This is a genomic window from Methylomonas stagni (genome assembly GCF_050154735.1).
GTDB classification, from domain to species: domain Bacteria; phylum Pseudomonadota; class Gammaproteobacteria; order Methylococcales; family Methylomonadaceae; genus Methylomonas; species Methylomonas koyamae_A.
The window spans coordinates 3,721,147-3,951,832 of sequence record NZ_CP189557.1 but is presented as its reverse complement, the minus strand read 5'-3'; the positions used below and the strand labels follow the sequence as shown (position 1 = coordinate 3,951,832).

Below are 230,686 nucleotides of genomic sequence, written 5' to 3'. Positions count from 1 at the left end.
CTTGGATGCTACCCGGTTTCGTTGCCGTCAAGCATTGCTTCCCCGTTTTGGCGATAACGCCAGACCGCCAAGCCACGGAGTACAAACCTAGGTTTGTACTCCTACCGGCGCCAAATCGAGATTGGCCCGGCTTAAAGCTTATCCGGCGAACAGACCGCTCTCTTTGCCATCGCCGCCGGTTTTCGCCTATGCTAAGCGGCTGATTCCACTCAATGGCTCGTTACCATGCACGTTACCCTCGTTCACGTCCACGTCAAACCCGAACATATCGCCGACTTCATCGCCGCCACCCGTTTAAACCACTTGGCCTCGGTGCAAGAGGTCGGCAACCGCCGTTTCGACGTCCTGCAAACGCCGGACGACCCCAGCCAATTTATCTTGTACGAAGTCTACGCCTCAGCCGAAGACGCGGCGGCGCATAAACAGACCGAACATTATCTGGTCTGGCGCGACACGGTCGCCGACTGGATGGCCGAACCGCGCCGGGGCGTGCCGTATAAAGCCTTGTTTCCGGAGACTTGAGCATGCAGACTTTCAAGCCGTTTTACATTGCTCGCCTGCCGCGCATTTTGTTCGGGCGCGGCCGCCTGAACGAAGCGCCGGCCTTGATCGCCGGATACGGCCGCAAAGCCTTGCTGGTCACCGGCAAGCAGTCGTTTTGCGGCACGCCGGGCTGGCAAGGCTTTATCGACGCGTTGGCCGGGCAAGGTGTGGCATGGCAACATTGCACGGTGTCCGGCGAACCCTCGCCGCAATTGATCGACGACACGGTGAGCCGATTTCGCGACCAGAACATCGACGTGGTGGTCGCGATCGGCGGCGGCAGCGTGCTCGACGCCGCCAAGGCCATCGCCGGCCTGCTGCCCAGCGGCGATTCGGTGATGGACTATCTGGAAGGCGTCGGCCGCAACAAAACCTATCGCGGTCCCAGCACGCCGGTCATTGCCGTACCGACCACCGCCGGCACCGGCAGCGAAGCCACCAAAAACGCGGTGCTCAGCGTGCAAGGCCCGGAAGGCTTCAAAAAATCGTTTCGCGACGAATGTCTGGTGCCGGAATACGCCATCCTCGATCCGGACTTGCTGGCGACCTGCTCGCCGGCATTGATCGCCGCCGACGGCATGGACGCGTTGACCCAATTGCTGGAATCCTACGTGTCGGCCAAGGCCAATCCGTTCACCGACGCGCTGGCCTGGAGCGGCATGCAAGCGGTCAAGTCCGGATTCTTCGCGGCCTGGCACGGCGTGGAACCGGACGCCGGCGAAGGTCGCGCGGCAATGGCCTATGCGGCGCTGTTGTCCGGCATCACGTTGGCGCAAGTCGGCCTGGGTTCGGTACACGGCTTGGCGTCGCCGCTGGGCGCTTTCTTCCCGATCCCGCACGGCGTTGTTTGCGGCACGCTGGTCGCTGCCGCGACCGAGGTTAACATCCGCGCGCTGCAAGCCCGCGAACCGGCCAATCCGGCCTTGCTTAAGTATGCCCAAGTCGGCCGCCTGCTGACCGGCGACGATGCGCTGGACGACCAACAAGCCTGCGACGCATTGATCGCGCTGCTGGCCGACTGGAGCGACTCCTTGCAATTGGATCGCCTCGGCGCCTACGGCATCGCCGAAGCCGACTTCCCGCTGATCGTCGCCAACGCGCGAGGCAGCAGCATGCAGACCAATCCCATCGTATTGACCGACGAAGAGATTGGGGAGATTCTGGCGCGGCGGATTTGAGTCGAATGAGCCGTCCGGAATGGCGACGCCCCTGTATTGTCTCGGGATTCAATGAGCGCGAAGCGATGGATTCCGCTTTCGAAGGTTTAAGTTCCCTTCGGCTCCGCTCAGGGAACGAACGACAGGTTCTCCGGCGCAGCGGTGAGTTCCCTGGATGGATTTCGCCTTCGAGTTTTAAATTCCCTTGGGCGCCGCTCAGGGACCGAGCGACACGTTCTGCGGTACAGCGGTGAGTTTCCTGGATGGATTTCGCCTTTGAATTTTAAATTCTCTTGGGCTCCGCTCAGGGAGCGATCGACACGTTCTCTGGTACAACGGAGCGTTCCCTGAATGGATTTCGCCTTTGAATTTTAAATTCCCTTGGGTTCCGCTCAGGGAACGACCGACACGTTCATCGGCACAGCGGAGCGTTCCCTGAATGGATTTCGCCTTCGAGTTTTAAATTCCCTTGGGTTCCGCTCAGGGAGCGACCGACGCGTTCTGCGGTACAGCGGTGAGTTCCCTGGATGGATTTCGCCTTCGAGTTTTAAATTCCCTTGGGTTCCGCTCAGGGACCGAGCGACACGTTTTCCGGTACAGCGTGCGTTCTACGGCACACCGCGCGTTCCCTGAGCGGAGCCGAAGGGAACGGTGGGTTCAACCCCTTACAAGCCCGATCTATAAACCACAAAACCCAGGCATTCACCAAAAACGGGAGTACACAGTGAGTTCGAAACGATATTTTCATCATCCGCTATATGCACTTTTTCTGATTTCGGCGTTGCTATCCGCCTGCGCCGCTAATCAGCCCGAGCCACCCGCTAAACCCATCGCCGAGACTGCCACGGTCAGCGAACCGGCGGTTTCCGAGCCGTCGTTGCCGGCCGACGAAAAACCCGGTCCGGTCGACGTGTATATCCTGCCGCTGGACGATTTTTCCGACGACGCGGCGGTCGAGGTGGCGAAGATTGTCGGCCGGGAATTCGGCATCTGGGCGAAAGCCAGTTTGCCGCTCGGCGCGCTGGCAATCCAAGCCTTTCCGGGCACCCGGCAATTCGCGGCGGAAGACATTTTCGAGCAAGCCCGCGCCGTGATGCGGCGCCTGCCGGAAACCGACCCCAACACTCATTTCGTGTTTTTGACCAATCGCGACATCAACAGCCGTACCCGCAATTTCCGTTTTCAGTTCTCACATCACGATCGGGTGTGCCGCTGCTCGGTGATCTCCACCGCCCGCATGCACCAGCCGGGCGACCGCAATGCCAACCAGGCTGCCGCGACCCGGCTGTTGAAAATGACCAAGCGCGCGATCGGCGAAATGGATTTCGGCTGGACCCGCTCCGCCGACATCAAGGACCTGATGTACGCGCCGATCATGAGCCTGGACGATCTCGACGCCATCGGCGACCGCCACCCGCCGATTCCGTTGCGCTGAGATTGCGCTAATCCATGCCGCCTTAGGCGCGTTTTGCTAGCGTCAAGTCACCAATAGAGCACGCCGCCTTGCCGAGTAGAGACCTGACCCCGATATTCCATTCCACAAAAGGGCCGTTGGGGAACTTGCGGCGGCTGGTATGACCGAGGGCGTCGGTTTGTTCGATAAAGCAACCGACGTCGTCGTAGACATAGATGGCCTGATCGGTCAGGGTTTCGACGCCGGAGGCGCTGCAACAGCCGACGCGGATGGTTTGGACGTCGCCCAAGGGCGGTGTACTGGCTTTCGGTGACCTGGCAAATGCCGGTCAGTCCCCTTCGCCGACGCCGGGTTTCACTCAGCTTACCCAGCACTAAAATAACGTAGAAATAATTGCCGGCCGGTCTGATTCGCAACTAGTTCCACTTACTATAACGTTAATTGGTTTATTTATAACTTTTGATGTTAATAGTGAAGCATAGATTCTGGACTGAGTCTCTTTGGTTAAAGTAGTGAGGACCATATAACTATCGGCGTCAAGACAGTTTGCGGGATTTGTTCTGCCCTGGTCCGTAGTAACACGAATTACGTTCTCGTTTGCCCCGTTTCCTCCAGCACTTGACCACACATTAAAACTGCTTAATGTTACGGTTTCGTTGGCAATGGCGGATAAAGAAATAATTGCTAATTGTATAAAACCTATTAATTTTCTTTTCATAAAAAGCTCATGAGCTAAAGTAAATAATTTTTATATTATGATTGAATCAGGAATGATTAGAGGTAAATTAGAGTGATTTTTATATATATTCCAATTGTAACGGTAATACCTGAATCCGTGCTCCTTGCGGTTTAAGTGAGGGCTGCCGCGTTTCTGGGGCAGTATTTTTAAAATACCTGCCACCCATCGAAATTTAAACGTCGCTCATGAATCCCTTAACACGATTCGGTGCGCATCCATAGGTTGTGCCTAGCCAGCGACGAAACCTAACGGTCGCGAACGATGCGCCTAACGCTCATGAAAACGCTGTATCGCCCCGGTCAATGAAAGTCAGTGGGCGGAAGCCGATACGACTGCAGGGATGCAGGCGGTAGAGCAACGCATGGAACAGTTGCCAAGGCGTTCCGCCTTACGGCTTTAACGTTTACCCTTCATCGCCAACGCTCATCGTTGACCGTCGGCAGTTCGCCTATGTCGCCACACCCATCCAACGGTAAAATTTCATTCAAAACATAGCGATGGAAGGTGGAATATGGCCAATCTCTCACTCGCTCGACATAGCCATGTTTCAACGGATTGACGTGCACGTAATCAATATGCCGGACATAGTCCAATTCGTCGATGACGGTATGTTCCCAATAGCGTCTTTGCCAAACACCGCGCTCGCGGCGTTTACGGCGCGTGGCCGATAGACGTTCGGTGCGCGGCAATCCTTTGGCAAACAACAATTTCATCAAGCGCAAACGCACGGGAAAATCGTCGGTATCGGGCGGCAAGGTCATATGGTCCGGAAGCACCACCCAGGCGTCGATATGAAACGGATACCGCCTTTTGACCCTACGCACCGCGTCGCGTAGCAAATCGATGTGATCGGTTAACAACGTCCGTTGGCGTTCCAGCAAGTTCACCGTGAAGAAATAGCAGCCGCCTGCCACAAAATTCCGTCGATAGTTCGGCACAACCCCTCCCAAAATCAATCCATGAAGTGCACCGCCATGCAACGCCATGGGGATGGCGGGGCGGATTCGGAGCGCAGCGACAATCCGCCAAACACCCCGCCCACGACCCAAAAATCATCGCAATAGGACAGGCTATCGTCGTAGGGAAGCAATCGATGGTGGATTGCCTATCGGCGAATCCACCTTACGCCCAGAAAAAATGACCCGCCATACGGCCGTTGGCTCGTTATGATAATGACCGCCGCGCGGTCAAGCCCGGCGTTCCAACACGGCGCGTGGGAACGAGGGGAAACCCGCTCCTAACGTTTCATCCTGCCTGTCCACATTGTCGAAACGTTCAGGACGGGGTGCAAACCCCGTCCCGCTCAGGTTCACCGTGAAGAAATAGCAGCCGCCTGCCACAAAGTTCCGTCGATAGTTCGGCACAATCCCTCCCAAAATCAATCCATGAAGTGCACCGCCATGCAACTCCATGGGAATGGCGTAGGGCGGATTCGGAGCGCAGCGACAATCCGCCAAAACCCAAGCCAACCGCATAGCAAGGGCGCGAGCAAATTAAAAGCCATCAATGGTGGATTGCTTCGCGAATCCACCCTACGACACGTCACCGCGCGATTTATCCGCTGTACGGCCGTATCCGCCTACGGTCATAATCACGATTTCAGGTCCATATAAAATGCTTCAAGCAAATCAAAAAACCTATCAAACGCCTCGGCTTCATCATTAGAGAAAAAAACAATATCTGAGCCCAATTTTGAGAGGTTTCAATGTTAAATTTATTGGAAATAAACAACTGAAATCCATCCCAAAAATCGTTATCGCAATCAATGCCGTTACTTAGCAAAGCAAAATAATAACCATCTAAAAAGCTTTTTAACTTAAATATCGATTTACTTCCCAAATAAAGCCCTGGCCTATCTTTTATTTTGTTCAACACATCAACTTTGCACATATTAACTAAAACTTAGTTTCCTTTATTATGAAAGAGCTAAAATCCCCAAATATAGAATGCAGTTGCGACTCCCATTCGCTACGAGTAATTCCATTCGGATGAATATTATCAAATATCATACCGTCAACATCTACAGCTGAATGTTGGCCATTGGTTGAAATATTTTTTCCCAAACCATCGTGCCATATATTACCTCCAGCACCGCTATTATTAGGCGTACTGATGTCAATACGAGCCCCTTTGATTTCTAATCTTTGCAAATTCTCTACAACAGCATCTGCACATTGCTTGCACTCGAATAATCCATATTTTTTAGCTATATTAGTTATCTCAGAAACACTTTTGGCAAAAGCCCCTTTTATGGCTTGAGAACCTCCACCCGTAACACCCGCCGCCAAAAATTCCAATCCACCCTGTACGGCCCATAGCGCCGCTTGGGAGTTATTACCCACTTTATAATTAGCACGAGCATTTGTAAATGACTCGCCTCCAGGAGAAAGGAAATTCAATCCTGTCTGCACGGCGTTTTTTACCCCCGCAAACGCCGACACATTCCCGCCCGGAATCGGCGCCATTTTGGAAAGCCCCAACGGATCACTAAAACTAACCGGATTATTCCCCACATACGCATAAGGATTAATCCCATCGGCAAAGCCCGCCGGGTCGCGTTGGCCGAAGCGGCCGAGGCTGGGGTCGTAGCTTCTGGCGCGGTAGTGGATCAGACCCGTTGCGTCCGGTTCGCGGCCGGCGTAGCCGTAGCGGGGAATCGTGCCGGTTTTGTTGATCGTCTGGCCGAAGGCGTCGTATCGCGCACTGGCGGTCACGGCGCCCGCGGCGTTGCTGGTGGCGACCACCGAACCCAAGCCGTCGGCATGGTAGTAGGCGTTGCCGCTGGGCGTGTTTCTCAATAGCGGCTGGTCGAGGCCGGCGTAGGCGTAGTGGGCCTGGGCGGCGTTCCAGTTGGCGCCGTATTCGCTGAGGATGTCCCGACCGCTGTAGACGAAGCGGGTCGGGGTGCCGTTGCTGACGGTTTCGATGCGCCGGCCCTGGTGGTCGTAGCGGTAGCTTTCGGCGAGGCCGGCACCGCTGGCGGAGGCCAGGCGGTCCAGCGCGTCGTAGGCCAGGGTGAGATTGACGCCGCCGCTGCGTTGGGTTTGGTTGCCGGCGTTGTCGTAGCTATAGCTGGTCAGCAACGTGCCGGTGTCGCTACCGCTGCGAACTTGGGTCAGCTGCTGGGCGGTGTCGTACAGGTAACGACGGACGCTGCTGTCCTGGGCGGTACGCTGGCGGCGGTTGCCGTAGGCGTCGTAGGCGTAGGCTTCGACCTGCGTCAGGGTGGTACCGTTTTGAGTGGAGACGGTGCGTAGCCGGTCCAGGGTATCGTACTGGTAGCGGTAGTCGGTGACCGTGCCGGCGATAGTTTCCAGGTGGCTATTGCGCCGGCCCAGGCTGTCGTAGCCGTACTGGTGGCGGCTGACGGGGTTGTCGCCGGCGGTGCGGTTGATGAGTTCTTGGAGGTTGCCGTCAGCGCTATAACGGTAAAGACTACGGTAGCCGTTGGCCATGGCGGTTTCCTGGAGCCGGCCGCCGGCGTCGAACAGGAAATCGATGCGCTCGCCGGCACTTTGGATGGCGCTGAGGCGGCCGACGGCGTCGTAGAGGTAGTCTTGCCGCCCGCCTTCGTTGTCTTCCAGGCTGTCGAGCAAGCCGCCGGGGCTGTGGCGATAGGTAATGGTCTTGCCGCCGCGGCTGTCGGTGACCGATGCCAGACGCTGCGCGTTGTCGTAGCTGTAGTCGTAGCTGACTTCGGGGGCGTCGACGCCGGTGACTTGGCCGAGTTCGTCGTAGCGGTAGTCGGTGACGTGGGGCGCGGGGTCGGTGGCGTTGAGCTTGGCGGTTTGCCGGGTCAACAGGCCGTTGCGGCTATGGTCATACTCCCATTCGACGATATGGCCGTTGGCGGACTCGCGGCGGACGGGCTGGCCGTGGGCGTCGTAGACCCAGCGGGTGGTGTGGCCGAGAGCGTCGGTTTGTTCGATAACCCGGCCGAAGTCGTCGTAGGCGTAGATGGCCTGATCGGTCAGGGTTTCGACGCCGGTGGCGCTGCGATAGCCGGCGCGGATTTTTTGGACATCGCCCAGGGCGGTGTATTGGGTTTCGGTGACCTGGCGAATACCGGCCAACCCTAAGGCATCGTGGACGGGGCCGACGGTTTTAACCGGGCGGCCCAGGGCGTCGTAGTCGGTCAGGGTTTCGCGGCCGCCGTTATCGACGCTACGGGTGACATTGCCGTTATGGTCGTAGTAAAAGTCGGTGTAACGGCGATCGGGGGTGGTGAGGCGTCGCAGACGGCCGTTACCGGTTTTATCGTAATAAGCGTATTGGGTGACAAGGCCGTTGGGGTCGGTGGTTTTCACCGGGCGGCCGGCTTGGTCGTATTCGGTGGCGACGGCGTTGCCTTGGGCGTCGAAGGCGCGGGTCGGCCGATTCGCGGCGTCGTATTCGAAACCGACACTGTAGCCGTCGGGGTTGGTGATTTTGACCACGTTGCCGGTGGCGTCGTAGACGGTGCGGGTGGCGTTGCCGGCCGTGTCGCGCTGGGTGATGGGCCGGTCGAGGTTGTCGTATTCGGCGACTTGTTGTTGCAGCAGGCGGTAATTGCCCTGGGCATCGAAGCCGGCCAGGCTGGTGCCGATGGGGTTGCCGTTGTTGTCGTACGCGAAGTCGCGCCATTGCCGTAGTCCGTCGGTGGCGCGGGTGACTTGGCCATCGGCGTTGTAGAGGGTTTCGGCCGGGTAGAAGCGTTCGTCGACGGCGCTCGTCGGCCGGCCCAAGTTGTCGAAGCTTTGGCTCATGCTGGTGCATTGGTCGGCCAGGGCTCCGCCCAGTTGCTGAAAGCCGCAACGTTTGACCGAGACCGGATTCAGCGCCGAGGCGTCGTAGCCGTATTCGAGATAAGGGCCTGCCTGGGTGGCGAAGTCGCGCACCCGTTTGACGCGGGTCAGGTTGCCGGCCGCATCGTAGCTTTGAATGGTCCAGGCGGCGATTTGCGCGGCCGTGGGGGTCGCGGTATTGACGCCCGGCTTCAGCGCGATAGTCTCGGTGCGGTTGCCTTTGGCGTCGTAGCGGTACAGGGTGTAGTTGCCGTTGGCGTCCTTGGTTTTGGTCGGCAGGTTGAAGGCGTTGTAGTCTTCGTAAGTGACGGTGCTAGTGTCGGGCAGGGTCATGACGGTGACGTTGCCGGCCGCGCTGTAGGTATATTGCACCGCGTGGCCGAGGGCGTCGCGGCGCCGGGTTTCGCTGAGCGGGTTGGCGGTATCCTGGTATTCGTAGACCAGCCGCGAACCGTCGCCTTGCAATTGCTGCAGCGGCTGGCCGTATTCGTTGAATAAATGGGTCTGGCTATTCCCGCGCTCATCCACGGTGGTGGTTTCCCGGCGGAATTTGTTGTAGCGGAAGGTGTAGCTATGGCCCTGGCTGTCGGTGTGACGGAAGGTCTTGCCGTTGGCGTAATACTCAAACTGCATGACGTTGCCGTTCGGACGGGTGTAGCTTTTCAGCGCATGGTCCAGGTTGGTGCCATCGGCGGCCTTGTAGTAACTGTAGGCCGTCGAACCGCCGCGCCGTCCGGCCACCGCGTCTGGACTTTCGGACTTGACCAGATCGCCGCGGCTGTCGTAGCCGTAGCGGTAGGTGCGCTCGGCCCAGTCGGTAATCCGGGTAATGTGATTGCCGCCGTTGTCGTACCAGAAACGAAGCGTGCGGCCTATGCCGTCGGAGACGCTGGCCAAATTCACGCCGCTATAGCCGAAGCTTAAGACGTTGCCGTTGCGGTCGACTACGCGCGACAGGCTCGCCGTCTGCCCAGGTGTGCCGGCCAGGTCCTGGAAATAGAAGGTCAGGCCGGATTTTTCCTTCAAGCTGTATTCGCCGTTGATCTCCCGTTTGGCGGTGACTCGCAGACCGGTTTGGGGCGTGAAGTTGGTATTTACCGGAACGCCGGCAGTGGTGCCCACGACGGTCAACTTATTAGCCGCGCCGGTGCCGTCGATCCAGATTGCGGCATCGACCGCGCCGTTCGCGTCTTCGTCGAAGAACAACAACTGATGGTTGAAGCTGTGTGTCCAGCCGTAACCCAGCGGGCCATCCTTACGCACATTCGAATTGTAGGTGCGTTCGAAGACCAGATCGAGTCCGCCGCGGCCCTTGATCGTAAAATCCCGCTCCGGGTGGTAGAGGTTGCCGGACACCAGATTGACGGGGTCGCCGCCAACAGTGGTGTAGCCATTGACATTGCCGGTAAAGCTGCCCAGGCCTAAACTAGGTGTGCTGAGCTTGAGGTTGCTGTTGGCCGCTGAACCCACGCTCAGAAAGTTTGTGGTTGCCTGATTAAAGACCCCTTGATAGCCGGTGTTCAACCAGGACGAATAGTTATTGGAGATTGGCGTGGAGAGGGAATAACCACCCTGAGCGGTGATGTATTGGCCGGAAATTGCATAGCTGGTCTCTGCCGACAGTAGGTTCCGCTGGCCATCAAGGCTGGCTTTTTCCGCTATCCACACGGCTCCGGCCCAACCGTCGTAATTGATCAGGCAGCGCGGCAGGGTAATCTGGAAATAGCCCTTTGTTATGAACAAATCTATTAGATTTTGCTTGGTCTTGGCCGAATAGTTCAGGTCGAGCGGCGCAGTCGAGCAGCCGACATTCAGCAGAGTATCGACATCCGCGCTTTTGCTCAAGACCACGACGGGCAATCCGGTATCTCTGGCATATTGAAGACCGCGCACGGTGCTGACGGCATCGACGTGGGCCTGTTCTTGCCAGATGTACGATTCGTAGGCGGAACCAGAATAACCAGATAGCAGGTAACTGTCATAGTACATATGACCGGTGACAATATTAGTAGAACGGAAGCTTCCGCCAGGCACGTCCACGAGCAGTCCCTTGCGCGACACCGCAAAGGGCAGGTCGAAGACATATTCCACTTTCATCGCGGTGGAAGTGAGTCCAATGTGATGGCCGCTATCGCCGGTTTCGCCGTAGAGCTGACCTACGGTTTTGCCAGCGTTGGTGAGGTAGCCCATGTATTTCAGGCCAGCAATGTGCAGGTATTCGCCCAGGGTGGCGTCGATTTGCGCGTTCGGGTCGGCATTGGCGTCCACGGCGCCGAGTAGCTTGGCCGAGCGAGCTTCCAGCATCGCGTCGGAAGCCTGAAAGGCGTAGAGCTGGAGCGCGTGGTAGTTGTACGCGCCGATATTGTTGTATTCGACCTGATTGACGACGGCATTGTTTAGCTTAAGGCTAAGCGCCAGACGGTTGTTGCCGGAGCAGAAACCTACCGGCGTATAAGTGCCGGCGGGCGTGACGTCCGTACCGTCCTGCTTGAAAATGGGCCGAACCAAGGTTTGCAGATAGGCCGAACCGTTGGCGCAGGGCACGACCATCGAAGTACCGGATTGCCAGGCCGCGACGTTGCCGGCGGCGGTATTCGCCGTGTTGGTTTGGACGAAAGACAGGGTCAGGCGGCCGGAGGCGAGTTCGGCCATCGGCCGCTTCAGGGTCGGCGCCAGGTTGATGTCGCCGACGGGACTATTTGCCGTGGCGGGATTCTTCGCCGTGATCTCGGCGAAGTAGCGGTGGCTGTCCGGCAGCGCCGCAGTGGCGGATGGGCCGCTGCCCCAATCCTTGAATTTCAGCACCTCGTAAGGCAGCGTACTCGGCAAGACGTCGATGTTTTTCTGCACGATGCTGCCGCGATAACCGCCGCCGTGCTCCAAGGTTTTTCCCAGTGCCGCTTCCATCTGATCGCGTAGCGCTTCCTGCGGCATGACGGTGGTGCGTTTGCTCAAATAAGCGTTGTAGTCGAAGCTAAAACCCGGAATCTCGCCAACGGTCGTTCCTTGGGTATAGCCCATCTCCTTGAAGCTCGGGTCCAACGGTATCCAGTAGAAACCGCTGTTGTCGTTACGTGAGCCCCGATAATTGCCGTAGGGCACACAGGCTTCGACCCAAACGTGGGTAAAGGTAATCTCGGTCGTGGTCCAAGTTTTTGGTATTTGCCCCCGGCCCAGGCGGTTTGCGGCACCGGCCGCCGCTTTTACGCCCAGCCAGTCCAGCAGCCGCGGATCGTTAGCCGAAAAGCTGATTTCCCCCAGAACATAGCGGGCAGGGATTTTCGAAGCGCGCAACAGGGCAATCAACAACGAGGCCTGGTCGGTGGCATTACCGGAACCGCTGACCATCGTCGTCGCCGCGCCCTTCAACGAGCCGAAATAGGGTTGGAATTCGATTTGGTTTTTGACGTATTGGTAAATCTCAGTCGGCGAATAGTGCAGTTTCTCGGCAAGTGCCAGAATTTGAGGATCGTTCAGTTTGATTTCCGGCAAGGCGTCGCCAATATCTGCCGGCAGGTAACCGCAAGCGGCGGCTTCGGGCGCGGGGGCTTGCGGCGCGGCAGCCTGGGCGGCGCCGATTCCTAATGCATCCAGCAATGTGTCGGCGGATACTTTGGCCAGCCTGGAGTGATCCGGCGCTTCAATGCGGCTGGTGTTGGCGCCGGAAGGTGCGGCGTAGGCGGGCGGCGGCGCGTTCGGCGTATCGTCGGGGGTCAGCGTTGTCGGTTCCTGCAGGGTAAACGTCGGTTGGGATGGAACCCGAACCTCGGCCGTCGGCGGCTGAAGCTGCTTCAACAGATTTTGCAGGTTCGCCTCGGCCCGCTGGCGTTCGCCGTCCGTTTTGGCGTCGAGCACCTTGTCGAACGCGGCGTCGAGGCGGTCGAAGCGGTCGCGCACTTGTTCAGCCAGCGCCGAATCTTCGAGGCCTTGGCCGGCGAGCCAGCTGTCGATTTGGGAACGGTAGGCGAGGAAGCCATCTCTTTTTGCCGCAACTGCTCGGTGCGCGGCGACAGGTTGCCGTTGCCGGTGGAAGACGCTTCGGCGAGCAACTGTTGGGTGGCCCGGTGATCGCTGGCGATACCCTGGGACCAGTTTTCGGTTTCGCTGGGGTGTCCGTCGCCGGTGTAGGCGGCTGCCATGGTCCCGGCCATGGAGTCGAAATCGGGCATTGTCGCGTCGGTGCGCCGCGACGCCGGCTTGGCCGTTTGGGTCTTGACCGACCCGGCACTTGCCACCGGAGAGTCAGTAACGGCGGGTTGTTTGCCGGGATAAAGCCATGCCAAGGCCAGTATCGTGGTAACTGCCAAGACGGCAACGATTGGAAGTCGCGATGTCGCTCGCGGCGTATTGTTTTGCATGTGTTAGGGTCTCCAAGAACGCATCCGTGCGCAGCCACTAACAGAGGCGGCAATACGGCCTGATTAGGGTTTATCTTCCGGCTATAGCAATGTGTTAATGACGCCGATCACCGCCGGTTCGTTTACGGCGGGGTTGCGCCCGATTTGAACTTCGGCGCCGTCGCCCAGGTTGTCGTGATCGCTGTCGACGACATCGGGGTCGCTACCGTGGCGGAATTCTTCGAGATTCGAGAGCTGGTCGCCGTCGGGGTCTAATCCCGCATCGCCCGGATCATAGGGATTAAAACCATAGGTTTTTTCCCAGACATTGGGCATACCGTCCTTATCCGTATCCCAATAATCGGGATAATTGCTCCATTCGAGACTGTCGGGAATACCGTCGTGATCGGTATCGGCAGCGAGCGGATTCAGTTTGTCGCGCAGTTCGAAATAGCTTGGGACGCCGTCGTTGTCCGTGTCGGTTGTGATGTCGTTTACCGCAATGACGCGCAGAAATCCGGGCACGGTTACGGCGCCTAGGCTGTCTTTCAGGTTCAGTACGAACGGATAGGAGCCGGCCGCGGTGGGCGTACCGGTTAGCGACCAAGGTGCCGTGGCACTCACCGCAACGCCGGGCGGCAGTTGTCCACCGCCGAACGACCAGTTATAGCCTGGCGTGCCGCCTGCCGCCGACAGCGGATAGGAAAAGGCGGCATTGGCGAGGACTTCCGTTACGACCGGATTACCTTGCAATCCGGTTGGGTTGGGGGTGGCGGTCAGGCCATTTTGCGGCTGCAATTTCCAGCTGTCGGTTAGGTTCGGGTCGGTGCCTACCAAGGGCTCGACCGCGTCGGGAATCCCGTCGTGATCGGCGTCGGCCATGATGGTGGCGGGAAAGGTGCGCAAGGAGAGTGCCGTCGTGTAGGCATCATTATTCCAACTACCGTTGGCTGCTTGCCGGTTCTGCAGGAAGGAGGAGGCCTGCATCAAGGCGGTATCAGTGCCCGCTGGCGCAAGGCCCACGCTCGTAGCCGCTTGCAAGGCTAAGTAAGCGATGGCCGTGGCCCGTTCCGAACCGGTGTCGGCACCGTGGTCCGTAAATCGGCCATCGCTTTGTTTTTTGGACAAAAGCCAGTTAGCTGCACGAGAGACTTGCGTACCTGCGGCGCTTTGTCCGTCTTGATATAAACGGCTCAGCGCCGTGACGTTGCTTGCAGTCGGCAAAATGGCAGGCGTTTTGTTTGCGCCCAGGGTGCCGCCCCAGTAGGACCATCCCTGGTTTCCGCTTCCCTGCCCAGTAGCGGTGAGGTTCGAATAAGGGGTGACGGGCGCTGTAACTCCGGCCGCGCGCAAGGCTTCCATCGCTAGTCCGGAATCGGGAAATCCGCCGCCATATCCGGCGTAGCCCCCCATAACCTGGCAGTATTGTCCTGCTTTAGCAGATCGTCACTCAAGCCTAGTTCGGCAGTATGTACGCCGGCATTTTCCAAAGCGATGATTTTCCGGGCCAGGGAGTCGACACTGTCGGTTTTTTGATTTGAAAGCCAAGCCAGCGCACGGGTGTAATGGAAGCCTTTGTCGGCGCTGGCGTTTTTTAGCGCGGCCAAGGCTTCCGCAGTAGCCGCGACCTCTGCTCCACCTTGGCCCCAACTGCCGTCGCCATTTTGGTGTTGGATCAGCCAGCCGATGGCTTCGGCACGATCCGCATCCTGGTTGGCGACAGCGGTATTAAACACGGTGGCAACCATCGTGGATAGGCAGACGATCCGAGGAATCAGTCTTTCACGTTTATACCTTTTCAAGGTTCCCTCGCCTTTCAACATTGTTCCTCAAGTTAGACCAACGGAGCGTTTATATACATACGCGCAACGGTCTTCTAAATGAATCACGGTAATTTTGGGCAATCGCTAATCTGCGTTGAGAATAATATTGTCAATGCTGTTGAAATTGCTAATGGTGCAAGTCTTTGAATAAATCATAATGGTCTTGCCAGTTGCTATGGCTAGCGAGACTTGAGAAAGGATTACCTTCTGCGCGTCGGACGGTGCGCCACTTGCTGGATAAACCATATGGAACCGGGTTGTCGAAGTGCCATAGTTTGTGCAGGAGTTAGTGTTATTGGTGGCCGCTGGGTCCATATAGACGAAAAAGCCGCCTTCCCATGATTCCGTAAATTTGATTTTGCCCCATGTCGTCGACCATCCTTCCGCCCACCCTGACGCGGGAATCGACAGTGTGCCGGCAAGCGTAATATAGATGCTCGATTGCAACAGTACTCTTCCTACGCGTCGAACGATTTTTTTCCGCATGGCTTTTCTCCAAGGCCGTAATTTAAATAAATTTGTTGGGGTATCAAGAGGCTAACCAGCAGTATGCCTTATATTCGGCTATTTACATTCGCACAATGCCCGTTGGTTATTGCGTCTGGGGTGGTGCAGTGTGCAAGAAACAAAATCATCTCCTTTCTGGAGAAGGGTTCTTTCATTCGACCCTCCCGAGAAGGCTTCAGTAGTGCTAACTTCAAGCAACTAAGACGAAACTGCGGCAGTCCATAGTTTGGCAAGGGTAATCTATTGTCTAGCGTTCCAGTCTATGCGTCAATACTTGTGCAAACACTCCAAGTTGGAAGTCGAGTTGCAAGTGGAAATGCTAGGCTTGCTTGTCAATGCCCCCGAAACCGATCAACAAGAAGTTAACGACGAGTACGCCGACAAAGTGGCTCGCCGATTTAGTGGGGCAAAAGCCGAGTCTTAAAGCATCTAAATCCCAGAAACGCAGGTCAAATCGCTATAAGCGGAGATTATTTCAATAAATCCCTTGAAGTACATCTTTGTCAAAGTGGGAAACTTGGATTGCGGGCACTTGTGAAGCCCGTGCTGAGTAGTAACAGATGCTTTAACTTAAGCGCTGCACAAAGTCATCGCAATTCGCCGGTAACGGGAAATTATCCTTTTCTTGGCGGCGATATGCGATGCGGCAAATCGTTCGATGCTTCTCAAGCAACGGCACGCCTACCCACAAACGCCGAAAACGACGTATTATTTCCGTTAGATCGTCATAGGGTATTATCGGGACATCGCTCCCGGAAGCCCGCCTGACCCGCGCTTTTAAAGGAGTTCTCATGAAAACCACCACTCAGCAACGCGAACATCTGGAAGCCTTGATCGGCCGGGCCGAGCAGGAAGCCAAGCGCCAGCCGCGGCGTTATCGGGCCAAGGTCGGCTTGCTGGCGCTACTGGGTTATTTGGTGATCTTCGGCATGCTGTTTACCTTGGTGGCGATCAGTGTCGGCATTGGTTGGGCGGCGCTGGCGAGTACCACGTTCGCGATATTGCTGCTGAAGAAGAAGTTGATCGTTGTCATTCTGGCGATGATGTACGTGTTGCTGCGGGCACTGTGGGTGAAGTTCGAGCCGCCGACCGGCTACCGTTTGACCGCCAAGCACTATCCGAAATTGTTCGAACGCTTGAAAACGCTCAGCCGGCAATTGCGCGCGCCCAGGATTCATCAAGTCATTTTGACCCCGGAATACAACGCCGCGATCGTGCAAACCCCACGCTTGGGCGTGTTCGGCTTTCCGAAAAACACGCTGTTTTTGGGTTTGGAATTGTTGCTGAGCCTGTCGCCGGCCCAGGCCGAAGCGGTGATCGCCCACGAATTGGGCCACTTGTCGGCCGCCCACAGCCGATTCGCCGGCTGGATTTATCGGGTGCGCTTAAGCTGGCAACGCATCGTCGCCGGGTTGGAGCGTCAACAAAACATCGGCGCCTCGCTGATGCGGCGGTTTTTCGATTGGTATGCGCCCACCTTCGCCGCCTATTCCTTCGCACTCGCTCGCACCAACGAATTCGCGGCCGACGCGGTGGCCGCGCAACTGACCAGCCGCCACGATGCCGCGCAAGCCCTGGTCAATACCTACGTGGTCAGCGGTTTGGTCAACGAGCATTTCTGGACGCCCTTCCTGAAGCAGGCCGACACTAGCGAGCTGCCGACGGCGCCGTTCAAACCCTTGCGCGATTTCCTGCGCCAACCGCCGTTCGAAACCGCCGATTTGCACGCGAAAGTTGCCGAAGCCTTGAAGGTCGCCACCGGCCATTACGACACTCATCCGGCGCTGAGCGACCGGCTGCAAGCCCTGCAAACCGAGGCACCGTTGCCGAAAATGCCGGCCGATTCGGCCGCGCGGGCGTGGTTGGGCGGCGAACTGGACCGGGTTTTGGCGGATTTCGACGCCGATTGGCTGAAAAACAACGACGACAAATGGCGGGAGCGCTACCGCTATTGCCAGGAAGGCCGGCAAACCTTGGCGGAATTGTCCCAACAGGCTTCCGAAACCCTCAGCGCCGCGCAACATTGGCAATTGGCGGTGTTGACCGAGGAATTCGCGCCGGACATCGATCCGCTACCGCTGTTTCAAAGCTATCGCGCCGCCCACGCCGATGCGGACGCCGATTTTGTAATCGGCCGGCTGCTGCTGAAACGCGATGACAGCGCCGGCATCGCGGCCATCGAGGCTGCCATCGCCGCGAAGCCGGAGTTGACGCTGGAGGGTTGCCGCTGGTTGGACTATTTCTACCGGCGGCGCGGCGACGAAGCCGCCGCCGATGATTGCCTGAAACGGGCCGAGCGGCAGATGGACATCAACCGGGCGGCGGGGCTGGAGCGGGATACGCTGACCCGCAAGGATAGGTTCGTCAAACCGCGGGCGGACGAGGCCTCGCTGGCGGCGATTCGCGCTGCCGCGGCCGAAGTGGCCGGCGTCAAACGCGTTTGGCTGGCCGAAAAGCCGATGCAACACTATCCCGAAGCCAAGACGTATGCCGTGGTATTCGCCAAATCCGCTTTCGCCAACGAGAAGAAATTGACGCGACAATTGTTGGAGCGTCTGTCGTTGCCGCACACGCTATTCGTGCTGGCCAAGTCCGGGTCGCATGCCGCGATCGCCAAGCGCGCGATCAAGGCGGGTAGCGAGATATATCGGCGGTAGATGCGGCGTGTCGCGGAATGTTATCGGTCGACACCCCCACTGTTTCGAGAATGCCTTAGCGGCGAGTGGCGGTTGCTGGGCGGAGCTGAGGTTGCTGAGCGGAGCCGAAGCAAAGCCGCTTCAATAAGGCCCGGCGGGTGCCGGGGAATGCGACGCAGGATGGAACATACAAGGGTACGCACTGCGTACCCCACATCTATCAGATGGAATAGCCCAGTAGTCGCCGCGGCGTTATTGGGGAAGCTGATTCGGGATGAAGCGGATTTTCTAGTGTATTTCAATTGTATTCATAATAGACCGACAAAACTAACTGGTTAATGCCGTTAAAAGGCTGGCCATACTCGACTTGTCACCAATGCGTCTAACGCGACGTCCATCCTCTAACTTTGGCACGAATTGATGAAGACTTATATCGAATTAACTAGCTTTAACATACAGCCATTTTAGGAGATCAATTATGCGAGCGCTTCAATTTCCCTTAGCGATTGCGCTATTTTTTTGTTTTCTATATGCCGCAAATGCTAACGTATATCTTAATGAAATAAACGAGATTGACAATGACGAGATTGGCGTAGTCATCAATATGAAGTATTACCCGAGGGACAAACTTGTTGTATACTCATTTGAGGTCTCAAACAAAGGCAAAAACCCAATATTCTTGCCTCCCAAATATGACGCAACGACTCCACCGCACAAAGGTTTCGATCCTTTTTGCGATATCGAGCTTAAAATCAACGACCGATGGGTTCACTGGATCGATAATCGTCGAGTTCCGGGTTGGGAAAAACAGAATGGCGGCATGACTTATTCCCCATTTTATGTAGGCACACTTCGTGTGAATGCTCAACCCATACCATTAGAAACAAATAATCGGGAAATAAAATTTCGTTCAGTACCGACTTTTCCACAAGCCATTCGAGTAAGTTTTCCTTATAAAACCAAATTGCAAGATAAGGACGAAAAAATCGCAATTTTTGTTTTAGAACAAAAATCCCTGGAAGAATACCGAAAACTGTTGTCTGAATAAGCCAAGAAAATAGCCTCGATGGAATCGAGGATTCGAAGACATACCCCTACAAGTCGCCGATGTTAGTCTCGTGACAGAACCGCCGACACCCTCGATTCCGCTAACACTGCATCGCGGCTACGCAATACCAACCAGTACGAACCTACCGCGTTGTTTCCGGCTTCGCTACGGTGATAAGCTTATGCCTGTACCCGTGGTACGCGACGCATCACGACCGCTTGTGAAGCTGTGACGGCTTTACCGGCGTCCCCCTTTCGGAGTCTAGCCGGATGAAAACCCTGCCCCTCAACCACGCCTTCACGTTGATCGAACCCGGCCCGGTGGTGTGGGTGACGACCAACGACGGCCGGCGCGACAACGTGATGACTATTTCCTGGAGCATGGTGCTGGACTTCTCGCCCAAATTCGCGATCGCAACCGGGCCGTGGAACCATTCCTATCAAGCGCTTCGCGACACCAAGGCCTGCGTGCTGGCGATTCCGACGCTGGACTTGCTCGACCGGGTGGTCGGCATAGGCATTTGCTCGGGCAGCGATACCGACAAATTCGCCAAATTCGGTTTGACCGCCCTACGCGGCCAGCACGTCGCGGCGCCTTTAATCCAAGAATGCTTAGCGAACATCGAATGCCGGGTGATCGACATCGTCGAACGCCATAACATCGTCGTGCTGGAGGGGCTGGCCGCTTACCTTGACGACGAACGCGCGGAACGCCGCACCCTGCACGCAGTCGGCGACGGCAGTTTCGTTGCCGACGGCATAAAACTGGATCGGCGCGAGATGATGGCGGCGAAATTGCCCGACGGTATCTGATCGCCCATCCGCAAAAGCGGCGGATTTCGGTCGGTTCCGGCATTCGTTTTTAGCGACGACGCTAGCGCGGTGGGTTCATGCCGCCGCTTGCGGTCTGGAACGCGACGACGGATGTTCCGAACTCGGCGATTCTGGTTTCGAGCTCTCCGACAAAACCGTCGAGCTTTTTGGAAAACGTTATCCTGCCGAACGGCAAGGTTTCGGCGACGAGTTCGAACAATCGCGTTATTTTCTAAAAACGCCGTGCTTCGAGCGGCAACGGCCGAGAAACTATCTGTAACGGGCGTGTTCCGAGGCCGAAGTCTCGGGTTCGATCACCCCGCACGCCGCTACGACGTTCGATTGCCGCAGCTTTAAATCGTGAAATTGCACATAGCTTAGCGCGCAAAAATAGGAACCGACGCAGACAATCCATACACCATAAACCACTTCGCGAATAACGCTGGTTTGTCCATCCGCTCCCCAACCCTCGGTCAGACTGTCTGCTGCGGCACACAATAGTGCCGCAACCAAAGTCGGAGCCAGATAGATCACGGCTGCGGATATCACGTGTCCCCAAGCCAACTTGCAGCTGGCCTGCAATGAGGCATACGCGGGCAAGGCATCGATAACGACAAAATAAGGATAGAAGGCCAGTGAAACCGCTATAGCGGCAGCAAGGTACGCCCCTAATACCACACCGATGACCATTGAAATTCCCATGACGATGGAATTGTCGGCGCCTGACAGGACGGTGGAAATCAACATAGGGATGAAAGACACTGTGCCTATCATCATCATGCCGGTCAATCCAACCAGGATAGACGGCAGAAGTGTGGCAAGAAATAAAGGCCATATCTTTTTTACGCCTATCATGAATACTTGCTTAAAGCTTTCCTCTCGTCCTTTTGCGACACTATCAAAACGTTGAACCATACAGGCGTATGCCCAAAATAAACAAAGCATGGTCGGTAACCAAAGGATTGTTTGTATCGTTTCAATGATAGAGACTGCGTCTGCATTCCTGTCCAACACGCTCGGCAATAGCGCTAAACCCCATTCAACAGAAAAAATCGCCGCCAAAATCCAAAATAAGGCCAATAGTTTGGGCAGGCTTTCGATATACAACTTAATGCTGGTTTCTAAAACGGCATACTTGCCGATAGGTTGCGAAGACAATAATGGCATGACGGCTCCGAAATTAGTTATGGTGGAGTAGCAAGGTCGCCCGCAAATGACGAATACGGCATTCGGATCGGGGCTATCAATGCTGTAAACAACCGGCACCGCATCGTTCGCGATTGATGCGGTTTACAAACACACTCGCGCCGAACGCCTGATTTCGAACGAACGTTGACCGTTGGCGAGCGGCGTTTCATCCGGCGGCGCTGGACTCTAGGTTGCGCGTCGCCATCCCAGCCGGAGCGCTCCCGGCAAAGCGTAAATCGCAGGAAGCGCCCACAACCGCCACACTAGTCAATTAAAAAAGTTAGGGCGCTTTTTTCCAGCCCGCCGCAACCGCCTGTTCGACGTTATCGAAGCAGCGTTCGCCCTTGCTGAAGTCGATGACCACGCTGGCATAGGTCGGATGGCTGGGTTCGAAGTAGAGTTTGCGATGCTTGGCCGAGATATTGCCCTTGACCGGGCAGGCGTTGGCATCGCCGTTGCCGGCGTTCGTATCGCCGCCGCCGGACTGGCCGCCCGTCTGGCCTCCCGGTTGCTCGCCGGGCCTGGGACAGGCAAACGGCGCGAAGTCCCGGTCGTAGCAAATCCGCCATTCCTTGGCCTTGCGGTCGAAGTAAACGCTGTCCTCGGGCAGCTGCGGATTGTGTAGCACGAACCAAGCCTTGCCCTGAGCTTCGTTGGTCATTTGCCGACTCGGCAGATGCAATGCGTTATGCAGCGCCAGGGCTTTATCGAAATAGGCCTCCGGCGTGCGCAGGTGTTGATCGATCATGCAGGTGCCGTGGTTCTCGAATTCGTGCTGCAACAACCACACGCTGGGCGTCATGCAGAAATATTTCGCCAGTAACGCCCGGTCGATTTTGGGCTGATCGCCGCCGCAGGCGCGCGGGTAGTCATTGGGTTTGGCCACGCTGCCTTGCGGCCAGAGTCCGTGCAGGATGTAGCCGAAGTGGGCCTTGCCGCCGCATTGCAGATAGTCTTTTTGGCCCGGACGGCGTTGCCCGCCCTTCTGGGCACAATAGCTCGGGGCCCAGGAATAAGACAAAACATAGAACTCCGACGGCCGGTCTTGGGTTGGATCGGCGACCACATTGTAAGACTCATAAGTATCTTTCGGATCGACGCAGTCGGCATGGGCGAGGACGGCGACCAGCGCCAGGCAAACCGCGGCAAACAATTTGGTTCGGGACATGGACACTCCTCTGGGGCGTTATCAGGGTTAAGCCGGCGCGCACGGGACGACGCGCGCTAGACTGATTATGCCGCGAATACTGTGACAAAATGAAGACTTTAACCCACCAATCGGCGGATCGGCCCGGCTCGAGCGGTCGGCGTTCTATCCAAATCAAAATCTCGCGGCATACTAGCCGCTGTCAGTTTAGACCCCAGGCAGGCCATCGCGGGAAAGTTGCCGTTCGCTAGCCGGGTTAGACGACGCGAAACGGGCGGTTAGCCTTTAACACCGGCTAGCGTTACACTTCAGCTCGGCTATAACTATGGCCGCGGAGTGCCTTGGTAGTTTTTTCAGCCGATAGGGGGAGAACATGAGTAACTCTTTAAAATTTAATTTGGACGACCACATACTGGCCGAATTGGTCGAAGTCTGGTACGCCAAAATGCGCGACGATTTCCGCATTAACCGTTATTTTTACGACCGGCCGATCGCCGACCAGATCGCGTCGTTGAAGAACCTGATGCGCGCATTGCTGGCGAACCAGACCGTCGATCCGGCAACCTTGTCCAGGCTGGCGGACGAGGCGTTTACCGCGGCCTTTGCCCGAGGCAACGCCAAACCGAGTTTGGTCAACAATCGCGATTTCGCGTTTCTGGGCGCGCTGATGAACGGCAATATCGTCGGCGACGACGACGGCACGCCGCGCTTGACCTTGCTTTGCCCGGCGCATTCTCACTTTCTGCGTTTACAACCGGTGGACGACGTTTACGACGTGGCTTTGGAGCTACTGCAAGCAACGCTGGAGCAATTGAAAATCGCCGATGAGACGGCCGTGCGCCTGATCAATTTCGTCGCGCTGGGCAAAAAGTCGCTGATGGGCAGAGGCGAGCCGATTTTTGACGACGAAGAACATTCCAGCCGTTTCAGTACCCATGGCTAAGCTAAGCCTTTAATACGGCGGCGCTATCCTCGGCAAACTTCAACCTTGAAGATGTTTTAGCCGCGAACCGCATCTCGATAGCCTGCCGGGTTAAGCCGGTTAGGCGAACGCGGCCCGCGTTTTTATCATCCGCGTTGGATTAGTTCACGAAGCGCGTTCCAGCAAGGCGTTGCGTGCTTCGGTAATCCGAATGAATTGTTCGTGGCTGCCGCCGACATCGGGATGGGTCTTTTGGGCGAGCCGGCGAAACGCGGCTTTAATTTGCGCGGCCTCCAGCACGCCTTCGAGCGGCAGATTCAGGGTCTCCCGATGCCGCTGGTCACCGAGCGTACGGTCCTGCCCCGGATAGCGAAAACGGCTCTGATTGTGACGGGCCTGGTATTCGAACAATCTTTCTTGAGCCGCGCGGCGCAGCTTTAACGATTCCCGGCGCAACGCCACCTGATCCTCCCGCCATTTTTGCCGGGACATTACCGTACAGGCTTCGAAGTCTATCCAGCCGTTGGCCTCCAACCGGTCAAGATCAAACGGGCCGACCATGTCGTACGGTTCCTCCAGCCAAGCGCTCTTACCCAGCGGACCGGCTTCGACTTGGCCGATGGTCACGGTATCCACGATGCCGAGCGAGCCATTCCAAATCACCCAAAGTTCTTCTTCCTCCGGCCACGGATTTTGATGCATGGTCTTTACCTGATTGGCGAATTAACAAGAATGTTTCGGTAAAGCTGCAAGATAAATACCAAGCCGATTGACCCTCGCTGGATGCCCGCCAAACCTGGCTTGACGGCGTTTTAACGCCAATTCGCCGGTTTCGGCATTCCGTACTTAGCCGCCTATCCGGCACCGAAATGCCGACAGACTGTGGGTTTTGAAACAAGCCGGTTGCCGAGGCAAACGGCTGGAGCGAATTCCTGGCGTCGGCACCGCTTAGCCGGCAGCGCAATCGGCAAATTCGGTCGTACGTCAAAGAACTCGCCGCATAAGACTCGGAACCGAGTTTACGGCGCTACTGAATATTCGGCGGATTACCGTTGGTGTCCTCCGCTTTCCCTTAATAATAAATCGCCAAACGGGAGTCCTTCGAATGGGATTTTAGGATTACGTGCACAGCGGCAAATATACGTCGATTATTTTTACAGTAGTTTTTTTAAGGAAGTTTTCTTTAGGAAAAATTCTTTATAAAACAGCCGCCTGCAAGTCAGGCATCAACCGGATTTATTATTGCTTGCCAATTGCCGGTGAAATCCAAAATCGGCTTGATCCGCGAAAAGTTATTCCCACAGTTATTTAAGGAGAAAATCATGCGCCACGCTAATTGGTTAATCTTGGCATTATCCATTCCATGTCTGTCAAACACCGCGCTCGCGGCCTCGGCCTCGGCCTCCGCCGGCGCGTCGCTAGACTGGAGTACGTTTTCGGTTTCCACGATCAGTCTGGGCGCCGGCACGCCGATGCTGACCTGGATAGACAGCAGTTATTCGGCCAGTACCTCGGCCATCACCTCCGGGCCGGATCTTTCACAAACCGATTTTGTGCCTGACTGGGGGACCGGTTCGCTATCGAGCGCCGGTGACTCATCGACTCAGGCATGGGCTGAAATCGCCGCGGACGCCATTTCGGCCAACGCCAGCGACGTGAACCCGACCGGCGGCAGCAGCGCGACCGCCTCGGCGATTCGGCACGGCGAATTCACCGTGTCCGGCAACGGCTTGATTCTGTTTTCGGTGACGTATTCGTTAGCCATCGACTTTTACCCGGATGGCTACTCACCGAGCTCTAACGCGACCGCCAGCGCCACCTTGGGCGCCGCTAAAGCCACCTCATCCAGCAACAGCAACCATCTTGCCTACGAGCTGCTGTTCCCGTCGTCCCCCTCCAGCGGCTTCGCGCATTCCGAACGGAAAACCGGTACGCTCTACTTGCCGGTCGTGGTTGCCGACGGCGAGATCTACAGTTTTTACGCTCAAGCGACTAGCAGCGCGGCAATCAGCGGTTCGACCGACGTCCCCAGCGTGCCTTTGCCCGCCGCGGTATGGCCCTTTGTTTCCGGCTTGATCGGCCTGGCCGGTGCTTCGCTAAGCCGACGTCGCATCGCGTAAATCGATTGGATTACCGGAGCGCCTAGCCCGTGTCGTTGGATGCTACGATCCCGGCGAGCCGGGTTATTCGGCCTCTGCCTTGGAAGTCCACCTATACAGCATGGATCGAAGAGGCTGAATGGAATATCCCAACGCCATCGTAAGCTTTACGTGTGGATAGCCATCGAACGGTGCCGGACTGCTCCGGCACTACTTGAAAACCGACGCTGTTGATTGGCGGGCTACCTTGATGCCGACCGCGCTTACCCGCAATGCGTCGGCAAATAGCTGATAATGCCGAACACCGCGCCTTGCGGGTCTTGCAACATACTGAAGCGGCCCAGCTTGGGAATATCCTGCGGCGGCACGCACACGCTGGCACCCAGTGCGGTAGCCCGCGCCACGGTGGCGTCGACATCGTTCACGGTGATGTAACTCCCCCAATGCGGCGGCATGCCGGCCGCGCCGGGCGGAATGGCCATCATCCCGGCCACCGGTTCGCCGTCGAGCTTGGCAACCGAATAATCGACGCCGGGCGGTGCGTTCGGCGCCGGCTCCAGCGTCCAGTCGAACAAGTTGGCATAAAAGTCTTTCGCGGCTGCCGGATCGGTGGTTAACAATTCGCACCAGCTAAATGTGCCGTGACGTAACGTGGGATTGCTCATATTGGATTCCTGGATGATGTTTGAAAAAAGGAGGCTGAATCTGCCTGAGCCGGAAACATTCGGCACTGATAAATTCTAGCGGCAAAACTAACCCGCATCAGCAACTTTTCATGTACGCCACCAATTGTTCGAAGGCCTTGCCCCAACCGTCCTCGAAACCCATCGCGGCGTGCTGATCGCTGCCGGCGACATCGGCGTGCAACACCGTGGCTTTGTAGAGCGTGCCTTGCGGGTGATCGCTGAGCTCGATAATGCCGGTCATCGCAAAGTCGCCGCAGGCTGCCGGCTCATCCCCGGCGCTGAACCGTTTCGGCCGAAAGCCGGGCAACAACGCATTGGTCCAAACCAGGCGGCGGTTTTCGACGATGTCCAAATAAGTACCGAGATGCGGAAATTCCTCGCCCTCCGGCGAGCGCATCGTGGTCCGAAACGCGCCGCCGGGCTTTAAATCGATTTCGCAGGCCACGGTTTTCCACGGCAGCGGGCAAAACCAGGGCAGCACATGCGCGGGCACGGTCCACGCTTGCCAGATTTTGTCCTTAGGAAGGTCGGTGATGCGTTCGAATGTCAGGTCGAGTCGCGGATCTAAATCGGTCATCGGGTTTCTCCCATTAAAAATATTAAAAAGCGAGGCACGCCGGCCGAACCCGGTTGGCGTACCCTCAGTGACTGGCGGCGAGCGCTTCAAGCATCCGCGGCGGCGCGCTCCAGCGTGGCGATGTCGATTTTGCTCATCCGCAGCATCGCTTGCATGACTCTGGCGGCTTTGCCCGAATCGGGGTCGCTAAGCAAGCGGCCGAGCGCGGTTGGCGCGATTTGCCAAGGTACGCCGAACCGGTCGGTCAACCAACCGCATTGGCCGGGCTGACCTTCCGCCGACAGTTTTTCCCAGTAGTCATCGACTTCCTGTTGGGATTCGCAGTTAATGACGAAGGAGATCGCCTGATTGAACGAGAACATCGGCCCGCCGTTCAACGCGACGAAAGCCAGACCGTTCAGCTCGAAGCTGGCGGTCATCAGCGTACCTTCCGGCAACGGCGCCCCGGCAGGGTAGCGGTTGACATTCAGCACCCTGGCCTCTGCAAACACGGACAAGTAGAAATTCATCGCCTGTTCGGCTTGATCGTCGAACCATAAAAACGGTGTGATCGTAGCCATCGTCGTTTCACTCACAATCGCCGTGGCCGGCGAACATCGCGTCCATGCGCGACTGGAATTCGCTAGCCTCGACGTCTTCGACGTGGGTCGCCAACATCCACTGATGGCCAAACGGATCGATCAGCACGCCCATCCGGTCGCCCCAGAACTGATCGGCCGGCGGCATGGCCGGGACGGCGCCGGCCGCGACGGCCTGGGTGAAGCTGGCATCGACATCGTCAACGTACAAATGCAGTTTGACCGCCGTACCGCCCAATTTCGTTGGAGACGTCGAACCGGCGTTCGGATATTCGTCGGAAATCATGAAATGCGAGACGCCGATCGTAAACTCGGCATGGCCGATTTTGCCGCCCGGCATCGTCAGCCGCATGAATTCCAGCGCGCCGAAGGCTTGTTGGTAAAACGTCAACGCCGCCGCGGCGTCTTCGACGGTCAGATAGGGCGTGACGCTTTGGTAACCGTCGGGAATGGGGTTGACTGGCTTGCTCATCGTATGACTCCTGGTTGGGATAAAAGGGTTAGCATTGACTAGTCGAACCCGCTTGGCGGAAATCGACAACACCCGGAAAAAATTTGCGAACGGCTCGTGTCCGACCTGTAAGCCAAGCTGGCGCTCCAAGGCTTGACAAGTCGGTGGGTTGCGGCCACTTTTCGATATCGAGATGCACTTTACGCCATACTCTAACGCGACCGCTATCTCACCCGGTAATTTAACGATGGAAACCCTAATGACGGTGACGCGCTTGTTGGAAAGTTATTACGCCTACGGACTCAGCGACCCCGGTCTGGCGCGGGCGGCGAACGAGGATGCGATCTCGATAAATGCCGCCGCCGGCTTGTGCTTGCTGGCCGACGGCATGGGCGGGCACGGTCAGGGCGATGTCGCCAGCCGGCAAGTGGTTGCCAGCGTCAACGATTTGATCGGCCGCTATTTGCCGGCCGCCGCCGAGCCATTCGCGCCGAGCTGGTTCGAACGTTGGTTCAAGCGCCGCGACGGAGCGGATCGGGATAGCCTGGAACGGCAACTGGATTTGCTGGCGGACATAATTAGGGAAGCCAATCGGACCTTATATCGCGACAATCAGGCCCGAGGCGCGGCGGAGGGCTGCGGGATAGGCACCACGCTGGTCGGTTGCCGGTTGACGCGCGGGTCGGCGAAAATGCAGGTTTTTCACGTCGGCGATAGCCGCTTGTATCGGCTGCGCGACAACGCGTTGCAAGCATTGACCAAGGACCACTCGCTGTACCGGCAGTGGCAGGACACCGGCCGGACCGGCGAGGCGCCGCCCGCCAACCGACTTTATCAGGCCATCGGCCCCAAGCCGGCGATAGTCCCGGATGTGCAACTGGTGGAGTTTGCCGCCGGCGACAGCTTCCTGCTGTGTTCCGACGGTCTGACCGGCATGCTGGAGGACGGCGAAATCGCGGACCTATTGGGCGGATTAACCCCCGACAATCTGCCGACCAAAGCCGGTGCGTTGATCGATGCCGCCAACGCCAACGGCGGAACCGACAACATCTCGGTGATTTTGCTGTGCCAATGAGTCGGCGTCATTGCTCGACGAACTTCAACAACACCTGTTTGATCGCGATATTGTCGTCGTTGCTCAAGCGGACCTGATGTCCGACTTCCCGACCATTTAAACGGATATGCTTTTTGACGACCGGGGTCAAATAATAATGGTCGCCGAGGCGGATGATTTCGGCGATCAACTTGGGCGTAAACCAGCCGCCCACCCGAACGTTGCACTGCGTCCCCTTGCCGATCGAATAATAATCCCGGTTTAACAGCAGTTTGTTGATGTTGCGGGCCTCGCCGCGCATCAACAGCGCGTAATCGCCGGTTCTTGGCGCATTGCTGGCCGCGCCGGACGCGGGATTCACCAGCAAGGTTCGGTCGAAATCGTCGGCTTGCGTCTGACCAATACCGCTGTTGGCGGCGTTGGGTTGGGCCACGAATTTTAATTCGTGCTTGCCCAAGGTGATGACGTCGCCGAATTGAAGTCGTTGCCGGCCTTCGATCTTTTTTCCGTTCAAATAAGTGCCGTTGGTGCTGTTCATATCCTCCAACCACCAGGCGTCGCCTTGTTTGGAGATCGCGGCATGCACCAGCGAAACGCCCTTATTGCCAATCGAAACGTGGTTATAGCTGGCCCGGCCGATGCTGCAAGCCTGATCGCCGATTTCGACCACGTTTTGTAGCGAGCTGTTAAAGTAAATCTCGACAAAACTCATGCCTTCGACTCCTCGGATTGAATGACGCAAACGTCACAAGTATTGGCCGGAGTCGCGGAAAAGTCAGTTTTTATTTGTATTGCCTAATGCTTTGTTTCTGGCGAGCAGACACTATTGGTGCATGGCCCCCTAATTCAGCTTCTCCAGCAAGGCGGGCTTGATTTGATCCAGCCAATCCAAAATCCGGCTCTTGGTCATTTCCGGCTGGGTATGGTGGTCCAACACCAGCCCGACAAATTTACCGTTGACCACGGAATTGGAATGGGTGAATTGATAACCCTCCGTGCTCCAGGCGCCAACGACTTCGGCGCCGTAGCCCGCGACGTAGTGATACAAATGAATCAGGGAACCGGCAAAGCGGGCGTAGTATTTTTGCTGATTGCCCAGGCCGAATAGTGCGACACGCTTGCCGGACAGATCGACCTCATCCAAACGGTATAAAAACTCTTCCCAGTTGCCTTCCTCGCTGCCGGTGGTCCGGCCGGGGATTTCGCCGACGCCATAACTCGGCATGCCTAAGATCAAGGCCTTATAGCCGAGCAATTGCCCGACCGTTGCCCGATTAACGTTGACCGGCTCGCTGGCAATCTCATCGCCCAGCACACGGTACATCACTTGCGCCATCATCTCCGTCATGCCTTTTTCGGTCCCGTAGAAAATTCCAATCTTGTTCATCTTCAAACCCCAATTAGCTGTCTACGTTCAGCAAAGCAAAATTTAAACCAGCCTCGGTCTTGGAAGGCTAGTCGCGCCCGCCGGAGACGTTTAAGCCCGGAGATCTTTTAGAATCAAGCGATTGGCGGAGCCGGCGGCCGCTATATCTAAAGCGTCGATTTGCGCTAAGCAAGTGCTGCATGAGGCGATTGCTGGTCATTTTGACAACAATCGATCCGACAGCGGGCTCCGTTTGCGACAAACTTTCGAGAAATAACCGCATTCAAAGACTCGGAAGCAGAGGAACCATAGGAAAATCTAGTGTTCATCGTGTTCCGTCCGGCGGTAAACTATCCGCCCCCGACACCGAGCTCCGGCGTTCAGAGTATCCCCGGAGCAAGCCGCGCATGCCGCCATGACCAATAACGCAATCCTGTACTCCAGTGCCGAACTTCCCGAAAACACTCGCTTCGACGTGTGGCGGCAAACCTTTGCCAAGGAAATGGCCGGATTCGACATGCGGCATTGCGACGTCCGTCCGTTCTATACCAAGGCAAGTTTTCGCGCACTGGGCGCGGTGAGCTTGGCTACTAACCTCAGCACCGCGATGCTTTTCGATAGAAACCAACAAAATATCGCGCACGACGGATTGGATGGCTTCGCGTTGCCGCTCTGCGTGAACGGAAAACTGGAAATAAGCCAAGGTAAGACCCGAATGTCGATGCACAAGGACAGGGCTGCTTTAGTGGATTTCGGTCGGGCTTTGAACGGCGGTTTGGCACCCACTGCGCCCGGAGAGCATCAATTCCAAATGAGTTTGTGCCTACCCCGCGGCGAATTTTTGCATCGAGTCCCGAAAGCGGAATGCCTGACCATGCAACCCTTCGAAAACAAGGAAGCGCTATCGTTGTTGATCAATTATCTTCGGATGCTTGACCGACAAGAATTGGAACCGAGCGCCGACCTCGATCGATTGGTCGGCGAACACGTGTTAGACCTAGCGGCCTTTTTATGCGGTAGCTGTAGCAATGATGATGCGGCTTCGGGCGGCGTTCGAGCGGCCCGCAAAGCGGCCTTGACGAACTATATCGAAAAACATTTTCGGCAACCCGGCTTGTCGGTGGCCGATATTGCTACCGCCTTGAAAATATCCAAACGCTATTTATATGCCTTACTCAACGAAAACAATGAAAGCGTCACTCAAATTCTCAATCGTCTCCGATTGGAATGTGCCGCGAGAATGTTAACTTCGCCTATTTATCGCCAGCTGAGTATAACCGATATTGCGCTGCACTCAGGATTTAACGATGTTTCCTATTTTTACCGTCAATTTCGTCGCCGATTCGGCGAGACGCCAAACGATTTTCGATCTCGGACTCAGGCGACGCCAAGCAAATCAATCGATAAACCCCGATAAATTTAATAGGCTTTGCTGATAAAATCTTCATTGAATTGAAATAATGGATCAATATCTACGCGATATTGAACATCCACCATTCAGCTTGACCTGATTCAGAGGAAAGGCTGACAGGATAGTTTAAATCGCATCCAATTTCAATTGAAAAATTGCAATATTATCGAGTTATTTTCCGGCGCCATAACTCTCAAAACGTTCGAACGCCATAGCTACATGAACTTCGATGTAGCGTTGGAAAGCGACATCGATTATTTTGCGTATGTGAATAGTGAAATACTCGCTATCGCCATAACAATAGCACTCGAATTTTAAATTCGCCAAAAGTATTGGTCGCGGTTAAACTTCCGGCACAGCGCTGTGATAGCTTACGAACTCAAGGCAATACTCGCTAGTCTCCCTTTCGTCTGGCGGCTCCCATAATCGGTTGGCCAAATCGAAAACCTCGTCGCTGACGACCATGAAAAAGGTGGCGCCTCTCTCGACATTTCGCTGTTGCACTCGCCGGCGTCGGATGTTTTCCGGCGTACTCAGTACAAACACCCGTAAATCAAAGCCGTTTTCGATAACGCGCCGATAAAACGCCTGCCGGTCGGCGCGCTGAATCAAACCTAACTCCAAAACGACATCGATGCCGGAAGCCAATAAGGCGCCAGCGTGCTTCCAAATCAGATTCAATACTCGGTCTTTCCGTTCGAGATACCAGGTTACAACTTCCGCGTCCGGTCTATCCGGACCGAACAGCAACGTGAACCATTCGTCCAGCGCAATATAAATACCATTCGTTTCGGCGGCCAGCGATTTGGAATATGTCGATTTCCCCGCGCCGACCGGACCCTCGATTAAATATACCTTTGCCATTTTGGCTTAAACGAGTGTTTGAGTCATCGGAATTTTATCGCCTTGGCCCGCCGTTTCACGCAATTGGTAGTTGTCCTCCAGTGTCGGATAACTATCCGACTGCGAAGTCAATTGACTGTGTTCCGATGTAAATTGTCCGGGTAGTAAAGAATTATTTCGATAAATCGGCGTAATATTCGAAAACCCTTGCGAGAAAATGATCGTATTGTCGGCTTGATTGGATTCCTCGAGCAAGCCAATATTGCTATTGGAAAAAATGCCGATTTGCTGATTTTGAAAATGATTATGGTGAATGGAAACGCCTCTAGCCGATTCGACATAAATACATTGATTAATGACATTTCCCGGCGAGCTCGCCGACTCGTCGTTGCTGTTTGCGGTATTTTTATGCAGTTTGGTCAGGAATGCATTATTGGCGATTTCGACCCCGGTCACTTCCGGACTGGCGGCGCTATACCGGGAAACTAAAATTCCGCGCGTGGCGGAGGCCAGCGAATCGCCATTGAGCGTCCCCAAATGGTCGCGGGTATACAAGAAGGTATTGTTCAGGATTTTACTCATGGCGCTGCCGAACACGACCACCGCGGCGTCTTGATGCCAGCCTGCTCGATTGGTGGCGCAATTGTGACAAGCGTTGTTGGTAAATAACAAGCCGTAATGATCGGCGTCGCCCGCCTGATCGCCGCCGTATACCAACGCCGCGCCGCAATCCAAAAAATGATTGGCGTCGATGATCGAATTGAAGACGTTATCGTGGCTGCCGCTGATCTTAATCGCCGCCTGACGAATGTTTTTAAAAGTGCAAGCCTGCCACTTACAATGACTGCGACCGGCCCATGCGTAACAAGCGGCACTGGAACCCAGCGGTCCGATTCGGTCATAGGCGGTATCGGTCGGCAATTCCCACACACAGCCCGAAAATGTGGTGCCAGGCCCCGGAATGGTTGCGTTCCTGGCACCGAACGAATAGCAATTTTCCAAAACCGTGCCGAAATCGCCGGGCGCGGCATCCTGCATAAACAACGCACCGCCGTAAAAATTTTGGCAATGGGAGATTCTCGCATTGCCGCACCCGTGTAAATAAATGCCGGCGCCAATATTTTCCTCGACGACGAAATTCGTCGAATCGCCCGTAGTGCTTAATCCTACGACTTTGAGCCGCGCGCAGTTTTTAAAGTACAACGCACTACGGGCCGCTTGATTGCCGATGACGGTCTCGTTGCCGACCCGGCTAGTGTCGGCGGAATAGGCGGAATAATCCAACAGACTACCGGGCTCGGCGATGACGGTTAAATCGTCTATTCCTTCGATGACCAGCGGTGCGGTCAAGGGGTATCGGCCCGCCGGAATATACACCACCGGTCCGGCCGCTTTACTCGCTTCGGCAAACAAATGCACCAATACCGACGGGCTGGCCTGCTTGTAAATGGTATTGGCCTGGTTAGCGGTTTTAGATAAAGAAAAATAAGGGGTTATTAACATTAGCGGGACCTCGTATAACAGGGTTTCTAGTCGATGGTTCGAATGCTTAGCGCCGGTCTTCAGTTACGCGGGCCATGCGGGGTAACGGGCCGAGTAGCTGACGACAAACAAGATATCGGCGATGGACTCGTCGGCTATCAACTGACTGACTAAACGCCCGTCCGTCAGCCGATCGCTAAGATCCAAATGCCAACGTCCGACCGGCGACTTACCCTGCAACGCCAACCAACTCGCGGCATTGCCGCGCCGGCTGCTGGCGATACCGGCAACCGCCGTCGCCGCGCCGCCGACCGATTCGGCATTGCTGTTATCAAGGCCAAGAAATTTGATCGGCAGTTCCGGCAAGACCAAGCCATCCTTACCCACGAAGTACAGCACCAGCTGCGATATCGACACGTCCAGCGCGTTCGCCGGAAAATCACTTTTTGCGATATCCCACTGCACGATATTGGGTGTCGCTGCCTGATCGGCATGATTCAAGTCGTACCAAAGGTCCGGGAATTGATCGCGCAAGCCGAACGAACGGTCGGCACCGAAATCGGTAGGCAGGCTTTGAATGACCTGCTTGCGGTATTGCCAGCTATCCAACGCGGTGTAATCCAACGTGACCAACACGTCGCCGATGGTGGTGAAATCGAAGGGGTTAGCCGCCTTGGGCATGCGCAGTTCCCAAAAGGTATCGACACCGACCGATTCGAACGGCATCAAAAATTCCGGCTGTTGATTGAGTTCGAATACCCCGGTCGCATTAACCGCGCCGGTCAGAGCTACCGACTGCATGCCATGATGCACTTCTATCGGCCGAAATCCGCCGTCATCGACAACAATGCGGGAAACACCCAGATTGGTTAACGTAGCGTGAATACCCGTCATCGGCGGGATCAGCGCCACCACGCTGGTGCGAACTTGACGGATCAGACGCAAATAGTGGCCGGGGAAATCCCGATCGAACAACGCCATCGCGGTATTGAAGCGCATAACGCCGCTATCCTTGAAACGTTGAAACTCGATCGGGGAAAGGGCAGCCAGCGAAAACGTTTTGCTCATTTGCAATTTACGGCTGTTGCTCAGGAAGGCATATTGGTCGAGTTCGGTAATATCCTGTAACAACCGAACCGAACCGGTCATACCGCGCTGGTCGCCGGACTGACTGTTACCGCCGTCGCCTGACAATTGCCAGTAATCGGTTTGAATAAATACCGGCAACGCTTGCTGCCGCTCGAAGCGCAACTGAGTTTCGGCTAACCGCGCGGTCGCGGTAGCTTGTTGCAGAAAATATGCGTACACCCGTTGTAAAACTTGAGCCATCCACCGGTAGAGTTCTACGCCGGTAAATTTTTGATTAAGGAAATTCACCATCTGACGCGCATGCTCTTGTTGACTTTCGGCAATCTCCTTATTCATTTTCACGATCTCGAATTGATCCTTTGCCAAATTAACCTGGTTCAGGCTAATGGCCTGATCTTGCTGTGCCGTTGCCAGTTGGTGAGCCCATTCCTGAGCTCTACGGTCGTAGCCGGCCCTAATACCTGCCAACTCGGACGATGCCTTGTCGTATGCGGCTGCCGTGGAGAACACACTGTCCAGAATCGAAAAACTATTTACGCTCGGATTCTTTGTGAAGGAAGCGACCTGCGATGCTACATTAAAGATTCCGGCGATCAACCCCTCGTCTGAAGACGCCTCCAAAAAATTCAGTTGTTCCCGTTCGTTACTATTTAAGCCGGCGCCAATTAAGTTACTGTAATATCCGACCTGAAATTGAGAACGGACCAATTGTAAGTTAGCCAATTCGATACTGTCGGTTGCCTCGAGATTGCGCTTACTTTCCAATTCTACTTGTTTATTGGATATTTCCAGTGCCTGATTAGCCTGGCTCTGCGTATAACTTTCCGCAGAGAACTTTTCCAAAGTCGTCAGAAAACTCGCTTCGATTTCTCCCGCCAGCGATGTGAGTTGCTTGGCGCGTTCTATTAGTGTTTGGTAACGGTAAGGCGTCGGACGACGTATCTCGACACTACCGGCCGACGATTGTCCGGCCATTTCCTGACCTGCAATATTTAACCCACTCCTAAGCTTGGACAAATTTGTCTCACCGCGTTTGCGTAACGCTCCGACCAGACTATTTTCCAGAACTTTTCCATCTAATTCGGCGTTGTCGCGCATTACCGGCTGATAAAGCAAATCGAGCGCTTCGCTATAACGAATTCGCGCCAAGGAAAGACTTCTGGACGTTTCTTGGGTATATAGCTCGTCCGCCCATGATATTAAGCATTGGCTAATCGCTGCTACCGTGTGTCGAGTGTAGACATTACCTCGGGTTTGGGCGATTTTATGCGGGTTAAAATCGTTGGTGAGCCAATCATCGGTGAGGGCAAAATCCGAAGGATCGTCCTCCTCCAACTCCAAGCCTTTGTAGATTTTCGGATTGCCGGGCATCGTATGAGCATAAACCGCGCGATACCAGTCCAACGCGGTTGTGTAATCCCCGGATATTGTCAAATATTTGGCCAATAGCATCGGAACGAAATAAAACACTTCCTGTGCCCACTCCCGCACGTCTTGAAACTTAGTCGCGTTTGGTGTTGTTTGTTGAACGATATGGTCACTTTTAACGCGTAAATCCTTAGCCGCCATTAACGACGTAGGCTCCCGCAACACGAACGCTTGTAAAAAAGTTTCGGCTTCAGGAATTTCCGACCGAATAGCGCTCAGATATTTGGCTGCCAATTCTCGGGCGGCGCCGTTTGTGATTCTCGGCATGGAGGTCAGGGGTAACACCAGTTCCCGGTGGAAGGAAACGGACTGCCCTTGAGGTGACGGATTGATAGGCGTTTCCGGCGGCAGTTGGCGATTGTCGGCGTCAAGAAAATTTTCCGGGAATAAGAATATATTCATCGCGGAGCGCCAGGCGGCAAAATCACTCATCCATTGCCATTCTTCGTCGAATTTCTCCGGATCGACATTTAAACGCCATTGACTAGTCAGATTGTTGCCAACGACGGGCTTTCTGGTCGCCAAACGTTCTCGCCGCAACTCCGCCATTAGTGACTGCAAGGTTTCGAGCGCTTGATCGATTCGCGTCAACTGTCTTTGACCGCTGGCTTTGAAATCGAAAAACAACTCACGAGTGAGCTGTTCGGCGATATCGGTATCTTCCGTAGATTGGGCAGCTTGAGCGACGATGTTCAACAACTGCTCGCGCAACAGCGGCAAGGCCGCGGTTTCCGCAGCCGCTACTGCGGCGATTAATTGTTCGCGCGTGACGGCATCCGCGTCGACACGGGCTTTCAGCCGATGCTCCCAGTCCTGGCGTAACGCGCACGACGACCGCCAAGCCGGAAGCGGGTCGGAGTCATTCGATATATACGTGGCAAAGTCGTCCGGGCCGAAAGTCAAGGCTACGTTGACTTCCTCTTGCCGCCAACCGGTATACAAATCGCGCAGCTTTTTAACCTGCACCAGGATCGCAAATATGCTGTCCCATTCTGGCGACAACAACTCTAGGCCCGCGATCAGATTAGAGTACTGATTCTGTAAGAATACGAATGCTGCATTTTCGAGGTAAAGGGCTTTTAACGGTTCATCGATATCACTCCCTTGCCGGTAATCGGCGACCAAGACTTTGAAGTGATCGAACTGCCCGGCTCCCAGGCCCAGTTCCACTGCCGATTCGAATAAGGCCGCGCCGCTTCCCGGCAATTGCCGCAAGGCCGTATCGAACTGATCAAGTTGACTTTTACGCGCGTTGTAGAAATCTTTTACCGATTGCGACAGCAAGTCATCGACATATACCCGATCCGGGTCCAGGATCGGCACCGGAATCTCGGGAAATGCGTCTCCCCGTACAGCGTCGTCTTGCCGCCGCCATTGAGCTCTCAGAAACACTCGCCGCTTGCGCAAATACAGTGGAGGTATCGCATTCGGTGCGAATGGATCGTTCAACGTGGTGGTATCGGCAAAACCGAACAAGTTTTCCAAAACGGTTTCGGTAAATTGATCCCCAGTGACGACCAAACTTTGGAAATTGTCCGCACCGATTCCCAACCGGTCGGCCAGCGCCAGACGACTATCTTCGGAAGCGTAGGCCGCTTGTCGGATTTCGTCGATCGACGTACCCAGTTGATTTAATAATGCCTCGTAAGCACGTCTCAGGTAAGCGGGGGATGCCGTAGTCGCTCCAGCTATTTGCCGCGTGGTAATGTAATCACGCAACACTTCGATCGCAATGCGCGATTGCCGAACGCTGCGCATTGTCATCGCGCGGTTTTCCGGGTTCGCAAGCGAGATGTAACGCTGGCAACAAATTCGGCCGAAATCGTCGGCGTTCGGAAGCTTGTCTTCATCGCCGCTTCCACTACCGCTATCGATGCGCTTGGCGCAAAATTTCAATAGATCGCCCAGATAAGAGATCGCGCCGGTAACGTTTTCCGGATCCGACACGCTATATGGCGGTACTACCTCTATATTTAACGAACTATGAACCGACCGGTTGAAAATATCGGTTACTTCGACATCAATTTTGTAAAGTTGGGGCTCGGTAACAAAAAATTCCGTACGCGCACGATGATCGGAATCTAAGACAAGCTGTTGAAAGTCCGAGCCGTTCAGAGACCACTTTACTTGTTTAATTCCGCTATTGTCGGTAGCCTTCAGTTCCAAAGGGACCTTGACGGAATCGCCGGTCAAAACAAAGGTTTCGTCCGGTTGTGGCGTGACGATAGTCAGGCTGGGATCGGTATTGTCGATTATGACCGAAAGGTTCTGCGTGCCTTCATAATTTAAATAATAACCGTCGTACGGATAGAGATAGATCGCATGGACTGAAAGCGTCAAACGACCGTTTCCGTCGGCATAACCGTATGGCATGGCGATATTGGAGGTCGCCCAAGTACTCCACTTTTTACTATTATTGGTCGATATAGCCTGGTAGTCGGTGAAGTTACTGCCGTTGCCAATTCGGACATATATTTGGGCGATATCGCTGGTTATATCCCGTATTTCGCCAGGAATGGACTGACCTTCCCCGTCAACTGCATCTCGAAATTGGTCTTCTGCATACAACGTACCCTCTATAACGATATTAGGATCGAGGACCATCAAGTCGGGGGAAGCGGTTTGGCCATTGAGTTTCGAAATCGCGACGTCGATTTTTACATATATAGGCTTCACCATCGATGAATTTGCTGCGGTCTTAATTATTTTTGCGGGAAATTCTTGCAAACTATTTTGGTAATTTAGTGTTTTTTTCATGTTTAATCTCAAGTAAATTCAAATAACAGTGATAATGCATAGGTCGACACCCGAAAACCTGCAAGGCCCCATGCTTGGTCTATGGCTGACAATTACCGACCTGCGGCGGGTAGCCATTCAGCGATTGCCGGGTTGATCTGGATGGTAAACTCGGTCTTGCATCAATAAACCCTGCCTGATGCACCGACTTCTTAAATCGTTTTTATCTAAGGAACCTATGATTAATTCAGTTTTTCAAAACATTCGAATACATAAGTCATTGATATAATTAGTTATAGAATTCTAGGTTGCGAATTAATCAGAGGTTCCCTAACGTAGTTTCTATTAACCAAATACCTAAATAGCCTTCCTGCCGTAGCTTCTCCCAGGTTCGTCGAGGTTCGTCGACGCTCGATCAGAGTCATGGGCTAGGCGACAAACAGTGGGAAAGCGCTATTTAAGGCCAGCCCTTCTCGGCAATCGATCGGTCATTTATTTGTACCCCGTTTTATTGGACAAGATATTCAATCCATCCAGATTTACATTTTTCCTGCTCTCACGTTCCACATTAAATGGAACGTAATTCGAATAAGTGAAACGTAATCGGGCGCTGAAAAACGTTCACAGTTTCGATTAACGCGTACGATTATGCTGTCGCTAATCGTACCTACGCGGGCTGGTGTTCGGCAAAACACCAGTCCCTACGAGCCGAGTTATTAATCGAACTTATAATTTCAATTCTAGAAACCAGTCCAGGCTATCATCGGTTCGTTGTTGAAAACCAAACTTACGCAACATGTCTCTTATGCCTGAATTTATCACCGTTCCCGCTTCGAAGCGTATGGTAGAAGCGCCTAAACGCTTGGCGACGTTCACGGTTTGGTTTTTAAAAGACAAGATGGCTTTAGTCAGCGTCCATCCTTCGCCCTGATTGATAACAAGGGGCACTTTTGCCGAAAGTACTTCCCCTGCAAACTTAAATTCCGACGTGAGAAACACCCCTCCCATCTTAGTTTCCATTTGTACGGTTGATCCTTTTGCGAGCTGATGGCTTAATAAAATTTCTAAATCTTCGGTAGGGTTGAAAGGGGGCGCAACCTTTCCTCCCATTGACTCTAAGGTTTTTCCAGCCAGTTTGCTGAATAGTACTTTCGCCAGATCCACTACGGCTTGCTTTGGATCGCCGGTAGCCGAATGATAAATGGACTTCGACAACGCACAATATTCAGCCACTAACAAGCATCCCGTAGTCGCTAGTTTGGTAAGTTGTTTTTTCGGATCCAAACTTTCGGCGTGTTCTCGTTTCGCTGCGGCTCTATCTTCTCGCTTTGTATACGTCCGGCCATCCGCATCCATTCGCAATAGTTTTTCATCGGATTCAGCCGCTTTTTCAGCCGCTTTAATCTGCGAAGAGATTGCTTGGGATACTGTGTCTTTGTGAATATCGTTAATTAACTTCTGGACATTATTATCAACACTGTAACCACTGGTGTTAAACGACATCGTATTGGCCCAGTCCCTGAGGGAAATATTGCTGCAAACCGACCCTGTACTAAACCCTTTACTAAGTTCGTGGAGTGAAATTTGTTTGTCATGATTGGTATCTAAGTTTTTATTTATATCTGAAATATCTGTTCCGCTAAGGTCACAGAAATTAATTGGATTACTTTTGCAGTATTGATACAGGTTGGTTCCGCCGTTGATCCCAATCGGATCAGCACTCACCCACCTCACTACCCACGCCGCGTAATACCTCGCCGCGTGGTAATTCAAGCCGCTTTCCTCATCCCGTTCCTTGCCGGTAAACCGGTAGCGCTTCCTGGCGAAGCTGCCGAAGCTGGTTTCGCCGTAAGGGGTATATTCCTCACGGTTCAGCCAGACTCCGTCGCCGCCGATGACCACATGGCTACTGCCTAGATGGTCACCCAAGTGGTACTTCACCGCAGGGGTGGTGTCGTCTGGGAAAGGCGTGCCGACTCTGACCAGCGCGATTCGCGACTGGTCGTCCATGACGTGCAGGGTGTTGTTTTCCTGGACGGTGGCGCCTTGCACCGCGCGGTGGTATTCGAACAAGCCGCCGATGTAGACGGTAACGGTATACTCGCCGCCTTGCTTGCGGGTGAGTTTTTTCACCCGCATGCCGCCGGCGTCGTACAGATATTGCGCGTGTACCGAAGGCTCGCTACCGGCCACCTGAATTCGGAAGGCTTTTAGACGGTCGCCGTGGTCCCAATCGAACCGGCGGGTTTGATGTTCGGACAGCATGTTGCCGTTGGCATCGTAGGCGTAGCGGTAAACGCCTTGGCCTATCGTCACCGTGTCCAAGCGGTTATTGCCGGCGGCATTGGTAAACACCCGGTTGCGAGCGCCGTCGGCTAATTGGTGCTTCATTTCCAGCATATTGCCCAGCGCGTCGTAGCGGTATTGCTGGCTATAGGCGCGAGTACGGGTCAGGTCGGTGCAACGCGGCTGATCCAGCCAGGGTGGCGTTTCCGGCGCTTGGTCGCATTCGCGGCCGGTGGCGGACAGCAATCGGTAGATCGGATCGTAGGCAAACTGGCGCAGCAGTGCGTCGCCGGATGCGAGTTGTTGCTTGAGGGCATTGTCGGCGACCGAGGCGGCGGCCGGATTATTCAAGATGCCGCTGCCCTGGACGCGGTCTTCGATTTGCAAGATATTGCCGACCAGATCGTAACGGTAGGCAAAATCCTGCAAGGCTTCGCCATTCGGCTGGTAACGATCGGCTTCCGGCTGGCTGTAGCGCTCGGTTCGTAGCCGCGACAAGCGAAAGGTGCGTGGATCGTAAGCATAGCGGCTCATCACGCCGTTGCCGTAGGCCACCAACACCCGTTGGCCCTTGGCGCTATAGGCAATTTGTTGCACGAATAGCTGGCCGTTAAGTTTGACTTGCGCCAAGCCGCCGGCCCGGTTGTAGACCGGCAAAAGCTCATGGCGCTGGCCGGTGACATCCTTGGGGTATTGCAGGCGCTTGATGCGATTCAGCGCGTCGAAGCTTGAGGTCGTTTCGTAGACGCTAGCATCCAGCAGGGTTTGCGCATGCGCGGCCAGCGTGGTGCCGGCCGGCGCCTGCCAATCGATGCGATATGCGTCGACGGCCCAATTGCGCGCGGCGCCGTTTTGGTAAACGCTCAGCAACGTGGCGTCGCTAAGCACCTGCCGGCTTTGGCTGAGCGGATTGCCTTTGAAGTCGTAGCCCGGCACGCTGACTAATCCGGCTTCGTCGTAATGTTGAACCAACTTGCCGAGCAGATTTTGCCGCCGCGCCGCATCCGCGCTCAAACCCGATTCTGGCCGGTCGCCGTAAATCGACACTTCGCGTAGCGTCAACGTTTGGTTGAGGCCGTCCCTGGCCCACAGCCGGTTCGGACGATTCCCTTCGTCGTAACCGTGCAGGGTTAACGCGCCCTTGCCGTCGCGTCGTTCAAGCGGATTGCCGATCGCATCCAGTACCGTGCGCCGCAGGCCGGCATCGATACTCTCCGTGCGCCAAGGCCGATTCAGCAGATCGTAGTCGTAGCGGAAAGCGACTCTGTTCAATGCGTCGGTAACGCTGAGCAAATTCCCGCGAATATCGTAGTCGGAACGGGTCACGTACCCATCGGCCGGACTGGCACCGTTCCGCGCCGTGGCCTGCACGGTGCGTCCCAGTCCGTCGATGACGATACTGGCCGGCGTGTTCCAGTGGCTTTGGAAGGCTTGCGACGTAGCGGCATGGGTGCGGCCGGCGTTGTCGTTGGCGTCGTAGGTATAGGCTTCCCACGGTGTCGGCGCGAATTGCTCGGGCTCGGCCAAGTCGGTAGGCACGCCGTAAATCACCCGTTGCTCGGAGCCGTCCGGGTTCAAGGTGCGAATTACCTGACCGCGCGGATCGTAGCTCATGATCGCCTTTTGGCCGAGCTGCGCTTCGCCGGGTGCGGCGTAAACCCAACCCCGACTATAAAACGGCTCGTATTTTTCGACCACCCGACCTTTGTTGTCGTAAATCTGCCAACCGCTGACCAGCACGTTGGGCTGGGCGGCGTCGCTGTTGCGGACCCCGGCAAACGCCAACTTGGTGCCGACTGCGTCGGCTTGATCGATGGGCAAAATTCCGCCGCCGAACGTGGCGTTGCCGAAGCGAATCTCTTCCGACTGCACCCTGGTTTGCAGCAAGCGACCGAAGCCGTCGGAATATTCGACGCTGTCGATAGTTTCGTCGCATTGCGGCAGCGGTACGTCACTGTCGCTGTCGTGATACTGATAGCGGCGAGTACGCACCGAGACCGGTTGGCCGCGTTCGCCGAACGCGGCCAAGTCGTATTCCATCTCGATACTGGGCCTATCGATGTCGCCCTCGGCGGCATCCGCCTTGCCTTGTATCAGCGTGGCTCGAGGCAGGCCTAGCGGCGTGAAGCGCGCTCGGCTGCGATTGCCGTTAGGGTCGGTGACGCATGCGGCTTGCAGGACGCGGTAATCGTATTCGGCTTCGACCATCAGACCCAACGGGTCTAGGACTCGAACCGGTAACAATTGGTAGACATCGTAGGCAATCGTTGTCGCGCGGCCTAGCGGGTCGCGCTGCTGTAACAACAGCCCGCGAGGTTTGCCCGACGCATTGTCGCTTTGAAAATCGTAAGCATGCGCGGCCGTCACAACGAAATAGCCCGGCGCCGACATCGCGCCGGCGCCGCTTGGATGGTAAATGTAACCGGCCAGGCCCGGTAGGGTACGAAACTCGGCGGGATAGTCATCGCTCCAGGTCGCGCCGGCCGGTTGCAGATAGGGGGATCGTGAGAAGGGCCAGAGACGCGGCGGATCGTCGCGATGCTTTATGGGTCATCCCTTCGGCCGCTCCCGCGTGCTTACCGATGGCGACCAGGGATTGATCGCCGGCAGCCGGATCGGCAATCGGGTCGGCCGCACCGTAGAGGACTTTCAATTGCGCGTCGCTGAATACCAGGTGCTCGGTCCGGGTCAGTGCGCCGAAATCGCCCAGTTGCCCGAGCGGCAAACCGGCGAACGCCGGCCCGTCGTAGAAATTCAAGGTTTGCGCGAACAACTGGCTGGCCGCTTTGCCGGATTGCACGGCACTCCACAGCATCGACGCCGATCGTTTTCCGTCGTTGATCACTTGGTATTGGCTGATCTTGACGGTCCGGTCGATCAGGTAGCGCCGGTCGTCGTCGCGTTTCGCGTATACGGTTTCGCTGACGGTCGCCAGATAAGGCGATACCGGGCCGGAAGCTGCCGACCGGTAATCGCGGCCGCGCGGCACGGCAATCGCCAATGCCGCGGTCGAGCGGCCGTATTGATCGGGTTCGGCCGTGAATGCCAATTGCGTCAACGGCTCGTTGCCGCGTTCCCACTGGCTGGTGCGTTCGGCCAACCCATAGGCGAAATAAATCCCCGGTCGGCCGCTATCGTTCGGCGGCGGAACTTCTTCGCGCACTCCCTGAAGGTGTTCGGTCACGGTGTAGGGCCGATTTTCCCGTTCGCTGCCGTCCAGCGCATACAATTCGGTGCGCAGAACGCTGCCGCGTAAAGCCCTGAGGGCGTCGCGCTTACGCCGCCTGGGTAGAGCGTTGAGTTTGGCGGTTACGGCAGCGGGGCGGTCCAAGGCGTTGGTATCTCCGGGCCAAAATTCGGGCCGGCAGTCCAGTTCCCGCCAATCGCCGAATTCGTCTCCAACCGGTCCTTGATGAAACCAAGTGCGGGTTTCCAGCGGCGGCGAAAACTGTTCGGCGCCCACCGCTTCAAAAGCTCGCCCGCCGTGCAGTCCACTACCGTGAAAGTGGGCAAAGACTTCGCTGTCGAGCTGATCGACCCGGCCGAAGCCTCGAAATTCGCGCTCCGCACCGTCCCAATAGCCGTGGCGGTAACGGTATTCGCTGGTGAGTTTGCCTTGGGAAATTTGGTCGATGACTTCGACCTTGGCAACCACTTGCACCGGCATCGGCAGCGGGGTTTGCCAACGATAGGCCGGATGCGCTTGGTCCTCCAGATAAAAACGCGTGGACGGCGCGTAAGCGACTTTGGTCAGCGCCCCCATGTGGTTGTCCATTTGCGTCAATAAATACGGCTTGACGCCGCCGCAAAAATCCAGGAAATACATCGGCGGCCGGCCCGAGCCGTCGGCATCGCGGCTCCACAACAAACCGCGATGGCCGCTGCCCAGTAAATCCACTAGGCGAATCGCATCGATGTCGGTAACCGCCGGGGTGCCGGTGATTTCGATGGGGTCGCTCCACCGGTTTCCGCTCTGATTAATCCAGATCAGGACTTTGCGATCGTCCACGTAGACGATGTCGGCCAGTCCGTCGCCGTCGATATCGTCGATCAAGATCCGTTTCGGGTCGTAACCGTAGGGCAATCGCGGACTATGCGCCATCGCGACGCGAGCGCCCCAATCGCCGTATCCAAGATTGGGCCAGTAGCTGACGTTGCCGTCATGAATCAGTGCGATGTCTTGCAGACCGTCTCCGCTGAAATCGCCCCATTTGACGCGCGGATCCGAGAAATTGACGTTGGGGAAGCGCTCCAAGGCTTGACGTTCGACAGCCCGGCCGGTCTGCCAGCCAACATTGCGGTCGTTGAAGAAAACTTCGAGGCGGTTACTACTGCGAATGGCATCGGTCACACCATCGCCGGTCAGATCGACCAGTTTGACTTCGTGGTCTTGGAAATTAAAGCTGGGCGCTACGGTATATCGGCGAAAGGCGTTTTTATCCCATAGGCCGTCGTAGCGTAGCGGGAAATAGCCGGACAGATTGTCTCGGTGCACCAGCAAATCGATACGGCCGTCGCCGTCGGCATCGATCAATTGCACGCCCGCCTCACCCAAATTCAAGCCGGCCGGCGCGTCGGCCATTGGACGCGGCTCGGCGAAACGGCCATCGCCAAGATTGCGCCAATAGCGGGCGGTACCGTTCAGTTGCACGATGTCCGGCAAACCGTTACCGAACAGATCGGCCAATTCGTATTCGGGATGGGCTAGCGACGCCGCCGGCAATGGGCCCTTTACGGCAAAAAAGGTTTGCGCCTTTGGTTGAAAACGGCTGTAGTCGAAAGTCAACGGCGGCAGAAACTCCGTAGCTTGTCCGTCGCGGCCTTCGACGCGAATCCTGGCAAGTAACGAGGCGCCATTAAGCGGCAGTTCCGCGCCACCGAGTTGATCGAGATAGTCCAAATGATAGTTGCGAGTCAGCCTTTCTTGATCGGCTTGGGTATAGATTTCGATCCGAACGCAGCGGCGCGTCGTACGTACCTCGAAGCCGGCGCGGTAGTCGGAAAAAGGGTCCGGGCGGTCTGCGTAAACAAAACGCACCCGGACCAGGAAGTGCGGATTGGCGGGATCGCCGTAGTCCGCGTAGCGCAATTCGGATAGGTAAAGTTGATCCCAGCGGCGCAAAGCACCTTCCGGCTGAATGTCGCGCTCATAGACATAGTCGATGCGATTGCCGAACGGATCGACGGTTTGGCTGAGTTTCCAGGCGAATATTCGCTGCCGGTCGTTCGGGTCGGCAATCGTCGCCAGTTCCGGCGCGGCGGTTGCCGCGGAACCGTAGTAACTGACCAGACCGTCCTTGCTCGAGACTTGCCAATAGTCACGTACCTTATCGCGGCGATGAACGATGCGGGCAAACAGCCCTTCCGAACGAGGGCGGTAACGGGTAATGCCGCTGGCTTCGTTGACCGGCACCAAGTCTTCCGCGCCGGACAGCAAGAAGGTGTCGCTACGGTCGTCGTAGCGCGGCAGACCGCCGGACGTTTTACGCATCACGCCAGGCACGCTGAGTGCCCAGCCAAATCCGAACGGGCCGTTGCCGCTGCCGGTACTGTAACCGAGCGTCAAATGCGGTTGGAAGCCGTTGCGCCCGGAAGGCAGCACAATAGGTACGCTGAAGTTCCCGGTGCCGGTATGTAAGTCGGGAGAAAACTTTTCGCCTAAGCCATGAATTGCCCCGCCGCCTTGCGGCAAGCCGATGATTTGACTGGATGTGCCTGATTTGTTGCTCATTTAGGTACCGAAAATTTGGTCGTATCGTTGCGGTTTTCAGATTAAGGCATAGGCTCAACAGGCCTAACGCATTGACTTAGGCCATAGCGTATACAACTCAACCTTGCCCAAACATCCTCTGTAAAGGGGGTATTTGGGCAAAACTGTCCTCTAGTCGGGTCCGCGTATGCCAATTCGCTACAGCCTCAACCCGCCGGGTTCGTTAATCAATGAACAGAGTTGACGCTCAGAAGCAAAGGCAATAAATCGCCGCGCTGCCGGATATTCAGTTTTAAATATATTTTTCCGGCATGGTCTTTCACGGTATTTTGCTTAATATGCAGTTTTCGACCAATTTGCTCGAACGATATGCCTTTGGCCAATAACATCGCGACTTCCTTTTGCGTCGGCGACAACGGAAAGTTCCGAACAGCCCTTAATAACTTTAACTCGATCGGCTCACGGTATTTCACGGTGACGCCAATCATATTGTTACTGTCTGAATCGAGATTATTTAACCAATAACCTTTAAAGCTAAAGGCGCCATAGGGGTTTATGCGATCGAATGCCGGGATGGCGCTCTCTTTGCCGCGATGGATACTGACTAGATCATCAGCTAGTTTCTTTAGATTTTCCAGTAACCGGTTATTCTGACGTCTGTCAATCAATGTTCTTGGCGTATCGGCTAACTGTATTAAGCGTTTAGCTTCCGGACATTGATAAATTAACCCCCCTCCGGATTCATAATTAACATTCCCTGGGATGCGGTGTTTCCATACTCGGTGGCTTGGTTAGGCTTTGCCTGATAGGCGTGCGAAAGATAGGCGATTAAGCTGGTTATTTGATTTCGATCGCCGCTGCTAAAATCGGCCTGATTTTTTGACCGATATAAACCCAACACGCCAACCTGACTGTCGTTAATAGGCACTTTAATCCAGCTCGTGTAATGCATATCGAAGGCTCGATAAATAATATTGTAGACATCGGATTTGTAAAATTGATCATCCACGATACGAGGGTCGTCAAGCGTTGGCGATTGCCGAAACCAATTGGCGACCCGAACGAGTCGCTCCTTGGTATGGTGATCCCTTAATACGTTCGGAACAGCGGGCGCCAGATACCCTAAATCGAATCCCGTCAGGTGATAAATAGAGCGTAGTTGCTGATCGCATACCGAAAAAGTATTACTATTCGATTGAATAAGATTCGGAATCGCTCGCAGAAACTCAGTCGTGATTAATTCACTACTTAAATTTGAGCAACAAATTTGGCGTAAATAGGCCAATGCGTGACTTTTTCTCATACGACATTCTCTTTTACGATGTGAAAAATTAACTAATATCGCAATGCGATTTAGCTTCCGGCGTTTAATGTAAATCTCAAACTGCGGACTGTCTTGGTAAATAGCGCACAGCCTTAGTGGACACGCGTGCAGTTTCTTGCAGAACATATCCCCGAAGCAAATAAAATCGTTGAATTTAAGCCCGATGCAGAGTTCAGATTATATGCAAGGTAATATTTCACATATTAAATACTCATTCGCACGCGACATAACCACTTAAAATACGCGGGTACTCCGCTAAATTGCTTGCCTATTTCAAGCCGCTAAAATAAATGCTCTTCAAAGCGATTCGTTGTAGCTGTATCTCGGAGGACACTTAGGCCGTTTGAGCGTTTTGGTAGCCCGGCGGCTAACTTGGAAGCTGCGAATAGCCGATATAAGCTTTTCACCGATACATTGAAATTTGTTATTGCAGAACCAGATAAGCCTTTACCCTTGTCCCACTTATTTCGCTTGATTTAATCGGGGCGGTTTCACATGGTCCAAAGGGGCGTTGATCGAAACGACGCTCCTCTGCGCTTCCCCCGTCATTGACCAACTCAGGGTAAACTTGCGACTTATATGTGCGAGACCAACCTGGGCGCGTGCCGTAGCCCACTCCACTTTCACGCCTAACGATTCCTAGAACCCAATGCAAGCAAATGCTCAGCGCGAAGATCGATCGATGGCTCCGGCCACGACTTTCGACCGTCACAACAACGCCTCTCAAACCCGGTATCCCGGCTTGTTTTCGAGACACCATCCGATCGACTACCCGGAAACACGGATTCTTTGGCATAGCAACGTTTCGACTGATCGAATCGACGCAGCGTCGACGATCGAACCCGCCTTGGCGGGTCCCGCCGAGGCTGTAGCGTATGCCGATTTAACCAAGCCCAACCAACGTCCGGACTTGAATCTCTGGCGACCTTACCCGGCATTTGGGGGCCGGCGGGCACCAACGCGCTCAGGCCCCGGAGACCCACGGTTTTGCGCGCGATGAAGGCGAAAATTTGGGCCGCGTTGCTGGCGGTCTATCTGGTGTGGGGCTCGACCTATTTGATGATCCGTTTCGTCGTCGAAACGCTGCCGCCTTTCTTATCGGCGGGCTTTCGCTTCGTCGTTTCCGGTCTGATTTTACTGGCTTGGCGGCGGCTGGCCGGCGATGCCGCGCCGACCGGACGACAGTGGCGTTCGGCCGCTATAGTCGGTACCTTGTTGTTACTCGGCGGTAATGGTTTGGTGTGTTGGGCCGAGCAAACCGTGGCGTCCGGGCTCACCGCGCTGATCATCGGCGCCGTACCGATGTTTCTGGTGATTGCCGACGCTCTTCGGCCGAACGGCGTCCGACCGACGCCGCGCGTACTCGTTGGCTTGATCATCGGCTTTTCCGGCATTTATCTGCTGGTCGGACCGACGCCGGATACCGAAAGCATGCCGTTAAACATCTTCGGCGTGGCGGCGTTGCTGTTGGCTAGTTTGCTGTGGGCGATCGGTTCGATCTACAGTAAGAGCGCGGATTTGCCGAAATCGGCCTTGATGACGACCGGCGCGGAAATGCTGAGCGGGGGAGTGGCCTTGTTGCTGGTCAGCCTGCTCGGCCAAGAGTGGCGCGCTTTCGATCCCGCCGAGGTATCCACCGAGTCATGGCTGGCATTGGCCTACCTGATCGTGTTCGGTTCGATGATCGGTTTCGCCTCTTATGCGTGGTTGTTGCAAAACGCCTCGATCTCGCTGGTGGCGACGTATGCCTACGTCAATCCGCTGGTCGCGGTGTTTTTAGGAAATTGGTTCGCCCAAGAGCCGCTGACGCCACGTATTCTAGGCGCGTCGGCAATCATCATCGGCTCTATCGTCTTCATGAATAGCTCGCGTGCTGCGCGGCCGAAACCGCAAGCGGCCCGGCGCGCGAACGACTGATGCACCGTCGTTGGCACTGGTTTTAAAAAACATCGCCGCAAGCTAGCGCTAGCTCGCGTGGGCTTAGCGCTTTCGGTTTACACAGCCCTATGCTGTTTTCGTCTGGACGTCGAGACAAGCGGCTTATTCGAACTGCGGCAGCACCTCGGTTTCGGCGCGACCGGCCGTCAGCCATTCTTGCATGGCGGGTTCCGCCAACACGGTTTCGATGTAGTCCCGCGATTCCGGTCCGTGGGGGAGGGCGTAAGCCTGAAAGCGCAACGCGACCGGCGCGTACATCGCATCGGCGATCGTGAAGCGGCCGAACAGCCAAGGACCGCGCTCCGCGTAGCGTTGCCGGCATTCTCGCCAGATCGCGTCGATCCGCGCGGCGTCGGCCTCCGCGGCGTCTGGCAGCGCTTTGGCGGCCGGCGTCCGGCTGACGTTCATCCCGCAATGTTCGCGCAGCGCCATGAAACCGCTGTGCATCTCGGCCGCCAACGCGCGCGCCAGTGCTCGTTCGGCGAAATCTTCCGGCCAGCCTTGGGTTTGCGGAAATCGCTCGGCCAAATATTCCAAAATCGCCAGAGAATCCCAAATAGGCAGTTCTCCGTCCCATAACACCGGCACCTTGCCGGCGGCCGAGTAGCGCTGGATTTCGGCTTTCGAGCCCGTCTGGTAAAGCGGGATGCGTACTTCCTGAAATTCGATGTCGTGGTGTCTCAAAAATAGCCAGGGCCGTAGCGACCAGGACGAATATTTCTTATTGCCGATGATTAAGCTCAGACTCATGTCGATTAGCTCCTGACGAACAAAAAGGATCAACGCGGAGCGCTAACGCCGATAATGCGCGTTGACGCGGGTGATTTTGGCATCCTGATCGATTTCCATGACTTCGGCGGCCAGCAAGTCGTTAACGCTACGGTAAACTAGGGTCAGGCTAGCAACGCCGGGCAATGCGTGCAATAGCGTGAAGTGCAAATCGGGATATTTGCTTAGGCCGATCCGGAAATATTCCCGCAAGGCCGGTTTGCCGACTACCGTGCCGCTCGCTTCGCCCAGTAAAGCCTGCGCGAACGGGCTGGTAAACTCGATTGAGTCGGCATAATGGCCTAGGATACGCGCCAGGTCGCGGTCGTTCCAAGCTTGCAACCATTCTGCGGCGAAGCGGTCTGCAAATTCTTCGGTCATTGGGCGTCCCTTGAAGAGAGAGTGCGTGTCGAATCAGTCCGCGGCGGAGATGCGTTTATCAAGCGTTACCGCATGGCCGCTAGCTATCGCGTCCGAAACCGTTTCCACACTGCGGGGATTGTATGGTATTCCGGGGCGAAAACCGTCTTCTGCTCGGCAGGCCGGCCAGAGGGCCAAACGGCGGCGAGCGCGCATATTCTACCGATTATTTCAGGTGGCTAGAAGCTCGGGCCAGCCGGCGATACCGCGCCTAGCGAATGTCCGTCCGCCGGCTTAGGACTACCGCAGGGGGACTTATCATGCGTAATACCCTCTGAAATACCATCCGAAGATCGCCGAGCAAACACCCGACACGTCCCATTACCAACGATCCCTCGCGACGACAACTGAAGCCGCCATCCTCAGAAAAACTCGCCGGCCGTCATAGGCCCGGCTCGGACGGCATCGGGTAATTTGATCCGAGAACGCCGCGTTAACCCGCCGGGCTCAGCGCCGCCTGCATTTGCGCGACGCTTTGCGGACGGTGTTCCGGAAACACCGCCATCGCCCAATCGATGGCCTTTAGCAGATATTCCGGGTAACGGCGTTTGAAGGCCTTGACGGCCGGCGGCAAATCGTCTTGCTTGACCCGGTCGGGCGACGACATCGGAATCCGGCAATCCAAACAGGCGCGCATACTCGCGCCCACCGCATACAGGTCGGACCAAGGTCCCAGATTGCCTTGGCTATCGTATTGTTCGATCGGCGAATACCCGTTGGTCAGCACCTTGGCTCGACTGCGTTGCGGCGACAGCGAGATCTTGCGAATCGCGCCGAAATCCAGCAACAGCGGATCGTTGCCGCTACGGATCAAGATGTTGGCGGGCTTGATGTCCAAGTGTACCAAGCCCTTGTGATGCACGACTTCGATACCGGTCAGCAATTGCCGAAACACGGTCAAAAGGAATTCCTCGGTGATCGGCAGCATGCGTTTGTGGAGAATTTTATCCAGGGTGACGCCGTAGTCGTAGGCCATCACCATGTACACGGTATCGTTGGCTTGAAAGAAGTTGATGACGTCGACGATGTTGTGGTGCTTGAGCATCGCCAATACCTTGGCTTCCTCGAAAAACAAGGCCCTGCCGCGCATGAACAACGCCTTGGCTTCGTCGCTGTTCGGCACGACCACATTGTTCCAGGTGCGGTGCGCCAGCTTGCGCGGCAGGTATTCCTTAATCGCGACTTGTACCTGATCGGCCATTTGCCTGGCCAGATACACCGAACTGAAGCCGCCGTGCGCCAATTCCCGCTCGATCATGTACTGATCTATAATGGTGCCCGATTGCAGGTAATTCCACTGCTTAGGATAGGTTTCGGGATCGTAGTATTCGGCCATGGGCAAGCAACGCGGATTGAGGCTCTGGATTATAGGTGAAAAATGATTAGAAGCATGACCGCTTTCGCGGACGGCGAGCTGAGCGCCGACAACCTGACATTATTGTGCGAGCTGCGTTCGGTCAATCACCGCTATAGCGACGTCAGCGTCAAATTGCCGGAACGCTTGCGCTTCGCCGAAGCCGAGGTTCGGCGCCTGATCTCGGAAAAACTCAAACGCGGCAAAATCGAATGCTCGCTCGGCTACAAAAAACAAATTGGCGAACAAAGCTTGCACGTCAACCACGAATTCGTGCGCAAGTTGCTAAGCGTAACCGCCGAAATCGAAACGGCCATGGTCAATCCCCAGCCATTCTCGGCACTGGAAGTCTTAAGCTTTCCCGGCGTGCAACAAGAAACCGAAATCGACAAGGAAGCCTTGCGCGAGCTTATCCTGCGGTTGCTCAACGCTACACTGGAAAAAATGCTGGATACCCGGGCTCGCGAAGGGACGCAACTGGCACAGTTGATCGACGACCGTTGCCAAAAAATCTCCTTGCTGGTCGAAGCCGCGCACAAACGCATGCCGGATGTCCTGCATAACTTGCGCGGCAAGCTGACCAGCCGGGTCGTCGAAATGGTCGCCGATCCCAACTTCGACCGTCTGGAACAGGAACTGGTCCTGCTGGCGCAAAAATTGGACGTGGCCGAGGAATTGGACCGTTTGGAAACCCACGTCGCCGAAGTCCAACGCACCCTCAAATTGCCGGAGCCGGCCGGCCGCCGCCTGGACTTCCTGATGCAGGAAATGAACCGCGAGGCCAATACGCTCGGGTCCAAGTCCGCCGACCGGGAAATGACCCAAATCTCGATAGACTTGAAAGTGCTGATCGAACAAATGCGCGAACAAATTCAAAACGTCGAATAAGCCGCCCATTCGGAATTCACATGAGTGTTAACGACACCAAAACCGGCCACGCCGATCCTACCCTGAAACTGACATTGCGCCTGATGCACTGCGGCGAAATCGCGATGGGTCCGGGCAAGGCCGATTTGCTTGAAGCCATCCAATCCACCGGTTCGATCAACGCCGCCGGCAAATCGATGAACATGAGCTACCGGCGCGCCTGGCTGCTGGTCGACGTGATGAATCGCAGCTTTATCAAACCGCTGGTTCAAGCCGCCAAGGGCGGTCGGCACGGCGGCGGCGCCAAACTGACGCCGTTCGGCCTGGAAGTGTTGGCAAATTATCGAAAAATGGATCAAGCGGCTAAATCGGCTGCCAGAGCCTACTTGCCGCTGTTCGACGGACTGATGGCCCCCGCCGATTCCGTCAGCCAGGCGGAAACGTTACCGGCGGATGCCGAGACTGAATAATCCGGTACCTGAATTATCGCTAAGGCATCTTCCCGGCCCGAGGGCAAGACCGAGTCGGTTCCGGCAACTTTTAGCCTGCGCGACGCAGCCCTCAGCCTGAAACGCCTCGGCCACCGCAACAAAAACCCAATCAGCGCGTCATGGGTTTGAGTACTTACCCGGCCAGACGCCGCTCCAACCGACCCCGCAAGGTCTCCAGAAACGCTTCGGTCGTTTGATACTGGTCCTCGTTCAAGTTCTCGCCATGAATGCACAAAGCCAAATCCTTGGTCATATAGCCTGCTTCGACGGTATCGACGCATACTTTTTCCAGCAAGTCGCAGAAATGAATGAGCTCGGTATTACCATCCAATTTGCCGCGAAACGCCAGGCCTCGCGTCCAGGCGAATATCGACGCGATCGGGTTGGTCGAGGTCGGTTTGCCCTGTTGATGCATGCGGTAATGGCGGGTGACGGTACCGTGGGCGGCTTCGGCCTCCATGATTTTGCCGTCCGGCGTGACCAACGTCGAGGTCATCAAACCCAGCGATCCGAAGCCTTGAGCGACGGTGTCGGACTGGACGTCGCCGTCGTAGTTCTTGCAGGCCCAGACGAAAGCGCCATTCCATTTCAGCGCCGAGGCGACCATGTCGTCGATCAGTTTGTGTTCGTACACAATGCCCTTAGCCTGAAACAAATCGCGGTATTCAGACTGATAAATGGCCTCGAAAATGTCTTTGAAACGACCGTCGTATTTTTTCAATATCGTGTTTTTAGTGGACAGGTACAGCGGCCAGCCGCGATCCAAGGCCACGTTAAAACAGCTGCGAGCGAATCCGGCAATCGATTCGTCGGTGTTGTACATGGCCAAGGCCACGCCATCGCCGTCGAAGTGGTAGACCTCGAAGCTCTGCTCCGGGCTGCCGTCATCCGGCGTAAAGCCGATTCTTAACTTGCCTTTGCCCTTGGTGACGAAATCGGTAGCGCGGTATTGATCGCCGAACGCGTGCCGGCCGATGCAAATCGGCTGAGTCCAGTTCGGCACCAGTCTGGGCACGTTTTTACAGATAATGGGCTCGCGGAACACGGTGCCGTCCAGAATATTGCGAATGGTGCCGTTGGGCGATTTGTACATTTTCTTCAAGCCGAATTCCTCGACTCTGGCCTCGTCGGGTGTGATCGTCGCGCATTTGATACCGACACCGTATTTTTTGACCGCCTGAGCGGCGTCGATGGTCACTTGGTCGTCGGTGGCATCGCGATGCGTGATACTCAGGTCGTAGTATTCGATCGGCAGATCCAGATAAGGCAGTACCAGTTGGTCCTTAATGAAATGCCAGATGATGCGAGTCATTTCGTCGCCGTCGATTTCGACGACCGGCTGATTGACGGTAATTTTCTGCATGGCGGCCTCCGATCGGATGGATAGAAGCCGCCAGTATAGCCCGCCGCCTCGAGAACCGGTGCGGACAATTCGGTAACTCGAGGGAATCTGATCCGGCTATCCGCGCAAGCCACACCGCGTGCGAGTGCCTGTGTTAGAATCGAAACAATGCAGGAATTAGAGACTTTTAAGCTGATAGAGCGTATCAGCGCCATATTGCGCTCGGAAGAGCGCAAAAAATACGCGGCGATCGGCTTGCAGCCGGTGCATGGCCAAGTGCTGGACTATTTGGCCAAATGCAATCATTACAGCAACACCCACGCGGCTGTCGCGGAATATCTGGGTTTGACCAAGGGTACGGTATCCCAGACCATCCAGATTCTGGAGCGGCGGCATTACTTGGAGAAAACCACCGATGCCGTCGACGGCCGGGTAGTACACCTGACGCTGACCGAAACCGGGTACGCTCTGCTGGAAGACTTGAAACCGCTGGATGTGTTTAAGCACGCCGAAACCCAACTCAGCGAACGCGAGTTCGAGACGATAGGTCAGGCCTTGCGAGCCACGTTGAGCGTGTTGCAAAAAGTCAATAATTCCAAAAGTTTTGGGCTGTGCCGCTCTTGTCGACATTTTGCCGTCGAGGCCAACCATTATCATTGCGGCCTCACTGAACAACCGCTGGCGCGCGGCGATACCGAAAAGATTTGCCGCGATCACCAGCCATTTTCCGATCCACACCACGAAGAGTAACCGCCATGTTCGATACCAAGACCATCGATAACCTTGCCGACCGCATCTCTAGCGCTATCCCGCCTGGGCTGCATAATCTGAAGGACGACATGGAGAAAAACATCCATGCCTTGTTGCAAAGCGCCCTGTCCAAGCTCGATTTGGTCAGCCGCGAGGAATTCGAAGTTCAAAAAGCCGTACTGGCCAAAACCCGCGCCAAGCTTGAAGACTTGGAAAAACGCGTTGCCGAGTTGGAGCAGCGGCTTCTCAAAGACTGAACCGATGTCGCTGGCAGTGGTGTACAGCCGGGGGCGCACCGGCATAGACGCCCCGCTAGTCACCGTCGAAGTCGATGTCGCCAACGGCTTGCCGGCCCTAAACATCGTCGGCTTGCCGGAAACCGCCGTCAAGGAAAGCAAGGATAGGGTGAGGGGTGCGATCGTCAATTCGCAATTCGAGTTTCCGATCGCGCGGATCACCGTCAATCTGGCGCCGGCCGATTTGCCCAAGGAAGGCGGCCGTTTCGATCTGGCTATCGCGCTCGGCATTCTGGCCGCCTCCGGCCAAATCCCGAAAACCGCGCTTCACGAATACGAATGTATCGGCGAACTGGCACTGGGCGGCGAATTGCGGCCGATACCCGGCGCGCTACCGGTCGCGATTCACTGCCGCAACGCCGCCAGGCAACTGATTTTACCGGTGTGCTGCGCCGCCGAAGCCAGTCTGATCCAAGACGCGGCATTGCTGCCTGCCCGCACTTTACTGGAAATCTGCGCCCATCTGACAGGCCGGCAAGCCATCGACTCCGCGTCATACGCATTTGGGCTACCCACGGCCGCATTCGACATCGATTTTGCCGACGTTCACGGACAATTCCACGTCAAACGCGCGCTGGAAATAGCCGCCGCCGGCGCCCATAACTTATTCATATTGTAAACTCAGGACTCCGGTCTTGAGTTCATAACATCATTCTATTGTGTACACAGTTCTCTGGTTCTGTGTTTATAATATCCTGCCATTGTGTACAAAGGACCATTTTCAATGGTATAATTTTAATCATGCAAAATCAATCACTTAATAAAAAAGCTTATAGCTATATTCGTTTTTCAACCCCCGAACAGTCTAAAGGTGACAGTCTTCGTCGACAGACTAAACTAGCAGTCGATTATGCGCTTGCGAATGGTTTGCAGTTGCAAGACATTTCTTTTAAAGACCTTGGTATTAGCGCTTGGGATGGTTCAAATTTCGAGGTCGGCGCTCTTTCCGCTTTTCTTGCTGCTGTTAAAGATGGCTTTATTCCTTCTGATTCTTATCTGCTTGTTGAAAGCTTAGATCGTATTTCTCGTCTTAAAGCTCGTGCTGCCGCCGCTATACTTGGCGATATTTGTGATTTAGGTATTTCAGTTGTTACGCTTAACGATAACAAAGTTTATACAAAAGACTCATTAGATAATGATTTTGCCTTTATCATGGCTGTTCTTATCTTCGTTCGCGCAAATGAAGAATCTAACGTTAAGTCGGATCGTTTGAAATTCGCTTGGGATAAGAAGCGTGGCGAGGCTGTAAGCAGCAAGAAGCCGATGACAAAGCTTATCCCGGCATGGCTTCGTGTTGCTGATGGCAAGATAGTAAAAAACGATAGACGCGTTCGCATCATTCGCTTTATTTTTGCCAAGTTTTTGGCTGGTGTTGGTTATGCCTCAATTGCTTCTTTGCTTAATGAAAAGGGCATAAAGCCATGGCAACACGGCAAGTTCTGGCATAGGTCATATATCAAGAAAATCTTGCAGAATCCTACGGTTATTGGTCATTTTACACCTCACGTTATGCGGCGTGATGGTCACAAGAAAACTCGTATACCTCTCGAAACTATAGTGGATTATTTTCCCGCTATTATCGACGAAGATGTTTTTTATCGTGTTCAAGCGATGTTTACGACTGTTCTTTCTAAGTCTACGAAACAAGCGAATATTTTTGCTATGCTTGCTAAGTGTCCCCTTTGCAAGTCGACTTTGACACGCAAAAGCTATGGCACTCATGAAAAATCAGGCTCTCCGGCTCTCATTTGCACGAATGCACGCGCTAAAGCTGGTTGTGATTTTAAGCCGCTCAAGATTGAGCCGCTTGAGCATTTTTTTATTAAGTATATAACGCCTATACTCAATCATACACCTTCCACGTTATTTGTTGAGCAGCAACGTTATAAAGAGCTTTCCGCTCTCATTTATCATATTGATATGCAGCTTTCTAATTTGTCAAAAGCTCTTGCTATTAATTTTTCTGAATCTCTTTCTAATACTGTTTTTGAGTTAGAATCAGAAAAGAAGGCTATGCAGAAAGAGCGGGAGCATATTGAGTTTGTTATGTATGAATCATCAGCTGACATTATTCAACGTCGACGTTCAGATGTTATCAATTATTTTAAGAATTATGACGGCAATGCTGCTGCTGCTAATTTGTATCTCAAAAGCATGATTAATGCTATATATTTTGATCGTGAGTATTGTGAAATTGTTTGGAAAAACGGACATTCTACTTTTGAGCATTATGTAGTTTATGATAACTTAATTAATATCGACGTTGATGTTGAGACGTTTTGGTAAATTACAGATTACACATGTAATCCTACACTCGTAAAGTGTAGGATATTACTCTTTCAAAGCGTAGATAATTACAGATTACACGTGTAATTCTACACGTGTAAAGTGTACTAATTTACACCACTCAACAACATCATTATTTTCAGTAGCGAGAAACCATACATGCTTTCTCGCCACCTGTCCCGCCGCGTCTTCCTGCCTTATAATCACAATATAGTTATTTTTCCATTATATAGACAATAACAGCAATTCTTTATATTGCTCTTATTGTCTACATAACACAAACATAGTTATAATCTCATTATCTATTAAATAATCGATATATAACATATATTCAATTATGTTATATATCTAAGCATTATAATAATAGTTTCACTTGAAACCGAAAAAAATGAAAAATATCGTGAATGGAAAAAAGCGGATTCTTGTTTTTAGTGATAACAGCCAGCGAGGACGCAAATAATGAAATTAAAAATAATAATATTAGTATTTAGCTGGCTATAATCGCTTGCGCAGCGTTAGCGCAGGCGTTTCATCTATGAGAATAGAACGGAGTGAACATCGACAGCTAATATATATTTTGTGATATTCATCAAATAAAATATTAGTTTCTATATTATCGTTATTCTAGTTATTACATATAATATAGTTATACAGTTAAAACTAATTCACGGACGAATATGTATCATCATTCTTTCGATGACAGGAAATATCATATTATAGGCGATTTTAATACCGCCTCGCCCGTGCTTGATTATCGTAAAGCTTCTAAACTCAAAGGCTCTCCGAATAAAGTTTTGATAGTAGATCGCAAAGTCTCAGGCGTCGCGCGTACTCAAACAGTCAATAATCGTCCACGTGTTGTTGTCGACTGCTTGACACGTATCTTAATGCCGCAAGCTTTCGCTGGCGACATATCCAAAAAGCCTATCTTGGGGCCTGCTTTGTATCATACAGAGTATGGCACTTATTCTTATCCCGTCACAGCGCACGAGACTTTGCCATCTGCTTTTGATCCTTGTGACAATCCTTTTTTCTATGGTAGTGAAGGTCATCGTCTCGAATGCTCTTATTATCCAACCGCTGACGAGCATGTGCAGGCTGTCAGAATCATTGACTCGCTTCAATTCGATACTGCTAAAAAATTCGAGTTTCTAGCTAAGTATTTCAAGCATTTCGGCTTTTGTCTTCCTTCCTCTCCCGACTATCATGGCTTGATTAAGCGTTGCAATCGCAAGTTCTTTTTAGGTCGCAAGGGGCGTCAGTATCGTGAGACAAGGGCGCAGCTTGATTCTTTTTTCGGTTTTGTCGGTAAGCGTAGCCATCAGGCGCTTTATGTTGCTGATTGGGTTGTCGATGACGCTCAAAAGCGTGGCATTCGCAATGAAGAATATTTGAAATCTACATGGCAAGTTTCCAGTGTCGGTGTTTCGACTTTATATGACGCTTGGGAGTCTTCTGAGAGCAATCCCGTTAATCGCCGCTCCTCTTTGATGACTCGCATCAACGGTATGGAAAGAGCCGCCAAGGCGCTTGGCTATAGCTGTCTTTTTTTGACTTTTACAGCTCCGTCTGATCATCATCCTTCGTCGTTCAAATATTTCGCTTACACTCCGCGCGAGACGCTGAATCTTCTTAATGGCCAGTGGAATGAGTTCCGCACAGAGTATTGTAAGAATAGAAAAATTCCCATGTTCGGTCTTTCGATGATTGAGCCACATAAAGATGGTTGTCCTCATCTTCACAAGCTGCTTTTCTGTCCGCCTTATCTTGTCGATGCCATTGTTGAAGAGCTTTCACGTATCTTTTTGCGTGTTGATGGTGACGAATCCGGCGCCGCACCTCTTCCAGGTTTTAACCATTTTTCAGCTGAGTATTTCCGCGTTGTCAAGGGCGAATATATCGCTTGCGAAAAAGATGATGACGGCTCTTTGCCTGCTTGCGGCGGACGCTTGAAAGCTGTGCTTATCGACGACGAGAAAGGCAGCGCTACGGGTTATGTGATCAAGTATGTCACTAAGTCGCTTGGTTTTGACGTCGACAATGAAGATTATGATGTTCAATCTGACATCAATTTCAGAATACGCGCTTGGTCTAGCCTTTATCGTGTTCGTCAGTTCGATTTTTTTGGTAATCCGCCAAATTCTCTTTTTAAAGAGTCTCGTCGCATGTTTCAAGAGTGTTTCGTTAATATTGGTAGTAAGGAAGAGCCAAATTATCAGCGTCTTGAAAAAGATGGCAAAAAGCTTTGTTTTGGCAATCAGCAGTTAACAGATACTATTGATCGTGCTGTTTATCATGCGGGTCATTCAGATTATCAGTCGTTTGTGGACGCTATCGGTGGCTTTGCAGTTCCTAAGAAGCAACTTGCTTTAAAGACTTACTCGATTGAAAAATTGAACGTTTATGGTGAGGAAGTTAAAAAGCTTGACGGGCTTGAATATGAAACGACGTTAGAAGAAAACTTCTGCGTTGCTGTCGTCGACCGTCATTGCAATCATGCTGTTCAGTGGACTATCTTGAAATGTCCGCCTGTCGATTTGTCTCTGAAAAAGTCTTTTGACGATTTAGTTTCTTCGTCTCTTAGTCTTGATGCTTCTTATGTCATTCATGAGCATAAAAAGCGGGTTTCTGGTTTTTTTGATAAAAAGCCTGTTTCTGTTTTTCTCGATTCTTTCGTTTCCAAGCATTTCAATAATCGACATGAATTTGACGATTATGTTTCAGAGTATTCGAAACAAATTATTTCTTATCTGTCGTCGGATTTTGATTTTGATAAGGCTGATATTGTGCGCGGAGCGCTTGCCAGCGCAGCAATGCCGAGCGACGGTGAGGAGCGAGGATATTGCCAGCGGGCTTCTCGGACTCGTATCAATAATTCTGTAATCAAAGTAAAACAGGAAATTAAAGAAAAAGTGCTTTTTTCTTGCTATCCATCTATTACTAAGCGAGGTACGAGAGTTAGATACTCTCATTTGTATGGTAATTTTAGGAATTAGCTAGTTTTGTTATTCAAAAAACATCCATTTTAACCCTGATATTTTAATATCAGAGTATTTATTTTGTCTTTAATTAAAAATAGTATCTTTTTGCCATCTATATTGCTATTGTAATTAAGTAATTAACTGCTATAATTATTAATGAAAGCTCAAAAGGTTTTCATTATTCTGTTTACCCCGCTAGAGATACTAGCGGGGGTTTCTTGGAAAACGGTATTTAAGCAAACTAAATGGATTTAGAAAATGATTACTCTTCAAGGACAAGTTTTAAATATCTTCAAATCAGATGACTATAAAAACGCTAGGACTGGCGAGGTCACTGTCGGCAGGTCACGTGTTCAAATTCTAGGCGAAAATCATCTCGAAAACGGCGATGTTCAAATGCAAATTTTTGAATTGTCACTGCCTGAAAAATTTCAGTCAGAGATGAATGAATACGTCGGTCATGTTGTTAAGTTCGGTATCGGTGTTGGCGCAACGCAAAATGGTAAGACTTATCTGACTATTTCGCAAAAAGCCAGAATCGAGTTTATTAAGTAATTCGCCGTTTTGGCAAATCCGCCGCTTGTCGGTCACAAGTAGAGCAAGACGCTCATTTTTAATCAATAAGGAAATTAAGTTATGAAATCTGTAAGTCAAAAAATTGCCGCTGTATCTGCTTTGACCGTTGGCGCTGTAGCTTCTGCAAATGCAGCATTGCCGTCTACTGTTACTGACACTATCACTTCCTCTACCGCTGATATGGAAGCTGCAGGCTGGTTGGTCGTTGGTGTTGTTGTTGTGATTTTCGGCATCAAGCTTGTAAAACGCATGTTCTAATTTTAGAACTGTTTTGCAATAAGGAAGGGGGGCTTATGCCCCCTTTTTTATAACAGATTAATAAAATGGAATTTATGAATCTTTACGATGATTATTGTTATTCGACAATTCAAGAAGCTGCTAATGCTGAAATTGCTCGTCCCGTGCAAGCTGATTCTGCCGGAATATCTGTTGTCACTGCTTTTTCTGTTAAGTCTCAAACATCTGTTGATTTAACCATTAATTATAAGCAATTTGGTAATCAACAAGCTGCCACGTATTTGCTTAATCGTATTTATCCCTCTTGTAGTCAGGTCGGTTATCAAAAATCGTACTCTGGATTGACTTCTGTTGACGACGCAACGCAGCTTGGTTGGCTTATGGCAGGCGCTTTTGTCGCTGCTTTTATGATTAAAGTTCTTCGTAGAGTGTTTTAAAGGGGCAATAGAAATGGATTTCTTTTTTATCTGTATCGTTATAACAATAGCGGGGTCTGCATGGATCGCTTGTTCTTAATCTTGTTATTTTTCTTTATATCGTCTGCATCTTTTGCCGGCCCCGTTGTTTCTCTTTTTAGCGTTTCTCGCGCGGGTACAGCATCTACTGTTAGAGTCGGCGCTGCTGCTTCGTCTTTTCCTGCTGCTGTTGCTAAAGTGCCCGCTGGTGCCGCTTCAACTGGCGTTGCCGGTATTGGCGTTCAAGCTGCATCAAACGGTGCTCAGTATCGTAGCAACGTCATTAATCTTTTTCCTGATTTGAATGGCCCCTTTACAGTTTCAAATGCTATTTCTGCTTCTTCTATTGCTTCTTCCGCTGCGTCTCTTTTGACTAATTCGCGTCTCAATCCATGGATAATTGGCGGTACTGTTCTTTGGGGTGCGGGAAACGCGTTGTGGGATTATTATCATAATGCGGGTGTTTCTTATGACCCGGAAACGGGTCAATACGGTCTTATTCCGTTGCCCATCACTGATGCTTTACTTACTTATACTGCTCAAAATCTTGCCGGTGTATCTTCTTCTGATCCCGTTTTTGTCGCTACTGCTTACATGCGTGTTTTGAACACTCAGAACGGTTTGCCCAATTGTGACGTCGTGGGCGTGCCTGCCGGTTATAATGCAAATGCTTGTTTAGTTTCGGTTGCTATTGATCATCTTGGCGTCGGTCTAGCTGCTAGCATGTATCATCTTTTGAATAAAGCTGGCAATAATTTTTTTGGCACTCATTATTATCTTAATTCTACGCGTGGTACTACTTGTCCAGTTGGTTATACATACAGCAGTTTGGGTGAAGAATGTTATTTAACAGACCCTAATCCCGCTGTTACTCCTGCCACTACGTCTGAAGTCGAGCAGCGTTTAAATAGCGCTCCGTCTGTTTCTCCTCAAAAACAAGCTGATACAATTGCTGAAATCGGCAAAGTAGACCCTGCTGCTTTGCCGACAGGCGACGCCCCCGTCATTGAATCTGTTCCAGCCCCTGAGACCACTGCTCCCCAGACTTCAGTCTCGCCCGACGGCGCTGTACAGACGACAACTAAAACAGTAACTGCGACAAAAACGGGTCCGCAAACTGCAACAGTTACAGAAATGACTAGCGTTAAAACAACGCCGGCATCTAGTATTGAAACGACTGTAAATATCGAAAATGCCCCCTCTCCAGTTGTTTTGTCCGGCTCTTCGCCTTCTAGTTCTGATCCTGCCGCTTCTCAGTCTCAGACCGATTGCGATAAGTATCCTGATATTTTGGCTTGTCAAAAAGTTCAGACGCCGACACTAACGATGTCGCCGCTTTTGACTAAAGATGCTGATATTCCCGCTGATTTAGATAACCATAGCTTCGGCAATCCTGGTTCTTGTCCAACGCCACCGAAATTTACTTTGTACGGTAAAGAGATTGTTATGTCTCTTGATTTTATCTGCGGTTTTTTAATTGATATTCGTCCTGTTATATTATTGCTCGGTTATTTATTTGGTGCATTAATTATATTTCGCAATAACGTTTCATAAAAGGGAATTTTATGGTTGCCATTATTCAGCTTGTTTTTAAATTTTTACTTCTCAGAACATTATTTATGCTGGGTGTCGGTATCATATCTTATATGTCGCTGACATCTTTAGCTAACACTCTTATCGCTAAGATGCAGCTTGAATATAATTCTATTCCACAGATGACGCTAGATTTGCTTAATCTAGCTGGCGTAGGTCAATTTTTGGGTATTATTTGTTCTGCAATAGTTGTCAGAGCCGGATTTATGGCAATGAAGAAATTTGGCGCTGTCGCTTCTGCAGTAAGCAATTTAGATACATTTTAATATTTGGCATATTCAATAGATAGTCTATAATATTAATTAGGAAAGGATTTTCTAATTAATAAAACGGATTATTTATGATTGAATTATTTACCGGCACCCCCGGCACCGGCAAAACTGCTTTTGTTGTTGATAGATTGTTAGATTTTGTAAAAGACAATCCAGAGCGAACAATTTATCAGCATGGTATTAATGAGCTTCAAATTCCTCACGTTAAAGTTTATTGTCACAGTGATCAATGTGATTTATGCGGTCGTCAGCGCCCGTTAATCGAGGCTCGCAAAGCTGATGGCTATAAACCACTTTATGTTGAAAACTGGATAGAGTGGAAAGAAGAAAACAGCCTTATCATCATTGACGAAGTGCAACGTATTTGGCGCAAGAATATTACTAAGCCCGGTGAAGATATAACGCGCTTAGAAACCCATAGACATTATGGTATAGATTTCTGGTTAATTTCTCAAAATCCTGGCTTAATCACGCCGTCTGTGCGCGATTTAGTTGGTCATCATATGCATTTAGTTTCGAAATGGAACGGACGTTGGCAATATGAATGGTTTGAATGTAAGGAAAATCCGCAGAATATCAGCGGCGCTGTCACACGTCGCTATTCATTGCCAAAACGGGTTTACGGTCTCTATAAGTCTGCTGAAATGCATACTAAGCAAAATAGAAAATTGCCGCCGCAGCTTTATTTCTTGATTTTTGCTGTTCTTTTTACGCTTTTTGGCGCTTATCGTTTTTCTAAAAAAATTTTTAACGGGGGTAAAGAGTCATCTGTTCCTGTCGTCGTTGATTCTAAAAATGAACATAAAAACTCCGTCGTAGATGGCATCAAGCCATCAGATTCTCTTCCTATTAAAGATTTTCCTGATTTTAAACCTTCAATAGAAGGGCTTATTGAATCAGCTCCTGCCTATCGTGATTTGATTAAAGTAACGTCTGCTCCATTGCTCGCTGCTTGTGTCAAATATCACGATGATTGCCGTTGTTATACGACTCAGGGTTCTCCTTACCCCTCTACAAAAGAATATTGCGGTGAAGTTGTGAAAGGTAATCGTTTTAATCCGTATCATGTTGAGCAGCTTGTTCAGCAGCGTGTTCAATTTCAGCCGCCTGTTCAGCCGTCTGCTCAGTCGCCTGATATTAATAATCTTCCTTCTTCAGATTTTAATATTAACTAATAATATATTAATTGATCTTGAAAGTTATGAGTTATGTGTAATAATCTAATTGTAAGTTAAATAAATTAAACGGAGTTAATTATGTCCATAAATAAATTGCAGTCTGATATTGAAGCTTTAAAGCATTCTCTTGATATATTCGAGCGTCATTTCAAAAATGATGTCCATCATTTGCTTGCTTCTTATCGTGAGCTTGTTAATCTTCAATCAGATTTGATTGTAGAGTTGCAAGATTATTCTTATCCTCGTAAAACTTTAAATCATGATCTCGTTCTTGACGATGATTCATACGTCGAGCCAATTTTTAATGATTTTGATTTTCAGGGGACATGCTATGAATGAATATCAGTTATTGCTTTTGAAAGAGTTAATCGAAATGTGGAGCAAGAATAATGGATAACGTTAAATTGATGATTGCCGGTAGGTTCAACAGAAAGCATGGTCTTACTTTCCTTCGTTTTTCATCTGATCAAGCTTTTGTTGATCGTATTTTAGAAGATTCTGTCGACGAAACTCTGACTGTTAAGATTTTAAGAGATAGTAACGATCACAGATCATATGTCATGCACATTCTCGATTAAATTCGACATGGATAGATATTCTTTTCATGATAGTGAAACATATAAAATATCCGGCGAAGATTTTTATCTGTATGTTCTTGAGCAAGAAAGGCAAGGCATCAATGCCTTGCTTTCGGGTGATGCAACTGCGCGATTCAGGGGTTCTTTTGTCGTCATAAATTACAAATCCGGCAAAATTCGCGAAACATCACCACATATTCAATATTTGGTTGATCGGCTTACATCGTCTGGTTTGTCTGTCGACAAACAAGAACAGATATTGCACGGTTGTAATGACGAAATTGCAATTAATTATTTAAGAAGTCTTATTGAGCAAGACTCTTTAAATAATCTGATTGAAAGTAATGATGATAACAATTTGATGGAGTTTTAAGTCATGGAAGACAATATAGCACAATTTCTCATTGACAAATTAAAAGATTCGCAAGCATTTCTTCAAGATGCTCGCTCTGATAATGATTATGTTTATGTTGTTTATCGCAGCAAATATCTGTTTTCCTGCGCAATGCCGTTTCGCGACGTTCTTTTACCGCTTGCTCAAGCCGATCTTAACGAAAATGAGCTTGCTCGCATTTTGGTAAATTGTTCAATGTTGCAGCAGTTAGAAGCTCGTCAGTATATACGAAGCTACCGCGACGACATTCATCTTTGTGATTACATCGATCTTGATAACGATATAAATGCTCTTGTGTTTTAGTTTATGAAAGACAAGTATATCGAAGATTTAACCAAGAAAATCGACTATAACAGTTTCTTGATTCGCTGCTTGTATTTCGACATCAGCGTCATTTTTGCTGAACAAGGTTTACTTTATTCTGAGCATGATGTTTATAACGTCAGCAGAAATGGTCTTTCTAGTTTTTTTAATGCTGAATATTTATCCTTGCTTGATAAAGTTTCTAGTTTGATTGATCATAATATCTTTTTGAAAGATACTTTGGATTTTGTCAACAAAATGTCAGACGATCACGACCATCGGCTTTTCGTTATTTATGCTTTTGCTTTTTTTCTCATGATGTCAGTCGTATTGCAGATAAATCTAGCTGTCATCATTTTCTCTTTTTTATCGATTTGATCTTGCAGTTTTCTGATTCAAAAGAATTAACTCAGTACCGCGTCGACGTCATGTTTTTGAACAATTTCTATTTCGTTTCTATAACTAAGACGCGTGGCTTCAGTGTTGCTTATAATGATTTCGTCCATGAAGATTTTTCTATGCCCCTTTATAGTCGTCGCAAATATAATCTCGATAAATTTCACGTCTATGATTATCTCTTAACAAAGTCTGATGATTATCAAGAAAAGTTTTTTAATCGCTTGAAAATGGTAGATGCTGATATTTCTGAATTCTATTCATACAAAGAAGAATATACTCTTAATCTATTAATTGTCGATGATAATATCCCTGTCCATGATTTTAGTTTCTAATTATTTGCTATATTCGTCACAAAATATTTTAGAAATTCAATAAAAATATATTAATGAAGGTGGTAAAAAGATATATACTATTATTATAGACAAACTAAATTAAACGGAGTTAATTCAATGGCATCACAAGTATCAACTAAACAATCTGACATCGATTATATCAAATATCTCTTTTCAAAAGAGGTTATTAAGATTAAAGAAGGCTATCTTGTCGATATTCATATCAAAGATAACTCTTATCATGGTTTTAGCATTTACACTGTCAAAAAACAGGCTTATCTTGATTATTTAGCTGTTGTTGAAGCTGAAAAAGAAGCTTTGGAGAAAGAAGAAGCGGCAAAAAGAGAAGCTGAGAAATCTGAATTCAAGGATGAAGAATCTAAAATTCAACAAATCAAATTTCAAATCGAATCATTAAAAACTCTTGAGCGTTATCTTGATAATGAAGTTTTAGCGCTTTGGGCATTGAGCGGTTATGATCTTATTTCACAAAAGCCCTCTTTGCCGGATATTGACGTCGATCATTATCATGATTTGATGCGTAAGGGTAATAATGTATTTTTTGAAATCTGTAAATTTACAGAAGAGCTTGAATCTTTAAAAAAGGAAGAGTGGCATCAGCAAGAAATTCAACGTCTTTTTTACGATAAAGAACTCGTTACTGAAATATCGAGCGAAGAAGAAACGAAAGAAATTTTTTCTTTCGTAGATTCTTTGCAACCTGGTTTTCTTGATGATTATGAAATTGCAGAGGGTCGCTTTAGGGCTGTTATTTGGAATGATGTTTTAGAAAACGGATTTCATTGTTTAGAATTGCGTCGTTATGAATTTGTTTCTTGTGACGGAGAATACGAATCTATTGTTCGTCGTTATCGTTTTTTAAAGCAAGAATTTGTTTTTGATTATTTTTTATCATTTGAGCATAAATCTATTGCTTTGACTAATTTTTACGGTGTCGGTCTTGAACCCTTTCTTGAATTTTCGGCCTATTCTCACAAGCTTTATCTTGATGAATTGATATACGTCGACGACGAAATAGAAGATTTTTGTTTTTGATTTTAATATTTTTACCACCTTATTTATGAGAAGGTAAAAATATGGGGGCGTGCTGCTTTTAGCGATAGCGTTAGCATGCCCATTTAAATAACGTCGATATTGGAAAATATCGACACAATAATAAGTATTAATTACAGGGAAAAGTTATGGCTATAGTATTGACACAGACTACGGGGCTTGAATTTATGGGCGGTATTGATTTGCGCAAAGAATATGCTGCTATGAACGAAGCGACAAACTATCGTAAGAGTTTGCCGCTTCGTCATGCTATAGCAGAAGTATCGAAGCGCAGATATTATGAGCTTTTCGAGCGCATGAAAAGCGCTAAGAAAACGCCGGTAGAATATGCTCAAAGTAAGTCATATTATTATACGTGTCGGGCTGCTTGGTGTTATTGTTTGGAGCAAGAAGCTAAAGCATATTATGATTTAGCAACTAAAGAAAAAGATGCTTTGACAAAAATCACATACATTAAAGCATATTGTAAGCTTGTCGATTATTTGCGCGAATGTCCGCCTGATCCTGAACATAAGCATCTAAAGCAAGCTGAACAGGGTCAATATACGAGCGATTGGAAAGAAGCTAAAAAGCCTTACAAAAAATCAAGGTCGAAAAAATCACAGAAATTGCCTAAGGGCTGGCAGGATTCCTATTTCGATTATCTTTCTTGCTTGGATTCAAAACAAAAAGAGCAAAGTGATTATTTGCCTGTTGTATGCTGTCTTAAATTGTTCGGTGTTCGCCCACAAGAACTTGTTGCCGGTGTCGTTGTGCGACAAAAAGACGGCATGTTGCACATCATCGTAAAGAGCGTAAAGACGCATAATGGAAAGTATGGTCAAGACGTCAGAAGCTTTTCTGTTTCAAGCGACTGCCAATATTACAAGCATCTTTTATCGCTAACGCAGAAAGACTCTGATTTAGTCATAAAAATCGGAAGTGCGAAGAATCTTTCTGAGCAGCTTCGTAAGTTCAATGACCGCATTTTTCCGAACCTTTCATCAAAAGTCAGTGCTTACACTTTTAGACATCAGTTTTTAGCTACTGCTAAAGGCTTGCTATCAAAAGATGGTGTTGCTGTTGTCGCAGGTCATAGCAATGATCTGTCGCAGTCTTATTACAGCAATCGCAAGCGTAGCGTTGGCGGCTTTAGGATTGATAACATCAACGGAACCCGTTCAGTTAAGCAGGTTGCTAAGCATAATTCTAGCTATATGGCTGAAAACACAGACTCTCTTTCAATTAACTAGTTTTTTATGTCGGACACTTTATCTAAAGAAGATCGCGTTAAATGCATGAAAAGTGTTCGATCGAAAGATACAAAACCTGAGATTATCGTTAGACGCCTAGTTTTTGGTCTTGGTTATCGTTATCGACTGCACCGCAAAGACCTTCCAGGCTGCCCAGATTTAGTTTTTCCCCGATATAAAAAGGTTATATTCGTTCATGGTTGTTTTTGGCATGTGCATGAAGGTTGCAAGCATGCCAAGACGCCTACATCGAATGTCGATTATTGGAGCTTTAAGTTAGAAAGGAACAAGTCTCGTGATGCCTTAAATCAAGCGGCATTGCTAGCCGCTGGATGGCGATTTATGATTGTTTGGGAGTGCGAAGTAAAGAGTATTGATCTAGCTGAAAAAGTGAAGAATTTTCTTTCTCTATGATCTTCTAATCGCCGTCGGCGATGATTCCTGTTGTACAACCCCAGCTCGTTTAATTTTTGTTGTTCTCATTGTTTCTGCGCCTCTGTGTTCAACGCTGAAATCGACATAGCTGATCTCTTCAGGTAAGCATTTAAAGCATTCGCTGAATGCTGACAATATTTCAACTTCTTCGAGTTTTTGTGCTGTTGGATTTGGGTTGTTTCTTGGGCTTGCTATGGTTGCTGGCATTACGTAAATGCATGGCGGCGGCAGAGTAAAGGGGCCTACTTCGGTTATCCTTGTTTTATGTTCTTCGGTTTTGGGGCACTTTCTACCAATCGTTCCGCAGACCATGTCCCAAATCATCACGCCGTCAATCCGCTGTTCTCTTGATATGATTTCTGCGCTTAATCTGGTGTGAATGCCGGACCATGCGTTGTGTCGCGGGTCTGCGCCTGGGTTTGAGCAAACGCTCCAAATAATGAATTCTTGAGCTTGTGGTGGTCTTTCAAAGATGTTCGTATTGTTGCCGTCCAAACATCCTTTTAGTTCAATAATGGCAATTTTTCCGCTTTTCAGTGTAACCGAGTAGTCATGTCTGTTGGCTTCGCCGGCTGATTCCCAATCTTGAATTAATTCCCTGTCTTGCATGTAATTTAGGACATGCTGAACGAATTCCCTTTTTCCCGCATTGTTGCCGAGAATTGTCCTCTTATCCGTTCAATTGCGCCTCTGAACAATCCGCTGTTATAAAACTCTGATTCTGAAAGCCCATGGTCTCCAAGTTTGTGAGCTTCAACTTTTAGTGTTTCCGCGTATTCTTCTATTTTTCGTCTTAAATCGGCGTTTTGCTTGCAAGGTATGATGGTCATGCTATCGATAGTTTTGTTTTTGCTTTTTTGTTAGCTTTAATAATCGCTTCGAATATATTTTCTGCTAGATGCCTTACTACGGGCACGGCAACGCCATCCCCGGTGAGGTGATAAGCTTCATTGTATTTTTCCGGCAAAATGTAGCTGTCTGGCAATCCCATCAGCCTCGCCGTTTCTCTGCTTGAAATCAGTCTTGATTTAACTTTTTTGCCGTTTACGACCAAAATTAATTGACGGCTTGAACCGCCAGCGGGTGTTCTAAGGCATCCCGCAATATCGTCAAAACGCACTTCGGCGCGTTGCACTTTATAGCCGTTCTCATCAAGCCGCGTTCTTCTATAAATGGTGCCGACCATTTTTTTCCTGCTTTTTTAGCTTGCTCGACTTTAGCTAGATTGACTGTGCTCATCATTCCAAGGAGTTTTTTCGTCTCTTCTTCGCTGTGCCATTCAACGCCTGTCGGGTGTTCTTCAATGACGTCGGCAAATCTGGATGCATTCAGTTCTGGCGGTGGCATTCTCCACCACAGCCAATTTTCTTTAAGTTTTGATGGCAACTTGTCGAAAGCTGTTCTAAGCGCTTTTGGATGCCATTGTTCTGTTGCACCGTCACCGACTAATTCGCCGGGTATTATGAATTCTGGTTTTATGCCTATTACGAATAAACGCGGTCGAGAATGCGGTACAAATAGCGCAGCATCGATTACCATTGCGCCAAAAGAATACCCTTCATCATTAAAAGCTGAGCAGATTGACGCAAAGTCTTTTCCATCGTGTGACGTAAGTGCGCCGCATACGTTTTCCAGCACTATGACGCCTGGCGCTCTTCCTTCCGCATTGATTGACTTGATTAATTGCCAGAACGGCCAAAACGTGCCTGAGCGTTCGCCTTTTAGTCCAGCGCCGCCGCCAGCAAGCGATAGGTCTTGACAGGGAAACGATGCCCACGCGAGGTCTGCTGAATGAGGCAGGTCTTTTGCCGACAACTTTTTTATGTCGCCGACTTTGATTTCCTTATCGCCCCAGTTTTTGATGTATGTTTCGCCTTTTTTTTGGTCGAAGTCATTTGCAAATAGGCATTTCCAGCGCGAACCGAGTCCGGCTCTCGCCATCCCCCCGCCTGCAAAAAATTCATAAAACGATGGCATACATTTTCTTCATTATTTTATTGTTTTTAGCTGTTAGCATTGTTTGTAAATTTTCTCAAGCCCTTTGTTTTATGTCTATAGCATAGCTTAAATATAATTTTTTTGGCCGGTTCCTTGTACACATTATCTTGATGCTAGGCCCGCCCGGCACAGGGAAGTCGATGTTAGCGGCACGCTTGCCGACGATTTTGCCGGAACTCAGCGAACAGCAAGCGCAGGAAACGGCGGCGATCGCCTCGGTCAGCGACCAAGGACTGGACGTCGGCCGCTGGCGGCAACCGCCGTTTCGAGCGCCGCACCATACCGCATCCGCCGCGGCGCTAGTCGGCGGCGGCAGCAACCCCAAACCTGGCGAAATTTCCCTGGCTCATCACGGCGCCTTGTTCCTGGACGAATTACCGGAGTTTGATCGCAAGGTGCTGGAAGTCTTACGTGAACCGTTGGAAACCGGTCATATCACGATTTCCCGCGCGAATCGCCAAGCCGATTTTCCGGCACGGTTTCAGTTGATCGCGGCCATGAACCCTTGTCCTTGCGGCTACTTGGGCGATTCGTCGGGGCGTTGCCGTTGCACCTCTGAGCAAATCGCGCGCTACCGGGCCAGAGTATCGGGCCCGCTACTGGACCGAATCGACATGCACTTGGAAGTCCCCAGGGTGCCGATTTCGGTGCTACGCGAGGGTGCATCGGCCGGCGAGGAACGCAGCCAGATCATTCGCGAGCGCGTGGCGGCGGCTCGAAACATCGCCTATAGCCGTTGCGGCAAGGCCAATTCGGCATTATCAGCGGCGGAAGTCAAACGCTACTGCACTCTGACGGACGCAGGCCACCGGCTGCTCGAACAAGCCATGGAAAAGTTCGGACTGTCGCACCGGGCGTATCATCGCATTCTGAAACTGGCCCGCACCATCGCCGACCTGGCCGGTTCCAATACGATCGAAATTCCGCATCTAAGCGAAGCCATCGGCTATCGAAAGCTGGATAGAACTCGAGGCGGGCCAAACTCCGGCGCATAAAAAAGGCGCGTTGCCTCGACAGCAACGCGCCTACAAGCCTAGACCGACGAAGCTTACAGTTTGTCGGCGTTTTTGCTCAAATACTCAGCCACGCCTTGCGGATTCGCATTCATGCCGGAATCGCCTTTGTTCCAACCGGCGGGGCAAACTTCACCATGCTCTTCGTGGAATTGCAACGCATCGACCATGCGCAACATTTCGTCGAAGTTGCGACCCAGCGGCAAATCGTTAACCACTTGATGGCGCACGACACCTGCTTTGTCGATTAGGAAACTACCGCGAAACGCTACGCCGCCAGCGGATTCAACATCGTAATCTTTGCAGATACTGTGAGTCAGGTCGGCGGCCAGGGTGTAACGAACCGGACCGATACCGCCTTGGTTAACCGGTGTGTTACGCCATGCATTGTGCGTAAAGTGCGAATCGATGGACACGCCAACGACTTCGACACCACGGCTTTTGAACTCGTCGATACGGTGATCCAAAGCGATCAGCTCGCTAGGGCAGACGAAGGTAAAGTCCAGCGGATAGAAGAAAAGTACAGCATATTTGCCGCTCGTGGCTTCAGAAAAACTATAGGAGTCGACGATCTGACCATCGCCCAGAACCGCAGGAACCGTAAAATCGGGGGCTTGCTTACCAACTAAAACACTCATTGAGTTCCTCCAAAATTTTTTAAAAACAAAAGGTTAACAGGGGGAAACGCCTTTGGGGTAAGGCTGAAGCTTATTCTACACTAAAATACTGGGTATTCACCCAATAATCCAGGCAAATTCTACTTGCAAGATGATGCGATTCGCGCTAACTTGTAGGCAAAAGCTTACACAATTAACAGACAGTCTGCGTGTGTCTGACTTTAAAATTCACCTGCAGACCTTTTGTGAATTTTCTGGTTGGGGTATTAAGTATGGCAAAAGTAAAACACATCACAGAACCCGATGCATTCGGTTTTCAAGTTCGCATCGTTCGGCGCGGCAAGGAGAGCAGCCGTTATTTTTCGCATAAACTTTGGGGTAGCAAAACCAAGTCGCTGAAAGCCGCGATTACTTGGCGCGACCAAATGTTAGTGGTATTAAAAGGCAGCAAGACCCGATTCTTGAAGCCGCCGAAAAACAAAACCACCACCGGCGTAACCGGAGTATCCAGAACCATTAAGTTCGACCATCGCAAGGACAAAAGCTATCTGTGCTATACCGTGTTCTGGGTCAAAGACAGTAAATCCCGCAACAAAACCTTCCAAGTCGGCAACGTCGACACGGTAACCGCCGACGACGAGTTACATGCATTTCGAACCGCCAGACTATTCCGTAGCTGCTACGAACACGCCATCGACCACGATGCCTATTTCGATGACAGCAAGTTCGCGAACTGGAAAAAACTGCGTTTGTACGAAAACGAAATGCTGAACGCGGTTAGCTAAAACAGCCTAGGTTCAGTCGATGCGCATCTGAATGCGCATCGACAAATCGACGGCCTTAATGTTTTTGGTCAAGGCACCAATAGAAATAAAATCCACGCCGGTCTCGGCGACCTCTCGAATATTTTCCAGCGTGATATTGCCGGACGCCTCCAATTCCACCTTTCCCTGATTCATCACAACGGCGACCGCCATATCGGCTAGCGAGAAATTATCCAACATAATTCTATCCGGACCGGCTTGCCAAGCCACTTCGAATTCCGCCAGGTTTTCGACCTCCACCTCGACCGGCACACCGGCATAAACCCTAGCAGCCGCTATAGCCGCCGGAATCGATCCGGCCGCCAAGATATGGTTCTCTTTAATCAAGACAGCATCGAATAATCCGATTCGATGGTTAACGCAACCTCCGCAAGCCACAGCGTATTTCTGCGCCACTCGTAGTCCGGGTAAAGTCTTGCGGGTATCCAGCACCCGGCAACCAGTACCTTCCACCGCGTCGGCATATTGACGCGCCAGCGTCGCGGTAGCCGACAACGTCTGCAGCAAATTTAACGCGGTCCGTTCGCCGGTCAACAACGCTCTGGCCTGACCACGGACCTGGCACAGCTCGCCGCCGGCCGGCACCCGGTCGCCGTCGCCGAATTGCCAATCCACAATCACATCCGGCCGCAACTGGCGAAACACCGCATCGAACCAAGCCCTACCGCACAGCACCATGGCGTCGCGCGCGACAACGCTGGCAACCGCCTGAGTTTCCGACGGGATCAGCGCAGCGGTCAAATCCCCCGTACCGACATCTTCGGCGAGGTAAGTAGCAATTTCGGAGTCGGAAGGCCCAGTAGTCATTAGAATCGCCAATCGTTTAGACAAAGCCGTTATTATACCCGGCCAATGTGTCGAGACCGGACTACCCGATGATAACTCAACCGCCAGCCGAAGAAAGCTCGCTACCGATCAACCATCACTTGCTGCTTTGCGCCAGGCAAGTTCCATCGCCGAATCACGACGCTCGACCGAACCCGGCCGACATTTCCCTGATCGTAATCCATTGCATCAGTCTACCGCCCGGCGAATTCGGCGGACCGCACATCGATCGGCTGTTTTGCAACCAATTGAATCCCGACGACCACCCATTTTTCGCCGAAATTCAAACGCTACGGGTTTCCGCGCATTTATTGATAGGCCGAGAAGGCGACATCACCCAGTACGTCCCGTTTAACCGCCGCGCCTGGCACGCGGGGATTTCACGCTACCAAGACCGCGAGCGCTGCAACGACTTCGCGATAGGCATAGAACTGGAAGGTACCGTGGATAATCCCTACACCGACAAGCAATACTTGAGTTTGGCAGCGACGCTTAAAGCGCTGTTAGCCAACTACCCCGGCTTATCCCACGAACGCATCGCCGGCCATAGCGACATTGCCCCGGACCGCAAATCCGACCCTGGGCCATTTTTCGATTGGCGACGCTTGCGGCAGTTGTTAGCGGGGGATTAGCGAAGGATTTGCGGATCGATTCACCGGTGGGATTGCAAGATCGCGCAGCCCATCAACCCGGCTTTACGTCCAAATGCATGGCCTTGATAATGGTCAACAACTCCTTCTGCTGTTGCTCCAGCGGAGCAAGCTCCGACTCCAACTGAGCGATGCTTTCGGCGACGCTGCCTTTGGATTCGTTGATCTTGCGCAGCATGACCAAACGGCTTTCTATCTGCTTTTTATGATCCTTGATTTGGTGCATCAATGGCGTCAACACGCTGTTGCTCCAAGTCACCGCGTCTTTTTGGGCTTGCTGCAAAATGTTTCTCGCCTTGGCGATCAAGGTACTGTACAGCTTATTCACCACGATGCTTTGCTCGGTCATCGTGGTTCGGGCGCTAGTACGGAACGCTTCGCCTTCCTCGAAAATCTGCTCCAGCTCGAATTGATATTGCTTGATCGAGAACAATTGCGGCTCGATTTCCTTGAAGCCGTATTCGTCCTGGAATTTCTTATGTATGGCTTTAATCAAGCGCCGAGTTTCCTCGGTCATGTCCACCGAGTCCTGTAACAAATCACGCAACTCGTCGAACAGTTTGCGCATATTTTGCTTCATACCGTAGGTCGTCAGACTTTTACTCATATCGTGACGCGTACGCTTGATGATGTCGTCGATTCTTTCCCTGGAAAACGAATCGATCAGCATCTTGGCCTGCACCGCAAACACCTTGCGACTGGCCTGGAAATTCTCGACATTCGCCATGTAGGCGTTTTGCCGGTCGCGAGTTTCCGCCATTAGCTTGCCGGTCATCTCCTGGTTTTCGAAATCCATTTGCTTGAACTCGTCCAGTTGCTTACTGGCATTACTGATTTTGGCTTCCATCAGCTTGGCCGATTCGCTAACCAAAAATCCGATTTCCTTCTCAACCACGCCTTTCAAAATATCCCGGCGCTGATCCAGAATATCGTCGGACAAATAATTTTCCAGCAAATCCAAGCGACTCTTGCGCAGCAGTGCCTCGTCGCCCTTGACCTTGGCCAGCAAGGCTTGCTTGGCCGATACCGGAAACACGACATTACGATCCAGATTCAGAATGGACGCGGAGGTTTCGATCTGCTTGCGAATCGCCGCGTCGTAGCCAACTTCGCCAATCAAATCGTCCCACATCGAGTCGATTTTGTTCATGACGACCGCCAGGCCCTGCCGGCGCGAACCCGCACGGGAACTGCAGACATGGCTCTTCCACATTTCCAGATCGCTCTTGGTCACCCCGGTATCGGCCGCCAACACGAACACGATGGCCTGAGCGCTGGGCAACATGCTCAAGGTTAGTTCCGGCTCGGTACCCAACGCGTTCAGGCCCGGCGTATCGAGGATACACAAGCCTTCTTTCAACAAAGGATGCGGAAAACTGATCAGCGCGTGGCGCCAGCAAGGCACCTCGACGCTTTCCGGGTTAATGATGCCTTGTTCCGCCGCTTCGCGTTCGTTCCATAAGCCCAGCTTGTCGGCCATTTCCCGCGAAATCCGCTTGGTAGCGATCAACTCTTTGAACGCCTCCTGCATCTGGGTGGGCGAATCGCAATTCAAGTCGATCTGAGTCCAACGGTCCGGATTACGCTTGTAATCCATCAGCGAGATGTCTTCCAAACGGCTTTCGATATTCAACAAGCGGATATAGCTGCCGCCCTTCTCGTCCCAAAACAATTCGGTCGGCGACATCGTGGTCCGTCCCGGCGAGGACGGCAACAAACGCACGCCGGTCTCGGCAAAAAACAACGCGTTAATCAACTCGGTTTTACCGCGCGAGAATTCCGCGACGAAGGCCAATGTCACCCGATCGTTTTGCAAGCCCTGCAGAATATTTAACAAGGTGTCGGTACTTTGCGGATCGCTGAAGCGATAACGCGTACGCCAGTCCCGGTACATGTCGATAGCCTGAATCAGTTGTTCGCGCCAATGCGCGTACTCATGCAACTGTTCCCTAAATTCCAGATTTCTCATGGCTTGCCTTTGTGCTGACGGTACTCGATTTGAGGGCTGATAGTAAGGGCTAAGTGTAGACCATTCTCCGTGAGAGAGCCCGGCCGCACTTCGGCCTAAAGCCCGTATTGCTCTCGGTATTCTCGGATCACCGACAACTTATCGGCATAGCCAGCTTCCCCCTCGATAAATACGACAATGTCCGCCAATGTAATAATGGGCAACACCTGAATACCGAACTGGGATTCCACCTCTTGCACCGCGGATCTCTGATTCTGGCCCTTTTCCTGACGATCCAACGCTATGACCACGCCCTCGGGTTCAGCGCCCGCCGCGCGGATGATGTCGACCGACTCCCTAACCGAGGTGCCTGCCGTGATGACATCGTCCAGAATCCAGACCCGCCCCTGCAGCGGCGCCCCTACGAGTACCCCACCTTCGCCGTGATCCTTGGCCTCCTTGCGGTTGAACGTAAACGGGATGTCGCTCTGCATCCTGGCGTAGGCGATTGCCGTCGCACTCACCAACGGAATTCCCTTGTAAGCCGGCCCGTAAAGCACATCGACCGAAACACCCGCGTCTATGATGGCCTGAGCGTAAAACTGGCCCAACCGATCGAGCATCGCTCCGGTATTGAATAATCCGGTATTGAAAAAGTAAGGGCTGCGCCGGCCGGATTTGAGTTGAAAATCGCCGAATTTAAGAACGCCGCAATCCAAGGCGTAACGGATAAACTGGTATTGATAGTCTTGCATGGGCCTATACTAGCGACATAAAACTTGGAATTATACCCGCGCCCTATTCAGGTACGAACTTTTCTAACAACACGTCCAGAAAATCCCAACCGCGCGCCGAACAACGGTAAAAGCCGTCCGCTAGCTCCAGCAAGCCTTCCGCCAGCCCATTCCGCAACGGAGCGGCTAGCGCTTCGCCGGACAAGCCGGTGGCTACCTCGAACTCGCTCAAACGGAAGCCGTCGCGCAAGCGCAAACGATTCATCGCGAACTCCAGCGGTAGTTGGTCAAGCTCGATCCGAGATCGGCTGACAGTCCAAGGCTCGCGCAAGTATTGCTCGGGATTTCGCGGTTTCGCGGTGCGGACAATGTTGCTCGGTAAGGCCTGACCGATCTTACCGTGAGCCCCGGCGCCTATTCCTAAATAGTCTCCAAACTGCCAATAGTTGCGGTTATGCCGACACTGATTGGCGGTGGAGGCGTAGGCGGACACCTCGTATTGGCTGTAACCGTGTTCGGCCAGCCAAGCCTGACTACGCTTCTGCGCGGCAAAGATGACCTCGTCGTCCGGCAAGCGGGGCGGAAACTTATGGAAATAAGTATTCGGTTCTAAAGTGAGCTGATAAAACGAGATATGCGCGGGCCGTAAACCGGTTGCCAACCTTACATCGTCGAAGGCTTCGGCCTCGCTCTGTCCCGGCAAGCCAAACATCAAGTCTAAATTGAAATTTTCGAAACCGGCCGCCACCGCGATTTCCGCCGCCGCGATCGCTTCCGCCGCCGAGTGAACCCGGCCGAGGGTTTGCAAATGCCGATCTTGAAAGCTTTGAATGCCTATCGACAGGCGATTGATCCCCAGCGCTCGAAATTCGCGGAATTTGCCACTTTCGAAGGTACCGGGGTTGGCCTCCAGCGTGATCTCGCAGTCGACTGCCAGCGACACTAGGCCGCGAACCCCCGCCAGCAAACGATCCAGCATCGGGGGCGAAAACAAGCTGGGAGTGCCTCCGCCCATAAAAATACTGACAACCGCCCGATCCAGGCCAAAGTATTCCAAATCCCTTGCCAAATCGCGCAACAACGCCTCGATATACTCTGCTTCAGGAATCGATTCCTTCACCGCATGCGAGTTAAAGTCGCAATAAGGGCATTTGCGGATACACCAGGGGAAGTGAATATACAGACTAAGCGGCGGCAAACGGTTCGACCTCACCAGACGCCGGCATTCGCCATCGAAGCCCAAGGCTCTTGCGGCGGTAGGGCACCGCCCTTTTGCAACAATTCTATCGATATTTGATCGGGAGAGCGGATAAACGCCATCCAACCGTCGCGTGGCGGCCGGTTGATCGTCACGCCTTGGTCCAACAAGCGCCGACAGACCTCGTATATGTCGTCAACCTCGAAGGCCAAATGGCCGAAATTACGGCCTCCAGCATACTCCTCGACATCCCAATTGTACGTCAGCTCCAACAAGGGAGCGTCTTGAGCGCTAGCACTCGCCAGATCGGCCGGGGCAGCCAGATACACCAATGTAAACCGCCCGGCTTCGCTGTCCATTCGCCTAACTTCGCTCAAGCCAAGCTTGGCGCAGTAAAAGTCCAACGACTCTTCCAGGTTGTTTACGCGGACCATCGTGTGCAAATAGCGCATAGCTAATCTCCATCGCAAAACCGCCATTATCGCCGACACCCAGCGGTCTACGACGAAGATTTTACGAGGTATCGCTAATTGGCTTTTCCGTATTGCTCAATCAACCCGGCGATGGACTCCAGCGGCAACTCTTGCTGAACCGCACCGAGTTTGACCGCTTCCTTGGGCATGCCGTAGACAACGCAAGTCTTTTCGTCCTGGCCGGCGGTACGGGCACCAGCCGCCAACATATCGCGCAAACCGCGAGCACCATCGTCGCCCATCCCGGTCATGATGATACCTAACGCGTTTTTCCCGGCGTATTTCGCCACGGACCGGAACAACACGTCGACCGATGGGCGGTGCCGGTTCACCAACGGACCGTCCTGGACCTCGGCAATGTACTGGGCGCCGCTACGAATCACGGTCATATGCTTACCGCCCGGCGCAATCAACGCCCGGCCCGGAATCACCCGATCGCCACTGACGGCCTCCTTGACTTCGATTTGGCAAATGCCGTTGAGTCTGGCCGCGAAGGCGCCGGTGAATTTCTCAGGCATGTGCTGCACAATCACAATGCCGGGGCTAACCCTCGGCAAATGTGTCAATACCACCTCCAAGGCCTGAGTACCGCCGGTCGATGTGCCTATAGCGACTAGCCTGTCGGTGGTCGCCGCCAGCGAGGAAGGCGCCGATGTCGGCTGGCTGGGTTGATGATGACTTTTAACCGCGGCGGCATGCGATGCCATCGTCATGGCTTTCATCCGCCGCATATCGGTCAACGCCGCCGCTTTGATCGCGTGAACGATATCGCCGCTATCGTCTTCGAGAAAACTCTTTAGTCCCGCTTTCGGTTTGGTAACGATACCCACGGCGCCGGCCGCTAATGCCTGCATCGTGGTTTCCGCGCCTTTTTCGGTCAAGGTTGAGCAGATCACAACCGGCGTGGGACGTACCGACATAATTTTCTTTAGAAACGTGATGCCGTCCATTCTCGGCATCTCGACGTCCAGGACTATCACGTCCGGCCAATCCTGATTCATTTTCGCCATAGCGAATATCGGGTCGGAAGCCGCCCCGATCACGTCGATCTCTTGGCAATGCCCTAAAAAAGCGGTCAGCACTTGCCTGACAACCGCCGAATCATCGACGATCAACACTCGGATTTTGGGTGATGTCATTTGTCGCGCCTGTTTGTGTTAACCTCAGCGGCCCCGCCTCAAACGACGCCGCATTCGAAACCGTGACCGTGACAACCGGGACCTAGAATTTCTCGGGTTTACGGTAAATAGATGGCCGAATCAGTTGCAATTCGGTATTCAAGCCGTTTAAGGACTCGGAATGACTGACGAAAAAATAGCCGCCCGGCTGTAGCGATTTCAGTATCCGCTCCAGTAGGCGTTGTTTGGTTTCAATATCGAAATAAATCATCACGTTCCGCAAAAATATCACCTCGAACCTACCCAAATCCGGCAGGTTACCGATCAAATTGGCGTAATCGAATTTGACATTCCTCCGTAGAGCCGGGTCGATCAATAGAAAACCGTCGTATTCACCCGTGCCTTTCAGGCAATATTTTTTCAACAAGTCAGGCGGGATTTTCTCGGAAGCCTGACTAGGATAAAGGCCTCGCTTGGCTTTATCCAAGATGCGAGTGGAAATATCGGTCCCTAGAATTTCCCACTGCATGCCGCGACCGTATTCCGCTAACAACATCGCTAAAGTATAGGCTTCTTCACCGCTGGAACTCGCCGCGCTCCAAACCCGAAAGCTTCGATATGACGAGTATTGCGGCAAAATGCTGCCGGTGAAAAAATCGAAATGGGCGGGCTCGCGAAAAAAATAAGTTTCGTTGGTCGTCAACAAATCGATGGCGATCACTCTTTCGTTTTCGAAGCCCGGCTTGGTAAAAAGCTTGAAATACTCGGTATAGCTCGACAAATCGTAATAGCGTAGGCGCTTTTCCAATCGCCCCATCACCATGACTTGCTTGGATTCATTCAGGACAATTCCGGCATTCTTATACAAATAGTCCTTAATCCACAGGAACTCGTGGTGTTGCAATACCGGAGCATTGCCGTAGTGATTTGCCGGCTTGTTCATTACCGTGAATTATTCAGCAAACGCATTTCCGGGGATATGATCGGCGGCTTGTCCTAGCGCCGCCATTTCGTCCACCGAGAGCACTTTGTCGACGTTCAACAAAATGACGAAACGATTATCCCGCTTAGCCATCCCGTTGATAAAGTCCGGCCGAATACCGGCGCCAAAGCTAGGCGGCGGCTCGATTTCATGCCCGGCAATCTCGACGACCTCGTTGACGGCATCGACGATAATGCCCAAATATTGGCGATTATCGTCGTTATCTCCGACCGAGGTTTCCACGATGACAATCCCCGTCCGCTTGGCGATCATGGTAACCCCTTTGCCGAAACGCGCCAGCAAATCGATCACGGGCACCACGCTGCCGCGCAAGTTAATCACGCCACGAACAAATACGGGCATCATCGGTACTTCCGTTAGGTTTCCGTAATCGATAATTTCCTTGATGTTTAGTATCCCCAAGGCGTAAACCTCACCCCCTAATACAAAGGTCAGGTATTGGCCGGCCGCCGCAAGTTGTTGCCCGACGACCAAGTCCATAGACTGCGAAGATCTTGTTGCCAATGTGCCCATATGCCCTCCTAGAAGCGCTCGAATTGGTTCAAATCGAATTCAGGCTCGTAATTTCCCACGGGCTCCGAAGTTACCATGCTGTGAGTAGGCGTAGTCTTACGCGGCGTCTTGATCACGGTGCGCCTACTGCCACCCTGTTCTCGGTGACCAATTTTGAAGAAACTCATCAAACTCTGCAGTTGCTCCGCCTGCCCAGTCATTTCCTCGGAAGTGGCCGCCAATTGTTCGCTAGCCGCCGCGTTCTGTTGGGTAATCTGGTTCATTTGGTTCACGGCGTTGTTGATTTGGCCGACACCCGCGGACTGCTCGTGCGAGGCAGCCGCGATCTCTTGGACCAGGTCCGAAGTCTTAGCGATGCTGGGCACGATTTCGTCCAACAACTTGCCGGCGCTTTCCGCGGTTTTCACGCTGTTCTCAGCCAATTCGCCAATTTCCTGTGCCGCGACTTGGCTACGTTCCGCCAACTTCCGCACTTCGGCCGCCACCACCGCAAAGCCTTTGCCGTGATCGCCGGCCCTGGCCGCTTCGATCGCGGCATTCAACGCTAACATATTAGTCTGATAGGCAATATCGTCAATGATGCCGATTTTATTGGCGATCTCTTTCATCGCTTCGACAGTATGCTTGACCGCCTCACCGCCCTCCATGGCTTCTTTCGAAGCCTTACCGGCCATACCGTCGGTGACTTTGGCGTTTTCAGCATTCTGATTGATACTGGCCGCCATTTCCTCGATGCTGGCACTGGTTTCCTCGACGCTAGCCGCCTGCTCGCTAGCGGATTGCGATAGCGCTTGCGATGTCGAGCTAATTTGCTCGGAAGCATTGCTTAGCTGGTTCGTCGCATCGACAACTTCGCTGATTGTTTGCGACAACTTGGCAATCGTGTTATTCACAGTATCCTTGAAGTCGGCCAATTGCCCCTTGTAGTCGCCGTTGACGGTACGGGTCAGATCGCCTTGTTCAACCAGTGACAGCACCTCGACCGCTTCATTGACCGGCAAAATTACGCGATCCAATGTCTCGTTTACGCCTTCAACGATTTTGCGGAAGTCTCCCTGATGTTTGCCCGCATCCGCCCGAGTCGACAACTGCCCCTCCATGGCCGCCTTCGCCAACATGTTGGCATCGGACACCAAAGCGTTAACCGCTTCAATGCAGGTATTCAGGTTGTTTTTAATCGTATTGAAGTCGCCGTTGTAACTGTCGGTGATTTTCGCCGGGATGGCGCCTTTTGCAATGCGGTCTACATAGTCGGCCGCCACGTTCAACGGCCCAATCACCGCGTCCAGCGTATTGTTTACACCCTGTACGATCTTCCGATAATCACCTTGGTACTGGCTCGCATCGGCGCGCGTCGCTAACCGACCTTCGATCGCGGCTTTCTCCAAGCTCGCCGCTTCGGCGACCATATTGCCGATTGCGTCGATACAGTTGTTCAGATTGTTTTTAATCGTATTGAAATCGCCGTTGTAACTGTCGGTAATCTTAGCCGGAATGTTGCCTCGGGATATGTTATCCACATAATCCGCCGCCACGTTCAACGGCCCAATCACCGCATCCAGAGTTTCGTTGACACCTTCGACGATCTTGCGGTAATCGCCTTGGTGCAGGGTCGCATCGGCGCGAGTCGACAGTTTGCCTTCCACCGCCGCTTGCGACAACATCACCGCGTCCGCCACTAACGCATTGACCGCGTCGATACACGTGTTCAAATTATTTTTGATCACATTGAAGTCGCCGTTGTAACTGTCGGTGATTTTCGCCGGGATGGCGCCTTTTGCAATGCGGTCTACATAATCCGCCGCCACGTTCAACGGCCCAATCACCGCGTCCAGCGTATTGTTTACACCCTGTACGATCTTCCGATAGTCACCTTGGTACTGGCTCGCATCCGCGCGCGTCGCTAACCGACCTTCGATCGCGGCTTTTTCCAAGCTCGCCGCTTCAGCGACCATATTGCCGATCGCGTCGATACAGTTGTTCAGGTTGTTTTTAATCGTGTTGAAGTCGCCGTTGTAACTGTCGGTAATCTTAGCCGGAATGTTGCCTCGGGATATATTGTCCACATAATCCGCCGCCACGTTCAACGGCCCAATCACCGCATCCAGGGTTTCGTTGACACCTTCGACGATCTTGCGGTAATCGCCTTGGTGCAGGGTCGCATCAGCGCGAGTCGACAGTTTGCCTTCCACCGCCGTTTGCGACAACATCACCGCGTCCGCCACTAACGCATTGACCGCGTCGATACACGTGTTCAAATTATTTTTGATCACATTGAAGTCGCCGTTGTAACTGTCGGTGATTTTCGCCGGGATGGCGCCTTTTGCAATGCGGTCTACATAGTCGGCCGCCACGTTCAACGGCCCAATCACCGCATCCAGCGTATTGTTTACACCCTGTACGATCTTCCGATAGTCACCTTGGTACTGGCTCGCATCCGCGCGCGTCGCTAACCGACCTTCGATCGCGGCTTTTTCCAAGCTCGCCGCTTCGGCGACCATATTGCCGATCGCGTCGATACAGTTATTCAGGTTGTTTTTAATCGTGTTGAAGTCGCCGTTGTAACTGTCGGTAATCTTAGCCGGAATGTTGCCTCGGGATATGTTGTCCACATAATCCGCCGCCACGTTCAACGGCCCGATCACCGCATCCAATGTCGCATTGACCCCTTCCACCAATCTCCGGAAATCGCCCTGATGCTTGCTGGCATCTGCGCGAGTTGCCAATCGCCCTTCCACAGCCGCACTTACCAAATGGTCCGCATCTTGAATGACCGCTTTCAAGTTACCACGCACCAATTCGATCGTGTCATTGATAAACGCTTTTTTACCAGGCAATTTCTCCATACTGGCGTCGAAATCTCCCTGCCCGAACTTTGTAAAGACTGCCATCGCTTTCTTTTTGACCGCGATATGGCCGTTAACCATATCGTTGACGCCTTGAGCCATCGCTTTGTAATCACCCTGGAATTTCGCGATATCGACCACCACGTCGATATCGCCTTTTTCATGCTCGCTGCTCATTCGCTCCATTTCGGCCAGCAGCGCTTTGACGTTGTCGCTCATTCGCTTCATAGCGGCCATCACACTGACGTGATCGCCGTCTTGCAACTCGATTCGAGACGAAAAGTCGCCGACGGCCACTTTCGCAGCTAATGCCGCGACAAAATCCGGTTCTCCGCCCATTTGACGCATCAGATTACGGGTAATCAGCCCTCCGATCGCACCGATGATCGTTATCCCCAACAAAGCGATCAGGCTGGAGAGGAGCGCTGCACTTCCACGTATCGCTTCCGCGGATGCGGAGGAATTTTTACCCAAATCGGCGTTGTATTCGCCGTGGCGCCTAAAATTATTTACGGTCCGGTTCATTAAGGCTTGATTGTCAAGAATCAGATTCTTAGCCTCAGATTTTTGGCCGGCACGCGATAACTCGCGCACCCTGTTCCAAAATACTCCGTATTCGGCCAACCCGGCTTTATCTGCATCAAGAAGTTTTTTATCTTCGTCGTCGGCCAACAGCGGTTCGTAATCTTTTATTAATTTATCGATTTTGTTGTCGCTCTCGGCAAAACCTCGCTCCAGTTCATCCATTGCCGCCGGTTCGCTTTGCAGCAAGTGTTGCCAAACGTTAGTGCGCATTTTTGCCAGTTCAAAACTAATCTCGTTCAGAATAAGCACGCTCGGCAAAGTATTCTCCGTGTTGAAATTGGCTGCGGTATAGACACGGCCGATCTGAACATAATTAAATCCAGCTAGCCCCCCAAACCCAAAACCGCCGCTAAAACCAGAAGCAGCATTCGTTGTTTAATCGTCATCTTTTCAACCCCATGCCCACGGAAACTTTCGTTTTTGCTGTCCGCAGGATAAATATTCGCAAACTTGGGTAATAGAACAAGCCATGCTTTGACGCAAGCATCCTTAAAACCGACCCAACCAACATTCATCCCTGCATTAACTGTTACGCCGCAAACCCGCGCACCATATACTGCTCGAAGGCACCCACCAATACCGGGATATCCAGTATCAATGCCACCTCGCCGCTACCTAGTATTGTGGAACCGCCCAAACCTTGAACGTGGCCGAACAATTTACCCAGTGGTTTAATAACTGTTTGAAATTCGCCCAATAATCGATCCACAACCAGCCCAGTCTTCGCACCGGCCACCTCGACCACCACCACGTTGGCACGCCGCGCCGATTCGCCAGGAACGCCGAATAATTTCTTCAAACGGATGAAAGGCAGGACTTCACCTCGCAAATCCATATAGTCGTGCTCGTCATCGTCATGGCTGAGTTCGACGCACTCTACGACCCGGTCAAGCGGAATCACAAAGGATGCCTTGCCGACGCCAACCAAGAACCCGTCGATAATCGCCAACGTCAGCGGCAAACGGATGCGCACGGTGGTGCCGACGTTCTGCGCGCTATCAACCTCTATCGATCCGCGTAAATCGGTAACATTCCGCTTGACCACATCCATTCCGACTCCACGTCCGGATAGATTGGAGATTTGCTGAGCCGTGGAAAATCCCGGTTCGAAAATCAATGCATAAACCTCCTGATCAGTCAGTTTGGCATCCGGCTGAATTAAACCTTTTTCGATGGCCTTGGCCAGAATCCGCTCCCGATTCAAACCACCACCGTCGTCCTGCACTTCTATGACAATCACGCCCGACTCGTGATAGGCATTGAGCCGCAGGGTGCCTTGGGCCGACTTGCCATTCTCCCGACGGACTTCGGCTGATTCGATACCGTGATCCATCGCATTGCGGACCAAATGCATTAACGGATCGCCGATTTTTTCGACCACCGATTTGTCCACTTCGGTCTCGCCACCGGAAATCGCCAGCGCAATGTCCTTTCCCAGCTCCTTGCTGACATCGCGAACCACGCGCTGAAAACGACTGAAAGTGGTGCCTATCGGCACCATTCTCAGTTGCAAGGCACTGTCCCTGACTTCTTCGACCAAACGCATCATTTCCCCGGTCGCTTCCAGCAATGCGGTCTGTGCGGTCTGCGACGCGCGCAGGTTCACACCCGCGCTGGATATCACCAACTCACCGATTAAATCGATCAGCTTGTCCAAGCGCTCCGCATCGACACGAATACTCTGGTTTTCTCTGGCCTTGTTGTCTTTAATCTGCTTTTGTTTTTCCAGCGCGGCATTCACCAAGGGCTGCTGGACGGATTGTTGCTCGACTAAAATTTCACCGATAGGCTGAGCGGATTTGGTCGGTTCCGTAGTAGCCTGCTGTTGACTTAAACCTTCCTCAAGCTCCCGGCGCGTTAATACGCCACTCTTGACCAGAAGTTCGCCCAAATAGGTATCGTCTTCCGGCAATGCGCGGATCAACTCGACGTATTCACCTATCGCGCTTTCCAGTGGCAAAATGTGAATCAAGCTATCCTCGCGCACGAACTCGAATACATTCTCCAACGCCTCCTTGCCGGCTTCGCTCTTAATGTCGATTTCGAACCCCAAATAATTGGTCTCGGGGTCCATCTGCTCCGCCGGAGGAATCGCTTCGCTGATCGTGGTTAGATTAACCAGGGTTCCCAAGGTGGACAAATAGCGAATGAAAGACAACGGATCCATTCCGTTCCGCAGGCTATCCGAACCGAAGCGCAAGGAAATATGCCAGTTGCCGCTTTCCATAACGCCTCCGCCTCCGATGGTCTCCACACGATCAGGGCCGGCGGCGACCACCTCTTTGGCGAAATCCGGCTGCTCCAGAAACGGGCGCAGTTTGGCCAGTAATTCGTCGCCAGCTACCGTCAAATCGGGGTCTTCGTCGGTATTGCCATCGGCAACTGCTCGAATCAACAGCGCAATCTGATCGCAACACGGCAACAAGATGGCGACCAACTCCGGTGTAACCTCCAAAACGCCGTCCCGCAAGGCATCCAACACACTCTCGACCACGTGAGTGAAACGTACAATGTGGTCCAAACCAAACAAGCCGGACGAGCCTTTTATCGTGTGCGCGGCCCGAAATATCGCGTTGATGCGTTCGGACTGATCTTCACCGTTCTCGATCGTCAGCAGGCAATCCTCCATGTCCTGCAACAATTCCAAACTTTCGATGGTGAACGTCACCAAGGCTTGCTTCATTTCGTCGTCGATACTCATCTGTCCCACCTCTTAGTTTTGTGCCAGGACGACCTGGTCGCCGAATGCGGTCGTCAGATTCGCCAATTCCAAAATATCCAGCACCGCTTTGCTGTGCATGACGAACCTTAACTGTTTGCCGGCCAGACCAGCCTCGCGCTTCGACAAGATCAATAATTGCAGGCCCGCCGTATCCATTTCCGCGACTTGCGAAAGGTTAATTTCCAAGTCATCGCCGGTACTTAGAAAATTGAGCAAATTCCGCTTTTGCTCGGCGGCCGTAAAGATGGTCAATTCATCGTCTATAGTGAGCGTTTGCATTGCGAGTTACCTCCGTTCTAACCGATCGGTCGCCGAGCTCAAAGCCGGCATTCGGATCAGGGCAATATCAATTTGGAAACGGCCGCCAACATTTGCGCCGGTTGAAACGGTTTGACAACCCAAGCTTTCGCACCGGCGGCCTGGCCTTCCTGCTTCTTGGATTCTTGCGACTCGGTGGTCAGCATGATCACCGGTGTAAACTTGTAAGCCGCTAATTGCTTGAGTTCCTTTACGAACGTAATGCCGTCCATATTCGGCATGTTGACGTCGGAAATGATCAAGTGAATCTTTTGGCCGTTCAACTTGCTCAAGCCATCCTTGCCGTCCACGGCCTCAATGACGTCATATCCAGCGCCTTTCAAAGCGATTGCGACTACTTGTCGAACGGAAGCCGAGTCATCAACGATTAAAATAGTTTTTGCCATATGTCGTTACCTTAGAAGAAAGTGATTTCGGAAGCGTGGTGTTCGTTAACCGGGGAGCCGGCGCCGTGATGCACGTGCTCCGACTCCATAGTGTAGCTGCTCGTCAGCGCATGCAAGATTTCGTCGGCCACCAGCGGCTTCAACGACAAGGTGCCGCCGGCATGACTCAATTGAACCTGACGCGGAAAATCGTTGATGCTATCGCGCACATGGACTAACACCTGGCCAATTCTGTCTTGAAACTGAAACTGCACAATCGAGCCATTGATTTCCTGCTTGATCATCTGCGCGGACTGATTCAGATTGACCGCGTTATTCTGCAAATTTTCAAACGCTTGCTGCAAACCAGCTAATACGGTCCTGATGTTTTCGCTGGAGGCCGCGACAACAGCCGCTTCTTTTTCGGTACTTTTTTCGACCGCGCTCAAGGTCCCGTGAATCGCGGTACTGACCTGATCGACCTTGGCGCCGATTAATTTACCGGTCTCGCCGGACTGATTGGACAATTTGCGGACTTCGTCAGCCACCACCGCAAACCCGCGCCCCGCTTCTCCGGCTCGCGCGGCTTCTATTGCCGCGTTCAATGCAATTAAGTTGGTCTGTTCCGCAATTCTGGCCACTTCCTTGGCCATATTCTTCAATTCACCGACGAAACCGCTGAGGGAGCGAATTCTTTCCAATACCACGACATTTTCTTGTAGCGCGGCATCAAGCGCTTGAACGACTTGCTGCAAACGCGCGTTACTGGAACCGAATATATCTTGGTCGCCACTCTGCAAGGTCGCCGATGACGCGCTGAGTGCGACATCCAGGTTTCGAATGATGCCGCCGAAGCGCATCGTCAACTCTGAAACGGCCTGCTCCATTTGTTGGCGCGAAGATTCGATATGCGCCGACCAAATTGGCGTAACTTCGGTAGCAAAACGTTCGATCCCGTTGGCGTACTTCTCAACCTCGGTCAATGGCAATACCGGAGCGGGGGGCAGGTTGCGCTGTTCCCGCAATAAACGCCGATAGCCAATCCTAACGCCAATCATTACACCACCAATAAGTACCACCGCCACTAAGACTGCAATCAGATAGATAGGCACTTGCCGGACCTCCACTATTTCGACGGACCCGTTGATACCGCATCTCACCTACGGTTGCGGCGACAACCCTGAAAAAAGTATAGACAGCAATTACCTTGACAACCATGACGGAAAGAATAATTTGTCATGGCTATCGCATTGCCAACAGTAATTTTGTGGCGAAATGGGGATATTTGAAATATTGCGCGACAAGACCCCGCTATTTTTTATAGCTGTGAAACAATAACCAGATTAACTAGAATCCTTACACCTTAACCCAACAAACCTTACGTTATGAATGCTTTGCCAGAAAAAACCTGTTCGATCGATAAACTGATCCGTCACCCAAAATTGATTGCCTCCGCACTGGCCGGACATAAAACCCAGCAACGCCGAGACGGCCTATATGCCTATCCCGGAGAGAGATTTTTTGGAAGGGATCGAGTTCGAGATTATCGGCGTGGATCGCCAACGCCTCGGAGATATGACCGATGCCGACGCTGACGCCGAAGGCTATCCGGATTTAGCAAGCTACAAGACAGTGATTTTAAGCATGCATGCCGGCATGCAATGGAACGAGGACGGCTTGGTTTGGGTTCACCGCTTCAGCCGTCGCCTGGAATAACGATGCCTTTCTCGGCGAGTTCGGTCAACATCCTCGCGCCAAACTCCAAAACCGAGGTGCGATCGAGCTGCGGGAACTCTTCACCGAGTTTATCCAGGCAGGCTCGCCCCGGCATTGCGCCGCATTCGTCCAAGATTTGCAAGGCTCGAATTGTTAACGGCGTGGTTTTCAGAAAATGCACGTCGTCATCGAGATCGCGGTAAACAATCAAACATGTCGGCTGATCGCCCGGCATTTCCGGTAGAAACGCCGGAGAAATAGCTTGTACTGGAAATTGGTAAAGCAAGGGCCAAGCCAGCGGCGACAGCCGGACGACGCGATTCAGCGAATCGGTTATAAAGTCGGCGTCCCCAATCGTGGCTTGCTCTTGGGCGATCGACAACGCCATTTCCACCCATTCGTAATGAGCTAACTCCAGTAGGAAAGGGTAATCCGCTGGGTTATCCCGTTGGTTTTGCAGATAATCGAGAAACTCTTCGGCGATTTGCGAAAAGTATGGCGTTCGGCACGGGTGACGGGCATAAAAATCCTCGGCCATCTCCCGCCATTGCTGGTCGGCCAGCACGGTTTTCAAAACCGGGAAGTTGCTTGCTAAGAAGCTGTCAATATTGTTGAAGAACAATTCGCGGTACATCGCCATCCTGCCCGAATCGACGTCAGCCGGCGGCCGGTTGGCTAGTGGCGCGCGAATATAGCCGGCAAACTCGCGTTGTGTGGTCGAAAAGTCGACCACCATCAGGCAACCTGCTTACGGCTATCCATCAACCAATGCTGTTGGATTTGGCTGATCGTATCCACTTCCCGCAACAATTCGGTCAACGGCGGCAGATTGAAATCGCGTTCTAGCAGGGTCGGAAATACGCCGAACCAGTCATAGGCCTTATTCAGCAATCCCCAAACCGGGTCTACCACTGGGGCGCCGTGCGTATCGACTAGAAAATCCTCGGCTTCGACGTAGTGCCCGGCGATGTGAGCATACGCAATCCGTTCCGCCGGCATCGCCCGCAAGAATGCCTCGGGATCGTAGCCGTGGTTAACGCTGTTGACGTAGATATTGTTGATGTCGATCAACACGTCGCAATCGGCCTCGGCGACCACGGCGTTAAAGAAGTCGATCTCGGCCATTTCCTGGCCCGGCGCGGCGTAGTAGGAAATATTTTCGATGGCGATGCGCTGCTCCAGAATATCCTGAACCCGGCGAATCCGCCCCGCGACATGCCTGACCGCAGCTTCGGTGAACGGTATCGGCATCAAATCGTATAAGTGCCCGCCATCGCTACAATAACTCAGATGCTCGCTGTAAAATTTGATGCCGTGCAGACGCAAAAACCCTTTCAAATCGCGAACAAATTGCTCGTCCAAGGGATCGCTACTACCGATCGACAGCGATAAACCGTGACAAACAAAAGGGTAGCGCTCGGTCAGCGCTCGAAATTGCTTGCCATATTTGCCGCCGATCGGCATCCAGTTTTCCGGCGCGACCTCATAAAAACCGACATTGGTCGGCTGTGCATTCAGGATTTCACCAATAAAGCCGCGCCGCAATCCCAGGCCGGCGCCATGCACGAGATTGCGAACGCTGTCCATACCTTATTCCTCCGGCTTGTGCGTGGATCGCCAAAACAACACCAATCCAATCGCCACGAGCACGCCCAGAATATACATTTCGTATTTTTTGACTTGGCCCATGATGGATTCGGCAAACTGACCAAAGGTGTAACCTAAATATCCAACCGCTATCGCCCAAATCGCCGCGCCAAGAAAATTCAGCGCGAAGAACTTCAACGGATGGATCTTGCTGGCCCCGATCACAAACGGCGTGACGTTACGCACGCCGTATAAAAACCGGAAACCCAATATGACCGGTATCTGATGCTTGTGCAGCAACTCAAACACTTTGTCGGTCTTGCTGTGCCAGAGCGGCCGCTTCTCCAGAAAGGCGATACCTTTCCAGCGCCCCAGATAGAAAAAAGTCTGGTCCCCGGCAAACGTGCCGAGAAAAGCCGTCAGCATCACCCATTGCAACTCCAAATAACCACCGTGGGCCAGAAAGCCGGCTATCACGAGAATGGTTTCCCCTTCCAAATAGGTACCGATGAATAGCGCGAGATAACCGTAGTCGATAACGAGCTGCTGTAAATCCTGAAAATCCATAATGAGGGTCTATACGGTCATACCAAGAATTAATGGCCGGCCGCTTTATCGGCGTCCACTTTGCCGCCGCAACTACCTTCGCCACCCTTCATCATCGCTCCACAGGAACCGTCTCCACCTTTACCACCTTGCATCATCGCTCCGCAACTGCCTTCGGACGACTTTTTATCCTTATCATTGTCATGATTCATGCCGCCCATCATCATGCCGCACGCCCCATCCTTGCCTTTCATCATGGCGCCGCAGGAATGTTCCATGCCGGGTTTCATTTTGCCGCCCTGCATCATCCCGCCGCACATGCCTTCGCCGCAGGAACCCTCGGTTTTTTTAGGTTCGGCTTTTTTGGCGCCTTTTACGACTTTTTGGCCGTTGCTATCCATCGCATTCGAACCGCAGGCACCTTCGCTGATTCTGCCGTTGGAATGGCTAGGATGAGTTTCGGCCAACTGCATGTAACCGCCGTCCATTTCCGTCAGCGAAAAGGGATTGGCATCGGCTTGGACATTGACGGCCAAACTGGACAAAACGGCGGTACCCATCGCGGCGACCAGCGGAGATTTGTTGAATTTTTTCATGCTGTTATCCTCTCGTTGAATTTTTATAATAATTTTGGTCGGCAACCCGAAACCGTTGCTACGACCGATGTACAACCGTATTCGTTCATTCTGATTATTGCATACTCAGGTTAAATTCTTGTCTTTAAATTCGCACAGGTCGGCGATGCAACAAGCCTCGCAACGCGGTTTTCTGGCCACGCAAATATAACGGCCATGCAAGATCAGTAAATGGTGGGCATCTTTCTTGAAAAGCTTGGGTACGGTCTTGTCCAATTGCTTCTCCACCGTCAATACATTTCTGCCCGCCGCCAAGCCGGTCCGATTAGCAACCCGGAAGATATGGGTATCCACCGCGATCGTCGGTTCACCGAAGGCCGTGTTCAAAATCACGTTCGCGGTTTTGCGGCCAACGCCGGCCAAGGCTTCCAGCGCCGCCCGGTCGCGAGGCACCTCGCCGCCGTGCTTTTCGATCAAAGTCTGACAAAGTTTTATGACATTTGCCGCCTTGCTGTTGAATAAGCCTATGGTCTTGATGTGTTCCTTCAGCCCCACTTCGCCTAACGCCAGAATCGCTTGCGGCGTATTCGCGACCGGAAATAATTTCGCGGTAGCCTTGTTGACGCCTTTGTCGGTCGCCTGAGCCGATAGCACCACCGCCACCAACAATTCGAACGGCGTCGTGTAGTTTAACTCGGTAGTGGGCTCGGGGATGGCTTCGGCCAATCGCTGAAAGATCGCCAGACACTTGGAAGTATTCATGACAGTTGAAGATCGGTTTAAATATGAACCATTCGGTAACCTAGAGAGTCACTGCTAGGCATCCAGTTCGGATGCATTGGAACTACTTTCGGGGGATTTATGAATAAAATAATCACGTTAGCCATCGGCACCCTATTGTTCGCCGCGACCGGCGCCTTCGCCGAAGAGCATGCCGCGACAGCTTTAGAACACGCCAACCAAGCAGTGGTCCACGGTAAGGCCGGCCACGCGTCCGTCTTGGTCGAACATGCCGAAGCCGCGCTACCTCACGCCAAAAAAGGCGAAGAAGTCGCCAAGGGTGAGGCCAAAACCCACTTAAGCGCCGGCGTCAAGTCGCTGGAAAGCGCCATCGAACACGGCAAACTAGGCCACACCGATATGGCAACCAAAGCCGCCGAGGAAGCGGTCGAACACATCAAGGCCGGCAACAAATAAGCGTCAACCCAGCAAAACCAGAGCGGAAATGTCCGCTGCTTAAAACCTCGCCAAACGGCCCCGGCCTAATGCGGCCGGGGCTACTCGACTAAACCGAAACGGTTCCCGCGATATGCGGGTGCGCCCGGTAATCGACCAGCTCGAAGTCCTCGAACGCGTAATCGAAAATTGACGCCGGCCGGCGTTTAAACTTGAGCAGGGGTGGCGGCAGCGGCTCGCGGCTAAGTTGCAACGCGACCTGTTCGAAATGATTGCGATAAATATGCACGTCGCCGAAGGACATAATCAATTCGCCAAGCTGCAAATCGCACTGCTGGGCCAGCATCCCGGTCAATAACGCCACGCTGGCTTGATTGTACGGCACTCCCAAAAAGCAATCGGCGCTACGTTGCGTCATCATGCACGACAATCGGCCGTTAGCGACATAAAACTGATACAGCACATGGCAGGGCGGTAAGGCCATCCGGCCGGCGGCGGCATTTTCACGCGGACCGACCGACTCGTCGGGCAAATAGGCCACGTTCCAACCGCTGATTATATGACGGCGCGAATCCGGCTTTTGCCGCAAACCGTCGACCAATACTTGAATTTGATCGAATTCGCGGCCGTCCGGCCCCGGCCAACGCCGCCATTGCGCGCCATAAACCGGCCCAAGCTCGCCCTCGGCGGTCGCCCATTCGTCCCAAATCGTTACGCCGTGCTCGCGCAAGTAGTGGATATTGGTATCCCCGCGCAAAAACCACAGCAATTCGTAAGCGATCGATTTGAAATGCAGTTTCTTGGTGGTCAGCAACGGAAATCCGTCGCTGAGATCGTAGCGGATCTGCCGACCGAATACCGAGCGGGTGCCGGTGCCGGTGCGGTCACTTTTGTCGAGGCCGTTATCCATGATATCGGCGAGCAGTTCCAGATAGGCTTTCATAGTCGGTTAACGCAAAATTGCCGGGCAGTATACCTGACGACCGGAAATCCGCGAGCGGCAACCTTTAACCGTTTAGGCTTTTAACCGCCACCGCCGTCTTTGCCAAGCGCTCGCCCAACACCCAGCACAAACGCTTTTCGTGCTCGGTCAAACCGTTGTCGCTCTCGGCGCAGCGGCTCGGCCCGTAAGGCGTGCCGCCGCTGACGGTTTCGCGCAGGGCGATTTCGTTGCAAGGCATGCTCATGACCAGCATGCCGTGGTGCATCAACGGCAACATCATCGACAGTAATGTACTTTCCTGACCGCCGTGCATGCTGCCTGCCGATGTAAACACCCCGGCCGGTTTCCCCGACAACGCACCGGTAAACCAAAGCGCCGTGGTACCGTCCCAAAAATACTTGAGCGCCGCCGCCATATTGCCGAAATGGGTCGGACTGCCCAGCGCCAAGCCATCGCAGCTCTCCAAGTCTTGCTGGGTCGCGTAGGGTGCGCCGCTATCGGGAATACTGTCGGCCACTTTCTCGCACACCGCCGAAACTTCCGGCACTGTCCGTAACACGGCTTCCGCGCCGGCCACCGACTCGATGCCGCGGGCAATCTGCCGGGCCATCGCCGCGGTACCGCCATCGCGGCTGTAATACAAAACCAGAATATTCGCCATCGCGCCGCCGTTACAATATCGCCAGTACGGCTTCCGGCGGCCGACCGATGGCCGCCTTGCCGTCTTTCAGAACGATAGGCCGTTCAATCAATTTCGGGATGCGAACCATGGCCTCGATCAAGGCTTCGTCGCTCAACGACGGGTCGCCCAAACCATTATCTTTATATTCCGGCTCCTTGGTCCGCATCAAATCGCGCGGCTTGATGCCCAGTTTGCCGAGAATATCGCGCAACTCGGCAACCGTCGGCGGGGTTTTCAAATATTCGACAATCTCCGGGTTGATACCCTTGGATTCCAACAATTTCAAGGTATCGCGGGACTTGCCGCAACGCGGGTTATGGTAAATCTTGACGCTCATGCTTGGCACCTTTCCGAGATCGGGTTGCGGCTATAATAGCACCCTTCGTTTTCCCGTTAAGCCCCGGATCACCATGCAATTACCCAATTATTCCGCCGCCCGCGTCCTGGTGGCGGGCGATCTGATGCTGGACCGTTACTGGCATGGCGCCACTTCGCGTATCTCTCCGGAAGCACCGGTGCCAGTGGTCCACGTCAATCTCGACGAACAGCGGGCCGGCGGCGCCGGCAACGTCGCGTTAAACGTCGCCGCGCTGGGTACCAAAGTCTCGTTGCTGGGGTTTACCGGCGAGGACGAAGCCGCCGGCGCGCTCAAGCATTTGCTGCAAGCCGCCCACGTGCTATGCCTGTTTCAAACCGTGCCCGGCTACCCGACTATTACCAAGCTGCGGGTGATGAGCCGTCATCAGCAATTGATCAGGCTGGACTTCGAAGACGGCTTTCATGCCGTCGACAGCGACCCATTACTCCATCTTTATCACGCCGAATTGATGCAATCGCAGGTCGCGGTGCTGTCCGATTACGGCAAGGGTACGCTAAACCAAGTTCAACAATTCATCGCACTGGCCAGACAACTGAAAAAGCCGGTCTTGGTCGATCCGAAGGGCAACGACTTCTCGATCTACCGGGATGCGACGTTGATTACCCCCAACCTCGGCGAATTTGAAGCCGTGGTCGGCCGCTGCGCCGACGAAGCCCAAATCGTCGAACGCGGCACTAATTTGATGACCGAACTCAATCTGGACGCGCTGCTGGTTACCCGCGGCGAGCACGGCATGAGTCTGTTAAGTAAAAGCGAAGCGCCGCTGCACCTGCCTACCCACGCCCGCGAGGTGTTCGACGTCACCGGCGCCGGCGATACCGTCATTTCGGTATTGGCCGCGAGCTTGGCCGCCAAAAAACCGTTGGCCGAGGCCACGCAACTGGCCAATATCGGCGCCGGCATCGTGGTCGGCAAACTGGGCACCGCCACCGTCAATACCTCGGAATTGGCCGACGCACTGCAAGGCCCGCGCGCCCATCGCAAAGGCGTATTGAGCTTACCGGAGCTGTTGGAGGAACGGTCGGCAGCGCAACAAAACGGTGAAAAAATCGTCGCCACCAACGGCTGCTTCGACATCCTGCATCCCGGCCACGTCCGCTACCTGCAACAAGCCAAAACCCTCGGCGACCGTTTGGTGGTATTGGTCAACAGCGACGCCTCGGTGCAACGCCTGAAAGGTCCCGAGCGTCCGGTCAACGGCCTGGAACACCGGATGGAAATGCTGGCCGCGCTGGACTGCGTCGATTGGGTCGTGCCGTTCGAGGACGACACCCCTAAACAAGTCATCGATCAATTACTGCCCGACATCCTGGTCAAAGGCGGCGACTACACCGACATCACCAGCATCGCCGGCCACGAAAGCGTACTAGCCCACGGCGGCGAAGTGAAGATTCTGTCGTTTATCGAAGGGCATTCGACGACGGCTATTATTCAAACGATTAAAGACAAAACGCAAGGCTAATGCGAAGAGCAAAAGACATATTCTCGTCAATATGGTGCGAGTTCGCATACGAGAAATAAAACAACCAACTCACCCAAACATCAGCTGTCCTCAGATGAGCAACTTAACCGACCGCTTCCACCAATACTGGCTCCTGGCCCGCTTCGACAAACCGATCGGTATTTTCATTCTGCTCTGGCCGACGCTGTGGGCCTTGTGGATTGCCGGGAACGGTAAGCCGGATTTGTTGGTGTTGATCGTGTTTACGCTGGGCGTGGTATTGATGCGCGCCGCTGGCTGCGTGATCAACGATTACGCCGACAAAGATTTCGATCCGCATGTCGACCGGACCAAGCTGCGGCCGATTGCCGCCGGCAAGGTTAGTCCTAAGGAAGCACTGATTGTGTTCGCGGTATTGTGCCTGACCGCTTTCGGCTTGGTGTTGCTGATGAACTGGTACACCATCGGCTTGTCGTTCATCGGCGCGTTTTTGGCGGCCAGCTATCCGTTCATGAAACGCTACACGCATTTGCCTCAGGCTTATCTGGGCGCGGCGTTCGGTTTCGCGGTGCCGATGGCGTTCGCGGCGCAGACCAACGACATTCCACTGCACGGCTGGGTACTGTATTTGGCGGTCCTACTGTGGGCGCTGGTCTACGACACCATGTACGCGATGGTCGATATCGACGACGATTTGAAAATCGGCGTTAAATCCACCGCGATTCTGTTCGGCAAGCGAGTCCGGGAAATCACCGCCGCGCTACAAATCGTCATCCTGAGCCTGTTAATCTGGATCGGCAGCGAGCAAAACCTGGCCTGGCCGTATTACGGTGGCCTGGCGGTGGCGACCGGCCTGGCGATCTATCAGCAAAAGTTGATTTTTTATTTTCACAAGCCGGACTGCTTCAAGGCGTTTTTGAACAATAATTGGTTTGGGCTGGCGGTATTTGCCGGCTTGGTTTTGGCCTATCTAGTGTAAGTGTGGCGAAACGACGACTATCTCGCTTCGGCTCCGCTCGGCCAACGGTTAGTTTTAAAACTCAGTCTTCCGCTACTCCTGACATCCAATGAACCCGATCTCGCCCGATATTCTGCTTTCGTATTGGTCCACGCCACAAATCGAAGTCAACGTCGTGATTTTGATGAACATCGTCGGCGCGCTATTGCTGGGCATGGTGGTCGGTTACGAGCGCTCGTTTCACGGCCGCGCCGCCGGCATGCGCACCTACGGCCTGGTGTGCATGGCGTCGGCGGCCCTGACCATCATCGTCGGCTACCCGCATTACTGGTTCGGCGGCTTGCAACCGTTGACGCCGGCCGCCGATCCGACTCGGGTGATACAAGGCATCGTCACCGGCATCGGCTTTCTGGGCGCCGGCGTGATTATGAAGGAAGGCTTGAACATCAGCGGCCTGACCACGGCGGCATCGATTTGGGCCTCGTCGGCCATCGGCATCCTGTGCGGGTCCGGCTTTTATTTTGCCGCCATCGTTCTGACGCTGATCGCCTCGGTGACGATGATCTGGGGCGGGCATATCGAAAATATCCTGCCCTCCCGGCATTCCGCGTCGGTGCAACTGACATTCCGTCCCGGCCAGATTCCCAGCGAGCAACAGGTTCGGGAGCTTGCCGCCGGTCTGGGTTACCGAATCGCCGACGGTGCCACTGCTATCGTCCACGACGGCGAGCACGCCGAATGGCATTTGGTGTTTATCGCAACCTCCGAGCGGCCGGTGTCGATTCCGGCGCTGTCGGCCGGCCTACAAGCCAGCTCGCTGGTCGCGGGGCACAAAGTGGCGTTTGCCCGCAACTGAGCCGCGAGCGCAACGGGTCTTATTCGACTAGACTTGCCGACTCCGTCACCCCAACTCGCCGTGGAGCCGCCGATGAATTACGCAAAGTTACTGGCCGTTGCTATGAATGAAGCCAGAATCGGATTCGAGGAAGGCGGCGTGCCGGTCGGCGCCGCGTTGTTTGCCGCCGACGGCCGCCTACTCGGCAGCGGCCGCAATCGGCGAGTGCAGGACGGCGATCCGTCGCTACACGGCGAAACCGACGCCTTTCGCAAGGCCGGCCGCCAGACCGATTACCGCGACAAAATCCTGGTTACGACCCTGGCGCCGTGTTGGTATTGTTCGGGCCTAATCCGCCAATTCAACATCGGCACCGTCGTGATCGGCGAATCGGCCAACTTCGCCGGTCACCCAGATTGGCTGCGCGAGGCCGGCGTCAAACTCGTCGAACTAAACGACCCTGAATGCATTGCACTGATGCGCCGCTTTATCGAGCAGTCGCCGACGATCTGGTACGAAGACATCGGCTTGCCGCCCGCCCCTTCAATGCCCTGAGCCGGGTGCGACGTTGTCCACGTTAAACCCCTGCAACTCTACCATGACGTTGCGATCCGGCGCGGCCTGTAGGAAATCGGCAATCGCCTCTTGAATATCTTGATCGATGAACAAGGCCTTGGTACCGTCGATCAGTAAATCGCTGTCGTCCGGTATGCTGCTTAAGTGCCGACGCAACAGCGCTTTATTCAAAAACGAGACGTCCTTGTGCATCCGCAACAAATAGTTCTGGCCGTGTTGTGTCAACGTAATCGCTTCGTGGAAATTGGCGCGCAACACGAAGAAGATACCGGCCGCCATGCCGATCGCGATGCCTTGCAGCAAATCGGTCAACAAGATCGCCGCGACAGTGATGACGAAGGGTAAAAACTGATTCCAGCCCTTCCGATAGAATTCGATGAACAAATGCGGCTTCGCCAACTTAAAGCCGGTTTGCAGTAAGATCGCCGCCAAGCAAGCCAGCGGAATTTTGTTCAAATACTCGGCGAAAAACAACACGCTGACCAACAACAACACGCCGTGCAAAAAGCAGGATATCCGGGTTTGGCCGCCGGCGTTGATGTTGGCGGAACTGCGCACGATGACCGCGGTAAGCGGCAAGCCGCCGACCAGCCCGCTCAGCAAGTTGCCTAAGCCTTGTGCCTTCAACTCCCGGTTGGTCGGCGCAACGCGTTTATGCGGGTCCAGCTTGTCGACCGCCTCGAGGCTCAGCAAGGTTTCCAGGCTGGCGATGATCGCCAATGTGACCGCCACGCTGTAAACCTTGGGGTTGCTGACGGAACTCCAATCCGGAAAACGTAATTGGCCGATGAAATTAGACAAACTACCGAGATCCGGCAACGCGACCAAGTGGCGCTCGCTGATCGCCCAAGCCGGCGCATTCTCGACCGCCCACAGATTGAACAACACGCCCCAGACCACGGCCAACAACGGCCCAGGCACCAAGCGCAGCCAGTTTATCCGCCTGATTGCCGGCGCATCCCAAATCACCAGGATGATCAAGGCCACCCCGCTGACCAGCGTGGCACCCAACGAAATGCCTTCCAAGGCTTCCAACAGTTCGACGAAACTGGATTCGGCGGTTTCCTGCATGTAACTCTCGTCGCCGTCGAAACTGGCGTCGTAGCCGGTGGCGTGCGGCGTTTGCTTGATAATCAGGATCAGGCCGATCGCCGCCAGCATGCCTTTAATCACGGCCGCCGGGAAAAACGCGCCGATCAAACCGGCTTGCAGAAAACCCAGCAGCATCTGCAAGCCTCCCGCCAGCACCAGGCTGAACAAGAAGCCGTTGAAGCTCCCCAGCGCTTCGATCGCGTTGAACACGATCACGGTCAGGCCGGCGGCCGGGCCGGAGACGCTGAGTTGCGACCCGCTGGCCCAGGCGACGACCAACCCGCCGATGACGCCGGCAATCACGCCGGAAAACAGCGGCGCGCCGGACGCCAGCGCGATCCCCAGACATAGCGGCAGGGCCACCAGAAACACCACGATACTGGCCGGTACGTCCTGGCCGAGATTTTTAAGATAGTAATCCATTTGCGATTTCATGCGCGTCTCTCTCGTTATGGGCGGTGGTGACTCAATCGGCGTAACGGTAAATCGGATTGATTTGGGTGTTGTGGTCGAGCTTGATCAATTCGCTGATCAAACCGTCGTGCAAACCGTAAACCCAGCCGTGCAGCGACGGCTTGTGGCCGTGTTTCCAGGCGGACTGAATGATCGAGGTATGGGCGAGCCGGTAAACCTGCTCGACGATGTTCAATTCGATCAAGCGATCCAGTTTTTTGTCCGGCGCGGTGAAATCCAGTTCCTCCTGGTGCAGCCGGTAGACGTCCTTGATGTGCATCAGCCATTTGTTGGCGATGACCAATCCGGCGCTTTGCGGTTGCAAGGCCGCCTTGACACCGCCGCAACCGTAATGGCCGCAGACGATGATGTGCTTGACCTTCAGCACGTCCACCGCGTATTGCAACACGCTCAGGCAATTGAAGTCGGTGGTGATGACCTGGTTGGCGATATTGCGATGGACGAAGATTTCGCCCGGCTGGGCGTTGACGATGGTATCGGCCGGTACCCGGCTGTCGGCGCAGCCTATCCACAAAAATTCGGGTTTTTGCTCCTTGGCCAGATTCTTGAAAAACTCCGGGTTCTTCGAAGAAACCTCCTGCGACCAGGCCTTGTTTTCCAACAGTAACTTCGCGGGTGTATGCATAAAACTCTTCCTTATCAGTGTAGGGTGGGAGATAGATGTTCGACCGCCGGTTTTGTTCAGTCGGTCACCCGACACGGCGGAAAACCCTCGGCATTTAATATCGAATCAAAACTATATTCCAAGCTCTTCGCTTAATCAACCCGTAACCCGTTTTTTGTTCAAACGCGAAATCGGCTTAAATCGACCGGTCCGCCGCCGGCGCCTGAAAACCTGTGACGGGCGCGAGCCTTAGTGCCGGCGGATTCACCCGCGACAGCCATGCCGTCAGCGTGGCCTCCTGGCGGGACAACAGCCATTGCGGCGACAAACCGAGCGCCAGCACCAACAAGGCCGGGACGATCAACGCCGCCAACTCCCTGCCACGTAAATCTCGCAATCCGGCCAATTCCGGCGCTTTTAGCGGCCCGAAAAAGCCCTTACGGATGAAGTCCAGGGTATAGGCCGCGCCGAGCACAGCCCCCAGTAAAGCCACCAAGGCCAACACCGGATAGGCTTGCAGAATCCCGAAAATCATCAACAATTCGGCCGGAAAGCCGTTGCCGCCCGGCACGCCGATAGACGACAGCGCGAACAGAAAGAACAGCGCGGTCAAACGCGGCAACGGCTTGGCGAGGCCGCCCAATTGCAACGCGTCGTTACTACCCAGGCGTTGTTGCAACATGCCGGCGATCAGCATCAAACTGGCGGCGACGCTGGCGAAATTCAACAACTGCATCAGCGCGCCTTGCAAACCCAGCAGGTTAAAACTGGCAATACCGAGGATCACCATGCCGACATGGCTGACCCCGGCATAGGCTAACAAGCGGCGCAGATTGGTCTGCCGTAGCGCGACCAGCGCACCGTAGATCAACGTCACCGCGCCGCCTATCGCCAACGGCCAGCGGTATTCGGACGCGGCGGCCGGCGCCAACGGAATCGCGAAACGCACGATGCCGTAAACTCCCAGCTTCAAACCCAGCAGCAAAGCGGCGATTTGCGGCAGCGCCTCCATCGCCACGGTCGGCAACCAGGTATGAAACGGCAGCAGCGGCGCCTTGACCGCGAAACCCAGCAACAGCAAGCCGAACACCGCTGTCTGCGCCGAAGCCGGTAGCGGCGAGCGGAGCAATTCCGGCAAGCCGAACACCGGCAACGCGCCTGGCTCGCCGGCGGTCGCCAGCAATATGAACCCAAACAGCAGCGGCACGCCGCCGAACAACATATACAAGGTGTATTTCATCGCCGCGTAGCGCCGATGCGGACCGACACCCCACAAACCGATCAAAAAAACAGCGGCGGCAGGGTCAGTTCCCAAAACAAAAAAACAACACGGTATCCAGCGCGGTAAACACGCCTATCGTCACGCTTTCCAAGGCCAGCAGCAGCCCCAGATAAAACCGGTTCAGGCGCTGTACCGCATTCCAGCCGGTCAGCAGGGCCGCCAAGGTCACCAGGGCGGTCATCGGCAGAAAACCGATCGAAATGCCGTCCACGCCCAGCAAAAATCGAGCGTTCAAGCCGGGTATCCAGGGATGGTCTTCGACCAGTTGGAAATCGCCGTCCTCGGGCCGAAATACCGCGAATGCCCACAAACAAAACAGCAGCTCCAACCCGGCCACCGCCAAGGCCCAACGCCGCGCCGACATCCGCCCGATCGGCACCGCCAACGGCAGCGCTCCCAACAGCGGCCAGAACAGACAAAGCGATAACAGCGGAAATCCGTTACTCATGATGCGGCGTATTGCGATGGTGGCTATGGTGCGCGGGGTAGTGTTCGCCGATTTCGCTGGCTTCCTGATCGATGAATTTCAACCACGGCGTCGTGTAAAAGCCGGTGCCGATCAACAAGCCGCAAATCACGACGGCAATGATGCGTTCCTTGATGACCGGATGATGTATGCTGCCGTAGGGCTGCACCCAACGCCGCGGGTGGGCGATGAACAGGCGTTGAAACGCCCACAGCAAAAATGCCGCGGCCAGCACGTTGCCGAGCAATATCGCGATCGCGATCAGCCAGCCGTGCTCTTCTATCGTGCCTTCGATCAACAAATGCGCGGCGTCGAAGCCGGGCGTGCCGGGCATCACCATCGTACTCAACGCCGAAATCATAAACAGCAACGCCAGCGTGGTGTTGGTCTCGAACAATCCGCCCAGGCGGGGTAGAAACGAAGTCCGGGTCCGTTCGTAAATCAGGCCGATACTGAACAGCATGCCGGCGGTCGCCAGACCGTAGGCAACCGACAACAGAATGCTGCCTTCCAACGCGAAATCGTTGAACGAAAACACCCCGATCGCCAGCATGCCGGTATGGCTGATCACCGCGAAGGCCACCAGCCGACGCATGTTGATCTGCATCAGCGCCAACAACGCGCCGTAAAATATTCCGATCAAGCCCAAGGTCAGCACGAAATGCGCCCATTGCTCGGCGGCGCCGGGTACCAGCGGCAGGATGAAGCGAATCAGCGCATAGATGCCCAGCTTGATGCCGTGCAGAAAGATCGCGGCGCTGGCGGCGGTGCCGTGCTCGGCCAACGGCGGCAGCCAGGCGTGAAACGGAAACAGCGGCATCCGCACCGCGAAACCGAACAGCAGCAGGATGAAGATCAAGGTCTCGTTGGGAATCGCCAAATCGTGGTGCTTAAGCGCCAACCAATCGAAACTGAGCGGCATGCCGTTCTGAGCCAGACCGCCGCTAAGCAGCACGAAACCGATCAGACTCATCGCCAGTCCGGACAGCCAGTATTGCAACACCGCTTTGACGACCCGGTTGCGTTGGCGGCCCGTGCCGGCAAACACGGTCAGCAGCACCACCGGCACCAGTTCCAACAGGCACCAAAACCAAAACTGCAAGGTGTTCAACGCGCTGAACGCGCCGATCAGAATGCCCTGATACGCGAGTAGGCAGGCGACGAACAAACGGTCGTCGCGGTGGCGGGTAATCAAGGTGTAGACCAAGGCCAATAAGCCCAGGATGGCCGCCAGCGGGATGAATAGCACGTTGGTACCGTCCACGCCGGTACGGTAATGCAAACCCAGCCATTCGACGCTCTCGGCCAAGTGGATGCCGGGGGCTTCGGCGTCGAACACCCACAACATGTAAACGCTCAAGGCCACGTTCAGCACGGCGCCGGCGAACGCTAGGCGCAACGCGTGCGGCGGCCGCGCCGCCATCACCGCCAACGCGGTCAGCAACGGCAACAAGGTCAGAACGCTTAAGACCGGCAACGCGGCGGCGGCTTGCCAATAAACGATATCGGTTGTCATCGGTATCCCAGCGCCACCATCAACGTAATCAGAACGAACAGCGCCAAATAGCGCGGACTCAGCAGCAATTTCTCGAAGCGATTGGCGGCACGCCCCAAACGCCGGCCGAACCGAATACTGTCCCCGCCGATGCCACGCAAAATGAAGCGATATTCGAACCAGCCCAACAGCGCCGCGCTCCATTGGGCCAGTTTGCCAGCCAGACCGCTGCCGTAAGCGAAACTGTCGCGGTCGCTGTCCAAATTCGCGCCGAGCTTGCGCTCCTCCCATTGCGCCAGCGACGAAATCGCCCGCATCGCCGGCGCCGGCGCGCCCAAGGCCGGATCGATCACGTGCTCGTCCAGATACCTTAAATCCTCGGACAAGCGCCGCACCGGCTTGACGAACAGCCGCTCCAGCGCCGGTTCCAACCAGCCGCGCTGCAGCGACACCAAAACGCCCAGCGCCGCCGCGCCAGCCAGGCCGGCACCGGCGCGGTCGGCCGGCAGGCGGTGGCTTGCAGAATCGACGGCGCCGACAACAGCAAATAGCAGCGCACCACCGCATGGGCCAGCAAATGCCAGGACGCCAGCGTCCACCAACCCAGCCCGCATTCGACGAACATCAAACCCAGCTGCACCGCCGCCGCGAAAATTTGCGAACTCTTGATGTCGGTCTGACTCAGCCCAACCCAATAGCCGTACAGCGCGGTCAACGCCCCAACCTCGATCAACAAGGCCATCGCTTGCGAGGCCTGCTCGAACAAGGGCTGCAATTGAATCAGCAAAAATACCCCGGCGTGGGTCATTACCCCGCCGTAAAAAATCGCGCTGGACGGCGTCGGCCCTTCCATCGCTCGCCCCAGCCAGAACGTAAACGGAAATTGCGCCGACTTGACGCTGGCCGCCAGCGCGAAACAAGTCGCCAACAGCAACGCGTCGCCCTTTTCCAAATCCGCCGCGCCGTCGTTGATCGTCCGCCAGTCGCAGCTTTCCAGCCAGGCCAGACTCAAACCGATGGCCAGCACAAAACCGGCGTCGCCGATCCGATTGGTAACGAATACCCGCAACGCATTAGCGGTCGCGATCGGCCTGTCGTAGGCATAGCCGATCAGCAAGTACGAACACAAGCCGGCCAGTTCCCAACCGACGAAAGTCAGCAAGGCATTGCCGGCCAACACCAGCAACAACATCGCCGCCGCGAACAAACTCAGCAGGAAAAAGAAGCGGTGAAAGCCGGCCTCGCGATGCATGTAATTGACCGAGAAACGCAGCGCCACCCACAGCAAAATACCGAACACCCCGGCCACGGCCAGACGGAACCGGTCGCCGGCCAGCTCCAGACCGATACTGATCTTGCCCAGCCGCAGCCAGTCGCCGTAGGCCTGTGCGTCCAGCCCGGCCGGCCAAGCATTCCAGGCCAGCGCCAACACCAGCAGCGTCGCCGCGCCTATCCCCAGCAAAGCCAATCGGGCCGTGACTTTTTCGCCGGCATCGCCGCTCAGCGCGCCGCCGAACTGTAAAGCGCCGATCGCCAGCGCCGACAACAGCGGCAACAACGGTACCAAGGCCAACCAATACGCGCTCATCGCTCGACTCCCGCTTGCCGGATCAGCATCGGCGCCACCGGCTCAACGGCATCGCGGTAGCAATCCGGCGAATTTTCCCGGATCGGCAATTCGTCCGGCAACGGCTGCCACGGCACGAAGCCGTCGCCGCGCTCGAACACGAAAATCTCCCCGCTATCGGGGTCCTGGGCGCTCAGATGCACCCAGCCGCCACCGATCAACTCCCGCAGACCGTCCTGCCGTTGGTAGATCTCGGTCAGCACGCCGATCTTGGCCTCGACCACGAGTTGCAGCCGCATCGCCTCGTGAATTTCGATCATCTGCTTGGGCAAACCGGTGCGCAAATCGCTGCCGGCGCCTTCCATGACCGCGAAGAAACCGGTCGGATTGTGCGGCACCTTGGAACCGCAACCCAGCCGCTCGTTGTTGACCGTGGAAAAGTAGTATTCCAAATTAATGCCGGCGCCGACCGGGCCGACCGCCAGCAAAATACCTTCCAGAATTTGGCCGCTCGGGTCCTGGGTCGGATCATAGGAAATCAAGAACAAGCGCCGATCGAAAAACGCGCCCTGACTAGCCGCGCGCCGACCGACGTAGGCGGCCGCGTTGGTGGCGTGGCCCAATTCCGGCCGGGCTTGCGAAAAATCGGCGGCGCGGTTCAAAAAATGCCGCAGCGCTTGGGCCGACCTGGGCCGGCGCGGCGCCGACGCCAGCCTTCGGCAGCGTTCGTGGGCCGACATGCGTTGGGCATGGCGCAATTGCTCGTTCAGATTTAGCCAATCCGATCGGCGCTCGGCCGGCAAACCGTCCAGATCGTACCAAGCGATGTCTTCGTCGCAGGTATTGTGCTCGGCGCCAATGAAATAGGTATCGGGCGGAATGACGATACCGCGTTCCGCCAACAGCAGCCGCACCTCGGCACGATTAGCCATCGCCGCGAACAAACGCGCGTTCGGCCCGCCGTGCCGGCCGCTGCACGCACCGCAGTCGTAAGCGGCCAGATGCGGATTGTTGCGGCTCATCGAGCCGTGGCCCATCAACACCACCCATTCGGCAAAGCCGTAGGTCAGGCCGGTATTGCGCAAAAAACCGGCGACGCGCTCGGCTTGCTCAAGGTCGGTAAACCCCAGTCTCGGCTGCTCCGGCGTGGCCGGGGTCGGCTCGGTCGCGGAAAAATTCAGTCGAGTCTTAAGATCCGGCGCGACGATTTTGGCTGCGACGCCCAGCAAATTTTGTTGAGTCCTGGGAAACAGGGTCTTGCCGACCAAGCCGGCCAGCGTCAACGGCGCCATCGCGTTGATTGCCGGATAAGCCAGCCAGGGATCGCGGCGCAAGCGGTGGTGTATAAAATCCGCAAGACCGCGCACGACTCCGCCGCCGGCCCTATGCCGGCTCGCCCTAAGCGGCGCGGTGCCCGGCGCGGCTTGTTCCTCGACATCGTGGGCTGGCACGACCACCACCGGACACAACGGCGTCTTGGCCGCATCGTCCAAGCCCCGGTAATTCATCGGCACCCCGAAAAATCCGGCCGCGCCCAAGGTCTCGACGTCCGGATTCAGTTCCTCCAGATGGCGGCGGAAGCCTTCCTCTCTATCATCCATGCAAAACACGATTTGCGCGGCGGGACGGTGCTCGCGGCGCGCCCAGCGCCCGCGTCGCCGATTGGCGTGCAGTGCTTGCAACACCTGATCGCGGTAATGGCGTTCGTAGGCCCCCAACCAGACCCGGCGCCGGGCGCTGTCGTCGAACCCGTCGCTGGCGCTGAGCCAATGCAGCAACTGGGCCTTGCTCAACTGCGCGATCTCGGCGGCGTTCAACCCCAAGGCCCGGCAAATCCGCCACAAGCGCCAGCCGTGATCGTAAACCGCCAAGCCGCCGCCTACCGCCGCCAGCGGGCTGCGTTGCCAAGTCCGGATCCGCTCCGCCAGCCCTTGCCAAGCCGACTTATCGCGCCCGCCGTCGGCGATCTGCACCTGACAGGCTTGCACCAGATATTCCGGCAAGCCGCCGCCGAATAAGGCATCGCGCACGAAAAATTCGTAAACGTGCTTACCGAAATAACCCGCCAATTTGTCGTAGCGGGCATCGCAGTGCCACAGGGTCCGACAATGGGTTTGCAGAAAGGCCCGATCCAAAATCAAGCGCAGGGCCAGGTAGTCGGCCAATTCCGGGCGAGCCGCGCCGTCCCGGTAGCCGGGATGGGTCTGCCGCCAGTTGATCAAGCCGGACCAACCCGGCAGTTCCAGCGCCAAGCGTTGCAGATAGCCCGACCAGCGCTGTTCCGGTATCGCCAGGGCCTGCAGTTGCTGAACGACCGCATCGGCGGCATCGTCCGGCAGGGCCGCGACTATATCGTCCCAATCGTCGAGATCGTGAAAAAAACCGCTAGGATCGAAAGCCAAATTGCGCCGCCAGGCCCGATATAAACCCAATCCCTCGCGGTCGGGCAACTGCCAGGCCGCCAAACCTTCGTCCAGCCAGGAGGCGCACAGTCCGATTAATATCGGGCGCACCTGATCCAGCACATCGACACCGGTCAGCGCCGCCAGCAAACCGCGTAAGCTCAAGCCGTGACCGATCCGGGCAAAGCACTCGTCAACGACGCCAGCCGCCCGTTGCCGCAAATCGCCTTCGCCGCTCAGCCAATCTTCGGCCTGCTCGGCGCTCAAATCCAGCAAATCCTCGGCATGCAGTTGCGGTTCGCGCAATTCCAGAATCGCCAGCAGCGCCCGCCAAGCGGCGGCGGCTTCCGGCTCGGCCAATACACCCAGTTCGCCGACCTGCCAGGACCATTGCGCCGGGGACACCGGGCTGATGTCTTCCAGTAGCGCCAAGCGGTACAACGCGCGGAGCGTGACCGGCCGGCCGCCGCTGCGAGCGATCACCGATTCGATGTCGTCGCCGAAATGGCGGGCGAGTTCGGCGTCCAATTCGGCGTCGGAAATCCGCCCTTGCCGGTAAAACTCGCGAAAGCGCTCGATCGGTAGATAACAATCGATACCGGTCAGTGCGGTGAATTCGGCCAAGGCCTGTTCGAACGGCAGATGTTGAAAACCGTGCAGGGTGTTGTGGTGGACGAAATCGTGGATCGGCGCCTGGCCGGGCAACACGTGATCGAGATGGGCAATGGCGTCCAGAACGATTTGGCGCGGCTCCCGGCCGACGGAGGTGGAGGCTGACATGGCTTAAATCCGGAAAACGGCAGGGCGGCGATCCACGCGGCCGGCCGGAGAGACTATCCAATTCACGGCAGGCGCTCTCCTATCACCGCCAACATTCTATCCACCGTGACGCTGGACAACTCGATCAGCGGCGCCGGCAGCAAACCCAACGCGACGATGCCACCGACCAACACCCCGGACGCCAGCATTTCGACCGGCCGCAAATCGGCGATCTCGCGCATTTGCGGCTTGACCGGTCCGGTAAACAACAGGCCGACGGTGCGCATCGCGTAAGCGGCGCTGATCAGGATGCTCAGGCTGAAAAACACCATCAAGCCGCCCCATTGCCGGAAACCGCCGATCAGCGTGTGCAACTCGGCGACGAAACCGACCGAGCCCGGCAAGCCCATCGCCGCCAGCAAGGTCAGCGTCGTAAACACCGCGAAACGCGGCATGACCTGGACCAGCGAGCTGTAGTCGGGCAGGTGACGGGTATGGGTGCGTTCGTAGAGCAGTCCGACCAGCAGGAACAAGGCGCCAGCGATCAGGCCGTGCGCGGTCATCTGCAAAATCGCGCCGGTGAAACCGGTATGATTCAACGCCGCGATGCCCAGCAGCACCACGCCCATATGACTCAAGGACGAATAGGCCACCATCGCCTTGATGTCGGTCTGCCGCCAAGCCAGCAAGCCGCCGTAGAGCATGCCGAACAAGGCCAGGAACAGCAACGCCGGCTGCAGCAATTGGGCGGCGACCGGCAGCATCACGCACGACCGGATCAGACCGTAGGCGCCCATCTTCAACAGGATACCCGAGAGCAGAATGCTGATCGGGCTGGGGGCTTCGACGTGAGCCAGCGGCAGCCAACCGTGCAGCGGGAAAATCGGCATCTTGACGCCGAAGCCGATCAAGAAACCCAGCAATACCAGAACTTGCTCGACCACCGGCATGGTTTGCGCCGCCTGACCCATTGCCGCCATCAGCGAACCCTGCTTTTCCAGGTCGTACTCGCTGATCGCCAGCAGACTAAGCAACATGAATACCGACCCGCCCATCGTGTACAACACGAAGTTGAGACTGGCCGCGTGGCGGCGCTTGCCGCCCCAACGATCGATCAGGAAGTAGAGCGGAATCAGCGTGACTTCCCAGAAAATGTAAAACAGCGCCCAATCCTGCGCCATGAACACGCCCAACATACCGAATTCCAGCAGCAACACGCAGATATGATAACCCTTGACGCCGTCGCTGACCGACACCGAAGCCAGCAACGCAATCGCGGTCAGCAAGGTGGCCAAGACCAGCATCGGCAGCGACAAACCGTCGATGCCGAGCGCGTAGGCGCTGCCGAGCTTGGGATTGAGCGGATAGAATTCGCCGAATTGCATCGCGCTGTCGCCGGCGTCGAAATCCAACAACAGCTTGCCGGCCAAGGCCAGCGCGCAAAGACTCACGAGGTTGCCGAGGATGCGGATCAGCCTGACACGGTCGCCGGAAACCGGTACCAACATCAGCGCCCCTAGCGCCGGGGTCCACAGCAACGCGCTTAAAATCGCCATTTCGAGGTGGTGGTTGAAGTCCAATTCCGGCCATTCTAAAGGCAGCCGGCCCGGCTTGACCAGCCTGAATTCGCGGCTTGGGCCGTTTTCCGGGCCGGCTCGGCGTCGGAATCGGCCGCTCGGTTTAAAAATCCGGCGGCTTCGTGTACTCTAGCCGGCTGGCGTCGCCCACGGGTGACGCTACTTTTAACCCCGCGCAGGCCGCCACCGCGTCCTCGGTGTCCGCCTCAAACCACGATGCAAATTCACCTGATAGCAGTCGGCAACAAGATGCCGGACTGGGTACAGCAAGGTTATAATGAATACGCCAAACGCCTGCCGCGCGAATGCGAACTGGTCTTGCGGGAAATCGCGCCGGATAAGCGCAAAAGCGGCGACATTGCTCGTATCGCCCGCGACGAAGGCGAGCGGATGCTGGCGGCGTTGCCGCCCAGAGCTCACGTCGTGACCCTGGATATCCCCGGCAAACCCTGGGCCACCTCGGATTTGGCGCAAGCCCTGCAACGCTGGCTGGGCAACGGCCAACCGGTAGCGTTGATGGTAGGCGGCCCGGAGGGCCTGTCGGAGCAAGTCAAAAGCGTCGCCAAGGAATCCTGGAGCCTGTCGCCGTTGACCTTTCCCCACCCGCTGGTTCGCATCGTCGTGGCCGAACAAATCTACCGGGCCTGGAGTCTGCTCAACCACCATCCTTACCACCGCTGACCATGAGCCCACAAATCATTCTCGCCTCCGCCTCGCCGCGCCGTAGCGAATTGCTGAAGCAAATCGGCGTGCGCCACCGCGTCGTCTCGGTCGACATCGACGAAGCACCGCTGCCCCACGAAGCACCGGATGCTTATGTCGCCAGGGTCGCCGCCGAAAAATCCGAAGCCTGCCGGCTTGTAGACCGTTCCGGCCTGCCGATTCTGGCGGCCGATACCAGCGTGATCCTGGACGGCCGCATCCTCGGCAAGCCCGCAGACTTGCAACACGCGATCGAGATGCTGAGCCGGCTGTCCGGCCGTACCCATCAGGTTTTCAGCGCGGTGTCGCTACGCGGCGATCGGCATTGGCAAGCCATCAGCGTCAGCGAGGTGCGTTTTCGACCGCTCAGCCACCAGGAAATCGTCGCCTATTGGCAAACCGGGGAACCATGCGATAAAGCCGGCGCCTATGCCATACAGGGCTTGGCCAGCACGTTTATCGAATCGATGGCCGGCAGTTTCTCCGGCGTGATGGGTTTGCCACTGTTCGAAACCGCCCAATTACTGGCCCAACAAGGCATTACCATCCTCCCATGAGCGAAGAAATTTTAATTAATGTGACGCCGCCGGAAACCCGAGTCGCGGTCATCGAAAACGGCGTCTTGCAGGAATTGATCATCGAGCGGCTGCGCCAGAAAGGCCTGGTCGGCAATATCTACAAGGGCGAAGTTTGTCGGGTACTACCGGGCATGCAGGCGGCCTTCGTCGACATCGGCCTGGAACGGGCGGCATTTTTGCATTTGTCGGATTTCAGCAGCCAGGAATTGGCCGAGAAGGCCTCGGAAAACATCGAACACTATCTGAAGGAAGGTCAGAAACTGGTGGTCCAGGTCACCAAGGACCCGATCGGCAACAAGGGCGCCCGTCTGACCACCGATATTTCGATACCGTCGCGCTACCAGGTTTATATGCCCTACGCGGGCAACTCCGGCGTGTCGCAACGCATCGAATGCGAAGCCGAACGCGGCCGTCTGCGCGCCTGTATCGAGTCCTACCAGCAAAAACACAGCGTGCCGGGCGGCTTTATCGCCCGCACCGCCGCAGAATGCGTCGAGGAAGCCATTCTGTATTCGGACATGACCTTTTTGCACAAGCTCTGGGAATCCATCCTGGAAAAAAGTCAAAAAGCTAAGGTCAAGACCCTGATCCACGAGGACTTGCCGCTCAGCGTTCGCACCCTGCGCGATTTGTACAAGGAAGGCATCGAGAAAATCCGCGTCGATTCCAAGGAAACCTATCTGCGCATGGTCGAATTCGCCGAAACCTTCGTGCCGGAAGTGGTCACGGTCATCGAGCACTATTCCGGCGAGCGGCCGGTGTTCGACATTTACAATGTCGAGGACGAGATCAGCAAAGCATTGGATCGCAAGGTCAAACTCAAATCCGGCGGACATCTGGTATTCGACCAAACCGAATCGATGACGACGGTGGACGTGAATACCGGCGGCTATGTCGGCGGACGCAATCTGGAAGAAACCATCTTCAAGACCAATCTGGAGGCGGCGCAGACCATTTCCCGGCAGCTGCGCTTGCGCAATCTGGGCGGCATCATCATCATCGATTTCATCGACATGCAGAGCGACGAGCACAAAAAACAAGTGCTCCAGGCCCTACAGCGCAACCTCGACAAAGACCACGCCAAGACCAAAATCACCGAGGTCTCGGCACTGGGTCTGGTGGAAATGACCCGCAAGCGCACCCGCGAAAGCCTGGAACACATACTCTGCGAGCCTTGCTCCACTTGCGGCGGACGCGGCGTGCTGAAAACCGCCGAATCGATTTGTCTGGAAATCTTTCGCGAGATTATCCGAGTGGTGCGCCAATATTCGGTTCAGCAAATTCTGGTGTTGGCCTCCGAGCAGGTCGTCGAAATGTTGCTCGACGAAGAGGCGGACATGCTGGCCGAACTGGAAATGTTTCTGAAGGTGGCGATCAAGATTCGCGCCGAAGCCGAATACAATCAGGAACACTACGACGTGGTGCTGTTATAGGCCGTCGCCTTGGTGATTCGACACGTCAGCCGCGCGAGTCGGCATCTGCTATTCTGGTCGCTGATAACGGCGGCGCTGGTGCTCAGCGCCTTCCGGATTTGGCTGACCGACATCGCCGACTATAAACCGGAGCTGGAACGGCGCATCCGGGAGGCGGCCGGCATCGCCGTGCATATCGGCCGGCTGGATGCGAACATGCGCGGTTTCAGCCCGGAGTTGAAACTGATCGACATTGCCGTCGACTCGGCCGACTCGGCGGCCCGGCCGGCCATCCGGCTCAGGGAAATCCGGATCGGCATCGATCTGCTGGCCTGGCTGTTCAGCCAGGACCCGATGGCCTCGGGCTGGGTCAGCTTGGTCGGCGCCAAGCTGGACATTATTCGCAACAGCGACGGCAGCCTGGCTGTCAAGGGCTTGCCGAGCAGCGACGAACAACCGCTGTGGCTGTTGCAAGGCGGAAAGTACGAGATCCTGCAAAGCCAGCTGACTTGGCAAGACCTGAAACGCGGCAGCCCGAAAGTCGCCGTCGACGACTTCGATTTGCTGATTAAAAACACCGCCGACGGCGCCAATCACGAAGTCCATCTGCTGGCGAAACTGCCGGAAAGCCACGGCGACCGACTGCGGGTTTCCGCGCGGCTGACAGGCAATCCGTTCCAGCCGGACACAATAGACGGCAGCCTTTACCTCGAAGCCGACAATCTGCAAGGCCCGGCTTGGCTGAACGACGCATTTCCCGAAGGCCCGAGGCTGAACTCCGGTTCCGGCGATTTCCGAATCTGGAGCGAATGGCGCCACGCGCTACCTTACCGGATCGCCGGCTATGCGCAGGCGCAACAAATCCAGCTCAGCCGTCCGCAAGGCGCGGCGTTGCAACTCGACACGCTGGAAGGTAACTTCGTTTGGCGCGATGAGGCCGGCAGCCAACGCTGGTGCGGCTACGACGTCAATCTCGTCGCCAAGCACCAACGTTGGCCGAATGCCGAATTCTGCGTCGGCCGCAATGCCGACGGCGCGTTGTCCGGTTTAATAGAAAGGATCGACTTGCAAGCGCTGATGCACTTGGCCACCGCCTGGACCCCGGCCGACGATAGGCAGGCCCAATGGCTGAAGATCAATCCGCACGGGATTCTGCGGCAAGTCGGCTTTTACGCCGACGCCAACTTCGACCGCTATGCCTTGCACGGCGACTTTACCGAGCTGGGCAGCGAAGCAGCCGACGTATTTCCGCAACTCCAATCCGTGAACGGCACGTTCTCGATCGCCGATGCCGGCGGCCACCTGCGACTGAACGGCCACGAAGTCTTGTTGAACGCACCGGCGCTGTTCCGCAATCCGTTGACCTTGCATAACCTCGACGGCAGTCTGAGCTGGCGACAAACCGCAGACGCCTGGCAAATCCACGGCACCGATCTGATGATCGACGCCGATATGCGCACCGCCAGCGCATTCGACCTACTCGTGCCTAAAAACGGCGATAGCCCGACGCTGGCGATGCGTACCCGCTTCAGCGACTTTAACGACATCGGCAAAGTACCGCTGTATCTCCCGGCCAAAGTCATGAGCCAGGACGCGGTGGCCTGGCTGGACGACGCCTTCGTCGCCGGCCGGATCGAACGCGGCGAAATGGTCTTGTCCGGCCGTCTGGCGGATTTTCCGTTCGAACAAGGTAACGGCCGTTTCGAAACAGTCTTCGCGATCGACGGCGGCGAAATTCAGATCAACGAGGATTGGCCGCATCTGCAAGACGTACACGCCGACGTGCAGTTTCTCGGCGCCGACTTGCAGGTGGCCATCGACGGCGGGCACAGCGAACAGGTCGACATAAGCCAAGCGGTCGTGGCGATACCCGATTTGGCCAATAGCGAGGCGGTTTACGTGTGGGGCCGGGTCGGCGGCAAGCTGGCGGCCGGCCTGAGTTATCTGCAAAAAACGCCGTTGCACGGCAAGGTCGATCCGCTGGTCAAGGCCTTTAGCGCCGAAGGCGAGGTCCGCGTCGACCTGGATCTGAAGATCCCGTATTACGAGAACCAACCGACCGTCTCCGAGGTCGCGGCCCATTTGACCGAGGCGAAATTAACGTTGAATTCGGTGGCGCTGGCGATCTCCGACATCAACGGGGTTCTGCATTTCAGCGAAGACGGCGCTAGCGGCGAACGCCTGGACGCCCGCGCGCTAGGCCACCCGATTCGCGGTACCTTGAGTCACGACCAAAGCAGTACCCGACTGGTCTTAGACGGGACCACTGGTACCGCCGAATTACAAAAGCAGTTCGCCTTCCTGAAAAACCAAAGCGCCGCCGGGACATTCCGTTACAGGGCCGATTTGCTGATACCCTACGCCGCCGAACGCCCGTCGGTCTTGACGATCACCAGCGACTTACAAGGCGTCGCCGTCAACGGTCCCGACTGGCTGGCCAAATCGGCCGAACAGAGTCTGCCGATCGCGCTGAATTTTCGTTTGGACAGCGGCGACCGCCTGCCGCTGGACATCCGCTACGGTCAGGATCTGAGCTTGGCGCTAACGATAGACACCAAGCAGAATCGGCTATATTCCGGCCATGTCGTCTATGGCGGCAGCCAAGCCGAGCCCTATCCGGCCGCCGGTCTGAAGCTGGACATCGCCCGCCCCAGTTTCAAGTTGTCCGAAGCCCTGGCCGCCTTCGGCGACAGCGAGCAACAGCAGCGCCTGCCGCCGTTGCGGGAGGTTGGTCTGACCACCGAACAATTGATCTGGCAGGGCCGCGACATCGGCCCCTTTCATTGCAGTTTGACCCGTCGCGATCAAGGCTGGCAAGGCAGTATCGACAGCAAGTTCGCCCGCGGTCAGCTGAATATTCCCGACCTGCGCGGCGGCGGCGGCGAACGTTTTGTGTTGAACATGGATTATTTGAATCTGTCGGCGGCCGATCAACTGGATTTCGACGCCGCCGAAGATGTCGTCACCGAATTGCCGCTGATCGAAATCGACAGCCAGCAATTGCTCTGGCGCGGCGTCGATCTGGGCAAATTGAAATTGCGTAGCGAACGCCGTCCGCAAGGCATGCACTTCAAGCAGATCCAGCTCAACAAGGGCGGCCGGACCATGGAATTCCGCGCGGACTGGACCAAATTGGCCGGCGCCAGCGTCACCCAATTGAGCGGCCGCTTGACCACCGACGGTTTCGGCCAATTTCTGACCGAACTGGGTTACACCGATGAAATCAAGGAAACCCATGCCGACATCAGTATCAACGGCGGCTGGAGCGGCGCGCCTCATCAGTTTTCGCTGGCCGGCTTCGACGGCACCGTCCAAATCGACCTCAGCGACGGCCGGATTTCCAGCATCGAGCCTGGCTTCGGCCGACTGCTGGGCCTGATTGCGATGGAACAATGGGCCAAACGCTTGAGTCTGGATTTCAGTGACGTTTACCGCCAGGGCTTTGCCTTCGACCGAATTACCGGCCATTTCCGTTTCAGCAACGCCCAAGCCTACACCGACGATCTGGTCATCGACGGCGTGGCCGCGAAGCTTAGTTTGGCCGGCACCGCCGATCTCGCCAAAAAGACCGTGGACCATCGCGTCGCGGTAATACCCAAGAGTTCCGACGCCTTGCCCATAGCTGGTACAATCGTGGGCGGGATTGCCGCGATGATTACGCAAGTGGTTACCGACGATTATAAAGAAGGTTATTTCTTCGGCTCCCAATACAAACTCGCCGGCCCTTGGGGCAATGTTGAAGTCACGCCGCTGCACGATCAAGACGGTCTGGTGAAAAAGGCCTGGCGCAGTCTGACCGGCTTCGAGTGGCTGAACGATCTGACAAAATAACGCGATACCCCCATCTCCTCGCCAAACAATTAGAACAACAAGGACAACATGACTATCTGTGCCGCCATTCAAATGGCCTCCGGGCCGCAAGTCAGCGCCAATCTGCTCGAAGCCGACAAACTGATCGCCGAGGCCGCCAAGGCCGGCGCTAAACTGGTCGCGCTGCCGGAAAATTTCGCGATCATGGGCATGCACGAGACCGACAAGATCAAGGTCGGCGAACAAGACGGCAGCGGCCCCATTCAGGACTTCCTCGCCGCCACCGCCAAAAAATACGGGATCTGGCTAATCGGCGGCACGATACCGGTATTCGGCGAAGCCGCCAACAAGGTGCGCGCCACCTGCCTGGTGTTCGACGAGAAGGGCGAGCGAGTAGCCCGCTACGACAAGGTACACTTGTTCGACGTCAACGTGCCGGATTCGGCCGAGGTCTACCGCGAATCGGATTCCATCGAGGCCGGCGAAACCCCTTGCCTGATCGATTCACCGTTCGGCAAGATCGGCATCGCGGTCTGCTACGACCTACGCTTCCCGGAGTTTTTTCGGCCGATGGCGCGCAAGGGCATGGACATTCTGGTGTTGCCGGCCGCTTTCACCGCCAAAACCGGCGCGGCGCATTGGGAGGTTCTGCTGCGGGCGCGCGCGATCGAAAACCTATGCTACGTCTTAGCCCCCAACCAGGGCGGCTTTCATATGAACGGCCGACAAACCTACGGCCACAGCATGTTCGTCGATCCCTGGGGCGTCGTGCTGGATTGCTATAAAACCGGCCCCGGCTTCGTCAGCGGCGACGTGGACCGCGGCCGACTGGAAAAACCCGAGCGTCGTTTCCGGTCCTGGAACATCGCCGCTTTTTTTGCGAGTAAGCCCCATGTTGAAAACGTTGCGTTACACCCTGCCTTGTCTGCTATTGGCCGGTTGCGCCGACGCCCCGGAAAAATATCGCGACATCAAGCATCTGGAATTGCCGCCGGTACTGCCGATCGAGAATCCCCATCCGCAACCAGCCATCGCCGCCGACGATCTGACCGGCTCGAAAAGCGGGGGAAAATCCATGCTGGCGGGCTTGGTTGACTTCAAGGACGACGGTCAAAAACCGCAGCTAACGTTGATGACCCGGCTGGATCGGGCCTGGGAAATGGTGGAAACCGCGCTGACGCTGAGCGATATCGACATCGTCGACAAAAACCGCAACGACAACAAAATCCAAGTCCGCTACGACCCGGATACCGGCGGCAAAACCAAAAGCCTGTTGAACCGGCTATTTTTGGATAACGACTTCCCGGAAGCGGAATACACCATTTCATTGACCGATGCGATTTCCGGCGTCAAAGTCAATGCCGCTCTGGGCAAACCGGACGACTTCGCCGCCAACGAAGACGGCTCGGCCGCACTGATCCGCCTGCTGCACGACACCATCGATAAGAAAATCATCAACCGCGACGAGAAGGCAAAACCGGAGGAGTAAGCGCTGGGAGCCCGTTCGGCACTGTTCGGCCGTCTTGAACGCGATGGCGATGGATACGAATACGACGTAGCGTCGAAAAATGTCGCGACCGACCACCAACCCAATTACCGAGCGTTACGGTAATTCAACCCACACAGGCCTTAACCCGCGCCATCGGAGGGAGGGTTACTCCGTAAATACTCTCTGGCCTCGGTCGTGATTTGCGCGGCGGATTCCGTTCTGGCTTTACATTTTTCGGCCCACTGCCGACCGGGATGCAATACGTCCCAACGCGGCCTGAGTCCGGCATGGCGTCCGCTTCCGGGATCATGATTGCCGAAGCCGTCGATCAGTTTGTTCCATAGCGGATCGAACTTGGCGATTAACAAGGATTCACCGAGCGGAATCCAAATATCATCGACAATCAGATACCTACAATGAAAATCCGCAAGATCGAGATTGCTGGCGTCCTTGAGGCTTTTGATATGCTGGGTCAGCCGGTTATATAAAACCTTTCCGGGATTGGCATCCAAATCGCCTCCCTTGCGCGCTCCCTTGGGGACCGCTTTGCCGACATAAATGGGCGCCGCGTATTTTCCATCCCTGTTAACGTTGGCGACCGCTTCGTAGGCTGGAAATTGTCCGGAATAGTAAATCGCGTAAATTCCAGCACCGTCGAAGCTCTTCAAATCGGCCATGGAGACAACCGGACGCCGGAGCAGGGCTTGACCCACGCTCTCGCCCAATTGCCGCTTATCCAATGGATTGAACGGAACAACTTTTCCCGTCGTCACGCAATATCCCTTGCTACCGCTTGAGCCCGCTCCCCCAATTTGGCGTCCGCCAAACGTTCGGCAACGGAGGCCGCCACGCGCCGCCCCAAGGCCACTGGCACGGCGTTACCGAGCTGACGCATCGTTTCCGACCACGAGCCGTGAAAGACATAGCCGTCCGGGAAGGTTTGCAGCCTCGCCGATTCTCGAGCACTGAAATAACGCACATCGCCGTTATCCAACACCATCATGTTCTCTCCGCCGGGAACGCCATGATCGCCAGCCTTTAAAGTTTTGGCCGGCAAATCCAGCGGACTGCCGGTATGTCCGGGATAAACCCTGGCTCCTGCTTGATAATGGTGATTATTGAATAAATGCTCGCCATCGCGGCGCGGATCGGGAACATCGATCAAGGCATCTCTAACCGTGCGCCAAGGCCGCTCCGCTGGAGGAAACAATGACGATAGTCGGCGAACTCCAGGAATCAAACGGGTAGGAAGCGACGGTCGATTTTTAGTTGCAATCTTGTGGCGATCCCAATATTCTCCAGAAATCCATTTTGCGTACAACAGCGCGTCGCTTCCGTGGCTAGGCAGGGGAAAAGACCAGCGGATATTCAAATCGGAACGAAATCCGACGATAAAGACTCGTTCCCGTTTTTGCGGCACACCGTAATCGGCGGCATTGACCAGTGTCGGTACGACGTTGTAGGTTAAGCCTGATAAATGCAGCGTTCCCGAGGATTTTTCGGTTTGCAAACGCTTCAAGTGTTCCATCCATGTCTCGCCATCCTTACGATACACCTCCGGAAACTCCAATTGCAGCAGTATGTATTGGTAATAATTCGCGAAGCTCGAGCGAGTCAATCCCTTGACGTTCTCAACCACAAAAGACTTTGGGCGCAGTTTACGAACCACTTCAACGGTCGCTGGAAACATATCGCGACTGTCTCCATACGCCCGATGCTTACCGCCCATCGAAAAAGGCTGACACGGCGGACCGCCGGCCAACAAATCGATACCTTCCGGAATTGAAGACCAATCAAACGATCTAACGTCGCCCTCCCATAGGGGCCAGTCCCGAGTAAGCGGGAATCCGCGTTTTTGGTTTTCCCGAATCGTATCGCAAGCCCATTTGTCCCATTCCACCACCGCAAGGGAGTCGAAGCCGGCTAGGGAAACCCCCATGGCTAGCCCCCGGCTCCCGCGAAAAGCTCAACTGACTTCATAGCGGCTGCCCTATTCCAGTCTCCAGAAATTCTTTTACTCGTGACGATACCGTCTCAATGTCCGCCATCTCGCACTCCCAAACCACCATGACTCGCCATCCGAGTTGAAGTAATCGTTGTTGGTTGCTCTGATCCCTTTGCCTGTTCGCTTCCAACTTTCCGATCCAAAAATCCAACTTGGATTTTGGTAACCTCGCCAACCGGCAATCGAGGTGTCTATGCCAGAAACACCCGTGCATGAAAATTACGGCACGCCTGCGTGGAAATACCAAATCGGGCGTTCCAGGTAAACCACTCACATGCAAGCGATAACGGTATCCCATTTTGTGAATCATCCGCCTTAATTTCATCTCCGGGATCGAATCCTTGTTTCGAACCCTAGACATGCGCTCGCTTCGTTCCTTCGGAGACAACGTGTCCGTCATGGCTGGTATCGCTAATACCCGGTTCAACGGGATTACCTATCCAAAAATTCCGCAACATGTCGTGCCCGTGCTCGGTCAAAATCGACTCGGGGTGAAACTGCACGCCTTCGATGTCCAGGGTTTTGTGGCGCACACCCATGATTTCGTCGATGTTACCGGCTTCGTCCTGGGTCCAGGCGGTGACTTCCAGGCAATCGGGAATGGTCGCCTGTTCGATGACCAGCGAGTGATAGCGGGTGGCGGTAAACGGATTGCTCAAGCCTTTGAACACACCCAAATCTTTGTGATACACCGGCGACACCTTGCCATGCATGATTTGCTTAGCATGGATGATGTTGCCGCCGAAGGCGTAGCCTATGCTTTGATGGCCCAGGCAGACGCCAAGAATCGGATACTTGCCGGCGTAGCGGTGGATGGTTTCGACCGAGATGCCGGCCTCTTTGGGGGTGCAGGGGCCGGGGGAAATCACGATTTTGTCCGGGCGCAGCCCTTCGATGTCTTCCACCGTCACTTCGTCGTTACGCACCACCACCACCTCGGCACCCAGTTCGCCGAAATATTGCACCAGGTTGTAGGTGAACGAATCGTAGTTGTCGACCATCACCAATCTGACGCCGCTCATGCTTTGCCTCCGAGGCCGGCTTCGGCCATGCTGACGGCGCGGAACACCGCGCGGCCCTTGTTCATTGTTTCATCCCATTCGCTGCGCGGCACGGAATCGTAAACGATGCCGGCGCCGGCTTGAATGTGCAGGGTTTGATCTTTAATCACCGCCGTGCGGATGGCGATGGCGGTATCCAGATTGCCGGACCAGGAGATGTAACCGACCGCGCCGGAATAAATGCCGCGCTTAACTGGCTCCAGTTCGGCGATGATTTCCATGGCCCGAATCTTCGGCGCGCCGCTGACGGTGCCGGCCGGGAAGGTGGCCGCCAGCACGTCGAAGGCGTTTTTGCCTTCCTGCAATTCGCCGGTGACGTTGGAAACGATGTGCATCACGTGCGAATAACGCTCGACGATCATCTTGTCGGTGAGTTTGACGCTACCGATTTTGGCGACCCGGCCGGTATCGTTACGGCCCAAGTCGATCAGCATCAAATGTTCGGCGATTTCCTTGGGGTCGGCGAGCAGTTCTTTTTCCAGTTCCAAATCTTGCTCGTGGGTTTCGCCTCGGCGGCGGGTGCCGGCGATCGGCCGCACCGTCACTTCGTTGTCTTCCAGGCGGACCAAAATTTCCGGCGACGAGCCGACCACGTGCAAATCGCCGAGATTCATGAAAAACATGTACGGCGATGGATTCAAACAACGCAAGGCCCGGTACAAATCCAGCGGCGAGGCCTCGAACGGAATCGACATCCGTTGCGACAACACCACCTGCATGCAATCGCCGTCGGTAATGTATTGCTTGGCTTTCATGACCGCGGCTTCGAAACCTTGCTGGGTAAAGCCGGACACGAAGTCGGTTTCCCGCACATGCTTGGTCGTCGCGCTCGATTGCGGGTGGGCGTGCGGCTCGCGCAGTTTCGCAACCAAGCTATCCAGCCGGGCCTTGGCGTTGTGATAGGCATTGTCCTGGGCCGGGTCGGCGTGAGTCAGCAACAGCATTTTGCCGGACAGATTGTCGAACACCAATAAGTCCTGCGAGACCATCAACAAGATATCCGGCGCACCGATGGGGTCGGGCTTATCGCCGGGTGTTAGGCGCGGTTCGATGTAAGCGATGGTCTCGTAGCCGAAATAGCCGACCAAGCCGCCGTTAAAGCGCGGCAGACCGGGCACGTCCGGCACCTGGTATTGCCTGCGAAACTCTTCAATCCAGGCCAGTGGCCGCGCGTGTTCGAAGGTCTCGGCCGCCGCTCCGTCGCGTTCCACCGTGATCTTCAAACCGTGGATTTTGATGCGCGTGTTACACGGCAAGCCGATAATCGAATAGCGTCCCCACTGTTCCCCGCCGTGTACCGATTCGAGCAAATAGGAATAGGCGCCGTCGGCCAGCTTCAAATAAGCGCTGAGCGGCGTATCCAGGTCGGCCAAAACTTCGCGGCAAACCGGAATGCGGTTGTAGCCCTGTTGGGCGTATTCGGCAAATTGGGCGGGTGTCATCAGTGTTGCTCAGAATGGGTCGTAGCGACCGTTGCGAATCAACGTGCGATTGTACCCCACAACGCGACTAGCGGGCGAACGCCCGCCGAGCGCCGCCGCCAAAACCCGGCCGATCGGCTAAAATGACCGATTTTCGGACCGAGCGATTATATGAAACTGGTAACTTTTCTAAGTAACGGCGCTTGCAAGATCGGCGCGCTGGTCGGCGATGCGATCGTCGCCGCCGACGACAGCTTGCCGAACGATATGATCGGTTTTTTGGCGGCGGGCGTCGAAGCCAGACGGGCCTTGCAAGCGCTGATCGACGGCGGCGCGCCGAGATTGGCGCTGGCCGACGTGACCTTGCTGGCGCCGATCCCCAGACCCGGCAAATTGCTCGGCATCGGCCTGAACTATGCCGACCATATCAACGAAACCGGCTGGGAAAAGCCCGAATACCCGACTTTTTTCACCAAACAAAGCACTTGTGTCATTGGCCCCGACGCCGCGATCCATATCCCGCCAATATCGGACAAGGTCGATTACGAAGGCGAATTGGCCTTCGTAATCGGCAAACGCTGCAAATATGTCGGCGTGGATAACGCCCGCGATGTCATCGCCGGATATACCATCTGCAACGATGTCACGGTTCGGGACTGGCAGGCACGTACCCCGACCTGGACGCTGGGCAAATCCTTCGACAGCCACGGTCCGCTCGGCCCGTGGCTGGTCACCGCCGACGAAATTGCCGATCCGCACAATCTCACGTTGAAGACCTGGGTGGACGACGAATTGCGGCAGAACGCCAACACCGGTGAGATGATCTTCAATTGCTACGAAATGGTCGCCTATCTGACCCAGGCGATGACACTGGAGCCGGGGGACGTCATTACCACCGGCACCCCGGCCGGCGTTGGCGTAAAGATGAAGCCGCGCGGCTATTTGAAACCTGGACAGACCGTGCGCATCGAAATCGAGGGACTTGGTGCGCTAAGCAATCCGGTGATTACCGAACCGCCCGGAAATCAGGGCGCGTAAAGACCGCCGCGCTACTCGCTGGCCATCCGGCTTAGGCCGAAACGGTCGATTTTCTTGTACAGCGTGGTGCGGGTGATACCTAGCGCCTTGGCCGCCTGCGAAATGTTGCCGGCGCAGGCCCGCAACGTGGTTTTGATGCCGTAAAGCTCCCAATCCTCCAGCGTCATCGCCCGTCCCGGCTGCGACGCCCTGGGCGAGGCCTCCAACTCCGGTTCGGACTCCCGCGCGGTTTTCGCCAGTTCCGCGACAAAGTCCACCGGCAGATCCTCGCGCGTGATGAAATTGCCGCCGGCGGTATACAGCGTGGCGCGTATTACGTTGATCAATTGCCGAATATTGCCTGGCCACGGATGCTGCTCGATCAAGGCAATGACGCTGGGACATATGCCGATCGCTTGTGCGTTGGGCATTTTCGCGAGTTCGCGCTGCAGAATGTGATGGATGATGGCCTGTTTGTCCTGCCGCTCACGTAATGGCGGCAGGTGGATTTGCGCACCGTTGAGACGGTAATACAAGTCGCGCCGAAAGCGACCGGCCTCGACCGCATCCAGCAAAGGCACATTGGTGGCCGCGACGATCTGCACATCGACCCGAATCGGCTTGGCACCGCCGACCGGCGTGAATTCGGAGGTTTCCAATACCCGGAGCAACGTGGATTGCAAATCCAGGCTCATATCGCCGATTTCGTCCAAAAACAAAATGCCGCCGTCGGCCAACAAAAATTTGCCCGGTTTACCGCCGCTGCGGGCGCCGGTGAAGCTGCCGGCTTCATAGCCAAACAACTCGCTTTCGATCAAATCGTGCGGTATCGAGGCGCAATTGATCGCGATCAAGGGCTGCTCTCGGCGTGGCCCGGCATGCTTGAGGAGATTGACGAAGTGATCCTTACCGACGCCGGATTCGCCGGTGATCAGGATGGGAATCTTGTATTGCTGCAACTTGACCGCCTTATCAACCAAGGCCGCCAATTGCTCCGACATGGCCGGTTCCTCGGTTTGCGGCGGCCTTTTCGCTAATTTGAACGGGATTTTTTCCAAGACCCTGGCCTGCGCCGCCGGACTGCGCGTTAACGGCAGATTGGTATTCAACACCACGCATAGCAGATGCAGAAAGGCGAACAAGGAATTCATACTCTCCTGGCGATCGGCAACCAGGCCGATCACCGCCAGCAATTCGCCGCTGTCGTCCAGCAACGGGTAACCGACCGTGCTGAAAGGATGTAACAAACTCAAGAAATGCTCCATGCCTTGAAAGGCGACCGGCCGTTTCAGCAAGGCCGCGCTACCGATACCATTGTTGCCCAGCACCGCTTCGCTCCAACGGCTGTTTTGTTCGTACAGGTTGCGCATGAACGGGCTGGGGAAGGGATTTTCACCTAGAGCTTGTAACAACGCGCCGTCTGCGGCGGTCAGCACCAGCATCACGCCGGCTTCTTTCAAAAACACGTGAAATTGGTGACCCAAGTCCGCCAGCGACTCGGCGATCTGGCGGGACTGCGCATCGCCGCCGACAGCGCCCTGGCCCGAACGCTGCCAATTGGCGAAATTCCCTAGCGGCAATTGATAGTCCTCCAAGCAACGCCGCCAAGCTTCGGCCACTTCCGGCCGAACCCAGTCGCTCTGATCGGGCACGGAGCGGGTTTGATTCATCCATCGCCAGGCTTGAACCGGGCGGTCGACTTCGAATTCCAGCGTACGCTTGTACAGAAAGGTTTCCTGAACAATTTTGGCGGTTTCGGGTAACCGTAACGCAATATCCATTTCTTGTCTCGATGTCCGGGCGCCGATTTTGGTTTTGGCGCGAAACTAAATAAAAAACAGCGGCTTAGACTGTTTTTCGTTCGTTTTGAGTAGAACGCGCACCATAACAAAATAAAAAAAGAGGCAATGCGACATAACGTCACATTGCCTGTTCTCGGAGTTGCAAGATTCCCGGAGCGGAGAATCCTCTAGTCGAGAGAGGAGGTTTAAGAGGTAGGTTGCATCACGCGCGCGGGTCCTCGCGAGTCGCCGCGGCCCATTCCGGCGAATAGCCGGCCATAATGGTGGGATCGGGCACATCCATCACCACTGATTCGCTGGCCATTAACGTGCCAACGATGCTCACTGCATTACGTAATCCCAAACGGACTACCTTCACCGGATCGATGATGCCGATGTCCAAGAAGGGACCCAAGCGTTGCCGCTGCGTATCGTAGGCGTAACTCTCGCCGGCGTGTCGGCGTAAGTCCGCCGCGACGATTTCCCCATTCAGACCGGCGTTGCTGAGTATTTGTCGCAACGGCGCGAATAAGGCCTGACTCAAAATCGCCACGCCGCGATGTTGTTCGGCATTCTCGGCGATGACCTCGTCCAAGACCGCCGCGACGGCGACAAGCCCGGCACCACCGCCGGGCATGACGCCTTCCTCCAGCGCCGCTTGCACCGACTTGTAGGCGTTTTCGATGCGGACCATGCGTTCCTTGATTTCGATGTCGGTAACACCTCCGACGCTGAACACCCCGGTTTTACCGGACAGCATCGCGATGCGTTCTTCCAACTCGTCCGCTTCGTGCTGATTGCCGGTCGGGGAGCCGTCGCCCGGTTTGCGCGCGCGCACGTCCGCGAGCGCTTGACGCAAGCCGGACACAACCCGCGCGACGGCTTCGGAATCACCGGCACCGGCCAGTATGGTAGTTGTTTCCGCGCCGACGATTGCGCGCTCCGCCTGGCCCAGTTGCGCCAACGTCAGATCTTCCAACCGAGTACCGTGGCTTTGTAGGACCGGCGTGGCGCCTGTCAACAAGGCTAAGTCGTTCAATCTTTCCAGCCGGCGGTCGCCAAAACCGGGCGGCTTGACCGCGACAGTTTTGAACACGCCGCGAATGTGGTTCAGCAGCATGCCGGTCAACGCGTTGTCGCGGACATCGTCGGCGATCACTAGTAACGAACGATGCTGGTCGGCGACTTGTTCCAAGATGGGCACCAAATCCATCAAGTCGACGATTTCCCGGTCGCAGAGCAGGATGTAAGGACGCTCAAGTTCCGCCGTGGCCCGATTGCGGTCGGTCACGAAATAGGGCGACAAATAGCCCTGGTCGTAGCGAATACCCTCGACAATATCCAGTTCGTCGTCCCGGCCGTTACCCAGTTGAAAAGTTAAGGGGCCATCTTGACCCAATTCGGCGAAAGCTCGGTTGAGCAATGTGCCGACGCCGGGCTCATCCTTGCTGGCGACTGCCGCTATTCGGGCGATCCATTCCGGCGTGACGTCTGTCAATGCCCGGCGCCGCAATTCAATTTCAACCAGCGTCAGCGCCAGATCCAGGCCTTTTTGCAATTGCAGTGGATGGAAGCCGGCCGCGACGCTTTTCAAACATTCAGCGGCGATCGCTCTAGCCAATACGATCGCCGTGGTGGTGCCGTCGCCGACTTGCCGCGACACGGATCCCGCGACATCGCGCAGCATTCGCCCGCCGAGATCGGCAACCCGGTCTTCGAGAATGATCGAGTTGGCGACGGTCACCCCGTCGCGAGTAAAGATGGGCGGCATGCCATCGGTACGGTGCTGAATCAGTACCGCCGGCCCGGAACTGCCTAGCGTTGCCGCCGCGGCCCTAGCCACGGTGTCCATGCCTTGCATGATCCGCAAGCGGGCCTCGGGGTTGTAAATAATTTGTTTACTCATAAGTCTCGTATGCTGGTGGCGGACCAACGCTCCCCGCCAAAATCGGCTTGCTCCCGAAGGGAGAGCCGGCGAGGGCGCTAACCCAAGTTCTTAAAACCCAAACCGCCCCCTAAAAGCCATTCGTCCGGAACAGCTTTTCAGAAAGGTATCCTTTTGCCTTTGGGGAAGGTTGGGAACTAGTGCGGCGATCAAGTTCGGTTTTTCATCAACGCCTGACCGGCCCGCGCCCGCGACAATCTGGCCCGCTTCAGCCTCAGCCAAACCCAAGTCAGTTTTTTGTCGTTATGGTCCAGCGCCAATCGAAAGGCCTCCTCGTCCTCGGGCGGCATGCGCCTTTCCCAGTACTCCAGCAACTCGGCAACGCGCTCGTCGCCGAGCTTGGCAACCAAACGGATTTCTTCGGCGGCAAGCGCCCGAATGCTGTCTTCCAATTCCATGACCATTTCGTTGATAAACGCTTGATCTTCGCTTTTCATCGGATTCAAGCGGCGCTAGGCAAAAATTTTTCCAAGTAGATTTTGTCGCGCGGGATGCCGACTTCGGCGCAGACCGCGTAAGTGGCATCGACCATGCCCGGCGGACCGCACAAATACAAATCCGGTTTGACGCCGGTACCCTGCAAGTCACGGCGTAAAATATCCACGACGCTGCCTTTCTCGCCATGCCAGCCGTCGCTGGCCTTCCAAACGCAAATACGCACCGACAAGGTCGGCATGGCTTGTTCCAGTTGCTGGAGCTGATCTCCGTAGAACACTTCCTGCTCGGTGTTGACGCCGAAATAGATCACGCAGGGCTGAGGTTCTTCCCATTCGTGCATGCGGCGTACCATTGATAGGATCGGTGCCAGTCCGGTACCGCCGGCCACGAAATAACGTGGCGTAAAACCGTTTTCCTTCAATCCGAACACGCCCAAGGGCCCAACTACGTGAATGGTCTGGCCGACATAGGCATCCTGTTGTAAATAGGAAGAAAACTTACCGTTGTCGACGATACGAATCAAAAACTCCAACTCGCCGCGATTGTTGGCGGTATTGGCCGGCGAATAAGACCGACTGATTTCCGTACCCGGAATGACCAAGTTGTAGTACTGTCCCGAATCCAGCCGAATTTGCTGATCGTCACCGAGCTTTTGCAAACGCAATTTCACAACGTTACTGGACACCTGCGCCAATTCAACAATTTCGGCGTCGAATTCCAAACCCTCCGGCGAAAACGAAATCCGGTCATAGGTATACGGCACTTCGATTTCCAGATTAGTCGTCGGGAAACAACGGCACAACAATACGAAACCCTCTTCGGCCTCGTCGGGCGGCAGGGCCTGGACACTGACCTTACCGATTTCGTAATCGCCTTCGGTACAAAATCCCTTGCAGGTCGCGCAACCGCCCTCGCGACATGAGGCCATCAGATAGATATCCTGGCGCAATCCGGCGCTGATGATATCTTCGTCGTCTCCGCAATCGAAGGCGACCGATTCACCGTCCTCGGTGATGATTTTGACATTATGCATCATGTTAAGCGTCTCCCTGGCCGACGCGCGCCGCAGAGACATTGAAAAACGCCATCACGTGCTCAACTGCCCGGCGAGAGGCGTCCAGCGTCAACGAGCACCCTTCTTGCACCAGCTTGCGGTCGCGGTAGATGGTCCAGCGCCACATGAAGTCCAAGTCTTCGCCGAATGCGGTATAGGGGGCAACATCGTATAACTTGGTCACCGGCGCGGAGGCGTCCGGAAACGGCGGTGGCGTCGCCGATTTGATATTGGCTAGTAAATCCATCGTACTGTCTATCGAGTTAGATTGAGAATAAGCCGAGACGCGATCCGGCGCCCCAACCGAAAAAACCGGGGAAAGAAGAGCCCGCCATCCATGGCGGAACCCTAACATGCCGGAGAACGGGCCTCCCGCATACGAATAAAGGCCCGTTCGCCGACAATTCGATGCCCGACTATTGCAATGTCACGACTCTGACGCCACGCACTTTGCGTAGATCTTCGAGAGACATTTCGTAATAGTCGGTGTTACGCAACTCCATCAGCTTGGTGCCGAGAATGCGGTCGGTATCCATGAATACGTTGACCGGCATCATCGGCGGCTTGAAGGCTTGGCGGAAACCAATATGGATTTTTTCCGCCGCGAATTTATCGGTGCAGGCCGCCATTTTGGCAAGCACCGCATCCGCTTCCTTCTGGGCATCGGCGCCGTTGGCGCATTGGTTTTGGATTTGCTGATCGTTAAGCTCCTTGTGTTTCAACAAGGCTACTTTTTCCTCGAGCTTGCACTCGATCCAACCCCAATCGAGTTCAAGATCATAGCTTGCACGAAGCGGCGTGGTGTACTTGAGACGAAACTCGTTAAGCATTTCCACGCCTTTGGCCAGCGTATTGAGCGAACCGATTTTTTTGATCCATTCATCGCGAACCGGGTTGTCATGAATGTTGTAATTTGCCATGGGTAAAAACTCCTATGATTTCAGGTCTTCCAATTGACGATCCAGGCCCATCAACTCCGAAGTGATGGTGAATTTCTCGCCCAGGGTAAAGGCACGGCCGATCGTGGACGAAACGTCCACCAGGAAGTCATAGACGCTGAAGTGACGACCCAACAACTCCGAGACTTCCTCGCAATCGACTTCGATCTTGCCGGTGGCTTTCAACCACCAGTAGCCGGCGCGGTCTTCGACCACTAAAGTCGGATTGTCGGCCTTGCGATCGCCCAGCAAGATTTCGTCGACGACGATGTTAATCTCGTCGGATTTTTTCAGCACCAGAACCACTTCGTTGCTTTCATGCACCACTTGGTTTTCTTCGGCGAAATACTCGTCGGCAAAAGCTTTGCCGGTTTTAGCCATAATGCCGGCGCCGTACGCGTTAGAACTGACTGACATGTTGCTCTCCTTATTTCAAGCCTTGCAGAATGGTTTTGATAATGGCCGCTTTGTCGAATTTGTAGCTGACTTTGTCGGCATAATCGAGTTTCCAGTCGTCGAAGACCCGCTCTAACGCAGCCTCAACGGCATCCTTGCTGGTCACACCGGGAATGGTCGGGATTTTTGTAAAAATGCCCATGAAATCCTGCAATGCTTGCACCGTTCTTGGCAACCATTTGTCGGTCCAAGCCCGCATCATCCGGCGGTTGTAGTCGCCGAACTCAGCGTCGTCACCTAGACATTCGAAGAACATGTCGGAGGTGATGCCCTTGGTTTGCGAGAAATACAACTGCATTTGGTTGATAAAAAACGGCGTCAAGGTATCACCGTAGTAGGAGGACAGGCGTTGGAAAAACTCCCGACGCACGAACTGGCCGAACAAGGGGTCGTAAACCATGTGGCAAGACCACAGGATTTCGTTCCAGTCGTACGTGGCTTGCCAGATGTCCTGAACCGTTTCGCGCGCACCTTTGTAGATGGCCCCTTGCGTCCATTCGCGTTTCGGTTCGTCGGTGGATTCAGGAAATCCGGGCACCAATTTCGCCAAAAAGGTTCTTTCCAATTGGATCATTTGCGCGTTATCGACTTTATCGAAGCCGATCATCGCGATACTCATCCGCAAGGTATCGCCCAGGCAGTCGCGGGACGCCGAGGAATGCGCGTTGAACAAACCGTACTCGTTGAAGCAAAACGCGCCGAGATAGTCGTTCAATACTTCGTCGCGCCAAACGGGGTCGATCGAGCGCACTTGACCTTCGGATGAATACGCCAGCAGGAAACGATCGGTGTAACGCCATTCCTCCGCTTTGTCTTTCACGTACGGTGCGTGCCAACGTTTAGCGGGATCGCGGTGTTTGTGCCAGTCGGTGGAATGCAGTTCAGTAGTCTCGTTACCCCAGGACGGACGGCCGCCGTGGAATTTTTGAGTCCAATCGCCCCAGTCCAACCCCCGGGAATCCAGTCCGGGGTAGGTTGCGCATAGCAGGTCAATACTTCGTATTCGGTCAGCCGGCGACCGCGCGGCTTAACGAAGTAGTTCATCTTACGTTGTGTATCCAGCGGCTGATCGGGAATGGCTTCCAGAATTTCTTTGACCATTTCCGGATCGGTCAATCCGCGTTTTCCTTGTTGTACTTGTACAGACATTGAGCTGTCTCCTAAGATAGTGGTAAGAACGACGTTTACAGAGCGTCCAACGGGTCTTTAAACACGCAGTTCAGCTTTTTGATGTCGTCCAAGGTCCACAACTTGCCGTTTTTGTTGGTGTGCGGTTGGGCGATCAAGGTTTTACCGTCGCTACGCACGCCGTGCTGTTCGGCGATTACTTCGGACAATTCGCGCCCCGCGTATTGTTCGAACATGTTTTGGCACTCGTAACGCTCCGGTTCGCTCAACCACATCCGCTCGCCCCATTCGTCGCTAAACGAATGTTTTTTGCCGTTGTACTCGTGGACTCTCAGCGTGCTGGCGCCTTTGCACAATGAAGGGCAGAACGGTACTTGCGAAACGCGGTCGATATAGATCGGATGGTTGTTTTCGATGAACCACATCAACGGAATAAAGCCGCTGTTCGGATCTTCGCAACCGCGCGCGCGCCACTCGTCGTAGATTTTGCCGTATTGGTCGTACCAGCCTGGATAGTTGGCTTCGAACCAGTCCGCTTCTTCGGCGGTCGGCAGCGTCAAGCGGAAGAAACCGGTGGGCCACAAGGCATAGGCCAACAGGAACAGGTCGTGGTGAGCCCAATACGCGTCTTTTTTCGCATCGCGCAAACTGCGTGGCGATTCGACACCATATTTGCCTAGACGGCCGATCCAGATGCCACCCCAGTCTTCGTAAACCCAGCGGTTCCAGGTTTTGACCCAAGGCTCGACTTTGAATTTCGAGCCGTACTCAAACAACATACCCAATACCGGCGTGAAGTATTTTTGTTGGGTCCAGAACGCGTTGTTCAAATCGGTGTTCAGATATTTGGAAGCCGCCGCGTCGTTGGCGATGGACACCACGGTTTGATAACCGTTGGCCATGTGGCGCAACTCGTCGGTTTCGATCGACAGGAACACGGTCGGGGTAATTTCGTCGCCGTTGGCCGCCGCCCATTCGGTGATCGCGACGATCAACGGATTGGTGAAGCAAGCCTCGCCGACCAATTGCAGGTTAACCGAGCACTCGACGGCGTCACCGGAGATAAAGCCGTCGGAGAACACCCGCTTCATACCTTTCCACAGCGGGCCGATGGTACGAGTCCGGCGTGCATCGTTATGGCCGGCGGGATCGTGGAAATGCTTGCTGAAGTAGTAGTTTACGTAACCGCATTGGTTGGTGTGGCGAATTTCATCCAACACCTGAGCCAAGTAGCCGTTTTTTTGCTCGGGCGCGGAAGCCGAATCCCACAGCATGCCGGTCGCGGCGATCGCATTGTATTCGCCCACTTCCAAGAAGTTGGAAGCGACTTTCATGGTTTCGCCCCATTTCGGATGCACCCGATTGCCCGCGTCCAAACGAGTCAGCACGTCTTGCAAACTGCCGAACTGGCGCTCGTCCTTGACCGACTCCATTCTGGCGTATTCCTTGGCGATCAGCTTGAACTGTTCCTTGGTTTCATTCGCCATTTTGTACTTGGTAGGATACTTGGTGCGATTTTTGTCAAAGTCCCAAGTGAAACTTTGCAACCACCGATGGACTTCCTGGGCGTTGACGCTGGTTGGCGCGCGATTGACGGCCAAGGCATCGGTTGCGGCTTTTGTTGCTGCACTTATAGCCATGTTGATTCCTCATTGTACTGTTATAGGTTTGATCGAGGCCGGCGCCGATCGGCGGGGTGCTTTTCGTCGTCTTGAAGTGCTTTCATCTGCGGGGCGGCGCAGGCCTCGGTGCCTAATAGTGCAAGCAGCGTACCAACTTGAACAAAAGCAATTTTTTTGATCTGAATCAATAATTTGAAAGCCGCCGAAGCCAGCGCCAATACAGCGGAATTAGCGTCCACTTTCTGGACGTTGCTTAGAAATAAGACGTTCAATCGAAGCGACCGGTTCGCGGCGATTAAGCGGCCATTAAGGGGACGCGGCTACTCTGGAACCCACTCAAATCAATCGAGCGAACAGCCCAGAGGCACCGTATGAAAACCTTGCAAGTCACGATACTGGCGATTGCCGCGTTCACCCTGTCGGGTTGTGCGACGGGTTATTACCAACGTGGCTACACCGGTTACGGGTATGGCTCCAGTTACGGCGTGTATCAGCCCTATCAGGGTTACGGTAGCGGTTATTACTCTCCCGGCACGCAATTCAACTACGGCACCTATTACATTCAACCCGGCCACTACCGCGATCATCACGATAGGGATCGCCATGAGCACCATGAGCGACGCGAATCGAATTCCGGAAACCACGAACATCACGAGAGTAACTGGCATGGCGGGGTGGGGCACCACGAGTCGCACGGAAGCGAGGGCTGGGGGGAACGCGGCCATCGGAGCGAGACCGAGACAAGACACGATTTCAGCGGCGGGCCTACCGCCAATGCCGCCGGCAGCGAACATCATCGCCATCACGAACACGGCGAACGCCGCCATTGAGAATCATCGCTTGGGAAAGCAGCGACCCGACGTTAGCCGGGCCTCGGCCAACGGGATTTAGTCGCTTAGAGTTCTATGCGAATGCCTAACTCGATCACGCGCTCGACGGGGATTTTGAAATACTCGATCGCACTGGTCGAGTTATGAGTCAGGAAACTGAATAAGGAACGGCGCCATTTAGGCATCGGGCTCTTACGGCGGAACGACAAGCGCTCGCTACCAATGAAAAACGACACGGTCTTTTGGTTGATGTCCAAACCTTCATGGCAACACAGTTGCAAAGCGCGGCGCACATCCTGTTCCTCCTGAAAACCGAAATAGAGCTTCACTCGGTAAAAACTGCGGTTATGGCCGAACGCCCTGATTTTTACGCGATGAGATTCGTCGACGTAAGGCTCTTCGGTGGTCACGATCGTCAACACGATGATCTTCTCGTGCAACACCCGGTTGTGCTCCAAATTGTGCAACAAAACTTGCGGAACCCCGTGCATGCTGCGGGCCATGTAAATCGCGGTGCCGGGCACCGTCACCGGCGGCTGGGTCTTCAACCGTTCTTCCAGTTCTTCGAACAACACCCGCCGATCTTCGAGATATTTGGCCAGTAATTCGCGCCCCTTGATCCAAGTCGTCATCACCAAGAACAATATTGCGCCCACCACCAGCGGCAGCCAGCCGCCGGTCGGAATCTTCAAGCTGTTGGACGCCAAGAACAACAAATCCACCGACAGGAAAATCGACAGAAATGCGATGCTAGTAGGGCGATTCCAACGCCACAAGCCCTGAATGACGATGAAGGCCAGAACCGTATCGACGATCATGGTACCTGTCACGGCGATGCCGTAAGCGGAAGCCAACGCCGAAGCCGATTTAAAACTTAACACCAGCACGAACACGCAAACCGCCATCAAGCCGTTGATGGCCGGCACGTAAACCTGGCGCATTTCATAGCCGGAGGTATGCCGCACGGTCATCCGTGGGCAATAACCGAGTTGTATCGCCTGCCGGGTCACCGAAAACGCGCCGGAAATCACGGCCTGCGAAGCGATCACCGTCGTCAGCGTCGACAAAATCAGCAGCGGATATTGCGCCCAATTCGGCGCCAACAGATAAAACGGATTGCGTATCGCCGACGGATCGCTGATCAGCAAGGCGCCCTGACCAAAATAATTCAGCATCAGCGCCGGAAACACCACGAAGAACCATGCGCAACGTATCGGCTTCAAACCGAAATGCCCCATGTCGGCATACAAGGCCTCAGCGCCAGTGATGACCAACACGATGGCTCCCATGATCAAAAAGCCCTTCCAGCCGATCTCTACCAACAAATGCAGGGCATGAAAGGGATTGATCGCCATCAAGACTTCGGGGGCGCTACCGATATTGACGATGCCCAGCAATGCCAGGGTGGCGAACCAAGCGCACATGATCGGCGAGAACAAGCGGCCGACGACGCCGGTACCCTTGACTTGCAAAATGAACAACAAGCTCAATACCGCGATCGCGGCCGGCACGACGTATTCGTGTAAACGGGGCGCGATGACCTTTAAGCCCTCCACCGCACCCAACACCGAGATTGCCGGCGTAATAATGCTATCGCCGTAAAACAACGAGGCGCCAAGCAAACCCAGCGTGACGATGAATCCCTTACGGCGCGGATCGTTTCTGGCGCCTCGCAGCGCCAGCGCCATCAAGGCCATGATGCCGCCTTCGCCGCGATTGTCGGCCCGCATGATAAACGTGGCATATTTGGTGCTGACGACCAGTGTCAGCGACCAAAAGATCAGCGACAACACCCCGAGCACATGTTCGGTATCGGTTGGCAAGCCGCCGTGAAACACCTCTTTCATCGCGTAAAGCGGACTCGTGCCGATATCGCCAAACACCACGCCGATAGCGCTTAGCGCGAGAGTAGAAAGTTTTTCCTTGGGGGGAATGGGTGTTTCGAAGGCATGGCGAGTGTTGGATGCAAGCGAAAAGCTGTTGAAATTATGCCACATAACCCAGAATTGACCGCAATCGCAATTCTTTGGTGGGGATTTTATTTTCTGAATCGTCTTATGTTAATGAGGCTGTTTTCCAGGGAATGACTAACTCGCAGATGAAGCGAAGTTCATCCCGGACCGGCAAATAACTTACAATGTAAGATCGAATTTAGAACCTGCATACCTTCCAGCACTCATTGCATTCATGTATTTATTTAAAACCCACGAAGAGGCTTTGCAGATCAGCCCGCTAGCAAACTTTGGCGGCACGGGACCATCTCCGCGGGAGGCGAGAACTTCGATTTGGCGAACATTGCTGGGCGAGGAAAAGCCTTCCAATATGCTGAGTTTGCTGAGCGTGTTGGTACTGCTGGTTCATGTTTGGGGCTTGCGACAACTGTTGCAGCCTGTGGAAGCCTTGACGCAAGCGCAACCGCTGATGATGGAAGTGTCGATGATCGCGATCTCGGCGCCCAAACCCAGCGTGGCGCCGCCACCGCCCGCCCCGGCGCCTCCCGAGAAAAAACCGCCCGAAATCAAACCCAAGCCCAAACCCAAGCCGCTGCCCAAAAAGGCGCCACCCATCGTGCAAAAAGCACCGGAGTACGCGCCCAGCGAAGCGGCGGCCGAAACCCAGCCGACGCCAGTGACCGCACCGGCCAATCCGTCGCCGTCGGTGACGCAAACCACCAGTACCGCTACTCAGGCCGAGCCCTTTACCGAAGCCAATTTTCGGGCTAACTACGCTCATAATCCCAAGCCGGAATATCCGATGATCGCCAAAAGTCGGGGCTGGCAAGGAAAGGTCTTGCTGAAAGTGCAAGTGTCCGCCGAAGGCTTGGCCGATGCCGTGGCGGTGGAGCACAGCAGCGGTCACGAGGTTTTGGACGACTCGGCGGTCGAAGCGGTCAAACAATGGAAATTCATCCCTGCCAAACGCGGCGAAACACCGGTAGCCAGCTCGGTGATCGTCCCCATCATCTTTACATTGCGTGAATAAAAACGGAGAAATTAATGCCCTACCATATAGCCCCGGAATTGGTTATCGACGCCACGTTGTATACGTTGCTGGCGTTTTCGTTGATAACCTGGACTTTGATTTTTTCAAAATCTGGCAGTTCGCTAAAAACAACTATTACAACAAGCAATTCAACGAAGCGTTTTGGGACTCCGCCGATCTATCCGCCGCCCAGCAATTGCCAGCCGAAAAGTTGCGCGGCCCTAAGGCGCGTGTCGCAACCTGCGGCTTTACTTGGCTGGCTGAAATGAGCCATCCCGAGACTTGCGCAAGCTTGCGATTCCGCGGCTCGCCGCAAGACTTGCTGGAGCAAACCTTGCGGCACCAAACCCAGATGGAACAGCGCAAAATGGAAAGCGGACTGACGATGCTGGCCAGTATCGGCAGCACCGCGCCGTTCGTCGGCTTATTCGGCACAGTGTTGGGCATCATGCACGCAATGCACGACATCAGCGCCAGCGGCTCGGCCAGTCTGGACGTGGTCGCCGGTCCGATCGGCGACGCGCTAATCGCCACCGCGATCGGTATCGCCGTAGCGGTTCCGGCCGTATTGGCCTACAATTTTTTCATGCGCCGGGCTAAGCATCACCGCGCCTCACTGGAAAATTTCGTGGACGGTTTCCTGCATATCGCGTTCGGCGACAACGCCAAAGACAAGGAGTAATCGATGGGCTTTAAAACCAATTCCGAAGAAGACGAAGCCGTTAGCGAAATCAACGTCACGCCGCTGGTCGACGTCATGTTGGTACTGGTGATCATCCTGCTGGTCACCGCGCCGCTGTTAACGCAATCGGTCAATGTGGCGCTACCCAAAACCGCCTCGACCACGCCGGACACCGAAAAACAACCGATGCAACTCGGCATCGACGCGCAGGGCGGCGTCACGCTGAACAAAAACCCGATCGCCGACTTGGCTGGATTGGAGACCACGTTGCAGGGCGAATTAGCCGCCAATCCCGACATCGTGATCCACATCTACGCGGACCAAGGCGTTAACTACGGTAAAGTCGCCGAAGTGATGGCAACGGTGCAACATGCCGGTATTTCCAAACTGGCCTTCGTCACCGTCGAGCAATAAAGCGCCAAACCAAGCATTGCCTAAGACCTAGTGCTTTAACTTGGCGAGTTCGGCCTCGAACTCATCCATCGTTAAGGCACCGCTCTTACCTGTTCGCCGATGGGCCGCATCGAAGAAATAGGTTCTAGGCAATTCCCCGAACCACGCCGGATCGATTTCATAACGCAATTTTTCCGGATTTTCGTCGGCGAACACCCAGTTATCCAGCGCCGCCAGACGCTCATCGCCAATGATTCTGCGTATCTCCGGCAAAGCCTCGCCGTCGTCGACCGCGAGCATGACGATCTTCAGCTCCGGATGTTTTTCGTGCAGCGCCCTTAAGTTCTTCATGTCTTTCAGGCAGGACGGACAATCCACCGACCAAATCGCCAACAACAACGGCGCGTGCGCGGACTCGGCAAGAATTTGCCGATAGCTATCGATCCGAAACGGCTTTAACGCTATCTCATCGGCAACAGCCGAATGCCAGCCGGCCAGCACGCACACAACCCAAACCAGCCATCTAAGTATTTTCATCATTTCCTCGGCAATACGGAGTAAAACTCCGTCAAATAACATAGTTTTAAAATCATTTGCCGCCACCATTTTGCGACCAAGAATCTCAAGCGTCACGGTTCGCCTGAATTGCCGAAAATTGTTTGAGCGCTATCGCAGATTTGGCTTCAACGGCTTAATAACCGCCAATCTGCCGGACCCCGCCGCAGTCCATTTTCGGTGATTTCCCAGATACTGCCAGCCATTAATATTTTATATAACATAGTTTATTTAAATATTGGCTCCCTCCCGAATAAAACCATTTATTTATCATTGCCTTGAATTACAGGCTCCAAAATTGCTCGCGCAACGCTATTCCCAAAACCGGGCGAACACGCTTCCGTCCGGCCTTGGCGAGCCAATTTTATTTTCAAGGAACACTCGACATGCGAGAAACCATAAAAAAGACATCATTGCTACTGGCACTACCCACCATCCTGCATTCATCGCATAATTTGCAAGCGGCGGAATCCAAGGACAACACACTAGCCGATGTTATCGTTTCGGAAGATTCCGAAGACGGCCGCCCGGAAAAGCCCTCGAAAACCGACCTATCAACGCCTAAAACCAAAATCTCCAAGAAAGACATCGCCGAGACCAACGCCGTCACCACCTCCGATTCAATCAAATTCGAATCCGGCGTATTCGTCAGACAACGTTATATCGGCGATCCGAATGCACCGGTCGGCATGCGCGGCTCCAATCCTTACCAAGGCGGCCGGGTCATGGTATTTATGGATGGCATGCCAATCTGGAACGCCTTGCAATATTCGTTCAACGGCTCGCCGCGCTGGGGATTGATCGGTCCGGGCGAAATCAAATCGGTCGATATTCTATCGGGACCGTTCTCCGCCGAATACAGCGGCAACGCCATGGGCGGCGTGATCAACTTCAATACTCTGCTACCGCAAAAGCGCGAGGTCTATACCGAGGCAACCTATATCTTCCAACCCTATCAGTTCGAAGGCACCAGCAAAAACCTGCAAGGATTCCGGACCTTCGGCTCTTACGGCGATAAGTTCGGCGACTTCAGCAGCTACTTCTCTTACAACCATTTAGAGAACGAAGGCCAGCCGATGACCACCTATAACTACTCGAATACGTCCGGTGCCAACGGCGGCGCGCTAAGAGCCTACACCTCCGGAGCCGGATCGGTCAGCGGCGCCTATCTCGAGCGCAATCCCCGAGCCGTCGGAAATCAGGCCAACCAAGGCGGTTATGCCGGCCAGCCTCGACTATCCTATGGCGACAGCGGTGTCGTGCATTCGGTGGACGATTTGTACAAATGGAAAGGCGGCTATCAAATCAATCCGCAACTCGACGCTTTGTTCACCGTCGCTTTCGAAAATCTGGACGTCACCAGCGTTGGCCAAACTTATCTGCGCAAGGCCGACGGTACGCCGGTCTACGGTAACGGCAGCACGACTTACAACTACAACGGCTTACGGATCGTCCCGGTCGGGACCAATTTCGGCGCCAGCCAACAAAATCGGCAAACTCTAACGCTAGGTGGCGGCTTGAAAGGCCAGCTATTCGGCAATTGGAACACCGACACCCACGTCAGTTATTTTGACGTCCTGCACGACCAGACGATCTCCTCGTCCTTGAATCCCAGCGACCCCAACAATACCAATGCCGGCCAAATCAGCGATGTCGACAGCATGGGCTGGGTCAATATTTCAACGAAATTCGACAACCAAAAGTTCTTCGATCGCGAAGACCTGTCGTTTTCGACCGGCATGGAATATCAACACGCCAAAATGTTCACCAGCCAATACAGTACCAGCAACTATACGGCCACCAACCGCGATCGGCTAACCTTGCGTAGCGGCGGCGCGACCGACACCTACGGCCTGTTCGGCCAACTGTCATGGCGGTTTATCCAGGACTGGGACGCCACATTCGGCAGCCGATTGGAACGTTGGAACGTGTCGGACGGCATTTATTTGTCCGGCAACAATAATTACTCGCCACGGGACCGTCAAGCATCGACATGGTCGCCAAAATTCTCGTTGGGCTACGAACCGGGCCGCTGGAAATTCCGCTACTCGGTCGCCAAAGCCTACCGGTTTCCGCTGGTGGGCGAATTGTTCGACAACTCGAACAGTTTGAGGGGTAGCGTCAGTCTGGCCAATTCGCTATTGAAGCCGGAAGACGGAACCCACCACAACCTGATGGGGGAGTACGATTTCAATAACGGGTATATCCGCTTGAATCTGTTCCATGAAAACGTGCGCAACGCCATTTACAGTTCGACGATCTCCAACTCGTTATTGATCGCTCAAGACCCCGCTACCTTCGGGCCGGGCGGCTTGAACCTGAACGCCAGCAACTTCAGCAGCCTGTTGGCGTCAATCGACGAAGTGGAAATTAACGGTATCGATTTGACAATCAACCAAGACCGGGTATTCGACTCGAATTTCGACATCAAACTGGATACGACGATTTTGAATTCGAAAATTCTGAAGAACGATGCCAACGTCAATTACGTCAGCAAGAGCTTTCCGCTGCTACCTGACTATCGAGCCAACCTGTTAACGACCTACCACTACGGCAAAGACTGGGACTTTTCGGTCGGTACCCGCTACCAAGGCAGAATGTACGCCCAGCTCGACAACAAGGATCTGCAATTGCCCTATTACGCGGCCTTTACCGAATCGGTCTACGTCGATCTGAAAGCCACTTACCGCTTCAACAATGCCGGACATATCTCGGCGGGGGTCGATAATATCAACGACTATCAAGCCTTCTTTAACCATCCGTTGCCGCAACGGACATTCTTTGCTCAAATCGGCTACAAGTTCTAGACGGCAAACCCGCCACCGAACAGCCGATGTCCGCTACCCAGCGGCCCGGACCCGAAACAGCGGGGCTATTGGAAACAGCCCCGCCCGACAACCGCCGCCGACTTCCGGAAGCACGACCGGAGCGCCGGCTAAACACTTCACCTCATGAAAAAAACCTTTGTTTTTGCAATCGCGGCGCTTTGGCTATTTAATGGCTGCGCCGAACAACCGCTGTCGACCGAATCGCCAACCTTGGCCGAAGCATCGCCCGCCGATCAGGCGCCGGCTTGCCCGGCACCGACACCCCATCGCGCTTGCTCGGATACCGTCACGCCGACCTTCGACGCCGACGGCACGCTTTGGATCGTCTGGGCCAACGACAAGCACGTTTATTTACAATCCTCGACCGACAAAGGCCAGCACTTCTCCGAGCCATCGCGGGTCAATGCCGAACCGGAAGCCGTCGCCTCGCACGGCGAATATCGGCCTAAAATCAAAGCCGATCGACAAGGCAATTTATTCGTGACTTGGACTCAAAATCTGGAAAAACGCCATAGCGGGCACATTCGATTTTCTCGTTCCAACGATGGCGGGCGAAGTTTTAGCAAACCGGTCACGATCAACGACGATCCCAATATCACCGGCCACCGCTTCGACAGCCTTGCGGTTGGGCAAAATGGCGAAGTCTTCATCGCATGGCTGGACGCTCGCGATAAGGACAAGGCCAAAGCCGAAAATCGGCCCTTCGACGGCTCGGCGGTCTATTTCACTTGGTCGAGGGACGGCGGACAAAGCTTTCAACCCAACCGGATACTGGCCCCTCACAGTTGCGAATGCTGCCGTCTGGGTACCGAGATCGACAGCGACAATCTGCCGGTAGTCCTTTGGCGGCATGTTTTCGACGGCGGCATCCGCGATCACGCCATCGACAAATTCGTAGACTGGGACACGCCTGGCCCCGTCAAGCGCGTCGAAAACGCAAACTGGAAAATCGACGCCTGTCCTCACCACGGCCCGGCGCTGTCCATCGACGACGGTGCCTATCATGTGGTCTGGTTTAGCGGCACCGAATCCCGGCCGGGCCTGTTTTATACCCGCTCGATCAATCAGGGCCGAGACTTTTCCCCGCCGTATCCATTTGGCGGCGCCGGCGCCAAACACCCCCAGGTGCTAGCCAAAGACCGACAAGTTTGGGTGGTTTGGTCCGAATTCGACGGCAATCGGAATATAGTGAGGCACCTGCACTCGGGCGATTCCGGCGAAAGCTGGTCGCCGGCAGAAACCTTGGCAACCACGACAGGCAAGGCCGATGACGCCTTTCTGATCGGAGACGACCGGGACGTGTATTTGTCCTGGCAAACGGATCGCGGCTACCGCTTCGTTCCGCTGACCCAGTAAACAGCCGAACTTATGCCGGCTTTTTTTGGCGTTTTTTTCGATATATTCGATCATCAAGCCGGCGATGTCCTTACCACAGGTTTTTTCGATACCTTCCAGCCCCGGCGAGGAATTGACTTCCATCACCAACGGTCCGCGCTTGGAACGCAGCAAATCCACGCCGCAGACATCCAAACCCATCACTTTCGCAGCGCCGACCGCGGTGGCGCGTTCTTGCGGCGTCAGCCGGACCACGCTGGCGCTGCCGCCGCGATGCAGATTGGAGCGGAACTCGCCTTCGCGGCCTTGGCGTTTCATCGCCGCCACCACCTTTTCGCCGATGACAAAACAGCGAATGTCGCTGCCGGCCGCTTCCTGGATAAATTCCTGCACCATGATGTTGGCGTTCAAACCCATAAAGGCCTGAATCACGCTATGCGCGGCGTTATGCGTTTCGGCCAGCACCACGCCGATGCCTTGCGAGCCTTCCACCAATTTAATCACCAGCGGCGCGCCGCCGACTTCGGCGATCAGGTCTTCGATATTGTCGGGATTGTGCGCGAACGCGGTAATCGGCAGATCGATACCTTTGCGGGCCAATAATTGGCTGGATGCCAGTTTGTCGCGGGAACGGCTGATCGCCGCCGAGTTATTCAACGTGAACGTGTTCATCACCTCGAACTGGCGCAATACCGCCGTGCCGTAAAAGGTGATCGACGCGCCGATGCGCGGAATCACCGCATCGTAACTCAACAAATCCTCACCCATATAATGGATAGACGGCTTCATCGAGGTGATGTTCATATAGCAATGGGTCGGGTCGAACACCCTGGCCTGATGTCCGCGCGCCGTGGCGGCCTCGACCAGACGCACACTGGAATACAGAGTGGCGTCGCGGGACAGAATCGCAATTTTCATGGCCGCCGGCCGTGGTTAGGGTTGAACCGCGTCGAAATCGGCGACTTGCGGATGCTCAGCATCGAGATTGGGTACTTGCTCGCGCACCAGCCAGCGCGTCGCCATGCCGGCTTCGCGAGCCGCATCCAGTTCTTCGCGTATGTCCGACAGGAATAAAATCCGATCGGCCGGGAAACCCAGCGCGGCGGCGATACGCCGGTAGGAATCGGCTTCGCGCTTGCCGCCGATATGAGTGTCGAAGTAGCCGGAAAACAGCGGCGTCAAATCGCCGAAATCGCTATGGCCGAACAACAATTTTTGCGCCTGCACCGAGCCGGACGAGTACACGTACAGCTGATAGCCCTGGGCATGCCAAGCCTTAAGATTGCGTACCGCATCCTCATAAATGTGACCGGTGAAATCGCCGTTGCGGTAGCCGTCCAGCCAGATCAGGCCCTGCAAGGATTTCAAAGGCGTAATCTTTTGATCGGCGTCTATCCAGGCTCTCAATTGTTCGACAATCGCGGCCCGATCCGGCGTCCCGCCCATCAATTGAGCGGCATCGTCCAACAACGTCCGGACTTGCGGCTCGTCGGCGTGGCTGGCGACATAATCGGCCAAATGCGTCCGCGCGTAAGGAAACAACACCTCCTTGACGAAGGACAGTGACGACGTAGTGCCTTCGATGTCGGTGACGATGGCTTCGATCATAGCGTCGCCAGGTATTGATCCAGAGTCGGAAAGCGCTCGGCAATCTTGTCGCCGGTAAACTCGGCCACCCAGCCGTCCTCGGTCGTGAACAGGCGGATGCATTTGAAATGGGGATGCTCGCCCATATCGAACCAATGCCGGGTGTTGGCCGGTACGCTGATCAAATCGCCTTGCTCGCACAACACCGCGTGGACTTGGTCCTCGACATGCAGATAAAACAAACCCTTACCCTCGACGAAAAACCGCACCTCGAAATCGCTGTGGGTGTGCTCGGATAAAAACTTCTGCCGCAAAGCCTCCTTGTTCGGATGCTCGGCGTTCAGACTGATCACGTCCACCGACTGAAAACCGTATTGCCGTTTCAGTTGGTTGATCGAAGCTTGGTAAGCGCTTAAAACCGTGTCGCTATCGGCATCGGCGCCGAACGCTTGCTCGGCTTGCCAGCGCTCGAATTGCACGCCTAAATCGCGCAAACGATCGGCGATGTCGGCAAACTCGCGGTAGGTGCGGCCTTGATCGGGTTGGCCGGCGGGAAAAATCGTTAAAGCGCTCATAAGCGTGTTACTCCATGTAGGCGAATTTCAATATCGAATAAAAACTCCAGGGCTTCCAAATGGCGCAAGGCATCGTCCACCGACGCGCCCCACGTGTAAAACCCGTGGCCGGCGATGATGTAGCCGTGGACATCGCCGTGGGCATCCATATAGGCCTCGACCCTGGCCGCCAAGCGCGGAATATCCTGATCGTTGGCGAAAATCGGCACGACGATCCGGGTTTCGTGGGTGGCGATGCCGGGCAAGGCCTTCAACAATTCGTAGTCTTCCAGCACGATTTCGTGTTGAAACAGGCGCGCCGTCAGCGTGGCGTTGACCGAATGCGGATGCAACACCGCTTGCACTTGCGGAAAACGTTGGTAAATCGAGGTATGCAGCAAGGTCTCCGCCGACGGCTTCTTACCGTCCAGCGACTGGCCGCGACTGTCGATCAACATAATGTCGTCCGGTTCCAGCCGGCCCTTGTGGCGGCCGGAGACGGTAATCGCGATATTGCCGTCGGAAAGTCTGGCCGAAAAATTGCCGCTGGTCGCCGGCACCCAGCCCTTGCTGTCGATGAAACGGCCGGCGGCAATCAATTGCTCCGCCTTCCGGAAAAATTCGTCGGTCTTGGATGTCATGGAATATTTTGCGGATTGCAAAAGAAGGGAAAGAGTTGGCCTGTAAGCCGGGTTCTGTCGTGAACAGCCATTCATCTAGGCGCTTGATCACCCAAGCGCTCAAGCAATCTACCCAGGAACAGCGCGGGCCACGCCAATGCTCCTCTATTTGATCTTGCTCCGGGTGGGGTTTACCCTGCCACACCTGTTACCAGTTGCGCGGTGCGCTCTTACCGCACCATTTCACCCTTACCGGGTTCGATTCGAACCAGGCGGTATATTTTCTGCGGCACTTTCCGTAGGCTCGCGCCTCCCAGGCATTACCTGGCACCCTGCCCTATGGAGCCCGGACTTTCCTCCCTCTCGCTTACGCGAAACGGCGACTGTTCGGCCAACTCTGGCGGCGATTATACAGACAAAGCCAAAAAATTGGGCGGCACGAACGCGAAAGGTCGCCAAAGCGCAACCTACCCGCTCGGCAATCCGAACGGCGGCGTCGTTGTCGCCCTTTAGATTCGAACGGACGCCGGCTTCCGAGCACCCACGACGGAGAAACTTGCACGCATGGCTTTTTGCGTTACTGGCAAAACGATCAGAATCTAGCGCTTGCCACTCGAATCCCTTCGGCTCCGCTCAGGGAACGCGGGGCGTGTTCCTGGAGCACCTCAGCGCCGCACGTGCCCGAAAGCCGGAGTCCAGCAGAGCCGAAGGGAACAACGGCTAATTTCCCCCGAGCAGCTCACGCGTTCCCAACCATCCGAAACATTCCCCGCTCAGCTGGAGTCCGCTCCCTGAGCGGAGCCGAAGGGAACAACGGCTAATTTCCCCCGAGCAGCTCACGCGTTCCCAACCATCAGAAACATTCCTCGCGCAGCCGGAGCCCGTTCCCTGAGCAGAGCCGAAGGGAACAACGGCTAATTTCCCCGAGCGGCTCACGCGTTCCCAAACATCCGGAACATTCCCCGCGCAGATGGAGTCCGTTCCCTGAGCGGAGCCGAAGGGAACATCAGTAACGAGAGCCCCCAAGCGCCAGCAACAAAGCCGGCAAATCGCGGTCTATTCGGTCGGCGTGGCGTGGTGCTGGCTGTGCTCCGGCAACGCCGCGCTACCGTGCTCGGCGATCTGCGCGTCGAACCAATGGTGTAGGGCCGTCAGCAGCGGCGCGTATTCGGTCGAGAAATGGATTTGGCCGCCGTCGGGCAATCGCTTAAAGTCGTAACGAATCTCGCCGGGCTGGGCCGCTTTCATCTGCGCCAAACCGGGCATGTCCGGGCCGTGATAGCGTTCCGTCGACGAAAAATCGCCCTTTTGGAATTCGGCGGCGGTTTGCCGCAAATAGTCTTGTATCCGCCGAACCTGCTCGGCGTTGCTCGCCGATTTCGCCACGATATGCAGGATGCCGCCGTGGACGGTTTTCGAGAAGGACTCCAAGGCCTGAGCCCTGTCATACGGCACCGATGGACTATGCGCCGCCGACGGCGGCTCGGCCGTTGGTTTCGCTGCCGCCCCGCCCGCGAACAGGGCAACGATCAATAATAGGATGGTTTTCATGGCCTCCCCCTTGTCGATTCGACATTGCGAACGTAAAACAAGAAGACCCGGACTGGCGGCGGTAGTTCAGCCGAAAGCCAAGGTATCGCCGGCATCCTCGATTTCATCGAGGCTTGCGCTGACAACCATTTGCCGGCGGCGAGGACCGTTTCGGTTCGCTCGAGCAGCACACAGGTCCAAGCTTGCGGCGACTTGGCTTGGCCGAGTAGCAAATCGGCCCAAGCGCGGGCTTATCCAGCCCCACTTTTGAACCACGTTGGTGCAACGGATGCCCTGTTAGGCTTGCACGAGAACCGCTATCGGTTGGCGATTAAAGCGATGTGCCGCAATCGAACGCCGAATCGGCCGGCGCCTCGGCCGATTCGGCTTGGCCTTGCAGCTATTTGGCTTAAGCGACCGCCGATTCGGTCATCGAGCAGGCTTTTCCTCCGGGACATTTGCGCCAATAGCTTGGCCGGGATCGCGAATGGCAGGGCGCGACCGGCGCTTAGGTTTAGCGGGTTTCCGGAAAGCGGGGCGGTTACGCTAAACAGGCCGACGCTTGCGGCCAAACGCCCACCCCGAATAGCGTTTATTATCGGCGGCAGAAAATAGCGGCCAGCCCGTCCCCCGTGGCTCAATACCGTTAAGTAATCGGTTGACCAAGCCCAGTCGAAGCGTAACGGCCGGCCTCACGCCAGCCGCAGGCTTCGATGCCTCTCGCGCCGCCGATAGGCCCCCCAATCGGCTTACATGGACTGTCATCGCTTAACTTAACGGCATGGCCGAGTCCGGCCGCGGATTCCGCCGCGATCCTTAGCGGGCGGATGGTTCGACTTTCGCCTTGGCGCCGCGATTAATGCGCGCCGCCATGGCCTGGCGCAGCGTTTCCAATGCCGCGCCCTTGCCGGCAATTTTCAGCGAGGCATAGGCATCCAGACAAAAACTGTAGATGTCGCTGCCCAAGGCCATATCGGTATCGTCGCCCCGCGCCAGCAAATCCCGCAGCCGATGCAAGCGGGGCCGGATTTGATCCAGGCAGTGGAAATCGGCTTGGGCTTCGGACATATTCAGACTGGGCGGCAGCGCCTGGCTATTCTGCGCGGCCAGCAGCATGGTCTGCCGACAAAAGGCTTCGGTCTTATCGCCCATCTTCAGAATATTGCGGCGCTGCTCGGGCGACAACGACGATAAGTCGGCGAAGTGGCGCTCCAAGGTACTCAAAGCCGCGTCGATCTCCGCCAACGCCACGTCGCTGAAAGTTAACGAAACCAAATTTTGATTCATCTCGATCTCCTACAAAGTTGCCGAATACGCGCACCGACCGCGCCGCTCCGCACAGCAAAAGCGTAGGCTATTTTTATAAAAATGAGTGGTTTTATATGTTAGCCAGGTGGTACGCGGTGCGTACCCTACCGAGCTAATTGACAGCCTCATAAACATCAAAGACTTAGACTGGATAGTTTGGGTGTTTTTTATTCCGGCGAGAACTCTGTAGACTGTATATAACCGCTCGCGGGCGGTTAAGGATTACGCAATCATTTATATCTCGGTGCTCTTCTAGCGCAGCCGCCGCTTGATGTTTTCCGTTTCAAAAGTCAATGTTTCAACTGTAAAGTTGCTATACTAAGCAGGGCTTTAATATCGTTCTGCGAAAAAAATGTTTTCGTTCGCACTGCGCGGATATAGCTCCTTTTTTATTTTTTGAGACTTCAACTCCCAATTATGCGGGACAACCTAGTTAACGTTGAGCATTTTCAACGCCAAACATACAAAAAGCATTTTTTAAATAGCGTTCACTGCGAGTTAGGGCTTTCTGGGATGGTTGCAAGCTCGATCCTGGCGGCGGAGTCTTCGTTTAATGATGCTTTTAAAAAGTTAGGATTTGTCGAAGGTGGGAAAATATTTAGAGGACAATATGTATTAACGACGCCTCAAGATAAGGAACAAACTCTACAGCACAATGCAGAAGCAATTGGTTTGCGATTTGTTAGTCAAAAACCGTGGAGAGAAATAAATATAACTTCACAGCACATTGTTGTTTCTGATCATGCGTACGATGGTTATGAACCGTTTTCGGAGAGATTACATCATTACGTTTCCATTGTAATGAAACTGCTTGGGCCTGAATGGAACATCAATAAAATTGGTCTACGTAAGATTAGTTCCATTATCATTGAAAATGCACAATCTTATTCTGAGGCATACGCAATTTTTAACCCTGTATTATTCGGATCTCTGAGAACGGGCCTTGCGCATGACGGCGCTCTTAAAATTGCTGAAGAAGCGCTTGTATTGGAAAAGGAAGGCAAGCTCTGCTTGCTTCGAAACTCAATAAAGGCTCTCGATCAAGCTAATTCTTATGAGGCTACGTTTGATTTCGATTTGGTTGAACAAGGTAAGCTTTCAGTAGAGCAAGTTTTTCATGATGCATTGCCAACGCTAAATGAGCTTCATTTTGACTTATTTATGTGGGCCGTTACAGACGAGTTGCTCCAGATAATGAGGGAGGAATAAACATGTCAGCTTTAACGATCGAACAATTTCAAAAACAACAGACTCACTATTCTGGGTTTCTTCACAGCTCACCAGTTATTAAGTTCGACACTGCCACAAGGCGTTTTAAGCAGATAACTGAGAAAGTTATATTAAAAAGAAATGAAGCTCGAATTCGTCCTCAAGAATCGATTACGTTTCAATCTACCAAAGGCACTCTGATCAAAAAGGATTGTGCACAACAAGAATCTGTCGGATTCGTTCAGGTTTACTCAACTCAAGGAACAGGAGCTTTAGATTTTTGGCTTGGCGAACCGAATTTATCCGATTATGAGCGGCTTTTGGATGATTATGATGTTTCAGCGGTTGAGGAAATTCATATGCAATGTGCCTCAACATACGGTTGGTAAATTACAGACACCAATAATAGTGACCGAAGATTTACAAAAATCCCCGTGCTATGTAGCGCCTAATCATAAGCATCGCTGGCAAGGAGACATATATAGGCAACAGGACTTTGAGCAAGTACCCACCCCTCAAATTCCTTATTGGATGTTGTTGAATCGAACTTGTCATTTGGTTGAGGATGCAAATAGATCTGTTAAGTTGCCCTATTTAGTATTTTGTACTGTTTTACCGCTCAATACCTTTATAAGAGGGAGCGGCAACAATGCTAATTTAAAAAATCAAGTTAGCAACCTTGTTAATAATAAAAATGAAGGGTTAGCGTTTTTACCTGAATTCCCTGCATTTGGGTTAGACGAGCCTCTGGTAGTCGATTTCAACATGGTTTACTCGTTTCGGCTTGCTCATTGTCCGACAGCTGATAAAAAAGTTTTGCAATTATCGTCGCCTTTTGCGGAACATTTAGTTCAAAGGTTTTCTCGCTGGTTTTATACGGTTGGATACGACGATTCGTCTATAAAATCGTCTACTTATATAGATTCTCTAGTAAAGGGTCTTGATCTGTCGAAGTGACTTCAAGATTATTAAGTCTGAGGGGCAAAATTTAAGGCAGGAATCATTAAATTCCAATGTCCACAATTGATAAGGCAACTCCTAAAGCATCGAATAAGCTGTCATTCATTAATTGCCGCTGTGGTTACATTGAACAGCCCGATCGGGTCGATCTCGCTCATCGAAATTCAAAAAAACAAATATATCGTAACTGATAAAAAAGGGCTTGCCGAACATTGATTCGACAAGCCCTTTCTCCAACCTCAACCCCTCGGAATCCGTTCCGTCTAAATCGCCGCTATTCCACCGTCACCGACTTGGCCAGGTTTCTGGGTTGATCGACGTCGGTGCCTTTCAGCACGGCGACGTGGTAGGACAGCAGTTGCAGCGGTATCGTGTAGATGATCGGCGAGATGGCGTTGGCGACGCTGGGCATTTTGACGATTTGTACGTTCTCGTCTGCGGCGTCGCTTTCGGCCAAGTCCTCGTCCATGAACACGATCAACTGCCCGCCGCGAGCGCTGACTTCCTGGATGTTGGATTTCAGCTTTTCCAGCAGGTTGTTGTTGGGCGCGACCGTAACCACCGGCATTTCGGCGTCGATCAAGGCCAGCGGGCCGTGCTTCAATTCGCCGGCCGGATAGGCTTCGGCATGGATGTAGGAAATCTCCTTCAGCTTCAAGGCGCCTTCCATCGCGATCGGGTAATGGGTGCCGCGACCCAGGAACAGCGCGTTATGCTTGTCGGCGAAGCGCTGCGACAGCAGTTCGATGGCGTTATCCAGCTTCAGCACTTTTTCGATGTTGCCGGGTAGGGCGAACAGTTGCGAGACGATGTGTTCCTCTTTCTCGGCACTGAGTTCGAAGCGGCGGCCGACCGCGATAATCAGCATCAACAAGGCCACCAACTGGGTGGTGAAGGCCTTGGTCGAAGCGACGCCGATTTCCGGGCCGGCGCGGGTCATCAACACCAATTCGGATTCGCGCACCAGCGAGCTTTCCGGCGCGTTGCAGATCACCAGCGAATGCTTGACGCCGAGCTTTTTGGCTTCCTGCAAGGCGGCCAGCGTGTCGGCGGTTTCACCGGACTGGGAAATGGTCACGACCAAGGTATCCGGCGCCACGACCGGGTTGCGGTAGCGGAATTCGCTGGCGATTTCGATAGCGCAGGGCACGCGGGCGTATTTTTCGAACCAGTAGCGAGCGACCAAGCCGGAATGGTAACCGGTGCCGCAGGCCAGAATCAGCACCGATTTAATTTGGTCGAACACCTCGGCCGCGTTGTGGCCGAAGGCATTGTCCTGCAAGCGGTTGTCGATGAAACGGCCTTCCAGGGTTTCCGACACCGCCCAAGCTTGCTCGTAGATTTCCTTGAGCATGTAGTGGCGGTATTTGCCTTTGTCGACCGAGTCGGCTTTCAGCTGGCTTTCGATGACCGGACGGACCACACGGCGGCCGGCTTCGTCGAATATCGTGACGCCGTTGATGGTCAATTCGGCCACGTCACCGTCTTCCAGAAAGATGAAGCGCTGAGTGACCGGCAGTAAGGCGGCGATGTCGGAGGCGATGAAGTATTCGCCGATGCCGATGCCGATCACCAATGGGCTGCCTTTGCGGCAGGCGACCAGCACGTCCGGTTGCTCGCAGTCGATCACGCCCAGCGCATAGGCGCCGCGCAGGCTTTTGACGGTTTTACCGACCGCGTCGAGCAAATTGCCGGCAGCTTTCAGCTCTTCGGCAACCTTGTGGACGATGACTTCGGTATCGGTCTCGGAAGTGAATACGTAGCCGTTTTCCTGCAACGCGGCGCGCAGGTGGTCGTGATTTTCGATGATGCCGTTATGTACCACCGCCACTCTGTCCTTGCTGACGTGCGGGTGGGCGTTTCGGGTACTCGGCTTGCCGTGGGTGGCCCAGCGAGTGTGGGCGATGCCGATGCGGCCTTCGATCGGGTCGGCGGCGATTAGCGCTTCCAGGCCCTTAACCTTGCCCAGTTCGCGCTTGCGGAAGATTTCGCCACCGTTGATGACGGCCAGGCCGGCCGAATCATAGCCCCGGTATTCCAGACGCTTTAAACCTTCAATCAAAATCGGAACCACGTTGCGTTGGGCAACGCCCGCGACTATGCCGCACATATTATTTCTCCGGCCGACTGCTTTGTTGGGAGTGCGGAGCACTGTCTGTTTCAGGGCCCGCTTGTTTAACCGGTCTTTGCCAACCGGCGATACTGACTTGCTTGACGCGGCTTAGGGTCAATTGCTCGGCGGGGGTGTCCTTGGTAATCGTCGAACCCGCACCTATCGTGGCGTTTTTGCCGACTCTGACCGGTGCCACCAATTGCGAGTCGGAGCCGATGAAGGCGCCGTCTTCGATGACGGTTTTGAATTTATTCACCCCGTCGTAATTACAGGTAATGGTGCCGGCGCCGACGTTGACCTTGCTGCCGATTTCGCTGTCGCCAATATAGCTCAAATGGTTAATCTTGCTGCCGACGCCGACGTCGGCTTTCTTGATTTCGACGAAATTGCCGATGTGGACCTGCTCGGCCAAGCGGGTTTGCGGTCGCAGACGGGCGAACGGGCCGATCCGGCTGCCGGCGCCGACTTCGGCATCCTCGATGACGCTGCTAGGCAGAATTTCCACGCCTTCGCCGATAGTGGCGTTCTTGATGATGCAATTTGCGCCGATCTTGACGTTGGAGGCAATGCGGTTCACGCCTTCGAAGATCACGTTGATGTCGATGTCGATGTCTTGACCAAGCTCGGCGAAAACGCCGCGCACGTCTAGGCGAGCCGGATCCCGCAAGGTCACGCCTTTCTCCATCAGCGCCTGGGCTTGTTCGCGTTGGTAAACCCTTTCCAAATGGGCCAATTGCGCGCGATTATTGACACCCAGCACTTCGTCGGCACTGGCGGCCTGACTGGTTTCTATCGTCAAACCGTCGTCTACCGCCATTTCGATAATGTCGGTCAGATAGTATTCGTTCTGGGCGTTGTTGTTGGACAGCCGTGCCAGCCACTGCTTGAGCTGGCTGCCCTTGCAAGCCAGGATGCCGGTATTGCCTTCGTTGATTTGCGCCTCTGCCTCGTTGGCGTCTTTTTGTTCGACGATCTTGATGACCGCATGATCCTTGTCGCGGACGATGCGGCCGTAGCCGGTAGGATCGTCCAAAGTCACGGTCAGCAACGCCAATGAAGTCAGACTGGCTTTGCGCAACAGGGTTTGTATCGTCTGCGTTTTCAGCAACGGTACGTCGCCGTATAGGATCAAGACGGTATCGCCGTCTTCGACATGGTCGATAGCTTGCTGTACCGCGTGACCGGTGCCAAGCTGCTGCTTTTGCTCTATCCAGGTGGCGTCCAACGCATTCAAGGTTTGTTTAACCGCCTCGCCACCGTGGCCGTAGACGATAAAGATTTGATTGTCCTCTAGCCCGCGGCTAGTTTGGTATACGTGCTCCAGCAATGCCCGGTTGGCGATTTCATGTAGCACTTTGGGCCGAGCCGAACGCATCCGCGTACCTTGGCCGGCGGCGAGTATTATGGTTTTTATCGACATCGTGATTCCTAAAACAAAAAAGCCCGATGACGTCTAGCGCCATCGGGCTGTATTTTTACGCGATTCCGAGCTTACGCGCCACGTTTTCTTAATCTATCCAGAGTCCGTAGCTTCATGACCGCGTCGGCCAATTCGGCCTGCGCGAGGGCGTAGTCGATTTTACCGCTCTTGTCGGACAGCATTTCCTCGGCTTTGGCCTTGGCTTGCAAGGCGGCGGCTTCGTCAATGTCCTTGGCCCTAATCGCGGTGTCGGCCAATACCGTGGCGACATGCGGCTGCACTTCCAGGAAGCCGCCGGTAATGTAAAACGCGTGCTGCTCCTTGTCGCTGATCTTGACCCTGACTTCGCCAGGTTTCAATTTGGTGATCAGCGGTGCGTGCCGCGCCGCGATACCGACATCGCCCATTTCGGCCGGCGCGAACAACATTTCCGCCAAACCGGAATAGATTTCCTGCTCGGCGCTGACTATGTCAACATGGATGGTCATTACCATGATCGAACCCTCCTATGCCGAGTTACATGTTTTTGGCTTTTTCGATGGCTTCGTCGATTGTTCCCACCATATAAAAAGCTTGTTCGGGCAAGCTGTCGTACTCGCCGCTGATAATGCCTTTGAAGCCGGCGATGGTGTCTTTCAAGGACACGTATTTGCCGGGCGAACCAGTAAATACCTCGGCCACGAAGAACGGTTGCGACAGGAAGCGTTGCACTTTACGCGCGCGAGCCACCGTCAGTTTATCTTCTTCGGACAATTCGTCCATACCCAAGATGGCGATGATGTCACGCAACTCTTTATAGCGTTGCAAGATACCTTGCACGGTTCGGGCGGTTTCGTAATGTTCCTGGCCGATCACCAGCGGGTCCAACTGACGGCTGGTGGAATCCAGCGGATCGATCGCCGGGTAAATACCCAACTCGGCGATTTGACGGGACAATACCACGGTCGCGTCCAAGTGAGCGAACGTAGTGGCTGGCGACGGGTCGGTCAAGTCGTCGGCCGGTACGTAAACCGCTTGGATAGACGTGATAGAACCGGTTTTGGTCGAGGTAATCCGTTCTTGCAGAACGCCCATCTCTTCGGCCAGGGTCGGTTGGTAACCTACCGCGGAAGGCATACGGCCCAACAACGCCGATACTTCGGTACCGGCCAGGGTATAACGATAAATGTTATCGACGAAGAACAACACGTCACGGCCTTCATCACGGAAAAACTCCGCCATGGTCAGACCCGTCAACGCAACGCGCAAACGATTTCCCGGTGGCTCGTTCATCTGTCCGTAAACCAACGATACTTTGTCGATAACGTTGGAATCGGTCATTTCGTGATAGAAGTCGTTACCTTCGCGGGTCCGCTCACCCACACCGGCGAATACCGAATAACCGCTGTGCTCGATCGCGATGTTACGGATCAATTCCATCATGTTGACGGTCTTACCTACGCCCGCGCCGCCGAACAGGCCGACTTTACCGCCTTTGGCGAACGGGCAAACCAAGTCGATCACCTTGATGCCGGTTTCCAGCAACTCATTGGCTGGCGCTTGATCGGCGTAAGAGGGCGCGTCGCGGTGGATAACCCATTTTTCTTTCTCGCCGATAGGCCCTTTTTCGTCGATGGCGTCGCCGAGGACGTTCATGATACGGCCCAGCGTGGCTTGGCCGACCGGTACCTTGATCGCTTCACCGGTGTTGCTGACGCCGGCGCCGCGTTTCAGACCGTCGGTAGAACCCATCGCAATCGTGCGAACCACGCCGTCGCCCAATTGTTGCTGGACTTCCAGAACCAGACCGCCGTCAACATTCAACGCGTCGTATACTTTCGGCAGGTTTTCGCGCGGAAATTCCACGTCGACGACCGCTCCGATGATCTGAACGATTTTACCCAAACTCATTATGTCGTCCTCTTTAAAAATCTATCTAAAACTTGTCTTGAAAGGCCTAAACGGCGGATGCACCGGCAACGATCTCGGAAATTTCCTGGGTGATGGCGGCCTGTCTGGCTTTGTTGTAAACCAGTTGCAATTCCTTGATGATGTTTCCGGCATTGTCGGAAGCACTCTTCATCGCCACCATCCGGGCGGCCTGCTCGCAAGCGTTGTTTTCCACCAAACCTTGAAACACTGTGGATTCGACGTAACGAATCAGCAAACTGTCCAGAACGTCCTTGGCATTGGGCTCGTACAAATAATCCCAATGGCCGGACAAAGCCGGTTCCAACTCGCCGACTTGCACCGGCAGCAGTTGTTGCAGCACCGGTTTCTGCGTCATCGTGTTAACGAAATCGTTGCTGATCAGAAACACTTGGTCGATCCGGCCGGCTTCGTAGGCATCCAGCATGATTTTCACGGTCCCGATGATGTCGGTTTGGTGCGGCGTATCGCCGAGCTTGGTTGCTTGACCGATCAGGTTGGCATTCAGCAGGTTGAAAAACACGGCCGCCTTGCCGCCGATCGCGCACACATCGACTTCGATGCCGTTAGCGCGCCATTGCTGCATTTCGACCAAGATCTTCCTGAACAGGTTGGCGTTCAAACCGCCGCACAAGCCGCGGTCGGAACTGACCACGATAATGCCTACCCGCTTAACCTCGCGTTCGATCAGGAACGGATGTTTATATTCCGGATTGGCATAGGCCAGATGCCGAATGATCTGACCTATTTTTTTGCGTAAGGCCGGGTTGCTTGCATGCGGTCCTTGGTTTTCCGCATCTTGCTCGCCGCCACCATTTCCATGGCTCGGGTGATCTTCTGAGTATTTTTGATACTCGCGATCTTGGTACGTATCTCTTTGCCAACAGCCATGTGCGGACCCTTTACCAGCTACCGGTCTTGACGAAACGCTCGATGGCGCTGTGAATGCCTTTTTGAATTTCGTCGTTGTAGTCGCCTTTCTCGTTGATTTTAGCCATCAGCGCGGATTCTTCGTTGCGCATGAAATCCAGCAGCGCCGCTTCGAACGCACGGACTTGCTTGACTTCCAAGCTATCCAGGAAACCGGAGTTCGCCGCGTATAACGAAACACCCATTTCGGCAACCGACATCGGCGCGTATTGGTTTTGCTTCATCAACTCGGTGACGCGTTGGCCGCGCTCGATTTGTTTGCGAGTGCTTTCGTCCAAATCGGATGCGAACTGGGCGAAGGCCGCCAACTCGCGGAACTGCGCTAAGTCCAGACGAATACCACCGCCCAGTTTTTTGATGATCTTGGTTTGCGCCGCGCCGCCAACCCGCGATACCGACAGACCCGCGTTGACCGCCGGACGAATACCTGAGTTGAACAGACCGGTCTCCAGGAAGATCTGGCCGTCGGTGATCGAAATCACGTTGGTTGGAACGAAGGCTGAAACGTCGCCGCCTTGGGTTTCGATGATCGGCAGAGCGGTCAACGAACCGGTTTTGCCTTGTACCTTGCCGCCGGTTAGCTTCTCGACTTCAGCCGCATTGATGCGGGCCGCGCGCTCCAACAGGCGCGAGTGAATGTAGAACACGTCGCCAGGATAGGCTTCGCGTCCTGGCGGACGGCGCAGCAACAGGGAGATTTGACGGTAGGCCCAAGCTTGCTTGGTCAAGTCGTCGTAAATGATCAGCGCGTCTTCGCCTTTATCGCGGAAGTACTCGCCCATCGAGCAGCCGGTGTACGGCGCGATGAATTGCAGCGCGGCGGATTCCGAGGCTGACGCCACGACGATAATGGTGTGATCCATCGCGCCGTGTTCTTCCAATTTACGTACCACGTTGGCGATAGACGAGCGTTTTTGCCCGATCGCAACGTAGATGCATTTAATACCGGTACCTTTTTGATTGATGATCGCGTCGACGGCAATTGCTGTCTTACCGGTTTGACGGTCACCGATGATCAGCTCCCGTTGGCCGCGGCCGACCGGAATCATCGAGTCGATCGCTTTCAAGCCGATTTGGACCGGTTGATCAACCGATTGACGGGCAATAACGCCCGGAGCGATTTTTTCGATCGGCGAGCTCAAGGCGGTATCGATCGGACCCTTGCCGTCGATCGGATTACCCAACGCGTCGACCACGCGACCCAACAGCGCGTCCCCAACCGGCACTTCCAAAATCCGGCCGGTGCATTTGACGGTGTCGCCTTCGGTGATGTCTTGATAACCGCCCAACATGACCACACCGACGGAATCGCGTTCCAAGTTCAATGCCATGCCATAAGAGCCGCCGGGAAACTCCAGCATTTCGCCTTGCATTACTTCCGACAATCCGTGAACCCTAACGATACCGTCGGTCACACTGACCACGGTACCTTCCGTATGGGCTTCGAGGTGGGCGTCGAAATTTTCGATCTTCTTCTTGATCAGATCACTGATTTCTGATGGATTTAATTGCATGTTATTTTCCCGCTCTAACTCTTAAAGTCTTTTGGCTAATTGATGAAGCTGGCCTCTGACGGAACCGTCGATGACTTTATCGCCGGCTCTGGCGAGTATGCCCCCAATTAACGATTTATCGACAGAAACGGCAGCGTTGACTTTTTTGTTCAAGACTTTTTCAAGCATGGCGACATATTTGCCTTGCTCGGCCTTGCTCAACGCGTATGCACTGTACAAGTCGACATTGACATAGCCTTCGTCGTCGGCTTTGTGCTGTTCGAACATTGTCGCAATTTGCGGCAACAGCGACAGCTTGTCGTTGTCTATCAGTATCTTGATCAGATTTTTCGCTTCATCCAGAACATGGTCTCCGCAAATGTCGAAAACCAAGTTCGTAATGTTCTGTTTACCCACTCTAGGGTTATTCAAAATGTCGGACAGGGCCGGTTCCCGCAGCGCCAAAGACAAAAAAGCCAACGAATCGGACCATGCGGCGACAGCGTCGCCCTCCTTGGCACGCTTGAACACAGCTTCGGCATAAGGTCTTGCTAGTGTCGCTAACTCAGCCATGGCCTAACCCAATTGGTCCGCTGCTTTGCTGAGAATATCCTGATGCTTGGCCTTGTCGATTTCTTCTTTCAATATCTGTTCGGCCGCGCGCAACGCCAACGAGGAAACTTCCTTACGCAGACTTTCCCTGGCTTGCAGCAATTCTTGCTCGATTTGGGCCTTGGCCGCTTCCAATAACCGTTCGCCTTCTTTTTTGGCTTGGTCCTTGGCATCCTCGACTAACAGGTTGGCGCGCTTTTGAGCGGCACCGACAATCTCGGAAGATTGCTCCTTGGCTTCCTTCAAGATGGATTTGGCTTTTTTCTCGGCCAATTTGATTTCTTCTTGGCCTCTCTCGGCCGCCGCCAATCCTTCGGCGATCTTTTTTCTGCGCTCTTCCAAAACGCCCAATAGGTATGACCAGACGTACTTCTCGGTGAACCACACCAGAAGCGCGAAGGTAATCATCTGCCCGATTAGGGTTAGATTGATACTCATGAATGTTCCTCGTTATACCGTTGCCCGATTGATTATTGAGGTAAGGCTATGCCGTAACCCCGATCGACAATCTTGCAATTAGCCAGCAACCGCTTGAACAGCCGCCAGGAACGGGTTTGCAAACGCCAACATCAACGCCAGACCCACACCGATCATCGCTACCGCGTCCAACAGACCGGCGATCAAAAACATTTTGCCTTGCAGCATCGGCACCAATTCAGGTTGGCGAGCGGCGGCTTCCAGGAATTTACCGCCCAACAGACCGAAACCAATCGCGGTGCCAATGGCGGCCAAGCCGAGAATAATGCCCACTGCGATTGCGGTAGAGGCTTGAACATTGGCAATTAATGATGCGATTTCCATAGTGTCTCCTAATAAAAGGTAAGTAGTTATAAAGTGAATGAATTAGTGGTCTTCGTGGGCCAAACTCAAATAAACGATAGTCAGGACCATGAAGATGAAGGCTTGCAGCGTGATAACCAGAATGTGAAATATCGCCCAAGGAAAACCCAAGATCGGTTGTATCGCCGGCGGCAGCAACGCGATCAGAATAAAGATCAATTCGCCGGCATACAAGTTACCGAACAACCGCAAACCCAGAGAAATCGGCTTGGCCAGCTCTTCCACGGTTTTCAGGATCAGGTTGAACGGAATCATGACCGGATGATGGAAAGGCGTCAGCGTGAATTCCTTGATGAAACCCAATACGCCCTTAATCTTGATGCTGTAAAAGAAGATCAGCACGAATACGCTCAAAGACAGTGCGAAGGTGCCATTCAAATCGGTACTCGGTACCACGCGCAAATAGGGGATTCCCATCCAGCCGCCCAACATTGGCAACAAATCGACTGGCAACATGTCCATCGCATTCCACAGGAATACCCAACAGAAAATCGTCAACGCCAGTGGAGCAATCAATTTGCTACGGCCGTGAAACGTGTCCTTCACCTGGGTATCGACGAACTCGATCAACAGCTCGGCGAAATTCTGCGCCAAGCCCGGCACTCCGGTGGTTGCCTTGCCGACGACGGTCTTAAAAAAGCCCAGAAATAAACCACCCAATACGGCCGAAAAAAACAGAGTATCCAGATGTAGAGCCCAAAAACCCTCGCCAACCGACAGCGGAGTCAAGTGATGGACTATATAACCCGTCGCGCCACCTTCACTAGCCATTTTTCCTCGCAAAAATCTAAATGCGCCACGTCAGCAGCGCAAACCAAAATACCGATAATACTGCAATGTAACCCAACAGCAGCATCAAAAAATCGATGACGGGAATCTGTAACGCCAAGATGAACAGCGCCGCTGTCAAAGCCAATTTGATCGTTTCACCCGAATAAAAGGCATTCACAACTTTTCTGGCGCCGGCATGTCTGACAAGATGCAGCCGGTAAGCAAAATACAGATTCGGTATCAATGCCACCAGACCACCCAACAAAGCCGACAGCGCGGATTTCCAAGCGCCCATCAATAAAAATCCCGATGCCACCAATGTGGCCATCAGGACCTGTCCAAGCAAGACTTTTCCGACAGTAGAAAACGCATTTCCAACTGCCATCCGTTTCCCCTTTTCTTTTAAGCCGAGGGATTATATCCAGCCCTACCCGCTAAAGCAAGGTAAGGGCTTGGGAAGCCCCGCTCCAACCGGCCCCCAGAAACCACAACAATCATCTGTGATTTTAGGTTTTCGGAGTATAAGCAACTGTCATGCCAGCACAACTAAGCCGGTTTTCCTGACTATTCCAACGCATTCCTTGTTGCGAACCCTACAATTTCACCAGTCCGATGGCGTAAGCCCGACACTGAAAGCTTCTCGTCCAAGACATCTGCCGATTGAAGACAACCAATCCTCTCAGACCCACTCCTGGACCGCCAAGCCGATCCCCCACGCTGCCCGCGCGGCTCTCGAATCGGTCCGATAGAGCTCGTTGTTAGCCTATCCGGCCGATAATCCCCTCCAGCTCTTCCAAACTACTGTAATTGATCACTAGCTTACCCTTGCCGTTGCTTTGGTGATTGATCTCGACCTTCGCTCCGGTTCGCTCGGACAATTCGCGTTGCAATCTCAAGGTGTCCGGGTCGACCTTCTTGGCGACGGCCGGCTTTTCGTCGTGCAGTTCGCGCACCAGTTTCTCGACGGCGCGCACGGTCAGATGCTGTTTCACAGCCTTGTTGGCGATTTCGACCTGCTTGGCTTCGTCCAAGCCCAACAGGGCGCGGGCATGACCCATTTCCAATTGTCCGCGCGCCAGCATGGTTTTAACCTCGCCGGCGAGATCCAGCAAACGCAGCAAATTGGTCACCGTGGTCCGAGATTTGCCGACCGATTCGGCGATCTGCTGATGCGTCAATTCGAATTCGTCGAGCAAACGATGCAAGGCCTCGGCTTCTTCCAGCGCATTCAAATCCTCGCGCTGGATGTTCTCGATCAAAGCCACTGCCATCACCGAGCGATCATCGATGTCCTTGACGATGACCGGCACCTCGGCGAGTTCCGCCAACTGAGCGGCGCGCCAACGACGCTCGCCGGCAATAATCTCGTATTTATCGCCATCGGTCTTGCGTACGACGATCGGCTGAATGATGCCCTGCGCGGCAATCGAATCCGACAGTTCCTTCAGTTTTTCCGGGTCCATGTCTCGGCGCGGCTGGTATTTGCCGCGCTGCAGAAATTCGATGGGGAGTTTTTGCACGTCTTGCGGCTTCTCGGCGCCGGCTGGCGGCGATACCACGTCGCCGAGCAGCTCGCTCAATCCCCGGCCTAATCCGCGTTTTTTTGCATCATGATTTGGCAGCCTTGTGTTTTCGTATCAGTTCGCCGGCCAACGCGATATAGGCCACCGCGCCGCGCGAAGCCTTATCGTAGGTCAGCACCGGTACGCCGTGACTCGGCGCTTCGGCCAGCCGAATGTTTCGGGGTATCGTGGTCCTGAACACCTTGTCACCGAAATACTCGATCAATTGGTCGGACACATCCTTGCCCAATCGACTGCGATTGTCGACCATGGTGCGCAGGATGCCTTCCAGATGCAGGCCGGGGTTGACGCTGTCGCGGATGTTACGCAACGTGGACATCAGCGACGACAAGCCTTCCAGCGAGTAATACTCGCACTGCATCGGAATCAGTACGCTGTGGGCGGCCACCATGGCGTTCAGCGTCAACATGTTCAAGGACGGCGGGCAGTCGATCAGAATGTAATCGTATTGCTCCTTGACCGGCAACAAGGCGTCGGCCAGCCGCCGCTCGCGGTGCTGGGCACCCATTAATTTGACTTCGGCGGCGGTCAGATCGGCGTTGCCGGGAATCAGGTCAAAACCCAATTCTTTGTTTTTCAGAATGATGCCGGAGACCGGCACCTCTTCCAGCAGCAATTCGCAACTGGAATATTCCAGCTCATCCTTGTTCACGCCGCAGCCCATCGCCGCGTTGCCTTGCGGATCGAGGTCGATCAATAACACCTTACGCTTGGTGGCGGCCAAGGCCGCCGCCAGATTGACGCTGGTCGTGGTTTTGCCGACCCCGCCCTTTTGATTGGTAATCGCGATAATCTTAGCCATGCTTGATTCCTTGTACCCGAATCAGACAACGCTCGGCGTCTATGCCGGGCACCGTCAGCGGTATCAGTTGAGTTTCGGCGTCGATTCCCGCCAGTTCGTCGCGCGGATTTTGGCCCTTCATCGCCAGCAGGATACCGTCTTCGGCCAGTAAATGGCCGGTCAGCGCGACGATGTCGGGCAACGAAGCGAAAGCGCGAGTCAACACCGCATCGAATCCGGCATCCGGCGCCCATTGTTCGACTCGCGCATGCACGACGTCGACATTGCCCAGCTTTAGTTCCAGCGCTGCCTGTCGCACGAAACGAGTTTTCTTGGAATTGGAGTCAACCAGCGTAAAACGGCAATCCGGCCGGCAAATCGCCAGAGGAATACCCGGCAAACCGGCACCGGTGCCGATGTCGGCGATTCGGGTCGGTTTCAAATGCGGCAGAATCGCCAAACTGTCGAGCAAATGCAGACTGACCATCTCCAACGGATCGCGCACGGCGGTCAGATTATAAGCCTTGTTCCACTTAACCATCAGTTGGATGAAGCGCAGCAGTGCGTCGATCTCACTGTCGCTGGTCGGCAAAGCCAAGGCCGTCAAGCCTTGCAGCAGTTTTTCCCGGCAAGCATCCATCAGGCGCTTTTCTTTTTAAGATGCACCAATAACAGCGAAATTGCCGCCGGGGTGATGCCGGGAATCCGCGACGCCTGGCCCAGGGTTTCCGGCCTTTGTTTTTTCAGCTTCTCGCTGACTTCGTTGGACAGTCCAGATACCAGACTGTAATCGACGTTTTCCGGTAGCTTCAAATGCTCGTAGCGCTGAGTTCGGTTGATCTCGGTTTGTTGGCGGTCGATGTAGCCGGCGTATTTGGCCTGGATCGCCACTTGCTCGGCGACTTGTTCGTCGATGTCGCCTTCGTCGCTGAAATGCTGCAATAAATTGTCGACGTCCACTTCCGGCCGGCGCAGCATCTCCATCAGACTGGCTTCCTTGACCAGTTTTTTGCCCCAGATCTGCTCGGCCAGCGCGGCCTCGTCGCTTTCCGCGCGTATCCATTTCTTCGCCAGTTTGCCTTGCAGATTGGCGATGGCTTCGCGCTTTTCTTCGAAGCGTTGCCAGCGGGCGTCGTCCACCAAGCCCAGCTCCCGGCCTTGTTCGGTCAAGCGCAAATCGGCGTTGTCCTCGCGCAGCTGCAGGCGGTATTCGGCGCGACTGGTGAACATCCGGTAGGGTTCGGCGGTGCCGCGAGTGATCAAATCGTCGATCATCACGCCGATGTAGGCTTCCTCGCGGCCGGGGCACCAACTTTCCAAACCTTTCGCCAATCTTGCCGCGTTCAAGCCGGCGATCAAACCTTGAGCGGCGGCTTCTTCGTAGCCGGTGGTGCCGTTGATCTGGCCGGCGAAGAACAGCGCATTCATATGCTTGGTTTCCAGCGAGGTTTTCAAATCGCGCGGGTCGAAGAAATCGTATTCGATCGCATAGCCAGGCCTGACGATTTCGGCGTTTTCGAAGCCGAGCATGGTGCGGATAAACCGATACTGAATGTCGAATGGCAGGCTGGTCGAAATGCCGTTCGGATAGACTTCGTTGGTGGTCAGACCTTCCGGTTCGACGAAAATTTGATGCGAATCGCGCTCGGCAAAGCGCACCACCTTATCTTCTATCGACGGGCAATAACGCGGGCCGACGCCTTCGATGATGCCGGAATACATCGGCGATCTATCCAGACCGGAGCGGATAATGTCGTGGGTTTGCTGGTTGGTGCGGGTGATATGACAGCAGATTTGCCTTGGATGCTGTTCGCGGCTGCCCATGAACGAAAATACCGGCAGCGGCGTGTCGCCGTGCTGCTCTTGCAATTTGCCGTAGTCGATGGTCCGGCCGTCGATCCGGGCCGGCGTACCGGTTTTCAAGCGACCGATGCGAAACGGGAGTTCGCGCAGGCGCTGTGCCAAATCGGTCGAAGCCGCATCGCCGGCACGGCCGCCACTATAATTTTCCAGTCCGATGTGGATGCGGCCGGCCAGAAAGGTACCGGCGGTCAACACCACGGCTTTGGCGCTAAATTCCAAGCCCATCTGGGTTTTAACGCCGGTCACCCGGTCGCCCTGCACGATCAAATCCGAAACCGTTTGTTGAAACAGCGCCAAATTCGGCTGATTTTCCAACGCGGAACGCACCGCCTGTTTATACAGCATCCGATCCGCCTGCGCGCGGGTCGCCCGCACCGCCGGACCCTTGCTGGCGTTCAGAATCCGAAACTGGATGCCGCCTTTATCGATGGCTTTGGCCATGACGCCGCCAAGCGCATCGACCTCTTTCACCAAATGGCCCTTGCCGATGCCGCCGATGGCTGGATTGCAGCTCATTTGCCCCAAGGTTTCGATGTTTTGGGTCAACAGCAGGGTTTGCGCGCCGGTGCGAGCCGCCGCCAGCGCCGCCTCGGTGCCGGCATGGCCGCCGCCGACCACGATCACATCAAAGTCTTTCTGGAATTTCACAGGCAATTCACGCTCGAATAGGGTTAAAATAACACGCTATTTTAATGGCTTACGGAGAAAAAAGCATGAAAAAACAAAAGCAGGGCAAGGGTTTGCATGAACCGCCCACCCATAACCCGGTCGCGAAATTCGCCCACCGTTACAACAAACACCAAATTTTCGCCGATAAACGCGCCTACCAACGCAAAGGCAAACACCGTGGGCAGGAGCCCTTTGCCATCGTTTCGGCCGAGCCGATGGCAAAGGGCTTAGCCGAACTAAGCCAGCGTGTTCCGACCCGCCTCGGGCCGGTCGGTTCCGCCAGACTACGCTAACCGCCCATCGAGACGATTCCGGCCGCCCCCTGGCCGTACTTTGAGGATTTCCCGCGCAGTGAAAGCAAGCATAGAAGACAAAGTTCAAACCCGAATTCCCACCAAACACGGCGAATTCATCCTGCACTACTACAGCAACAGTCTGGACGACAAGGAACACGTCGCCTTCGTCAAGGGCGAGGTCGCCGGCAAGGACGAGGTACCGGTACGCATACACTCCGAATGCTTCACCGGCGACGTATTGGGTTCGCGGCGTTGCGATTGCGGCGCGCAACTGGACATGGCGCTAGGTCTGATCGAGCAGGCCGGCTGCGGCGTGTTGATTTACCTGCGTCAGGAAGGCCGTGGCATCGGCCTGCTGAAAAAGCTGCAAGCTTACAATTTGCAGGATCAGGGGCTGGACACCGTCGATGCTAATATCAAACTGGGACATCTGGCCGACGAACGCCAATACGACATCGCCGCGCTGATTCTCAGCGCCTTACAAGTACGCTCGATCAATTTGATCACCAACAATCCGCAAAAAATCGACGAACTGACCAAACTGGGCGTAAAGGTTCACGACCGGATCGCCATCGAAACCCGGGTTCACGACGACAACGTCGATTATCTGAAAACCAAGGCTGAACGCATGCGCCACATGCTGAACATGCCCGACAGCGAATAAATCTATGCTGGACCATCTGAAACTGCCCGCGTCCGCGCTGAAGCTGACGTTAGACCTGCCGCACCCAACAGCCCCAAACCCGGCGTCCGGCATCCTCGGCCAACAACGCGCCCAATCGGCGCTGGCCTTCGGCATCGCGATGAAGGCACCGGGCTACAATATTTTCGTGATGGGCGAACCCGGCACCGGCCGACTGTCGATGGTCAGTCAATATCTCGGCGAACAGGCCGAACGCCAGGAATCGCCGCTGTCCTACGCCTATGTCGAGAATTTCGACAACCCGCGCGAACCGGTCGCTATCGAGCTACCGTCCGGCGAAGGCCATAACTTCGCCAAGGACATCGAAAAATTGATCGACGGCGTCCTGGCCACCTTTCCGGCCTCGTTCGAAATTCCCAGTTACCAGCAAAAAAACCGCGATCGAGCGCCGTTTCAGCCAACGCTATAACAGCGCGATCGATCTGGTTGACAAAAAGGCCCGCGAGATGGATGTCGCGCTTTACCGCGACAACGACGCCATCACCTTTTTGCCGATCCAAAACAACAAGGCGCTGGACGAGGAACAATTCACACTGCTGCCGCAAGCAGAGCGCGACGCCTTCCATCAACACACCGAGGAACTGGAAGAATATCTGAGCGAAGTGTTGCTGGAACTGCCGCAATGGCGGCGGGCATTGGTCGAGGAAATGCGCCAGCTCGACAACGACACCATCAAGCTGGCCTTGGAGCCGCTGTTGGCCGAATTGACAGGCACCTATCAGAACGTCGACGACGTCATCACCTATCTGGCCGAAGTCGAGAAAAACCTGAGTTTGACCATCGGCGACCTACTGATGCCCAGCCGCGGCGGCGAAGGCCGCGAATTCGTCAGCAAACGCCAAATCCTGATCGAGCAATATCTGCCGAATATTCTGGTCGATTGCAAACACGACGGCGTCGGCGCGCCGGTAATTTACGAACCTCATCCGATTTACCAAAACCTGTTCGGCCGCATCGAGTACGTCAGCGACCAAGGCACATTAGTCACCAACTATCGACGCATCTGTCCCGGTTCGCTGCACCGCGCCAACGGCGGCTATCTGATCCTCGACGCCGAAAAAGTATTGACCTACCCCTTTGTCTGGGAAGGCCTGAAACGGGCGCTGAAAGCGGGCAAAATCGAAATCGAATCGCCGTACTCGGAATTGGGCATCAACACCATCACGTTAAAACCGGAAGTGATTCCGCTCAACGTCAAGGTCATTCTGGTCGGCGATCGCGATATCTACTACCTGCTGGAAGAGCTGGATAGCGAATTCAACGAGATGTTCCGGGTGTTGGCCGATTTCGACGACCACATCAAACGCACGCCCGACAACGTCGGCCAGTTCGTGCAACTGCTGACCCGCCACGCCGCCGACTCCGGCGCCAAAGCCTTGACCGACCAGGCCTTGCTGAGGCTGATCGAACACAGTTGCCGTTTGGCCGAGGACCAAGGCCGCTTGTCGGCCCACGTCAATCAGTGCCTGGAAATCATCGCCGAGGCCAATTTACTCGCCGGACAATCCGGCGCCGACGACATCGGCAAACCGGAAATCGAACTGGCGCTGAGCGCCCGCGAGCAGCGCAACGGTCGTATCGCCGAGGCGATACTCGAGGAAATGCTGGACGGCACGATTTTGATCGATACCGACGGCCAAGCCATCGGCAAGGTGAACGGCCTGACCGTAATGGACATCGGCGGCAGCAGCTTCGGCGCGCCGGCCCGAATCACCGCGACCGTGCATCCCGGCTCGCGAGGCATCGTCGACATCGAACGCGAAGTCGAACTCGGCCAGCCCATCCATTCCAAGGGCGTGATGATCTTGACCGGCTATCTGGGCCATTGTTACGCCCAACAATTTCCGCTGGCGATCTCGGCCAGCATCGCGATGGAACAATCCTACGGCCACATCGACGGCGACAGCGCCTCGCTGGCCGAGTTGTGCTGCTTGATCTCCGCGCTGACCCGCACCCCGATCCGACAAGATTTGGCAATGACCGGCTCGATCAATCAATACGGGGAAGTGCAGGCCATCGGCGGCGTCAACGAAAAAATCGAAGGCTTCTTCGCGCTGTGCCAGGCACGCGGCCTGACCGGTACCCAGGGCGTGATCATACCAACCTCCAATAAACGCCATTTGATGTTGAAACAGGACGTCATCGACGCGGTGAAAAAAGGCCTGTTCGAAATTTACGCGGTGTCCAAGGCCGACGAAGCACTCAGTCTGTTAACCGGCCAGGACGCAGGCGCGATGAACGAAGCCGGGCAATATCCGGAAGGCAGCGTGAATTTCAAGGCCGTGGCCCGCTTGAAGGAAATTTCCGATCTGGCCTCCGACGACGACAAGGAAACCGAAACCGGTTAGCGCATGGGCTACATACAAAGGGAAAGTTGAAAATGGAGCTGAGTAATTTTGACTTTCTAAAGTACCACGACGAGTTGCTAGTGCGTCTGGCACAAACCGCCGAGGCCTGTTTCGTCCCCGATCCGAACACCACGCTTATCAAGATGCGTCAACTGGGCGAGGAACTGGCTAAAACCATCGCCTCCCGCGTAGGAGTGGAATCCGGCAGCGAGATTAAACAGGTCGATCTGTTAAAAGAGCTGGATTACACCCTCAAGCTGGACAAACAAGTCAAAGACGCTTTCCATACCCTGAGAAAGCTGGGTAATCCAGCAACCCACAACATAACCTCGTCTTCTCACCGCGATGCGCTCAAGGCCTTGCAGATTGGTCATGCGCTGAGCGCTTGGTTTCATCAGCAATTCGGTGGTGATAAAGCCAAAGGCTTCAAGCTAGAGCCTTTCCTAAAGCCGCAAGACCCTTCTGAAAAAGTTCGCCAACTCGAACAATCGTTACTGGAACTGCAAAAGCAAACCAAAACCACCGAAGACCGCTTAACCCTCGCCGAACAGCAAAAAGCTATCGAGGCGCAAAAAGCCGCAGCTGAGCAACAGCGCGCCGAACAGATGGCGAGTGACAGTAAAATCTGGGAGCAAATCGCCACCGAACACGAGACTAAACTGGCGGAATACCGCGCCAAAATGGACGCGGCCAATATCAAATACTTGGAACACTTTGCTCAACTGGAAAAGCCGCAGCAAGCCGAGCAAATCCGCCGCGTCGAAAAATCCACATTACAACTTAACGAAGCCGAAACCCGGGTATTGATCGATCAGCAACTGATCGAAGCGGGCTGGGAAGCCGATACCGTCAATCTCAGGTTTTCCAAAGGCGCTCGGCCGATACCCAACGCTAACCGCGCCATTGCCGAATGGCCAACCGATTCCGGCCCCGCCGACTATGTGCTGTTTATCGGCTTAACCCCGGTTGCCGTGGTAGAAGCCAAAAAGTCCGCCAAAAATGTCTACGACGACATCGGCCAGGCTAAGCGCTACGCCAAAGGCTTGCAGACCCAAGGCGCATTCACTATCGAAACCCGCTACGGCGAATTCAAAGTACCTTTGACCTTCGCCACCAATGGCCGCCCTTATTTGCAACAACTGCAACAGGAAAGCGGCATCTGGTTTCTGGATGTGCGCGACAACAGCAACCGCCGCAAAGTGTTGAAGGGTTGGTACACGCCACAGGAAATCAAAATCTATCTCCGGCAAACGCCTCAGCAGGCGGAAGCCGAGTTGGACGACATGGCGTTTGATTACCACCTGAAACTGCGCGACTACCAAGTTAACGCTATTAAAGCCGTCGAAAACAGCATTAAACAGGGCAAACAGTCGGCGTTAATCGCCATGGCCACCGGCACAGGTAAAACTAAAACCGCCATTGCCTTGATCTATCGCTTACTCAAATCCGAACGTTTTCGCCGCGTACTGTTTCTGGTCGACCGTGCCGCGCTGGGCATACAAACCACCGGCGACTTCAGCGAAGTCCGCCTGGAACACCTCAACACCTTTGCCGATACTTTCGATGTGATGGGCATGGAGCCCAACAAGCCCGTCAAACCCAATCCCAACGATGACACCAAGGTGCATGTCGCCACCGTGCAAGGCTTGGTGCAGCGCATTCTTTATCCCGGCGATAACGACAATAAACCCGGTGTTGGCCAGTACGACTGCATCATCGTCGACGAATGCCACCGTGGCTACTTGCTCGACCGAACACTCAGCGACACCGAAATTCTGTTCCGCGACCAGCAGGATTACCAATCCAAATACCGCGTGGCCATTGAATACTTCGACGCCTTCAAAATCGGCCTCACCGCCACTCCGGCGTTGCACACTACCGAAATTTTCGGACCGCCGGCCTTCACCTACAGCTACACCGAAGCGGTGTTGGACGGCTATTTGAACGACCACCTGCCGCCAATCCGCATTCATACCAAGCTCGCGGAACAAGGCATCAAATACGCCATCAATGAAGAAGTGAAGGTCTACGACGCCGAAAACAACAGCGTCGAAACCTACAACACCCCGGACGAACTCAACTTCGAGGTTGCCGACTTCAACCGCAAAGTCATCGCCCCGGAGTTCACCAAAGTCGTCACGCAATGGCTGATCGAAAGCGATGCGATCAATCCTTATTCACCGGCCAAAACCCTGGTGTTCTGCGTCACCGACAAACACGCCGACGACGTGGTGGAAGCCTTCAAAACCGCCATCGAAAACTACCACGGCGAAGTGGAAGACGACGCCGTACAAAAAATCACCGGCGCCAGCGACAAGCCCTTGGACAAAATCCGCAGCTACAAAAACGACCGCCTGCCTAACATCGCCGTCACCGTTGACTTGCTGACTACCGGCGTCGATGTGCCTAAAATTTGCAATCTGGTGTTTTTGCGCCGGGTCAATAGCCGCATTTTGTTCGAACAAATGCTCGGACGCGCCACCCGCTTGTGCCCGGAAATTGGCAAAGGCCCGTTTCGGATTTACGACGCGGTGGACATCTACAAACAACTGGAAAAAGTCAGCACCATGAAGCCGGTGGTGACCAACGTCGACATTCGTTTCAGCGATCTGGAAGCGGAAATGCGCCAAACCACCGCGCCCGATTTGCAAGACTTGGCCAGAAAGCAATTCATTGCCAAATTGCAGGTCAAAAAACAGTTCCTGACCGACGAGCAAGCCGACCAATTCGAAACCATCGTCGGCCAGTCGCCCGCCGAATTCGCCAAGCAACTGAAAACCATGCCGTTGCAACAGGTGGCGCAATGGTTTACACGGCACCCTGGCCTGGGGGAATTACTGGACGCTAAAATCACCGGCAACGGCGGCTTCATGCCACCCGTGGTGATTCATGAGGGCGACGACCATGTCACCAAAACTACCACCGGTTACGGCGAAGGCCAAAAACCGCAAGACTACCTGAATGCCTTTAAAGACTTCATCAACGCCAACAGCAACCGCTTAGCGGCTATCCAGACCGTCATCAACAAACCCTGGGGCTTGAGTCGGCAAAGCCTGAAAGAACTGGCCGTGGAATTAGACCGCAACCGTTTCCGCGAGCAAGACCTGCAAGCCGCCTGGCGCGATGTGAAACAGGAAGAAACCGCCGCCCGCATCATCGGCTTTATCCGTCAGGCCGCGCTCGGTGAAGCCTTGATTCCGTGGGAACAACGGGTTGATCAAGCGTTGGAAAAAATCCTGAACAGCCAACCTTGGAAAACCCCGCAACGTGAGTGGCTGCAACTGATCGCCCAGCAAATGAAAGCCACCACCATCGTCGATGAAGCTGCGCTCAACCAAGGCATTTTTAAGCATCAAGGCGGCATTAAACGCGGCGACAAATTGTTCGAGCAGCCGGTGGCGGAGGTATTGGAGCGATTTAATAAGGCCTTGTGGCAATGAGTTTTCTACGTTGCACGGCAATTAAACGTAGGGCGGATAAGCGTAGCGTCATCCGCCGAATCCAGCCGTCTGGTGGATGGCGCTGCGCTTATCCACCCTACAAACCTTTTTAAACATCAATCGATAAAACAAGCTTATGAGCACCCAAGACCTGGTCGCCAAACTCTGGAATCTGTGTAACCTGCTGCGCGACGATGGCGTGACTTACCACGAATACATCACTGAACTGACTTTTCTGGTGTTCCTGAAAATGGTCGAAGAAACCGGCCAGGAAGAACATATTCCGCATGGCTACCGCTGGGCTGATCTGGAAGCCTGCAACGCCGCCACCCGCCTGGAACACTACAAAAAACTGCTGCTGCACTTGGGCACTAACGGCTCCACCATTACCCAGGCCATCTACAACAATGCCAACACCGTCATTCGCAAACCGGCCACCCTCAACAAGCTGGTCACCGAAATCGACAAGCTGGACTGGTACAGCGCAAAAACCGAAGGCCTGGGCGATATGTACGAAGGCTTGCTGGAAATCAACGCTACCGAGAAAAAATCCGGTGCCGGGCAATACTTCACGCCACGGGTATTGATCAACACCATGGTAGAGCTGATGAAACCGACATTGGACGATGTGATTGTCGATCCCACCGCTGGCACCGGCGGCTTTTTGATCAGCGCCCACCATTACATCCAGCAACACCACGACATCAGCGCCCTTAACGAATTCGACTACGACCAATACCAGCACAAGACCTTTTACGGCATGGAGTTGGTGCCGGATACCCGCCGACTGGCGATGATGAATCTGATGCTGCACGACTTGGCCATCGACGACCAAAATGCCGGCATTCTGTTTGGCGATACCCTCAGCAACGAAGGCAAACAACTGCCGCCAGCCAGCCTGATCCTCGCCAACCCGCCGTTCGGCACCAAACAGGGCGGTGGCATACCCACCCGTGATGATCTGGTGCATTACACCAGCAACAAACAACTGGCGTTTCTGCATTTGATGTATCACGTCCTACTTAACCCCGGTGGCCGCGCCGCCATCGTCTTGCCGGACAACGTGCTGTTCGAAGCCGGCACCGGCAAAACTATCCGCCAGGACCTGATGGAAAAATGCAATTTGCACACCATCCTGCGCCTGCCCACCGGCATTTTTTACGCGGCAGGCGTGAAAACCAACGTGCTGTTTTTCAGCAAACCCCAAGACCCGAATAAAGACAAGGGCAATACCCAAAAACTCTGGGTCTACGACCTGCGCGCCAACATGCCGCAATTCGGCAAGCGCACGCCGTTTACCGCCCAGCATTTACAAGAGTTCCGCGAAGCCGTCGGCGATGACCTGACCCACGTGGACGAAGCGGAGCGCCAAGCGTTTATTGATCGTCATTCCCGCGAAGGCGGGAATCCAGATGCTTGCCGCCTGCGCTGCTTCAGCCGCGAACAAATCCGCCAGAAAGACGATTCGCTGGACCTGGCCTGGATACGCGACGACAGCGCCGAAGACAGCGCCAGCCTGCCGGAACCGGATGTGCTGATTAGCGAAGCATTGGAAGAAATGGCCGGAGCGATGCAGGGTTTGCAGGCGATTTTGGTGGAATTGGGAGCGGCGGAAGAAGGCGAGGAAATTCTGTTATGAGCGAGCTTCCAGCAGGGTGGACAACATGCCCAATCAAAGAAATTGCGACTATTCAGAGCGGGATAGGCTTTCCAGAAAAATATCAAGGAATAAACGACGAAAAATACCCTGTTTATAAAGTAGGTGATATATCCAGAGCATATTTGAATGCTAATGGTTTATTAGCCTTAGCAGCAAACTATGTTTCCGACGAGATTGCTACTGAATTGAAAGGGAGAACCTTTCCAATCGGCTCAACGGTGTTTGCAAAAATTGGAGAAGCGTTAAAGTTAAATCGACGGGCGTATGTCATCAAGGAAGGGCTAGCTGACAACAATGTAATGGGCGTTATTCCAGATTTATCGGAAAGTAATAAATACATTTATAGATTTCTTCAAAATTTTAATATTGCAGCGTTGTCTCGCTCGACAACGGTACCTTCTATTAGAAAGTCGGATTTAGAAGAAATTGAAGTATGGTTGCCCCCTAAACGAACAAATCCGCATCGCCGACAAACTCGACAGCGTGCTCGCCAAAGTCGATGCGGCCCAGGCGCGGCTGGAAAAAATTCCCACCCTGCTCAAACGCTTCCGCCAATCCGTCCTCGCCGCCGCTACCTCGGGGGAGTTGACGAGGGAGGTCGCCGGCACCTCCCCCGAAAACGGTGCTACAGTAAAATTTGAAGAAATTCTGAAAAATAGAAAGCAGCTTTCCTATGGTGTCCTTAAGCCAGGTGATTATCAAGAAAATGGCATTCCCATGATTAGGGTAATGGATATTGGAGAATGGGGGCGATTTAATAAAACCGAGATTTTTAAAATATCAAAGGAATTATCCAAAGAATATAAACGAACAATTGTTGATCGGGGTGATATTGTTCTATCGGTTATGGCTACTATTGGAAGGGCTGCAATTGTGTCTGATGAGTTGTCTGGTGCTAATGTTAATCGCGCATTAGCTGTAATAAAGCTAGCAGATAACGTTATTTCTGAATATGTATTACTTCAATTACTTTCACCATCTTTTCAGGAGGCGTTTGTTTCTAGACAAATTGGGTCTGCGCAGAAACGTATTAACTTGGCCGACCTCAGACAATTCGAAATATGTATCCCTCCTATTAGAGTTCAAAAAGAAATCGTCCGCCGAGTAGAATCCCTGTTCGCCCAAGCCGACGCCGTCGAAAAACAATACCTTGCCGCCAAACAACGCCTGGACCGCCTGAGCCAATCGCTATTGGCCAAAGCCTTTCGCGGCGAACTGGTGCCGCAAGACCCCACAGACGAACCCGCCGCCGAATTGCTCAAACGCATCCAGGCCGAGCGCCAGCAGCAAACTGTCGATAAGCCAAAGCACAAAAAAATTAAAAACACAGACAGCTAAACCCTATTCAGCCGACGACCAGGAAACCGAAACCGACTGACACCGCTAGACTACCGCCAAACTTAGCGTCGGGCGGCAAGCGCCTTCCCCGGCTCGGCTTGCGCGGCGGCGGGGAAGGCTCCAGTAGCTAGGCCGAACGTCTCCCGCCGAGCAAGCGCAGCATCGCGATACCGGACAGCATCAATGGTAACGCGGCGGGTACCGGGACCGTCGCGATACCTTCCCGGAACCACAGATCGAACGGCGCCTCACTGCCCGCGTAAACGCCCCCCGAAATACGGCTCGCCTTGCGCATAGGCATCGATTTTAAACCCGGTACCGAAGATGCCCAGGTCCGAGGACTCGGCACCGTTGCGGAAAACTTCCCACACGTAAGTATTGCCGGCCGTCAAACCGACCGGCGCGGCGAAATTGAAACGCACCAATTCCGGCGCATGAAAAGGCCGCGACTCCGGTTGATCGGCAAAAAACACCGTCTCGCTGACGCCCAGAATCGTGCCGCTAATGTCGGCTTCGCGAATTCTGAGCGCAATGTCGTCGCCGGCTCCGAAATCCGGATTTTGGTCGTTGATCATCAACTCGACGAAATCCAGCGACGCCAGACCGGGCCGGAAGCTTTGCCCGATCGGGCCGGCGTTGAGGGTAAAACCGCCGGAAACGGTGCTGTCGTTGGCTTGATCGACAATATCGGCCAACGCCGCCCGACTCGACAAACCCAGCGTTAATGCCAATCCCAGCGTAAACAAACCGGCCTTGCAAACCGGCGCTATCCAGCGCCCCGCGCCGGTGTCGGAATAGAGGTAATCCATGATATTTCTCCCGTCAATTCTAAGAACCGGCCGTCGCGGCCGACATGAGTTCACGCCAACGCGACCATCACCGAAACGGGCTTAGGCGAGACACCGGCGAACCACGTAAACCGTGTATTCCATCGTCTCGAATCGTTAGCGTTGGGAAGTGTAAAAAGACGGGGGCCGGTTGGCGGTGAACTATTTCACCGCCAACCGGCGAATACTGCACTTTGCCGCCGCCGAGCAAATACCGGGCGCCAAAGTCATCGGAAAGAGAAGGTCGCCCGACCGGTGGCCGGTGGCCTTCAGGGATTAAACCATCCGGCGTTTTCGGCGACCTGCCAAAACTCCGAACAAACCGCTTGCAAACAACCCGGCCGCCGCCGGCAACGGTACCGCGGCCGGCGCGCCGTACAAGTATTGCGCGCCGGCGATGTCGTCGGCGTCCAATTCGCGATTGATTCGGAACCAGCAGGCCGAATCGACGACCTGCATCACCGGACAACCGCCGCCGACCGGCGGGTGTGCCAAGCCGAGCGCATGCCCCATTTCATGCAGCAACAAACTCTCGAAATCGTTAGGCGCGGTGGAGGCGCTGGGGAACAAATCGCCATCGTTACCCGGTTGGAACGCATAAAACGAGTTAGCCGCGAAGATGATGTCGCCGCTACCGGTGCCGCCGTTGGGCGGTGGCGCGTAGCCGACCGCGCCGCCGCCGGAACTGAAATCGAAGGCGCCGATGCGGATATCCGGCGTACCGGCGCCGGCGTGATTGATCGGCAAACCGGAATCGGACAGCGGCCCGACAAAGCTAATGTTGGCAACGCCGGCCCATTTGTCGAACGCCGCCTGGATGTAGCCCACCAAATCGGTCAACGGTGTCAGCGTATAACCGGTGCCGGGTGAATTTTCAATCCAAATTGACGTTTTCGCGGTACCGGAGCAGGCGCTATCGCAATAAGCCGAACCGGCCGTGCCTTCCGGAATGAAGCCCCAAGTCACGCTGCCGCCGGGGGTACCGGGCGTATTGTCGCCACCCCATTTCAAAACGCCGCCGTTGCCGTCGGGAAATGTCGCGTAAGCCTGAGCGGCCCCGGACAATACCGCCAAACCCAAACCGACCACCATTGCATATGATCGATAACCCATAAATACCCCCTCCAAAACAAAAACTCATGAAAGCGCCGGCGAAACCGACACCGAAACTGAGCCGGGCGCGGGCCGCTCGGCACCAGATACTCCGGTTCCAGGCCGGCATCGACGCGGGCCAACCGGTTTTTACTTGACGCACATCACAAAATTTGCCGCGCCAGTGCGCTCTATAGCACGTTTTTTAAAAAAATCAAAAATTTTTGCTTGACCGTGCCTAGCGTTTGGCGTCAGATCGGCTTTTCCAGCCGCTCCAAGCTCAAGTCGGTCACCTTAGGCTGCCAAAGCATTGGATTTTCCGGGAATGGGAGCAGAACGCCCGTGCGCCGATAACCGCGGCGCTGGTAATACGCTAGCAATTCGGCGCGGCGTGGAATCACGAACATCGCGAAACGTTCGATCGCCCAAGTTCGCGCCGCCAAGTCTTCGGCGGCGCCCAACAAGCGCCGGCCCACGCCCCGGTTCTGCCGCGCCGGATCGACCGTAAGCATGCCTATCTGGGCTTCGCGATCGGCCAGGCGCACTTGCACGCAAGCCACCAGCCGGTCGGTTTCGAAACCGGCAACCATTAATACAGCGGGGTCCGTCAGCACGGCCGTCAGCTCCTCGGCATCGGTGCGCTTGCCGTCCAGCAAATCGGCCTCGGTGGTCCAACCCAAACGGCTGGCCTCGCCGCGATAGGCTGAATTGACTAAATCCGCCAAGGCTGGGGCATCGTGAAGTTGAGCACGCAGGAAGGTCAGTGGGAACATACGGTGATCTGGCGTTGAGAAATTGCCGGCACTCGGGCCGGGTCGGGAATTGCTGCTAGGCTAGACGATAACCAGACCGCACTCAAGCGCATGTTTTCGGGAGCCCGCCGTGGACACCTGCCCTAAATGCCAACACGCCCTAGCACAACCCGCCCCGACCATCTGCCCCCACTGCGGCGTGGTGTTCGAAAAGTATTTGCGCTATCACGCGGATCCAAACCGGCCAGCCCCGATGCCAACCACTCGGGTCGAATTTGCGCCAACGCCCTCGGCCGATTGGCTCTCGGATACCTATGCCGACAGCGAGTTCGCCTTCTGGGGCAGAGCGCTATTGCTCGCGTTGTTCGCGCTATGGAGTTGGATATTGATCGTTCCGCCGATTGCCGCTAACGCCGCCGGCTCGTCGTTTTTACATTTGGTCAACCTGCCTTTCCACGAAGCCGGCCATCTCATTTTCCGACCCTTCGGCGCCTTTGTCACATCGCTGGGCGGCACATTGGGCCAGTTGCTGATGCCGACGATTTGCATGGCAACCCTGTTCATAAAAACCCGCGACCCGTTTGGTGCCGCGCTGTGTTTGTGGTGGCTGGGCGAAAATTTTTTGGACATCGCCCCTTACATCGACGATGCTCGGGCCGGGCAACTGCCGTTGCTGGGCGGCAACTTCGGCCATTCCGCACCTTACGGCTTTCACGACTGGGAATATTTGCTAACCGAATCCGGCCAGCTGGCCCACGATCACGCCATCGCCAAATTTTCCAAATTCGTCGGGTCGCTGACGATGCTGGCGGCACTGGCCGGCGGAAGCGCTATTCTGGTTCGGCAGCGCGCCATCCTGGCGGCGCGGCGCTAACCGAGCCGGACTGTTAACGCTTCAGCCAGGTTTTCACCCGGTCCTTAACTCGCTGTTTGGCGATTCTGGACCAACGGTACAAGGCCGTCTCGGCGATTTTGGCGTGCGCCCAGCGTAACCAGCCGGTAATCGTGCCGTACAGCCAGGCCAATACCGCAAAACTCAGCAATTGCGGCTTGGTCAGAGTGAACACGCGCGCCACCAACAACGTACCCAACAATTTGGCGACGATTTCCAGTACCAAACCTTGCAGCAACAAACCGTGCAGCAGCAACCACAGCGCCGCCAGATTCAACGGCGTAACCAGTAAAATCGGTACGGTAATGGCTATTAGCGCGACACCCGGCGAGCAGCGGCTTAGCCAGCGTTCGATGCGTTCCAGGCCCAGCGCCAGCGCCAGATAGTGGCCGCAAGCGGATAGAAAATCCCACAGCCATTCCTCGACGATCAGCGCGACGGCCAACAAGGTCAGCAATAATCTGTTCATGATTTCCTCGGGATGCCGGTATCGCCGACCACTATAACCGATCGCGGCCCAAGCCGTCCGCAGTCTGCAATCTTACCGGCCGGTAGCCGTGGCGGCTCAACTATGCGAGGATAACGCCGCCTCTTTAGCGCAGGAACCACCGATGATTGAAAACGCCTATTTGGAATCCGCGTCCGGCGTGCGCATGCCGCCACTCATTTACGGCACCGCCTGGAAACAGGAACGCACCGCCGAGTGGGTCGAACTCGCTCTCACCCAAGGATTTCGCGGTATAGATACCGCCTGTCAACCCAAACATTACCATGAAGCCGGCGTTGGGGCCGGTCTGGCGGCCGCGCTACCTCGCTTGAACCTGGATCGCGCCGCGATTTATCTGCAAACCAAGTTCACGCCGCTCAACGGCCATGATCCGCTACGCATACCCTACGACCCGAACGCCAGCCTGGAGCTGCAGGTCGCCCAGTCGTTCGCGGTGTCGCTACAAAATCTGCGCACAGACTATTTGGACTGCTTAGTATTGCACTCGCCACTGGCCGACCGCCAGCAGCTGTTAACCGTGTGGCAAGCCATGCAGACCATTCAGCGCAACGGCGGCACCCGGCAACTGGGCATCAGCAATTGCTACGATCCGGCGCTCTTCGAATTCCTGTACCAACAAGCCGAGGTCAAACCCGCCGTGCTGCAAAACCGGTTTTACGCCGACACCGGTTACGACAAGGCGCTACGGGCGTTCTGCCGGACTAACCGCGTGATTTACCAAAGTTTCTGGACCTTGACGGCCAACCCCAAAATATTGACCGGCAGCGTCGTCGCCAATCTGGCCGAGCGCTTGGACCGCCGCCCGGCGCAAGTGTTTTTCCGATTTTTGACCCAAATCGGCATCGTACCGTTGACCGGCACCACCTCGGCCGATCACATGCGCGAGGATTTGGCGATTTTCGATTTCGAACTCAGCGAAGCCGAATGCGCCGAGTTGGCGGCACTATTGGACTAGCGCCAACCGCCGCCGTCCCGCGCCGGCTAAGCTACAATAGTTCATTGGTTTGTTGTTAATCCGGCCACCACGTATTCGAACCGCCGAATTCTCCACCGTTTCGGCCTTTTATTCCGGAACCGCCCGGCGCAAGCCTGGCGGGTTTAATCGTATCCCGACTATTCGTGCTTACCCGCCTGCTTAAATCCGCGCTGCTCAGCGCCAGCGTTTGGCTGAGCGAGCCGGCTTTTGCCCTGGATAACCCCAGCCGGGAATTCCAACTGAAATCCGCCTATCTGTTTCATTTCGCCGAATTAACGCAATGGCCGGCCATGGGCCCGATCACGATTTGTCTGAGGGGCGACAGTCCGATACGGCATTTTCTACCGGCGCTGGAAGGTCAAAAAATCGAAGGCAATATAGTCCATGTTTTGCTGGAGCCGCCGGCCACGCTGGAGGCTTGCAACATCCTGTTTGTCGGCGATATCGACGAACTGAAGCCCCGCCTGTTCGAACAAGCCCGCGCCGCTCACATCCTGTTGGTCGGCGACGTGGACGGTTTCGCCGCCCAAGGCGGCATGGTGCAATTCACATTGCGCGACAACAAGTTGAAACTAGTGGTAAATTTAGGTTCGGTAAAATCGGCGGATTTAAAATTGAGCTCCAAATTGCTGCGGATGGCGGAGATTATCGAATGACATCGTCACCCCCCACGTATTTCGATCAGCCGCAAGTTGGGCAACAATCTGCGGCTGATGGTGGTATTGAGTCTGGCCGTCGCGACCTTCTCACTGTCGATCCGCGAATATTCCGCGTTGCAAGACGCCATCGACAACAAGTTGAAGCTGACCGCCAACCTGATCGGCCAAAACAGCAGCGTGGCCCTGGTATTCGACGACACCCAAACCGCCCAGGAAATTCTGGACGCTCTGGTCTACGATCCGGACATCATCGCCGGCTCAATCCGGCTACCGACCGGCCAGGCTCTGGTCAGCCACCAAAAGGAAGCGCCGCGCTGGCCGGCGTGGTGGCCGGACTGGTTACCGAAAACCCAACAATACACGCAACCGATCTTGCACAAAAACCAACGCATCGTCGGTCATATTTCGCTGATCGCCAGCATGGTCCAACCGTATCGGACGATGCTTTGGAATGCGTCGATCAACGCCGGCATCGTGATGATTGCATTGAGTCTGGCCGCCTTGTATGTGCGCCGCTTGCAACGCATTTTCCTGCGGCCGCTGCTGAATTTGGCCGACACCGCCCATCAAATTGAAAAAGATCACGACTACAGCCGGCGTTCGCGCTACGACGGCAACGACGAAATCAGCGATTTGGCCGAAGCCTTCAACAACATGCTGGCACAGATCGAGGCCAACGAAGCGGATCTGGAAACCCAGGTGCAAACCCGCACCCGCGAGCTGGAAATCGCCACCCGCGACGCGGAATCCGCCAATCGCGCCAAAAGTCAGTTCCTGGCCAACATGAGCCACGAAATCCGCACGCCGATGAACGCCATCGTCGGTCTGGTGGAACTGAGTCTGAATACCCAGTTGACCTACAAACAACGCGAATATCTGCAACGCGTGGAATCCTCGGCCCACTCGTTGATGACCCTGATCGACGACATTCTGGACTTTTCCAAAATGGAAGCCGGCAAGATGCAGATCGAGACCATTCCCTTCCTGCTCGAGGAAATGTTGGAGCACGTGTTTTCGACGATGTCGCAACTCAGCGCCGACAAAGGCATCCGCCTGATTCTCCCCGACTGCGGCCCGCAATATCACGCGGTGGTCGGCGACCCGCAGCGTTTGCGGCAAGTGCTGATCAATCTGATCGGAAACGCGATCAAATTTACTGAGCGCGGCCATGTCGCCATCGCTTTCAACGAACTCAGCCGCGACGATAACCGCATCGTGTTGCAATTTTCGATTCAAGACACCGGCATCGGTATCAAACCCGAACAGCAACCCAAGTTGTTTCAAGCCTTTAGTCAGGGAGACAGTAGCGTGACCCGCAATTACGGCGGCACCGGCCTGGGTTTGATTATCTCCAAGCAATTGGTCGAGCAAATGGGCGGCAGCATCGGCGTGACCAGCCAAGCCAATATCGGCTCGACCTTTACCTTCAGTGTCGCGCTGGGTTTGAGCGACTTGGCGACGATACGCCACTTCCAACTCCGCCGACACCGTGCCAGCATGGATTCGTTGCGCTTGGAGCCCTTGCACGACAGCCGGGTCCTGCTGGTCGAGGATAACGAGATTAATCGGATGGTGGCGATCGAATTACTGGAACAAGCCCGCATCCGGGTCGATGTCGCCGAGAACGGCGAAATCGCGCTGAGCAAATTGCGGGAAAATCGATACCAATGCGTGCTGATGGACGTGCAAATGCCGGTCATGGACGGTTATCAAGCCACCCGCGAACTGCGCAAGCTGCCCGCCTGTCAAGCATTACCGGTGATTGCGATGACCGCCAATGTAATGAGCGCCGACCACCAGCTATGCCTGGACGCCGGCATGAACGACTTTATCGGCAAACCCATCCTGCCCGCCAAGCTTTATGAGGTGTTGTTGAAATGGATCAACGCCGGACAGACTCTGGAAAACCGCACGCAACTGGGCGTCTAAGCCCGGATCATTTGCCCCAGGGCATCACCGGCACGGTCGAGACGCTGTTGGCCGGCGCGCCTTCGATGACTTTCCGGCTGATCGCCACATACACCAGTGTATTGTGCTTGGCATCCCATAGCCGGGTGATATTGGTGGATTTGAACAACAACGACGTGCCTTCGCTGAACACCAGTTCCTCTTCCGGCAATTTGGCCGGCAAATTGATCGGGCCGATCTGCCGACAAGCCAGCGAAAACTGCGACGGATCTTCCGCCAAACCCAACCCGCCGGCGATGCCGCCGGTCCGGGCCTGACTGATGTGACAGATCACGTTGGGAATCTTCGGATCCTCGAAGGCATCGACGCAGACCTTATGATTGGCGCCGATCAGTTTCCACGCCGTGGTCACGCAGCCAACTTCCTCGGCGCGGACCGCGCCGGCCAACAAGCCCAAACCGCAAAACAGCCAAGCCGATCTCTTCGAAAACGCGCGCATCGCATACTCCCAACCCTGATTGAACACAGACCGTCAGCCTAACAAGCTTGCCGGATTCTCGCAAACCCGCCCGCATCGTCGCTTCACCGGTAAATTACCAAGCCGGCCGCCGGCGCCGTTAGCCGCACCGCCAAACCGTTTTTCGGTTGTATGTCGGCGGTCGTGCCGATCTGGGCCGAATCGGTGGAGTACAAACAGGTCAGTTTTTCACCCGGCCTATGCAACGCCGCATCTATCGTCACCCAGACCGTTTTGGCGGCATTGGGGTCGGTATTGATCGCCACGACGACTTCATGATCGGCCAGAATCCGCGACCACGGCACCAGCGACAGCAATTTGCCGCCCAACATCGTCGGCAAACCGAAATTTTGGCCATCGCCGGAAATTGGCCGTAAATACTGCCGCCCCCGCCGCAAGGCCGGTTGAGCCGCGCGGATCGCCATCAATTTGGCGAATTCGCTGTACACCGGATGGTTCTCGTCGAAATAATGCACGCCTCTGGACTCGAATGCGCCGAATTCACCGCCGAACATCGCTTCGCGAATGTAGCGGTCCGAATCGCCGCCGTGGCCGTCGAAACCCTGCTCGGTACCGTAATACACGCAAGGGATCCCCAAGGTCAGCGCGTTGACGGCCAGCGCGTTCAGCACCAATTCGGCTTTATCGGCGTCGGCGCAAAACCGCGCCTTGGCGCGGCCGACTTGATCGTGGTCGTTGAACATCGTCACCACCTTGTTGCGAAACCAAGTGTGACTATCCTTGCCGAGCAACAGCGAATTGCGGAACAAACTAAAGTAGTCGTTGGGATTCCCGCTCCCCTTGACCATGGCTTCAAGTTTGCTGGGAATATCGTCGATGCCCAATGCCGCGTCCAAGCCGGTCGCTTCCAGGGTATCGAAAGCCCGGTAACGGCCGCCGGTGATTTCGCCGACCAACAAAAAATTATCCTTGCCGATGCTTTGCGCAAATTCGTGGATCGCCGAACCGAAAATCCGGGTCGCGCCGTCCTGCATATGTTTGACGGTATCGATCCGAAAACCGTCCAGATCGGCATAAGCAATCCAATATTTATAGACTTCGATCAGCGCCAACAAGCCGGGCGCCGGCGCAAAATCGTCGGTGCCGCCGAAGCCGTGATGCAAATCCTTGAGATCGAAAAAATCGCCCTCGCGAAACTCGGGGTCGTAATCGAAGCTGGAGATGCGCCCCTTGCGGGTAAAGTATTCCGGATTCTGAAACTCGACCGGCCAGATCGCCCCGTCCTTGGCCGGCCAAGTCGCCGGCGCCGCCGGATTGGCGGTGACGAAGGGAATATTGGCCTGGCCGGCCGCGTCGTTAAAGCCGGTCACCGGGTAGTGGCCGCCGTCCCAACGCGGGTCGAAATTTCCATTGCCGTCCTTGTAATTGGGCTGGCGTTTGGGATCGTAACTGAACACGTTGCCGGAATGATTCAAGATGATGTCCAGGATCACCAAAATCCCCTGCTGGTGTGCGGCGGCCACCAAGTCCTTCAATGCCTGATTGGTGCCGAAGCGCGGATTGACCTGCAAAAAATCCTGGATGCCGTAGCCGTGGTAAGTTTCCTGAAACGCCACCTGCTTGAAGATCGGGCTGATCCAGATCGCGGTCACGCCCAGACGCTTCAAATAACCCAGCTTGCTTTTCAAGCCGGCCAGGGTACCGCCGACGTACTTGCCGCCGGCGTCGCTCCATTTCGCGGCGGCGGCCGGGGTTTGGATCGCATTGCGTTTGTCGGCGGTTTGCGCCAACGGCGTAGTGCCGCCGGCGACCGGCTTGCCGGCGGCATCTCGGAATCCGCCGCTTTCGTTACCGTCGGAAAACCGGTCCAGCATCAAAAAGTACAGCAGCTTATCCTCCCAGGCGGTGGGCGAAGGGTTAAAAACAACGTTGGAAGTAAGTTGACTCAAATCGACATCGGCTAAGCGAGATTCGGACATGACGACGCTCCTGCGGGAAATTGGAAGGCGGTACACTGCGAAGGATGCGGCCTTGGGTAAACCGTATCGCTGTTAGAACTTCTAACAAAGACGCCAGGCGAAAGCAAGTGAAGTTAGGCACTCAGGCAAGCGGCGATTCGCATGCGCCATCGAGCGGTTTGCGCGAAAATCTTAGCGGCACGGCTGCTGGAAGATTGATCTTCGACTCTTGGCCTTGAAAGAATCGCGGTGGATTTTAACAGCGCGGGTGGCGGCGGGTTTGCAATAGCCGTTTGTTGAAGTGATCAGGGGCGGGATACAATCGGAACAGTTAACCTCAGGACAGGACGGCGATATGGCATTGGCGGAAAAATTAAACCTCAGCGTGGCGGATTACCTGCAAGGCGAACTGATCAGCGAAGTTAAATACGAATATATCAATGGTGAAGTGTATGCGATGGTGGGCGTAAAACGTGCTCACGATACCGTGACCACCAATTTGATTGCGTTTTTGCACGCTCATTTACGTGGCACATCCTGCCGAGTCCACTCCGGCGAAATGAAAGTCCGCGTGCAAACCGCCGCCACCGACTGCTTTTTCTACCCCGACCTGCATGTCACCTGCTCGGCCAGCGATACCGAAGAGCTGTTCAACAGCCAGCCCAAGTTGATCGTCGAAGTGCTGTCCGATGCCACCGAACGCTACGACAGAGCCGAAAAATTCCACCATTACCGCAAACTGGCCAGTCTGGAAGAATACGTGTTAATTGCCCAAGACACTCCCCGTGTTGAATGCTACCGGCGCGGCGATGCTTGGGATCTTCAGATTTATCAACAAGGCGAGCAGGCGGTTTTCCAATCGTTAGGTTTTGAACTGGCGGTAGCGGATATCTATGAAGGGGTATTCGCGGGATAATCCGAGGTTTTTCCGGTTCCCAAACTCCGGTTTGGGAACCGGCGCAACGAATACCGGACAGCCAATATGCTTGAGCAAATTAAATTATTTTTTGAAAAACACCTGTCCTTACCGTCACCCGAGGTTGCAACAGAAACGCAGCTTCAAGAGGCGTTGACGGCCTTAATGACGGAAATGATGACCATGGACGATGTCTGTCAGGATGTCGAACGAACCAAGATTCTGTCCTTGGTCAAACAGTGTTTTTCGCTCTCCACCGAACAGGCTGAGACCTTGATGGCCAATGCGGAACAAAAGCGTCGGCAGGCGGTTGATTATTACGAATTCACGTCGACGATCAACCAATGTTTTAGCCCTGAGGACAAGACAAAGTTTGTTAAATCTCTCTGGCAAATCGCCTATGCCGACGGCAATATCGACCCGCAAGAGGAGTATATGGTGCGGAAGATTGCCGACCTTCTTGGCGTCTCGCACACCGATTTTATTCTGGCCAAATTGCGCGCGAATCCCAATCCCTGAATATCGCCGGACCAACACCGTTTAAAACGAATCGCTGATGAAAAAAATCAAGAAAAATAAAAATCTGTGGCTAAAAGAAGCTGAAATCGAGGTCGGTGATTTGTACTTCACCACCGCCCGGCAATACCGTGCGGTCCTGGCGATCAATGGCGATTTTTTGATTTACGCACCTAGCTCGGAAGGCATGGCGCCGTTAACGGCCGATAGCCAAATGCCGTTTGCGAACTCGCCCGCTAAAAAATGTCAGATCACCACATTTGCGCAAAAAGAATATCAAGCATTCGATTGGCACGGTACGGCAGCCGTTAAACATAAACTCATTCAGTCGCAGCGGGACGAGGCCATTAGCCAATGTAATGCCAAGGCCCAAATCGCGGGGTTGATGGCTGAATAATTCTAGTTTGTCGGATTGCTTCAAGACTGTCACACATAAGGCCTTATTCAAGTTTTCACCTTTTAAAAAGCTGCTTGAGGATGCTGGCTGCGAAAATGCTGGTCAGAAAATTCATTTTTCAAATATACCGCTTCGTTAAATCATCAATTTGATTTATAGCTTCGACCGCACTCACTTCAAAAGATCTGCATTTGATGACCTCACCCAAAAAATAGACCCCTCCAAAATTCGCAGCTTCATCCGTCGCCAGGGTCGCGCCACCGCCGGCCAGAAGCTGGCGCTAGAAAGCCATTGGGATAAGCCCGGTAGGGTACGCACTGCGTACCTTCTGGCTTTTGGTACCATGATGGCTCCGATGGTACGCAGTGCGTACCCTACATCTGATATGCAATTAGCATTTGACCGAACGTTATAGGCTCCGGACCAGACATACAGAAAGGAAGCCCAACAGTTCACTTCTAGCTTCTTACCTTTGATCGGCCGGTCGGTTTGGCGGCGGCAAACGCAAAGGCTTTCGCCTTGTGCGCAACTCTAAATGCCTTGCGAGGCAACCTGGGGGCGATAGTAAGCCTCAGGTAAAAGACCTTACTTAGGGCATTCTGCTCCGCGCCCCGTCCCGCGACCGCCCGGCCGGGTCCGGCTTATTCCACGCTGCCCTGCAAACGGGTAATCCAAGATTCCCTGGCCGCCGGATCGACGTGGAAGGCCAGCGCCGCCGGCTTGTGCAGCAGGCCGTCCTCGCCGGAGGCGTTGGGGTTGAGTTGGCGTTTTTGCACGAAATCGACCAGGCGGCGCAGGTGGTAAATCGCCAGCACCCGGTTGGTCTCGCTGCCGGCGTAGATCAGATAGCCGACGTTGTCCTCGTTCAGCGCCGGGTTGCGGGCGACTAACGCGTCCAAAGCGGCGTTGTCGGCGGCCAGATTTTTCAACACCGAATCGGGCCGCTGGCAGACCAACGTCCGCCAATGCAGGGCCAGACTGCCGTTGAGCTGGTGACGCTGCATTGCCCGCACCTCGTCGTCGCCGCACACGAAACTTTCCGCGACCAGATAATGGCGGTCGCGCTCACCGTCGTTGGCGAACAGCGCCAACTTGTCCAGCGCGGCATCGGCCAAGGCCAGCAAAAAGGCGTGAGGTGAGCGGATGTGTTTGTCTATCGTCACCACCCAGGGCAGGGCGCGGCCGGTGGTCTCGAAGCGGGCCGTGACGCTGCCGATCACCCCGGCCCGCGACAACTCCTGCTCGCGGCCGGCCGGCTTCACCAAAAATGCATCGACCGCCGCGATCTGGGTGTTGAAGCCGGCGGCGTGGTATTGCTGAACGATTGTCGAATAGCGCGGCTGATAAGGGATGGCGGTGCCATCGTAAAGGATGTTGATGCGCCGCAAGCGAGCTTGCTCGGCCACCAAATCGCGCAAGCGGTTGGCGAAGGGTTCGACGTAGACATAGTCGTCGCTGTGGTGGTCGGCGGCGGTGAGCAAGCGGTACAAGTCGCTGAGTTTACGAAATTCGTCGAGCGAGGCGATGACGAAATTGTCGCCGCATTGGGCCTTGGCGATTTCCTCGACCGCCGTTTTGCCCGCGCCGGCACCACCCATGCACATGAACAAGGTCGGCCGTCCGACCGGCGCCTTGCCGGCGAAAATCGCCTCGAGGATAGCCGATAAAATCCCGTCGATTTTGGTCAGCCGCTGATAGGCGATCTCCACGGTGCGCATCAAGCGGTTTTCGCCGTGGCTGGCGGCCAGCATCTTGTTTTTCAACGGCTGGTTGCCGGCCAGCGTAAACAAACTGGCCTGCTCGCCGGCGCATTGCTTCAACAAGTCCAACAGCTCGGCGTGGCTGGGCGGCCTTAGCGATGTCAGGATGTTGATGTCCAGGCAAAACAGCGGCGCCACGCCGTCGGCGCGGATTGGAATCGCATCGATCTCGGTCTTGCCGGGCTGGCGCAAGTCCTCGGTACCCGGCAAATAGCCGAGAATGTACTCGGACACGCCGAGCGGATTGTCGACGAAATGCTGACCGGTGATGAATTCCTCGGCCCGGATACTGTGCAAGGGCACCAGACCGCCGGTCACGGTCACCAGGCATTTGACGCCGTCCGCCGTGGTATAGGACAAAAACGGCAAGCCTTGCAGAAAATACTTGTTCTCCGGCCACTTACCGTAGCGGTTGGCCTGATTGCTCAGGCTTTGGGTGCGCGCCGGGTCCAGCGCGTGCTCGAAAGCCCGACGCAACGCGGCGTGATCGGCGGCAGGATCGTGCAGGGCGCGAGCGTCGTCGCAGCTCAGGCGGCGAAAATCGATGCCCTGTTCGTAGACCGCCTTGAAGGCCGGTAAATTGCCGAGCGCGGTGATGAAAAAATCCAGCGTGATCCGGTTGCCGTAGCCGTAGGGCCGAATGCCGCGCAAGGCTTGATACAGCTTGGCCAGCCGGTCGGCGATATCGGCGCTGCACACCACGAAACCGTTGTTGTCGAACAAGGCGGTTTCGAGATTGTCGTCGCCGTCGAGCACCAGGCTTTCAATCGCGATCCGAAATCGCGTGCGGCAATCGGCTTCCGGCATCGTGCCCGGCCGGTGGTGTACCGTCACCTGTTCCTTCCAGTCGCTGAACATTTCCCGGTGTATCCGGGTGAACAGGCTGGTTAGATAGGTCACCCGCTTGGTTTGATCGTGCGACACCGTGGCTTCCAGCTCCTGAGCCAATTTGGCCTGCAAGCGCACGCCCTGCGCCACCGCCAACGCGGTCCGCAAGCGCTTGAGCTGCCGATAGGCCGGGATGTTTCGGCCGGGATTTGAATTCATGCGCTCCCCCAGTGCACCGCTCGTTCCCCGGTCTTTCCGGTTGGGCGGCTTTATCGTTATTATTATTTCGAGCCGACTCGCGGCGGGGGCATGATAGCGCGAGATGGGGTCGGGTAGCGATATGACCGGCGCTGCCGGCGCGAAATGCGCCGGCGGTTCGGTATTGGAACGGCTAAGAATCAGGATTCGGCCAAAGCCGTCCGGCTCAACTCGGCCAGCGTTTCGCCGCGAGCGATCACCAGATGGACCGATGCGCTGACGAAGCGGGCGCCGGGGGCTATTTTCAGCATGAAGCGGTCGGCCGGATGATTGGCGATTTCGTCGACAAGCGCCATGCCGGCGTGGTCGTCGACCATGTCTTCGATCGGCTCGCCGTTCTTGGTCAAACCTGCCGGAAAAAACTGCGAAATCACGGTATGGATTTTGTCGATCGAGTGTTCGTCGAATACCAGTCGAGTCGCCCGGTCGAAACTGAACCGGCCATGCACGTAGTCGCGAATCCTCACCTGGATATGAGCGGTCTCCGGGTCGTGCCAGCCGGGATAGACGCTGAAAAACTTGGCCTCGCCGCAATGATCGGTTGCCTGGTAACCCCGCAAGAAGTCCTCGTCGGCCAGATTCGCTCCGCCCGGATTGGTCATCCCGGAATAATGGCCGTCGCCATCGCTATGCCACAGATCGACGCAGGCGCCCGGTAGCGGGGCGATGTTGCCATCGCCGTCGAGCTCGGAAATCGTCAACTTCAGCACTAACGGAAAGCCAGTGGCAGCCGTACCTGTTGCGCTGCTGACCCGGATATCGGCGCGAGGTTGGTCGTGTGTAACGCTATCGAGGCGAAACGGCCAGGCCGCCACGGTCGGCGCCAGCGTATGCTTGGTCAACACCGCCCGGTTAAGTCTACCGGAGGTGGCGGCGTCGCAGATCGCCATCGATCCCTTGACGGTCATGATTAAACTCTCCGGATAACCCGGCATTTTGGGGGTTTGAATATTGTTCATGGCAAATGTTGTCGGCGTAGTTGAGTGTGATGAATATCAAGCCATCGAACACGTCATTCCGGCCTACTCTCTAAAGAGAAAACCGGGGCTTCCGGCGACAGTCGCGCAATCTCAAAACAGCAAAAGCGAATGCGAAACTCAGCCGAAAGTCCAATCCCATAGCTGCGAACACTAGCGTTTTGAGTGCCGCGAGTGAAGGCGCTTTGAACAAGTCGTTTTCTTTCCGAATTCGCCAAGCGCGTTACGAACGGAAAAGCGCTTTCCGTACGTGACAGCCTGCCGAAACACTTATTCGTGGCACCCTTAGCCTGGTCGAAGCCGGAACCGTTCGCTACTCGCCGCCGCTCGGCAGACGATTCCATAACTTTCGAACCAACCATTCGGATTGGAGGATGACGCGTCATCCCTGCATGGCGGCTGTGTCCGGTGCAAAGCGTGGGTCGAATATCTTTGCTGACCGCGGACAGGGTATAGCCGCTCATACCGTTATGTTAGTACGTTTAGGATTAGTTTAGTTCCTCTATTTTGTCGGATTCTTTTACAGCCTTGCGGAAGCCCTTGATTGCTTCGCCCAAATCAGCGCCGCCCCCTTGCAATCGTTTAGTGCCAAACACCAACATAACAATCGCCAGCACCACCAACAAATGCGGTACGCTTAAGCCCATACTGCCTCCTAAAATAGGTAATCGATATCGCGAACGCGTCTTTGCGCCGCTCTGGAAAAAACCGCCGCGCGCATCCGGCGCACGGCGAGTCACGCTGGCTCAAGGCCGAACTAACCGCCGGGGCGTGTTGGCGGTGTGCCGGTGGGAGGTGTACCGGTAGGTGGCGTGCCGCCACCCGACGTGCTGCCGGAGGTATCGGCAACCGTCGGACAACTCAAGCTGGCCACACCCTCGCTGGTCGCAATGACCAAATTGATCGACGCAGTCACATAGTTGCCGTTGTTGGCCAAAGTCAGCATCAGATGGTCGCCGGAATCGCTGGTGATGCCGTCGGTGGCCGATTGATTGGAACCGCCGGTGAATACCGAGTCGGTTGCGTTGGCGGTATCTTTCAAACCGTGGGAAAGGTATTGGCTGATCGTGGTGTAGATCTGTTCGGTTAGCGATTCGTCGAAAAAAAACTGAGTCGCCTGATCGTAGACAGCAGTGCTGCCCGAGAAAGTACGGATGCGGACGTGGATGTGTGTAGTGCGCGAGGTGTACCAACCGGGATAAATGCTGATGAACTTCACTGCTCCGCGCGCATTGGTGATTTGGTAGCCACGCAAATAATCCTCGGCGGTCAGGTCGGCAGCGCCCATATTGGTCTCGCCCGAATAGTTACCGTCGGCGTCGCAGTGCCAAATGTCGACGTAAGCGCCGTTGATCGGCGAAATCGTGCCGTTGGCGTTCAGTTTGGATACCGTGACCGTCAGAACCAGCGGGAAGCCGGCCACAATCTTACCGGTTACGCTGCTGGTGCGAATATCGGAGCGCAGCAAGTTGTTGGCAACGCTGTCCAGGCAAAACGGCCCTTCGGTAACGGTGGGCGCCAAGGAGTAGGCTGCCAGTGCCGAACGGCTGACGCCACCCAGCATGGTGGCGGCGACCAAGCCGGCGGCACCCTTGGCGGTCATCAGCAACATATCCCGGCGAGCCGGCATTGTTAAGTCTTTTGAATTTTCCATAACTATGTCCTTAATCAAGCGCCAATAACGCCGAGGCGTGGGCCGCGAGCGAATCCGACAATGCCAGCCAGACCGGTCAGCATCAACGGTAGCGACATCGGCACGGGTACCGCGGCCTGCGTCACGCTGACGCTCATCTGAAAGGGATAGCTGGTGGAGGAGGACCAATAGCTGCCGTCCCACTCGGCCCAAGCATTGGCGCTGCCGTCGTCGGTAGCCTGGAAAGACCAGTCGGTAGCGCCGGTGACATTGCTTAGTACCACCCAATAGGTGGTGTTGGCGGTAAGGGAGAAATCGCCCGCCAAAAACGTCGTGGCTGCCAGACTGGACGAATAGGCACCGCTCAGCGTTAAGGTCGCCAGCGCTTGAGACGGCGCCGAATAGGCGTCGGAATAGAGGCTAACCGAAGTTCCCTGATCGAGACTGGAAATCAGCAAACTTATCGAATCCAGCAAGTAAGCCTGATTGTCGGTGCTAAAACTTTGCGCTTCCCAAGTACTACCGCTGACGGTTATTGTTCCGCCGGAATCGGCTGCCAAATTTTCGCCGAATCCAGAGGCCTGCACCGGCGCCGCACCCGAAATCCAGAACGCGGCCGCAACCGGCAACACCCATGTCGTATTTGTTCCAACCATTTGATTATCCTATTATTTAATATTAAAAAATCCGCTTTCCCTTTGTTGCGGACTGATAATAGGCGTATCAAAGGTTAATAGACGTAAACCGGCGTAAAATATTGTAAATCTTTATAAAACGCCCAATTTCAGGCCGGAGTCGCCAGGCGCGAGCCAATAACTCTTGAATCACGCCAGCCAATCCCAGTCGCTGAAACACGCCGCCTGTCCGTAAGGCCGGCCCTCGCCGTCCAGCACGTTCCAAACCACCGCGCCGCGTATCATGAAACGCCGGCCGGATTTGGCGATGCGCACGCCGGCATAATCGTCGATATAGCCTTGCCGGGCGACTTTGGCCAGCAAGCGCTCGCGTTCCTCGCGATTGACCGGTTCGGCGGAAAACCGCGACGGCAGGCCGACCAGTTCTTGCCAGGTCAATTCGAACAATTCCAAGGCCTTGCGGTTGGCGTAGTTGAACAGCGGATCGGGATCGGTGTTGTGCGACAGCAAGGCGAAGTCGGCTTCGTAAACCAGCCGCGCTAGCTCGGCATCGCCTGATTCCAGCAACGGCTTGCCGAGCAAGCGCCGATAGCTGTCCAACACCCATTCGATGTGGTTTTGGTGGTAACGGTTGTCGGGGCCGGGCGGTTGCAAATCGAGCATGATTAACGTTCCGATACGCTGGGGTTATTGACAGAAACGAGTTCTTTTTTGTACACGGCCTTGATGCGCTCGCCATCCCATACATAGCAAAAATGCGCGCCCTGTTTGACCGGTTTCAGCAACCGGGGTTTGAACACCGCGACGCAGTCGCCGCCGGGATTGCGGACGCTGGCATAGGCGAGGCCATTGCCGCAGGCGTCCCGCACTTGTTTTGCCAACCGCTGGGCGGCGGCGTAAGCACTGGTATCGGCGGCGTAGATTTCCGGCCACTCGGCCTGACGGCCGCGAATGTCGTGTAAGTCCGCATCCAAATCCGAGGCATAGCTACGCATGTCGATTTCGATCGGCGGTTGCCGGGTCGCGCTCAGAAAGCGAGCCCGGTGGAAACAGGTTTCGGCGATCGCGGTGTCCAGGTCGTAGGCGGCATAGTAAACGCCGTAGCTGCCGTCGCTAAACCGGCTGCCTTCCGGATTCAGATGGGTGAAAGCCGCCATGATCGGCGTCGTGCCGGGGCCGGCGATCCTGTCCTCCGGCGCCACCAGCCGAATGTCGCCGGCTTGTTCGCGCAAGCGGTCGTTGGTCAGGGCTTCGATCGCGAACACGATATCCAGATCGGCCGGCGCGGCAACCCGATCGAACAAACCGTCCGGCGGAAACCGGCTGGGCACCAGCCGCCAGCAGGGCAGCCAGGTAATGCGGTTGACCGCGATCGTCGCCAGATCGATCACGATTAGCCGCGCTGGCCGTCCAGATATTGGCGGACCACGTACAAATCGGCCACCCGCCCGGACAGCATGCGTTGCAAGGCCGACTGGCCGGCGAACGGCGCGGCCTGATTGGCTTGGTGCAGCCACTGATCGGCCGCCTCGGCGCGCGGCAGTAAAATCTGCAGGGCCTTGTAAATGCCGAAAATGTAAGACAAACGCTCCAGCTTGTCGGCGTTCAAACTGGCCGACTCCGGCTGCTTCTTCCACTTAAAGTACGTACTGCGCGAGTCCAGACCCAACAACACCATCGCCTGTTCGGCATTGAGTTTCCAAGCCTCGGCAATATTGAAAAAGGTCCGCAACGCCGCACCGGCCACGGCGGCGCTATCGGCGGATAAGAGATTTTGCGCTGGGGCCAACATCAGCCCTCCCGGTTTCGAATAAACTTGAATTGAAAATAAGTCTATATATGGACTTTGTCAAGCGACTGCCGCCGAACGAAAAAGATCGCGTGGAAAAGACCGAAGGCAGAGCGATTCCGTAGCCCAAGTCGGAAACCGCGATACCGTATTCCGAATACGGAGGGATGATCAAAAAGCGGTCATGCCGCGCGCGTTAACTAACGGCGGCAAACCAGCCATATGCCGCCAATGATTGGGTATTTCTGATACCGGATGTAGGGTACGCATCGCGTACCCTTTAAATTTTGATCGTGCGGTTAAGTGCTTTTACCAGATGTAGGGTGGGCAAATTTGCCCACCATTGCAACCCGCGTGGGCACAAAAAGCCGTGCCCGCGCTTGGCTAGACTTGACTTGAGTCTGTCAAATTTGTTTGGGTTCGGACCTCAACTCAACCTACCGTGCTGGCGCCTGCGACTCATCTCGATCGCAGCTTCTGTCGTGATAAATACATACACTTCCTTGTTGGTTTCCGTATTCTGCAGCCTACTAATATGCATTGGCTGAGCGACAACCGAACCAAACAAGTCTCCTTTGGAAAAGACGTCCTGGTACGGGACTAGCTTCTCAAGGTCGCCCCACGTGACTTGGACCAGCATAAAGCTCATGTTCTCTGGCACCCCGGAACCGGCGAATTTTGTCTCAATCTTGGTCTTTGCTTTCCCCCAAATCAGTTCAACCACCTTGTCCCGAGAAGGAGTAGGCCAGCCGGAGATATCTACATTCGAGACTTCAACCAGATGTTGTCGCTCCCCGTCCGAAAGCAGATAGTCAATGCTATTACCATTTGAAAGTCTGTATTCTACCTTGAGCAACCTATAGACGTTACTACTCAACAATTTCGCCAGGACGCAAAGTTCACCGACGTAGCTCTGGATTCTCGACTCGTTGTCGTCAAAGTTGAGAAACAAGTTTTTCATCGTCGAGCGAAACTCACGGCAGAGTGCTGGATCAATGTTCTTCATGATGACGGCGCATTGCGCCTCAATGAATGCTAGATAGTCTACTGCAAAAGGAACACCCTCTTCGGCTTTCCAAATTAGGTCTACCAAGCTGTTCTCGATGTAAAAACTCTCGGAAACAGCTAGTTGTTTTTCATAGAAGGCATATCGAGTTTCAAAACGATTGAATACAAGAGAGATATCTGCTGGAGTTGGATCGAAAAGTTTCATCACGTTTGGAAGAAATTGTTTGAGGTATCTGGAGAAGTCTTCAACGTCAAACTTCGCTTGTCTCTTCTTAGTCATAATTTCCTGGTCAATCTAAGGCGCACCCCAGCGGCCGGAGGTTGCGAACTTGAACGCAGCTCGTGGGTGGTAGAGGCGCTAGCCGAAACCCTTCAAAAATACCATCGATTACGCCAAATCCAATTCAGGATAGATGTCGCCCGCCCAATCTTCCGGGAGAATGCCGCGTTTGACGAAGTCTTCCGCGCTTCTAATTCGATGCCCCCAAAACCGTCTTTGCCGCTTGTGCCCGTTGGGTAAATACCGCGTTCCTGTTTGTGTTCACGGCTTTTGGAAATTCGTTCGCCTTTTTCAACCTATTTGGCTTCGATTGATGGGTTTCGCTTCGCACTAACCATCCTACTGTCGGCAATCGGCTCACCCCCGGTCATTGGGTAACTCCTATCGGTCGATTGCGAGCATTCACCACCCACTATTCCGACGCAAGAGGCCGTGAGTAATACCGCGCGCCTCCTCATCAGCACTCGATCAAATTCACCGCCAAGCCGCCGCGCGAGGTTTCCTTGTATTTGGTTTTCATGTCGGCGCCGGTTTCGCGCATGGTTTTGATGACCTTGTCCAGCGACACAAAATGTTTGCCGTCGCCGCGTAGCGCGATCCGCGCGGCGTTGATGGCCTTGACCGAGCCCATCGCGTTGCGTTCGATGCAAGGCACTTGCACCAGGCCGCCGACCGGATCGCAGGTTAGGCCCAGATTGTGTTCCATGCCGATTTCGGCGGCGTTTTCGACTTGCTCCGGCGTGCCGCCCAGTACCTCGGCCAAGGCGCCGGCCGCCATCGAACAGGCCACGCCGATCTCGCCCTGGCAACCGACTTCGGCACCGGACAGCGAAGCGTTTTCCTTGTACAAAATCGCGATGGCCGCCGCCGTCAACAGGAAGCGGATCACGCCGTCTTCGCTGGCGTCCGGGCAAAACCGCCAGTAATAATGCAGCACCGCCGGGATGATGCCGGCCGCGCCGTTGGTCGGCGCGGTGACGACCCGGCCGCCGGCGGCGTTCTCCTCGCTAACCGCCAACGCGAATAGATTGACCCATTCCATCGTGCCGACCGGTAGGTTCGGCGTCTGGCTGGGAATTTCGCCGGTCAATTGCCGGTGCAGATTGGCGGCGCGGCGCTTGACCTTCATGCCGCCCGGCAAAATGCCTTCCTCGTGCAAGCCGCGTTCGACGCAAGCCTGCATCACGTGCCAGATGTTCAACAATTTGGCGCGGATTTGCTCCTCGCTTTGCCAGGCTTTTTCGTTGCTCAGCATCAGCTCGCTGATCGGCTTGCGGTGGGTGTGGCATAGCTTTAGCAGCGCGGCGCCGGTGCGAAACGGGTAGGGCAAGCGGGTATCGTCGTGGGTCAATTGGTCCAGCGCCGCCGCCGCGTCGGTCACGACGAAGCCGCCGCCGACCGAATAAAAATCCGCTTGCGCCAATTCGGCGCCGTCCGCGTCGAACACGCTAAAACGCATGCCGTTGGCGTGATAGGGCAGCGCTTTGCGGTGGAACAGCAAGTCGGCTTTTTCGTTAAACGCTAGCGGATAGCGTTGCAGCAGATTCAGCAGTCCGGTATCGCGGATCGCCGCCAGGCGGGTCGGGATAATCGCCGGATCGATCAAGTCCGGCGCTTCGCCTTCCAGGCCCAGCATCACCGCCTTGTCGCTGCCGTGCCCCTTGCCGGTGGCGCCCAACGAGCCGAACAACTCGATTTTGACCCGGCGGATTGCCGGGGCGATACCGCGTTGCTCGATGTTGGCGGCGAAAGTCGCCGCCGCCCGCATCGGCCCGACCGTATGCGAACTGGACGGGCCGATGCCGATTTTAAAAATGTCGAAAACGCTGATTGCCATGAAGGTTGCCCGAAATTCGAAAGGAATATCGGCAGTTTACCAATTGCAGCGCAAAACGCCGCGTCGATCGGCATTCTGGGCGGCACCCGGTCGGCAAACGGCGGCGAACGGTTTCTCTCTTAGCCGCGAACATCGCACAGACCCCAGACGAATGCGATAATCGCGCCCACCCTTTGCCAAGCATTCGAAGTCCGCGATGACCAACCCAACCGACCCCGCAGCCTTCCTGGCCGCCAGCGAATACATCGACTGGCGGCATCCGGCCGTTTTGGCCCAAGCCGCCGTTTTGGCGGCCGGCGCGGACGGCGACGAAGACATCGCCAAACGCTGCTTCGAATTCGTCCGCGACCGCATCCAACACAGTTGGGATTACCGCAAAAACCCGGTGACCTGCCGCGCCTCCGAGGTTTTAAGCCACGCCACCGGCTATTGTTACGCCAAGAGCCATTTGCTGGCCGCGTTGCTGCGCGCCAACCGAATTCCGGCCGGCTTGTGCTACCAGCGCCTATCTCTAGACGGCGACATTCCGCCGTATTGTCTGCACGGCTTGAACGCGGTGTATTTAACCGACCACGGTTGGTACCGGCTCGACGCACGCGGCAATAAAGCCGGCGTCGCCGCCGAGTTTTGCCCGCCGACCGAACGCTTGGCCTTCGTACCGCGCGCGCCGGGCGAAACCGACATCGCCGGCATTTGGGCCGAACCGCTACCGCCGGTAATCCGGGCCTTGACCGCGCACGCCGACATCGAACAGGTTTACCGCCATTTACCCGATTTCGAGCCTGGCGATCTTGGCCCGGCCTTGCTCCCGTTCCACGGCCAACGCAATGGCGCGCGTCAAGTGCCATAGCCCGGCTTCCCAACGCATCCTCCCAACCATCGCCGCTGAGCCCCATGTACAGTCCCGAACAGTTCGCCGAACCCCGAATAGAAGTCATGCAAGACCTAATCCGCCAATACCCGTTGGCGACACTGGTGACGCTGGCCGGCGACGGTCTGAACGCCAACCACGTTCCGCTGCATTTATGCGGCGACGACGGCTCGGCCCACGGCTACTTGCGCGGTCACGTCGCCAGAGCCAACCCGCTGTGGCGCGATACCGAATCCTCGCCGGACATACTGGCGATCTTCCAGGCACCGAACGCTTATATTTCGCCAAGCTGGTATGCCGGCAAACGCGAAACCGGTCGGGTGGTGCCGACTTGGAATTACGCCGCCGTCCACGCCTACGGCCGTTTGCGAGCCGTGGACGATCCGGTCTGGATACTCGATCAAATAGTGGCTATGACGGCGGCACAGGAGGCGGCGTTTACCGAGCCTTGGGCCGTCGCCGACGCCCCGGCGGATTTTACCGAACGCCTGCTGACCCAAATCGTCGGCATCGAAATCCGGATAACCCGCTTGCTGGGCAAATGGAAAGTCAGCCAAAATCAACCGGCGGCGAACCGGAGCAGCGTGATCGCCGGTTTACGCGAAACCGGGCACGAAAGCATGGCCGACTTGGTTGCGGAACGCTCCGAACCCGCCGCCCGCAACCCACCCGAAACTTGAACGACGGACCTCATATGGCCAGAAACATCGAAATCAAAGCCCGAATCGCCAGCGTCGCCGCGCTGCTGCCGCTGGTCGCCGGTATCGCCGATCAGGGACCGTTCACGCTGACCCAGGACGACACCTTTTTTCAGTGTCCGAACGGCCGCCTCAAGTTGCGGGCGTTTTCCGACAACAGCGGCGAACTGATTTTCTACCAGCGTCCGGATCAAACCGGACCGAAAACTTCGTTCTATCGAATCTCGCCCACCGACGCCCCGGCCAGCCTGCGCGACGCTCTGACGCTGGCCTACGGCACCATCGGCCGGGTCCGCAAGCAGCGCACCTTGTTCTTGGTGGGCCGCACCCGCATCCATTTGGATCAGGTCGAAGGCTTGGGCGACTTTCTGGAGTTGGAAGTGGTGTTGAACGACGCCGAAAGCGAAGCCGCCGGCCGAGCGGTCGCCGACGACTTGATCGCGGCGTTGGACATACGCCCGGAACAATTGCTGGCCACGGCCTATCTGGATTTGCTGGCCGAGGCTAGGCCTTCCGAAGATTCGGTAGCAAACTCGAATCGCGACGATGAAACGCCATCTGCTTAGCGCCGCGCTGCTGCTGACCGCGCTCGCCTGTTATTGGGCCGGCTATACCGGCGCCGGTACGATAGCCTTCGCGGCCGGCGGCGTTTTCGAGGCCGGGTTTTGGTACCGGATTTTGTTCGGGCCGATGGCGGACAAAGAAAAAGAGTAGGCGATTATCTTGGGCAGGGATGGACATTAACCGATTTTGATCTAACTTCAGATGTCGGAAATCGGAAATCGCAAGCCGAATCGACCATTACCCAAACAGCGCCGCGCGAACCGCCGTCGCCCCCTTCACACCCGCCAATCCAACCAGCCCATCGCCTAGGAGGCATCATGCCATCGAAAACTCTCCCCCAACAAAACGGCAATTCTTGCGCGGCGCATTGCACGGTCATTGCGATCGCCGAACTTTCTAACAATCAGCTGTGTTTGGACCAGACATTTGCCGAAAAAACCGTCTGGCCGGCCATCCAATTCGTATCCACGGGCGGTTTGGCGCCCGGAATCGACCAGCTCGCCGCCGCCAAAAATAGCGACCCACGCAAAATCATCACTGAAACCGACAAAATCTCGAATAAGGCGGTAAAGGCCGCGTTGGTTTGCGACGATAGCCAAAAGACCGGCGCGCTGGTTTACGTAACCGACCTCGCAACAAAACAAGGGCTGGGTTCGCTGTTTAATTTGATTAAAGGCGGCGGGACAAGCACCAGTCTTACGCTAACCGACGGCGTTTTCTATAACGCCAGTTACTTGATGTTTAACGGCGCCAAAGCAGCCACCGGCACCTTTACCGGTATGCACAATATCTTGGTGACTCGCGAAGGCGGCAAGGATTACTACTACAACCCCAACGAAAACAAACCCGGCTGGAATCTAACTTCGGATTGGAAAGTACTCGACAACCAAAACGGCGGAAACCACAGCTACGTGTTCACGGGCGTTTGCGTGGAGATGAAAAAGTAGGGCAAGTTGACGATCAAAAAAAGGATTTCGCGCTGAGCATGAAACACGTCCTTCCGGGAGAGGCTTTAACTGCGATTACCGGTGTGTCGGCCGGATAATACCTAGGCTCAACGGTCGGTCGGGCACTCCGCCGCCGATGGCAACAGCCCGTCCGTTTTGGCTTGGCGCAATGCCTTGAGCGAGTTCGGCCAAAAATAAATTTCGCCGACCGGGCCGTCGTAGACCGAAACCCGCAGATCGTCGGCACTCGAGTCCAAAGCCTTGCCGAGCTCGCCATCTCTGATCCAAACCCATTGCTTGCGCTCGACGTGCAAGCATTCTCGCTGCATCGCCAGCACGTTGGCCGGCACGAACGGCACTTTCGCAACGAAGGTCAGAAACGGCGAGTCCGGCGACCGGGACGGCCCGCGGATATTCGCATCGGTAAGCTCCGCCAATCGATAGACGCAGTTCGACTCCTCGAAAAACTCCCTGGCGGCCGTCTCAATTGGCGATTCGCTACCTTCCCGCGTGCCGCCGAAATGCGCCCAACCTTGCCGTCCCGGCGCGTCGTCGAAAGCCAACAAATGGAGAAGTTGCCCATTCCGGCACGCATACGCCGCGATGCCGGCCGGCGGCCCCGGTTCGGCAACGGATGAGCCGACGAGAAACCATAAAAATAAGGCAATAGGCACCGAAAGAATGAAGCGCATGGTTCGAACTCCCCGAAGGCAATGTATCGATCGGCCAATACTATACGGCGACTTTTCGATGGCAAATAGCGATTTTCCGCCGCGTTAAAAATTCGCGACCGGCTGGTTTTACGTTGTCAGATGACTCGATAAGCATCGTCATTCCGGCACTGGATGCCCGCTTCCCGGCGGGCATGACGGCGTTGCTTAAATCCGAAAACCTTATTTCAGTCAGGCGCTTTTCTTGAAATGATGAAAATCCTGAATGCTATCTAACTCAGCCTGTTCAAATTGCTGGGTTTGATAAAGATCCCAACGAATTTGTAAATTCAGCCAAAAATCGGCGGACATGCCAAAAAAACGGGCGAGCCGTAAAGCAAGGCTGGAGTTAACGCTATCATTTTGCTGAATCAAATCCTCGATTTTTTGCAGAGGCACATGAATCGCTTCGGCCAATTGCTGACCCGTAATTTGCATCGGCTTTAAAAACTCTTCTTCTAACATTTCGCCCGGATGAGTGGGTTTTCTATGGGTTGGTATGCGTACCATGGGTCACCTCTAGTGGTAATCGACGATTTCGACCTCGTCTGGCCCTGACTCCGACCACTTGAAACAAATTCTAAACTGATCGTTAATGCGAATACTGTATTGCCCTTTTCTTTCCCCGATAACGCTTCAAGACGGTTCCCCGGCGGAATTCTTAATTCCTCCAGAAAAATGGCCGAATCCAACTGATCAAGCTTTCTAGCGGCGATTCGCCAAATGGCTTGCGGGCAAGCTTTTCTGGCAATCGCCGAAGATATGCCGTTGAAAATATCTTCGGTAGCCTGATCTTTAAATGTAACGATCAGGAATACAGCTTAACAAGCATCGTTTAGTCCATTAGCCAATGGATTCCCGGTAAACTCAACCGAAGCTTGGGGCGGCGGGCCTTACCCCATTCGAATCGTAGCACGGCCTCGCCCGTTTTAACCAGATAAACGCCGATACAAGGCCAGCATCCGCTCCGCGATCCCGCCGTCGCTGCAATACAACACGCCGCAGTGGTTTAAATAGGTTGAGCCTTCCGGATTTAAGGCCAGCGGCCGGCCGCGCATGTCGCTAAACGGCGCGCCGGCTTCGCGAAACAGGCAGGCGGTGGCGGCATAGTCCCAGATGCTGCCGCCGCCGACTTGGGGTTTGGGGTATTTGAAGTAGCAAGCCGGGGTTTGCAGCGCCAGGCAGGCGTTCAGGGCCGCGCCGCCTTGCAGTTTCAATTCGGTCTTGGCGTAGCCCAGTTCGGCGGCGATGCGCTCGAGCTCGGGCAAGGTCGCGGCGTAAAGCGGGTCGTCGGCGAAGCTTTTATCGGTGACGAAGGTCAGGATCGGGCTGCTCGGACGCGCCGGCAACCGTTGCCGATTGCGCCAAGCGCCCCGGCCGGCAACGGCGCTATACAAGGTTTGGCTCAACGGGTCGTAGACCACGCCGATCGCCGGCGTGCCGTCGCGAGCCACCAGCGCGATAGCCACCGAATAGCCCGGCACGCCTTCGATAAACGGCAAGGTGCCGTCCAGCGGGTCTATGCACCAGAAATAATCCCGGTCCAGCCGCGCCCTATCGTCCGGGCTTTCCTCGGACAACAACGCCAAATCGTAATGCGCGCAGGTCGGCAGCAACACTTGCAAAATCGCTTCCTGGCTGAGATGGTCGACTTCGGTGACCACTTGCGCGGCCAGACTGGCGCCGCCGGCCTTGGTGTTGACCGCGACCTCCCGGTTGGCGTGGCGGGCGATCAGATGGCCGGCCTGGTAGGCGGCGGATATGCCGGCTTGGCCGAGCAAGTGCAAGTCTAGGTCGCTGAGTCGCATCGGATCTCCGTCAATTGGGCGATGACTTGCCGCGCCAGCCGTTCGCTGTAGCTGTCGCTCGGCCAATGGCCGGGACTCCAGCCTTTTAAAAAGCGGTGAAAGTCGGTCCAGGCCAGCGGGTACAAGGCCCGCCAGTCGCGTTCCAGCGCGTCGGCGTCGATATCCGGGCGCTTGGCGCTTAAAGCCCGGCGCAGCGCGGCGAAGTAGATCGCCAGCAGTTCGGACTCGCGGCGTTCGCATTCCGGCAAGGGCAAACAACTGTCGATGAAGTAGGCCACATCCTTGACGCCCGGCCCGCCGCCGACGTATTGAAAATCCACCGCCGCGACTGGGCCGGCACGCTCGGCGAAGCAAAAGTTGTCCAGCTTGGCATCGCCGTGGACCAGGGTTTGAAACGGGCTGGCGCTCAGCGCCCGGTCGATCGCGGCGGCGGCCTGTTGTAACGGCTGATCGTTCAACGCCTGCAACTCGTCGGGCCGGGTCGCCAGATGCCAGTAAGTGCCGGTCGGCCACAAGCCCTCCGGCTTATCGCCAAGAAAAGTCGCGTGAAAATTCGCCAGCCAGGCCAAACAGGCGCTTAAATCGTCCTCCGCAATCCGCGAGCGGCGCCGGCCGAAACCGGCGGCATCCAGGTCTTCCAAGATCAGCACCACTTCGTCGCCGAACCTGGCCGAAGCCAAGCTAGCCGGCACCCGGCAAGCATTATCGCAACGCGAACTCCAATCGCTATACCAGACGGTTTCGACTTGATAGGAGCGCAATTTGCGCCGGTGCGAGAGGTCGCCGTGCCCGATGCGCGGCGGCTTGACGTGCTTGACCACGACGCCGGCGCGGTCGGCGCCGTGCAAGCGGTAGCGGACGATCCGGCCGTAGCCGCTCCACAGCCGTTGCACGACTTGGTGCGGATCGGCCTGAACGGCGCCGGTGGCTTGGCAAATCAGGGCGGCGATGTCGGGCGGCATAAGCAGCCGGGCTGAGAAAATCGTCATTATACAAAGCGGCGATCTGGGTTAAGGTAGCGCGACATTTGCATTCGGGATTTGCGATGAACTTTGCCTCCGACAACTGGGCCGGCGCTCACCCGGCCATCGCCCAACAATTGCTGGCCGCGTCGGCCGGTTTCGCCGCGCCTTACGGTGCCAGCGAGCTGGACAAAGCGATCGAACGGCGTTTTAACCAACTGTTCGAACGCGAGGTGGCGGTGTACTTCGTCGGCACCGGCACCGCCGCCAACTCGCTGGCGCTGGCCGCGATCAACCGCCCCGGCGGCGTGACCTTCTGCCATCGCGAAGCCCACATGCTGGAAGACGAATGCGGCGCGCCGGAGTTTTTCACCCACGGCGCCCGGATGGCGGCGGTCGACGGCGAATTGGGCAAGATCGATCCGGCCAAGCTGGCGGCGGAGATTCGCCGCTTTCCGGCCGATTTCATCCACGCCGGCCAGCCGATGGCGGTGTCCATCACCCAAGCCAGCGAAATCGGTACCGTTTACCGTCCCGACGAAATCGCCGCGATCGCCGAGGTGGCGCAAACCCACGGGCTGCCGCTGCACATGGACGGCGCCCGCTTCGCCAACGCCTTGGTCGCGCTAAACCTGACGCCGGCCGACATGACCTGGAAACTCGGCGTGGACATCGTGTCGTTCGGCGCCACCAAAAACGGTTGCTGGTGCGCCGAGGCGCTGGTGTTCATGAACCCGGCCGCGGCCAAGGATCTGCCCTTCATCCGCAAGCGCGCGGCGCAGTTGTTTTCCAAAAGCCGCTTTATCGCCGCGCAATTCCAGGCCTATCTGCACGACGGCCTGTGGTTGGCATTGGCCCGCCACGCCAACGCGATGGCCGCGCGACTGCAACAAGGCATCGCCGCCTCCGGCGGCGCCCGGCTGGCCTGGCCGGCCGAAGCCAACGAGGTGTTCGCGATATTGACCCAGGCCGACGCCGAACGGCTCCGTACCGCCGGCGCGGTGTTCTATCCGTGGAATCCACCGCATGCCGCGCCGGGCCTACTCGCCGAACACGAAACGCTGGTCAGGCTGGTCGCCAGTTTTGCCACGCAACCGGACGACGTGGAGAGGTTTATCGATGTGTTGGGTTAATTGATACGGCGGAACCGCCGACGCGTTCCACCGAGTTTTCACCGACCAAAAAACGCAAACACCCAAAGGTCTGGGATTCTCGGATTACCGATGTCAATAAAAATGAATCATGGACACTCAGCGCCGCGCCCGATGATTCAAGCATTTCGCTGATCGCAAAGCCATCCCCCTTGGCTAAGCTCCAGCCACATGCGGCGTCGAGCATTTTTTGCCCGACGCCGACCCAACGATACTCGACGCCGAATCTTTTTGTCCGGCCGACCACCGGCAATTCGAACCCGCCTTTCCCGCCAGCCTTAGTCGCCCAAGCCACTCGACCGGAGTACAAACCTAGGTTTGTACTCCAATGCGACGATCCCCTGCCGCCAAGCGTTGCGGCGGGAAATCAAGCGGATTGGCTCAACAACGTCTCGGTCAGAACCTGCCCCGCCTATTCGAGCAAAACGCGGTTTATTTAGGTTCAGGGAAGTCCATCAAACGCCCCGCCGGAATTGCGGGACCAGTGGTTGGGGATTGAGGTCAGGTAGGGCGGAAGCCATCAGGCGTTCCGCCTTACAGGTTACTGGTTGACGCATTCAAATGTAGGGTGGGCAAGTTTGCCCACCGATGACGCTTGATTCCGCGTGGGCACTAAATCGTGCCCACCCTACATTACTACCCGCCAACAATTCTACTCGCGGCAGAGTGAATCCCCTGATGCCGCGCCGAGCATCGAAGGGTTCGAGCGGGAATTGCCCGGCAAGGGCGCGGCTGGGATGCCGCGCGTTTTTGGAGGGCTATGGATAGCCCTTCCAAAAACCCCGCTCAAACCCGCAGGAGCGCAGGATACAAGCGGCATGGGGTGTCTTTTCTTTTGGATACTTTTCTTTGGACAAGCAAAGAAAAGTATCTCCGCTGTCGGGCCGAAACCCGACATTAGAATCAGCTTCACGTTAGCGAAACACAAAATAAATTTGCTTTCAATCCGCGTGGGCACAAACACCGTACCCACCCTACCTGGCTGCATGGATGCAGGAGGTAAAGCAATGCAGGAGCAATTGCCGAGGACAAGCACAAATTCGTCTGGAACGAATTTGAACAGCCGATAGGCTGGCCCGAAGGGCGAAAACCATGGATGGTTTTCGTAGCGAAAGTATCTCGGCAGTCGGGCCGAAACCCGACATTAAAATCAGCTTCACGTTAGCAAAACACAAAATAAATTTGCTTTCAATCCGCGTGGGCACAAACACCGTGCCCACCCTACCTGGCTGCGGCGGGAAATCCAACGGATTGGCTCAACAACGTCTCGGCCAGAACCTTCCCCGCCTAATCGAGAAAAACGCAGCTTTTTAGAGGTCCAAGGAAGTCCGTTAAACGCCCCGCCGGAATCGCGGGACCAATGGTTGGGGATTGAGGTCGGGTAGGGCGGAAGCCATCAGGCGTTCCACCTTACGGGTTTGATCCACCAGCTGGAAGGAGGGCGCTGTTGGCGCCGAACTGAAACCGCCTGTCGATAGCGCAACGACGACAGCAAGAGACGGCGAGACGGAGCATGACGGCTAACGTAGAGCTAACCGGGCGCGGCACGATGAAACGTGACGCGCAGACTCATTGCCTGATTTTGGCAAGAGCAGCGGCTTTTACTTCACTCCAGGGAACTACATCATCGGGGTTGGCAAGGTGATCTGCGAGGCGGCGGTCAAGCTCCGTTTTTTGCGCTTCGGTCAACGATGGCGTGGCGCCACGACTAACAATACCATCCCATATAGCTTCAACCAGTTCGATCTGCTCATCAATGCCAAGTACACGAGCTTGCTGTAAGAGTTGTGTATTCATGATCTGGCCCCCGTTCAAAGCTAACTAAGAATTCTACCGAGCTTTACTGCCAATGTCGAACAGAGGGCTAACGTGAAAGTGAGCTGACCTGCGCGGCTTTTCGCGCAGGTCAGCTCGAACGCAGAGTTAGGGTTAGGTTTCATGGTTGAATTCCCTGCTTACTCGGTAGTGCCGTCGTGCTCGATCTTCCGAAGCACGACATGAATGGTGGCAAGGTAGAAATAGAACATCCAACTTAACCAAATAACCTGGTAGGGTACACACCGCGTACCTTCTTCATCGGAAACCTCGAAAATGGCATGCGGCGCATGCATGGCAGCTGTTTACGATTTGAAAACCGGCCAATCAGGAATTTTCAATACCCAAATGAATCGGTATAACAGTCTAGGGTGGGCAAGTTTGCCCACCGATGCCGTTTGATTCCGCGTGGGCACTAAATCGTGCCTACCCTGGCTACGCTGGATGCCGTCATGTGACGCGCGTGGCGTTCGATTTGGCGGAACCGCTAGCGCGTTCCGCCTTACGAATTAGGCCTGATATTTAAGAAACTCTTCAACTGTCAGGCCAATATCCTTAGCGATTTGCCGAAGTAAAATGGGTGAAATATCACGCCCCGCATGAAACGGCACAGTCGTGCATCTACCGTCGGGATGGCGGAACTGTTTATGCGAACCACGTTGTCGGGTTTCTATAAATCCCAATATTTCGAGCAAAGCGATAGTTTCGCGAGGTTTAAGTACAGGTACATTTCCCATGCTTAAGCGACGACCACGTTTTGCGTTCCAACAAACTCTGCTTCCAATATTGGCTCGCCATCTTCAAGTAACATTTCAATGACTTCCCGAAGATTTTGATTAAGTTCGTCCAATGATTCCGCTTGGCTATGCGCGCCGGTAAATCCGGGAATAAAGCCCACGTATAGTCCGGTGTCGCGACATTTTTCAATAATTGCCGTGTAAACTTTCATGCTTCTCTACCCTCTTTGAATGTCGATTAAAAACCGAACCGAATTATCCCCGCTTGGATTTTATGAACAGAATTTCGTCATGCAATCAGCCGGATTTACCTTAGTATCACTCGTATTAAAATTATCCGGCATCCAGAGTTCCAAGCCTCGTAGCGCAATAGTGAAAAATCGCGGAATTTAATTCATCCAAGCTACGCTGGCTGAGGCATTCATCTGTAGGGTGGGCAAGTTTGCCCACCGGTAGCGTTTGATTCCGCGTGGGCACTAAATCGTGCCGACCTTACATTACTACCCGCCAACAATTCTACTCGCGGCGGGGTTAATCCCCTGATGCCGCGCCGAGCACCGAAGGGTTCGAGCGGGAATTGCCCGGCAGGGGCGCGGCAGGGATGCCGCGCGTTTTTGGAGGGCTATGAATAGCCCTTCCAAAAACCCCGCTCAAACCCGCAGGAGCGCAGGATACAAGCGGCATGGGGTGTCCTTTCTTTTGGATACTTTTCTTTGGACAAGCAAAGAAAAGTATCTCGGCTGTCGGGCCGAAACCCGACATTAAATCAGCTTCACGTTAGCGAAACACAAAATAAATTTGCTTTCAATCCGCGTGGGCACAAACACCGTGCCCACCCAGGCTGTTGGTTTGGCGGAACCGCTAACGCGTTCCGCCTTACGGGTTACCCGATTAACTTAGCGCTTCACTGCACTGACAAGCGATGCAAAAAACGCCGGCACCATAAAGAGCAGACCCGGTGCCGCGAAAAGAAGCGCGAAGAACCAATGCCAGTCCCAGATGTTCTTGGCGAAAAGGAATGCGCCAAGAACTATTGGAATGGTGAATCGGAAAAAAATTGCAGCAACCGCTGCCGCACCCCCAGCCCCAGCCAAACGAATCCTCGATTCCGGCCCAGCCAGCGCCAAGCTGCAGGATGCCGAAACCAAATAAGAGGATTGCGAACCCGCAACCGAATGTGCTCTCAAGCTTCTCCCCCATGTTGGTTCCCCTTGTTGAGTCGTAACACTTTATGGCCATACCAAGCCACAACCCCAATCGTCACGACATTGACGATAGACCAAATCTCCCGATTGGCATGCACGGGAAAGATTGGGTTGTAGATACCAGCGATCACTCCCCAGCACCAAGCCCACTCCTCGCGCTCATTGCGGTATGACGTGAGTGCAAGCCGCGCGCATGACGCACAGACAACCCAGCGCATTACGGAGTAGTAGCCATACGGTAGTGACGGAATGAGGGCCACAGCAACCGCGATACCAACAACCCATAGGATGCCGTTTGTGCGCATGCCGTGATTCCTACGTTCAGGTCAAAGGCGTTGCGCGGCATTATCGCGCAGCGTCCCATGGACCGCAGGGTTGGGTGTCGGCGTCAAAGAGCACCTTCCTGATCTGCCAAATACATGACTCTCGCAATCTTTTTCAATTCGGCCAAATATGCCGATTCGAAGATGGGAATGTATGAGGCAACGGAGAGTTGGAGTGGCAAACTGGTAGAGATACCTACAGGGGATTTAACGGTGGGCGAACCACTCTGGAAGGATGAAATCAGGAAGTTGGCAAATTTCTCCTCTGGGGGAACGTCTTTGTATTTTTCATCGTATGAATAAGCCATGCTGCGTTTTAGGAGTAGCTCCGTTGGCAAGTCGAAGTTCGTTTTGCTTTCCAGTAGCGAACTAGTGATATTGGCGGAAACCTTCAAGCACTCGAAATACGCGTCATCCTCGGGTTCTTCATCATCAGCGTTGAGGATCTCGCGCATCAACCAGTAGTGGCAGAACGCGGCGGCCTCGAAAGTAACTGCGTCATAAGCGAATGGACTGTTGGTGCCCCTAGTCTTTGCCAGAGATGTCAGCATTTCGCGCAACCCAGTTGAGAACCGATGAGCGAGGTATAGAACCCAGGTCGATAGGGCAGCAGGAAGACGGAGACTCTCATCTTTCACAGATCGGTAGGTTGCTTGGGACTGCTCCGGCGTTACTAAACTTACAAACGCTTCAAGTGGCGTTTGCACCGCGTGTTTCTGGAATAGCTTGGAGAAGATGCCCATCTAAGTAGCCCTGTGGATTTAAGACGCCTAACTATTGATCATCAGGCAAATCAGCCCGTACAAGCTGATATTAACCGTCTTTTCAGGCGCATTTGCCTGCGCATTAATTTGCCGCCGACTCTATCAGGTAGGCACTCTATGTCAAGCGAGATTCCCGTAGCCACAAGCACCCAACGAATACCCAACCCATCAATCGTCCTCACGTCTCCCGTCTCTTCCGTTTATTGAGCAACACACCCGCGCCCAGCAATCCCGCCAGCCCAGCCCATAACAATCCCGGCATCAGGTAAAAATGGGTCTGATAGAAAGTGGCGGGCGGTTCGGCCACGAACGGCACGTGGTAGGACTCGGCCCAGCGGGTGTGGAACGGCGAAAACGGCAGCACGTCGCCGTTGGCCAGCGACACCGTGGAAACGCCGGTATTGGTGACCCGCAACACCGGGCGGCGGAATTCGATGCCGCGCGCCAAGGTCATGTACAGGTGCTGATAGGGTTCTTGCCAGGTGCCGTACCAGGAATCGTTGGTGACGTTGACGATGAATTGCGCGCCCAAGTCGGCCAGGCCCTTGGAAAATTCCGGGAACAGGCTTTCGTAGCAGACTTGCGGCCCCATTTTGAAGCCGTTCATCTCCAGCAGTACCGTCGGCCCCGGCCCGCGGCCGAACTGGCCGACCATCGGCAACAGTTGTTTCAGCCAGGGGAAGGTTTCCGCGCCGGGCAGGTATTCGCCCAGCGCCAGCAGAATGGTTTTGCTGTAGTGCGGCTCCAGAACCTTGCCGGTCTGATCGACCGCGAACAGCGAATTGGTGATGTCGCCGTTGCGGTCCCGGCCGTAGGCGCCGGTCAGCAGCGGCAATTGGCGGTTGCGCAGGTATTCGCTCAGCAATGCGGCGTAAGGCGATTGGTTGAATTCGCCGCCGAGCAGCGACGGGAACGCGGTTTCCGACCACATCGCGAAATGCACGTTCGGCGATTTTTCCAGGCCGAGGTCGGTGGCTCGGAAATATTCGGTCAGGATTTCGGCCCGGTAACCCTTGCCGCCTTCCATCGCCCGCTTTTGGCCGTTGTCGATATTGGCTTGCACCAGCAACGCGTCCAACGCGGCGTCCGGCTCGGGCAAGCGTTGCTTTAGCCACAAGCCGCCGCCGTTGGCGCCGGCGAAGGCCAGTAAAAATCCCAGCAAGGCCAGTTTGCCGATCCATTGCCGGCGGCGTTGCCAGACGAACAGCAGCCACAGATTGGCGAGTATCGTCAGCATGCTGAGGCCGGCGAAGCCGACGAACTCGGCCCACTGGTAAACCGGCAAGCCGGCGCCATACCAGCTATAGCCGAAATTCCATTTGAACAGCATCGGCACGTACAACTCGGCCAGGGCGGTGGTTACCGCAATCAGTCCGTAGGACAGCCCGGCGCGGCCGGCCGCGAACCGGCGCAACCCAAACCAGGCGATTCCGGCAAGCGGCGCGAACACATGGCCGAACATCGCGAAAATCAGCATGCCGCTCCCGGCGACCAACCAATTCACCTGGGCGAATTCGTGCAGCGTATACGTCACCCAATTGAAGCCGATCAGGGTGTAGACCGTGCTGGTCAGCACCCCGCCGTAAACGACCGACTTCAACGCGGTTTGTCGCTGCCAGAACAGCCACAACGGCACGAAGCCGAACAGCGACGCCCAGGGTGGAAACGGAATGTAACTGGTGCCGATGAATAGGCCGGACAGAACCGGCAGCCACCACTCGGAAAGGTTGCGCGCCCGGTCCGCCGGCGCCGTCGAAATGCTTGTCATGAGTCGTTGTTCCGGCCCGGCCGGATTCGGTTGAGGAAAGAGGATGGTCCGGCGCCGGCTTATTCCGGCAAGACCTCGAGCACACCCGGCCGGGCCGGGCCGAACATCGCCGCCGGTTGGCCATTTTGCCAGAAGGCTTGCTGATCGCGGTAATGCGCCGATAGAAAATGGCCGGACTGGCCGCCCGGCATTTGCAGGATCGCGTCTTCCGGGTGCGCCGGCGACAGCACCAGACGTTCGCTGGCGCCGTGGGCGTTGTCCATGACCCGCACGCAAACGCTGGCGCAACCGTCGCTGGCGAAGGCGGGCAGATTCAACACGGCGGCCAGTTGCGGCATCGCTTTGGTGAACGGGTGTTGCAGGCCGATGGCGTGGGCTTCGCCCCAAGTCAGCCGATCCGGCTCGGTCCGCGGATATTGTTGCCGCAGTGCCCGCACGGTTTCGCGCAGGGTATCGGAGATCATGGCCGACCAATCGTCGCGGTAGGACTCGGCCAGCAAGCCTGGCGGGCGTTCGGTCAGCAGTTGGCGCAGCGGGGTTTCCATTGCCCGCCAGGCGTAGCGGAATTCCGGATCGTAGACCCGGCAGGCGGCGACGATCTTGGCGAACACGGTTTCGGCCAAGCGTTTACGGAATTCGTTGACCACGGCGGCGCCGACGCTATCGGCGTTCATTCGGCCGTCCCAGGCCTGCAACGCGCGTTCGGCGCTTTGCAAATCGCCGTCCTTGTTGGATAGGTTTCGCAGTTCGCCCAGCGCCAGCTGCCGGTAAAAGTCCAGCGCGCCGGCCCGGCTGTCGAGCTGGATTGCCAGCATGTCGCGCTCGTCGATCCGGTCCTTTTCGCGCAGCAGTTCAGCAATCCGGTAGGCCCGGTAGCCCAGGGCCCAGTTGTGGCCGATCACATAAGGGTAGTCGGCGCCCAGCGTGCGGTTGTTGGCGGTGGCGATAAAGCCCTCGGCCGGGTCCGCCAATCTCGGCAATTGCTCCGGCGGAATGAAGCCTTGCCAGCCGATGTCGCCGTCCGCCCAGGAACGGCTGATCAAACCGTCGAAGCCGCTCCGTTTTGGGAAACGGCCCATGTAGGTCCAGCCGATGCGCCCGTCCCGGTCGGCGACGACCACGTTTTGCGGCGGACCGCCAGCCCGGTTAATCAGTGTCATTGCTTGATCGACATTGGCAGCACCGTCCAGATCGAGCAAGCCCAAATCGACGCCGTAACGTTCCAGCGCGGTCCATTTAATCGCCACCGGCTTACCCAGCAAGGGCTGGTCGGATACCGGTCCCCAAATTGTGTCGCGCAGCTCGATCTCGACATCGGCTTGGCCTTTGACCTTGATCGTTTCGCGCCGGCTGGCGAAGGGTTGCCAACCTTGCGGGGTGCGGTAGGCGCCGGGATGGTCGGCGTCGGTTTCCAAGCTCACCAGGTCGAACAAATCGGCGGTGACGTTGGTGAAACCCCAAGCCACGTTGTCGTTACCGCCGACAATGACGCCCGGCACGCCGGGCAGCGTCACGCCATACACGCGTTGGTCCCGGTATTGCAACTCGGCGCGGTACCAGATGTTGGGCAGGCCCAGCGCCAAGTGCATGTCATTGGCGACGATGGCCCGGCCATCGGCGGTCTTGGCGCCGGCCACGACCCAATTGTTGGAACCGGCGACGACGTTTTCGGCATCGACGCGGTTGACCGCCAGTTGCCGGCCGGCTTCCGGCAATGCCGCCAGTGCATCGCGGGGCAGGTTTGGACTGTAGCGGCGCGGTCGGTCGCCGCCGGTCAGTACGGTCGCGTAAGCATCGGTGTCGGGGGTTAGGAAGGTCAGCAAATCGGCCGGCAACGCCTTGGCCATCACGCTGGCCATGCGCTCGTCCTGCTCGTAGCCGTTCAGGGTTTGGAACATCGCCAACACCACCAGCAGGCTGTCTTCCGGCCGCCACGGCTCAGGGCGCAAGTGCAGCGCCAGAAATTCCGGCGCCAATATCGTGGTTCGAGTCAGATACGCGTTGACGCCGGCGGCGTAGGCCTGCAAAGCCGAGCGCTGGGTTTCCAGCATATCCGCAAAGATTTGCCCGGCGACCCGCTCGAAACCGAAAATCCGCTGCTTGCGGTCCAGGGCCAACGCCGAATCGCCGAACAACTCGGCCAGGCGGCCGGCGCTCTTGCGCCGCATCAATTCCATTTGAAACAACCGGTCGCGGGCGTGCAGAAAGCCCAGCACCCGAAAAGCGTCGTCCCGATTCCGCGCCGCGATGGTCGGAATCGCCAAGTCGTCGCTCCGCACCGTCGCTTCCGCCGACAAGCCCGACAAACGGATCTCGCCGTCTTGGTTCGGCAACGATGCCGCGAGCAGTCCGTAAACTACGGCGGCGATGGCGAAAATCAGTCCAAATATCGAAAAACCGGCGGTTTTCATGGCGGCAATTGGATCGCTGTTAAATGGGTGGAACGGATCGAGGCCTCGCGCCGGACCTCGACGATCGAGATTGCGGATCGGCTTGGGCTAGCCTTCACGCGGGATCGCCGGCACTATCCGGCGCTTTCAAGCGCTCGGTTCGGACGAAAATCCAAACCATTCGTCCAACACCTGGTGTACGTCATCGATGCCGGTTTTATTCAAGGCCGAAAACAATTGCAGGCTGACGACGATTTCGGCCCGGCTCAAATCGCGCTGCACTTGTAACAACGTGGTTTTGGCGGCGCCGTATTTCAATTTGTCGGCTTTGGTCAGCAGGATGTGCAGCGGCAGCTTGCTAAGCTCGCACCACTCCACCATTTGCCAATCGAAATCGGTCAACGGATGGCGAATGTCCATCACCAACACGATGCCGGATAGCGCTTTGCGATTCTTCAGATAGGTTTCCATCATTTGTTGCCATTCCCGTTTCATCGCCTCCGGCACTTTGGCGTAGCCGTAGCCGGGCAAATCGACCAACTTGCGGTCGTCGTCGATGCGAAAGAAATTCAACAATTGGGTGCGGCCGGGGGTTTTGCTGACCCTAGCCAACGCATTTTGCTGCACCAGCGTGTTGATCGCGCTGGATTTGCCGGCATTGGAACGGCCGGCAAAGGCGATTTCCATCCCTTGATCCGGCGGCGCATCTTGCAATCTCGGCGCGCTGGCGACGAATGAGGCCTGATGATAAAGGGGGTTCATGACGATCTCGCTTAGTCAAATTAAATCGGTTAGAATCCCGGCATTATAACGTCTATAGGCAAGTGTCCATTTGCTTATGTCGATCCATCATCCTGAACAGGGGCTTCAAATAATGATAAAAAAACTGCTGACTGTTTCCGTCACCTTGGCTCTGGCCTTTACCGGCCACGCGTACGCGCAGGGGAATAGTGGCGCGGGCAAAACCAAGGCGGCGGCTTGCGCCGGTTGCCACGGCGAAGACGGCAACAGCATGATGCCTAGCTTTCCCAAACTGGCCGGTCAACACCAAAATTATCTGGCTAAACAGTTGCAAGCGTTTAAATCCGGCACCCGCAATTCGCCGATGATGGCGCCGTTGGCGGCCGGCCTGGACGAACAAGCGATACAAGAAATCGCCACCTATTATTCGGCTAACCGCATCGCCGGCAACCCGGCTCCAAAGTTACCGGACAATGACGACGACGAGGCGCCCGCCAAAACCGACGAACAGAAAAAGGCCGAATTGACCGCGCTGATCGCTCAAGGTAGCGACCTGTACCGCAACGGCGATCTGAGCCGCGAAGTTTCCGCTTGCGTGGCCTGCCACGGCCCCTTCGGCGAAGGCAACAAACCCGCCTCGTTCCCAGCCCTGCACTCTCAGCACGCCGATTATTTGATTAAGTCGCTGACCGATTTCAAATCCGGCGCCCGCAGCAACAATCCGGAAAACATGATGCACATGATTGCCGGAAAAATGACCGATCAGCAAATCCAGGCCGTTGCGTACTACATCTCCACGATGAAGTAGCCTAATCCGCCGCCGGCCTTTTCGGACCGGCGGCGCCGTCTGTCGCTGTTTCGCCAAACAAGCCGGTTGAATCGGCTCACCGCCTCCCTCCGCATTGTCGGCCCGCAACGGGCGACATCCGACCTCCTCCTAAAACAGCCGGATGCGGAGCTTGCCGAATCGGCGTCCAGCGTAACGCCAACCGTCGTGCCAACCCGTCTTCATCCGCCCGAATTTTGCGTTTTTCGTAGCGGCGGCTATAGTGTCGGCACTTTATCGGGACAGCCGAGTCTGAACCGACAATGCCGGATTCGGCGGCCATGTATCCTGTTTCATTCATGCCGACCGGGATAACATTTTTGTTGGGATTTCATTCTTACGGAGAACTATAGATGTTGAAAAAAATCGCGATATTAGGCCTGTTTTGCTTCACCGCGCTGGTGCGCGCGGAAGGCGGCTACGAAACCTTGACCCCCGCCCAACCGGTACAAAATCCAGAGAAAGTCGAGGTGATCGAATTCTTTTGGTACGGCTGCCCGCATTGCTACAGCCTGGAACCGTCGATGGCGGAATGGCTGAAAACCAAGCCGGCCAATGTCGAGTTCATCCGCCAACCCGCGGTTTTTAGCGACATCTGGGGCAAGCACGCCAAGGCGTTTTTTACCGCCGAGGCCCTCGGCGTGCTGGATAAAGTCCATGCAGACTTTTTCGACACCATTCAGAACAAAAAACAAAAACTGATCAGCGAAGACGAACTGGCTAAATTCTTCGCCGAACACGGTGTCAAGGACGAAGATTTTCGCAATGCTTACAATTCCTTCATGGTCGACGCCAAATTACGCCAGGCCGAAGCGATGGGGCCGCGCTACGGCATCACCGGCGTACCGGCCTTGATTATTAACGGCAAATATAAAGTGACCGGGCAATCCGCCAAATCCCAAGCCAATATGATTAGCGTGACCAACGAACTGATCGCGCAAGAATCCCAAAAGAAATAACCAGCCCCAGCGCGTTGTTCGGCCGGGCCAAGGTCCGGCCGCCGCGCGACTTATATTGAATAGTCTATAATTCTCCGTCGGCGAATTGTAAATTTTGGGGCATGTTTCATGGTTTTTTTCAGGAACAAGGATGACGGGCAGGAACAGTGGAAGGAAAAGTACTTCCGCCTGCTTGAAGACCAGGAAAAAACCGAAAAACAGTACAAGGCCAACGAAGATCTGCTTTGTAAAACCATCGTCCGTTTCGCGTTGGCGGTTAAGGGTCTCAATCGCCAATTGGACCCCCACTTAAACCGGATACGCAACCTACTGAAAAATGGCTTGCAAAGCCAGTTGCTGCAAAAGGAACTGACCGCGTTCTCCAGTGCCTTGATCATGCTGGAAGACGATGGAGCCAATCATCCGCTCGATTCCACATTGCTGTTCGAATTTCTGGGCAAGCTGTATCCGCAATGGCCAGACCAGTTCGAAGATATACAGCAACGCTACCAAAACCGGCAATTCGCCAATAATCAAGCGCTGTACATGGCGCTGCTGGAGTTGATCGACCAGGACAAATCGGCCAACAGTATCGATTTGGCGCTGGATTTCGCCGAGATCGACAAGAAGGCCATCAATCTGCAGTTAATGAGACTGCTTGAAAGCATCGATATTCCAACCCAATTCGCCGAGAAATCGGCGCAAATCAAGCACCGTCTGAACGAAAACCAGTCATTGGGACCCATTTTCGACGACACCGTGGCGTTATTGCTCACCATCAAAAAATACATGGAAGCCGAGCAATTGGAAATGGCGGCGTTTCTGTCGAAATTGACCGAACAATTGACCGAGCTGGGCATCAAGGCCATCGGCGTCAATCTGGCTAACGAATCTTCGGCCAAAAAACGTAACCTGCTGGATCGCACGGTCTCGGATCAACTGGTGGATTTGCAAACGCAATCGGCCAACGCCACCCAGCTCGAACCCCTCAAACAGTTGATCAATAGCCGCTTGCAGACCATTAGCCAACAAATCCAAGCTCACAATCAACTGGAACAGCAGGAACGCGAAAAAGTCGACCGCGAATTGCGGGTGTTATCGGAAAAATTGAAAGACATGGAAGCGGAATCCGGCGAATTGCGGGAACGCTTGGACCAAGCGCAACACCGCGCCACGCGGGATCCGTTGACCGGTTTGGCAAACCGGCTTGCGTTCGAAGAACGGATTGACCTCGAAATCGCGCGCTATCGACGCACTCTTCAGGCGTTCTCGTTGATCGTCTGGGACGTGGACTTTTTCAAGGCCATCAACGACACCTACGGCCACAAATCCGGCGATAAGGCCTTGGTAGCCATCGCCAAACTGTTATCCAAACACTGTCGGCAAAGCGACTTCGTTGCCCGCTTCGGCGGCGAGGAATTCGTGATGCTGTTGCCGGACACCGATGCCCAAGCGGCATTGTCGGTCGCCGAAAAATTGCGGGCCATCGTCGGCAACAGCGGCTTCGTAGCGAACGGTAACCGTTTGGCGATCACGATTTCCGGAGGCATCAGTCAATTTGCCGCCAACGACACCCAAGAAACCATCTTCGACAGGGCCGATAAAGGTTTATATCAAGCCAAACAGAACGGCCGAAATCGTTGCATAGTCGCATAATCGGGATTTATTAAATGGAAGTCATGTCCCCGTACGCCAAACCGGCCGACATCGAAAAGTTTTTGTACAAATTGGTGTTGCAACTGCTGATATTTAGCCAGGGCAGCCACAAATTATTGGAACCCCATTTGGTGACGATAGGTGGCAAGCTCAGAAACGGCGCCAATTTGAACGATTTGGTCGGCGACTTGCACTCGGTTTCCAAAACCCTGCTACATATTTCCAAAACCAAACAAGACGTCAAACCGGAAACGCAAACCTACCCAGCCGCCCAGGACGATTATCTATTAAACCGCCTGGACGAACTGCTCGCCGAATCCGAAGTACCGCTACGCTTCCAGCAACATACCACGTCATTGCGGCAACGCATTCGAGAACGCGACGGCGAACAATCCTATCGAAAAGTCATCGATTCGGCATTCAGCCTGTTGTTGAACGTTAGGGATTTTACCGTTTCCGAACAATCCGGCGTTGATGCGTTCTTATCCGATTTGAGCAATCAATTGATCGAGATCGAGCAACAAGCTGAAATCGCCAGCGAAGCGAATCGACTGTCGATCGATAGTCGCGACTCGTTGAATCATTCGATACAACGCCAAGTTCACGATTTTCAGGATACGATGCGTTCTGTCGACGAATTGAGCAGCGTCAAAAGCAAGACCGGCGAACATCTGGATCGGCTGTTACTACAACTGTTGGAACACAAACAGCAAGAAGATGCCAGACAACAAGAAGCCCAGCTGAAGATTGAGACGATGGCACTCAAGCTGATGGAACTGGAATCGGAAACCGAATCGCTACGGACCAAACTGAAAATTGAACACGACCGCGCCTTGGGCGATCCGTTGACCGGGCTACCGAACCGCGCCGCCTACAATAACCGGGCCGAAATGGAGCAAAACCGGTGGCGCCGCTATCGTTCGCCGTTGTCTCTGGTGGTTTGGGATATCGATTATTTCAAGCGCATCAACGATACTTACGGACACAAAGCCGGCGACAAAACCCTGACCTTGGTTGGTCAATTGCTGGCTAACAATTGTCGCGAAACCGATTTCGTGGCGCGCTACGGCGGCGAAGAGTTCGTGATGTTGATGCCCAACACCAGCGCGCTGCAAGCACTGGAAGTCGCCGAGCATTTGCGGAAAATGATTCAAGGATGCGGCTTTAATTCCAACGGCGAGCAAATCGATCTGACGTTAAGCTGCGGTATTAGCGCATTCGACAACGATGACACGCACGACGATGTATTTGTTCGAGCCGACAAGGCCTTGTACCATTCAAAACGCTTGGGCCGCAACCGATGCACGGTGTATGCGGCCGAGATTGACAACTAACCGAATCGACTTGTTTGTTTCGACAAAACGGCTAAATTCGGTGGCAATAACGATTACGCGTAACTTACGGTTCTCGTAAACTTTTGAAATAGAGCCACCGGCTCCAAGCAACGATCGAAAATACCGATTGCCTCGTCGCAGGAAATGACTTCCTGCTGGCTATCCAGGATAAAATTCGCCAAACTTAATATACATTGCCAATGGCAGGAGTTTTCGACGAAACGGAAAGCCTGTTCCAGCAATTCCTGCATTTTTTCTTCGCGCTGAGCTTTGGAAGCGATGAAACATTCCAAATACCCTTCGGCTTTTTCCAAGTCGCTGTAACCGCCGTAATTATGTAGGGCTTCAAAACTCATTAGACCCAGGTTGAAAACCTCGTCGTCTCGAATAGCCACATATTTAGCTTCGGCCAAAGGCCCGACCAATAAGTTGACGACATCGGCTTCGTAAGCCCTTTGACAACTATGCTGATAGGGTTCGTCGGAAAATGTGGCGAAACTTTCCAGCACCGCTATCGGCAAATTTTGAATTAAATTGCCATCGACGACTTTGGCGGTAAAGTATCGACTATCGAGGCTGGGACGTTTAAGTTGGATTTCGAAAAATACCGGGGGTAATTGTTTTTGGCGATTGCCTAAATGTATCGCGGCGGCATGCCCCGCTTCATGGAAAGCCGTCCGCCGATTTAGCTCGTTGGGATGAACAAACGCGGACTTAGTAGAGCAAAAGTTCCGTTCCATAAGTAACCTCGTCCAAAAAAGATGCGGCACTGAGGCCGCATTGAGGAAGGATATTAAACTCTTTACCCTTTAGGAGAGGGAGCGCATACAAGAGTTGCACATAGTTTATTGGCATCCTCTCGATTTGGAAATGTGACAAATTGCCGCGCGGCAAACTGTCACTCGATCCGCGTCAAAAATTACTTCGTACACGGTTAGGCCGAAATCAATGTCATTCGGCGCGGTGACGATTGGTCCAGAACGGCAGCGACAACGTTACCAAGCAACCTAACCAGCCCAAGAGTTGCCGGTTATATAAGGTATATTCCAACGCGACCGGTAAACCTGCGGACAATCCAGGATGGGCCTGGATAAAATCTCGGCCGCCCAAGAAGGCCATAGCTTCTCCAAAGACCATCGCCAAACAGGCTAGCATCAGGGAATAAGCGATCAGCGGATCGCGTCGACGACCTAAATTCCAACCGATTAATTGATCGAAAGACAATAGCTGACGATTGATCTTGCCGTGCGCCAGCCACTGACAAGCCATCAAACCCAGGATACCGAGCGCGGGTATTGCAAACTGTTCGATTGGAAAACTCAAATATCGGCCGTGAAAAGCCAAACCGTATGTTTTATAGAACGCCAAACCGATAAACAGCATATACGCGGTGCGCAAGATATTGGCCATTCCGAAATCGCCGGCTTTATCGCGTAAAATCGCCGAACAACGATACAACAACGCGGCCGCCAAACCGGTATTGGCGAGCGTGATAACCACGGTATAGGCGCGTTGCCAAACGCTATAACTGGTATACCAAAGAAAGTCGGCCAAACCCACCAAACAGGCGGCAAACACTTGGGCCAACGCCAAAAACAAAATCAAGCGACTAATAGGCAACGTCGCCAGTGAATTTCGAAAAAGCCCAGCCGCCAACAGCAGCAATAACGAGGCGAGCGCATAAGTAATCGGCCAATCCGGGTTTTCGTAAACCGGTCCGGTCAACGGAAACACCGGCTCCCTATCGACCGACAACAAACCCCAATTGGCGCCGACCACGCCTTCCAGCTCGCTTTTCCAGGGTTGGTTGAAGGCTTCCACGATGTTGTAGTCGAAGCCGTGCCGATTGGCGACCTGTATCATGCCGCGAATGAACTTGGCTTCGTTGACCACGCCGGGTACCGCCATGCCCCGTTGCCGCCCGGCGCTGGGCCAGCCCGACTCGCCAATTAATATCGGCTTGCCCGGTGCCACGCCGCGCGCTTCGTTTTCGACTTGGCGAACGATCTTTTCCAAATGCTGGGAGGCATTATCGACCGAAATCGGCTCGTCCTCCCAATAGGGCAAAATATGGATGGTGATGAAATCCACCTCGGCGAACAACTTGGGATGCTTCATATACATCGACCACACATCGGCGTAAGACACCGGTTGCTTGACCGCCCGCTTCACCTCGCGGATGTAGCCGATCAGCCGATCCACGTCTAACTCGCCGCGCAGCAGCACCTCGTTACCGACAATCACCCGTTTCACCACATCCGGATTGGCGTTGGCTGATTGGATCAACGCATCGACTTCCTTGCGGTTATCCTTATAACCTCCGCCTATCCAGGCGCCCTGTATCATTTTCAAGCCGGATTTGCGGGCCAAATCCGGCGTCGGCTGCAAACCGCCCAGACTCGAATAGGTGCGGATGGTTTCGGTCTTATCGGCCACCACCTGCAAATCTTCTTCGACGTGTTCGGCGAGCGGATAAATCTCTTCTAGGGGACTATAGCCCTCGCGGAATGGCGCGAACGACAAACTGCGCAGTTTGCCGGAAGGCACGTCAGTACCCGCGTCTTGCGGGCGATTGGACAACCAGTCGTAACCGCCGTGAACGGCAAGTATCAACAATAGGAACAGCAGGATTCTGGAGCTGGGCATGATAGCGATGAAATCAGTGAAGAAGGCCGGATCGGCTAGTAATTTGCTAGCGTCGTGGAATTATAAAGGGCATTGTTTGGTTTGCGAAAACCGCATCTATCCAAGCGACTCCGGTAATAAAGAATTGCTGTACTTTGCCTATGGGTTCTGGTTACAGTATCGCGCTTTTCTAATGTTCTTGGCCGCCACCCGGGTGGCTAGATAGTCGTCTGCTTTATGAGGTTTTTCTATGCATAAAAAGGTTATCCCCATGCTGTGTGGGGCTCTGCTGCTGCCGTTGTCTCCGCTTGCCCTAGCGGTCGCCGACAAGCTGCCGAGCTCGACCAGCGTTAAATTGGGTGCGGCAGAGGAAGTTTGTTCGGAATTTACCGATGCCAAATGGCGTGACGCGCAAGTGATCGACGGTGTGGAAATACAAGAATCACGGATGTGTAACCCAGATAATCCCGCCGAGGTCGCGGCCTTCGTCAAAGGCACCAACAATATATCGATGGCGACGCTGATGGAAACACAGTTGGCCGCCGACGCGCTGACTGTCAGCAACGATATGGACGGCGACGGCGATCCCGACCATTACATCATCAAGCTGGAAATCGCCGAACTGAACGGCCATTCGCCCGACATGCGCGAACCGACCACCACTTTCGACATCGCGCCCGGCATTCAACCGACCTTCTGGGTATTCGCGCCGAAAACTCGCGACATGTCGACGCTGAGTCTTTACGAACCCATCGCCAACCCTTTGCTCAGAGCACCCTCGCCAACCATAAGGGTCGAGCAGGGCGACATTGTCTGGATCGTACTGGAAAACAATCATTACTTTCCGCACTCCATCCATTTGCACGGCATCGACCATCCCTACATGGATCATAGCGGCGAAGGCAATGACGGCGTCGGTCAAACCAGCCAAATGGACGTGTTGCCCGGCCAAAGCAAAACTTACGTGATCAAGCCGCGCCAACCCGGCACGATGTATTACCATTGCCACGTCCAGCCGCACGTCCACATTCCGATGGGTTTGCAAGGCATTTTCGTCGTCGAGGAAAACCGGCCAAACAACTGGGTGCAAGTTTTCAACGTCGGCAACGGCCAGGTTCGCCATCCTTCGGTCGCCGTCAAGGAAAAGTACGCGGCCGAATACGACTTACACTACCAGTCCGCCGACAAGGAATTGCACGAAATGGCTCGGTCGGCCAATGATCCGCGCCTATTGGCGCGCCGCTTGAATCAGGAATACGACATCACGGATGCCAAGCCGGATTACTTCATGCTGAACGGGCGCTCGTTTCCGTACACCTTGCGGGAATCGTTGATTCTGATGGAAGAAAACAAAAAGGTGAAACTGCGGGTTCTCAACGGTCATGAAGAAGCCTTCGCGCTGCACATACACGGCCACAAGCCGATGGTGACGCACTACGACGGCGTCGATAACGGCCCGTCTTCCTACATCAAACGCGACGTACACGGCATGGTGCCGGCGCAGCGTCTGGATTTGGAACTGAACGGCGTCGACGACGGCCTGAATAGCTTCGGTCAAGGCGTGTGGATGTTCCACGACCACGTCGAAAAATCGTTCACGACCAACGGCATGGGCGAGGGCGGCGACATCAGCTTGGTCGTCTACAAAGGGTTCATGGACGAACGGGGCATACCCAAAGTTCACGGCATGAGTCTGGCGCCTTATTTCACCAAGGAATTCTGGCAAGGCAAATTTCCGGCCTGGCAAGATTACGACGCCTGGAAAAGTTTAGGCTTGCCGGAAATCACCACTAAAAAGCAGGCCGCTTTCGTGCCGCCCCCGCCGGTAGCGCCGAAAACCGACGCAACGGCGCAACCGACCGGCTCGGACACGTCGTTCTTCGGTCAACTGTTTAACGGTATTCTGCTTGGCGGCTTGCTGTACGCGGCTTACATCAACCGCGAACGCATCCTGTCGATGTTCGCCAAAAAATAATGCTGCACGGCTCCGAGCGCCTCGCTCGGAGCCGCTCCCGCTTCAATAAACGTAAAACTGCCGCATCATCCCCAAATCCTCGTGCTCGAGGTTATGGCAGTGGTAAAGAAACAAGCCTTTATAATCCTGAAACGGTTTGGCGATTTCCACGACTTCTCCCGGCATCACCAGCACCGTATCTTTCCAACCGCTGTCGATAAATCCGTCCTTGACGCTGGCGTAGCCATCGGTATCGGCGGCATGTCGGGACAGAATCTGATATTGCTGGCCGTGTAGATGAATCGGATGGGCCATATTCATCATCGCTCCTCCCATTCCCCCCATATCATGCTCGGGGTTCGGGTCTGCGTCGCCTCCATGCCGCATACCGCCCATCATACCCATGCCGCCACGGTGACCGCCGCGGGAATGGTCGTGAAAAATCCGGATCTTCTTGATCGATCCCAACGGTACTTTCTCGGCTTCCACGACCCTGTCCATCGCAAACGACATGCCGTTCAATAGCGGCCGCATCGGCTGCATCGAAAGCGCGATCGGCAGCGGGCTATCGGCATTGTCGGTGTCGGCGGCGGTCAAGCGCCGGAACGGCACCAGTTTTTCCGGCAATTTCGGCGAATCGGAGACTTTTTCGGTAACTTCAAATACCGCGATTGGAAATTTAGCGCCTTGGTGTATACCGCCGTGCATCATGCCTCCGTGCCCCATCCGTTCGTACATCGCCGGCATCACCCCGCTGTACGGCAGACTATATAGCGTCAATTTCGATCCGACCGCGCGGCCGCTGAAGTCCAGCCACAAATCGATACGCTCGCCCGGCGCCAACATCAGATAGGGCCGGGTTTCCGGCCGGGCCAGTAAACCGGCGTCGGTAGCGATGGCGGTCAGCGGCGTGCCGTCGTCCCAGCCCAGCTTATAAATTCGGGAATTGACCCGTTCAAGGCCCTGAACCGATAGGCCCTGGATTTGACTTGAAACCCGGCGTTCGGCTTGCCGTTGACTAGAATGGTGTCGCCGAGAAAGCCCATCATCCGTTGCGGCATGCCGTGTACATAACGGAGCTGGTTGCGGTTGTCGAAGCTTCGATCTTGTATCACCAGCGGTAGGTCGTAGTCCCCGTCCGGCAAATCCAGCTTGGCTTCCTCGGCGTCCCGGACCACGATCAACCCCGACAATCCCCGATAGACCTGCTCGGCGGTCAGATTATGCGCGTGCGAGTGGTAAAAACTGGTGCCGGCCGGGTTACGTACTTCGAACTCGTACACATACTGCTCGCCCGGCGCTATCGTATACATCGGGTGGCCGTCGCTGCTTTGCGGAACATGCAAGCCGTGCCAATGTATGATTGTGGCCTCGCTAAGCTGATTGGTGAAATACACCCGCACCCTTTGGCCCTGCTGGAGATTCAAAATGGGCCCAAGGTAGTTGTTCGGCAATTGCACGAGGCTATTCGCCGGGCCCTTGCGCACAGTGCCGAAAAATTTCTGTACCGCCGTCGCCGGTCCTTGGTTCAATATCTCGACCCGAGCGAGCTTGGCCGTGAAGTCCAGCTCGACGTCCGGATGGAAACCGGCCGTCGGGGCATTTCGAAGCGTCTCGGCACTCACCCATCGCGGACAAGCCGCCCACGCACCGCCCAGGGCGGAATACTTTAAAAACCGGCGTCTGCCGGCGTCGATAGACATGGATGTACCCATGAGTTCCCCCTTCCTCGTTGTGATTGGCCTAATCGATAAGCTCTCGTTATTGACGCCGACCATACTCTTTTTCCTACCCCTAAACAACGCCCTATTACGCCAACCGAGTCCCTTACCGCGAAAGGTCACAATCCGGATTTGGGTGTTAGAATGCTCGGCTGGGGGCGATCTCTAATCACCGGCCGCGCGGCAAAGCGCCCATCGCGGCGGTGCCGGAATCTAAGCAAAGAGGAAATTATGCGTAACTGGAAACTGTTACCCGCGTTCGTGGCGGCGACCTTGGTCGCCGTTGTCGTGTCATACGTCGCGTTTTACTTCGTGTTTCTCGATTTTTTTGTCGATTTGTGGTGGTTTCGTTCGCTGGAATTCGAACCCTATTTTTGGCTGAGATTACTTTATCGCTTCATCTTCTCCGGTGCCGTGACGGTATTCTTCTTCGCCGTCTTCATGTTCCATTTCTGGATCGCCTCCCGCTACCTGGGCCTAAATCCACCCGACGAGGTGCTGCTCGACGACGGCAAACGTAAGCGCTTCCAACTCTTCGCCGAGATCTTCATGAGCGGCTCGACCAAGATCTACACGCCGGTATCCCTGCTACTGGCGATCGCGATCGCGGTACCGTTCTATCTGCAATGGGAACAAGCCCTGCTGTTTTTTTTCGGCAACGCGTCGGGCGTCATCGATCCGGTTTA

General features: G+C 54.9%; 212 protein-coding genes, 1 other RNA gene and 9 pseudogenes (2 of these 222 running past the window's edge). 85 read left to right on the top strand and 137 right to left on the bottom strand.

The annotated features are described in order from the left end of the window. The 4 genes from ACP4CD_RS18175 to ACP4CD_RS18160 all read left to right on the top strand — a co-directional run. Nucleotides 1-57: the 3' end of a pyridoxamine 5'-phosphate oxidase family protein gene (locus tag ACP4CD_RS18175; RefSeq protein WP_426991967.1), read on the top strand. It extends 654 nt beyond the left edge of the window; only the last 57 of its 711 coding nucleotides appear in the window; its start codon lies beyond the left edge, outside the window; its stop codon occupies nt 55-57. 168 nt (nt 58-225) lie between these two features. Continuing rightward, nucleotides 226-522 carry an antibiotic biosynthesis monooxygenase gene (locus ACP4CD_RS18170; protein ID WP_426991966.1) on the top strand — a complete coding sequence of 99 codons (297 nt, stop codon included), beginning with the start codon at nt 226-228 and terminating at the stop codon, nt 520-522. 2 nt (nt 523-524) lie between these two features. After that, nucleotides 525-1,721, top strand: coding sequence for an iron-containing alcohol dehydrogenase (locus tag ACP4CD_RS18165; protein WP_426991965.1), 1,197 nt, complete (start codon nt 525-527; stop codon nt 1,719-1,721). Between the two features lie 703 nt (nt 1,722-2,424). Beyond that, nucleotides 2,425-3,135 carry a hypothetical protein gene (locus ACP4CD_RS18160; RefSeq protein ID WP_426991963.1) on the top strand — a complete coding sequence of 237 codons (711 nt, stop codon included), beginning with the start codon at nt 2,425-2,427 and terminating at the stop codon, nt 3,133-3,135. Between the two features lie 22 nt (nt 3,136-3,157). Here the strand turns inward: ACP4CD_RS18160 and ACP4CD_RS18155 are convergent, their stop codons facing one another. The 7 genes from ACP4CD_RS18155 to ACP4CD_RS18125 all read right to left on the bottom strand — a co-directional run bounded on the left by ACP4CD_RS18155 (nt 3,158) and on the right by ACP4CD_RS18125 (nt 15,283). Next, nucleotides 3,158-3,403 (bottom strand): hypothetical protein, encoded by a 246-nt coding sequence (locus tag ACP4CD_RS18155; RefSeq protein ID WP_426991962.1) that lies wholly within the window; start codon nt 3,401-3,403, stop codon nt 3,158-3,160. A gap of 860 nt (nt 3,404-4,263) precedes the next feature. Further along, the gene (locus tag ACP4CD_RS18150; protein ID WP_426991961.1) at nt 4,264-4,791 is read right to left on the bottom strand and encodes an REP-associated tyrosine transposase; all 528 of its coding nucleotides are present in this window, start codon (nt 4,789-4,791) and stop codon (nt 4,264-4,266) included. Between the two features lie 957 nt (nt 4,792-5,748). Then, nucleotides 5,749-12,534, bottom strand: a complete 6,786-nt coding sequence (locus ACP4CD_RS18145; RefSeq protein ID WP_426991960.1) for an RHS repeat-associated core domain-containing protein — start codon at nt 12,532-12,534, stop codon at nt 5,749-5,751. Further along, the gene (locus ACP4CD_RS18140) at nt 12,429-12,944 is read right to left on the bottom strand and encodes a hypothetical protein (protein ID WP_426991958.1); all 516 of its coding nucleotides are present in this window, start codon (nt 12,942-12,944) and stop codon (nt 12,429-12,431) included. The genes ACP4CD_RS18145 and ACP4CD_RS18140 overlap by 106 nt, the downstream gene beginning before the upstream one ends. A gap of 132 nt (nt 12,945-13,076) precedes the next feature. Further along, a complete protein-coding gene (locus tag ACP4CD_RS18135; protein WP_426991957.1) occupies nt 13,077-14,336 on the bottom strand; it encodes a prenyltransferase/squalene oxidase repeat-containing protein in 1,260 nt (419 codons plus the stop codon). Between the two features lie 2 nt (nt 14,337-14,338). Then, nucleotides 14,339-14,710: a hypothetical protein gene (locus tag ACP4CD_RS18130; RefSeq protein ID WP_426991956.1), complete on the bottom strand. Its 372-nt coding sequence runs from the start codon at nt 14,708-14,710 to the stop codon at nt 14,339-14,341. A gap of 171 nt (nt 14,711-14,881) precedes the next feature. Further along, the gene (locus ACP4CD_RS18125; RefSeq protein WP_426991955.1) at nt 14,882-15,283 is read right to left on the bottom strand and encodes a hypothetical protein; all 402 of its coding nucleotides are present in this window, start codon (nt 15,281-15,283) and stop codon (nt 14,882-14,884) included. A 283-nt stretch (nt 15,284-15,566) separates the two neighbouring features. Between ACP4CD_RS18125 and ACP4CD_RS18120 the strand changes: the two genes are divergently transcribed. The 4 genes from ACP4CD_RS18120 (at nt 15,567) to ACP4CD_RS18105 (ending at nt 19,800) form a co-directional block, all read left to right on the top strand. Beyond that, on the top strand, nt 15,567-15,728 hold the full coding sequence (locus ACP4CD_RS18120; protein WP_426991953.1) for a hypothetical protein: 162 nt from the start codon (nt 15,567-15,569) through the stop codon (nt 15,726-15,728). A gap of 367 nt (nt 15,729-16,095) precedes the next feature. After that, the gene (locus ACP4CD_RS18115) at nt 16,096-17,961 is read left to right on the top strand and encodes a M48 family metallopeptidase (protein ID WP_426991952.1); all 1,866 of its coding nucleotides are present in this window, start codon (nt 16,096-16,098) and stop codon (nt 17,959-17,961) included. A 457-nt stretch (nt 17,962-18,418) separates the two neighbouring features. Further along, nucleotides 18,419-18,988 carry a hypothetical protein gene (locus tag ACP4CD_RS18110; RefSeq protein WP_064023881.1) on the top strand — a complete coding sequence of 190 codons (570 nt, stop codon included), beginning with the start codon at nt 18,419-18,421 and terminating at the stop codon, nt 18,986-18,988. A gap of 269 nt (nt 18,989-19,257) precedes the next feature. After that, on the top strand, nt 19,258-19,800 hold the full coding sequence (locus tag ACP4CD_RS18105; protein WP_426991950.1) for a flavin reductase family protein: 543 nt from the start codon (nt 19,258-19,260) through the stop codon (nt 19,798-19,800). Nucleotides 19,801-19,861: 61 nt separating this feature from the next. Here the strand turns inward: ACP4CD_RS18105 and ACP4CD_RS18100 are convergent, their stop codons facing one another. The 3 genes from ACP4CD_RS18100 to ACP4CD_RS18090 all read right to left on the bottom strand — a co-directional run bounded on the left by ACP4CD_RS18100 (nt 19,862) and on the right by ACP4CD_RS18090 (nt 22,156). Further along, nucleotides 19,862-20,020, bottom strand: coding sequence for a hypothetical protein (locus ACP4CD_RS18100; protein WP_426991949.1), 159 nt, complete (start codon nt 20,018-20,020; stop codon nt 19,862-19,864). Nucleotides 20,021-20,070: 50 nt separating this feature from the next. Further along, nucleotides 20,071-20,967, bottom strand: coding sequence for a hypothetical protein (locus ACP4CD_RS18095; RefSeq protein WP_426991947.1), 897 nt, complete (start codon nt 20,965-20,967; stop codon nt 20,071-20,073). A 301-nt stretch (nt 20,968-21,268) separates the two neighbouring features. Further along, the gene (locus ACP4CD_RS18090; protein ID WP_426991946.1) at nt 21,269-22,156 is read right to left on the bottom strand and encodes a ribonuclease T2 family protein; all 888 of its coding nucleotides are present in this window, start codon (nt 22,154-22,156) and stop codon (nt 21,269-21,271) included. Nucleotides 22,157-22,508: 352 nt separating this feature from the next. Between ACP4CD_RS18090 and ACP4CD_RS18085 the strand changes: the two genes are divergently transcribed. Then, nucleotides 22,509-23,078, top strand: coding sequence for a hypothetical protein (locus ACP4CD_RS18085; protein ID WP_313730282.1), 570 nt, complete (start codon nt 22,509-22,511; stop codon nt 23,076-23,078). Between the two features lie 144 nt (nt 23,079-23,222). Here ACP4CD_RS18085 and ACP4CD_RS18080 read toward each other — a convergent pair whose 3' ends face one another. After that, a complete protein-coding gene (locus ACP4CD_RS18080) occupies nt 23,223-23,759 on the bottom strand; it encodes a J domain-containing protein (RefSeq protein WP_168028459.1) in 537 nt (178 codons plus the stop codon). Between the two features lie 620 nt (nt 23,760-24,379). On the opposite strand from ACP4CD_RS18080, the gene ACP4CD_RS18075 reads away from it, so the two are divergent. Then, nucleotides 24,380-25,177 carry a VPLPA-CTERM sorting domain-containing protein gene (locus ACP4CD_RS18075; RefSeq protein WP_426991945.1) on the top strand — a complete coding sequence of 266 codons (798 nt, stop codon included), beginning with the start codon at nt 24,380-24,382 and terminating at the stop codon, nt 25,175-25,177. A gap of 242 nt (nt 25,178-25,419) precedes the next feature. Here the strand turns inward: ACP4CD_RS18075 and ACP4CD_RS18070 are convergent, their stop codons facing one another. The 4 genes from ACP4CD_RS18070 to ACP4CD_RS18055 all read right to left on the bottom strand — a co-directional run bounded on the left by ACP4CD_RS18070 (nt 25,420) and on the right by ACP4CD_RS18055 (nt 27,469). Further along, nucleotides 25,420-25,821 carry a VOC family protein gene (locus tag ACP4CD_RS18070; protein WP_064023888.1) on the bottom strand — a complete coding sequence of 134 codons (402 nt, stop codon included), beginning with the start codon at nt 25,819-25,821 and terminating at the stop codon, nt 25,420-25,422. Nucleotides 25,822-25,918: 97 nt separating this feature from the next. After that, nucleotides 25,919-26,419 carry an SRPBCC family protein gene (locus ACP4CD_RS18065; protein ID WP_168028463.1) on the bottom strand — a complete coding sequence of 167 codons (501 nt, stop codon included), beginning with the start codon at nt 26,417-26,419 and terminating at the stop codon, nt 25,919-25,921. An 86-nt stretch (nt 26,420-26,505) separates the two neighbouring features. Continuing rightward, complete coding sequence (locus tag ACP4CD_RS18060) at nt 26,506-26,979, bottom strand: VOC family protein (RefSeq protein ID WP_064023890.1); 474 nt, start codon at nt 26,977-26,979, stop codon at nt 26,506-26,508. A gap of 7 nt (nt 26,980-26,986) precedes the next feature. Further along, the gene (locus tag ACP4CD_RS18055) at nt 26,987-27,469 is read right to left on the bottom strand and encodes a VOC family protein (protein WP_426991943.1); all 483 of its coding nucleotides are present in this window, start codon (nt 27,467-27,469) and stop codon (nt 26,987-26,989) included. Between the two features lie 226 nt (nt 27,470-27,695). On the opposite strand from ACP4CD_RS18055, the gene ACP4CD_RS18050 reads away from it, so the two are divergent. After that, entirely contained in the window at nt 27,696-28,523 is an 828-nt protein-coding gene (locus ACP4CD_RS18050) for a PP2C family protein-serine/threonine phosphatase (RefSeq protein ID WP_426991941.1), read from the top strand. 7 nt (nt 28,524-28,530) lie between these two features. Here ACP4CD_RS18050 and ACP4CD_RS18045 read toward each other — a convergent pair whose 3' ends face one another. Together ACP4CD_RS18045 and ACP4CD_RS18040 are read right to left on the bottom strand one after the other, a co-directional pair. Then, on the bottom strand, nt 28,531-29,214 hold the full coding sequence (locus ACP4CD_RS18045) for an FHA domain-containing protein (protein ID WP_426991940.1): 684 nt from the start codon (nt 29,212-29,214) through the stop codon (nt 28,531-28,533). 129 nt (nt 29,215-29,343) lie between these two features. Next, a complete protein-coding gene (locus ACP4CD_RS18040; RefSeq protein WP_064023894.1) occupies nt 29,344-29,889 on the bottom strand; it encodes a flavodoxin in 546 nt (181 codons plus the stop codon). Between the two features lie 394 nt (nt 29,890-30,283). Here ACP4CD_RS18040 and ACP4CD_RS18035 point away from each other — a divergent pair, with 394 nt between their 5' ends. Continuing rightward, a complete protein-coding gene (locus tag ACP4CD_RS18035; protein ID WP_426991939.1) occupies nt 30,284-31,285 on the top strand; it encodes a helix-turn-helix domain-containing protein in 1,002 nt (333 codons plus the stop codon). 336 nt (nt 31,286-31,621) lie between these two features. On the opposite strand, the gene ACP4CD_RS18030 is transcribed toward ACP4CD_RS18035, so the two are convergent. From ACP4CD_RS18030 to ACP4CD_RS18000, 7 genes are all read right to left on the bottom strand, one after another. Next, nucleotides 31,622-32,143: an AAA family ATPase gene (locus tag ACP4CD_RS18030; protein WP_426991938.1), complete on the bottom strand. Its 522-nt coding sequence runs from the start codon at nt 32,141-32,143 to the stop codon at nt 31,622-31,624. A 6-nt stretch (nt 32,144-32,149) separates the two neighbouring features. Further along, on the bottom strand, nt 32,150-33,625 hold the full coding sequence (locus tag ACP4CD_RS18025; RefSeq protein ID WP_313730274.1) for a hypothetical protein: 1,476 nt from the start codon (nt 33,623-33,625) through the stop codon (nt 32,150-32,152). 63 nt (nt 33,626-33,688) lie between these two features. Beyond that, nucleotides 33,689-38,068, bottom strand: a complete 4,380-nt coding sequence (locus tag ACP4CD_RS18020) for a neuraminidase-like domain-containing protein (protein ID WP_426991937.1) — start codon at nt 38,066-38,068, stop codon at nt 33,689-33,691. Between the two features lie 1,515 nt (nt 38,069-39,583). Beyond that, nucleotides 39,584-43,534 carry an RHS repeat domain-containing protein gene (locus ACP4CD_RS18015; protein WP_426991936.1) on the bottom strand — a complete coding sequence of 1,317 codons (3,951 nt, stop codon included), beginning with the start codon at nt 43,532-43,534 and terminating at the stop codon, nt 39,584-39,586. Nucleotides 43,535-43,604: 70 nt separating this feature from the next. Then, the gene (locus tag ACP4CD_RS18010; protein WP_426991935.1) at nt 43,605-46,874 is read right to left on the bottom strand and encodes a SpvB/TcaC N-terminal domain-containing protein; all 3,270 of its coding nucleotides are present in this window, start codon (nt 46,872-46,874) and stop codon (nt 43,605-43,607) included. 206 nt (nt 46,875-47,080) lie between these two features. Continuing rightward, nucleotides 47,081-47,521 carry a LuxR C-terminal-related transcriptional regulator gene (locus tag ACP4CD_RS18005; protein WP_426991933.1) on the bottom strand — a complete coding sequence of 147 codons (441 nt, stop codon included), beginning with the start codon at nt 47,519-47,521 and terminating at the stop codon, nt 47,081-47,083. A gap of 56 nt (nt 47,522-47,577) precedes the next feature. Next, nucleotides 47,578-48,156: a hypothetical protein gene (locus ACP4CD_RS18000; protein ID WP_426991932.1), complete on the bottom strand. Its 579-nt coding sequence runs from the start codon at nt 48,154-48,156 to the stop codon at nt 47,578-47,580. Nucleotides 48,157-49,173: 1,017 nt separating this feature from the next. Between ACP4CD_RS18000 and ACP4CD_RS17995 the strand changes: the two genes are divergently transcribed. Further along, on the top strand, nt 49,174-50,094 hold the full coding sequence (locus ACP4CD_RS17995; RefSeq protein ID WP_426991931.1) for an EamA family transporter: 921 nt from the start codon (nt 49,174-49,176) through the stop codon (nt 50,092-50,094). A 123-nt stretch (nt 50,095-50,217) separates the two neighbouring features. Here the strand turns inward: ACP4CD_RS17995 and ACP4CD_RS17990 are convergent, their stop codons facing one another. From ACP4CD_RS17990 to ACP4CD_RS17980, 3 genes are all read right to left on the bottom strand, one after another. After that, nucleotides 50,218-50,865: a glutathione S-transferase family protein gene (locus ACP4CD_RS17990; protein WP_426991929.1), complete on the bottom strand. Its 648-nt coding sequence runs from the start codon at nt 50,863-50,865 to the stop codon at nt 50,218-50,220. 42 nt (nt 50,866-50,907) lie between these two features. Further along, the gene (locus ACP4CD_RS17985) at nt 50,908-51,264 is read right to left on the bottom strand and encodes a nuclear transport factor 2 family protein (RefSeq protein ID WP_426991928.1); all 357 of its coding nucleotides are present in this window, start codon (nt 51,262-51,264) and stop codon (nt 50,908-50,910) included. A gap of 472 nt (nt 51,265-51,736) precedes the next feature. After that, nucleotides 51,737-52,639, bottom strand: coding sequence for a serine/threonine protein kinase (locus ACP4CD_RS17980; RefSeq protein WP_426991927.1), 903 nt, complete (start codon nt 52,637-52,639; stop codon nt 51,737-51,739). Between the two features lie 42 nt (nt 52,640-52,681). Between ACP4CD_RS17980 and ACP4CD_RS17975 the strand changes: the two genes are divergently transcribed. Both ACP4CD_RS17975 and ACP4CD_RS17970 read left to right on the top strand, forming a co-directional pair. Beyond that, complete coding sequence (locus tag ACP4CD_RS17975) at nt 52,682-53,545, top strand: YicC/YloC family endoribonuclease (RefSeq protein WP_064031391.1); 864 nt, start codon at nt 52,682-52,684, stop codon at nt 53,543-53,545. A gap of 20 nt (nt 53,546-53,565) precedes the next feature. Then, nucleotides 53,566-53,994, top strand: a complete 429-nt coding sequence (locus ACP4CD_RS17970; protein ID WP_281021741.1) for a winged helix-turn-helix domain-containing protein — start codon at nt 53,566-53,568, stop codon at nt 53,992-53,994. A gap of 154 nt (nt 53,995-54,148) precedes the next feature. On the opposite strand, the gene ACP4CD_RS17965 is transcribed toward ACP4CD_RS17970, so the two are convergent. Beyond that, entirely contained in the window at nt 54,149-55,378 is a 1,230-nt protein-coding gene (locus ACP4CD_RS17965) for an NADP-dependent isocitrate dehydrogenase (RefSeq protein WP_426991925.1), read from the bottom strand. 147 nt (nt 55,379-55,525) lie between these two features. On the opposite strand from ACP4CD_RS17965, the gene ACP4CD_RS17960 reads away from it, so the two are divergent. The 18 genes and pseudogenes from ACP4CD_RS17960 (at nt 55,526) to ACP4CD_RS17875 (ending at nt 70,707) form a co-directional block, all read left to right on the top strand. Continuing rightward, nucleotides 55,526-56,107 carry a MarR family winged helix-turn-helix transcriptional regulator gene (locus ACP4CD_RS17960; RefSeq protein WP_064031394.1) on the top strand — a complete coding sequence of 194 codons (582 nt, stop codon included), beginning with the start codon at nt 55,526-55,528 and terminating at the stop codon, nt 56,105-56,107. Nucleotides 56,108-56,112: 5 nt separating this feature from the next. Next, nucleotides 56,113-56,364, top strand: a complete 252-nt coding sequence (gene ubiK, locus ACP4CD_RS17955; RefSeq protein ID WP_426991924.1) for a ubiquinone biosynthesis accessory factor UbiK — start codon at nt 56,113-56,115, stop codon at nt 56,362-56,364. A gap of 4 nt (nt 56,365-56,368) precedes the next feature. Then, a pseudogene (locus tag ACP4CD_RS17950) lies at nt 56,369-57,019 on the top strand (magnesium chelatase domain-containing protein); the annotation flags it as partial. Nucleotides 57,020-57,144: 125 nt separating this feature from the next. Further along, complete coding sequence (locus tag ACP4CD_RS17945; protein ID WP_426991922.1) at nt 57,145-58,689, top strand: recombinase family protein; 1,545 nt, start codon at nt 57,145-57,147, stop codon at nt 58,687-58,689. Nucleotides 58,690-59,366: 677 nt separating this feature from the next. Continuing rightward, entirely contained in the window at nt 59,367-61,685 is a 2,319-nt protein-coding gene (locus ACP4CD_RS17940) for a replication endonuclease (protein WP_426991921.1), read from the top strand. Between the two features lie 243 nt (nt 61,686-61,928). Next, nucleotides 61,929-62,225: a hypothetical protein gene (locus ACP4CD_RS17935; protein ID WP_426991920.1), complete on the top strand. Its 297-nt coding sequence runs from the start codon at nt 61,929-61,931 to the stop codon at nt 62,223-62,225. Between the two features lie 81 nt (nt 62,226-62,306). Continuing rightward, on the top strand, nt 62,307-62,504 hold the full coding sequence (locus ACP4CD_RS17930; protein WP_426991919.1) for a major capsid protein: 198 nt from the start codon (nt 62,307-62,309) through the stop codon (nt 62,502-62,504). Between the two features lie 74 nt (nt 62,505-62,578). After that, nucleotides 62,579-62,920 carry a hypothetical protein gene (locus ACP4CD_RS17925; protein ID WP_426991918.1) on the top strand — a complete coding sequence of 114 codons (342 nt, stop codon included), beginning with the start codon at nt 62,579-62,581 and terminating at the stop codon, nt 62,918-62,920. Between the two features lie 60 nt (nt 62,921-62,980). Continuing rightward, nucleotides 62,981-64,492 carry a virulence factor TspB C-terminal domain-related protein gene (locus ACP4CD_RS17920; RefSeq protein WP_426991916.1) on the top strand — a complete coding sequence of 504 codons (1,512 nt, stop codon included), beginning with the start codon at nt 62,981-62,983 and terminating at the stop codon, nt 64,490-64,492. Between the two features lie 11 nt (nt 64,493-64,503). Continuing rightward, nucleotides 64,504-64,797, top strand: coding sequence for a DUF2523 family protein (locus ACP4CD_RS17915; protein ID WP_426991914.1), 294 nt, complete (start codon nt 64,504-64,506; stop codon nt 64,795-64,797). Nucleotides 64,798-64,871: 74 nt separating this feature from the next. Then, on the top strand, nt 64,872-65,978 hold the full coding sequence (locus tag ACP4CD_RS17910; protein ID WP_426991912.1) for a zonular occludens toxin domain-containing protein: 1,107 nt from the start codon (nt 64,872-64,874) through the stop codon (nt 65,976-65,978). Nucleotides 65,979-66,059: 81 nt separating this feature from the next. After that, nucleotides 66,060-66,320, top strand: a complete 261-nt coding sequence (locus ACP4CD_RS17905) for a hypothetical protein (protein WP_426991911.1) — start codon at nt 66,060-66,062, stop codon at nt 66,318-66,320. Between the two features lie 246 nt (nt 66,321-66,566). Next, complete coding sequence (locus ACP4CD_RS17900) at nt 66,567-66,932, top strand: hypothetical protein (protein WP_426991909.1); 366 nt, start codon at nt 66,567-66,569, stop codon at nt 66,930-66,932. A 3-nt stretch (nt 66,933-66,935) separates the two neighbouring features. After that, a complete protein-coding gene (locus ACP4CD_RS17895) occupies nt 66,936-67,256 on the top strand; it encodes a hypothetical protein (protein WP_426991908.1) in 321 nt (106 codons plus the stop codon). Between the two features lie 3 nt (nt 67,257-67,259). Further along, the gene (locus ACP4CD_RS17890; RefSeq protein ID WP_426991906.1) at nt 67,260-67,634 is read left to right on the top strand and encodes a hypothetical protein; all 375 of its coding nucleotides are present in this window, start codon (nt 67,260-67,262) and stop codon (nt 67,632-67,634) included. Nucleotides 67,635-68,104: 470 nt separating this feature from the next. Continuing rightward, nucleotides 68,105-69,043 (top strand): hypothetical protein, encoded by a 939-nt coding sequence (locus tag ACP4CD_RS17885; protein ID WP_426991904.1) that lies wholly within the window; start codon nt 68,105-68,107, stop codon nt 69,041-69,043. Nucleotides 69,044-69,189: 146 nt separating this feature from the next. Next, nucleotides 69,190-70,293, top strand: a complete 1,104-nt coding sequence (locus ACP4CD_RS17880; protein ID WP_426991902.1) for a hypothetical protein — start codon at nt 69,190-69,192, stop codon at nt 70,291-70,293. Between the two features lie 6 nt (nt 70,294-70,299). Continuing rightward, nucleotides 70,300-70,707, top strand: a complete 408-nt coding sequence (locus tag ACP4CD_RS17875; RefSeq protein WP_426991901.1) for a very short patch repair endonuclease — start codon at nt 70,300-70,302, stop codon at nt 70,705-70,707. Here the strand turns inward: ACP4CD_RS17875 and ACP4CD_RS17870 are convergent. The 3 genes from ACP4CD_RS17870 to ACP4CD_RS17860 form a co-directional block, all read right to left on the bottom strand. Continuing rightward, nucleotides 70,702-71,337 (bottom strand): hypothetical protein, encoded by a 636-nt coding sequence (locus tag ACP4CD_RS17870; protein WP_426991900.1) that lies wholly within the window; start codon nt 71,335-71,337, stop codon nt 70,702-70,704. The genes ACP4CD_RS17875 and ACP4CD_RS17870 overlap by 6 nt on opposite strands. 217 nt (nt 71,338-71,554) lie before the next feature. Continuing rightward, nucleotides 71,555-71,848 (bottom strand): DNA cytosine methyltransferase, encoded by a 294-nt coding sequence (locus tag ACP4CD_RS17865; protein WP_426991898.1) that lies wholly within the window; start codon nt 71,846-71,848, stop codon nt 71,555-71,557. Continuing rightward, complete coding sequence (locus ACP4CD_RS17860; protein WP_426991897.1) at nt 71,785-72,705, bottom strand: DNA cytosine methyltransferase; 921 nt, start codon at nt 72,703-72,705, stop codon at nt 71,785-71,787. Before ACP4CD_RS17860 ends, ACP4CD_RS17865 begins: the two co-directional genes overlap by 64 nt. Before the next feature lie 119 nt (nt 72,706-72,824). Between ACP4CD_RS17860 and ACP4CD_RS17855 the strand changes: the two are divergent. After that, nucleotides 72,825-73,721, top strand: a pseudogene (locus ACP4CD_RS17855) (YifB family Mg chelatase-like AAA ATPase); the annotation flags it as partial. Nucleotides 73,722-73,774: 53 nt separating this feature from the next. Here the strand turns inward: ACP4CD_RS17855 and ACP4CD_RS17850 are convergent. Beyond that, nucleotides 73,775-74,377: a peroxiredoxin gene (locus ACP4CD_RS17850; RefSeq protein ID WP_064031397.1), complete on the bottom strand. Its 603-nt coding sequence runs from the start codon at nt 74,375-74,377 to the stop codon at nt 73,775-73,777. Nucleotides 74,378-74,628: 251 nt separating this feature from the next. Here ACP4CD_RS17850 and ACP4CD_RS17845 point away from each other — a divergent pair, with 251 nt between their 5' ends. After that, the gene (locus ACP4CD_RS17845) at nt 74,629-75,141 is read left to right on the top strand and encodes a hypothetical protein (protein ID WP_064031398.1); all 513 of its coding nucleotides are present in this window, start codon (nt 74,629-74,631) and stop codon (nt 75,139-75,141) included. Nucleotides 75,142-75,153: 12 nt separating this feature from the next. Here ACP4CD_RS17845 and nadC read toward each other — a convergent pair whose 3' ends face one another. Next, complete coding sequence (gene nadC / locus ACP4CD_RS17840) at nt 75,154-75,987, bottom strand: carboxylating nicotinate-nucleotide diphosphorylase (protein WP_426991894.1); 834 nt, start codon at nt 75,985-75,987, stop codon at nt 75,154-75,156. A 68-nt stretch (nt 75,988-76,055) separates the two neighbouring features. Between nadC and ampD the strand changes: the two genes are divergently transcribed. Continuing rightward, a complete protein-coding gene (ampD, locus tag ACP4CD_RS17835) occupies nt 76,056-76,637 on the top strand; it encodes a 1,6-anhydro-N-acetylmuramyl-L-alanine amidase AmpD (RefSeq protein WP_426991893.1) in 582 nt (193 codons plus the stop codon). Between the two features lie 52 nt (nt 76,638-76,689). On the opposite strand, the gene ACP4CD_RS17830 is transcribed toward ampD, so the two are convergent. The 13 genes from ACP4CD_RS17830 to ACP4CD_RS17770 all read right to left on the bottom strand — a co-directional run bounded on the left by ACP4CD_RS17830 (nt 76,690) and on the right by ACP4CD_RS17770 (nt 91,338). Next, nucleotides 76,690-78,624: a dynamin family protein gene (locus ACP4CD_RS17830; protein ID WP_071159232.1), complete on the bottom strand. Its 1,935-nt coding sequence runs from the start codon at nt 78,622-78,624 to the stop codon at nt 76,690-76,692. Between the two features lie 95 nt (nt 78,625-78,719). Next, a complete protein-coding gene (gene pyrE, locus ACP4CD_RS17825) occupies nt 78,720-79,358 on the bottom strand; it encodes an orotate phosphoribosyltransferase (protein ID WP_426991891.1) in 639 nt (212 codons plus the stop codon). Nucleotides 79,359-79,401: 43 nt separating this feature from the next. Next, entirely contained in the window at nt 79,402-80,535 is a 1,134-nt protein-coding gene (gene hemW / locus ACP4CD_RS17820) for a radical SAM family heme chaperone HemW (protein ID WP_426991889.1), read from the bottom strand. An 11-nt stretch (nt 80,536-80,546) separates the two neighbouring features. Continuing rightward, nucleotides 80,547-80,987, bottom strand: coding sequence for a VOC family protein (locus ACP4CD_RS17815; RefSeq protein ID WP_281021748.1), 441 nt, complete (start codon nt 80,985-80,987; stop codon nt 80,547-80,549). A 74-nt stretch (nt 80,988-81,061) separates the two neighbouring features. Beyond that, nucleotides 81,062-82,147, bottom strand: coding sequence for a protein-glutamate methylesterase/protein-glutamine glutaminase (locus ACP4CD_RS17810; protein ID WP_426991888.1), 1,086 nt, complete (start codon nt 82,145-82,147; stop codon nt 81,062-81,064). 82 nt (nt 82,148-82,229) lie between these two features. Then, a complete protein-coding gene (locus tag ACP4CD_RS17805) occupies nt 82,230-83,069 on the bottom strand; it encodes a CheR family methyltransferase (RefSeq protein ID WP_064031404.1) in 840 nt (279 codons plus the stop codon). A 9-nt stretch (nt 83,070-83,078) separates the two neighbouring features. Continuing rightward, nucleotides 83,079-83,609: a chemotaxis protein CheW gene (locus ACP4CD_RS17800; protein ID WP_139306283.1), complete on the bottom strand. Its 531-nt coding sequence runs from the start codon at nt 83,607-83,609 to the stop codon at nt 83,079-83,081. Nucleotides 83,610-83,650: 41 nt separating this feature from the next. Beyond that, complete coding sequence (locus tag ACP4CD_RS17795; protein WP_426994706.1) at nt 83,651-87,376, bottom strand: methyl-accepting chemotaxis protein; 3,726 nt, start codon at nt 87,374-87,376, stop codon at nt 83,651-83,653. A gap of 20 nt (nt 87,377-87,396) precedes the next feature. After that, nucleotides 87,397-87,588 (bottom strand): hypothetical protein, encoded by a 192-nt coding sequence (locus tag ACP4CD_RS17790; RefSeq protein WP_426991886.1) that lies wholly within the window; start codon nt 87,586-87,588, stop codon nt 87,397-87,399. Between the two features lie 14 nt (nt 87,589-87,602). Next, nucleotides 87,603-89,774 (bottom strand): chemotaxis protein CheA, encoded by a 2,172-nt coding sequence (locus ACP4CD_RS17785; RefSeq protein ID WP_426991885.1) that lies wholly within the window; start codon nt 89,772-89,774, stop codon nt 87,603-87,605. Between the two features lie 12 nt (nt 89,775-89,786). Next, the gene (locus tag ACP4CD_RS17780; protein WP_064023982.1) at nt 89,787-90,074 is read right to left on the bottom strand and encodes an STAS domain-containing protein; all 288 of its coding nucleotides are present in this window, start codon (nt 90,072-90,074) and stop codon (nt 89,787-89,789) included. 56 nt (nt 90,075-90,130) lie between these two features. Further along, complete coding sequence (locus tag ACP4CD_RS17775) at nt 90,131-90,499, bottom strand: response regulator (protein ID WP_064023983.1); 369 nt, start codon at nt 90,497-90,499, stop codon at nt 90,131-90,133. Between the two features lie 11 nt (nt 90,500-90,510). Further along, complete coding sequence (locus ACP4CD_RS17770) at nt 90,511-91,338, bottom strand: methyl-accepting chemotaxis protein (protein WP_409521136.1); 828 nt, start codon at nt 91,336-91,338, stop codon at nt 90,511-90,513. Nucleotides 91,339-91,999: 661 nt separating this feature from the next. On the opposite strand from ACP4CD_RS17770, the gene ACP4CD_RS17765 reads away from it, so the two are divergent. Beyond that, on the top strand, nt 92,000-92,194 hold the full coding sequence (locus ACP4CD_RS17765; protein WP_426991884.1) for a hypothetical protein: 195 nt from the start codon (nt 92,000-92,002) through the stop codon (nt 92,192-92,194). On the opposite strand, the gene ACP4CD_RS17760 is transcribed toward ACP4CD_RS17765, so the two are convergent. The 5 genes from ACP4CD_RS17760 to nth form a co-directional block, all read right to left on the bottom strand. Beyond that, nucleotides 92,175-92,930 (bottom strand): DNA-binding domain-containing protein, encoded by a 756-nt coding sequence (locus ACP4CD_RS17760; RefSeq protein WP_426991883.1) that lies wholly within the window; start codon nt 92,928-92,930, stop codon nt 92,175-92,177. The two genes, ACP4CD_RS17765 and ACP4CD_RS17760, sit on opposite strands and share 20 nt — an antisense overlap. Next, on the bottom strand, nt 92,930-93,781 hold the full coding sequence (locus ACP4CD_RS17755) for a DUF692 domain-containing protein (protein ID WP_426991882.1): 852 nt from the start codon (nt 93,779-93,781) through the stop codon (nt 92,930-92,932). Before ACP4CD_RS17755 ends, ACP4CD_RS17760 begins: the two co-directional genes overlap by 1 nt. Before the next feature lie 3 nt (nt 93,782-93,784). Continuing rightward, on the bottom strand, nt 93,785-94,348 hold the full coding sequence (locus tag ACP4CD_RS17750; protein ID WP_064023988.1) for a DedA family protein: 564 nt from the start codon (nt 94,346-94,348) through the stop codon (nt 93,785-93,787). Between the two features lie 29 nt (nt 94,349-94,377). Further along, entirely contained in the window at nt 94,378-94,923 is a 546-nt protein-coding gene (locus ACP4CD_RS17745; RefSeq protein WP_168028499.1) for a hypothetical protein, read from the bottom strand. Nucleotides 94,924-95,028: 105 nt separating this feature from the next. Beyond that, entirely contained in the window at nt 95,029-95,664 is a 636-nt protein-coding gene (gene nth, locus ACP4CD_RS17740) for an endonuclease III (protein ID WP_426991881.1), read from the bottom strand. A 99-nt stretch (nt 95,665-95,763) separates the two neighbouring features. On the opposite strand from nth, the gene smbP reads away from it, so the two are divergent. Further along, on the top strand, nt 95,764-96,099 hold the full coding sequence (gene smbP / locus ACP4CD_RS17735; RefSeq protein ID WP_426991880.1) for a small metal-binding protein SmbP: 336 nt from the start codon (nt 95,764-95,766) through the stop codon (nt 96,097-96,099). An 88-nt stretch (nt 96,100-96,187) separates the two neighbouring features. Here smbP and ACP4CD_RS17730 read toward each other — a convergent pair whose 3' ends face one another. The 3 genes from ACP4CD_RS17730 to arsC form a co-directional block, all read right to left on the bottom strand. After that, on the bottom strand, nt 96,188-97,021 hold the full coding sequence (locus ACP4CD_RS17730) for a thymidylate synthase (RefSeq protein ID WP_426991878.1): 834 nt from the start codon (nt 97,019-97,021) through the stop codon (nt 96,188-96,190). Nucleotides 97,022-97,085: 64 nt separating this feature from the next. Next, nucleotides 97,086-97,682, bottom strand: a complete 597-nt coding sequence (wrbA, locus tag ACP4CD_RS17725) for an NAD(P)H:quinone oxidoreductase (RefSeq protein ID WP_426991877.1) — start codon at nt 97,680-97,682, stop codon at nt 97,086-97,088. 10 nt (nt 97,683-97,692) lie between these two features. Then, on the bottom strand, nt 97,693-98,040 hold the full coding sequence (gene arsC, locus ACP4CD_RS17720; RefSeq protein WP_426991875.1) for an arsenate reductase (glutaredoxin): 348 nt from the start codon (nt 98,038-98,040) through the stop codon (nt 97,693-97,695). Nucleotides 98,041-98,113: 73 nt separating this feature from the next. On the opposite strand from arsC, the gene hldE reads away from it, so the two are divergent. From hldE to ACP4CD_RS17700, 4 genes are all read left to right on the top strand, one after another. Next, nucleotides 98,114-99,544 (top strand): bifunctional D-glycero-beta-D-manno-heptose-7-phosphate kinase/D-glycero-beta-D-manno-heptose 1-phosphate adenylyltransferase HldE, encoded by a 1,431-nt coding sequence (gene hldE / locus ACP4CD_RS17715; RefSeq protein WP_426991873.1) that lies wholly within the window; start codon nt 98,114-98,116, stop codon nt 99,542-99,544. Nucleotides 99,545-99,638: 94 nt separating this feature from the next. Further along, on the top strand, nt 99,639-100,502 hold the full coding sequence (gene ubiA, locus ACP4CD_RS17710; RefSeq protein ID WP_426991872.1) for a 4-hydroxybenzoate octaprenyltransferase: 864 nt from the start codon (nt 99,639-99,641) through the stop codon (nt 100,500-100,502). 88 nt (nt 100,503-100,590) lie between these two features. Further along, entirely contained in the window at nt 100,591-101,337 is a 747-nt protein-coding gene (locus ACP4CD_RS17705; RefSeq protein ID WP_064023997.1) for an MgtC/SapB family protein, read from the top strand. 72 nt (nt 101,338-101,409) lie between these two features. Continuing rightward, the gene (locus tag ACP4CD_RS17700; protein ID WP_426991870.1) at nt 101,410-101,871 is read left to right on the top strand and encodes a nucleoside deaminase; all 462 of its coding nucleotides are present in this window, start codon (nt 101,410-101,412) and stop codon (nt 101,869-101,871) included. Here ACP4CD_RS17700 and ACP4CD_RS17695 read toward each other — a convergent pair. The 9 genes from ACP4CD_RS17695 to ACP4CD_RS17655 form a co-directional block, all read right to left on the bottom strand. After that, a complete protein-coding gene (locus ACP4CD_RS17695) occupies nt 101,860-103,419 on the bottom strand; it encodes a SulP family inorganic anion transporter (protein ID WP_426991869.1) in 1,560 nt (519 codons plus the stop codon). The two genes, ACP4CD_RS17700 and ACP4CD_RS17695, sit on opposite strands and share 12 nt — an antisense overlap. 31 nt (nt 103,420-103,450) lie before the next feature. Continuing rightward, entirely contained in the window at nt 103,451-104,083 is a 633-nt protein-coding gene (can, locus tag ACP4CD_RS17690) for a carbonate dehydratase (protein ID WP_064024003.1), read from the bottom strand. A gap of 175 nt (nt 104,084-104,258) precedes the next feature. Beyond that, on the bottom strand, nt 104,259-105,347 hold the full coding sequence (locus tag ACP4CD_RS17685) for a complex I subunit 4 family protein (RefSeq protein ID WP_426991868.1): 1,089 nt from the start codon (nt 105,345-105,347) through the stop codon (nt 104,259-104,261). Between the two features lie 19 nt (nt 105,348-105,366). Continuing rightward, nucleotides 105,367-105,792, bottom strand: a complete 426-nt coding sequence (locus ACP4CD_RS17680; RefSeq protein WP_426991866.1) for a hypothetical protein — start codon at nt 105,790-105,792, stop codon at nt 105,367-105,369. Continuing rightward, nucleotides 105,785-107,326 (bottom strand): complex I subunit 4 family protein, encoded by a 1,542-nt coding sequence (locus ACP4CD_RS17675; protein ID WP_426991865.1) that lies wholly within the window; start codon nt 107,324-107,326, stop codon nt 105,785-105,787. Before ACP4CD_RS17675 ends, ACP4CD_RS17680 begins: the two co-directional genes overlap by 8 nt. Continuing rightward, nucleotides 107,323-107,757 (bottom strand): hypothetical protein, encoded by a 435-nt coding sequence (locus ACP4CD_RS17670; protein ID WP_426991863.1) that lies wholly within the window; start codon nt 107,755-107,757, stop codon nt 107,323-107,325. Before ACP4CD_RS17670 ends, ACP4CD_RS17675 begins: the two co-directional genes overlap by 4 nt. Continuing rightward, the gene (locus ACP4CD_RS17665) at nt 107,676-108,893 is read right to left on the bottom strand and encodes a proton-conducting transporter membrane subunit (protein WP_426991861.1); all 1,218 of its coding nucleotides are present in this window, start codon (nt 108,891-108,893) and stop codon (nt 107,676-107,678) included. The genes ACP4CD_RS17670 and ACP4CD_RS17665 overlap by 82 nt, the downstream gene beginning before the upstream one ends. Beyond that, on the bottom strand, nt 108,890-112,054 hold the full coding sequence (locus tag ACP4CD_RS17660; protein ID WP_426991860.1) for a DUF2309 domain-containing protein: 3,165 nt from the start codon (nt 112,052-112,054) through the stop codon (nt 108,890-108,892). The genes ACP4CD_RS17665 and ACP4CD_RS17660 overlap by 4 nt, the downstream gene beginning before the upstream one ends. 62 nt (nt 112,055-112,116) lie before the next feature. After that, nucleotides 112,117-113,589, bottom strand: coding sequence for a complex I subunit 4 family protein (locus ACP4CD_RS17655; protein ID WP_071160735.1), 1,473 nt, complete (start codon nt 113,587-113,589; stop codon nt 112,117-112,119). A gap of 237 nt (nt 113,590-113,826) precedes the next feature. Here ACP4CD_RS17655 and rlmH point away from each other — a divergent pair, with 237 nt between their 5' ends. The 6 genes and pseudogenes from rlmH (at nt 113,827) to ACP4CD_RS17625 (ending at nt 121,601) form a co-directional block, all read left to right on the top strand. Then, complete coding sequence (rlmH, locus tag ACP4CD_RS17650) at nt 113,827-114,291, top strand: 23S rRNA (pseudouridine(1915)-N(3))-methyltransferase RlmH (RefSeq protein ID WP_064028363.1); 465 nt, start codon at nt 113,827-113,829, stop codon at nt 114,289-114,291. A 2-nt stretch (nt 114,292-114,293) separates the two neighbouring features. Continuing rightward, nucleotides 114,294-114,869, top strand: coding sequence for a Maf family protein (locus ACP4CD_RS17645; protein WP_071160737.1), 576 nt, complete (start codon nt 114,294-114,296; stop codon nt 114,867-114,869). Further along, on the top strand, nt 114,866-116,323 hold the full coding sequence (gene rng / locus ACP4CD_RS17640; protein WP_064028367.1) for a ribonuclease G: 1,458 nt from the start codon (nt 114,866-114,868) through the stop codon (nt 116,321-116,323). The genes ACP4CD_RS17645 and rng overlap by 4 nt, the downstream gene beginning before the upstream one ends. 12 nt (nt 116,324-116,335) lie before the next feature. Then, nucleotides 116,336-120,133 carry a YhdP family protein gene (locus ACP4CD_RS17635; protein ID WP_426994705.1) on the top strand — a complete coding sequence of 1,266 codons (3,798 nt, stop codon included), beginning with the start codon at nt 116,336-116,338 and terminating at the stop codon, nt 120,131-120,133. Nucleotides 120,134-120,181: 48 nt separating this feature from the next. Next, a pseudogene (locus ACP4CD_RS17630) lies at nt 120,182-120,999 on the top strand (carbon-nitrogen hydrolase family protein). A 5-nt stretch (nt 121,000-121,004) separates the two neighbouring features. Continuing rightward, nucleotides 121,005-121,601: an outer membrane protein assembly factor BamC gene (locus tag ACP4CD_RS17625; RefSeq protein ID WP_064028373.1), complete on the top strand. Its 597-nt coding sequence runs from the start codon at nt 121,005-121,007 to the stop codon at nt 121,599-121,601. 140 nt (nt 121,602-121,741) lie between these two features. Here the strand turns inward: ACP4CD_RS17625 and ACP4CD_RS17620 are convergent, their stop codons facing one another. The 5 genes and pseudogenes from ACP4CD_RS17620 to trpE form a co-directional block, all read right to left on the bottom strand. Beyond that, on the bottom strand, nt 121,742-122,374 hold the full coding sequence (locus ACP4CD_RS17620) for an Eco29kI family restriction endonuclease (RefSeq protein WP_426991857.1): 633 nt from the start codon (nt 122,372-122,374) through the stop codon (nt 121,742-121,744). Further along, nucleotides 122,371-123,552, bottom strand: a pseudogene (locus ACP4CD_RS17615) (DNA cytosine methyltransferase); the annotation flags it as partial. The gene ACP4CD_RS17620 and the pseudogene ACP4CD_RS17615, both read right to left, overlap by 4 nt. A 25-nt stretch (nt 123,553-123,577) precedes the next feature. Further along, nucleotides 123,578-123,967, bottom strand: a complete 390-nt coding sequence (locus tag ACP4CD_RS17610) for a very short patch repair endonuclease (RefSeq protein ID WP_426991856.1) — start codon at nt 123,965-123,967, stop codon at nt 123,578-123,580. Beyond that, complete coding sequence (locus ACP4CD_RS17605; RefSeq protein WP_426991854.1) at nt 123,960-124,628, bottom strand: anthranilate synthase component II; 669 nt, start codon at nt 124,626-124,628, stop codon at nt 123,960-123,962. Before ACP4CD_RS17605 ends, ACP4CD_RS17610 begins: the two co-directional genes overlap by 8 nt. Further along, entirely contained in the window at nt 124,625-126,109 is a 1,485-nt protein-coding gene (gene trpE, locus ACP4CD_RS17600) for an anthranilate synthase component I (RefSeq protein WP_071160740.1), read from the bottom strand. The genes ACP4CD_RS17605 and trpE overlap by 4 nt, the downstream gene beginning before the upstream one ends. Nucleotides 126,110-126,259: 150 nt before the next feature. Here trpE and ACP4CD_RS17595 point away from each other — a divergent pair, with 150 nt between their 5' ends. Beyond that, complete coding sequence (locus ACP4CD_RS17595; RefSeq protein ID WP_426991853.1) at nt 126,260-127,126, top strand: fumarylacetoacetate hydrolase family protein; 867 nt, start codon at nt 126,260-126,262, stop codon at nt 127,124-127,126. Between the two features lie 11 nt (nt 127,127-127,137). Here ACP4CD_RS17595 and ACP4CD_RS17590 read toward each other — a convergent pair whose 3' ends face one another. From ACP4CD_RS17590 to ACP4CD_RS17545, 10 genes and pseudogenes are all read right to left on the bottom strand, one after another. Then, on the bottom strand, nt 127,138-128,886 hold the full coding sequence (locus ACP4CD_RS17590) for a sigma-54-dependent Fis family transcriptional regulator (protein ID WP_071160742.1): 1,749 nt from the start codon (nt 128,884-128,886) through the stop codon (nt 127,138-127,140). Between the two features lie 223 nt (nt 128,887-129,109). Continuing rightward, nucleotides 129,110-130,792 (bottom strand): chaperonin GroEL, encoded by a 1,683-nt coding sequence (gene groEL, locus ACP4CD_RS17585; protein ID WP_426991851.1) that lies wholly within the window; start codon nt 130,790-130,792, stop codon nt 129,110-129,112. A 188-nt stretch (nt 130,793-130,980) separates the two neighbouring features. Beyond that, entirely contained in the window at nt 130,981-131,268 is a 288-nt protein-coding gene (locus tag ACP4CD_RS17580) for a hypothetical protein (protein ID WP_064028385.1), read from the bottom strand. Between the two features lie 5 nt (nt 131,269-131,273). Next, nucleotides 131,274-132,305 carry an aromatic/alkene monooxygenase hydroxylase FAD-binding subunit MmoC gene (gene mmoC / locus ACP4CD_RS17575; protein WP_231883651.1) on the bottom strand — a complete coding sequence of 344 codons (1,032 nt, stop codon included), beginning with the start codon at nt 132,303-132,305 and terminating at the stop codon, nt 131,274-131,276. A 1-nt stretch (nt 132,306) separates the two neighbouring features. Further along, on the bottom strand, nt 132,307-132,570 hold the full coding sequence (gene mmoD / locus ACP4CD_RS17570; RefSeq protein ID WP_064028387.1) for a soluble methane monooxygenase-binding protein MmoD: 264 nt from the start codon (nt 132,568-132,570) through the stop codon (nt 132,307-132,309). A gap of 169 nt (nt 132,571-132,739) precedes the next feature. Beyond that, entirely contained in the window at nt 132,740-133,243 is a 504-nt protein-coding gene (gene mmoZ / locus ACP4CD_RS17565; protein WP_064028389.1) for an aromatic/alkene monooxygenase hydroxylase subunit gamma, read from the bottom strand. Between the two features lie 12 nt (nt 133,244-133,255). Then, complete coding sequence (gene mmoB, locus ACP4CD_RS17560; protein ID WP_064028391.1) at nt 133,256-133,678, bottom strand: methane monooxygenase regulator MmoB; 423 nt, start codon at nt 133,676-133,678, stop codon at nt 133,256-133,258. Nucleotides 133,679-133,688: 10 nt separating this feature from the next. Beyond that, nucleotides 133,689-134,866, bottom strand: a pseudogene (gene mmoY, locus ACP4CD_RS17555) (aromatic/alkene monooxygenase hydroxylase subunit beta). A 35-nt stretch (nt 134,867-134,901) separates the two neighbouring features. Further along, nucleotides 134,902-136,485 (bottom strand): aromatic/alkene monooxygenase hydroxylase subunit alpha, encoded by a 1,584-nt coding sequence (gene mmoX, locus ACP4CD_RS17550; RefSeq protein WP_064028395.1) that lies wholly within the window; start codon nt 136,483-136,485, stop codon nt 134,902-134,904. Nucleotides 136,486-136,505: 20 nt separating this feature from the next. Further along, on the bottom strand, nt 136,506-136,739 hold the full coding sequence (locus ACP4CD_RS17545; RefSeq protein WP_139306385.1) for a hypothetical protein: 234 nt from the start codon (nt 136,737-136,739) through the stop codon (nt 136,506-136,508). 99 nt (nt 136,740-136,838) lie between these two features. Between ACP4CD_RS17545 and ACP4CD_RS17540 the strand changes: the two genes are divergently transcribed. Continuing rightward, complete coding sequence (locus tag ACP4CD_RS17540) at nt 136,839-137,297, top strand: hypothetical protein (RefSeq protein WP_071160744.1); 459 nt, start codon at nt 136,839-136,841, stop codon at nt 137,295-137,297. Between the two features lie 65 nt (nt 137,298-137,362). Here ACP4CD_RS17540 and ACP4CD_RS17535 read toward each other — a convergent pair whose 3' ends face one another. Further along, the gene (locus tag ACP4CD_RS17535) at nt 137,363-139,294 is read right to left on the bottom strand and encodes a potassium transporter Kup (RefSeq protein ID WP_426991849.1); all 1,932 of its coding nucleotides are present in this window, start codon (nt 139,292-139,294) and stop codon (nt 137,363-137,365) included. A 190-nt stretch (nt 139,295-139,484) separates the two neighbouring features. Here ACP4CD_RS17535 and ACP4CD_RS17530 point away from each other — a divergent pair, with 190 nt between their 5' ends. The 3 genes and pseudogenes from ACP4CD_RS17530 to ACP4CD_RS17520 all read left to right on the top strand — a co-directional run bounded on the left by ACP4CD_RS17530 (nt 139,485) and on the right by ACP4CD_RS17520 (nt 141,375). Beyond that, nucleotides 139,485-140,279: an energy transducer TonB gene (locus tag ACP4CD_RS17530; protein ID WP_064028405.1), complete on the top strand. Its 795-nt coding sequence runs from the start codon at nt 139,485-139,487 to the stop codon at nt 140,277-140,279. Between the two features lie 14 nt (nt 140,280-140,293). Then, nucleotides 140,294-140,961: pseudogene (locus tag ACP4CD_RS17525) on the top strand (MotA/TolQ/ExbB proton channel family protein). A gap of 3 nt (nt 140,962-140,964) precedes the next feature. Next, nucleotides 140,965-141,375 (top strand): ExbD/TolR family protein, encoded by a 411-nt coding sequence (locus ACP4CD_RS17520; RefSeq protein ID WP_064028409.1) that lies wholly within the window; start codon nt 140,965-140,967, stop codon nt 141,373-141,375. Between the two features lie 27 nt (nt 141,376-141,402). Here the strand turns inward: ACP4CD_RS17520 and ACP4CD_RS17515 are convergent, their stop codons facing one another. Then, on the bottom strand, nt 141,403-141,891 hold the full coding sequence (locus ACP4CD_RS17515; RefSeq protein ID WP_426991847.1) for a TlpA family protein disulfide reductase: 489 nt from the start codon (nt 141,889-141,891) through the stop codon (nt 141,403-141,405). 404 nt (nt 141,892-142,295) lie between these two features. On the opposite strand from ACP4CD_RS17515, the gene ACP4CD_RS17510 reads away from it, so the two are divergent. Continuing rightward, nucleotides 142,296-144,716, top strand: coding sequence for a TonB-dependent receptor (locus tag ACP4CD_RS17510; RefSeq protein WP_071160745.1), 2,421 nt, complete (start codon nt 142,296-142,298; stop codon nt 144,714-144,716). 144 nt (nt 144,717-144,860) lie between these two features. Then, a complete protein-coding gene (locus ACP4CD_RS17505; RefSeq protein WP_071160746.1) occupies nt 144,861-146,093 on the top strand; it encodes a sialidase family protein in 1,233 nt (410 codons plus the stop codon). A gap of 33 nt (nt 146,094-146,126) precedes the next feature. Here ACP4CD_RS17505 and rimK read toward each other — a convergent pair. The 7 genes and pseudogenes from rimK to ACP4CD_RS17470 form a co-directional block, all read right to left on the bottom strand. Beyond that, a pseudogene (rimK, locus tag ACP4CD_RS17500) lies at nt 146,127-146,990 on the bottom strand (30S ribosomal protein S6--L-glutamate ligase); the annotation flags it as partial. A gap of 15 nt (nt 146,991-147,005) precedes the next feature. After that, the gene (gene mtnC, locus ACP4CD_RS17495; protein WP_426991846.1) at nt 147,006-147,680 is read right to left on the bottom strand and encodes an acireductone synthase; all 675 of its coding nucleotides are present in this window, start codon (nt 147,678-147,680) and stop codon (nt 147,006-147,008) included. Beyond that, nucleotides 147,677-148,234, bottom strand: coding sequence for a 1,2-dihydroxy-3-keto-5-methylthiopentene dioxygenase (locus ACP4CD_RS17490; RefSeq protein WP_426991845.1), 558 nt, complete (start codon nt 148,232-148,234; stop codon nt 147,677-147,679). The genes mtnC and ACP4CD_RS17490 overlap by 4 nt, the downstream gene beginning before the upstream one ends. Beyond that, nucleotides 148,231-148,854 (bottom strand): methylthioribulose 1-phosphate dehydratase, encoded by a 624-nt coding sequence (locus ACP4CD_RS17485; protein ID WP_083386211.1) that lies wholly within the window; start codon nt 148,852-148,854, stop codon nt 148,231-148,233. The genes ACP4CD_RS17490 and ACP4CD_RS17485 overlap by 4 nt, the downstream gene beginning before the upstream one ends. A 27-nt stretch (nt 148,855-148,881) precedes the next feature. Continuing rightward, an RNA gene (rnpB, locus tag ACP4CD_RS17480) (RNase P RNA component class A) lies at nt 148,882-149,232 on the bottom strand. A 657-nt stretch (nt 149,233-149,889) separates the two neighbouring features. After that, nucleotides 149,890-150,384 carry an aspartate carbamoyltransferase gene (locus ACP4CD_RS17475; RefSeq protein ID WP_071160750.1) on the bottom strand — a complete coding sequence of 165 codons (495 nt, stop codon included), beginning with the start codon at nt 150,382-150,384 and terminating at the stop codon, nt 149,890-149,892. Nucleotides 150,385-151,179: 795 nt separating this feature from the next. After that, nucleotides 151,180-151,650 carry a hypothetical protein gene (locus ACP4CD_RS17470; protein WP_426991844.1) on the bottom strand — a complete coding sequence of 157 codons (471 nt, stop codon included), beginning with the start codon at nt 151,648-151,650 and terminating at the stop codon, nt 151,180-151,182. Between the two features lie 438 nt (nt 151,651-152,088). On the opposite strand from ACP4CD_RS17470, the gene ACP4CD_RS17465 reads away from it, so the two are divergent. The 3 genes from ACP4CD_RS17465 to ACP4CD_RS17455 are packed head-to-tail and all read left to right on the top strand — an operon-like array spanning nt 152,089 to nt 153,837. Then, the gene (locus tag ACP4CD_RS17465) at nt 152,089-152,880 is read left to right on the top strand and encodes a TIGR04255 family protein (protein WP_426991843.1); all 792 of its coding nucleotides are present in this window, start codon (nt 152,089-152,091) and stop codon (nt 152,878-152,880) included. 2 nt (nt 152,881-152,882) lie between these two features. Continuing rightward, nucleotides 152,883-153,269, top strand: a complete 387-nt coding sequence (locus ACP4CD_RS17460; protein WP_426991842.1) for a hypothetical protein — start codon at nt 152,883-152,885, stop codon at nt 153,267-153,269. A 19-nt stretch (nt 153,270-153,288) separates the two neighbouring features. Next, nucleotides 153,289-153,837 (top strand): hypothetical protein, encoded by a 549-nt coding sequence (locus tag ACP4CD_RS17455; protein ID WP_426991840.1) that lies wholly within the window; start codon nt 153,289-153,291, stop codon nt 153,835-153,837. A gap of 277 nt (nt 153,838-154,114) precedes the next feature. On the opposite strand, the gene glmS is transcribed toward ACP4CD_RS17455, so the two are convergent. From glmS to mnmG, 15 genes and pseudogenes are all read right to left on the bottom strand, one after another. Then, nucleotides 154,115-155,950: a glutamine--fructose-6-phosphate transaminase (isomerizing) gene (gene glmS, locus ACP4CD_RS17450; RefSeq protein WP_426991839.1), complete on the bottom strand. Its 1,836-nt coding sequence runs from the start codon at nt 155,948-155,950 to the stop codon at nt 154,115-154,117. 1 nt (nt 155,951) lies between these two features. Beyond that, nucleotides 155,952-157,373, bottom strand: a complete 1,422-nt coding sequence (gene glmU / locus ACP4CD_RS17445; protein ID WP_426991837.1) for a bifunctional UDP-N-acetylglucosamine diphosphorylase/glucosamine-1-phosphate N-acetyltransferase GlmU — start codon at nt 157,371-157,373, stop codon at nt 155,952-155,954. Nucleotides 157,374-157,444: 71 nt separating this feature from the next. After that, nucleotides 157,445-157,867: a F0F1 ATP synthase subunit epsilon gene (locus tag ACP4CD_RS17440; RefSeq protein ID WP_064028288.1), complete on the bottom strand. Its 423-nt coding sequence runs from the start codon at nt 157,865-157,867 to the stop codon at nt 157,445-157,447. A 22-nt stretch (nt 157,868-157,889) separates the two neighbouring features. Next, nucleotides 157,890-159,263, bottom strand: coding sequence for a F0F1 ATP synthase subunit beta (gene atpD, locus ACP4CD_RS17435; RefSeq protein WP_064028291.1), 1,374 nt, complete (start codon nt 159,261-159,263; stop codon nt 157,890-157,892). 46 nt (nt 159,264-159,309) lie between these two features. Next, nucleotides 159,310-160,172, bottom strand: a pseudogene (atpG, locus tag ACP4CD_RS17430) (F0F1 ATP synthase subunit gamma). A gap of 11 nt (nt 160,173-160,183) precedes the next feature. Then, complete coding sequence (gene atpA, locus ACP4CD_RS17425) at nt 160,184-161,725, bottom strand: F0F1 ATP synthase subunit alpha (RefSeq protein ID WP_064028295.1); 1,542 nt, start codon at nt 161,723-161,725, stop codon at nt 160,184-160,186. A gap of 21 nt (nt 161,726-161,746) precedes the next feature. Beyond that, on the bottom strand, nt 161,747-162,277 hold the full coding sequence (locus tag ACP4CD_RS17420) for a F0F1 ATP synthase subunit delta (RefSeq protein WP_064028297.1): 531 nt from the start codon (nt 162,275-162,277) through the stop codon (nt 161,747-161,749). Between the two features lie 3 nt (nt 162,278-162,280). Beyond that, entirely contained in the window at nt 162,281-162,754 is a 474-nt protein-coding gene (locus ACP4CD_RS17415; protein ID WP_064028299.1) for a F0F1 ATP synthase subunit B, read from the bottom strand. A gap of 78 nt (nt 162,755-162,832) precedes the next feature. Then, nucleotides 162,833-163,117: a F0F1 ATP synthase subunit C gene (gene atpE / locus ACP4CD_RS17410; protein ID WP_064028301.1), complete on the bottom strand. Its 285-nt coding sequence runs from the start codon at nt 163,115-163,117 to the stop codon at nt 162,833-162,835. 42 nt (nt 163,118-163,159) lie between these two features. Further along, a complete protein-coding gene (gene atpB / locus ACP4CD_RS17405; protein ID WP_064028303.1) occupies nt 163,160-163,927 on the bottom strand; it encodes a F0F1 ATP synthase subunit A in 768 nt (255 codons plus the stop codon). Between the two features lie 16 nt (nt 163,928-163,943). Next, complete coding sequence (locus ACP4CD_RS17400; protein WP_071160758.1) at nt 163,944-164,312, bottom strand: ATP synthase subunit I; 369 nt, start codon at nt 164,310-164,312, stop codon at nt 163,944-163,946. Between the two features lie 373 nt (nt 164,313-164,685). Beyond that, entirely contained in the window at nt 164,686-165,507 is an 822-nt protein-coding gene (locus ACP4CD_RS17395) for a ParB/RepB/Spo0J family partition protein (RefSeq protein WP_426991836.1), read from the bottom strand. A gap of 28 nt (nt 165,508-165,535) precedes the next feature. Beyond that, entirely contained in the window at nt 165,536-166,312 is a 777-nt protein-coding gene (locus ACP4CD_RS17390; protein ID WP_071160760.1) for a ParA family protein, read from the bottom strand. Continuing rightward, complete coding sequence (gene rsmG / locus ACP4CD_RS17385; RefSeq protein WP_064028311.1) at nt 166,305-166,931, bottom strand: 16S rRNA (guanine(527)-N(7))-methyltransferase RsmG; 627 nt, start codon at nt 166,929-166,931, stop codon at nt 166,305-166,307. Before rsmG ends, ACP4CD_RS17390 begins: the two co-directional genes overlap by 8 nt. Beyond that, a complete protein-coding gene (mnmG, locus tag ACP4CD_RS17380; protein ID WP_426994704.1) occupies nt 166,931-168,802 on the bottom strand; it encodes a tRNA uridine-5-carboxymethylaminomethyl(34) synthesis enzyme MnmG in 1,872 nt (623 codons plus the stop codon). The genes rsmG and mnmG overlap by 1 nt, the downstream gene beginning before the upstream one ends. Nucleotides 168,803-168,867: 65 nt before the next feature. Here mnmG and ACP4CD_RS17375 point away from each other — a divergent pair, with 65 nt between their 5' ends. The 7 genes and pseudogenes from ACP4CD_RS17375 to ACP4CD_RS17345 all read left to right on the top strand — a co-directional run bounded on the left by ACP4CD_RS17375 (nt 168,868) and on the right by ACP4CD_RS17345 (nt 178,608). Further along, nucleotides 168,868-169,116 carry a DUF7230 family protein gene (locus ACP4CD_RS17375; RefSeq protein ID WP_064028349.1) on the top strand — a complete coding sequence of 83 codons (249 nt, stop codon included), beginning with the start codon at nt 168,868-168,870 and terminating at the stop codon, nt 169,114-169,116. Between the two features lie 58 nt (nt 169,117-169,174). Next, nucleotides 169,175-169,783, top strand: coding sequence for a GTP cyclohydrolase II (ribA, locus tag ACP4CD_RS17370; protein WP_064028315.1), 609 nt, complete (start codon nt 169,175-169,177; stop codon nt 169,781-169,783). A gap of 4 nt (nt 169,784-169,787) precedes the next feature. Further along, nucleotides 169,788-172,170 (top strand): annotated as a pseudogene (locus ACP4CD_RS17365) (Lon protease family protein). Nucleotides 172,171-172,202: 32 nt separating this feature from the next. Then, complete coding sequence (hsdR, locus tag ACP4CD_RS17360) at nt 172,203-175,610, top strand: type I restriction-modification system endonuclease (RefSeq protein ID WP_426991835.1); 3,408 nt, start codon at nt 172,203-172,205, stop codon at nt 175,608-175,610. Between the two features lie 136 nt (nt 175,611-175,746). Next, complete coding sequence (locus tag ACP4CD_RS17355) at nt 175,747-177,249, top strand: N-6 DNA methylase (RefSeq protein ID WP_426991833.1); 1,503 nt, start codon at nt 175,747-175,749, stop codon at nt 177,247-177,249. Then, nucleotides 177,246-177,911: a restriction endonuclease subunit S gene (locus ACP4CD_RS17350; RefSeq protein WP_426991832.1), complete on the top strand. Its 666-nt coding sequence runs from the start codon at nt 177,246-177,248 to the stop codon at nt 177,909-177,911. Before ACP4CD_RS17355 ends, ACP4CD_RS17350 begins: the two co-directional genes overlap by 4 nt. Next, entirely contained in the window at nt 177,856-178,608 is a 753-nt protein-coding gene (locus tag ACP4CD_RS17345; RefSeq protein WP_426994703.1) for a restriction endonuclease subunit S, read from the top strand. Before ACP4CD_RS17350 ends, ACP4CD_RS17345 begins: the two co-directional genes overlap by 56 nt. 248 nt (nt 178,609-178,856) lie before the next feature. Here ACP4CD_RS17345 and ACP4CD_RS17340 read toward each other — a convergent pair whose 3' ends face one another. From ACP4CD_RS17340 to ACP4CD_RS17330, 3 genes are all read right to left on the bottom strand, one after another. Continuing rightward, nucleotides 178,857-179,417, bottom strand: a complete 561-nt coding sequence (locus ACP4CD_RS17340) for a hypothetical protein (protein ID WP_426991830.1) — start codon at nt 179,415-179,417, stop codon at nt 178,857-178,859. A 294-nt stretch (nt 179,418-179,711) separates the two neighbouring features. Then, nucleotides 179,712-180,548: a matrixin family metalloprotease gene (locus ACP4CD_RS17335; RefSeq protein ID WP_426991829.1), complete on the bottom strand. Its 837-nt coding sequence runs from the start codon at nt 180,546-180,548 to the stop codon at nt 179,712-179,714. 230 nt (nt 180,549-180,778) lie between these two features. Next, nucleotides 180,779-181,300 carry a GNAT family N-acetyltransferase gene (locus ACP4CD_RS17330; protein WP_426991828.1) on the bottom strand — a complete coding sequence of 174 codons (522 nt, stop codon included), beginning with the start codon at nt 181,298-181,300 and terminating at the stop codon, nt 180,779-180,781. Nucleotides 181,301-181,532: 232 nt separating this feature from the next. Here ACP4CD_RS17330 and ACP4CD_RS17325 point away from each other — a divergent pair, with 232 nt between their 5' ends. Continuing rightward, on the top strand, nt 181,533-182,153 hold the full coding sequence (locus tag ACP4CD_RS17325) for a zinc ribbon domain-containing protein (protein WP_426991826.1): 621 nt from the start codon (nt 181,533-181,535) through the stop codon (nt 182,151-182,153). Between the two features lie 13 nt (nt 182,154-182,166). On the opposite strand, the gene ACP4CD_RS17320 is transcribed toward ACP4CD_RS17325, so the two are convergent. Next, nucleotides 182,167-182,640, bottom strand: coding sequence for a hypothetical protein (locus tag ACP4CD_RS17320; RefSeq protein ID WP_426991824.1), 474 nt, complete (start codon nt 182,638-182,640; stop codon nt 182,167-182,169). 142 nt (nt 182,641-182,782) lie between these two features. Between ACP4CD_RS17320 and ACP4CD_RS17315 the strand changes: the two genes are divergently transcribed. From ACP4CD_RS17315 to ACP4CD_RS17305, 3 genes are all read left to right on the top strand, one after another. Then, nucleotides 182,783-183,634, top strand: coding sequence for an aldo/keto reductase family protein (locus ACP4CD_RS17315; RefSeq protein WP_426991823.1), 852 nt, complete (start codon nt 182,783-182,785; stop codon nt 183,632-183,634). Nucleotides 183,635-183,798: 164 nt separating this feature from the next. Then, nucleotides 183,799-184,311, top strand: coding sequence for a YfiR family protein (locus ACP4CD_RS17310; RefSeq protein WP_082885511.1), 513 nt, complete (start codon nt 183,799-183,801; stop codon nt 184,309-184,311). 36 nt (nt 184,312-184,347) lie between these two features. Continuing rightward, a complete protein-coding gene (locus ACP4CD_RS17305; protein WP_426991821.1) occupies nt 184,348-186,243 on the top strand; it encodes an ATP-binding protein in 1,896 nt (631 codons plus the stop codon). 7 nt (nt 186,244-186,250) lie between these two features. On the opposite strand, the gene ACP4CD_RS17300 is transcribed toward ACP4CD_RS17305, so the two are convergent. Both ACP4CD_RS17300 and ACP4CD_RS17295 read right to left on the bottom strand, forming a co-directional pair. Then, nucleotides 186,251-186,721: a CreA family protein gene (locus ACP4CD_RS17300; protein WP_426991819.1), complete on the bottom strand. Its 471-nt coding sequence runs from the start codon at nt 186,719-186,721 to the stop codon at nt 186,251-186,253. An 83-nt stretch (nt 186,722-186,804) separates the two neighbouring features. Then, nucleotides 186,805-188,679 (bottom strand): alpha-amylase family glycosyl hydrolase, encoded by a 1,875-nt coding sequence (locus ACP4CD_RS17295; RefSeq protein WP_426991818.1) that lies wholly within the window; start codon nt 188,677-188,679, stop codon nt 186,805-186,807. Nucleotides 188,680-189,013: 334 nt separating this feature from the next. Here ACP4CD_RS17295 and ACP4CD_RS17290 point away from each other — a divergent pair, with 334 nt between their 5' ends. The 3 genes from ACP4CD_RS17290 (at nt 189,014) to ACP4CD_RS17280 (ending at nt 190,487) form a co-directional block, all read left to right on the top strand. After that, complete coding sequence (locus ACP4CD_RS17290) at nt 189,014-189,574, top strand: Uma2 family endonuclease (protein ID WP_313730975.1); 561 nt, start codon at nt 189,014-189,016, stop codon at nt 189,572-189,574. A gap of 66 nt (nt 189,575-189,640) precedes the next feature. Further along, complete coding sequence (locus ACP4CD_RS17285) at nt 189,641-190,093, top strand: TerB family tellurite resistance protein (RefSeq protein WP_168028576.1); 453 nt, start codon at nt 189,641-189,643, stop codon at nt 190,091-190,093. A 37-nt stretch (nt 190,094-190,130) separates the two neighbouring features. After that, entirely contained in the window at nt 190,131-190,487 is a 357-nt protein-coding gene (locus tag ACP4CD_RS17280; protein WP_426991817.1) for a hypothetical protein, read from the top strand. Nucleotides 190,488-191,128: 641 nt separating this feature from the next. Here the strand turns inward: ACP4CD_RS17280 and ACP4CD_RS17275 are convergent. The 10 genes from ACP4CD_RS17275 to ACP4CD_RS17230 form a co-directional block, all read right to left on the bottom strand. Continuing rightward, nucleotides 191,129-193,294 (bottom strand): zeta toxin family protein, encoded by a 2,166-nt coding sequence (locus ACP4CD_RS17275; RefSeq protein WP_426991815.1) that lies wholly within the window; start codon nt 193,292-193,294, stop codon nt 191,129-191,131. Nucleotides 193,295-193,473: 179 nt separating this feature from the next. Further along, a complete protein-coding gene (locus ACP4CD_RS17270) occupies nt 193,474-194,292 on the bottom strand; it encodes a hypothetical protein (RefSeq protein ID WP_426991813.1) in 819 nt (272 codons plus the stop codon). A 506-nt stretch (nt 194,293-194,798) separates the two neighbouring features. Beyond that, entirely contained in the window at nt 194,799-194,957 is a 159-nt protein-coding gene (gene tatA, locus ACP4CD_RS17265; protein WP_082885660.1) for a twin-arginine translocase TatA/TatE family subunit, read from the bottom strand. Between the two features lie 110 nt (nt 194,958-195,067). Beyond that, nucleotides 195,068-195,964 (bottom strand): hypothetical protein, encoded by an 897-nt coding sequence (locus ACP4CD_RS17260; RefSeq protein WP_426991812.1) that lies wholly within the window; start codon nt 195,962-195,964, stop codon nt 195,068-195,070. Nucleotides 195,965-195,978: 14 nt separating this feature from the next. Continuing rightward, nucleotides 195,979-196,599, bottom strand: coding sequence for a choice-of-anchor R domain-containing protein (locus ACP4CD_RS17255; RefSeq protein ID WP_064027701.1), 621 nt, complete (start codon nt 196,597-196,599; stop codon nt 195,979-195,981). A gap of 168 nt (nt 196,600-196,767) precedes the next feature. Next, nucleotides 196,768-197,241, bottom strand: coding sequence for an MEKHLA domain-containing protein (locus ACP4CD_RS17250; RefSeq protein WP_426991811.1), 474 nt, complete (start codon nt 197,239-197,241; stop codon nt 196,768-196,770). 2 nt (nt 197,242-197,243) lie between these two features. After that, entirely contained in the window at nt 197,244-197,969 is a 726-nt protein-coding gene (locus ACP4CD_RS17245) for an RES family NAD+ phosphorylase (RefSeq protein WP_426991810.1), read from the bottom strand. Nucleotides 197,970-197,971: 2 nt separating this feature from the next. Next, nucleotides 197,972-198,370 (bottom strand): MbcA/ParS/Xre antitoxin family protein, encoded by a 399-nt coding sequence (locus ACP4CD_RS17240; protein ID WP_313730961.1) that lies wholly within the window; start codon nt 198,368-198,370, stop codon nt 197,972-197,974. Nucleotides 198,371-198,794: 424 nt separating this feature from the next. Then, nucleotides 198,795-199,655, bottom strand: a complete 861-nt coding sequence (locus tag ACP4CD_RS17235) for a hypothetical protein (protein WP_064027694.1) — start codon at nt 199,653-199,655, stop codon at nt 198,795-198,797. Between the two features lie 457 nt (nt 199,656-200,112). After that, a complete protein-coding gene (locus ACP4CD_RS17230; protein ID WP_426991809.1) occupies nt 200,113-201,492 on the bottom strand; it encodes an L-serine ammonia-lyase in 1,380 nt (459 codons plus the stop codon). Nucleotides 201,493-201,688: 196 nt separating this feature from the next. Here ACP4CD_RS17230 and ACP4CD_RS17225 point away from each other — a divergent pair, with 196 nt between their 5' ends. The 5 genes from ACP4CD_RS17225 (at nt 201,689) to ACP4CD_RS17205 (ending at nt 204,572) form a co-directional block, all read left to right on the top strand. After that, nucleotides 201,689-202,342, top strand: coding sequence for a transglutaminase-like domain-containing protein (locus ACP4CD_RS17225; protein ID WP_396642879.1), 654 nt, complete (start codon nt 201,689-201,691; stop codon nt 202,340-202,342). Nucleotides 202,343-202,386: 44 nt separating this feature from the next. Continuing rightward, nucleotides 202,387-203,043 (top strand): FMN-binding negative transcriptional regulator, encoded by a 657-nt coding sequence (locus tag ACP4CD_RS17220; protein ID WP_426991808.1) that lies wholly within the window; start codon nt 202,387-202,389, stop codon nt 203,041-203,043. A 14-nt stretch (nt 203,044-203,057) separates the two neighbouring features. Then, a complete protein-coding gene (locus tag ACP4CD_RS17215; RefSeq protein WP_426991806.1) occupies nt 203,058-203,627 on the top strand; it encodes a class IV adenylate cyclase in 570 nt (189 codons plus the stop codon). Beyond that, nucleotides 203,608-203,775, top strand: coding sequence for a hypothetical protein (locus ACP4CD_RS17210; RefSeq protein WP_426991805.1), 168 nt, complete (start codon nt 203,608-203,610; stop codon nt 203,773-203,775). The genes ACP4CD_RS17215 and ACP4CD_RS17210 overlap by 20 nt, the downstream gene beginning before the upstream one ends. 167 nt (nt 203,776-203,942) lie before the next feature. After that, the gene (locus ACP4CD_RS17205) at nt 203,943-204,572 is read left to right on the top strand and encodes a hypothetical protein (protein ID WP_426991804.1); all 630 of its coding nucleotides are present in this window, start codon (nt 203,943-203,945) and stop codon (nt 204,570-204,572) included. 107 nt (nt 204,573-204,679) lie between these two features. Here the strand turns inward: ACP4CD_RS17205 and ACP4CD_RS17200 are convergent, their stop codons facing one another. The 5 genes from ACP4CD_RS17200 to ACP4CD_RS17180 form a co-directional block, all read right to left on the bottom strand. Beyond that, nucleotides 204,680-205,264 (bottom strand): NUDIX domain-containing protein, encoded by a 585-nt coding sequence (locus ACP4CD_RS17200; RefSeq protein WP_426991803.1) that lies wholly within the window; start codon nt 205,262-205,264, stop codon nt 204,680-204,682. A 210-nt stretch (nt 205,265-205,474) separates the two neighbouring features. After that, a complete protein-coding gene (locus tag ACP4CD_RS17195) occupies nt 205,475-205,792 on the bottom strand; it encodes a HigA family addiction module antitoxin (protein ID WP_426991801.1) in 318 nt (105 codons plus the stop codon). Next, nucleotides 205,741-205,974, bottom strand: a complete 234-nt coding sequence (locus ACP4CD_RS17190; protein ID WP_426991800.1) for a hypothetical protein — start codon at nt 205,972-205,974, stop codon at nt 205,741-205,743. The genes ACP4CD_RS17195 and ACP4CD_RS17190 overlap by 52 nt, the downstream gene beginning before the upstream one ends. A gap of 237 nt (nt 205,975-206,211) precedes the next feature. Further along, nucleotides 206,212-207,090, bottom strand: a complete 879-nt coding sequence (locus ACP4CD_RS17185; protein ID WP_426991799.1) for a 3'(2'),5'-bisphosphate nucleotidase CysQ family protein — start codon at nt 207,088-207,090, stop codon at nt 206,212-206,214. Beyond that, nucleotides 207,072-208,052: a phosphotransferase gene (locus tag ACP4CD_RS17180; RefSeq protein ID WP_426991797.1), complete on the bottom strand. Its 981-nt coding sequence runs from the start codon at nt 208,050-208,052 to the stop codon at nt 207,072-207,074. The genes ACP4CD_RS17185 and ACP4CD_RS17180 overlap by 19 nt, the downstream gene beginning before the upstream one ends. Before the next feature lie 83 nt (nt 208,053-208,135). Between ACP4CD_RS17180 and ACP4CD_RS17175 the strand changes: the two genes are divergently transcribed. Continuing rightward, nucleotides 208,136-209,185 carry a threonine aldolase family protein gene (locus ACP4CD_RS17175; protein WP_426991796.1) on the top strand — a complete coding sequence of 350 codons (1,050 nt, stop codon included), beginning with the start codon at nt 208,136-208,138 and terminating at the stop codon, nt 209,183-209,185. On the opposite strand, the gene ACP4CD_RS17170 is transcribed toward ACP4CD_RS17175, so the two are convergent. Beyond that, nucleotides 209,166-209,456 carry a hypothetical protein gene (locus ACP4CD_RS17170; RefSeq protein WP_426991794.1) on the bottom strand — a complete coding sequence of 97 codons (291 nt, stop codon included), beginning with the start codon at nt 209,454-209,456 and terminating at the stop codon, nt 209,166-209,168. The two genes, ACP4CD_RS17175 and ACP4CD_RS17170, sit on opposite strands and share 20 nt — an antisense overlap. A gap of 839 nt (nt 209,457-210,295) precedes the next feature. On the opposite strand from ACP4CD_RS17170, the gene ACP4CD_RS17165 reads away from it, so the two are divergent. After that, nucleotides 210,296-210,517, top strand: a complete 222-nt coding sequence (locus tag ACP4CD_RS17165; protein ID WP_426991793.1) for a hypothetical protein — start codon at nt 210,296-210,298, stop codon at nt 210,515-210,517. A 255-nt stretch (nt 210,518-210,772) separates the two neighbouring features. Here the strand turns inward: ACP4CD_RS17165 and ACP4CD_RS17160 are convergent, their stop codons facing one another. The 9 genes from ACP4CD_RS17160 to yihA form a co-directional block, all read right to left on the bottom strand. After that, a complete protein-coding gene (locus ACP4CD_RS17160) occupies nt 210,773-211,000 on the bottom strand; it encodes an addiction module protein (protein ID WP_071160799.1) in 228 nt (75 codons plus the stop codon). A 527-nt stretch (nt 211,001-211,527) separates the two neighbouring features. After that, nucleotides 211,528-211,755 carry a type II toxin-antitoxin system HicA family toxin gene (locus tag ACP4CD_RS17155; protein ID WP_426991792.1) on the bottom strand — a complete coding sequence of 76 codons (228 nt, stop codon included), beginning with the start codon at nt 211,753-211,755 and terminating at the stop codon, nt 211,528-211,530. A gap of 2 nt (nt 211,756-211,757) precedes the next feature. Next, nucleotides 211,758-211,967 (bottom strand): type II toxin-antitoxin system HicB family antitoxin, encoded by a 210-nt coding sequence (locus ACP4CD_RS17150; RefSeq protein ID WP_426991791.1) that lies wholly within the window; start codon nt 211,965-211,967, stop codon nt 211,758-211,760. 684 nt (nt 211,968-212,651) lie between these two features. Then, on the bottom strand, nt 212,652-212,942 hold the full coding sequence (locus ACP4CD_RS17145; RefSeq protein WP_426991790.1) for a hypothetical protein: 291 nt from the start codon (nt 212,940-212,942) through the stop codon (nt 212,652-212,654). Beyond that, a complete protein-coding gene (locus ACP4CD_RS17140) occupies nt 212,939-213,265 on the bottom strand; it encodes a DUF6804 family protein (protein WP_426991789.1) in 327 nt (108 codons plus the stop codon). Before ACP4CD_RS17140 ends, ACP4CD_RS17145 begins: the two co-directional genes overlap by 4 nt. 83 nt (nt 213,266-213,348) lie before the next feature. After that, nucleotides 213,349-214,026, bottom strand: a complete 678-nt coding sequence (locus tag ACP4CD_RS17135) for a hypothetical protein (protein WP_313730942.1) — start codon at nt 214,024-214,026, stop codon at nt 213,349-213,351. A 199-nt stretch (nt 214,027-214,225) separates the two neighbouring features. After that, nucleotides 214,226-215,815 carry an apolipoprotein N-acyltransferase gene (gene lnt / locus ACP4CD_RS17130; RefSeq protein WP_426991787.1) on the bottom strand — a complete coding sequence of 530 codons (1,590 nt, stop codon included), beginning with the start codon at nt 215,813-215,815 and terminating at the stop codon, nt 214,226-214,228. A 59-nt stretch (nt 215,816-215,874) separates the two neighbouring features. After that, nucleotides 215,875-218,226: a penicillin acylase family protein gene (locus ACP4CD_RS17125; RefSeq protein WP_426991786.1), complete on the bottom strand. Its 2,352-nt coding sequence runs from the start codon at nt 218,224-218,226 to the stop codon at nt 215,875-215,877. Nucleotides 218,227-218,352: 126 nt separating this feature from the next. After that, nucleotides 218,353-218,967, bottom strand: coding sequence for a ribosome biogenesis GTP-binding protein YihA/YsxC (gene yihA / locus ACP4CD_RS17120; RefSeq protein ID WP_426991785.1), 615 nt, complete (start codon nt 218,965-218,967; stop codon nt 218,353-218,355). 112 nt (nt 218,968-219,079) lie between these two features. On the opposite strand from yihA, the gene ACP4CD_RS17115 reads away from it, so the two are divergent. The 4 genes from ACP4CD_RS17115 to ACP4CD_RS17100 all read left to right on the top strand — a co-directional run bounded on the left by ACP4CD_RS17115 (nt 219,080) and on the right by ACP4CD_RS17100 (nt 223,700). Continuing rightward, nucleotides 219,080-219,754, top strand: a complete 675-nt coding sequence (locus ACP4CD_RS17115; protein ID WP_168028628.1) for a cytochrome c4 — start codon at nt 219,080-219,082, stop codon at nt 219,752-219,754. Nucleotides 219,755-220,125: 371 nt separating this feature from the next. Continuing rightward, nucleotides 220,126-220,731: a thiol:disulfide interchange protein DsbA/DsbL gene (locus ACP4CD_RS17110; protein ID WP_168028630.1), complete on the top strand. Its 606-nt coding sequence runs from the start codon at nt 220,126-220,128 to the stop codon at nt 220,729-220,731. Between the two features lie 108 nt (nt 220,732-220,839). After that, entirely contained in the window at nt 220,840-222,366 is a 1,527-nt protein-coding gene (locus tag ACP4CD_RS17105; protein WP_426991784.1) for a diguanylate cyclase, read from the top strand. Between the two features lie 14 nt (nt 222,367-222,380). Further along, nucleotides 222,381-223,700 carry a GGDEF domain-containing protein gene (locus ACP4CD_RS17100; RefSeq protein ID WP_426991783.1) on the top strand — a complete coding sequence of 440 codons (1,320 nt, stop codon included), beginning with the start codon at nt 222,381-222,383 and terminating at the stop codon, nt 223,698-223,700. Between the two features lie 53 nt (nt 223,701-223,753). Here the strand turns inward: ACP4CD_RS17100 and ACP4CD_RS17095 are convergent, their stop codons facing one another. Together ACP4CD_RS17095 and ACP4CD_RS17090 are read right to left on the bottom strand one after the other, a co-directional pair. Further along, a complete protein-coding gene (locus tag ACP4CD_RS17095; RefSeq protein WP_064031456.1) occupies nt 223,754-224,440 on the bottom strand; it encodes a hypothetical protein in 687 nt (228 codons plus the stop codon). Nucleotides 224,441-224,651: 211 nt separating this feature from the next. Next, nucleotides 224,652-226,346, bottom strand: a complete 1,695-nt coding sequence (locus ACP4CD_RS17090; protein WP_426991782.1) for an exo-beta-1,3-glucanase — start codon at nt 226,344-226,346, stop codon at nt 224,652-224,654. Between the two features lie 229 nt (nt 226,347-226,575). On the opposite strand from ACP4CD_RS17090, the gene ACP4CD_RS17085 reads away from it, so the two are divergent. After that, nucleotides 226,576-228,300 (top strand): multicopper oxidase domain-containing protein, encoded by a 1,725-nt coding sequence (locus tag ACP4CD_RS17085; RefSeq protein WP_064031459.1) that lies wholly within the window; start codon nt 226,576-226,578, stop codon nt 228,298-228,300. A gap of 42 nt (nt 228,301-228,342) precedes the next feature. On the opposite strand, the gene ACP4CD_RS17080 is transcribed toward ACP4CD_RS17085, so the two are convergent. Together ACP4CD_RS17080 and ACP4CD_RS17075 are read right to left on the bottom strand one after the other, a co-directional pair. Next, a complete protein-coding gene (locus tag ACP4CD_RS17080) occupies nt 228,343-229,125 on the bottom strand; it encodes a multicopper oxidase domain-containing protein (protein ID WP_426991781.1) in 783 nt (260 codons plus the stop codon). A gap of 56 nt (nt 229,126-229,181) precedes the next feature. Then, nucleotides 229,182-229,982, bottom strand: a complete 801-nt coding sequence (locus ACP4CD_RS17075) for a multicopper oxidase family protein (protein WP_426991780.1) — start codon at nt 229,980-229,982, stop codon at nt 229,182-229,184. A 249-nt stretch (nt 229,983-230,231) separates the two neighbouring features. Here ACP4CD_RS17075 and ACP4CD_RS17070 point away from each other — a divergent pair, with 249 nt between their 5' ends. Next, nucleotides 230,232-230,686: the start of a UPF0182 family protein gene (locus ACP4CD_RS17070; RefSeq protein WP_426991779.1), read on the top strand. 2,176 nt of this gene lie beyond the right edge of the window; 455 of the gene's 2,631 nt are visible here — the first part of the coding sequence; it begins with the start codon at nt 230,232-230,234; its stop codon lies beyond the right edge, outside the window.

Coding starts and splice junctions, on each gene's coding strand:
- ACP4CD_RS18170 (WP_426991966.1), top strand. CDS start 226: ATGCACGTTACCCTCGTTCACGTCCACGTCAAACCCGAACATATCGCC.
- ACP4CD_RS18165 (WP_426991965.1), top strand. CDS start 525: ATGCAGACTTTCAAGCCGTTTTACATTGCTCGCCTGCCGCGCATTTTG.
- ACP4CD_RS18135 (WP_426991957.1), bottom strand. CDS start 14,336: ATGGAAGCCTTGCGCGCGGCCGGAGTTACAGCGCCCGTCACCCCTTAT.
- ACP4CD_RS18125 (WP_426991955.1), bottom strand. CDS start 15,283: ATGCGGAAAAAAATCGTTCGACGCGTAGGAAGAGTACTGTTGCAATCG.
- ACP4CD_RS18120 (WP_426991953.1), top strand. CDS start 15,567: ATGCGTCAATACTTGTGCAAACACTCCAAGTTGGAAGTCGAGTTGCAA.
- ACP4CD_RS18115 (WP_426991952.1), top strand. CDS start 16,096: ATGAAAACCACCACTCAGCAACGCGAACATCTGGAAGCCTTGATCGGC.
- ACP4CD_RS18110 (WP_064023881.1), top strand. CDS start 18,419: ATGCGAGCGCTTCAATTTCCCTTAGCGATTGCGCTATTTTTTTGTTTT.
- ACP4CD_RS18105 (WP_426991950.1), top strand. CDS start 19,258: ATGAAAACCCTGCCCCTCAACCACGCCTTCACGTTGATCGAACCCGGC.
- ACP4CD_RS18095 (WP_426991947.1), bottom strand. CDS start 20,967: ATGCCATTATTGTCTTCGCAACCTATCGGCAAGTATGCCGTTTTAGAA.
- ACP4CD_RS18090 (WP_426991946.1), bottom strand. CDS start 22,156: ATGTCCCGAACCAAATTGTTTGCCGCGGTTTGCCTGGCGCTGGTCGCC.
- ACP4CD_RS18085 (WP_313730282.1), top strand. CDS start 22,509: ATGAGTAACTCTTTAAAATTTAATTTGGACGACCACATACTGGCCGAA.
- ACP4CD_RS18080 (WP_168028459.1), bottom strand. CDS start 23,759: ATGCATCAAAATCCGTGGCCGGAGGAAGAAGAACTTTGGGTGATTTGG.
- ACP4CD_RS18075 (WP_426991945.1), top strand. CDS start 24,380: ATGCGCCACGCTAATTGGTTAATCTTGGCATTATCCATTCCATGTCTG.
- ACP4CD_RS18070 (WP_064023888.1), bottom strand. CDS start 25,821: ATGAGCAATCCCACGTTACGTCACGGCACATTTAGCTGGTGCGAATTG.
- ACP4CD_RS18065 (WP_168028463.1), bottom strand. CDS start 26,419: ATGACCGATTTAGATCCGCGACTCGACCTGACATTCGAACGCATCACC.
- ACP4CD_RS18060 (WP_064023890.1), bottom strand. CDS start 26,979: ATGGCTACGATCACACCGTTTTTATGGTTCGACGATCAAGCCGAACAG.
- ACP4CD_RS18055 (WP_426991943.1), bottom strand. CDS start 27,469: ATGAGCAAGCCAGTCAACCCCATTCCCGACGGTTACCAAAGCGTCACG.
- ACP4CD_RS18050 (WP_426991941.1), top strand. CDS start 27,696: ATGGAAACCCTAATGACGGTGACGCGCTTGTTGGAAAGTTATTACGCC.
- ACP4CD_RS18045 (WP_426991940.1), bottom strand. CDS start 29,214: ATGAGTTTTGTCGAGATTTACTTTAACAGCTCGCTACAAAACGTGGTC.
- ACP4CD_RS18040 (WP_064023894.1), bottom strand. CDS start 29,889: ATGAACAAGATTGGAATTTTCTACGGGACCGAAAAAGGCATGACGGAG.
- ACP4CD_RS18035 (WP_426991939.1), top strand. CDS start 30,284: ATGACCAATAACGCAATCCTGTACTCCAGTGCCGAACTTCCCGAAAAC.
- ACP4CD_RS18030 (WP_426991938.1), bottom strand. CDS start 32,143: ATGGCAAAGGTATATTTAATCGAGGGTCCGGTCGGCGCGGGGAAATCG.
- ACP4CD_RS18025 (WP_313730274.1), bottom strand. CDS start 33,625: ATGTTAATAACCCCTTATTTTTCTTTATCTAAAACCGCTAACCAGGCC.
- ACP4CD_RS18015 (WP_426991936.1), bottom strand. CDS start 43,534: ATGTCGGCGCCGGGCTATTTCGTTGTGACGGCCGCGCATGCTTACGAT.
- ACP4CD_RS18010 (WP_426991935.1), bottom strand. CDS start 46,874: ATGAGCAACAAATCAGGCACATCCAGTCAAATCATCGGCTTGCCGCAA.
- ACP4CD_RS18000 (WP_426991932.1), bottom strand. CDS start 48,156: ATGAGAAAAAGTCACGCATTGGCCTATTTACGCCAAATTTGTTGCTCA.
- ACP4CD_RS17995 (WP_426991931.1), top strand. CDS start 49,174: ATGAAGGCGAAAATTTGGGCCGCGTTGCTGGCGGTCTATCTGGTGTGG.
- ACP4CD_RS17990 (WP_426991929.1), bottom strand. CDS start 50,865: ATGAGTCTGAGCTTAATCATCGGCAATAAGAAATATTCGTCCTGGTCG.
- ACP4CD_RS17985 (WP_426991928.1), bottom strand. CDS start 51,264: ATGACCGAAGAATTTGCAGACCGCTTCGCCGCAGAATGGTTGCAAGCT.
- ACP4CD_RS17980 (WP_426991927.1), bottom strand. CDS start 52,639: ATGGCCGAATACTACGATCCCGAAACCTATCCTAAGCAGTGGAATTAC.
- ACP4CD_RS17975 (WP_064031391.1), top strand. CDS start 52,682: ATGATTAGAAGCATGACCGCTTTCGCGGACGGCGAGCTGAGCGCCGAC.
- ACP4CD_RS17970 (WP_281021741.1), top strand. CDS start 53,566: ATGAGTGTTAACGACACCAAAACCGGCCACGCCGATCCTACCCTGAAA.
- ACP4CD_RS17965 (WP_426991925.1), bottom strand. CDS start 55,378: ATGCAGAAAATTACCGTCAATCAGCCGGTCGTCGAAATCGACGGCGAC.
- ACP4CD_RS17960 (WP_064031394.1), top strand. CDS start 55,526: ATGCAGGAATTAGAGACTTTTAAGCTGATAGAGCGTATCAGCGCCATA.
- ubiK (WP_426991924.1), top strand. CDS start 56,113: ATGTTCGATACCAAGACCATCGATAACCTTGCCGACCGCATCTCTAGC.
- ACP4CD_RS17945 (WP_426991922.1), top strand. CDS start 57,145: ATGCAAAATCAATCACTTAATAAAAAAGCTTATAGCTATATTCGTTTT.
- ACP4CD_RS17940 (WP_426991921.1), top strand. CDS start 59,367: ATGTATCATCATTCTTTCGATGACAGGAAATATCATATTATAGGCGAT.
- ACP4CD_RS17935 (WP_426991920.1), top strand. CDS start 61,929: ATGATTACTCTTCAAGGACAAGTTTTAAATATCTTCAAATCAGATGAC.
- ACP4CD_RS17930 (WP_426991919.1), top strand. CDS start 62,307: ATGAAATCTGTAAGTCAAAAAATTGCCGCTGTATCTGCTTTGACCGTT.
- ACP4CD_RS17925 (WP_426991918.1), top strand. CDS start 62,579: ATGAATCTTTACGATGATTATTGTTATTCGACAATTCAAGAAGCTGCT.
- ACP4CD_RS17920 (WP_426991916.1), top strand. CDS start 62,981: ATGGATCGCTTGTTCTTAATCTTGTTATTTTTCTTTATATCGTCTGCA.
- ACP4CD_RS17915 (WP_426991914.1), top strand. CDS start 64,504: ATGGTTGCCATTATTCAGCTTGTTTTTAAATTTTTACTTCTCAGAACA.
- ACP4CD_RS17910 (WP_426991912.1), top strand. CDS start 64,872: ATGATTGAATTATTTACCGGCACCCCCGGCACCGGCAAAACTGCTTTT.
- ACP4CD_RS17905 (WP_426991911.1), top strand. CDS start 66,060: ATGTCCATAAATAAATTGCAGTCTGATATTGAAGCTTTAAAGCATTCT.
- ACP4CD_RS17900 (WP_426991909.1), top strand. CDS start 66,567: ATGGATAGATATTCTTTTCATGATAGTGAAACATATAAAATATCCGGC.
- ACP4CD_RS17895 (WP_426991908.1), top strand. CDS start 66,936: ATGGAAGACAATATAGCACAATTTCTCATTGACAAATTAAAAGATTCG.
- ACP4CD_RS17890 (WP_426991906.1), top strand. CDS start 67,260: ATGAAAGACAAGTATATCGAAGATTTAACCAAGAAAATCGACTATAAC.
- ACP4CD_RS17885 (WP_426991904.1), top strand. CDS start 68,105: ATGGCATCACAAGTATCAACTAAACAATCTGACATCGATTATATCAAA.
- ACP4CD_RS17880 (WP_426991902.1), top strand. CDS start 69,190: ATGGCTATAGTATTGACACAGACTACGGGGCTTGAATTTATGGGCGGT.
- ACP4CD_RS17875 (WP_426991901.1), top strand. CDS start 70,300: ATGTCGGACACTTTATCTAAAGAAGATCGCGTTAAATGCATGAAAAGT.
- ACP4CD_RS17870 (WP_426991900.1), bottom strand. CDS start 71,337: ATGCAAGACAGGGAATTAATTCAAGATTGGGAATCAGCCGGCGAAGCC.
- ACP4CD_RS17860 (WP_426991897.1), bottom strand. CDS start 72,705: ATGCCATCGTTTTATGAATTTTTTGCAGGCGGGGGGATGGCGAGAGCC.
- ACP4CD_RS17850 (WP_064031397.1), bottom strand. CDS start 74,377: ATGAGTGTTTTAGTTGGTAAGCAAGCCCCCGATTTTACGGTTCCTGCG.
- ACP4CD_RS17845 (WP_064031398.1), top strand. CDS start 74,629: ATGGCAAAAGTAAAACACATCACAGAACCCGATGCATTCGGTTTTCAA.
- nadC (WP_426991894.1), bottom strand. CDS start 75,987: ATGACTACTGGGCCTTCCGACTCCGAAATTGCTACTTACCTCGCCGAA.
- ampD (WP_426991893.1), top strand. CDS start 76,056: ATGATAACTCAACCGCCAGCCGAAGAAAGCTCGCTACCGATCAACCAT.
- ACP4CD_RS17830 (WP_071159232.1), bottom strand. CDS start 78,624: ATGAGAAATCTGGAATTTAGGGAACAGTTGCATGAGTACGCGCATTGG.
- pyrE (WP_426991891.1), bottom strand. CDS start 79,358: ATGCAAGACTATCAATACCAGTTTATCCGTTACGCCTTGGATTGCGGC.
- ACP4CD_RS17815 (WP_281021748.1), bottom strand. CDS start 80,987: ATGCGCTATTTGCACACGATGGTCCGCGTAAACAACCTGGAAGAGTCG.
- ACP4CD_RS17810 (WP_426991888.1), bottom strand. CDS start 82,147: ATGACATCACCCAAAATCCGAGTGTTGATCGTCGATGATTCGGCGGTT.
- ACP4CD_RS17805 (WP_064031404.1), bottom strand. CDS start 83,069: ATGAACAAGCCGGCAAATCACTACGGCAATGCTCCGGTATTGCAACAC.
- ACP4CD_RS17800 (WP_139306283.1), bottom strand. CDS start 83,609: ATGGACTTGGTCGTCGGGCAACAACTTGCGGCGGCCGGCCAATACCTG.
- ACP4CD_RS17790 (WP_426991886.1), bottom strand. CDS start 87,588: ATGAATGTTGGTTGGGTCGGTTTTAAGGATGCTTGCGTCAAAGCATGG.
- ACP4CD_RS17785 (WP_426991885.1), bottom strand. CDS start 89,774: ATGAGTATCGACGACGAAATGAAGCAAGCCTTGGTGACGTTCACCATC.
- ACP4CD_RS17780 (WP_064023982.1), bottom strand. CDS start 90,074: ATGCAAACGCTCACTATAGACGATGAATTGACCATCTTTACGGCCGCC.
- ACP4CD_RS17775 (WP_064023983.1), bottom strand. CDS start 90,499: ATGGCAAAAACTATTTTAATCGTTGATGACTCGGCTTCCGTTCGACAA.
- ACP4CD_RS17770 (WP_409521136.1), bottom strand. CDS start 91,338: ATGCGCTTCGGCGGCATCATTCGAAACCTGGATGTCGCACTCAGCGCG.
- ACP4CD_RS17760 (WP_426991883.1), bottom strand. CDS start 92,930: ATGGTGGTCGACTTTTCGACCACACAACGCGAGTTTGCCGGCTATATT.
- ACP4CD_RS17755 (WP_426991882.1), bottom strand. CDS start 93,781: ATGGACAGCGTTCGCAATCTCGTGCATGGCGCCGGCCTGGGATTGCGG.
- ACP4CD_RS17750 (WP_064023988.1), bottom strand. CDS start 94,348: ATGGATTTTCAGGATTTACAGCAGCTCGTTATCGACTACGGTTATCTC.
- ACP4CD_RS17745 (WP_168028499.1), bottom strand. CDS start 94,923: ATGAAAAAATTCAACAAATCTCCGCTGGTCGCCGCGATGGGTACCGCC.
- nth (WP_426991881.1), bottom strand. CDS start 95,664: ATGAATACTTCCAAGTGTCTGGCGATCTTTCAGCGATTGGCCGAAGCC.
- smbP (WP_426991880.1), top strand. CDS start 95,764: ATGAATAAAATAATCACGTTAGCCATCGGCACCCTATTGTTCGCCGCG.
- ACP4CD_RS17730 (WP_426991878.1), bottom strand. CDS start 97,021: ATGAAAGCCTATCTGGAACTGCTCGCCGATATCATGGATAACGGCCTC.
- wrbA (WP_426991877.1), bottom strand. CDS start 97,682: ATGGCGAATATTCTGGTTTTGTATTACAGCCGCGATGGCGGTACCGCG.
- arsC (WP_426991875.1), bottom strand. CDS start 98,040: ATGAGCGTCAAGATTTACCATAACCCGCGTTGCGGCAAGTCCCGCGAT.
- hldE (WP_426991873.1), top strand. CDS start 98,114: ATGCAATTACCCAATTATTCCGCCGCCCGCGTCCTGGTGGCGGGCGAT.
- ubiA (WP_426991872.1), top strand. CDS start 99,639: ATGAGCAACTTAACCGACCGCTTCCACCAATACTGGCTCCTGGCCCGC.
- ACP4CD_RS17705 (WP_064023997.1), top strand. CDS start 100,591: ATGAACCCGATCTCGCCCGATATTCTGCTTTCGTATTGGTCCACGCCA.
- ACP4CD_RS17700 (WP_426991870.1), top strand. CDS start 101,410: ATGAATTACGCAAAGTTACTGGCCGTTGCTATGAATGAAGCCAGAATC.
- ACP4CD_RS17695 (WP_426991869.1), bottom strand. CDS start 103,419: ATGAAATCGCAAATGGATTACTATCTTAAAAATCTCGGCCAGGACGTA.
- can (WP_064024003.1), bottom strand. CDS start 104,083: ATGCATACACCCGCGAAGTTACTGTTGGAAAACAAGGCCTGGTCGCAG.
- ACP4CD_RS17680 (WP_426991866.1), bottom strand. CDS start 105,792: ATGAGTAACGGATTTCCGCTGTTATCGCTTTGTCTGTTCTGGCCGCTG.
- ACP4CD_RS17675 (WP_426991865.1), bottom strand. CDS start 107,326: ATGACAACCGATATCGTTTATTGGCAAGCCGCCGCCGCGTTGCCGGTC.
- ACP4CD_RS17665 (WP_426991861.1), bottom strand. CDS start 108,893: ATGAGCGCGTATTGGTTGGCCTTGGTACCGTTGTTGCCGCTGTTGTCG.
- ACP4CD_RS17660 (WP_426991860.1), bottom strand. CDS start 112,054: ATGTCAGCCTCCACCTCCGTCGGCCGGGAGCCGCGCCAAATCGTTCTG.
- ACP4CD_RS17655 (WP_071160735.1), bottom strand. CDS start 113,589: ATGGCGATTTTAAGCGCGTTGCTGTGGACCCCGGCGCTAGGGGCGCTG.
- rlmH (WP_064028363.1), top strand. CDS start 113,827: ATGCAAATTCACCTGATAGCAGTCGGCAACAAGATGCCGGACTGGGTA.
- ACP4CD_RS17645 (WP_071160737.1), top strand. CDS start 114,294: ATGAGCCCACAAATCATTCTCGCCTCCGCCTCGCCGCGCCGTAGCGAA.
- rng (WP_064028367.1), top strand. CDS start 114,866: ATGAGCGAAGAAATTTTAATTAATGTGACGCCGCCGGAAACCCGAGTC.
- ACP4CD_RS17625 (WP_064028373.1), top strand. CDS start 121,005: ATGTTGAAAACGTTGCGTTACACCCTGCCTTGTCTGCTATTGGCCGGT.
- ACP4CD_RS17610 (WP_426991856.1), bottom strand. CDS start 123,967: ATGTCTAGGGTTCGAAACAAGGATTCGATCCCGGAGATGAAATTAAGG.
- ACP4CD_RS17605 (WP_426991854.1), bottom strand. CDS start 124,628: ATGAGCGGCGTCAGATTGGTGATGGTCGACAACTACGATTCGTTCACC.
- trpE (WP_071160740.1), bottom strand. CDS start 126,109: ATGACACCCGCCCAATTTGCCGAATACGCCCAACAGGGCTACAACCGC.
- ACP4CD_RS17595 (WP_426991853.1), top strand. CDS start 126,260: ATGAAACTGGTAACTTTTCTAAGTAACGGCGCTTGCAAGATCGGCGCG.
- ACP4CD_RS17590 (WP_071160742.1), bottom strand. CDS start 128,886: ATGGATATTGCGTTACGGTTACCCGAAACCGCCAAAATTGTTCAGGAA.
- groEL (WP_426991851.1), bottom strand. CDS start 130,792: ATGAGTAAACAAATTATTTACAACCCCGAGGCCCGCTTGCGGATCATG.
- ACP4CD_RS17580 (WP_064028385.1), bottom strand. CDS start 131,268: ATGAAAAGCGAAGATCAAGCGTTTATCAACGAAATGGTCATGGAATTG.
- mmoC (WP_231883651.1), bottom strand. CDS start 132,305: ATGATGCATAATGTCAAAATCATCACCGAGGACGGTGAATCGGTCGCC.
- mmoD (WP_064028387.1), bottom strand. CDS start 132,570: ATGGATTTACTAGCCAATATCAAATCGGCGACGCCACCGCCGTTTCCG.
- mmoZ (WP_064028389.1), bottom strand. CDS start 133,243: ATGGCAAATTACAACATTCATGACAACCCGGTTCGCGATGAATGGATC.
- mmoB (WP_064028391.1), bottom strand. CDS start 133,678: ATGTCAGTCAGTTCTAACGCGTACGGCGCCGGCATTATGGCTAAAACC.
- mmoX (WP_064028395.1), bottom strand. CDS start 136,485: ATGGCTATAAGTGCAGCAACAAAAGCCGCAACCGATGCCTTGGCCGTC.
- ACP4CD_RS17540 (WP_071160744.1), top strand. CDS start 136,839: ATGAAAACCTTGCAAGTCACGATACTGGCGATTGCCGCGTTCACCCTG.
- ACP4CD_RS17535 (WP_426991849.1), bottom strand. CDS start 139,294: ATGTGGCATAATTTCAACAGCTTTTCGCTTGCATCCAACACTCGCCAT.
- ACP4CD_RS17530 (WP_064028405.1), top strand. CDS start 139,485: ATGTATTTATTTAAAACCCACGAAGAGGCTTTGCAGATCAGCCCGCTA.
- ACP4CD_RS17520 (WP_064028409.1), top strand. CDS start 140,965: ATGGGCTTTAAAACCAATTCCGAAGAAGACGAAGCCGTTAGCGAAATC.
- ACP4CD_RS17515 (WP_426991847.1), bottom strand. CDS start 141,891: ATGAAAATACTTAGATGGCTGGTTTGGGTTGTGTGCGTGCTGGCCGGC.
- ACP4CD_RS17510 (WP_071160745.1), top strand. CDS start 142,296: ATGCGAGAAACCATAAAAAAGACATCATTGCTACTGGCACTACCCACC.
- ACP4CD_RS17505 (WP_071160746.1), top strand. CDS start 144,861: ATGAAAAAAACCTTTGTTTTTGCAATCGCGGCGCTTTGGCTATTTAAT.
- mtnC (WP_426991846.1), bottom strand. CDS start 147,680: ATGATCGAAGCCATCGTCACCGACATCGAAGGCACTACGTCGTCACTG.
- ACP4CD_RS17490 (WP_426991845.1), bottom strand. CDS start 148,234: ATGAGCGCTTTAACGATTTTTCCCGCCGGCCAACCCGATCAAGGCCGC.
- ACP4CD_RS17485 (WP_083386211.1), bottom strand. CDS start 148,854: ATGACATCCAAGACCGACGAATTTTTCCGGAAGGCGGAGCAATTGATT.
- ACP4CD_RS17475 (WP_071160750.1), bottom strand. CDS start 150,384: ATGAAAACCATCCTATTATTGATCGTTGCCCTGTTCGCGGGCGGGGCG.
- ACP4CD_RS17470 (WP_426991844.1), bottom strand. CDS start 151,650: ATGAATCAAAATTTGGTTTCGTTAACTTTCAGCGACGTGGCGTTGGCG.
- ACP4CD_RS17465 (WP_426991843.1), top strand. CDS start 152,089: ATGCGGGACAACCTAGTTAACGTTGAGCATTTTCAACGCCAAACATAC.
- ACP4CD_RS17460 (WP_426991842.1), top strand. CDS start 152,883: ATGTCAGCTTTAACGATCGAACAATTTCAAAAACAACAGACTCACTAT.
- glmS (WP_426991839.1), bottom strand. CDS start 155,950: ATGTGCGGCATAGTCGCGGGCGTTGCCCAACGCAACGTGGTTCCGATT.
- glmU (WP_426991837.1), bottom strand. CDS start 157,373: ATGTCGATAAAAACCATAATACTCGCCGCCGGCCAAGGTACGCGGATG.
- ACP4CD_RS17440 (WP_064028288.1), bottom strand. CDS start 157,867: ATGGTAATGACCATCCATGTTGACATAGTCAGCGCCGAGCAGGAAATC.
- atpD (WP_064028291.1), bottom strand. CDS start 159,263: ATGAGTTTGGGTAAAATCGTTCAGATCATCGGAGCGGTCGTCGACGTG.
- atpA (WP_064028295.1), bottom strand. CDS start 161,725: ATGCAATTAAATCCATCAGAAATCAGTGATCTGATCAAGAAGAAGATC.
- ACP4CD_RS17420 (WP_064028297.1), bottom strand. CDS start 162,277: ATGGCTGAGTTAGCGACACTAGCAAGACCTTATGCCGAAGCTGTGTTC.
- ACP4CD_RS17415 (WP_064028299.1), bottom strand. CDS start 162,754: ATGAGTATCAATCTAACCCTAATCGGGCAGATGATTACCTTCGCGCTT.
- atpE (WP_064028301.1), bottom strand. CDS start 163,117: ATGGAAATCGCATCATTAATTGCCAATGTTCAAGCCTCTACCGCAATC.
- atpB (WP_064028303.1), bottom strand. CDS start 163,927: ATGGCTAGTGAAGGTGGCGCGACGGGTTATATAGTCCATCACTTGACT.
- ACP4CD_RS17400 (WP_071160758.1), bottom strand. CDS start 164,312: ATGGCAGTTGGAAATGCGTTTTCTACTGTCGGAAAAGTCTTGCTTGGA.
- ACP4CD_RS17390 (WP_071160760.1), bottom strand. CDS start 166,312: ATGGCTAAGATTATCGCGATTACCAATCAAAAGGGCGGGGTCGGCAAA.
- rsmG (WP_064028311.1), bottom strand. CDS start 166,931: ATGGATGCTTGCCGGGAAAAACTGCTGCAAGGCTTGACGGCCTTGGCT.
- ACP4CD_RS17375 (WP_064028349.1), top strand. CDS start 168,868: ATGAAAAAACAAAAGCAGGGCAAGGGTTTGCATGAACCGCCCACCCAT.
- hsdR (WP_426991835.1), top strand. CDS start 172,203: ATGGAGCTGAGTAATTTTGACTTTCTAAAGTACCACGACGAGTTGCTA.
- ACP4CD_RS17355 (WP_426991833.1), top strand. CDS start 175,747: ATGAGCACCCAAGACCTGGTCGCCAAACTCTGGAATCTGTGTAACCTG.
- ACP4CD_RS17350 (WP_426991832.1), top strand. CDS start 177,246: ATGAGCGAGCTTCCAGCAGGGTGGACAACATGCCCAATCAAAGAAATT.
- ACP4CD_RS17340 (WP_426991830.1), bottom strand. CDS start 179,417: ATGGATTACCTCTATTCCGACACCGGCGCGGGGCGCTGGATAGCGCCG.
- ACP4CD_RS17335 (WP_426991829.1), bottom strand. CDS start 180,548: ATGGGTTATCGATCATATGCAATGGTGGTCGGTTTGGGTTTGGCGGTA.
- ACP4CD_RS17330 (WP_426991828.1), bottom strand. CDS start 181,300: ATGTTCCCACTGACCTTCCTGCGTGCTCAACTTCACGATGCCCCAGCC.
- ACP4CD_RS17325 (WP_426991826.1), top strand. CDS start 181,533: ATGCCAACCACTCGGGTCGAATTTGCGCCAACGCCCTCGGCCGATTGG.
- ACP4CD_RS17320 (WP_426991824.1), bottom strand. CDS start 182,640: ATGAACAGATTATTGCTGACCTTGTTGGCCGTCGCGCTGATCGTCGAG.
- ACP4CD_RS17315 (WP_426991823.1), top strand. CDS start 182,783: ATGATTGAAAACGCCTATTTGGAATCCGCGTCCGGCGTGCGCATGCCG.
- ACP4CD_RS17300 (WP_426991819.1), bottom strand. CDS start 186,721: ATGCGCGCGTTTTCGAAGAGATCGGCTTGGCTGTTTTGCGGTTTGGGC.
- ACP4CD_RS17295 (WP_426991818.1), bottom strand. CDS start 188,679: ATGTCCGAATCTCGCTTAGCCGATGTCGATTTGAGTCAACTTACTTCC.
- ACP4CD_RS17290 (WP_313730975.1), top strand. CDS start 189,014: ATGGCATTGGCGGAAAAATTAAACCTCAGCGTGGCGGATTACCTGCAA.
- ACP4CD_RS17285 (WP_168028576.1), top strand. CDS start 189,641: ATGCTTGAGCAAATTAAATTATTTTTTGAAAAACACCTGTCCTTACCG.
- ACP4CD_RS17280 (WP_426991817.1), top strand. CDS start 190,131: ATGAAAAAAATCAAGAAAAATAAAAATCTGTGGCTAAAAGAAGCTGAA.
- ACP4CD_RS17275 (WP_426991815.1), bottom strand. CDS start 193,294: ATGAATTCAAATCCCGGCCGAAACATCCCGGCCTATCGGCAGCTCAAG.
- ACP4CD_RS17270 (WP_426991813.1), bottom strand. CDS start 194,292: ATGAACAATATTCAAACCCCCAAAATGCCGGGTTATCCGGAGAGTTTA.
- tatA (WP_082885660.1), bottom strand. CDS start 194,957: ATGGGCTTAAGCGTACCGCATTTGTTGGTGGTGCTGGCGATTGTTATG.
- ACP4CD_RS17260 (WP_426991812.1), bottom strand. CDS start 195,964: ATGGAAAATTCAAAAGACTTAACAATGCCGGCTCGCCGGGATATGTTG.
- ACP4CD_RS17255 (WP_064027701.1), bottom strand. CDS start 196,599: ATGGTTGGAACAAATACGACATGGGTGTTGCCGGTTGCGGCCGCGTTC.
- ACP4CD_RS17250 (WP_426991811.1), bottom strand. CDS start 197,241: ATGCTCGATTTGCAACCGCCCGGCCCCGACAACCGTTACCACCAAAAC.
- ACP4CD_RS17240 (WP_313730961.1), bottom strand. CDS start 198,370: ATGTTGGCCCCAGCGCAAAATCTCTTATCCGCCGATAGCGCCGCCGTG.
- ACP4CD_RS17235 (WP_064027694.1), bottom strand. CDS start 199,655: ATGACTAAGAAGAGACAAGCGAAGTTTGACGTTGAAGACTTCTCCAGA.
- ACP4CD_RS17230 (WP_426991809.1), bottom strand. CDS start 201,492: ATGGCAATCAGCGTTTTCGACATTTTTAAAATCGGCATCGGCCCGTCC.
- ACP4CD_RS17225 (WP_396642879.1), top strand. CDS start 201,689: ATGACCAACCCAACCGACCCCGCAGCCTTCCTGGCCGCCAGCGAATAC.
- ACP4CD_RS17220 (WP_426991808.1), top strand. CDS start 202,387: ATGTACAGTCCCGAACAGTTCGCCGAACCCCGAATAGAAGTCATGCAA.
- ACP4CD_RS17215 (WP_426991806.1), top strand. CDS start 203,058: ATGGCCAGAAACATCGAAATCAAAGCCCGAATCGCCAGCGTCGCCGCG.
- ACP4CD_RS17210 (WP_426991805.1), top strand. CDS start 203,608: ATGAAACGCCATCTGCTTAGCGCCGCGCTGCTGCTGACCGCGCTCGCC.
- ACP4CD_RS17205 (WP_426991804.1), top strand. CDS start 203,943: ATGCCATCGAAAACTCTCCCCCAACAAAACGGCAATTCTTGCGCGGCG.
- ACP4CD_RS17200 (WP_426991803.1), bottom strand. CDS start 205,264: ATGCGCTTCATTCTTTCGGTGCCTATTGCCTTATTTTTATGGTTTCTC.
- ACP4CD_RS17195 (WP_426991801.1), bottom strand. CDS start 205,792: ATGGTACGCATACCAACCCATAGAAAACCCACTCATCCGGGCGAAATG.
- ACP4CD_RS17185 (WP_426991799.1), bottom strand. CDS start 207,090: ATGCGACTCAGCGACCTAGACTTGCACTTGCTCGGCCAAGCCGGCATA.
- ACP4CD_RS17180 (WP_426991797.1), bottom strand. CDS start 208,052: ATGCCGCCCGACATCGCCGCCCTGATTTGCCAAGCCACCGGCGCCGTT.
- ACP4CD_RS17175 (WP_426991796.1), top strand. CDS start 208,136: ATGAACTTTGCCTCCGACAACTGGGCCGGCGCTCACCCGGCCATCGCC.
- ACP4CD_RS17165 (WP_426991793.1), top strand. CDS start 210,296: ATGGATGGTTTTCGTAGCGAAAGTATCTCGGCAGTCGGGCCGAAACCC.
- ACP4CD_RS17160 (WP_071160799.1), bottom strand. CDS start 211,000: ATGAATACACAACTCTTACAGCAAGCTCGTGTACTTGGCATTGATGAG.
- ACP4CD_RS17155 (WP_426991792.1), bottom strand. CDS start 211,755: ATGGGAAATGTACCTGTACTTAAACCTCGCGAAACTATCGCTTTGCTC.
- ACP4CD_RS17150 (WP_426991791.1), bottom strand. CDS start 211,967: ATGAAAGTTTACACGGCAATTATTGAAAAATGTCGCGACACCGGACTA.
- ACP4CD_RS17140 (WP_426991789.1), bottom strand. CDS start 213,265: ATGCGCACAAACGGCATCCTATGGGTTGTTGGTATCGCGGTTGCTGTG.
- ACP4CD_RS17135 (WP_313730942.1), bottom strand. CDS start 214,026: ATGGGCATCTTCTCCAAGCTATTCCAGAAACACGCGGTGCAAACGCCA.
- lnt (WP_426991787.1), bottom strand. CDS start 215,815: ATGACAAGCATTTCGACGGCGCCGGCGGACCGGGCGCGCAACCTTTCC.
- ACP4CD_RS17125 (WP_426991786.1), bottom strand. CDS start 218,226: ATGAAAACCGCCGGTTTTTCGATATTTGGACTGATTTTCGCCATCGCC.
- yihA (WP_426991785.1), bottom strand. CDS start 218,967: ATGAACCCCCTTTATCATCAGGCCTCATTCGTCGCCAGCGCGCCGAGA.
- ACP4CD_RS17115 (WP_168028628.1), top strand. CDS start 219,080: ATGATAAAAAAACTGCTGACTGTTTCCGTCACCTTGGCTCTGGCCTTT.
- ACP4CD_RS17110 (WP_168028630.1), top strand. CDS start 220,126: ATGTTGAAAAAAATCGCGATATTAGGCCTGTTTTGCTTCACCGCGCTG.
- ACP4CD_RS17105 (WP_426991784.1), top strand. CDS start 220,840: ATGGTTTTTTTCAGGAACAAGGATGACGGGCAGGAACAGTGGAAGGAA.
- ACP4CD_RS17100 (WP_426991783.1), top strand. CDS start 222,381: ATGGAAGTCATGTCCCCGTACGCCAAACCGGCCGACATCGAAAAGTTT.
- ACP4CD_RS17095 (WP_064031456.1), bottom strand. CDS start 224,440: ATGGAACGGAACTTTTGCTCTACTAAGTCCGCGTTTGTTCATCCCAAC.
- ACP4CD_RS17090 (WP_426991782.1), bottom strand. CDS start 226,346: ATGCCCAGCTCCAGAATCCTGCTGTTCCTATTGTTGATACTTGCCGTT.
- ACP4CD_RS17085 (WP_064031459.1), top strand. CDS start 226,576: ATGCATAAAAAGGTTATCCCCATGCTGTGTGGGGCTCTGCTGCTGCCG.
- ACP4CD_RS17080 (WP_426991781.1), bottom strand. CDS start 229,125: ATGTTGGCGCCGGGCGAGCGTATCGATTTGTGGCTGGACTTCAGCGGC.
- ACP4CD_RS17075 (WP_426991780.1), bottom strand. CDS start 229,982: ATGTCTATCGACGCCGGCAGACGCCGGTTTTTAAAGTATTCCGCCCTG.